This window comes from Paenibacillus sp. GCM10028914 (genome assembly GCF_042666275.1).
Lineage (GTDB): Bacteria > Bacillota > Bacilli > Paenibacillales > Paenibacillaceae > Paenibacillus_AQ.
The window spans coordinates 1-230,686 of sequence record NZ_JBHTFO010000017.1 but is presented as its reverse complement, the minus strand read 5'-3'; the positions used below and the strand labels follow the sequence as shown (position 1 = coordinate 230,686).

Sequence of the window (230,686 nt, the reverse complement as noted above, 5' to 3'; positions counted from 1 at the left end):
GCATACAAGATAAAGAAACGTTCCTCCCGATGCAATTGGTAAAAATACAAGGGATTGTTCAAAGTTATCGTGATCAGCCTCAGGTGAAGATTCATCGAATTCGCAAAGCGAAAGAGGAAGATGGCGTTTCTCTAACGGACTTTGTGAGATCAGCTCCGATTCGTCCCGTAGATTTACTGCATACGATTAAACTGTCGATGAACGAGATTATGAATCCACAGGTACGAAGTATCGTTCAGTATTGTGTGTCCAAGGTAGAGGATAAGCTGATGCATTATCCCGCTGCTAAAACCTTTCACCATGCTTATTTTGCTGGTCTAGCTTATCATATCGTCCGCATGCTGGAGATTGGTGATTTCATCTGCAAACAGCGGCCGTTTCTGAATCCGGATCTAATCAAGGCGGGTATTATTCTTCATGATATCGCGAAGCCGGAAGAGATGATTGCTCAGATGGGGATCGTCACGGATTACAGCAATCAAGGAAAGCTAATCGGTCATATCGCTTTAGCGTCAAATTGGATTGTGGAAGCAGCTATTCAAAATGATATTTCGCTTGAATCTGAAGTGGTGCTGGGATTGCAGCATCTCGTTCTTTCCCATCATAATCTGGGAGAATGGGGAAGCCCGGTTCAGCCGCAGACAGCTGAGGCGGTTGCACTGCACCATATTGACAACCTGGATGCCAAGCTCCAGATGGTAGAGGATGCGCTGGATACTACGGTTGAAACAGAACCATGGACTCCTATGATTCGGGGACTGGAGAACAAGGCGATATATCGGTTGAAAGTTTAACGATCGAGGCACCTCATGAGCCAGTGGCTTCTGTAGGTGCCTCGAATGTTATGTGAGGAAGTTTAAGTCTTTTGCAGTGGTATGGTAAAACACACGATCGCTCCTCGAGGAGAGTTATTCTTGGCCATGATATGTCCTTCATGATGCTGAATCAGCACCTTGGCGATATACAGCCCCAACCCTGAGTGTCCTTTTTGCCTGGAGGTACGACTATCTCCTTGATAATATTGTTTAAAGACCTGATCCAGATTTTCTTGTCCAAAACCCGTTCCATTATCCGTGATAGCCATGATCATTTGCTGCTCTGAGATTTCGATGAGCCATTGAATTTGTCCGGCTTCAGAAGTATATCGAATGCTGTTTGAAATCAGATTATCTAATACTTGAATGATACGAAATGGGTCTAACATGATAGGCAACTTTGCCGATCTATGATCCTTGATCTCTGTCTTGAAGGTTATGCCCTTATCTTTGCATAGATTTGCATATTCAATGGACTTCTCTTCCGCTAGTTCCTCAATATCTACGGGATACGGATTAATCCGGAAAGACACTTTTTCAATCTCCGCGATCGTATTCATATCTTGAAGAAGTTTCGAGGCGCGAGTCGTGTTGCGTTTGATAATTTGTAAATATTGCTGTCGTTTCGTGTCGTAAGTTTCCCCATTCATCAGCTCCAAACCCTCGATATGGCCTTGAATGATCGTAAGCGGTGTCCTGAGATCGTGAGCGAGAGCCGCAAACATCGTGCTTCTCTCTTGTTCCATTTTCCATTCCCGTTCGATGGATTGCTCCAGTTCCTGACGCATATCTTCAAAAGCGTTCGCAAGTCGGTTAACTTCCTTTATGGACGATGTCCCTTCAATAGAAAATTGTAAATTACGCTCTTTAATCATTTCAGCTCCGTGAAGAAGCTGTTGTAACGGATTGCCGATCTCCCTACTGAATCTCTTTCCAAAAATGAATGTAAACAAGGTCATGTATAAAAAAGGTGTTAGGAAAAAAGAAGGGAGTCCAAAGGTTACCCATGGATTGGAATCTGGATTTGCTGAAGTTACCTTCAGTTTATAACTTAATAACAGGGCACCTACTAAATCACCTTTCTCTGACACAACCGGAATATATTTAGTGATCTGATTATCGCTGTTTAGCGTTCGGTTTAATCGTGCCAGTATCTTTTGTCGGTTAAGTGATTCCTTGATAAGGAGATCCCCATATAAGATTTCACCAGAAGGCGATACAATAAGGTGTTTTATCCCCTTTGAGGGGATAACTTTTTTTAATTTTGTTTCTCCCTGCTCATTTATGATCGATTCGCCCTGTGTTTGTACATATTTTGTAATGGCAGGGATTTGAGTTTCGTAATAATTCGCAGGAAGTGCAATGTTGTGGTTAAACAAGTAGCCAAGCAGCAACGCGAGAAAGATCCAAGTTATAAGCGTTGCTAGAAAACTGCAGACCAGAATCGAAACAAAGTGTCTCGCAAACGTATTTTTAATGGAACGTTGTTTGATCATTTCGGGTCCCACTTGTAGCCAATACCCCAGACAGTCTGAATATAAGTACGGTCTTGTGCGTAGGCAGCTAACTTGGCCCGGATTTTTTTGATATGCTCGGTTATGGTGGAGTCATCACCTTCAGCCTCAAACCCCCATAGTTTTTCGTATATTTGCTCTCTGGAGAAGACCTGCCCCTGATGCATCGCAAGCAGCTCTACAATCAGGTACTCCTTGTTCGTTAGAGCAGTGTTATGCTCATTGCAAACAACAGAATGCCCTTTGCAATCGATCGTTAGTGATGGAAATCGAAGAATGCCTTGTTCTTTTTGTGTATGTATTCTTTGTTCTCTCCGCAGATGAGCATGGATTCTGGCCTTTAATTCTGCAAGGCTAAATGGTTTGAGCAGATAATCATCTCCGCCCGCGGCAAGCCCCTTAATTCGGTCCACTTCACTTTGGCAGGCACTCAGAAACACGATCGGACACTTCGTCGTTTCCCTCAGTTGTTCACATACCTCAAGACCGTTCATTTCAGGCATCATCACATCGAGTATGATCAATGATGGTTGCCGTTTGCTCTGATCTAACGCTTCCCTACCACTTCCAGCAGTCAGTACTTGATAGCCTTCAAGCTCCAGTGCATCTTGTAAAAAAGATATGATTTCTTCTTCATCATCCACCAGCAGGATCAATTCGTTTGCCATATTCGATACTCTCCCCAAAAGTACTAAACTCATCTAGAAAGTTTACCAGACAATTCTAATAAAAGGATAAAGAAAAGTTCCTCATATGCAGTAATGCTTGAACGGTAAATGTTAAATAACTTTATTCTTTCTTTATGATTGTACTTTAACCTGAGACCACAATGATAAGGGGGTACGAATATGATGACGAATCCACAAGACAGAATAAAGTTAATTGATAGTTTGAGAGGATTTGCACTATTGGGCATTTTTTTGGTCAACATTATGTTTTTTACAACATCGCTGCAAACCATCTCTTATGGAGTCGAGTTATGGACAGGTTGGTACAATGAGATTTTGATATGGCTGCGTGAAACGGTGATTGCGGGCAAATTTATTTTGATTTTTTCTTTTTTATTTGGTTTTAGCATGGTGTTAATGCAGGAGAGAAGTCTAGTGAATGGCCGGAATTTCAATCGTGTTTATATCCGCAGACTAACTTCATTGCTTTTGATCGGCTTGATCCATGGAATCTTCATCTGGTATGGAGATATTCTTACACATTATGCGATCTTGGGCTCTCTGCTATTGTTATTTCAGCGATGTAAACCGAGAACAATGTTCATTTGGTCATTGGTTCTTCTGTTACTTGTACCCGTTCTGACGACAGGAGCAAGTCTACTGAATTCTTCATCAAGTAACACCTATGAGATGTTAAGCCAGACAGATATCGATCAGATCGGCAAATATTATCAAGAGCTGGATGCTTCAATTTATGGTGAAGGTACGGTTACTCAGATTATCATTCAACGGCTCAATGATTTTTTGAGATCTGCCTTAAATATGGTAATCTTTTACCCGCAAATATTAGGAATGTTCCTCATGGGTGCCTACTTTTGCAAGCGTCGTTTTTTACATGAGGTTCAGAAGAACAGAAAGGGAATCGTCAGATTGATCCTTATTGGCGGAAGTTTAGGTCTTGCGCTTCAACTTATAATGTCGCTTGTCGATGGACTTCCGTTTTGGGGCGAGGCGGTAGCCGTGTTCGTAGGGGCTCCACTTCTGGCTTTGTGCTATATCGGTATATTTGCACTTTTATACCAAAGAGAAACCTTGAGGAAGGCACTTAATTGGTTTTCCTATCCTGGAAAAATGGCGTTCACCAACTATTTGCTTCAGTCAATCCTATGTGGATTCGTCTTTTACAGTTACGGGCTCGGATGGTACGGTGTGATCGAACCCATCTGGCAAATGTTAATCGTCATCGTTATTTTTGCTCTTCAAGCAGTGTTTAGCAAGTTTTGGTTGATGAGATTTTCGATGGGCCCGCTAGAGAGTATTTGGCGTCTGTTTACGTATTGGGAAAAGCCTGTGAAACAAAGGCAAAATTTGAATACTCGATTTTGATATTGAGGGACATTCATTTATATCTTCACAGCATCAAAGCGCATAAGCTTTAAATAAAACCCTTGCAATTTCCGTGATGGTTGTAATACAATGCAATTTAAATAATACAACGATATGTAATACAAGCGATGAAGGAAAGAGTAAGCGAAAGAACATTCCTAACAGGAAAGGGCTGCCACCGACTGAGAGCGCCCAAGCGAAGGTTCTCCGCTGAAGTTCATTCCTGAGCTGGCATTTTGAACGTTTACATTGTATGTAGACAGTAGGATTGCCCGTAACCCTTGCGTTAAAAGGTTCAAGTGAGATGTGTTTGTTTCAGCATATCTAATTAGGGTGGTACCACGACTCCTCGTCCCTTTGCGGGCGGGGAGTCTTTTTGTTTTTATCATTAGATCAAATAGAGGAGAGATTCAGTATGAGTGAAGGTCGGTTAGAGCAATTAAGAACACAGTTGGATTCGGTTAATAGTCAATTGTTAGAGTTGTTATCGGAGCGAGCTCGAATAGCCCAGGAGATTGGTCTGGAGAAACAAAAACAGGGTGTTCCTGATTTCGATCCGGTTCGAGAAAGAAAAATGTTGGATGCTCTTATTGAAAATAACAAAGGTCCTTTTGATAATGAAACGATTCGGCATCTGTTCAAGCAAATATTCCAAGCATCGTTAAAATTACAACAGGTTGATCAAAAGAAACTTTTGTTGGTCAGTCGGAAGAAAAAGCCGGAAGATACGCTCATCCAGCTTGGCAATACGATCATTGGCGGTGGCACACCAGTGATGATTGCTGGACCTTGCTCGGTAGAGAGTTATGATCAGGTACGACAAGTAGCTGCTGCGCTGAAAGAAGCGGGGATTACGGTGATGCGTGGGGGAGCGTTCAAACCGAGAACATCCCCTTATGATTTTCAGGGGTTAGGTATTGAGGGGCTCAAAATTCTGAAAGAAGTAGCTTCGGAATTCGGCCTGAAGACAATAAGCGAAATTGTAGATCCTGCTCATATTGAGCTTGCATGTGAATATATTGATGTTATCCAAATCGGCGCGAGAAACATGCAAAACTTTGAGTTGCTAAAAGCTGCGGGAGATGTGAATACACCTGTTCTCCTCAAGCGCGGACTTGCTGCTACAATTGATGAATTTGTTCATGCAGCGGAGTACATTGTATCTCGAGGCAATACGCAGGTTATGTTGATTGAACGCGGAATCCGAACCTACGAGAAAGCAACAAGAAACACATTGGATATCTCAGCAGTACCTATCCTCAAACAGGAAACGCATCTCCCGATCCTTGTTGATGTGACGCATTCAACGGGGCGTAAGGATATTCTGGCACCTTGTGCTAAAGCAGCATTAGCAGCTGGAGCAGACGGTGTCATGGTTGAAGTACATCCAGATCCAGCCACAGCGTTGTCCGATGCAGCACAGCAGTTGAATATACCTGAATTTCACGAGTTTCTTGCGAATGTAAAGAAATCGGGATTATTATAAAAGTTTAGGATCACGATTGGGAAATAAAGGTTGACAAATCATGGTTGATTCCATAATATAGTTATCAAATTTCAAATTTAAATGTGTTGATTAGAAATAGTAGAAGTGAAATGACTTTTCAGAGAGCCGTTGACAGGTGCGAAACGGTAATGTCAGATCCTTTGAACTCGTCTATGAACAGCTGCCTGATCATGTAGGGTTAGCCGGAGTTCCACCGTTACAGGGATAGATGGTGATGGCCATCGAAGAAGATCATTTTGTGAAAAATGAATTAGAGTGGTACCGCGAGTTCAACCTCGCCTCTATACGTAGAGGCGGGGTTTTTTTGTTGGTTAAATTAAGGATTTAATCAACCTCGCTTGATTATAGATTAAATATAATGATCATTTCGGAGGAGGATTTGTAAATGGATCGCAATATTATTGTACTCGACACAACTTTGCGTGACGGAGAACAAGTGCCAGGCGCCAAACTGAATGTACAACAGAAGGTGGAATTTGCACAGCAGTTGAAACGGCTAAATGTCGATATTATTGAAGCAGGTTTCCCTGCTTCTTCTGCAGGGGATTTTCAATCCGTTCAAGAAATTGCAAGGACTGTAGGTGATAGTGTATCGATTACTGCACTCGCGCGGGCTGTGAAAAGCGATATTGATGCCGTGTATGAAAGTATCAAGTTGGCGCAAAATCCACTCATTCATATTGTGCTCGGCACCTCGAACATTCATGTTGAGAAGAAATTTAACCGATCAAAGGATGCGGTGCTTCAGATGGGTGTAGATGCAGTTAAGTATGCCAAAACACTGCTGCCGCATGTGCAGTACTCGACAGAGGATGCTTCTAGATCTGACTTTGAATACTTATGGACAACGATTGAAGCTGTTGTAAGAGCAGGAGCTACGATGATTAATGTTCCGGATACGGTCGGTTATGCGGTTCCGGATGAATTTGGTGAATTGATTCGAAAAATTAATGAGCGCTTGAAGAATCTGGACGATAAAGTCATCCTCAGTGTGCATTGTCATAACGATTTGGGCTTGGCAACAGCGAACACACTGAGTGCTGTGCGTAACGGTGCCGAGAAAGTTGAGTGTACAATCAACGGTTTAGGGGAGCGTGCGGGTAACACTTCGCTTGAAGAAGTGGTAATGGGACTGAAAGTTAGATCCAATCACTTTAATGCTCGCACGAATATTCACTTGAAGGAATTGATCAAAACCTCTCGATTACTGACACATTTGACCGGACTTGATGTACAAGTGAATAAGGCGATTACGGGTGAAAATGCATTTGCACATTCTTCCGGTATTCATCAGGATGGTCTTCTTAAGGATAAGCAGGTTTATGAGATTATGTCCCCGGAGGAAGTTGGGGCCGATAGCATGGAATTGATCTTGACTGCTCGCTCCGGAAGACATGCATTCAAGAATGCGGTTGAGAAATTAGGCTTTGAGACGGGAGAAGGGGATGACTTTGAGGCGTTGTTCGAAAAATTTCTCCTCCTTGCCGATGCAAAGAAGGAAGTTTATGATCATGACGTGTTTTATCTTGTGACGCAGCACCGGACCCATGAAGAAGTTAGCAGCCACCTATATGAACTGGATTCCTTCCAAGTCGTGACCAATGATCTATATCCTACAGCAACTGTTAAATTGAAAAAAGGAAATGAATATTATAAAGATAGCATGGTGGGTGATGGTCCAATAGATGCACTTTACAGTGCCATCAAGGCATTGGTTGGTCTGGAAGTCCAATTGAAAGATTACAAAATCAACAGTCTATCCAGAGGGAAAGAGGCTATTGGCCGGGTGAATATACGGATTGAATATGAAGGTAAAATCTATTCAGGACGCGCCATGGATACAGATATTATTAAGGCAAGCGCGCTAGCTTTTCTTAACGGAATTAATGCTGTATTGCTGGATACAGCTCAAGAAGTACAGGTGCAAGCTCCCTGATCATCGTAACGATTATCGATATTGTGACGAATGACACTGGGTTTTCAGCATTCTTTTTAATATGGAATTAGAAAGTCGATAAGATAACAAAAGCTGCCTCGCACATAAGCCTTTCATGTGCGGGCAGCTTTTTTCATTATAAAGAGATGCAGTTAAATGTTTCGCTCCAAGCTTTCAACGTAATCCTTGGCATCTTTTAACGATATATTTCTTGCTTCTCTCAGCACTTTAATGGCCTTGATTTTCTGATTGGATGCAAGCATGAACTTCAGACGTTCTTCAAGATCTGTGTCAACGTCGTTTGTTTCTGGCTGAGACATATTAGGCGAATTAATGCTGTTTGTTCCTGTGGTGTTCGGGCGATTTTTCATCCAATCGAGATCTGATTTCATGTCGTTAAGTTGGCTCTGCAGACTGAGTACTTTAAACAAAAGCAAGAGCGAGAGGATGAGTGCGGCTATCGCTGCAATTTCAGTAACTTCCAATGGGGGTGTTCTCCCTTCTGGTTGGATTCACTTTCCTATTATACCTTGAAGGCTGGAGAAAGGGGCATATTGGAGAGGGGCTTTTAATTTGTTATGATTAATGGATAAAAAATGATGGAGTGTGTAGCCATGAGAAAAATGAACCGAGTGATCACGTTATCGCTGTTAGCCACAGGGGTCTTTATTGCAGGCTGCTCCTCAAGTACAGCGGAACAAGAAGCGCCAATACAGAATCCACCTTCTGGGGAGACAGCGACTATTTCGCCTAATGTACAAGTGAAATTCACACAGGAAGCCGATCATCCGGAAGAGGCGATCATTCAGATGATTAATGGAGCGACTTCGTCACTGGATATCGCGATATATAGTATTAACTACGAACCGATCGTTGAAGCTGTGATTAATGCTGCTGGACGAGGAGTGAATGTAAGAATGATCACCGACCTGAGTCATGCTGAAGAGAAGGCTAAACAGAAGAAGGCTTTGGAACTGATTCAAGCTGCCGGAATCCCTGTTAAAGTGAATACACATGATGGCAAGATGCATTTGAAGATGATGATTGCTGACGGTAACAAGGTGGAGACCGGGTCGTTTAACTATTTGAAATCATCTGTTGAAGAGAACGATGATGTAGCTGTCTTCATTGAGGATGATGAAGTAGGGAAACAGTTTCAACTTGCATTTAACAATATGTGGGATAATACGGAACGCTTTACGGAATATAAATAGAAGAGAATATCATGAAGAACAGACCAACACTTTATCCAGATATTTGAAGGGGATTCACAGCTTTTCGCGAACCTTTAAAATATGGAGTTTCAAGTGTTGGTCTTTTTTTCGATGATTCGATCGTAAATAGAAAAGGGAAGGAGTGAAGACAGGAGGGAATTTCGAATAACTTATTGAACTGGAAGTGATCAGAAAATTGGATTCACAGCGAATATTAACAGATTTTTTTAGAAAGACGTGGCCATATTATCTGCTTTCAATAGGGTGTCACTTCATTGCGAATATCATCCATGTTAATTTTCCACGTGTTCTAGGTGATTTTACGGACGACCTGAAGGATGGCCTGTTGTCTGTAGATGGAATTGTGCAGTACAGCTGGACACTTCTTGGAATTGGTGTTGGTTTCGCAGTGATAGGTGGTTTTGCTCAGTACTTGGTTATGTATACGGGCCGGTATTTCGAGTTTATGAACCGCAGGCGCCTCTTTGTTCATTTTACAGGGCTGAGTGAACGCTTCTACTCAACTAACGGGGTTGGCAAATTGCTTAGTTATTTCATGAATGATGTAACCGCTGTCAGAGAGTCGATCTCGATGGGGGTCAACCAGACGGTGAGTGCGTCCATGCTGCTTGTATCGACCATCGTCATGCTGCTTATCACAAATGTTCCAATGTATCTGGTTTTCACGAGCATATTTCCTTTACTTCTCATCCCAATCATTGTCGTTTATTTCGGGCCGATTATTCGGCGAAGATCGCTGCAGGTGCAGGAGGCGCTTGGCTCGATGACGGAATCGGCTGAAGAACAATTCGGTGGCATTCGTGTGACCAAGAAATTCGCTGTAGAGAATATCATGAAGAACCGTTTCGGGGCGAAGGTGGACAGCATACGTGACAGACAATTACGTCTCGTACGTGTATCTTCATTGTTCCAGGCGTTAATTCCTTTTCTAGGGGCTTCGTCATTAATTATCGCCCTTTCTTTCGGGGGATATCTGACGGTTACGGGGAAAATTACAGTCGGTAATTTCGTAGCTTTGACATTATACATTCGGATGCTCATGAATCCGCTGCAGCAAATCGGTAATGTTATTAATGTTGTGCAGCGGTCGCGTGCATCACTAGATCGGTTGAATGATTTGCTGGGTAAAGAACCGGATATTAAAGAGTCGGAAAATGCAATTTATTCAGATTTCTCAGAGGCGGATATTCAGATTCGTGACCTTTCTTTTTCATATGAAGATGAGGACAGCGAAGGGAATATTCGGGAAGCGGTACATGGAATTAGTGTTAACATCCCAAGTGGAACGACGATGGGCATCATAGGACGAACCGGGAGTGGCAAGACAACGCTTATGAAGCTACTGCTTCGTACATATGATCCTCCTCCGGGAACGGTGCTCATAGGAGAGGTGGATATCCGGGAACTTAAGCTTCAGAATTTACGAGAAGGGATTGCGTATGTTCCTCAGGATGGCTTTTTGTTCAGCTCCACAATTCGAGAAAATATTGCCTTCTATGACCGAGAGTCAGAAATAGCGGACGTTGAAGAGGCTGCGCGTCAAGCCCGCGTCTATCATAATATCGCGGAATTTCCGGATCAATTTGAGACTAGGCTCGGCGAACGAGGACTTACGCTTTCTGGTGGTCAGCGGCAGAGGACAAGTCTCGCAAGAGGTATTATTAAGGATGCACCGATTCTTATTCTGGATGACAGTGTAAGTGCGGTTGATGCTGTAACCGAGACGGAGATTATGGAGACCATTTGCGATATCCGCGAAGGGAAGACGACAATAATCATTGCACACCGAATCAGTGCATTACATCATGCTGACGAAATTATCGTGCTTGATGATGGAGGCATTGTCCAGCGTGGTACGCATGAAGCTCTTCTGGCTGAAGAAGGGTTGTACCGAACGCTGCATGACATACAGGAGGAGGGGATGCAGCTTCATGGCACAGGCAATTAGGAATTGGCAGGCAGACCAGAAGGCTGATCTGAATGCTCCTCAAGGAAAACCCGAGTATATATCATCTTTTAAAGCACTATCTGGGTATATGAAAGAGCACCGGTTAACATTCGCAGGATTTATTGGTTGTACACTGATTGCGATTACTGCTGAACTGTTTCAGCCTTATCTTATGAAGATCGCTATCGATGATAATTTAATGATAGGAAAAAATGATTTCAGTAGTTTACTGTTCATTTGCGGAATATATTTTGTCTTATCAGTGCTAGGTGTAGTTTTCTCTTATTTGCAAAATAATCTTCTTCAAAAGGCCGGCCAGAGTATTGTGGCAAGCATCCGAAAACGGTTGTTCGATCATATTTCGAAACTATCGATGTCTTATTTCGACCGGGTACCGACGGGCAGCCTGATTACGCATGTGTCAAGTGACACAGAAGCAATTAATCAGTTTTTTAACCAGGTATTGCTTAGCTTGTTTCGTGATGGATTTACGTTAATATTCATACTGGTCATGTTGTTCCAGTTGGATACGACACTGACATTGTATTGTTTGCTTCTTCTTCCAATCATCGCGGGGATTGCTATTGCTTTTCGGACTTACATGCGTCATACCTATCAGATGGCAAGAACACGTTTATCACGTCTTGTAGCCTTCGTGGCGGAGAATTTATCCGGTATGAACCTAATTCAAGTGTTCCATCAACAGGAAGAGCAGAAGAGACAGTTTCAGGAGCGAAATGACTCCTATTTCAAAGCAAATATTCGGGAAATTCGGACGAACGTGCTGTTCAACCGCACATATGAAATACTAAATAATCTTGCCATTGCCTTTGTTACCTGGATTGGGGGGCGCGCCGTACTGGGTGATACATTGGAGTTCGGGGTATTGTATGCCTTTATTACGTATATCCGCTTGTTCTTTCAACCAATCAATACGATAACCCAGCAGTGGAACACTCTGCAATCGGCAAGTGTTGCGATTAATCGGGTATGGGGTATATTTGCGATTAAGCCTGAAATAACAGATCCGAAAAAGCCTGTAGCTATCGACAAGGACGATATTAAAGGGAGAATTGACTTTAACCAGATTACGTTCGGATACAAGGAGGATGCTCTAGTCATTCGGGATCTTGATCTCCATGTGTCTCCCGGAGAAATGGTCGGAATCGTGGGTACGACAGGGGCAGGCAAGAGCTCACTCATTGGTCTGTTATGTAGGTTCTATGATGTTAATGAAGGTAGTATACGAATTGACGGTCAAGATATAAGAGATATGGCACAAACCGATCTACACCGAATTATCGGACTCGTACAGCAGGAGCCTTATCTTTATGCGGGAACTGTACTGGATAATGTACGCATGTTCGATGAGAGTATTTCTCGTGAGAAGGTGATAGAGGCTTGTGAGTTTATTGGCGCTGACTCTATTATCCTTCGTATGAAAGATGGGTACGATACTCGTCTGTCTGAGCGTGGAAGTGGATTATCCGCTGGTGAGCGGCAGCTCATATCATTTGCTAGAATCATTGTCTTCCAGCCGAAAATTCTCATATTGGATGAAGCAACAGCGAATCTGGATTCCCAGACAGAGCTCTTGATTCAACATGCGCTACAGCGTGTTTCCTCAGGCCGAACGACACTCGTTATTGCGCATCGATTATCGACCATTATGGGAGCCGATCGAATCCTTGTTATGAGTAAGGGCAAGATCGTAGAACAAGGAACCCATCAAGAACTGCTTGACGCGCATGGATATTATGAAGAATTGTATCTCCATTCCCAGGGTCATAAGCAAGAGAAAGAGGATAAGCTCAGCTTGTTATACCGGAGGACCTGAGCTTGATTCCTTTTATCTACGGGGGATTCCACCAAGATCATAGATCTTGGTGGAATCCCCTGTTTTTTTTGTCTGACATACATAACTGTTGTCATTTGGACAATGCTATGCTATACTTTATATAGTATCTATTAAATAGTTTTAATGTTTTCAATCTGGGTTCTTAGCTCAGTTGGTAGAGCAGTTGACTCTTAATCATCAGGTCGAGGGTTCGAACCCCTCAGAACCCATTCAAGAAACGACAGAAATGTCGTTTTTTTTATTAGTATCTTTCTAGGTGCAGCCGTAATGGTTGCGCTTTTTTTTATGCTCAATTCGTTAATGAGAAGAAAGTAGTCATCCCCCTTAAAGTGAGAATAAATATCCCTCTTCAAAAGTATATGTTTAGTAGCACTAAAAGTAAGCGCATACATTTTTAATGTGAAATCACTTTGCTGCATTCAAAAGGAGGGTGAAGAATGAAGGTAGGGAAAAGGAAATTTGTTGTGTTCGCGATTACAGTCTTATGTGTATCGTTGTTATTTGGTTGTACCAGCAATACGAATAAACCAGCTGATTCCAGTGACCCTGGCAAGGGGACGGAGAAAGGTTCAGATACCCCGAAGACAACCATTACCGTTACCTTTAGGGATGATGGGGTTGGTGAGAATGGGACGTTTTATAAATGGATTAAGGAAATGGCTGCAAGCTACCCAGATAAAAGTGTTGAAATTAAACCGACACCGATTCAAGCCTCAGAAGGGGATTATTTTGCAAAAGTCGCTTTAGCGCTTAAATCCAAAGATACTGCACCAGATATCGTGACAGAGGATACATTCATTCTGAATTCGGATGCTAGCGCAGGATTTCTGGAGCCGCTTGATGAGCGACTGAAGGAATGGAAGGACTGGACGGACGGCTCTTTTATTGAAGCAATGAAAAAAGGCGTGACTGCAAGTGATGGAAAAGTATACGGCATACCTTACAATACGGACTCTAGAGGTTTGTGGTATAACAAGGAGATTTTCAGACAAGCCGGCCTTCCGGAGGACTGGCAGCCGAAATCATGGGAGGACATCTTAAACGCAGCAAGAACGATTAAAGAAAAAGCGCCGGATGTGGTTCCTATTTGGATGAACATGGGGAAGGCGACCGGGGAAGCAACATCCATGCAGACCTATGAAATGCTTCTCTATGGAACAGGTGAAAGACTTTATGATGACGCAAGCGGGAAATGGATTATTAAAAGTCAGGGGATCACGGATGCACTTACCTTTATCGAAACAATTAACAAAGAGAAGCTTGGTCCACCATTATCGAAGGTATTGAACGGTCAAGCAGGAAATACGGCGACGCGGGAATATTTGCCGCAAGGCAAGCTTGCGATTTCACTGGATGGATCGTGGATTACAGGCAATTATCTAGCAGAGGGCGCTGCTCCTTGGCCGGAATATAAAGATGTGCTTGGTTTCGCACCAATGCCGACAAGTAAAGGTCAGGAACCGGGATCGATTACGCTAGCTGGAGGATGGGCTTTGTCGATTCCAAGCAACTCGAAGCATAAAGAAGAGGCTTGGAACTTTGTTAAATTTGCACTTAACAAAGAGAACACACAAAAGCTTGTTATCGCCTCTGGTAATATAACAGTTCGATCCGACGTAGCGAACGATCCGGAGTACACCAAGATGCCGTTTAACGAGACCGCTACGGAATATTTACGAAATGCTGAGTTTAGACCTGCACAAGAGAAATATCCAGAAGTTTCAACACAAATACAGACAATGGTAGAGTCGGTGGCTACGGGAACTTCTCCTGCAGACGCAATGAATAAATATGCCCAAGATGTAACAAGAATAGCTGGCGGAGATCATGTCATAGAAAAATAATAGCAACAGCTTGCGTAGGGCAACCCACTTATGCGATGGAACTGCCCTACGCAAGCACTTATTCAGATCTTCAAGACGCGGAAGGAGAACGTAACATGAGCAGTCTTGCGGTTCAAGATTTTAATAAGAAGAGAACAACCTATACATGGCTCTTTTTCTTACTTCCTTCAATTGCGATTATGCTGGTGTTTTTTATTTATCCGATCTTGCTAACCTTCTTCTATTCCTTTACGAATCTTGCGCTGACAGGAGAAGCGGCGAAGGAACTGAAGTTTATTGGGTTCGATAACTATGTCCGCATGTTTGAAGATCCAACCGTCAGAGTGAGCATTTGGAACACCTTAGTCTTCCTAATCGGTTCGGCAGTGATTGGACAACAAGTGCTGGGGTTTCTCATTGCTCTTCTAATGAAGCATAAGAATAAAACGTTCAGACGTGTGATCGGTACGATCGTGCTGGCGGGCTGGGTTACCCCAGAGATTGTATGTGCTTTGTGTTTATACAGCTTTTTCGGGGATGATGGCACACTCAATGCGATCATTACATTCTTCGGTTTCTCTGAGGTCACTTGGCTATTCACGGTTCCTATGCTCACAATCATTCTGGCAAACATATGGCATGGAACAGCATTCTCCATGCTTGTATTTCAGGCGGCTCTCGATGATGTCCCAAACGAGATTGAGGAAGCGGCAGTTGTTGATGGAGCCTCCAGGTGGAAGATTTTCACAAGAATCATTGTCCCATATATCAAAGGTACCATTACTACAAATATGATGCTTGTAACATTGCAGACGCTTGGGGTATTTGGGCTGATCTATGCGATGACTGGCGGTGGACCCGGTACGTCAACAACTACATTACCTATCTTTATGTACAATCAGGCTTTCGTTAATTATCAGCTGGGTTATGGAACTGCGATTTCATTATTACTACTGTTCATTGGGATTGTCCTTAGCCTGCTCTATATTCGATCAATGAAAGAGTAAGGGCTTAGAGCAGAATGCTTTCAATGCATGAATCACCAAACCTTGAGGAGAATTCATATGAATGCCAAACAACGTAAAGTACTCTATCGGATTATGCCGTATACGATTCTTACCTTAATCGGGATCTGTTTTATACTGCCTCTGCTTTGGGTACTAGTGGCATCCGTGGATGCCAATGCCATGCAGTCACTGAAGCTGCCTAAGCATATAACCGCTTCTAATTATATAGAAGTTATTACAAGCAGGGAGAATCAACGTGCTTATCTTATTGGATTATTGATGTCTCTTGGTCAAGCCGTACTCGTCGTGGCACTGTCACTTTTAGCAGCTTATCCGTTATCTCGGTATCAGATAAAGTATAAGAAGCCTTTTATGCTGACGATCTTGTTCATGACTTCTTTGCCGATCACTGCTGTGATGGTCCCTGTTTATCAATTATTTCTCGGCTTGAAGCTGTACGATAATATATTTGGCGTTATTTTATTCTATGTCGCGTCGTCCATGCCATATGGAATCTGGATGATGAAGAACTTTATGGATTCTGTTCCGAATGATCTGGAGGAGGCTGCCTGGGTTGATGGGGCTTCGATCTTCACCGGGATGCGGAAAGTAGTAGCACCCTTAATGATCCCTGGCATTTGTACTGTTGCCATCTTCACCTTTTCCGGAAGCTGGGGCAATTTCTTTGTTCCTTATATTTTGCTACAGACACCTGAGAAATTTCCGGCATCGCTCAAGCTGTACCAGTTCTTCGGACAATACGGTATGGTGGACTATGGCAGTTTGGCAGCGTTCTCGGTACTGTACGCTATTCCAGCGATAATTCTGTATATCCTTTCACAGCAGTTTATGTCTAAAGGATTTGGTCTACAGGGCGGGACGAAAGGTTAAGAACAATCGAAAGAGACAAAGCCATGTCCTAAATCAGGACGTGGCTATAATAATTTATTTCTAGCTTACGAATGGAGAGTAACCTATAATCATAGGATAGACATAAATACAGAATGAGGGAAGATTATGGAGTTTTTGAGAACGTTTTTTGCCCAATCAATTGTTAAGAGAATTTTATTTCTATTGCTGGTCCTCTTGCTGCTGTATAGTTTGCGGCATATGCTAAATCTATTGCTTCTTTTGTTTCTTGTTACCTTTGTTATGGGACGCCTTGAGGGGTATGTGACTAGAAAGCTCAACCGGTTGTTCCCCATTTCTCCACTTATGGTAAACATTCTATTGTACCTGCTGCTTGTATCATCGCTTGTATTCGGACTACTGAATTTTGTACCTAAAATTATTGTTCAAGTTGTGGACATGTTTAATACCATCACCCGGTTTATAAACTCTTCCCAGCAAGATGAATTCGCCCGGGTGGCAGCGGCCGCACTTGAAAAACTGGACTTCCAGAAGTATCTAGGGAATGTCATGGAATATATTAAGATGCTTGGAAAATGGTTGGAGATTATTTTATTCGTGCTATTGCTAAGTTTTTTCTACCTCATTCAAAAGAAGAAGGTTGTAGAATTCACCGAGAAATTTCGTTATAGCAAAATTAGCTGGGCGTATAAAGAGTTTCATTATTTTGGCCAGAAATTCGTCTCATCGTTTGGTAAAGTGATTGAGGTTCAGCTGCTTATTGCGGTATTTAATACCGTTCTAACGATGCTCGGTCTTTGGATTCTTGGATTTCCGTATTTGTTTGCGCTGGCGATTATGGTATTTCTACTAAGCCTCATTCCAGTTGCTGGTGTTATTATTTCTTTCATCCCGATTGGGATCATTGGATATCAGGTTGGTGGTTTTACCTTAGTATTGTGGACGATCCTGATGATCTTGATCATACATGCTTTGGAGACCTATTTCCTTAATCCAAGACTGTATGCTTCCAAAACGAAGTTGCCGATGTTCTACACATTCATCATACTGATCTTCTCACAGCATTATTTAGGGATCTGGGGACTGATTATCGGGATACCGATCTTTATGTTTTTATTAGATGTGCTAGGTGTTGAGCAAACGGAATAAATGAAGTAACGAATAACAATATGACACGTCTTTATAGACGTGTTTTTTATTTGTTGGACAATGATAAAGAATTAGGGTGGGGATTGTGAACCATCAGAACTCGTCAGATTATTGAAGGAATATAACCTAATAATGATTGAAAATATCACAATTATGATTTATTATATCATAAAATAATTGATTACAGCGTTTCAAGGATCCTTTTAGAAAGCGCTATCACAAGGGAGGACTACATTAATGAAAGACAAAGTGAAGATTGGGATGATCGGGTTAGGCAGCCGCGGAATGGGTCTATTAGGGCATATTATTCTTAACATGTCTGATGTCGAGGTCGTTGCGGTATGTGACCGTTATGAGGATAGACACACGAAGGCGGCAGATAAAGTAGAAGAGAAGCACGGCGTGAGACCTTTTGTTACTAATGATTATACTGAAGTACTCGCTATTGCTGAGATTGATGCCGTAGTGATTGGCGCATCATGGGCAGACCATATCGATATTGCGGTTGCTTCCATGGAAGCTGGTAAATATGTGGCTAGCGAAGTTGGCGGTGCCTATTCGGTACAAGAGTGCTGGAGATTAGTAGAAGCTTACGAAAGAACGAAAGTACCTTGCATGATCATGGAAAATTGTTGTTATGGCAGGGATGAGCTTATGGTTCTGAACATGGTTAAGCAAGGGGTATTTGGTGAAATCGTGCACTGTGCCGGTGGATACCAGCATGATTTGAGAGATGAGATTGCCTACGGTTATGAGAATCGCCACTATCGTTTAGATAATTATATCAACCGTAATTGCGAGAACTATCCTACACATGAAATTGGACCGATTGCTCGTATCCTAGATATCAATCGTGGTAACCGCATGGTTTCCCTCGTATCTATGGCCTCCAAAGCAAAAGGTATGAAAGAGTACATAAAGAATGAGAAGAGCAATGATAGTGAGCTGGCTGAGGTTGACTTTATGCAAGGAGACATCGTTACGACAATTATTAAATGTGCTCATGGTGAGACGATTACCATCACGCTGGATACAACATTACCAAGATACTATTCAAGAGGATTTACGGTAAGGGGAACGAAGGGCATGTATTCGGAAGAAAACCATTCGATCTTTATCGATAAAGAGCACGATCATTATTCAGCATGGAATAAGAATTGGGGCAATGCTGATGAATTTAGAGAAAAATATGAGCATCCAATATGGAAGAAATTCTTAGATGAAGGCGTGAAGGGCGGCCATGGCGGTATGGATTGGCTCGTATTCGCTGATTTCTTTGAAAGTGTAAAGAAAGGTACGCAAACGACACTGGATGTATATGATATGGCTTCTTGGATGTGTATTTCAACATTGTCAGAGGATTCGATCGCGATGGGCGGACACCCGGTAGCTATTCCTGACTTTACAAACGGGAAATGGATGACTCGCTAACAAGGAGAATGCAGCATTGGAATTGAAACAATTCTGTGAGGGGATTAAGCTTTCCCCTCCAGCTCAAGAGATTGTTTATACGTACTTGATGAATGAAAATGAGTATCAAAGCTATAAACAGGACTTTTATAACAATCGATTTTCTTTTTTCGAAAGAGTCAAGCAAACCTCAGAATATCGGATACTATTTTTGTATTTATTCGTAAGGTTTGCAGTGGACGCCTATGATGAATATCGGATCAGAGGAATCGAGGATGAGGTTTATTTCGATACTTTCGCGGACATTCAGCTATGGTGTTTGAGATGTAAACATGATTTTGATGAATACGGGATACAGGAGTACAATTGGTTGCAAGAGCATGTCCAGCTCCGGCTATTTAAATTGGGTAGATTGCAGTTCCAGCCTTTTGTATTTGATCGTGACATCGAGCTACAAGGTAGAATGATTTATAAGAATCAAGTGGTGCTGAATGTTCATATTCCGGAGGGAGAACCGCTGACTCCTCACAAAACGCAGGAGTCGTTCGTGAGGGCAAAGACATTTTTTAGAGGAATTACTCCCGTGTTTATATGTCATAGCTGGCTGCTATATCCACAATTAGATGAGGTATTGCCAAGCGACTCAAATATCATTCAGTTTCAAAATGAGTTTCATATTTATGAAGTCGATCCTGATTCGAAAGAAGCTGAACAGCGAATATTTAATGGCTCAAGTTCTGATCCGTCATCTTATGCGGAACATACGACTTTGCAGCGCAGCGCGAAAGCCTATCTGATCGCTGGCAACAAGCTGGGCAGCGGTTTTGGCATCAAAATATGAGGGGGCAAAATTGTGGGTGATTTAAAGCTATGGTATGATCAGCCCTCATCTTTACCGGATGAGACAACAGAACAGAATTGGAACCGGGCACTCCCGATTGGGAACGGACGCCTTGGTGCTATGATATTTGGTGATTGTCCTACGGAACGGATACAGATAAATGAAGAATCCATATGGGCTGGTCCTCCAATGCCTGAACACCTACCTGGAGCCAAAGAGGCCCTTCGTGAAGCAAGGGAGTTGCTGTTTGCTGATAAGTGTGAGGAAGCGGAGAAGTTGGTGCAAGAGAAGGTGCTTTCTCCACATACAGGCCCGAGGAGCTATCAGCCTTTCGGAGATCTATGGATTACGGATCTCAATATTACGGAGCAGCAATCTATCAGCGAATATAGACGCCAATTGGATTTGGATACAGCAGTAGCTAGTGTTTCTTACGTGCATGAAGGGGTTCGTTATTATCGTGAAGCTTTCTCAAGCGCTACAGATCAAGTTCTGATCGTTCATTATTATGCCGAAGAACAAGGACGAATCAATGCAAGGGTAGAGCTGTCAAGGGAAACGGATGCCACTATCGAGGTGCATGGTAAAGATGGCCTCGTGCTCACGGCGCAAGCAGCACATGGAAACACGCATCCTGGAGTTGAATTTTCCGGGATATTGAAGGCGGATGCAGGTGAAGGGGTTGTAAAGCAAGAGGGCAAGTCTCTTATCATAAGTAATGCAGACGTTCTCACATTGTATCTGGCTGTACGTACGAACTATCAATTTAAGAATCCGTCAGAGCCTCTCCAGCATAACTTAACCCAGCAGTGTGAAGCTGATTTGGAGAATGCCTTGAGGAAGTCTTACCTTCAAATCAAAGAGGATCATATTCAAGAGCACCAGCGGTTGTTTCGACGGGTACAGTTTCGTCTGGGAACAGCTGACACACAATCATCATCTCATCAAGACATACCGACTGACCTGAGACTGGAATCATTCCGTAAGGGCAACAAGGATCAAGGACTTCTTACACTGTATTTTCAATACGGTAGATATTTGCTCATTTCCTCAAGTCGCCCTGGATATATGCCTGCGAACCTACAGGGGATATGGAATCCTCAGATGGAAGCACCGTGGGACAGTGACTATCATATTAACATCAATATTCAGATGAACTATTGGCCTGCTCAAGTGACGAATCTGTCTGAATGTCATCTCCCTTATTTTCAACTGCTGGAAGGCTTAGTCGAGAATGGGCGGAAGACAGCTCGTGAAGTGTATGACTGTAGCGGCTTTGTAGCTCATTATACGACGGATGCATGGTTGTTTACTGCACCAGTTGGAAATGTGTTGTATGGTATGTGGCCGATGGGAGCAGGCTGGTGTGTCCGCGATTTCATGGAATATTATCGTTTCACAGGGGATCGTGAATTTCTATCCGATCGTGCTTATCCTATCTTGAAAGAAGCAGCTCTCTTCTTCCTGGATTGGCTCGTAAGACATCCGAATACGGGGCAGTGGATATCAGGTCCTTCAACTTCGCCAGAGAATACCTACCTGTCACCTGCAGGAAATCCGGTTGCTTTATGTATGGCACCGGCGATGGATCAGCAGATTATATGGGATGTGTTTACTTGTGTGACGGAAGCGGCCAATGAACTAGGGATACAGGATGATTTCACGAAGAAGGTTACTGAAGTGTTTAGCGAACTGGCTATGCCGAATATCGGTCCCGATGGACGGCTTCTGGAGTGGTGTGATCCACTGCAGGAAGCTGAGCCAGGTCATCGTCATATTTCTCATTTATATGCGCTTTATCCTGGTGAGCAATATAGTTATAACAACACGCCGGCTGAAATGGAAGCAGCCCGCAAGTCGCTGGAATATCGCTTGCAGCATGGTGGCGGTCATACGGGTTGGAGCAGAGCTTGGATTATTAATTTCTGGTCCCGATTAAAGGATGGGGAGAAGGCCCTCTTCAATCTCGAACAGTTGCTTGAGCACTCGACGCTGCCGAACCTGTTTGATAACCATCCACCCTTCCAAATCGATGGGAATTTTGGCGGGACGGCTGGTATTGCTGAGATGCTGCTTCATAGTCACTCAGGTTCGATCGAATTGCTTCCGGCTCTTCCGAAGGCATGGGATAACGGCGAGGTTACAGGTCTTAGAGCACGCGGCGGGTTTGAAGTGGATATGGAGTGGGAGCAGGGCAAGTTGAAGCAATGCAATGTATTATCGCTGAACGGCGGAATATGCAAAGTTTCATATTCAGGGAAACAAACTGTTTTGAGCACAGAAGCAGGTAAGAGTTATATCATTGATTTTTCATAAATTTTGAGGCTGAACACATCAATCATTTGTCATTGGACAGGTGGTTTATGTGTTTTTTGCTGTAGAGGGTTATGGTGCAGGGTGACTGTCTGATAGGTGATTATATTAACGAGCAGGATGCAGACGGTTGATAATCGTATATATCCAATTCTCCGTGGAGACAATGAACCTGAAGAATTGAGCGTTTGGATTTTATTCGAATCGGAATTGCCACTCATTTGTGGTATGATTTACACAGCCAATATTCACGAGTGTGGGTATGCGTTCACTACCTTCTATGGATTGGAGTAATATTGATGAGCTATCGGAATCTAGAAGAATGCATTATCGATTTAGAGAAGAACGGGCATCTGGTTCGTATTCATGAAGAGGTTGATCCTGATCTTGAAATGGCAGCTATACATAGGAGAGTTTATGATGCTGGTGGTCCAGCACTTTTGTTCGAGAATGTTAAAGGTTCGAAGTATCGTGCGGTGTCTAATCTGTTTGGTACGATCGAACGAAGCAAGTTTATATTTAAGGATACTTGGAATGCAGCACAGAATGCAATAGCTGTTCGAAACAATCCGATGCAGGTTGTTAAGAATCCATTCAAATATATTGGAACCGGAATATCAGGAAGCAAAGCCTTGCCTTTAAAAAAATCCGGCAACCAGCTCACTGGGTTTCAGGAGATTCAAATATCGGACATTCCGCTTATTAAGAGCTGGAAAGATGATGGCGGTGCTTTTGTTACGTTGCCCCAAGTATATTCGGAGGACCCTGAGAAGCCGGGCATTATGAACTCCAACTTAGGGATGTACCGTGTTCAGCTTAACGGGAATGACTATGTGATGAATAAGGAAGTGGGAGTACACTATCAGATTCATCGCGGCATAGGAATCCATCAGGACAAAGCGACTAAACAGGGGAAACCTTTGAAAGTAAGTGTGTTTATCGGTGGCCCACCAGCACACACACTTTCAGCGATTATGCCTTTGCCTGAAGGGATGAGTGAATTGACTTTTGCGGGACTGCTCGCAGGTCGTCATTTTAGGTACAGCTATGTAGACGGGTATTGTATCAGCCTAGATGCGGATTTTGTGATTACTGGTGAAATCCATCCTGGTGATACCAAGCCAGAGGGACCCTTTGGTGATCACTTGGGCTACTATAGTTTAGTCCATCCTTTCCCAGTGATGAAAGTGCATAAAGTATATGCCAAGCAGAACGCCATATTCCCATTTACTGTGGTCGGACGTCCGCCGCAAGAGGATACCTCGTTTGGTGAATTGATTCATGAGCTGACAGGGGGAGCGATTCGGAAGGAAATCCCTGGGGTGAAAGAAGTGCATGCTGTTGATGCGGCAGGCGTACACCCGCTTTTGTTCGCGATCGGCAGTGAACGCTATACGCCTTACGAGCAAGTGAAACAGCCTGCTGAAATTCTTACTCAAGCGAATCGGATTTTAGGAACTGGCCAATTAAGTTTAGCGAAGTATTTATTCATTACTGCGGAAGAAAAGCAGTCGCTGAGCACATACAAGATCGAGGAGTATTTGTCTTATATTTTGGAGCGAATCGATCTGCAGAGAGATCTTCATTTCCAGACGAACACTACGATTGATACCTTGGATTATTCAGGGACAGGTTTAAATACGGGAAGTAAAGTCATATTTGCCGCAGTAGGAGAGAAGAAAAGGGAGCTTTGTCATGAAGTCCCGAAAATTCTGAAAGATCTTCCGGGGTATGATCATGCGAGCTGGATTATGCCTGGAGTCGTAGCGATTCAAGGCCCGAAATTTACAAGTTATGAAGAAGCTCAGCAGCAAATGAATGAATTTAGTAATACGATACGGGAGAAGGGCGAGCTTGATTCTTGTCCAATGATTATCCTGTGCGACGATAGTTCCTTTATGAGCGAAACATTGAGTAACTTCTTGTGGGCAACTTTTACACGAAGCAATCCGTCACATGATATTTATGGTATAAATAGTCGCTTTGAACACAAGCACTGGGGCTGTGATAATGTAATTATTGATGCCCGTACCAAGCCTCATCAGGCACCGCCGTTAATCCCTGATCCAATTGTGGAAAAGAACATCGAGCGATTGTTCGAAAAAGGCGCAGTATTAGGTGGTATTCAGAAGTAAGTTCCATTTACAAAAAAGGAACACGTCATTAATGGCGTGTTTTTTTTTGTTTTCTATTTTTTTCATAACAAAATGTGACCAAAGGACGTCCATAGTTGTGTTAAGGGTATAAGGAGGTCAGATTATCATGCAGACGGATTCGCTCCGGCCGGGCGGAGATATAGCAGAAGCCTATCAAATTTATGGCAGTATGCTGTTTAAAATAGCGATGGTTCATCTGGGTAACAAAGAAGATGCGGAAGAAGCTATGCAAGAAACGTTTATTAAGCTGTTGTATAAATCACCTGATTTTAGAGACCTAGAGCATAAAAAGGCCTGGTTGATCCGTGTTATGACGAACCATTGTAAAAATATGCAGGGCAGTCTGTGGCGCAAGCGCGTTATGAAAGTAGAGCAAATCGATGATTATTTCGAATTTACCTCCCCTGACCGCGTACTTATGGATCATGTCTTAAAACTGCCGTTCAAGTATAAGACGGTGATTCATCTATATTATTATGAAGATTATTCCGTACGGGAGATTGCTGGAATCCTGCAAATCAAGGAATCTGCGGTAAAGATGCGTTTAAATCGCGGCAGGAAGCTGCTCAGAATGGACTTGGAAGGAGAAGAATGAATCATGAATCGGAAAGATTATAAGAAAATGATGGATAAGATCGAGCCGGATGAAAGGATGAAGTATCGGATCATTCAAGGGGTCAGACTCTCGAATAAAAACACAAACACCAAAATGAGTGTTAGTCGTAACCGAATAAACCGATTGGTGAAAGCCACAGCTGGACTGGCAGCGATCGCATGTATTGGAATAGTTATTGCTTTAACTTCGAACAATGAGAGTTCACCTACTGTCACATCCCAGAATCGGGGACCTAACGTGAATATGGTCAATGATTCCCAATCCGTGACAATACCCAAGATAGAACTACCAAATGAATCCAGTGCGAAAGCCGATATGATTGGACTAATTGTCTATAAAGGCAACATCTATACGCAAACGGGTACTTCAATATCACCTGAAATCGCAAAGCAGCTACGAGGAGATCAACTTGGACGCTCGAAAGCAGGAATCGATGAATGGAGCACATCTGCTGATTATACAGAATTAGCTTCTAACATCGGCCAAATGGATGTGTTCTCGGTAAAAGGGTACGATACTGATTTTAGAATCATGTCATATCTCGAGGTTGAAGGGCAGATTTATGCCGAATTGTATGAACACCTTAACGGGATTACGATTGCTAAAGGTGAGGATTTAATTGGCAAGCTACATTTGAAAGACCATATTGAATCCGTAAAATGGCAGGATTTCAACAACTGGAATAATGGTGGGAAGACTTTTACGGATCTTCAAGTTAATCAGATATTAGAGCAGTTCATCACTGCTTTATATGAGGCTAAACCTGTAGCAGGGTATCAGTTGTATAAAGCGGGGATATATGAATCTGGTACAGAGAATCAGAAGTTTCTTTATTTGAAGCTACAGGATCAGACAGAGGTAAAGCTGAGGTTGTTTAAGGACGGAAATTATGTGAGTTATGCAAATGCAGATGTCTTCTTACAAGTCGACGCTGCTACCTTTGATGCACTTTGGGAACAGATGTAGTTAGTCGTTTATAACCCTTGCTTAGCAAGGGTTATTTATGTCTGGGAAATCACACGTAGAGGATAGTAAAAAAATCCAAAACTATGACATTTTATACTTACTTTTATATAGCCACTGTGATAAAATAATATAAAAGCTGTATACATAAGGAGAGTCTGACATGAACCAAGTAGCGAATTCATTTACAGAGCTTTTAAAATCAAGAAGATCTGCCATGAAATTTAACCCGGATGTTCCGATCAGTAGAGAGGAACTTGAAGAAATGTTCAGCCTCGTGAAGTATGCCCCATCCGCCTTTAATTTACAGCACGCACATTATGCGGTTGTTACGGATAAAGCTTCAAAAGAGAAAGTATATGACGCAGCATATAAGCAGTACAAGGTGCTTAGCAGCTCAGCAGCGATTGTTGTTCTCGGCGATCTGGAAGCCTACCATGATATCGGCCCAATGAACGAGGGGATGCTAAACCTCGGTATCATCGATCAGCTTGAATTTGATCAAACCGTCCAAGAAGTGCATTCGATGTATGAATCCAAAGGCGATCAATTTAAGCGTGATGAGGCGATCCGTAATGCAAGTCTATCTGCGATGCAGTTCATGCTAATTGCCAAAGATCGAGGATGGGATACTTGTCCGATGATCGGATTTGATGAGGATGCGATCATGCAAGCTCTTCAGATCCCTGAGCGTTATGTGCCGGTTATGCTCATCACTTTAGGTAAGGAAGATACGAGTCGACAACGACCACGCGGCTATCGTAAGCCGAATGGTGAGTTCGTTACATATTACGGAGAATAAGACCTTACAGTTATATACAATAATGATAAAGCTCTTCCCATGTTTGATCGGGGAGAGCTTTTTTTTACGATTAATTTTGTATTGCATTTTATTGGAATTTGAAGGAATATATAATTCTCATGAAATTATTGACAAGGGGATTGTGCCGAGTTTTTCTGATTAGCCTTGTGCCTTTATACAAAAGTGTTTTTTCATCAACGCAAAGGAGCGGATAAAGTGCTCAGAAAGACGATTATAATTTGTCTAATTAGCTTGGTTTCCTTCTTGTTCATTCCGCTGTCGATTTTCATTGACAACGATCGATCAAAAGATGAATTGCAGGTTCGAAAAGGCGTCATGGACCTGACAACGTGGAATTATGACCAGAATAAACGTATTAAACTGGATGGTGAATGGGAGTTTTATTGGAATCGGTTGTTAACTCCTGAGTATTTTAATCGTTTGGGTACAGAGAGTCCCCCTTCTACCGCTTTCATGGAAGTTCCCTCACAGTGGAATGGAAAAATAGTTAACGGCGAGTCTTTATCTGCGTATGGTTCCGCTACTTATCGGATGGTACTAAAAAATGTGCCCTTCAGTGGGGAATTTGCGTTAAAAAAGACGAATATCCGATTTTCAAGTACGATATATGTAAATGGGAACAAACTGTTTCAGGACGGAGAGCCTTCTGGGGAAGAAGCTACTTATCAATCAGGCAATATACCTCAAATGGGGTTATTCTCCTCGGACCAGAAAGACATCGAAATAATTATCCAAGTTGCGAATTACGACTACATCAATGCTGGTATTCCTGTATCTATCTATTTTGGTGAGCAGACCGCAATGATTGATCATCAGCAGAAGAGTATGGTGCGTGAATTCAGTATACTTGCTATTCTAGTTATTCTTGCGTTTATATATTTCATTTGTTTTGTAGTAGTAGCATCGTTCCATCATAAAAATGACTATACCTTGCTGCTATTTGCTGTTATTTGCTTGTTGTTTTCGATATATCATGGTCTGTCAGGTGAGCGTTCAGTCTTATTGTTTGTTCCTGAAATTTCTTTCGAACTAATATATAAAGTGAAAGATATTAGCTCAATGGCCTGCTTTATTGTACTAGCTATCTTCTTTTATCAATTGCAGAAAAGCATGATTTCATTAAAGCTAACGCAAGTCGTAACGGCTGTGCTGGGCACTTTTCTCATTGCGATACCGTTCCTTCCTATTGGTACTTACACAGTCGTTCAGTCTTATCTTATTATTTTCTATGAAATTTTGTTAATTTGGTTGCTCTTGAAATCTGCGATTTTTTATATACGCAGTTCCTTAAATAACCGCATTAATTCTTTGTTACTATTCATGGCTGTTCTCACCATTAACCTGTATTCTATTGACATGATCCTAGTGGCTCTTTCTTTGAAAGAAAATTATTGGCTTGGACAACTATATATTATTGGATTAAATATCATCATGATCTTTCTAATTGTTAATCGCTTTTTCGAAGCGTATCGCACGATAGAAGAAATGAAAAATGAGCTGCTTCAGCTAGATAAGGTTAAAGATGATTTTCTTTCTAGTACTTCGCATGAATTGAAAACGCCTTTAAATGCCATCGTGAACATTGTGGATACACTTCTCAAAGGTGTGGAGGGACCGGTTACCGAAAAGCAAGCGCAGAATTTGGGTATTGTGATGAACAGTGGAAGAAGACTAACTCATATTGTAAATGAATTACTTGATTATTCGAAAATGAAACATGGCGATATTGCTTTGTACAAAAGCAGTATGAACATAAAAGCCATTGTTGATTCGGTAATCAAAATGCATACGTTCCTCTTGGGAGGTAAGGAGATTACGTTGGTTAACCTTGTCTCTGAGGATTTTCCTAAGGTTTATGCCGACGGTAATCGTCTAATCCAAGTTTTGCACAATTTGATTGGCAATGCGGTTAAATATTCCGATTATGGTGTTATTGAAGTAAACGCTGAAGTTATTGGTCCGATGGTTCAACTTCAAGTAAGAGATACAGGTATCGGTATCGACGATCATATGCTAGATCGGCTTTTCATGCCCTTTGAACAGGGGGATACTGTCGAAAGTAATCAATATGGCGGAACCGGCTTAGGGTTAAGTATCACTAAGAAGCTGGTGGAGCTTCAAGGCGGCACTATTCGGGTGGACTCCCGTCCGGGGAAGGGCTCGGTATTTACCTTCACGATTCCACTTGCAGGTTCCGACTCAAATGAATTAATCGAACAAGCGCCTTCGACAGAATTGTCGTCAAAGGAATTAGTTACTGCGAGAATAGAGTACCCGCTTTATGTCCAAGGAGAGATTGATGAACCGATTCTCGTTGTGGACGATGATTACGCTAATCTTCAATCCATGATCAATCTGTTAAAGTTGGAGAGATATTCTTTCGTGGTAGTGAATAGTGGACTATTGGCACTGGATGAGCTATCGAAGAAACATGATTTTTTTCTAGTTATATTGGATATCACGATGACTGACATGAGTGGTTACGAGGTTTTGAAAAAGATTAGAGAGAGGTCTTCTCTCTTTGAGCTTCCCGTATTAATGCTGACGGCTCAGAACAGAGTTGATGATATGAAATTATCGCTGGACTATGGTGCGAATGATTTTGTGGGTAAGCCGTTTGAAGCAGAAGAGTTAATGGCACGGGTCAAAAGTTTGACGAAACTGAAATCTTCTGTAAAAAATGCTAAGGCTACGGAAATCGCGTTCTTACGTTCCCAGATTAAGCCTCATTTTCTGTACAATGCCCTTAATTCTATAGCTGAACTATGTGTCGATGATCCTGTACAAGCAGAGGAGTTAACATTACAACTTTCTCAGTATTTGAGAAGTAGCTTTGATTTCAAGCAATTGGATTCACATACGACATTGGAAAAAGAGTTGGAGCTGGTAAAAGCATACGTCAATATTGAAAAAGCGCGTTTTGGTACAAGATTGCAAGTAGATTATGAAGTGGATGCAAATCCTTACACACTCCTTCCGCCGCTGATCCTTCAGCCATTAGTAGAAAATGCGATAAGACATGGTCTGATGTCCAGTATCAAAGGAGGAACAGTAAAAATATCTGTAGTAGAGGAGCATGGAGTAATTCGTTTTTCTGTAATAGACAACGGATGTGGCATGAATGAATTTAGACTGGACCAAGTGTTAAAGCCCAGTACAGATAAAAAGGGCGTAGGACTATGGAATATTAGTCAACGCTTCAAGCTACTTTATGATAGGAGCATTATGATTGAAAGTGCAGAAGGAATGGGTACGAAGGTTTCCTTCGAGATTCCTGTTGAGCCGTTCAATAATCGGGCAGGAGGTTGAAGCATGCTGCGAGCTATTATCGTGGACGATGAAGAGTTATCCGTGAAGCGGTTAAAGAGGATATTATCCGAGAGTGGAGAGATAGATGTATGCCGTACATTTTTGAACCCGATGGATGCTTTTGAGTTTGTAAAAATGAATCCAATAGATATCGCATTTCTGGATATATCGATGCCGGGTATAAGTGGGATAGGGCTGTCTAACCATTTGAGTGAACATGATGATCGCATCGATGTGGTTTTTGTATCAGGATATGAAGATTATGCTATCCAAGCTTTTGAAATAAGTGCACTTGATTATCTTTTAAAACCAGTAACGACCGAGCGAGTTTCCATTACGTTGGACAAAATTAGAAGAAGACACAGAAAAGCATCAGTTCAACCTACATTAGAGGTTCAGTTGTTCGATGGATTGAAGATTTATAGACGAAGTCAGAAAAAAGAGCTATTAAAGATGAGAAGTCCGAAAACGGAAGAGTTGTTCGCCTTTCTGATCTATAAAGGAACGGTCAGCCGCGAAGAGATTATAGATACTTTGTGGAAAGACCTTGAGCCTGAAAAAGCATGGAAGAACTTAAACTCGACTTTATATTATGTTCGAAAAGCAATCAGTGAGAGTGATATAGGGAATGTTATATTAACAGGAAAAAATGAGATTCAGATCGTAGAAACTAGTATATCTTGCGACTTATATCAATTTGAGCAGTTAATGAAACAAATCAGACGGAGTCCCGAAAGAAGCATCGATATAATTGAACAAGTTGAGGCACTATATACTGGTCCGTTATTGAAAGGTAAAGCTTATGAGTGGATAAGTGAAAAGGCGCTCCGTCTTGAGCAGAATTATATTGAAATATTAGAGCTTGCTGCGAGATTCCATCTGAAGCACAATCAGGTGCACCAATCGCTAACCTATTTTGAAGAAATTTTGAAACTGGATGCCTTCAGAGAAGATATTACCCACGAAGTGATTCGCTTATATATAGAGCTTGGCAGAACTAACGAAGCACTACGGCAATTCAGGATGTTGGAAGAATTACTTAGAGAGGAGCTTGGTACAAAGCCCGACTCACTAACAGAAGCGTTAATCAAAAATTAAAATCGTAGACTAGGAGAGAGCCATTGGGATTGATGATCCAAGGCTCTTTTTTTGTTTATTTTCTGTTTATTGCATGTAGCTATAATAAACGAGAATATTGTCGAAAAAAGGAATTTAATATGAGATTAGAGAGGAAAGAACAGGATGAAGCAACAATTTGCGAAGATCGCCATTAGTACAACTTTGTCTATTGGGCTTGCCGTATCTGGAGTGGGTCCTATCCTGCATTCTGGAACGGTAATGGCAGCGACAAATATAGATTGGATCGACATCGACAACAGAACGACTACGATGCTGCCAATCAATGAAGATGATTATAGTAGTAAAGGTCAGACCGTAGTGGATCTTTTGTCTGGGAAAGTGAGGGATCCATTGACCACTGGTATTGCTATCGTAAGCGTGGAGAACACCAATGGAGCTTGGGAATATTACAATGAACAAGTTAAATTATGGTACAATATCCCGTCAACCTCAGAAGGGGCTTTTTTACTTTCGAGTGAGAATAGGTTACGTTTCGTTCCTGCACGTGATTGGAACGGTACCGCTTCAATTAGCTATAAGCTCTGGGATCAGTCTAAAGGTAATGAATCTTCTGCTTTCAGTGCGGAGGAAGGGTCAGCCCAAATTACAGTTTCCGCAGTGAACGATATGCCGTATCTTACGGAAGTTAGCGGCGGGCAGTATTACCTAGGCTTTGATGGTAACGGAGATTATGTTTCATTCCCTGATCTGGCTATATACAACAATTCGTTTACAGTCGAGGGATTTTTAAAAGTGGATGGATTTAACACTTGGATGCGTTTTTTCGAATCATCCAATGGTCCGAGTAACAACAATATATTTGTTGGATTTGATAGAGGGAAGATGAATTTTTCTGCTTACTCAGGCTCAAATGGACCTGCCCCTGGCAGCACAAATAATATCACAACGATTGATTCTTTCCCGCTTAATCGCTGGGTACACACTTCCTTTGTTTACGATCAAAGTGTGAAAAAGGGCTACATTTATTGGGATGGGGTCCTTAAGGCTGAAGGAAATGTTGACTTAAGTGTAATTGGAAACGTCTCTCATTATAATAACTGGCTCGGTAAAAGTTCTTGGGCCCAGGATGGCTATTTCTTAGGTGGAATGAAAGATGTGAGATTTTGGAGTAAAGCGAAGAGCCAGGCCGAAATTGTTAGGGAAATGAACAGCCAACTATCGGGCTCAGAGCCCGGACTCGTTGCGAACTATAAATTAAACGATCTTAATGGTGGTAATACTGCAGTCAGTGCACCTCCAGAAAAGAACGGTCAAATAACAGGTGCTGCCTGGGTGCAGAATGAGGGATTTATTGGACCGACTATAACGAACAAGAACCAGTCCGTCACACGCTCATTTAAGGTCAATGATCCGGACAACGGAGATATTCATCAAGTAACGGCTAGTTCGTCTAATCAAGCATTGGTATCCGATCAAGGACTAGTGGTTAGCGGGAATGCTGAGAATAGTACTTTAACAATCACACCGAATGCAAATGCTTATGGAACAGCTACCATCTATGTAACAGTAAACGATGGTTTGTTAAGTAAAACTTATCCATTGGATCTTGTTGTAAATGATACAGGGGATACCCTCATAACCGGGGTAACACTTGATCCCCATACGATGGAATTAACAGTTGGTGAGGAGCCAAAAACGCTGATTGCCACAGTCTCACCCGAGAATGCTACGAACAAAAATTTGACATGGAGCTCAAGTGATAGCGCCGTCGCAACAGTTGATCAAGATGGAAAGGTGACCCCTATTGGCCCAGGTAATGCGACGATTACGGTAACAACAATTGACGGGGGATTCACGGATATAGTAGCGGTGAACGTAGCTTCTGAACCGGAAGCGCCAACTAACGTAACGGCTATACCAGGAGATGGAGAAGCGACGATTGACTTTACAGCACCGAGCAACAATGGAGGAAGTCCGATTATCAACTACACGGTCACCGCACAACCAGGAGGAATGACAGTTACCGGAACAGAAAGTCCGATCAAAATGACGGGTTTAGACAACGGAACGGAATACACCTTTACGGTTATTGCAACGAATCGTGCTGGAGATTCAGTCTCCTCGGTTCCATCGGGAGCTGTTAAACCTGTGCCTCCTGCGCCAGGTGCTCCGGTATTGCTGACACCTGTTGCAGAGAATGGTCAAGTAACACTCCATTGGAATCCAGTAGATAGTGCAACAGGATACAAAGTGTTCCTAAGTGAAAATTCTGAATTCATTGATAGCGAATTCGTGACAGTTCCTGATTCGGTGTACAGTTACACCGTGACAGGTTTGACCAACGGCGCAACATACTACTTTGTTGTGAAGGCAACTAACCAAGGTGAAGATAGTGCTGCTTCTCTGCCGGTAAGTGCAACTCCGAAGACAATTCCAGGAGTACCAACAAACGTTAAGGCTGTCGCTGGAAATGGGCAGGCGACAATTACCTTTACATATCCAACAGAGGATGGTGGAAGCTCTATTACGGGTTACGAGGTTACAGCTTCTCCCGGTAACTTGACTGTGACTGGAGTTGAAAGCCCAATTATTATTACCGGACTAAACAATGGGACGGGCTATACCTTTACGGTAAAAGCGATCAACAGTGTTGGTAAGAGTGAATCTTCATTCGAAACAGACATGGTGATTCCTAACTTGCCATCTAGTGACGGAGAAGATAATATCCCAGAACAACCGACTCTTCCTCCGGTCCCTTCAACGCCATCACCGACGCCGACGCCATCACCAACACCGACGCCATCACCAACACCGATTCCGTCTAAGGATACTGACATCCTTCTTAATGGCAAAGTAGAGGATATTGGGAAGGTCACTGTAAGTGAACGGAATGGTCAAACGGTAACAACGGTGTCTGTCGACGGAAAAAAACTGAATGACAAGCTTCCTACAGGAAATGAGCAGGCAGTGATGTCTATTGTTGCTAATGCGAAATCAGATGTGATCATAGGGGAACTAAATGGTCAGGTCGTGAAGGATCTGGAAGATAAGCACATTGTTTTGGAGATGAGAACGGGTTCTGCAACATATACCTTACCATCTGAACAAATCAATATTGATTCCATGGCGAAAGAAATCGGAAAATCGGTAGCTTTACAAGACATCAAGGTACAAATTGAAATTGCAACGTCTACCGCAGATATGGTGAAAATCGTAGAGAGTGCAGCGACTAAGGGAGAGTTCACTCTAGTTTCATCACCTATAGATTTTTCTGTTAAGGGAATCTACGGAGAACACACAATAGAATTAACGAAATTTAATGAATATGTGAAACGTACCATTGCCATTCCAGAAGGAATAGATCCAAGTAAGATTACGACAGGGGTTACCGTTCAGGAAGATGGAACGGTTCGCCATGTACCAACGAAGGTCACTCAGATTGATGGTAAGTATTATGCAACTATTAACAGCCTGACTAATGGTACTTATTCGATTGTATGGAATCCGCTTGAGTTTAGAGATGTAGAGAACCATTGGTCAAAAGATGCAGTCAATAATATGGGATCGCGAATGGTTATAGAAGGTGTTGGAGGAGATTTCTTCAATCCTGATCAGAATATTACACGAGCAGAGTTTTCGGCCATTATTGTTCGTGGATTGGGTCTTGAATCAGATAATAGAGCAACTGTGTTCTCGGATATAGAAATATCGGATTGGTATAACAATGCAATTAAGACAGCATCGGAATATCAACTGATTCAAGGATTTGGAGACGGCACGTTCCGTCCGAATGACAAAATCACGCGAGAACAAGCAATGGTTATTATCGCCAAAGCGATGGAACTCACAGAACTGAAAGACACGCTTACGCTACAATCGACGGATGTATCACTTCGTTCATATACAGATGCGGCCAAAGCATCAGATTGGGCCCGCAGAAGTATTGCGGATAGTGTTCAAGCTGGCATTATTTCAGGAAGGAGCAGCACAATGCTTGCACCGAAGTTATATATGACAAGAGCGGAAGTAGCAACTATTGTTGAACGCCTGCTTCAAAAGTCAGACTTAATTTAAAAGATTGACAGTCTAAAGAGGGTGATCCCGATAACGTTTCTGTTTATCGGGATTATCCTTTATTTCTTGGTGATCGTAAGCCGAATGGTGAGTTCGTTACATATTACGGAGAATAAGAAGAAGCCGTCCCCGTTTGTCGGGGAGGGCTTTTTTGTGAAGCACGATTCACTAAATTTCCTGGAGGAATTTTATGATTTGTTGAAGTACTTCTTCTTGGTTCGACCAATGAATATAATGCTGGGAATTCGGGAGAGACTCCTGGCGACTTTCGTTTGACCAGCTTAAGAGTTGATGTTGTACTTCACTCCATCTACCTCCGCTATGAGAAGAAAGAATCAGAAGGGGAACATCGTTTAAGTATCCTCCGTTGATTACAGTCTGTGCGTTCTGGTTCATCAGTTGAATATAACTCAGATTGCTGGAATCTCCGATATGATTGTAATACATCGACTGGTCGATATCTCTAATATTTCGGGGCAGTGATTCAAATCGTATATTTTCCCCAGTTATAGGTAGCAGTGCCCCGAGTTCTCCTAAAGCTCTTATGATGCCTGTTACTCTTAATCCAGCGCTAATCCGGTTGAAAGCGTATGACTTGACCACAGATTCATTGGCATAATACTCGGGACTTCCGCCATCTAATAGAATGATCCCTTTGACTTCATCAGGGTATTTTTGAGCATAACGAATTACTTCTAACGAGGCCAGAGAATGCCCTACCAAAACATATGGCGCAGATTCGTTTGCTTGTTCGAGCAGTTCATGAACCTCATCAACAATAGTATCAATGGTTCTAGGGATTTTGGTTTCTTCGCTCCATCCATATCCGGCCTTGTCAAAGCTCACAGATCTGGCGTATGATTTCAGTCCGACCTGAAGATTGTAGAAGTCCGTATAAGAGCTTGGAGTCCCCGATCCACTAAAAAAAACGACAGTGTCTGTCCCTTCCCCGGTGGTATATAAGTGCAAATCATGTGAGTTAACGGTATATAAACTTCCCTTTGGCAGAAAAGTTTCAGCTTCCCGTTTCATCATGATACTCTGCCAAACGCCGCCGGCGAAGAGCAAGACTAGAATTAAACCTATCAGTATTATCCGCTTTTTTATTCGTGATTTGTGAGTTGTTTTGCTCATTATTTAGTTTTTGGACAGCATTCTAGTAGTTGTATACTAACAATCTTCATTTAACGCCTCCGCAGCTAGCTGGTTAAGCACTGTATTGTCCATTGGGGGATTATGCAGACCGGCACGGATATCACGATAAAAGCGTTCGAGGGGCAAATCTTTTGATAGGCTTGATCCTCCTACGATTCGCATCGCTAGGTCAACGACCGTAATCGCGTTGTTGGTAACCGTGTATTTAGCTAGACCCAGCTGTGCACGCATACCTGGACGCTCTAAAGGATTCTTATCCCATCGCTCCGCAGCTTCGTAAAGGACAGATCTTGCGACTCTAAGTTCTGCTTCCATTTTGCCGATGGACTGCTGCACAGTTGGCAACGTAGCAATAGAAGCCTGAACGCTGCTTGGTTTATACGATTTCGCAAATTCCAGGGCATAATCCCGAGTAGCCAGTGCGATACCCATATAACAGGCTGGAATGTGAAGGAGCCATCCGCCGCCATCATCCACTCCTGTACCCGTGATTCGAGATTCCTCAGGGACAAAGGCCTCATTAAGAACTACATCATGACTTCCTGTTCCACGCATACCGAGTGTATTCCAAGTTTCATCGATGGTGGTTCGCTCACTTCGCTGAATAAGAAATTCGCTGACGGTGTCTTCTTCGGGAACATAGGCGGTGACGACGAATCGGTCAAGAATGGGGGATAGGGTGCTGAACGTTTTGCGACCCGTGATGAACCATCCACCTTCGGTTCGTTCAGCAGTTGTTTCTGGCTTGCCGCCTCGACTAGGGCTCCCAGTTCCGGCCTCGCTAGCGAATACATTCATCATGGTGCCTTTATTGACGATGTCTCGGCAAAAGTCAGCATACAATTTATCGGGCCATTTTCCGGACATCCTTAGATGGAGAGTTTGCCCAAGGTGCCACCCTACTGCTAAGGCAGTAGACCCATCACCATATGCAAGACGCTCCTGTACCTGCACCATTTCGTATAGAGAGATTTCATCCCCACCATATTTCCGTGGAACGGTTAGTTTTAAATAACCCATATCTCGAAGATCTTTAAAATTTTCAAAGGGGAAGCTTCCCTCTTGATCGTGAATAGCTGCTTTCTTTGCAAAACGTTCAGCCAATAGCTCAACCTGATCCAAACGCTCCTGTTCTACTTCATTACGGATATATTGATCAATATACCGGGCCATGATGGATCACTCCTCTGTAGGGTGGATTACTAGCATTATATTATCATAAAATCTAGTTTAATCCCTATAAAATCGGTTGAATTAAGAGGAATTATGTTCCTAGCGGATGACTCATGAGCATAAGCAATAGATATCTACTCCTTTACTATTTCTAGTATATAATGATTTAAAAACGAAACTTTTTAACAAATGACTATAAAATTATTAAGCTATTAAGAGGGGTGCTTAGAATGACGCTACAGCAGTTAAAATACGCCATAGAGGTAGCCACTCGGGGTTCCATGAATGAAGCTGCGAAGCGGTTGTTCATATCCCAGCCGAGTCTGTCAAATGCGATACGGGATTTGGAGGAAGAGTTCCAGATTACGATTTTTGAACGGACGAATAAAGGGATTTCGCTTTCAAAGGAAGGTGCTGAATTTCTGGGTTATGCTCGTCAGGTTGTGGAACAGGCCGAACTGCTGGAGAACCGGTACGTGAATGCCAAGCCTTCACCTCAGCACTTTTCGGTGTCTACTCAGCACTATGCATTTGCGGTCAATGCCTTTGTAAATCTGGTTCGAGAGTATGGTCAAGATGAATATGAACTTGCTCTTCGAGAAACCAAAACATATGAAATTATAAAAGACGTCAAAACATTACATAGCGAGATAGGAATCCTGTATTTGAATGAATTTAATGACAAAGTGATTAACAAGTTGCTAAAAGACGCCGGTTTACAATTTACTAGTTTGTTTACAGCTAAACCACATATCTTTATTAGCACTAATAATCCACTTGCAAAACAATCTGTCGTAAAAATTGAGCAGTTAAATGATTATCCGTATTTATCCTTTGATCAAGGGGAATTTAATTCGTTTCATTTCTCTGAGGAGATTCTCAGTACATTGTCTCATAAGAAAAGCATTATGGTGAATGACCGGGCGACACTCTTTAATCTGTTGATCGGCCTGAACGGATACACGATTTCCACCGGCGTGTTAAGTGCAGATCTAAACGGCAATGATATCATACCCGTTCCTCTTGAAAGTGATGAGAGTATTAATGTCGGTTGGATTAGTCATAAAAATATTACGCTCTCTAAACTTGCTATTGCGTATGTTGATGCACTTCATGAAGCTATACAAGATAAGGAATAAATATATGAAGAGGGAGCCGCTGTTTTACGTGGCTCCCTCTTAGTATGATCTTATTTAGTTACTACGTGTTTCTGAATCAAGGAAATCTGTCCTGCGTGAATACCTGTGTGATAGATCAGTCTGCCCACGGCTTCAAGAGGTGTTGATGGTCCCATCGGCGAATCGACAGGTTCATTCCATTTTTCATCTGGAAGTTCATTCATCGCATGAATCATATGCTCGTTGGATGCCTCAAGAATAGCAACGAGCTCTTCCAAATTAGTAAACTCTGTCTTGGCACCAGCAGCTCCACGAGCGGTATGGATGATAAGCCCCTCCGGCATTGGACGGTTGAAGAACCACTCAGCGAACATAAACTCGACCTCAGCATTATGACGAAGCATATACCCGATCGATGCATTGCCCATTTTTAGCGATAGATCTTGTTCAGGTAGGTTTTTAGCCGTCTTATGAAATCGTTCTTGAACAGAATTCCAGATCTGTAATACCGTATTTAATGTCATTTAGATACTCCTTTTCATATCATAGTTAAGCCGAAGGCGTGTGACCGTCCCTCGCTACATGGTCAAATTTATCCCCAGAGAGATCAATATCGAAAGCTTGCCCGAATCCAACCACATAACGTCCTTCACGAGCTGTTAGTTCAAAGAGTGAGAAATCCAATCCTTTGAGCATCTTAATCATGCCTTGACCAAAAGATTCACCAAATGACTGGAAAATGTCCTCATGACCTTCATTACCTATATTCACAGCAGTGCATACAAATCTGGCTCTCTGACGGGCAAATAAATTAGCACTTTGGGATTCATCCTCGATGAACATAATATCTACCGTAGGGTGATTCTCAATATATTTGAAATGATTGGCGATTTGACTGATATAGATATAGAGTTTACCGTTCTTCTTCACGAATGGGGCATAAGAGATGAACGGCTTCCCGTCTTCATCTTGTGTACTTATAAGGATGGTCTTGAGACTATCTGTAAAAGCAAGATATTGCAGCTTAATTTTTTCTTTATCCAATTGCTTCATGAGAAACACCTCTACTTTTCTTCAAAATATGTATACGTGGGGCGATACTACCAGCAACATACTCTACTTCCGACTCAACGCCGTATACTTCACGGATTAATTCCGGAGTGAGTACTTGCTGTGGAGGACCGTATTCACACAAGGTACCGTTTTGAATGACGGCGATTTTGTCACTATAGGCACCGGCATGATTGAGGTCGTGGAGTACCATCACAACCGTTAGATTTAACTCACGATTTAATCTGCTTACCAGCTCAAGAATTTCTAGCTGATGGGCGATATCTAAGTAAGTCGTAGGCTCGTCGAGCAAGAGCACTTTAGGTCGTTGGGCGAGTGCCATTGCGATCCAGGCACGTTGTGCTTCACCACCGGATAGGGAGACAATTAACCTATCTTTGTAAGTTATCATACCTGTCTGCTCTAATGCCCACTGAATGACCTCTTCATCACTTGAGTCGAAGCGTTCATACCACTTCTTGTGCGGGACCCGCCCGTATCCGACTAGCTCTTCAACGGTCATGTCCATTGGACATGTGTTAGATTGGCAGAGCATGCACATAATGCGAGAAACTTGTTTGTTGGTCAGCGTGGATAATTCTCGGTTGGCAATGCACACTCTTCCGCTCTCACAAGGAATACTGCGTGATAATCCCTTGAGTATGGTTGATTTTCCGGACCCATTTGGTCCGATAATCGATACAATTTCCCCTTCTTGAACCTCTAGTGAAAAATTATTAACAATCGTTCGATCGGCATAGCGGATGGTCAGCGACTGAACCTCAAGCATATCAAGTATCCCCCTTGCGCATCAGGTATAGAAAGTAAGGCCCCCCAACCATGGACATAACAATGCCGGCGGGTATTTCTGTAGGAGCGAATACCGTTCGTCCGGCTGTATCTGCAGCGAGCAGGATCAGTGCTCCAAGCAAGAGACTCATCGGCAGCGCCTGTTTATAGTCTGTTCCGACAAGCAGGCGAGCAATGTGGGGAACAATAAGTCCCACAAATCCCACAAGACCAACAGTAGACACAGAGATGGCTGCTAAATATACAGCAATAAAGGAAAGCGTAAACCTGATACGATTCAAATTTTGGCCCAGGTTGTGTGCCACCTGTTCCCCTAACCGTAAAATATTTGCTTGGCGGATACATAGCAAAGCAGCGATCCAGCCAGCTATGGAATAGGGCAATAGAACCTTAACCGAACTCATTCCTTTACCTGATAGACTGCCGTTTAGCCATTGCAGTGCAGAGGGGAGCTGGTCACTGTATAACAAAGACAACAGCCCGATGACCCCACCAAACACGGCATTTACGGCTACACCGGATAGAATGATGCGAATAGGTGTGAAACCAGTGCGCCGATTCCAGGCCCACATGTAAACAAGTACAGCAGCAATGAGTCCGCCGATAATCGCAGCTAACGGGATCAGCGAAGAATAGCTGGGTTGAACCAGCATAATGAATAGAACCGCCACCGCCGCTCCGCTGGATACTCCCGTAAGTCCGGGATCAGCAAGTGGGTTTAGCATAACAGCTTGAAGCAATGCCCCTGAAGCTGCTAAGTTAGCTCCGATTAAGAGAGCTAGGAATACTCTTGGGATTCGGATATCCCATAGAATAGTTTGATTGGAAGTGTCTCCGTGTCCGAGCAATGTATTTATGGTATCGCTTAGAGGTAAACGGACACTACCAAGTCCAATGGAAAGCAGAATTGCCGCTAGAAGAAGCAGTGCAGTAATTCCGAGAAGAGCAGCTTTTCTGAGATGTTTATCCGTCACCCTAGACTCCTCCATCAGTTATACAGAATTTTTAATAGATCTTCGTATGCTTCAGGTGCTTTGGTAATCGAAGCAATGCCGAACAGGTTATAATCAAGTGCAATCAATTTGTCGTTTTTAAATGCATCAAGTTTTTCCCATGCACCGTTTTTCTTAGTATCTTCTTCGAATTTCTTAGCAACGGCATTGGGATCTCCGTGTGCAACCAATAAAATGATATCTGGATTAGCAGCAACGATATTTTCCATATTAAGCGGTATGTAGGTTTCTTTCAGTTTAAGTACGTCCGCCACCACATTGGATGCACCGAGTTTTTTAACCAAACTTCCGGTATATGTATCCTCATTCATAAACATGAGTGATTCAGCGGAACCGAACAAAATCATGACAGATGGAGCTTCCTTGCCTTTAGTAGCCTCAAGAACAGCATTTTCTTTCTCGCTGAACTGCTGGAGGAACGCTTCTGCTTTGTCTTCTTGTTTAAACAGCCGTCCAAGAGCAACCAAAGAAACCTTTAACTCCTCGAGAGAGTCCGCTGGTAAGTATGCGGAAGGTAGAGTAGCTGATTGAAATACTTTTTCCAGATTGTCCTTAATGGAAGATGGAGCGAGTACGAAGTCAGGTTCGAGTTTCGCGATCTGCTCCAGATCAGGCTGGTGAGAGGAACCGATCCGCGGTACTTGATCAAACGCTGCAGGCAACGTGCTATTTGTGGTAGGTACTCCGGCAGGTACAACGCCTAGCTCATTTAGAAGTTCTGAGATGGAAACGGAGACAGTAACGACCTTTTCAGGTGTCTTGCCTTCAAATTGTGCTAACAATTCTTGAACTTTTGTCTCATCAACCATGACAGAAGATTCGGTTTTAACTTCCGTCTCTTTGGAGGATACAGCAGGGGTAGGAGCTGCTGACTGTAACGTCTCACTATTGGAAGCCGGGGTTTGACTACAGGCTGAAATGATAACTGCGAACAGAGTAAGAACAAGAGCAGGTTTGAAAATGGATAATTTCATGTGTTAGATTCTCCCTTATAATTGATAATGATTATCACTGATAACAAGAACAAGTATACTGATAATAATTATCATTATCAATACATATTTTAAAAAAATTCATAAAAATTCGAAATAAAAGAGAAAAATCTAATTGAAAAGCCATTTTTAATGCTCAGGAGAATAGGTACATTGAATGTTTATGCGTTATTTGCATGTTATTTCATTATTCTTGATATAGTTTTTCGTTATAACCAGCTATAGTATTTCGGTCTTACTCTATAACCAGGAATGTATGCTATCTTTTTTGTAACGAATTTTTGCCAGATAAATAGTTAAAGGGGATAGGCATATGAGTAAAACAATAGAGAACCCAAAACAAAGAAAAATCACTCCTTTTAGACATGATACAGTGGGAAGTTTTTTGCGTCCTGAAGTCCTTAAAGAGGCTAGAGCGAAGTTTCAAAACCATGAAATTTCAGCTGAAGAATTACAGAAAGTAGAAGATCGGGAAATTATCAAGTTGGTAGCCAAGCAAAAGTCGGTGGGACTTAAAGCAGTAACAGATGGAGAATTTAGACGTTCATGGTGGCATCTTGATTTTATGTGGGGTCTTGATGGGGTGGAGAAGGCAGCCGTTGACCAAGGATATCTGTTCCAAGGGGAAGAGACTCGTGCAGAAACAGCCCGTTTGAATGGGAAAATTGGATTTACAAGCCACCCGTTTGTAGAGCATTTTAAATTTCTTGAAGAAATTACAGGTGAAGATGTAATTGCTCGCCAGACCATACCAGCTCCAGCGCAATTTCTTGCAGAACTGCAACGCCCGGAGAACTTGGCCAGTACCGAAACTTATTATAGTTCAACTGATGATTTAGTAGCTGATATCGCTAGCGCTTATCATGCGGCTATTCTAGCTTTTTACGAGGCTGGTTGCCGTAGCATCCAACTGGATGACTGTACTTGGGGAATGCTTTGTGATCAAAAATACTGGCAACTTCGACAGCAGGATGGTGCAGATGTTTCTGAAATTGCAAAATTGTACGCACGTGTGAATAAAGAAGCGATCACTGGACTTCCTGATGATCTGGTCGTGACTACACATGTATGCCGAGGCAATTACCACTCGACATGGGCATCTTCTGGTGGCTATGAACCGGTAGCCGAATATCTTTTCGGAATCGATCATATTGATGGTTACTATTTGGAGTTTGATACTGATCGTGCGGGGGATTTCACACCGCTGAAACATGTGAAAGATCAACAGGTAGTATTAGGTCTCGTTTCTTCCAAAATAGGTGAGCTTGAAGATAAGCAGGAGATTATAAACCGAATCAAAGAAGCCGCTCAGTATGTAGATCTTGATCATATTTGCCTTAGTCCTCAATGTGGATTCGCTTCTACAGAGGAAGGTAATATTTTGACTGAAGAACAGCAGTGGAAAAAGCTTGAGTTGATTAAAGAAATCGCAGATGAGATCTGGAAATAGATAAACAGAATAACCGATTAGAAAAACGAGCTCCCTTATAGGGAGCCCGTTTTTTTTTAATAATTATGGAATTCTAGTCTAAAAGATGAAACTATTAATATACTTATACTAGTAGCGGGATTCTATTGAATTACCTTCCAAACATCTGCTCCGGATGAACCAGGTGTTTGGCCTAATGTCCACCATTTAGCTTCATAATTAACACCGTTATGTGTAACTTTGTTACCGGCTACATAGACAGTCGACGCACTCCATGCCGGATAAGTTGATGTTGAGCCAGACGTTGTAACACTAACGGCATTGCTAGCTGATGATAGGTTCCCTGCGGCATCTGCAGCCTTTACAGTAAATGTATAGGCTGTATTTGCTGTTAAGCCTGTAACTGTATAATTCAGTGTTGAACCAGATACCGTTGTAACAAGCGAATTTCCATTGTAAATATTGTAGCCAGTTACACCAACATTATCAGAAGAAGCATTCCAAGATAAAGATGCTGTTGTTGAAGTTGTACCTGATGATGCAAGTGCGCTTGGAGCAGTAGGAGCTTGGGTATCTACCGGGGTGCTGCCACCGTCACCAGTGAAGTTAACATCAATGACGTTGTAGAATGCATTTGGAGTATCTGCAATTTCCCAAACAGCCAAAATTACATGATAGCCTGTTCTTTGAGGAACATTGCATGTATCTGTGTACTCTGCTGGCGGCTGAGTGCCACCGTGATTCACGGAGCAGAATGGTGTAAGGTCAAACGAATCGCGAGTGAGTGGTGCATTCGGATTCCAGTCCTGTTTTGTAATGTAGTATTTCCAACTTGTTGTGGCATGTCTAGCAGTTAGTTTCCATGTAAATGTATTTTGTCCAGAAGACATATTTACTTTGGCCCAACGAGTAGCAGATTGCTCATCAAGTTTTGGGAAAATACCACCTGCACTAGCAATTTTACCGTCGGCAGGACCTGCTGCAGGGAAACCTTTAGGTGCTTCCAAGCTTTGGGGCTCGTATACGATCGCTCCACAGTCCGTATTTTGTCCGTTTTTACATAGAATCGCTCGGCTTCCTGGACTGTCAACATAGCCGTGTGCCGAAGCTTTTTCAGCAGAGATAACCATGAGAATAGCTGCTATGACTATGAGTCCACACACAACATACAGTTTTGCAATTTTTGAATTAGATAGACGAATAGAATGCATAATTATTTTCCTCCTTTAGAATTAAATAGATTGGATTGATTTGAGGTCATGAATTATCATATTGTCTTATGTTTGAGACAATAATCGACTGTCACCCCCTGTTTTATAATGGACTAGCCGCCTTTCTTACTTGATAAATAATGAGTACCCCCTTTCAGTAGCTATATATATAAACTCTTAAAGAGTCTATACACACTGTAGTTGCAACTATGCTTATAAGCCATAAAGAAGAGTAACAGGATCATAGAGTAGAGATTAGAAATTACTTTAGAAGGAAGAAGGCCAGTGAAAAGAATAGGGTAATAGATAAGAACGTGGGTGCAATCGCTTACACGATGCGCAGATGGAAACTTGTCTTGATTATAAAGGCAAATATGAAGTTTGTGTGAATTATATTAACAATTAATGGCAATTTATAAAATTGCGTTAATTATTATAAAGCTCATTTTGACAATATTTGCATCAAAGCTCTTATTCATGCATACAGTAAAATGTAGACTTATCTTTAGAGGTGGAATATAATGATTTTTAATATATCTATGGCATAAGCGGGCGGAGATAACGGAGAACCCTTTTGCTGAGTATATACTGTTTTCAGTATGTATTCTTAGCGAAAGGGTTCTTTTGTGTACCCTCTTTTAGCGTAGGGGAGGTTGGATAATGGATACCAAGTTCTCGTCAAGGGAGATAATTCTTCGAGAGAAGCGAATATTTATCCGAATCTGACTCCAGAAGCTGTAATCATTGAGTATCATTTTGATGGTTTTAATCCTGAGTATGCTGGAATGGACTGGAAAAGCCTTCGACTTGTGTTCCGATTGGAGGAGGGAAGCTGGCGATTATCCGGCATCATTCACGATGAATGGACGATTTAAAGATACGTAAGTTATGAATGAGAGGGGGACGCTAGCTTGAGTTATGTGAGGAGACTTCCTCGAAAAAATGCTTGCTTTTTATGTTAGAACGAGGTATACTCTTAAATACGGTGATTGAAACAATTTTCAATTACGACTAAATCTTCATCACTTTATGAGGAAGATACATAATTTGCGGTCGTGGCGGAATTGGCAGACGCGCACGGTTCAGGTCCGTGTGGGCTAACCCCCGTGGAGGTTCGAGTCCTCTCGACCGCATCCTAAGAATCCCTTGATATATCAAGGGATTCTTTTTTTTGCTTTTCTTAAATATGATCATTTGTGTGTGAGTTTGAAGAAAGTGGATACATAGTAGAGTAAGGGTTGCTATTCAATGAATAAATTCATCGAAAGATATCCGGAGGGTAATACAGATGCACAGAAGAATGAGGGAGTTGCACCAGGACCTCTATATGTCGTGAACAGGAATACTGCCCTTATGGGTGGCTACTGTGGACCGTGTGACAATCCGAATACTGTTGGTCGAACAACAGATGGAGGCAAGTCATGGGAGAATAGCAAACAGGCACTGGAAGGAAGCAGTGGGCAGTTGCTTGCCATGGCAGATGAGGATAAGGGCTGGATGATTACACTGGATAGTGAGAAGCCTGCGGTTCTCTATAAGACTACAGACGGTGGATTACATTGGGAGAAATCGGGTGACCTGAAGCTCTGATTAGGAAGTGAGCATATAAGAGCCTGAAACGAAAAAACGATAAAATAAATAAGCTGCCACAATCGTACCTAGGAACCTGCGGACGATGGGCAGCTTATTTGTTCTTGTTATGCATTCGACAAGAAAAGCTCCGAATTCTGGCGTATAGCCAGCGTCGGAGTCTTAGTATAAATTAACGAGATGATTTTGTGTTCGGGTGCAGAACGCAATCTGCGAATAACACGGATTTTGGAATACGGAAAAATTGTTCGGCCTTCTCCTGAAAAGCATTGGAAGGCAATGTACCTTGGTGCAACCATTTGCGGAAGGTACCAGGGTGAACGCCAATCCACCGGCTCACATCGCTTACGGATAAATCATGAACCATGCAGAGGCCAGTTAAAATTCGATTGCTAACAGGCGAACGTGTCAACGTTCTTTTCATAAAACGGGAAGGTTCGGGCTGGCAAATCAATGGTGATTTCTCCAGTAACTCTTCTCTGAACAAAATATGACGTGGATATCCGAGGTAATCGCAAGCTTTTTCAAGATTGTTCTTTCCTGGAATACGACCTTCATATACCCAAGCGCTGACGCTTCGAGATGAAACGCCCAGCTCTTCGGCTAACTGGGAAAGTTTAATATCGTTGGCCATCAAGATGGCGAGTAGAACGCGGTTTCGAATCTGGCATCGGGTTGGTCTGCGGAAACGTTTTACACGCACACCTTTCCCTAGATATTTGCGATTGATCAGGGACCACGCCTCTATGGAGTGTTTTACTTGTTGCTTTTGTGTAGGCATAATTCCTCCGACTTTTTTTACCACCATACTACATTATTCGACAAGGTACTTTCAATAGGCAACGGTTCATCATTTATTACCATAAAAAACATTAATAACTAATTAATAATTTTAGGTGCTATTACACTTTAGAGTGATGAAGTTTCTCTCGAAAATACAATATTCGCTTATGGGTGAACTCATCGTATTAACGATCTCTAATGGAGGGGTTAATTGAGTTAAAGACGAACGATTCATAATATTTTTTGTTGACACATTCGTGTTATTGAGATAGATTGTTGGTGAGCAAGCAATAAAAGAATTGGTACAATTTCGTATATCCTCAAAAATAAGGTTTGAGGGTTTCTACAGGGAACCGTAAATTCCTGGCTACGAATAGGGTGCTTTTGCATACCTATTTCGTAGCCAGGCTTTTTTTGTTTCCTTTTTTTGTGAGATAGAGAAACGTTAATACGGTCATACAGGAGGATAAGATGGGTAAATATGATGTGATTGTCGTTGGAGCTGGTCCTGCCGGTATTTTCGCTTGTTATGAATTGACGGTGAAATCACCGAACAGCAAAGTATTACTTGTGGATAAAGGACATAATATTTACCGGAGAAGTTGTCCGATTCTGGAAGAGAAGATTCAGCTATGTCCGCCTGCAGCGGGTAGGAAAGAGTTTGCCGGGTGTATGCCAGCTTGCTCCATCACCGCAGGTTTTGGTGGGGCCGGGGCATATAGTGACGGGAAGTTCAACATTACAACGGAGTTTGGCGGCTGGATGACAGATTATTTACCCGGATCCAAAGTGCTGGAACTGATTAAATATGTTGATGATATTAATTTGAAGCACGGGGCAACATCAAATGTTACGGATCCAACGACAAAAGCGATTACGGATATTGAGCATCGTGGTTATGCTGCAGGGCTTAAGCTACTGCGAGCTCAGGTTCGGCATTTAGGTACCGAGCAGAATTTGGAGATATTGAAATCCATCTATGAGTACTTAGATACTCGGATTGATATGGTATTTAGAGCCGAAGTAGAAGATTTGAACACCGTGAAGAATAACGGTGTACACCGGATCACTGGCATAACCATGAAAGGTGGAGAAGTCCATGAGGCAGATTTGGTTATGGTTGCACCTGGACGGGATGGATCTGCTTGGCTGAGCAGTGTACTGAAGAAGCGTAGACTGAAAATGTACAACAATCAGGTTGATGTCGGTGTTCGAGTCGAGACGACGGACATTGTGATGAAAGAGATAAACGAGCATTTGTACGAAGGAAAGTTTATTTTTAATACATCGGTCGGAACACGTGTGCGAACTTTTTGCAGTAATCCGTCTGGTCATGTGGTAGTTGAGAATCACAGTGGTGTAATGGCTGCCAATGGGCATGCTTTTAAAGATCCGGAACGTGGATCATCCAATACGAATTTTGCGCTTCTTGTCTCTCATAAATTTACAGAGCCGTTCGATAAACCAAATGAATATGCCAGGGAAATATGCAAACGGGCGAATGATTTGTCGAATGGAGGCGTGATTGTTCAAAAATTTGGTGATGTGCTCCGAGGCCGCAGATCTACCGAAGGCAGAATTCGTGAAGGATTCTTGGAACCGACGCTGAAAGAGGCTGTTCCAGGTGATTTGGGGCTGGTATTGCCGTATAACACCATGAAGAGTCTTATTGAAATGGTCGAAGCTCTGGACAAGGTAACTCCCGGAATTGCCTCTGAGCATACACTATTCTACGGTGTGGAAGCGAAATTTTACTCAGCCCGTCCAAAGCTTACGGAAACCTTTGAGACGGAGATTGAGGGGCTTTATTGTGGCGGAGATGGTGCGGGTATTACACGTGGATTGGCTCAAGCAGGAGCGGCAGGGATATGGGTCGCCCGTAATATGATCGAACGGATGGGGCCAGCGTAACAGCGATTTCTTTTTCTTGACGGTAGAGGTATGATATAACAGAAGGAATAATATTTCAGTGACGGAGGAACAGATGATGATTAAACATATCGTTTTTTTTAAATTGAAAGAGCCAACAACTGACAATATCGAAAGAACCGTCCAGGTACTAAGAGACATGGAAGGGAAAATTCCACAGCTTCGTTCACTTGAAGTAGGAAGTGATATCGTTCGTTCGGAGCGTTCTTATGATTTGGCTTTGATTTCAGAAGTGGAAACATTGGAAGATTTGCAGGCTTATCAAGTTCATCCCGTGCACCAGGAAGTTATTCGTTATATCAATACCGTAAAAGATGTTTCCATTAGTGTGGATTATGAAATTTAATTATTTGTCGAAATTGGGCATTGAGCATCATTGTTAGATCACTTACTAGAGATGCTGGAGGAGATCAGCCGTGTATTATGTTAATCAGGAACAAATTGAGCGGCGCCTAAATGCAATTCCCGAAATTGCAGATGGGCTGCGCCAAGTAACAGGGTCTTGGGACGGAGCTCTGGTTCTTGGACTGGTTCAAGAACGCGCTCTTCATTTGGCGATTGAAGTTGTGACAGATGTAGGCAGTTATCTAATTGATGGCTTTATTATGAGAGATGCTAGCAGTTACGAAGATATCATGGATATCATTCATGAGGAGAAAGTGATGTCAAGTGAAGTTCATGCCATTCTGATTGAACTGGTACGGTTGCGAAAGCCTCTTGTTCAGGATTATTATGATTGGCAGCGCCATGTTCTTCATCCGTTATCCTCTGTGCTACCTGATATACTGGAACAGTTTGCATTGAATGTTCGTGCTTATCTTAAGCAAGAGTTATAGAGTTATAACTGCTGAATGCTCATCTGTTCATTCAGACTACATATTATAATCAATTCACAAGGCCTCCAATGCAGGGATTTATTCTGCACGGGGGCTTTTTTGTCTAGATAACAACAAACCTCATAGAGATTTCTTACCTTATCTCCGGAATAATCTAAATAAAAAAATGATAAACCTTGTGTCAATACAAGCCCACCCTGCTTATAATGCATCATGCGACTAGGCATTCGCCCGGTCAGCCTAACCATAAGGAGGGTGGACATATGGCGGAATGGAGCGCGTTAGCGGCTGCTGTAGGCGTTTTGCTCATTGCTGTTGCGACTATAGGCATTATGTTGTCCGTAAGACGTATGCTGCTTCGTACGGAAACGGTACTTGATAACTTGGAAGTTGAGTGTACGCAGTTATCTAGAGAAGCTACGCGGGTTCTGGAGCGGGCTACAGTATCCTTGGACAGCATTCAGCGTCAGTTAGCAGCAGGTGAAGCAATCTCGACATCTATGAGCGAGGCTGCCTCAGCCGTAGTGAAAACTGTTGACGCTGTGCATTCAGTCAGCAAGCGGGCAACACATGCGGCGATCGAGCATATGGAACGGGCCCGTCTAGAGAACGAACGCCGAATTGGTGAAGTGTTTCGCTGGGTCGATGCGGGGATGACACTCTGGTATACGTGGAACCGCCGCACTCCAAAGTCAGGTGACGGGCATGCCGAATAGACCAAGAGGGAGAGATGGACGATGAAAGAGAAGAGCAAAGGACTTTTGTGGGGAGCTTTGATCGGGAGTATTGCCGGCTCTGTAACTGCACTTCTATTAGCGCCAAAATCGGGAAAAGAATTGCGACAAGATATTGCAGACGGTGCTCGCCAAGTTGGAGGCAAGGTTCAGGAGGTGGCAGAGAAGGTCGGGGAGCAGGGGATCAATCTGATCGGTGTAGTAACAGATCGTGCCGAGGGCGTTATTTCAGACATTCAAGCTTGGCGTAACAAAAAAGATACATGGGTTGCTGATGAAGAAGAGTTTGCGAATATATCATCTTTTGAAGAAAATGATGTTTTGGTTGAGGAAGAGAAAGACAAAGCGTACTAGGTTAATCAAATAGCCCTGATGAATCCGGAAACGGTAATCATTCAGGGCTATTCGCCTTTAGCAATTACTTAGAATGAGTTAGTTTGTTTAAATCATTGATCATGGATTTGTATTCGCCACTAGCTTGCATTTTCTTTATATATTCATCCCATTCACGAAGTGATGCTTCTCCTTGAATGACTTTGATTTTCATTTCATTCAGTTTGTTTATAGATTCGGCATAAAGACCTTGGCTCCATAATTGACTAGCTTTCGGTAGTGTTTGACCGCCATAGGAGGTTTGGTGCCAGTTTGTGACGGCTTGTTTATATAAATTTTGTGTTTCGGAAGGTAGGGCATTGAGCAAAGGGTTCATTACAAGCAAATCCTTGCGGCCAAAAAGATTTTGAATGGCGGAATGGTCCGCTTCCTTCAGGCCTTCAATGCCCTCCCATTCTCCAGTTTCTGTCATCGTTATGCCTTGGTCTAGCCATTTCAAAACCTTCTCAGGTTCGACTTTCGACATGCTGGATATGATGTATACGCCGCCACCCGCGGAATTCCATGGAGCGATTGCTTGTGCATCAGCTTTAGCTTTTAACCCTGATATTGGAGTCCAGCTTCCTCTTTTGTCCAAAGTTAGTTTAGCGGCATCATCAAATTTTAGTACGGCGAGGCCGGTCTGTCCTTTTTGTACTTCCTCCATTGCTGTATCAGGATCAATGGTTGCAAAATCTTTGTTCATCAACCCAGCTTCATAAGCACGGTTAAGCCATTCCAATGCTTGGCGCTGACCTGTACTTACGGCGTGATCTACTACGGTTCCTTTTTCCGAGAGACTGAACCGCTCAGGACTTTCTGTAAAGGCATGCTCAACCCAAGTGAGTGATCCTAAATTATTAGCATTCACATAAGCGTACATGGCACTAGTGTTGTTTTTTCCATCCCCATCGGGATCTTTGCTTACGAACTGTTTCAGCAAGTCGAACATTTCATCCATCGTAACCGGTTGCTTACTTCCGAGTATATTCAACCAGTCTTGACGAAGAGCGGGGAAAGGAGCATCGTTAAGGTCACTAGGTCTAGGAATAGCATACACTTTTCCATCGATTTTACGGACAGGCATATCTGATTCATCGGTAAGTTTTTGCAAGGTTGGGTAGGCATTCAGGTTTTGGCTAAGATCCAAAGCTATAGACTGAAATAGATCATCTTGAAATTCATGAGCATCCGGAAGGAGCATTAAAGATTCCATATCTCCAGCTGCAATTTTTATTTTGGTTTTGTCTGAGAAATTTCGAGGGGGAGTGAGGTTCATTTGAACATTTGTCTCCCAGCTATCTTTCATATACTGGATGAGAGCTGCAGGGTTATCTGTTATATTATTATCTGCTCTTGTTCCGACGCGCAACTGAATCTGTGCATATGGATCACTTACGGTTGCAAAAGATCCATGGGGATTCCAGCGTATTAATAATCCAGAGTTTAATGCAGTAAAGCGAAGTGGAACCCAAAGTTCATCCTCTAGCACAAATGGAGCAGTAGGTAAGTCTTTAATGGTTTGACCGCCCACTTCAGCTTCTCTACGTTTGTCCCAGAATATAAGAGATGGTTTCTCGGGCTTCTCGGCACTTAGTTTCTTTGCTGAGGCATCCCATGTTACTTGATATCCAAGGCTTCTCAAAAACGGTGCTGCTTGGATCATAATCGTTCCTTTGTGATTAATAGGTTGGTTTCCCAGAATTACATTGAGATTATCGAAATATACGGCCGCAGGTTGACCATATTCAGTGGCTGCGCTTACCCATGGTGAGCGGTCAGCATGAGATGTCCCGATCAAGCTTCCAGATAACGCGGTGGTGAGAGCCAGAACCGTTAACATTTTTAAAGGTCTGGATAGTGCTGAATGTTTCTTACTCATAAGCAGGATTCACTCCTTATTAATTAAAAAACTATAGTTATGTATACATTCTTCATTAAATGGTAATATCCCCCTATAACTTTTAAATGTAATTATTAATAAACTGATCAGTGGGATGGTGGAAAAATCAAACTCCCTGCTGTAATTCCAGCAGGGAGTGTATAAGTTGGCTAGATCGTTTGGATGAATTTGTAAAAGGAATCAATCAATAGAGCCTTTCCATATATTGAAACAAAGGACTGCGAACTTCATCATTATATGATTTATGGAAAATATGTGTGGTTGCTGGAGATACCGGCGGAATGAGCCAAGTCCAGTCGCCAGTTATTTCTCGATCTGATCTGGCTTCGCGTTCCTCGAATGAGCGGAATTGCATAGCAGCCGTATGGTGGTCAACAATGCTAACTCCAGCTTTTTTGTATGAATGTAATACGGCAATATTCAGTTCTACGAGTGCTCGATCACGCCACAGCGTTGTTTCACTATGTGTATCTAGTCCCATCAGTTCTGCAATGAGCGGAAGCTTATTGTAACGAAATGAATCCGCCAAATTCCGGGCACCAATCTCTGTACCCATATACCATCCATTAAACGGTGCTGCTTGATACGTGATACCCCCGATTTCAAGAGCCATGTCTGAAATAATGGGGACTGCATACCACTTCAGACCGAGTGAGGAGAAGGAAGGGATCTCTGGATGCTCCAGGTGTACTTCAATCACGGCATGACGAGGGATGTTAAACCATTCGGGTTCCTGATTTCCTTGTTGGATAACCAGCGGGAGAATATCAAAGTCCGTGCCTTCACCGGTCCACCCCATCTTGTTGCACATGTTCGTAAAAGCAATGGAATCTGGATCTCCAACAATTCCATCTGTTGTTTCGTAACCGGCATAACGGATAAGTTGATGGTTCCAGATGCGAATCGATTCTGATATGGCTGTTTCTGGACGAAATACGGTGATGGATGGAATAATTCGTCCTCCATTTGTCGCTTTTTCAATATGCTGTATAAGGAGAGATGCCACTTCAAGAGGGGATTCCGATTGTCTGGCATCCGTGATCCGAAGTTTGTCCCAGAATAGCCTTCCGATACAGCGATTACTGTTACGCCAGGCCATTTTTGCACCGTGTTCGAGTTCCTCGAACGTATGTGTGTAGGTACCTGTCTGTTGGATCTCCGATAAAATGTCATTTATTCTACTCCGGGTTTCTTCTGGAGTTTTGTTTAGCTCTGAATACGCTCGAGTTATGAATGAATGAGCGGCTTCATATATTTCCGTTTTGCCAAGCATGATTTCGTCTCACCTGACTTTCTCTTAATTGCGAGTATCTTATCTAGTATACGATATTTGAGTTCAAGGGTAGTCTTAGTTCTTTGCTATTTTGTGGACAAACCTTTACAGTACGCCACTTTAGCGTCTATCTTAAGTTGAAGAAGGAGCCAAATTGGGTTAAGATTTAGGTACGTTTTATCTGTGGAAGACATATGGTAACACAACTAAGATTTGAATAATGATAAGAAGGAAGCGGTGTGTTCGTGCAGCAAGCAATCGCAATACTAGACTCGGGTGTGGGTGGTCTGACTGTCGCCAAAGAAGTTATGAGGCAGCTCCCAAGAGAAAAAATTATTTACTTTGGAGATACAGCCCGCGCACCCTACGGACCCCGTACCCCGGAACAAGTCCGTTTATTTACGGAACAAATCGTAGATTATTTACTTCAATATGATCCCAAAATGATCGTCATCGCGTGCAATACGGCAACTGCGGCAGCACTTGACTATATTTCTGCTAAAGTATCTATTCCGGTTATCGGTGTCATTCATCCAGGTGCCCGTGCTGCAATCAGTGCAACCAAGACGGGGCATGTCGGCGTGATCGGTACAGTTGGAACCATTGGTAGTGGTGCCTATACGACGGCACTTAAGCAACTATCTCCATATGTGGAGGTGGAGAGCCAGGCTTGTCCTGCTCTAGTTCCACTTGTAGAACATGGGCTGTTTCGATCACCTGAATCATATGGTATTGTTCAAGATTCACTTCATACCATAAAACAATCCCCGATTGATTGCCTGATTCTTGGTTGTACCCATTATCCATTTTTGGTAGATACCATTCAGCAGGTTATGGGTCCTGGAGTGAAGTTGATTAGCTCAGCCGATGAGACGGCTCGAGAGATTAGCACGATTTTATATGATAAGGGTCAACTTTCGAGTGGCGAAGAAACACCTATCCATCAGTTTTTCTGTACGGGGGATGCTGAGATGTTTCAGAGCATTGCTACAGAGTGGCTTGGAGAACAAATCAAGCGGACGCCAGTTGTATGGCAGATTACAAAACTCTAATTTAGTAGACTCATTCATAGCCAAGAAGCCGGATTCCGTAGGGATCCGGCTTCTTGTGTAAATATGTATAAAGCGAATTTCGTACAACCCTTGGAACATATACATTGCAGTGGACGGTAAAAATAGCGGGTGGCTAAGGCTGCCGGAAAGGAAAACGTCATGCGACAGTATATTGTACAAAAAGGAGACACACTTCAGAGGATTGCAGCAAAATACGGCTTGGCGAAAGAACAGCTTATTACCGGTAATCCTTGGGCTGGACAGCAGCCTTATCTGCTGCCTGGTCAATTAATATATCTTCCGGCGTCACTGCGCCGAAGATATGTGATCCAGGAAGGAGACAGTCCCGAAAGTATTGCTCAAACATTTCATTTCCAGCCAGCGGCGCTGGAAGAAGTGAATCCAGGGATGTCGATTTATACGTTTCCGATTGGTAAAACGATCGCACTCCCGCCCTCAGAACCGAAGTTCATCATCAGATTGGCCGGAGAGTACGGGCCACAAGAATTGGATTTGGATTTGGATAAATTGACTGCTCAGTATCCCATCATAGAATGCCATACGATTGGAGCAAGTGTTATGGGCAAACCGCTGCATGCGGTCAAAATAGGTGTTGGCCAAAAACAACTTCATGTGAATGCAGCACTTCATGCGAATGAATGGATAACAAGCCCTTGCCTTCTTAGGTTCCTGGAGATTTATGCATCGGCATTAACAAAGGGAAGGTTGATTCAAGGCGTTGATCCAAATGAATGGTATAACCAATTCACATTATGGCTTGTACCTATGGCCAATCCTGACGGAGTTGAACTTGTTCAAGAGGGAGTATTGCCGGATCATAGATATTATGACCAGCTGATCGAGTGGAACGGAGGACGGGAGGATTTCCGGCGCTGGAAAGCAAATATACACGGGGTGGATTTAGGTGACCAATTCCCAGCTCATTGGGAGGAAGAAGTAAATAGAAGAGGCAAGACAACTCCAAGTCCACAGGATTACGCCGGAGTCGCACCATTGTGTGAACCTGAAGCCGAAGCAATAGCGAGGCACACAATTCAGACATCTCCTGAACGTGCTCTCTCATTACACAGTCAGGGACAAGAAATCTATTGGAACTATAGGGGATATGAACCAGCAATAAGTGAACAAATGGCTATTCGTTTAGGTCAGGCAAGCGGGTATCGTCCAGTTAAGCTGCAAGGCAGTGATGCGGGGTATAAAGACTGGTATATCCAGCATTTTCGCAGACCAGGCTTTACGGTTGAGATCGGGCGGGGAATAAATCCTCTTCCTATCGAGGACTTCGAGGATTTGTGTGTCGAGGTGAGTTCCGTTATGACGGCCTTTATGTCCTTGGATTGATAATAGCGTGAAACGATTTAAGCATAATTGCGTAAACTATATACGAAAAGACAACCGCCGTACGGAGTGAGATACCAATGCGGTGGTTGTCTCCTCTTTCATATAGGACTCAAACGGGTATCTTAGTTATACAACTTCTTGATGGAGAGGGGAGGAACGCCACATGAAATGGAGAAGGTTATTTTCGCTTCGGCAATGGTCTCACGTCTTTAAGCGTATATTTAAATATTTATCATCCCCGGATATTGCTAAGGGGGACAAGCTGCTGTTTTTTATTCCTGCTGTGCTGTATTGGGTCCTCCCGGATGCAATACCGTTTCTGCCGATTGATGATATCGGTGTGACCATGCTGCTTATGAACTGGTTTGTGGGCCGGATTGATCGTAAATATCCTGGACTGAATACGGACAACCCTGAACGAATCCCACCTGCTCGTTAACGGAATCGTCGCTTGCGAAAATATTGTGCGAGGGCTAAAATGAAATATTGAGTGATTGAATCATGAGGAGATGAACATAAATGAATTGCAAAATTACCCGCAATGCGGCTAAAGTGATAAAGCGAGAATTGGATAAAGAAGAGAACCAAGGCAAAAAACTTCGTGTTGTCATTACCCATGCTCATGGAGATCATGCTCATTATGGACTTGATCTAGATACCCCGAAGGAAACCGATGAAGTGATTTCTACAGACAAAGATATTGATGTGATATTGGAGTCTGGTCAAGAGCTTCTTGATGGCGTCAAAATCGATTACTTGTACTTCCCGGAAGAAGGGTTTATTATAACGAATCCATCCAAAGGAAATCATGGCGACCACTAGGTCGTTCTTATAAAGAGGTTATGCGACATGGCAAATGATATCCGCGTATGTGAAAAATGTAAAGGAACATCCCTAAAGACTATTTTACCTAAGTTGAAAAAGCTGGCACCTGATGCCGATATCAAAGTAGGTTGTAAATCCTACTGCGGGCCCTGCAAAAAACGTGCTTTTATCTATGTAAACGGCCGTTATATCAGTGCTCCAACAGAGGAAGAGGTGCTTGCGAAAGCAACGCCGTTCATCAAAAAGTAATTTATTCATTACGATTCCCTTTTTAACTGCATAGTTCCTCTCAAAGACATCCATCCTAAGGATGCAGGCAGAAACCTTGTAATTGAGAAGGGAGCAACCGAAATGAACAGTCACGATTCCAGCCTTCAGTCGAATAACCCGGCCAATAGCGCTTTAGACTCGGCCGAGAAATTACATCGTTCGGTTTCTTCAGCTTTGTCCAATCCAACGGAACAGCTGATCCAGCAAGCACACAATTCTTTAGCTCATGCAGAGCAGGCTGTCCTTCAAGCTAAAGGTCATGCCAATAAGAATGCTGTGGAATTAGCAGAGGAACTGCTCGGCGAAGAGAAGGAACGTCTGTCCAAGCTTCATTCAGATGAAAGGTAAGGCGCTAGTCCTGTTTAATAAGCCCGTTAAGAGTTTGATCTCTTAGCGGGCTTTTTTATGGCAAAAAAAACGCATGAATCCCCGAAAAAGTATAGGACTCATGCGTATCAGAAATTATTTTATTTTGTGTTGGCTGTGGTTGCTTTAAACTGCTGAAGTAGATTATACGTGATGGTCTCGTCTGATATTTTTAGTAAATCTTTGGTATCTTCATAACCCTGCTTACAAGCGTTAATATCGGTAGGGTTACGCGTCGACAGACTATAACAGGTTCCGTCTTCAAAGCCTCCGGTTTCCGCTGGGATGTAGAACACTTCATGATCTGAGAAGGCACCACTTCGTAGAGGAATGAGTCGTTCTTTATCGCTTAACAGGCTGTCTCCCATCAGGTAGTATGGCTCTGAAGAGATTCCGAGTAAATGATAAATCGTTGGTGCAGTATTCATCATCCCGGCAGCTTCTGAATAGACGCCGGCGCTACCGCCATCAGGCAGATGAATCAGTAATGGGACTTGGTTCATGATCTGTTTCATATCGAGCTCAGTCATTTGGCGGCCCAAAAATTGCTCATAGAAAGTTTGGTCCTTGATCGAGTTATCATGATCACCATATATGATCAATATGGAGTTATCCCACAGTCCTTGGGATTTCATTTGTTCTACAAATTGACCGAGTGATTCATCAGCATAGTGCATCGCTTGAAGGTAATTACCGAATATCGTTCCCTGAAATTGTCCGGTATCTAGTACTTGTTTATCTTTAGGTATTCCATAAGGATGATGACTGCTTAAAGTAATTAGGAATGAGTAAAATGGTTCGGGAACATCTTTCATCATGTTCAAGGATTGTTTGAAAAATGACGTGTCACTTATCGACCACCCAATCATCTCATCCTGTACAAAATCTTTTTTACTATAGTAGCGGTTATAATTCATTTCTCTATACACATTATTTCGGTTCCAAAAGCTGCTGTCATACGAATGATAGACATTTGCAGTATAACCATGCTCTGTCAGGATCGATGGAATGGTGTCATAATCATGAGACGCGAACCTTGTAAAGACTGAACCCATGGGCAGTGGTAATAAGGAGCTCTGTGTCACAAAGTCCGCATCCGAAGTACGCCCAAGTGCCGTTTGATGATAAAAGTTGCTAAAATACATACTTTCCTTCATCAACTTGTTAAAATTCGGAGTGATTTCCTGCCCATTTATTTTTTGATTCACCACAAAATTCATAAATGCTTCCACTTGAATCATAATAACGTTACTGTCTTTATACTTTCCGAAGGTATCATTCAGCACCGTCTGATTGGAACGTTTCTCATCAAACCATTTCTGGATACGATTAACTTCTTCTTGTGCCAGTGCGGGTTCAAGACCCAGATTGTCTTTGGCATACCGGTAAATATCATAGCCATGAAAGCCAATTAAACCGGTAACATTGTAAATGGTAACATTCCACCAATTGCTATCGAACAGACCGACAGCCCATGTCTTAGAAGCGATTTTAATAGGAGCGAAAGTGAGGATACATCCGAGCAGAAGCGTCAATGTACCTGCGATGAATCTTCGAACCAAGATATTTCGTGGGCTGCGAGTACTTGTAGCTGGCTTTTTGTAGCTTAAATACCGTTTGCGAAAGACAAGGGAGACGGTCAATGGAACCAGAACGACCCAATCGATGAAAAAGAATAAATCCTGCCAATGAATCAATGAGCGAATACTTTCACCGAGAGAACTGACTTGTCCTGCTTGCATAAGGATAGGAACGGTTATAAAGTCTTCAAAATAACGATAGAAGACCAAATCGGAATAAATGAGACCTGTAAGAACTAGATTGATCAACATTAAAGACGCAATTCTGCCTCTTGGAGGGAGCCAGAATGTCCAAAATGATACGAGTAAAAGGGAACCGATCGCAATGATGTAATCAACAGGATTCATATCGATACTCTTTACATCGAGGCTGTAATGGAAAAGTAAAAGCTTAATCAACATGATAATGATAAATATCGTATAGGAGGCATACCTGTTCTGGAACATCCGGCGAAGTCGTTCTCTCATACCTCCTGTGGATAATGTCTGCAATGAATTTTCCCCCTTGAAACGACTGTAGCAGCCTTTTTCTCATGATTCTATTTATTATATAACGACAAAATACCGTTTCAAACCGTGGAACGATGAAAAGAAAGCCGCCTGATTCGGCGGCTTTTGATGTAAGTTATTCTGAAGGACGGGGACGTGGCGGAAGTGGTCCAAGAAATTGTAGATACTGACACTCAATACGCCCGTTGAACAGTTTACGACGTTTGTCAGCTTTACGGCCGAAGTAGTGCTCAAATTGTTTTGTTGGGCTGAGTGCGAAAAAGGACCAGGTCGGAAGACGATTCGCCATTCCGCCAAGCTGACGAACCAAGCGTTCGACTTCTTCTTTTTCACTTAGACGTTCACCGTACGGCGGATTCGTAATGAGACAGCCATAATCACCCTCAGGCAGTGCTTTGGAAGCCGGTAGTACTCGGAAGTTGATCTCTCCGGCTAATCCTGCGCTTTTCGCTGCGGCCTTGGCAACTTCAATCGCCTTTGGATCGATGTCACTGCCAGTCAATTCAAGAGGAATGTCGTCTGTGACAGCATCAAAGGCTTCATCACGTGCATCTGCCCAGCGATCAGGTCCGATAATGTCCCAATGTTCGGATGGGAATGAACGGCGCAGACCTGGAGCGATATTCCAAGCCATCATAGCGGCTTCGATTAGAATCGTTCCTGATCCACAGCATGGATCATACAGCGGGCGGTGCGGGCCCCAGCGGCTCAGCTGGATGAGAGCAGAGGCCATCGTTTCTTTCAATGGTGCTTCTGTAATCAGTTTACGATATCCACGTTTATGCAGTGCAGGGCCAGTGGTATCAAGGGTTAAGATCGCCCGGTCTTTAAGCAAAGATACTTCGATGACATACCGTGGACCATTTTCCGGGAACCATTCAGTGTGATGCGATAATTTTAACTTTTCTACAATTGCTTTTTTTACAATACCTTGGCAGGCAGGGACGCTGCTTAGCTGCGATTTATGAGAACGCCCTTCAACAGGAAACTCGCCGTTTGCAGGGATCCAGTCTTCCCAAGGCAGCGCTTTTGTACCTTCAAATAATTCATCAAATGTGAGTGCGTTAAACTCTCCCATTTTGACAAGGATACGGTCAGATGTGCGAAGCCATAAGTTGCATCGGCAGATATCGATCAAGTCACCGGAAAATGTTACTCTTCCGTTCTCTACTTCAGTGTCTGTGTATCCCAGTTCTTTCAATTCACGTGCAACTACAGCTTCAAGCCCCATAGGAGCCGTAGCGATTAATTGTAATCGAGGCATTAACGAAGTCAACTCCATTTACGATGTGTACGGCGCAGACAGCACCGCCGGCAATTTATCTATTATAGGCGATTGTACAAGTCAAGACAATTATCATATGATAAGATTCGTTGGAATCTGTTCAAAAAGACATTATCTTTGTACGACTTAAAGGAGGAAATCTCTTTGCATATCACCCCTGATGATTATGTTAACCAATTATACCAAGAAGATGAAGAATTGCTGCAAGTAAAAAGAGCGATCCAGGAACAGGGCATGCCCGAGGTGTCAGTGGCACCCGCTTACGGCCGTTTGCTAACTTTGTTAGTCCAGACTTCAGGAGCTCAAGAAATATTGGAAATAGGAGCACTGGGGGGATATAGTGGGATCTGTCTTTGCCGCGGATTAAGTGAAGGAGGCAGACTGACTTCACTGGAGCTGAAAGAAGAATATGCTGCACTAGCCGGATCTCATCTGGAGAAGTCAGGATATAAAGATATGGTGGAATACCGGATTGGAGCTGCTGCTGACAGTCTAGAAGAGCTCAAACGTGAAGGGCGACGCTTTGATTTCTTCTTTATCGATGCTGATAAAGAGAATTATCCGGTTTATCTCGATTATGCCATCGAACTTGCCAATCCAGGAGCAATCATTGCAGGGGATAACTGCTTTTTGCGCGGTCGGACGCTGAATTCAGAGAAGAATGGACCTTCTGTACAGGCAGTTCGACGCTTTAATGAGCGCATTGCCACAGATGAAAGGCTCACAAGCACACTCCTACCTGCATATGATGGACTTATTCTTGCTCGTGTGAAATAAGAGGACGAGCATGGAAACGGTCATTGTTGTTGCTCTTAAGGTGTACCATAAGAAAAGGCCAGCCAGGAATTCTGGTTGGCCTTTTCTTCATGTGGTAGAGAGGAGGTATTATCCTCAATCGGCATCAAGTGTTTGTTCTTTCTGCAAGGGAAGTTTCCTCCCCATACTTTTATTTTCGTTAAATAACCGATCATTCCATCGTGCTAGCCAGAAAAGCGTCTTGGCATCAATGAACCTATAGAATAAATGTGCAATAGCGAATATGACTGGAAGCGTAATTATGGATGTTAGGATTAAATTTAACGAATAAGGAAGGTATGAACTGAACAATAGAAATACAAAACTACCAAATGAACAAATGATCGTAAAGTGCACGAGATATAGAGAGAAGGACACTTTACCCAGATAAGCGAAAAATTTGAGGCTAAATAGTGTCTGCATCCGCTTCGAATTCAATAAAGCCGTTATGATCAGGAATGATCCGATTACATGATAGAACACGAAGAATGAAAAGTCAGCGGACTCCCAAACAAGAACAGAATATACTGTGCCCTGAGGGTTGAGATAAGGATATGAACCAGTATAAACACCGGTAACTAACATGAAGAGGTTAATCCATGGCCGATTGATATAAGCTAGCCAATCCCTTCCGCTGTTTTTTAAATCACTCAGAAGCATGCCGAGTATAAATCCCAGATAGTATGAATCCATAAACCAATAGAAGAGAACCACATATCCCGCAAAGCGAATATTCCGCTTACCTAAAGTTAACAGAAAGGCAAAGATCAAAAAGGATCCAAGCAGTTCATAGGTCATGGTCCAGAGTACTGGATTATAACCAGAACCATAGGTGAAAAAAATATGGAACAGGCCCTCCTTTAACATAGATAGCAGACCTGCGTCAGCAGCAAAGGGATCCGGCATAGAAGATAATGTGATTTCACGTATGTTATCAAAGGCTCCCAAACCAAAGATCACAATCAAATAAGCTAGAATCACGGAAAAAAAGGCAGGCGCAGCTAAGCGGAAGTACCTTCGGATCGCAGAAGAAAGAATAATGGAATTATTCTTGGTTTTGAAAAATTTGCAGCTAAGTACATACCCACTCAAAACAAAAAATAGACACACAGAAAAGTTCCCATTAAACATCAGATTAATTGGAGTACGGGCGGCCATGTTCTCGAATGCGAAATGTTCAATTTCTCTCCTACCTTCAAAGACAGAAGGCATAAAAACTTGGAAAAAATGAGATACGACGACGATAAAGGCGGCTATGCCTCTCAAACTATCCAAATATGCGATTTTCATAACGTTGTTTCAGCTCCCATTGAAATAGGAATATCTGTACATGATACGGATTTTTTAGGGATAATTATTCGTAAGGAAATGGTTTTGATGACGAGTTTATTGAAAGCGTTTTCTTAAAAGAATGGGAATATATTAGGGGAGGGAAATTCTTTGGATATTTATTGGAGTAAAGTTGACATTGATGAGTTAACTGGATCAGGTGTTGTTTATTTTAACTCAAAGATGGAAATGTTGGAAGGTCTTCCTTGCAAAATGTATAAATTGACCTATCAACAAAGCTTGTGGACCCATTGTCATGATTATTTTCAAATCTGGTACGTGGCAAAAGGATCATTTGTGCACACGGTAAACAATCAGGTGTATGAGATATCGAAGGGAGATGTATTTATCATACCTCCTTATACATTACACAGCGTGTACATTGCTCCTGAATTCGAAATTGAAATATATGGGTGTGAATTTATGCCGTGTTTTGTAAATGAAAGGATGCAAGATATGCCCGTAGAGAATAGCTTCTTTGATATTGCGTTTCTTGAACATTTTCTTCGTAAAGAAATGAATGCGCAGTCAAAAATTACGCTAGATGGTGTGACTGAGGTGACAGTCCGAAATGTAATAAAGGAAATGCTCATGGAATATGAAAGACGCCAGCCTTTTTTTCAAATCTCACTAAAAGCCAACCTGCTTGTATTACTCTCTATTTTGGTGCGGCAAGTGAATGGTGAGCTCATAAGGGAAGGGTTCGAGAAGTCAGAGAAGTATAGAGGGATCATGATGAGAGTTGTTGATTATATCCATAATCATTATGACGAAGATATGAATTTGAATACTTTATGTGGATTATCAAATTTATCAAGGTCTACCTTTTGCATCTTGTTCAAAGAATGGACAGGTAAAACATTTAATCGATACGTCACTGATCTTAGAATTCTTCAGGCCATGATCTTGTTGAAACAACCTGATTTATCCGTAACAGATGTTTGTTATTCTACAGGATTTAATGAACTGTCTTATTTTTGCAGAATATTTAAAAAGTATACAGGAATATCTCCAACTGAGTTTCGGAAACAAGCTATCAAGTAGATCTAAATTCCGTACGATAATCCTACTTTTTAACACGATAGTGAAATGAACAGTACTTTATAAATGCTAATATATCCATAATTCTTACAGATAACTGGATCAGGGGCCAGTTGTTGAGTCAACGGTTGTGGGAGGGAAGATTAATACAACTTTAAAAAATTAGGAGAGGAATTCAGAAATTATGTAAGCGCTTCTATAGTTTGAATCTGTATGGGAATTCAGGTTGCTTAGAGGAGGAAGAGGGATGAAAAGAAAGTCGTTGATTTGGAGTCTTATTCTTGTATTAACCATTATATCAGGATGCTCAGGTGGAGGGACTCAAAAAACGGTTGATAATCCTGCCGGCTCGTCAGGTGAAGCGGGAAGTGAAACTCCTAAAGAAGCAGTAGAGCTTAGCTTTTGGTATGGATGGACCGGACCAGAAGCCGAAGCATTAGAAAAATTGATCGCCAAATGGAATGCAGCTAATCCGGATATTAAAGTTAAGGGTTTATCCCAAAGTGATTATCAGAAACAGCTTACCGCAATCACTGGAGGTAACCCTCCGGATATCGCCTCACAGTTTGGCCAAGACGTTGTTCCCTGGGGACTGCGCGGAGCGATGATGCCGCTTGATGATTATATTGCTAAAGATGGTATGGATTTGAAAGATTTTGTGTCCGCAGCCATTAGCACTTCGCAACATGAAGGCAAGACATATGCTATTCCCATTGCTATGCATGTGTCGATGTTGTTTTACAACAAGGATATTTTGAAAGAAGCGGGGTATGATGCTCCTCCGGAAACGATAAGCGAACTGAAAGAATACATCAAGTCACTTAGCGTTGTGGAGGATGGAGGGCGCCTTCAGAGACTGGGATTGTGGCCAGGAATGGATACTTACACCTTCTCTTACGCCTTTAATGGTTCGTTTTATGATGAAGCTACTAAACAGGTGACACCTGATCATGAAGGCGTCAAGTCAGCAATTAAACTATCGAAGGAAATATGGGATCAATTTGGTTCTGATAATCTTGATCGATTCTCATCAGGACTGGGTCAATATATGTCAGCCCAAAATCCGTTCTTCTCAGGCAAGTATGCGATGACGATTGATGGAGAATGGTTACCTACCTTTATTAAACAGTTTGCTCCTAACCTAAATTACGGAATTGCGCCAATTCCATATGATGAAAATAATCCTGATCAAAAAAATTCGGGGAATGTGACTACCAGTGTATTTTATATTCCAAAGGGAGTTAAACATCCAGATGCATCTTGGAAGTTTCTAAAGTGGATTACAGAGTCGGAGCAGATGGCAGAGTTTACAGCAGCGATCGGTAATTTACCGACTCGGACAACGGCCTTTTCCAATTCCATCTATGCTGATGTTCCTGGATTCAAGGAATTCCTTGACTACTCTTCAAGCGAAAACCTGAGGTCTTTCCCTGCTACATCTTTCACAAACGAGTATATGACGGAATTCACGGCACAATATGACGCTATTTTAAGAGGAACCATCAGTATGGAGGAAGGCTTAAACAAGGTGAAAGAAAAGATTCAACCATTAGTGAAATAAATCTAGAAACCTCAGATTCGTCTAGATCTAGCGATGTATTGGGCGAATCTGAGACTAATACATTGATTGGAAGGAGAGTAAGCGAAGATGATGGTCTCCACACGAGCTAACGTACAGAAAAAATCAGGTTGGTCCAAGAAAGAACGTCATTATTTTTTCCTTGGCCTAGCATTCGCTTCTCCGTGGATTATAGGTTTTTTGGCATTTACGGTGTATCCATTCTTCGGATCACTTTATTTGAGTCTCACAGAATACGATTTGTTCAATTCTCCAAAGTGGGTTGGTTTTCAGAACTATGAGCAAATACTTGCAGATGACCGGTTTTATAAGTCGCTGGGAAATACATTTTTTATGGCATTCATATCTGTACCCATCACGCTGGCAGTATCTCTTCTGATCGCTGTGGTGCTTAATTTCAAAGTCAAAGGGATTAACTATTACCGGACAATCTATTATTTGCCGTCAGTCATTCCAATCGTAGCCAGTGCACTCTTGTGGACTTGGATGCTGAATCCAGACTTCGGCTTAATTAACATGGCTTTGCGGACGCTCGGACTTCCTGATCCTGCCTGGTTGCTTGATCCACGGTATACGAAACCATCACTTATCTTGATGAGTTTATGGGGATCTGGAGCGGGCGCACTTATCTTTTTGGCTGCTCTGCAAGGTGTTCCAAGGCAATATTATGAAGCTGCCCAAGTTGACGGCGCGAATGGATGGTATAGATTCTGGAAAATCACAATTCCTGCGTTATCGCCGATCATCCTATTCCAACTCATTATGGGATTAATTGGAGCGTTTCAAATTTTTACTGAATCATATATTTTGGCAGGCGGGAAGGTTGGCGGTGGAAACTCACTTGGCGGCCCCGAGCAATCTTTATTGTTCTATGCGGTCAATCTATATCAGGAGGCATTCGTATTTCTAAAGATGGGGTACGCTTCGGCACTGGCTTGGATTCTATTCATTATCGTATTGCTGATTACATTTATTCTGTTAAGAACATCAGGCCGCTGGGTCTATTACGGAGGTGAATAATATGGCTGTCAGGTTACGGTCTATCCTACCGCATTTTGTGCTTATTCTATTTTCAGTTGTATTCCTGTTTCCATTCGTATGGCTGGTTATGACCTCGCTTAAGACGCCGGAAGAGATACTCAAGTTTCCACCAAGCATCTTACCTGAGACATTTCAGTGGTCTAATTATAAAGCTGCGTTTGAGGCAATTCCGTTCACGCGATATATGATGAACACTTTTCTGATATGCATGATTAACATTATCGGTCAGTTGTTTGCCGCTCCACTAGTTGCGTATTCGATTTCTAGAATTCCGTGGAAAGGGCGAAAGATCATATTTACTATCGTTGTAGCGACAATGATTTTACCTGCTCAAGTGCAGATGATTCCGCAATATATTATATTCACGAAGCTTGGTTGGGTAAATACGATCATGCCGCTCACCATCGGAGCTTTTTTCGGAGCACCATTCTTCATTTTTTTGCTTCGCCAGTTTCTATTAGGGGTACCTATGGAGTTATCGGAAGCAGCCAAAATTGATGGGGCTTCAGAACTTCGAATTTATCTGAAAATCGTTTTGCCGATTTTGAAACCTGCACTTGCAACGGTTGCACTGTTTTCTTTTGTATGGTCATACGTGGATTTCATGGGACCACTAATTTATCTGAATGATTCTGTGAAATGGACAATAACCGTGGGTCTGCAAAGCTTTCAGCAAGATCACGGCGCACAATGGGAAAAACTTATGGCCGCATCAACGATTATGGCGGTACCTATGATTCTTATCTATTTCTTCGGACAAAAATATTTCATGAGATCTGGATCAGCCTTAACCGGGTTTAAATAAATGGAGGGACACATTCATGGGTAAGACTATAATAGCGATCATAGGATGCGGGACTATAGCGAACAGTGCTCATATACCAGCCTATCTTGCCAATCTGGGTGCTGAGATTAAGTATTTTTGTGATATACGCAAAGATAGGGCAGAGAAGGCAGTTGAACAATACGGATTAGGGATAGCAATTGATGATCATCGTGTGATTCTGGATGACCCAGATGTTGAAGCAGTCTCCATATGCACACCGAACAACTGCCATGCTTCGATCGCCATCGATTACTTGAGAGCAGGGAAGCATGTGCTTTGTGAAAAGCCGGCTGCCAGAACTTATGAGGAAGCGCTTGAGATGCAAAAAGTACAGCACGAAACCGGAAAGATCTTGAATATAGGTGTTGTGAATCGTTCAGGGCCACCGGATTTCTCGGGTACCTATGACGTCGATGATTATGTTACCGCATTGATCCGGACATCTGGTCCTTCTATTACTGTTAACGGAGCTTGGGCGCAAAATATAGGGGTAGATGAAATGTATATCGACTTCCTGGGGGATAAAGCGGGGATCCGGCTGCAGTACGGAGGCGAATTTACGATTTATAGTGCGAAGCATGGTGCATTGTTGGATAGTACTCCTAAATATAAGCAAACTAATCACTTTCAGAATGAAATTGATAGCTTCCTGGCCTGTATCAAGTCGGGGGATAAGTTAGCATCGCATATTGATACGGTTATCTTGACATCGAAGATTATTCAGGCCATCTACCAATCTTCCGAGCAAGGAGAAGAAATTTCCTTCTTGAAGCAGGGAGTGGTGTAATGAAAAAGATTGGTTTTATCGATTATTACTTGGACGAATGGCATGCGAATAAGTATCCGGAATGGATTCGTAGCATTTCTGGTGGGCGAATGCAGGTAACCTGCGCATACGGTGAGAAGGACGCTGATAATGGTTTAACGAACGCAGAATGGTGCTTGCAGAATGATATTAAGCTGCTGGACACCATTGAAGAAGTCGTAAATGATAGCGATTATTTAGTGATCCTGTCTCCAGACCATCCAGAGCGGCATGAAGCACTTGCCCAGTTGCCGCTGACATCTGGAAAACCGACTTACATGGATAAGACATTTGCTCCTAATCGTGCGACAGCGATTCGCTTGTTTGAGCTTGCTAAACAACATGGTACGCCCCTTTACTCCTCATCAGCCTTACGATTTGCAATGGAGTATGTTCAAATTGAGCGTGAGGGAATCCGAGTCATCTCCAGTTGGGGACCTGGAGCGTTTGAGAACTACTCCATCCATCAAATTGAACCTATCATTTCAATGATAAGCTCAGAGCCGAAGCGAGTTATGTTTATCGGAACAAAAACTGCGCCGGCGCTTTTGATCGAGTTTAATGATGGGAGGCAGGCGACCATTCATCACCTTGGAGAAGATTGTCCCTTCACCATGGCCGTAAGTTATCATTCTGGGAACTGTAGAATAACGAAACCGGAATCGGATTTTTTTAATTTGTTTATCCAAGATCTAATTTTATTTTTTGATACCGGTCAGGTTTCAGTACCTTCTTCCCAGACGATTTCCATCATCACGATTATAGAATATGGTATGAAGGCCGCTGTCTGTCCATATCAATGGGTGGATCTACCGCGGAACTCGTAAAGGGCCTCAGATAAACTGATATTATGAAAGGGATGAGTAGCTATGTCCAACTTTCACAATTCCCGTTTCATCCGTGAGTTAGGTAGATGTATGCTCATCACATGCCTTCTCATCTCGATACTTCCAATAACAGGGGTTCACGCTGAGAAGATAAATCATGGGAAAGACAAGACAATTGGTTTGTTAGGTTCCACAATTCAGTTCGATCCTGGTTTTAAATATTATCAAGATCGTTCAGCTGAGAGTATTGCAGATGAGTTTGTGCAAAATGGATTCACTACGGTTCGGTACTTTGTAGTTAATGAGAACAATGTTAACAGAGAGCTTGTTGAAACATTAAAAAATCGTGGGTTGTTCGTATGGGCACTTGTTCTCGGTAATGGCTCTTATTCTGTTGAAGGCTTTCCTTCGGAATGGCCTAGCTGGCAGATGGAGCTGCTAACTCCCGTGAATGATGGCTATTACCGATTTTCTCCACATAGTGCAGATTATGTGGATTGGAAGAAAAAGAAACTTGCCGATTTGGTAAAAGATATTCCTTTTGATGGTATTGAAATTGCGGAACCTTATTTTCCAGAATGGGATGGTATTAATCGCGGAGTTTATGGTGATGTTGGACCGCTCGCTAAATCAGCATTTCAACAACAGTATGGCCTCGACACGATACCGAATTTTACAGATCCAAACCACCTTGATTATTATCTTACGAATAAAGAACTGTATAACCATTGGATCCAGTTTCGAGTGAATGCAGTCAATAGTTTCTTGAATGAGGTGATTAATGGCAAGAATGGTGTTCGAGATGTCAGGAAAGATATCCGCGTTGCCACTTGGTCGCTTGCCATCGATGCAGGAACTGATTCTGTGAACAAGTTGAGGGAAATTCAAGGTCTTGATGCAGCCGAGATGATCTCAGCTGTCCGTCCTGATGTTCACTTCCTGCAGACGCACTGGCCAGATTGGATGAAATCGCAAGAGGACTTGCCTCCGACATATATTCATCAATATCAAAATTTTGTGGATCAGATTCACGCCGTTCATCCGGATATTCCACTCGGTGTTCAAGCGGACATTGGCTCTGGTCTATGGATGGTTAAGGATCGTAATTGGTACAAATCGTTCGGCAAAGTAGCGTTAGATATGGGAATAAAGACTTGGACTGCTTACGAGTATCATCTTGGGAAATATATGTACGAAGAAGCACCTAAGCCAATCACAGTCACTCGTCCACATCACAATCAAGTGAGCATTTCCTTTCAAAAACGGATTGATGCTTCTTCTGCCAAACTCCCTGGAAGTTTAATAATCCTAACGGAGAATGGTGAAATTCCAATCGCTTCAGACTATATAACAGTTGACGGTAATATGCTGATTATTGAGTCCAATCAACTGCCTAAAAAAGAGTTCCGCTTACGAATTCAAAATGTAACGGATACACCATCTTATTGGTTATATAACAAAGAACAGCCTGCTAACGTGATTGCAGATAATACGGTTGTCCATGTCAATAAGAAGAAAAAGGACTAGACACTAAAACTAAGAGGCTGTCCCAAAAGTAGATTCTTGTTTGACGAGGCAGCTCACTTGAGTGAAATGGTTTTCCGTTTCAATTCGCACGTTGTACCCTGATTTGAGCTGACCATTACGCATATGATATGCAGCTTGGAAGATTTGGTCATCCAGACAATTGACCGCTTCATTGACTACACGAACAAGGTGATTGGATGGAATGTCGTTCTCTAAATCCATTGGCAGATAAAGTTGATCGAAGGTATATTGAATGTACAAATGAAACCGCTCCTTTTTAGATGGATTCTAGATTCTACCAAATTGCGGTTTCTTTGTGTTTTCTGTTTTTAGATGCCTATGCACGAAGCAGCGGAGAGAACGAAACGATTCCGGAGCAGCGGTAGCGGTCGCCTAAAAGCTTTCCAAAGGAAAGCTCACTTCGGAAGCATATGCCTTTGCCCCCGAATTTCTTCCTTGCTAGAATAATTCCCGGAAATTTGGGGGCAACAGCGAGGGGAGGAACGTTTCGTACGCGGAGCGTCTCACAACAACAAACGAGGCCATCCCGCAAGATCCTAGATCTATTGGGACAGCCTCTTTTTTATCATTATCGTTTTCAATTCTTATCTACCTAATATCTATCTGAAATCTGGAGCCGGTTTGTTTGCATATAGTTTCATTTTGACCCAGATCATATTAATGATGAGCAGACTTCCTGATACGAGGAAGAGTCCTTCAATTCCAATAAATCCGGATAAAAATCCACCGATAATAGCCCCTAGCATATTGCCTAATGCAAGAGCGCTTGTGTTAAAGCCGAAAGAACGGCTCTCCATGCCGTTTGGCGTATAGGAACGGATAAGTGCATTTACACTTGGAAGTAATCCGCCCATAAATACTCCCATCATAAAGCGAACGATGATGAGCTGCCATACCGATTGGACAAAAGCTTGCGGGATTAATGTTAACCCAGTGCCGATTAAGGCATAAGTTAATATACGGTGAGCTCCAACCTTGTCACTTAGTTTACCGAGAATCGGAGAGGCAATCATATTGGATAGACCTGTTACTGCGATGACAAATCCTGACCATAGTGCAATATCTACGGTAGAACCGTGAAGTTTCTGCACGTAAAGAGGAAGCAAAGACATTGGACTGATCATAGCAAACTGAAGTATAAATGTAACAGCAAACAGTGCAGGCAATTGTGGTGTGTGACTCAGTTCTTTCAGACCCGCAATAACCGAAACCTGAGGTGCCTGCATCGCTTCTTCCCGGTTGAATTTCTCCTTAACGAGAAACAAGGCGAGTAGGGAGGCTATAAAGATAAGCGCTCCTGTAATGAAAAATATAGGGCGGAAACCAACCCAGCCTGCCATTAATCCCCCTATTAGAGGGCCCAGTATGGTACCAGCTACTTGACCGGATTGCATAATTCCCATCGAGAAACCCATTCGATTCTTCGGAGTAGTACCGGAAACGAGCGAGATCGCTGCCGGATTGAAGCCGGAGATGGTACCATTCAGCAAGCGAAGAACAAGCAGATGCCACGGGTGAGTGGCAAATCCCATGCAGGCAATTACAAGAGCCATACCAAAACCAGAACGGAGAAGCATCACCTTACGCCCGTATTTATCGGCGACCTTTCCCCAAATCGGTTGAAAAATAAATGAAGTCAAAAAGTTTGCGGCGAATATCAACCCTGCCCAAACACCAATTTCATGTTCTCCCACGACGTTCAGATCTTGTGCTAAATATAACGTCAGGAAGGGCGTAATCATAGTCATACCTGCGTTGACTAAGAACTGTCCGAACCAAAGCACAATGAGGTTCACTTTCCATGCTTTCAATGTGCTCTTCACTTCCTTTCTAAGCTGTCCATCCCGCATAGCGGAATATGTATAGTCTTTGGAGAAAAATGGCGTTCTTTTCAGTATACCATAATAAATATGTACCCAAAATCAACAATGTCATAGTATTGTCATCTGATCTTCATATGAAGATAGGCGAAGGCGGTTGTTACCGACTTTCAAAAAGGGCATAATGGAATTTAGGAAATTCTATATACATTAATGGGGGCTTAGTCATGACTTACAATGATCAGTTTATTCGAGCCTGTCGAAAACAGGAAGTGAATCATATTCCCGCATGGTATATGCGGCAGGCTGGCCGCTATGATCCGGAATATCGCAAAATCAAGGAGAAGTACTCACTCCTCGAAATTTGTGAGCAGCCTGAGCTCGCAGCAGAAGTGACGCTGATGCCTGTTCGTAAGCTTGGCGTGGATGCTGCTATTTTATATTCGGATATTATGAATCCTGTAGCATCGATTGGTGTGGACTTTGATATTGTCAAAAATATTGGGCCAGTTATCGACAATCCGATCCGTAGCAGTGCAGATGTAGAGAAGCTTAGACCCATTGATGTTGAAGGTGATCTTGGTCATGTACTGGAAACCATTCGAATTCTAGACCGTGAGCTGAGTGTCCCTCTTATTACCTTCGCCGGTGCACCGTTTACGATAGCAAGTTATTTAATTGAAGGACGTCCATCCAAAAATTATTTGCGTACCAAAGAGATGATGTACAGTGAGCCGAAGGTATGGTTTTCCTTGATGGACAAACTCGGTGATATGGTTATTACATATTTACGGGCCCATGTTGCTAATGGAGGAAAGGCGTTCCAGCTGTTCGATAGCTGGGTAGGTGCACTATCTCCTCGTGATTTCCAGACCTACGTGCTTCCGACCGTTACCCGTATCTTTTCCGAACTTCAAGATTTGAATGTACCAAAAATATATTTCCCGGGTGTTAGTTCAGGAGAGCTGCTCCCGACATTAACCAATCTGCAAGCAGATGTTATCGGTCTGGATTGGAGAGTATCTATTTCTGAAGGTCGTAACCGATTAAATGGAAGATTCGCCGTTCAGGGCAATTTAGATCCAACGGTACTCACTGGACCGATGGAAGTTATTAAACAGTATGCCAAAGACATTATCGATCAGGGCATACAGGAACCCGGATTTGTCTTTAACCTAGGTCACGGTTTGTTCCCGGAAGCATCCTTGGACAAGCTTCGTGAATTAACTTCTTACATTCATGAATATTCAGCAGAAGCGCTTAAAGTAAGTGCCCGTCCATAAAAAACGGGTATATGATCATAAAAGGACACTCTAAATAGCAGAGGTGATTGCGATGAGTAATAAAATAGGTGTATTGGTAATGTCTTATGGAACGCCTGAAAGCATGGAGGGAATTGAGGCTTATTATACCCATATCCGGCGCGGTAATAAGCCATCAGAAGAGCAATTGAAGGAATTAACAGACCGGTATGAGGCTATTGTCGGTGGTGTGTTTCCGCTACGTGAGAACACGGATCGCCAAGTTCGAACATTGCAAGATACACTTAATAGAGACAAACGCTCGGAGGGTGTAGAGTTTGTATGTTATCAAGGATTAAAGCATGCTGCTCCCTTTATTGAAGATGGTGTTGAACAGATGGTTAAGGACGGTATCAAGCAAGCGATTGGTATCGTACTTGCACCGCATTATTCTGTAATGAGTGTCGGTACTTATGTGAAACGCGCCCAAGCTAAAGCGGAGGAAGTTGGACTGGCGATTTCTTTTGTTGAAAGCTATCATGTTCATCCGCTATTGATTAAGGCGCTGGCGAAGCGGGTAAGTGAGAAACTGGATCTCTTTGAGGAAGCAGGCGCTCTTCGCGACCAAGTCCGAGTGCTGTTCAGTGCACATAGCTTGCCGGAACGTATTTTGTCTATGGGTGATCCTTATCAAGATCAGCTTCTTGAAACATCTAAAGCTGTAGCTGAAGAGGCAAACGTAGGCAACTGGCAATTTACATGGCAAAGTGCGGGGCGTACACATGAGCCTTGGCTGGGACCCGATATTTTGGATACACTTCAGGATCTTAATCAGGAACAAGTGGAAGATGTGCTGGTAGCTCCTGTTGGCTTCGTATCCGATCATTTAGAAGTGTTGTATGATTTGGATATTGAGGCAAAAGCTGTTGCGAAAGAGATGGACATGCGTTTAGAACGTATTGATTCGTTAAATAGTGACCCTCTCTATATGGAAACGTTAAGCGACTGTGTTATTACATGCTGGAAGCAGGATGACGGGCAATAAGGGTTACTAAATCATGAGAATATACTCATAACCCGTTCGGCCATATTTATTAAAGTTCTATGTAACCCTCCGGCCTGCCGGGGGGTTCTATTTTTAATTATGAAAAAAGATATTTGAATACACTAGATTTCTTGTGACATTAAAATAAAATGATGATGTTTCTACTTAGCGTTGGATGTTGGTATAATAAAAGGGTTCATGGAAATCCGCATGTGCGAGGGATAAAGGGGTGAATTATGTACCCATCACGCTCAGAACGCAAAAAAGCTAAAATGAAGGCCAAACAGACAAGTCAATTGCGATTATGGACCTTTATCAATTTAGGACTTATTATAGTTATTGCTTTTCTTCTTATTTATCACTTTGCTTGGAACTTAGAGGATACGGATACGTTACCTTCATTGTACGAACCCAATCTGCCCGACTCTTCAAAAATCGAGTTTTTTAAGCAGAATGATAGTTTCAGTTCGCATATATTAATAGGTAAAGCCTATCTATAAGACGATTCGTTTGATTGTTTTATTAAACCTGATAGACATGTAGAAAAAGAATGGGAGGAGGATCTAGCATGAACAATTTATGTGTTGCTCATCGCGGATTTTCCGCAAAAGCACCGGAGAATACGCAGGCTGCGATTAAACTGGCGATGGACGAGCCTTATGTGAACTGGATGGAAATTGATGTTCAGCTGACAAAGGACGGTGTTCCTATTGTTATTCATGACTTTAGTGTTGATCGGACAACGAGTGGCAAAGGAAAGGTAAGAGATCTTACTTGGCAAGAAATACGACGGATGGATGCGGGCGTCTGGAAGGGGCGAGAGTTTAAGGGAGAACAAGTTCCTTCTTTAGATGAGGTTCTGCACCTTGTTAAGGGACGCTTGAAACTGAATATCGAGTTGAAGACTACCGGAGATATGTATCCCGGGTTGGAAGAAGCCGTCCTAGAGAGGATTCATGCACATGACATGCTGTCTGATGTTGTTTTGACATCCTTTGAACCGAAGGCGCTTCTTCGAGCTAAGGAAATAGATCCAGATGTACGAGTTGGTCTGATTATAGACGCACATCCGCGAGACTTATTATCCCGCTTGAAAAAGATAGGTTGTTCCTTTTTGTCCATCGGGTATTCTCATCTAGATGCTTCTTTTGCAGCCGAGTTGATCAGAAATGGGATTACGCCTATGGCGTGGACGGTAGATGATCGAAGAAGTATGGCCTCCTTGGCCAAGATGAATCCCGAAATCATGATATGTACGAACCGTCCTGACACATGGGGACAGCTGTTTCTGAATAAAATCTCACCGCGGATTCCGTTTTGGCGCAAATACTGGAGAGGATGGTTTTAGATGAGCCTTTTAGTAAATAACGTATATTGTGTTGGCCGTAATTATCGTCTTCACGCAGCCGAATTAGGCAATGCAGTTCCGGAAGAGCCTATGATCTTTCTGAAGCCATCGCATGCTGTTGTTCCGCTTGATGGGAGCAGCCTTACAATGCCTCAAGGGCGAGGATCAGTTCACTTTGAAGGTGAACTAGTTATTCAAGCAGCCAAGGATTATATCCCTGGAATGAAAGTTGATGAGCTAGTTGAGGTTATGGCTCTTGGAATCGACTTCACACTGAGAGATGTGCAATCCGTACTTAAAGAAAAGGGTCATCCTTGGACAGCAGCCAAAGCGTTTAAGAACTCAGCGCCGTTGACGCCGTTCATTACTTTCCCGGGAAATGATCAATTACTTCAAACTGATTTTACAGTGCTTAAGAATGGGGTTGAGGTGCAGCGCGGAAATGCTGAAGATATGATCTTCTCGCTTCAAACCATCATTGATTATATAGGTGAACATTATGGACTCGGTAAAGGAGATTTAATCTTCACAGGGACGCCTGCTGGAGTAGGTCCTGCAGAAAGTGGAGATGTGTTTGAATTATTCTGGGGTGATGAACGCCTTGGTGGCTGTAAGATCGGATAGAGATATAGGAACAGAGGTGTTTAAGTGTTGAACTGGTTGATTGGTGCTGTGGGCGCGCTGATTGTAGCGAGTTCTGCGTATCGAAAACAATCGCTGACTGGATCCGGAGCGGCAGCTGCGGTTCTAATGGGCACGATTTATTATGGAGCAGGGAACCTGTTTTGGTTTGGAACCCTGCTTCTTTTTTTCATCACATCCACTGCGCTGTCCAAATACCGTCAAAGTAGTAAACATGAGTTGGAAAAGTCTTATGCCAAAACAGGGAATCGAGATGCAGGACAGGTATTTGCAAATGGTGGTATTGGTATGGTTCTCTGTCTGCTGCATTTTATCAATCCCCATGAGGCTTGGATATTTCTATTTATTGGTGTAATGGCGACCGTAACTGCTGATACATGGGCTACCGAATTCGGAAGTTTGAGCCGTAAGCCTCCGAGATCAATTTTGAATGGAAAACAACTACCCGCCGGAACCTCGGGAGGGGTTTCATGGCTTGGCTCCACAGCCGCTGCGATGGGCGGTGCTGTCATTGGTGGGGGAGCATGGTTGTTTGGATTATGGTCAGGCTTAGAATCTGACCTTATCGCATTTATTATAGCGGGTCTCCTTGGCGGATTAGCTGGAGCATTTACCGATTCGTTGATGGGGGCAACCGTGCAAAAGATGTACCGCTGTACTGTCTGTGGAAAAGCTGTGGAAGTTCACCAGCATTGCGGAAAAGAAACGAAGCGCTCCGGTGGATGGAGCTGGATGACAAATGATGCTGTAAATCTGATAAGCTCTCTAATCGGTGGACTTGTTGCTTGGCTCGTTGCAGGAGCGTTGTAATGTTATGCGTTTCGACAGTAGGCCTTTGTCATGATATGATGAGGGCCGGGAAAGCTTGCTGTTTTTTTGTAAATGTTTAGCTTACCTGTATTTCAAATCCATATAATAAGTAGGGAATAAATCAATGAATATCATGACTGTTGAGCAACTAGCGAAAAGCTATGGTGATAAAATATTATTTGAGGATGCATCCTTCGGTATGGAGGATCAGGACAAGATTGGTGTAATTGGAGTGAATGGTACCGGAAAATCTACATTCTTGAGGGTGATTGCTGGGTTAGAGCCACCGGATTCCGGTAAGATCTCGGTAGGGAATCGGATCAAGATTCAGTATATGGCTCAGAATCCTGAGTTTGATCCGAACAATACAGTACTACAGCAGGTATTTGCAGGTGATCTCCCTGAAATGAAGCTTGTTTCGGAATATACTGAAACGATGGAATTGCTCGAGATTAATCCCGAGCATAAAGAGCTGCAGGAGAAACTGCTGAAGCTGAACCAAAGAATGGATGAGCTGCAAGCTTGGCAATTAGAGAGTGATGCTAAAACCATTCTGTCCAAGCTGGGCATTCGCAATTACGATGACAAGATGGGAGCCCTTTCTGGTGGACAACGAAAACGAGTAGCATTAGCGGCTGCTTTGATTCAGCCATCAGATTTGCTTATATTAGACGAGCCTACGAACCATATTGATAATGAGTCGGTGGCTTGGCTGGAGCAATACTTACAGAAACGCCGCGGTGCACTTCTCATGATTACGCATGATCGTTATTTCTTGGATCGGGTTGCTAACGTGATGCTGGAATTGGATCGTGGACGTTTGTTTAGGTATGAAGCTAACTACAGCAGATTTCTAGAGCTGAAAGCCGAACGTGAAGAGAGAGAAGCTGCCGCAGAACAGAAACGCCAAAACCTGTTCCGGAATGAGCTTGCCTGGATGCGAAGAGGGGCGAAAGCACGTACGACCAAACAAAAAGCTAGAATAGAGCGGTTTGAAAATTTGAAAGAACAAGAAATTGTGCATTCTTCTGCTGAGTTAGATGTCTCGGTAGCTTCCACGCGTCTCGGTCGGAAGATTCTTGAGATTGAGCATTTACAAAAACGTATCGGTGAGAAGGTTCTGATTGACGATCTTTCTTATATTGCCGTTCCGGAAGATCGTATTGGTATCGTAGGACCTAACGGAAGCGGGAAGTCGACCCTGCTTAACTTGATCGCAGGTAGACTGCAGCCTGATCGTGGTGAAGTGATTACGGGGCCGACCGTGAAGCTCGGTTACTTCACGCAGGAACACCAAGATATGGACGGTAGCCAGCGTGTCATCGAATATATCAAAGAAGAAGCTGAAGTGGTTCGGACTGCTGAAGGTGCATCCATAACGGCTGCACAGATGCTAGAGCGATTTCTGTTCCCGCCTGCGTTACAGTGGACCCCCATTTCCAAGCTATCTGGCGGAGAGAAGCGGAGACTCTACTTACTGCGGGTATTGATGAGTGCGCCGAACGTTCTGTTGCTTGACGAACCAACAAATGATTTGGATATTCAAACGCTGTCTGTCTTGGAACAGTATCTTGATGAGTTTCCGGGTGTAGTAATCGTTGTCTCCCACGATAGGTTCTTCCTAGATCGAACGGTAGAGAAGATTATGGCATTTGAAGGCGAAGGGCAAATTCGCGTTCATGTGGGTTCTTATAGTGAATACGCAGAATGGATGAGTCGAAATGTTGGTGGGGCTACCCCTTCTCCGAAGAAAGTAGGAACTTTAGGGGGAGACAACGGAAAAGGACAGGTAGATCAAAGCTCGGTTGCACCAACGAAAGAAGCCTCACGGGAAAAGGTTAAGTTTAGTTACAACGAGCAGCGAGAGTATGAGCAGATTGATGGGATGATTGAAACAGTTGAGATGAAGATAGTGCAGATTCAATCTGAGATGGAGACTGCTGCAAGCGATGCAACTCGACTCCAGGAACTCATGAATGATCTTCAAGCGAATGAGGCGGAGCTTGAACGTTTGATGGATCGCTGGACTTATCTTAATGAATTGGCTGAGAGAATTGAACAGAGTAAGAGCTAATTGGTAAGTATTTGATCTTAGGCCACTATAGCTTGTTATAAAACAGCAGGGGCTGTCCGAAGGTTTTGAACTACTTGACCTAATTGTTAGCGTTAGACTAACAGCTAGGGGGAAGTTTAACCTTTTGGACAGCCCCTGTTTCGTTTGAGATTTGATAGATGATTATTTCACATAAGCAGCAAGTAATTTAGTCGTATTCAAAACAGCTTGTTTATGTGTTCTCTCCATAGCATGGGAAGCATGAACGCCAGGTCCAATGAGAGCTGCTCGAATATTGTTACCAGCAGATAAGGCAGCTGAAGCGTCAGATCCGTAATGTGGATATACATCAACCGCATATGGGATACCTTCAGACTCAGCCAGTTCTATAAGACGTCCTGTCATATCATAATCATAGGGTCCTGAAGAGTCTTTAGCGCAGATGGATACATCTGTTTCTTTACAACTCAGATCATCCCCGATACAACCCATATCGACTGCAATCATTTCATTAATGTCAGAAGGAATATATGCAGCGCCATGGCCTACCTCCTCATAATTTGAGATGAGGATTTTCACATTACAGCGTGGTTTCCAATCTTCTCGTTTCATGGATTCCAGCAGACCGAATAGTGCAGCGATACTCGCTTTGTCATCAAGATGACGAGATTTGATGTAACCGCTAGGTGTAATAACAGCACGAGAGTCAAAGGATACATAGTCACCAACAGAAATACCAAGTTTCTTGACGTCCTCAGCTGTTTCAACAACCTCATCAATACGTACTTCCATATGACTTTCATGACGGTCAAATGTACGGGCATCTTCATAAACGTGAACCGATGGATGAGTTGAGAGAATTGTACCTGTATATGTTTTGCCGCTACGAGTGTGAATAGTACAGTATTCATTTTCAATACTATTCATCATGAAGCCGCCAACTCTTGTTAAACGGAGTGTTCCTTCAGATTTAATCGCACGAACCATAGCGCCAAGGGTGTCCACATGGCCGCTTAACCCGATCGTATGTTGATCGTCCTGGCCTGGAACGGATAGGATTGCACCGCCCTTTTCATTCCAAGTCAGATTTACTCCTAAGTCAGAAGCTTCTTGTTCGATTCGCTTCATGATCTGACGGGTAAATCCGGTAGGGCTAGGTGTATCCAATAACTCTTTGAGTAGGTTTAATATATAAGTTTCATTAGGTTGTATTGACACGATAAAAGGCTCCTAACTTGGTTGGAATTATTCGTGATAAAAAAGATCGGATATAAGGATACCTTACTACCGTTATTAGGTGAGATTATCCTTATCTTGAGGTGCGGTTGCCAAATCCTCTGACGGATCCGGTGTATAGCCTGTTACTTCCTGAATATGTATAAGTTGTCCAGCTAGAGCTTTAATCTCCTTCTGCATCTGGTATTGTCGGTAAATTCCGTATGAACCGACAATTATTCCACCGATCAGTGTACAACCTATAATCAAGAGAATAAGAGGGACTTGAACCGTTCCAAACAGAAGGTTTACTTTCACGGGGTCAACGTTAATGACGGCAAAAATGGCAGTCATTAATGCGAACAACAGCCCAGCTATTAGAGACCATTGCATTTTCATGTGGACACCTCCTTTCATCACAGTATAAAATCCCTTGCCGTAAGGGGCAAGGGATTTTATTTCAGGACTTGATTAAGGTGTTATTTTGTCAGTTCTTCCATTTGGGAGATCACGCTCTCGAATACGCTCATCGCTTCGCGAATCGGCTCCGGTGAAGACATGTCAACACCTGCTTTTTTCAAAATATTGATCGAGAAGTCACTGCCGCCGCTCTTCAAGAAGCCTAGATAACGGTCAACTGCAGGTTGCCCTTCTTCAAGAATCTGTTTCGAGAAGCTTGTTGCAGCGGAGAAACCTGTTGCGTATTTGTATACATAGAAACTGTTGTAGAAATGAGGTATACGTGCCCATTCCATACCAATTTCTTTATCTACCTTCATGTTCTTACCGTGATATTTCACATTTAGATCATAGTAGATTTCCGAGAGCTCTTGAGGTGTTAGTGATTCGCCGCTCTCAGAGCGCTCGTGTACGATTTTCTCAAACTCTGCAAACATGGTTTGACGGAACACGGTTGTGCGGAACTGATCAGCGTAATACGTGAGCAGGTACATCTTTTCTTTCGGATCTGTGGATTTCTTAAGTAGGTAATCCATCAGAAGTGCTTCATTGGTTGTAGATGCTACTTCCGCAAGGAAAATCGTATACTGGGCATCACGGTACTTCAAGTTCGTGTCTGAGTAGAAGGAATGCAGCGCGTGACCCATTTCGTGAGCCAGTGTAAACATGCTGTTCAGGTTATCTTTATGGTTCAGCAGCACATAAGGGTGGGTGCCATAAGCTCCCCAGCTGTACGCGCCTGTTCGCTTGTTTTCGTTCTCATATACATCGATCCAGCCATTGTCATAGCCGTCCTGAAGGTTCTTGAGGTAATCCTCGCCAAGAGGGCGAAGTCCTTCTTTAATTGTTTTCTTCGCTTCATCATATGTGATGTCCATCTTGTATTCTTCTACAAGTGGTGCGAATAGATCGTACATATGAAGCTCATCAACGCCAAGTAACTTTTTGCGCAGATCCATGTAACGATGCAGCAGTGGCAAGTTTTCATGAATCGTGTCGATCAGGTTCGTATAAACTTCTTTCGGGATATTGTCGCCATATAGGGACATTTCCAGTACAGAAGGATATTTTCGAACACGAGAATAAAAAATATTCTTGTTAACGTTGGCGGTGAGTGTAGCGGCAATAGTGTTTTTTTGCTTACCATATGTTTCATAGACCGCTTTGAAGGCTGCCTCACGTACTTCGCGATTTGGACTTTCTAAAAATTGAATGTAACTGCCGTGAGTTAATTCTACTTCGTTACCATTCTCGTCTTTGATTTTCGGAAACTTCATATCTGCATTGTTCAACATGCCAAAAATAGTCTGTGGCGCAGAGGATAAGTTACCAACTTGTGCAAGCAGGGCTTCCTCAGCTTTAGAGAGGATATGAGCTTTTTCACGCTTCATTTCAGTTAATGTGAATTTGTAGTCAGACAGGGCGGGATCAGCAATAAGTTTGTCTAATTCACTTTCCGATAGCGCAAGAATTTCTGGAGTAATGAAGGAGAGGGCTTCTCCAACTTCAACGCTTAATTTTTTTGCTTTTTGTGTAAGTGCTTGATATGTAGGATTAGCTGTATCTTCATCGTGGTGCATATGGGCATAAACAAAAAGTCTCTCCGTGTGAAGGCCCAATTCATCTTCAAGTTCAAAGGCCTGCTTGATTGAATCCGCATTGTTCAGTTTTCCTTGGAAATCTTTCGCGGTCTTGATAAGACGCTGAACTTCATTGTAGGTATTGTCCCAAGCTTGTTGATCTGGGAACAGATCTTGCAATTTCCATTGATGCTCGGCAGGTACCTCAGAACGTTTCAATAATTTTTCCATGGGAATCCTCCTTGAATGATGAGAGTATGATATAGACCGGGCTCCTTCCGCCAAAACGTTTGTAGGCAAGGCGGGAATGGGCAGGAGACTAAGCGCTAAAGTCAAATACAATGCTTTTGCACGCTTCATGGATATACCTCCTCGTAAAATAGCTTCGAGGGGTAGTATGCCGCGCGCCTGTCTCTTTCATCCTAAAATTTAGGAGGAACCCAGAGTGAATAAACTGTATACAATAATATAGAAGGCAAACAGGATCAAGGTGATAGCGGTCAAGGCCATTCCTTTTCGAATCTTCTGAGGGATACGGTCTTTATTCATGATCATGATGAGCCCTAAGCTGAAAGCTAGAATAATGAAGATTACAGCATTAGTGTAGTCCATCACACTATACCTGCTTGAAGGCATCCATTATGCCTTGCCATTCATCTTCGCGCCCTTCATATTCATCTTTTGGAAAACGGTTTTTCGCCCATTGCATTAAGGCTGGGCGACTCATGAAGGTTTGAGTTTCTTCACCCCACTGATCAGAAATTTCACGAAGTACGATGTAGCGGCCCTGTACCTCAACCGTCATCATGTTCCATTTGTCTTTTTTGTATATTTCATGTTTTTTTATCATTTGCATATCTCCGTTTACAATTAGGCTTTTTGCTAAATGATAACGCACACACGGTCTTAAAAGCAAATCAGAATAATCGCTGAAAAAGAGCCTCAGCAGGAAAATGACGGATTGCAATGTCAGAAAACATGGGATATAATATGGTTATTCGCCATAGATGGCGGTATTTTTAGGAGGTTGTTCATTTGAAAGGTACAGTTAAATGGTTTAATGCAGAAAAAGGTTACGGCTTTATTTCGGTTGATGGTGGCGAAGACGTATTCGTTCACTTCTCCGCAATCCAAGGCGACGGTTTCAAAACTTTGGAAGAAGGCCAAGCGGTTGAGTTCGAAATCACTGAAGGTAACCGTGGTCCTCAAGCAGCCAACGTAACAAAACTGTAAGTTAACTCCGAGCATGGAGATCTTATAGATTAAGAAAAGAATTTTTCTTAATCAGAACGTTTGTTATCTAAGGCACGAAGACACAGATCTCATTGAAGATCTGTGTCTTTTTGCTATATATCGATAAGTGCTTCGATTGTAATATAATGGGAACTTAAACCTCGAAAGGTAAGCGAATGTCTCTACGACTAAGCTTACCTTTTTTAAGTTGTAATGTTATTCGAAACATTGATCTGACACGATTTATCTAATGTTTTTTTTCTGTGATGTGTGTTATTTGTGCAAAAGTGACGATCATATTATAATAGGTTTGATTTGGATATTATAAAAAGACAACCATGTGGAGGCAGAGTTCATTGAATGATCAAGAGCTAAGCCGTAAAGTTCCGCGTAGCCCGGTCAGTCTCATGAGACGGGTGTATAAATACATACTCCCGGAAGTAGCAGTCGAGCTGGAAAAGTGGCGTCTTGACGCTGAACAAATTCCCGATGAGGAACTTCGAAAGCAGGCACTAGCCAGCATCGATTCGAAGAAGTTTCATTGTCAGGGTGGAGCAGTTTATGCCGCGGCAAGCTTGCCAGACAAGCATATTTTGATTCCGTTAATCGTTGCTTATCAAACGATTAGTGACTATCTCGATAATTTATGCGACCGCAGTACTTCCTTGGATCCTGCTGATTTTAGGCAGCTTCACCAGTCGATGCTGGATGCCGTGAATCCGGAAACGAAGATGGTGGATTATTATCTACTGCGTTCGGAAAAAGAGGACGGCGGCTACCTAAAACGTCTTGTACAAACCTGTAGAGAATGTATTCGTCAACTTTCAGGATATGAAGCTGCTAAACCGTACATTCTAGATTTGGCTGAGCTTTATACGGACTTGCAGGTGTATAAGCACATTCACCCGGAGAAGAGGGAGGCAGCACTCTTAGAGTGGTGGTCACAGCAAGCCCATCGCACGCCCCATTTGAGGTGGAATGAGTTTGCTGCTGCAACGGGATCAACCCTTGGGGTATTCATGTTGTTCTTGGCTGCTACGGATCCTTTTCTGGATGAACAGGATGCGTCTGTCATTCATGCGTCATACTTTCCCAATGTATGCGGTCTCCACATTATGCTGGATTATCTGATCGATCAAGATGAAGATAGGCTCGGAGGCGATCTTAACTTTTGCAATTATTATGAAGACGCCGAGACGATGCTAAGCCGCATTACGTCCATCGTTGAATGGGCGCGGAAGGATGTTATGGGAATCTCTTCAACTCCATTTCATCGTATGATCATTGAGGGATTACTAGCTTTATATTTATCCGATCCCAAAGTTAGCGAACAACAATTGGTTCGCTCGGTATCCAAGCGGTTGATGAAAGGAAGTCCGATGACTCGTCTTTTCTTTTTTGTCAACAGTAGATGGATCCGCAGGCATAAGAATGAGTGACACTTAAGGAGGATGAAGTACATGGCAGAAGTTAAAAAAATCGCGGTTCTAACAAGTGGTGGAGACTCCCAAGGAATGAACGCAGCACTCCGTGCCGTAGTTCGGAGTGGTTTGTATTATGGTCTTGAGGTATATGGAATTCAGCGCGGATATCAAGGTTTGCTGAATAACGAAATTTACAAAATGGATCTGCGTAGTGTAGGCGATATTATTCAACGCGGAGGTACAATTTTACAGTCTGCTCGTTGTCCAGAATTCAAAACACTTGAAGGACAGCAACGAGGTGCTGATGTTCTAAATCAACATGGCATCGATGGACTTGTTGTCATCGGTGGAGACGGATCTTACCAAGGTGCAAACAAGCTGAGTAAGCTGGGCATTAAAACAATGGGTCTCCCGGGAACGATTGACAACGATATTTCTTTCACCGATTATACGATTGGCTTTGACACCGCTGTAAGCGTCGTTGTTGATGCTGTTAACAAATTGCGTGATACCATGTCCTCACACGCGCGTTCATCTGTTGTAGAGGTTATGGGACGTCATTCTGGAGACATAGCGCTGCATGCTGGACTAGCTTCTGGTGCAGAGACGATCTTGGTACCTGAAGTACCTTATGATATGGATGAAATTGCCGATCGAATGAAAGATAATTTCGATAATGGTAAACGTCACAGTATCGTAATTGTGGCTGAAGGTGTCTGCAGTGGAGAGAAGATTGCTGAGGGACTTAAAAAGCGTCATGATTCCATCGATGCTCGTGTAACTGTACTCGGCCACATTCAACGTGGTGGTGCGCCTACTCCGTTTGACCGTAATCTCGCAAGCCGTCTTGGTGACTTTGCTGTGCGGAGTCTAATTCAAGGTGAATCAGATAAAGGTTGCGGTATTATTAAAGGCGAGCTTGTTCTTACTGACATCGACAAAGTCGTTAATACGAAAAAAGAGTTCGATATGGATATGTACGAACTTGCATTACGTCTATCTCAATAGATGAAACAGAAAGAGGGACTGCCTGATGGCAGTCCCTATCTTTTGTTGGGGAGAATTATTGGGAAGTAGTAGGGCTGTTGTTAAATTTCTTCTGAACCTTTACGAGGCGGAGTAACATCAATGTAGCTCCAACGGCTAGTCCGGTAATAAGACCGACCCAATATCCAGCAGCCTCTAGCGAGGTGAAATTGGCTAGCAGATACCCTACAGGTAGTCCGATTACCCAGTAGGAGAGAAAAGCGAGCATGAACGCTACATTTACATCTTTATATCCACGTAATGCACCTTGTGTCGGTGTGGCTATCGCATCGGATATTTGAAAGAATATAGCGAATAGGAGGAAGTACTGTGCTAGCTCAATTACTTCCGGTTCATTAGAATACAGTCCTGCAATATGGTGACCGCTAAGAAGTAAAATACCGGCAGTAATCAATGAGAGAATGACTGCCAACCCGATTCCAAGCTTAGCGTATTGCTTAGCATCTTTCATTCGCCCAGATCCAGCTTCAAATCCAACCAAGATGGTCAAGCTCATGCAGATGCTGAGAGGAAGCATGTACAATGTTGTTGAAAAGTTCATAGCTGCTTGATGTGCAGCGATTGTAACGGTATCGAAGTTACTCATAAGTAGGGTAACTGCTGCAAACACGGCTGTTTCGAAAAATATCGAAAATCCGATCGGTACACCGATCTTTAAGTGGTTTTTCCATGCGGCAAAAGACACTTTCGGAAGATTGCGGAACATTTGAAAGTGGGAAAAAGGCTGCATAGTATGGATAACGGCTATTGCAATAATAAATACGACCCAATACGTAATGGCTGAAGCAATACCCGCTCCTACGCCGCCGAGTCTTGGAAATCCCCATAATCCGTAAATGAATAGAGCGTTAAGTGTCACATTGACGGGAAGCATGATAAGAGTTATAAGCATAGAAATTCGGGTTTGACCGAGTCCATCAATAAAACTGCGAAGCACCGTATATCCGAATAATGGAATAATTCCAGCTGATATGGCCATTAAGAAGTTTAAAGCAATGTTCCTAACTGCTGGTTCTAAGGCCATCGTATTTAGAATACTTGGTACAATCAGAAACCCAATGCCGAGTATAACCAACGCCAGAATGACTGCAAGCCATAACGCCTGAATAACTTGATAAGCGACTTTGTTTTCTTTCCCTGCACCTATGAGTTGAGACACAATAGGGGTGATGCCCATGAGAATACCGCTTAGTCCAGTCTGAACAGGAATCCAGATGCTTGTCGCTATTGCGACACCAGCGAGATCTGCTGAGCTGAATTTACCGGACATATTTGTATCAAAAAAAGAAATAGCAGACAAAGCTAGCTGTGTAATCAAAATCGGAAGCAGTATAACTGCAAATTGCTTCATTTTCTGTCTGGTTGTAAATGTCATTTCCATAGTGTAGAAGCCTTCTTTACGAGTATTATTTTTAAAGCACGACTTCTTATTCTAATCAATTTCACTTTATATAACAAACCTACAAATAATAAAAAAAAGTTCGGCGCGTAGGCCGAACTTCAGAGACAGAACATTATTGCGGTTTACTAGTAATTTACGTTTTCGGTATATCGGTTAGCTGCATTCCAAAGCAAGTACTCATCAACATTCATGTCCTTGAGGGCACGAATTTGCTCCTCGACTTCTTTCTTACCATATTTAATATAATTGCCATTGCCTAGCCAGCTGGCTGTAAAGTCTTGGATCCAAGGACGGATGATTGGTTTATAAGAACCCAACGGATCAAGCTTCTTGTGTGTGTCTTCCATGGAACCTTTTATTGTCTGATATGGGGCCTTATCAGGTGCTTTGGAACCAAACCAGCCAGTCGAATAATGGCTTGGGTATACCATGGGACTGATTACATCAACATGTTTGGATATTTTCACAAAGTCTTGACCTATGCCTTCAGCTGCAGGTACAGATGCTGCATATCCGAAAATATCAACAGATACTCGAATCCCTAGCGGAGCAAGCTCCTTGCGTGCATATTTAACAAATTCAGAAACGATATCTACTCGGGACTGTTTCGTTTTTGTATATTTCAGTGAATCGGCGCGTTTTTCGAATCCTTCTGGAAAACGTACATAATCGAACTGTATTTCCTTGAATCCAAGTCTGGCAGCTTCTTTAGCGATTTCAATATTGTAATCCCATACCTCTTTGCTGTAGGGATTGACGAAGCTGTCTCCGCCTCCATTTGCCCAAACACTTCCATCACTTTTGCGGAAAGAAAGCTCAGGATTTTTCTTCGCCAGGATTGTATCTTTAAATACAACAACTCTGGCAATCGGATAAATATCATGTTTCTTAAGCCGCTGCATCAGCTTGTTAATGTCTTTAATGAAAGGCTGAGGCTTACCTAACTCTTGGAGCTTAGCATTATCTGTCTTATAGGTTATGTATCCTTCATCGTCCTTGATGTCGATGACCATAGCATTCAGTTCGGTCTTGTCCATCAGATCGACAAGCTGGTCCATGCGGGCTCCACCAGCGCTGTATGCTGTAACATAAACCCCTTTGACTTTTGGAGCTTCTTCCTGTGGATCTCCTTTGACCGCAGTTTGAGAACTGTGATCATTGGTTTGCTGTTGAGATATGGCGGAGTTTACCGTAGTCTGAATCAAGCTAGTTACCTGACCATCAGGTTGACTGACAGTCCCCATTCCACCTGCAGTCCAGATCAGTAAAGCTAAGAGGATATTCATATTTGCTTCTCTCCCTTGTGTACATTCACTTCATGATTATAATGGAAAGTTTGTAAATAAAAAGAACAGCTTTGTTACAAAGACAGTAGTTAAACAAGTGACCATTCAACGAGTACTTAGTGTTTTTAAACGAAATTACAGGAACTCAAACGAAATGGCTAAAGAAAGGAGGTACAATTAAAGTGAGAGGATAAAAAATGCCGCATTCCACGGTAAAGATCCGAGGAAAAACGGCATCGTTCTAAAAATCTTTTGAAGATGGTCAAGATTTAGTGAAGGTACGCTTGATTTTGGTGCTCGCAAATACTGTATTGAATAATCTCCAACGCATCGTCCTCTTCCAGAATATTCAGCCCGTCCCGCAGAACGATCATGGAATTCAGCTCGTTCTGTCTAAAGAAAGGCATCATGTCCGGAAACCATTTCATGACGATTTCAGACAGTTTTACAGTTTCCATCTCCACAAAAATCACCCTTTCCTTCCTTGTCGTTAGGTTAGGCTGGACGTCTGCAGTAAAACGGAAAAGCTAATAAAAATTGCCGAGCAGTGTTAAGGGCACCTCAAGAATATTGTAAGGACTACGCACAGATATTATACCACAAATTATTAATCTTTATCGCGAAGTTTAGAAAAACTAACTCCTGCGGAATTGTCCCATAACAGCGACTGTTTCTACAACGTTAACAAAAGCTTCTGGATCGGTTTCTGAAATAATCATTCTGAGTTCGGTAAGTTCATACCTTGTCGTTACGGTCATCAGCATATCCTTTTCTTTGTGGGTAAAAGCTCCTTCGGTTTTAATCTTTGTTACTCCACGCGGCCGTTTGAGCAGTTTCTCAAGCAATGCTTCTGTGCGGCCTGTTACGATAAACACGGTTACCTTATTATGACTGATGTGAACTAAATCAATCACCTTACCGGTGATATAAATAGATAACATGGATGCCAAAGCCAGGTTACCATCCTTCTCCATGTATGCTACTGCTAAAATAACCAGTGTGTTCATAACGACAAGCACGTTGCCAACCGGGAAATCTCGTTTGCGTGTAACGATGGAGCCAATGATATCGAATCCCCCTGTAGAACCCCCAACTCGAAACGATAAGCCCCCGCCGATTCCTACTAGTACACCTCCAAATACAGAAGAGAGGAGCGTATCGGAAGCTACAGGTTTTACAGGTATCAATTCCAGTAAAATTGTAACAATAATGACGGACAGGATACTGAGCCATACAAATCTTTTACCCAGTTTAATCCAACCGGCAACTAATATCGGTATGTTGAGCACAAAATACAAAACACTAATATTAAATGGGGAAAAATAACCGATCAGCATGGCAACACCGGATACACCCCCGCTGAGTAAATGATGTGGAATCAGAAACAGGTTAAATCCACAAGCAATAACAATCCCACCGAATAAAATGGCGGCATAGCTCCATATATGTTTTAGCAAAAGGCATCACCTCTGAAGTAGTATGAGTTAAAGGAGCTTGCTGGTATTCCTGATTTGTTTTGTGATATAATGACTGTTGGATATTCTTGAGTAGTTCGTTTTATTGAAAACTTTGCATGCTTAACAGGATTATTATACATTAGCCGACCTATGGACTGGCGGCAGGTTTAAAGAAACGGTCCCACCTCATGCAGAAAATCCTGCGGGCCGGGAAAGCTTATAAACGTTACCGCTACTTAAGAATACAGAGAAGAATGTGGTATGTCCACTAGATAGAAGGAGTATGAACCTATTGAAAACATTTGCAGAATTTGACTTGGAGCCTCAGGTGCTTCAAGCAATTACAGAGCTGGGCTTTGAAGAAGCCACTCCAATCCAATCCCAATCTATTCCGATTGCTATCTCCGGTAAAGATATGATTGGACAAGCGCAGACGGGTACGGGTAAAACCGCAGCATTCGGTCTTCCGCTGATCAGTAAAATCTCTAAAGAAGAAGAGCGTATCGTGGCTCTAGTTATGACACCGACACGGGAACTGGCTATTCAGGTTGCTGAAGAGATCGGAAAACTATCCCGTTTTAAAGGAATTCGCTCTCTCCCGATTTATGGCGGTCAAGATATCGGACGCCAAATTCGCGCTTTGAAAAAGAAGCCTCAAATTATTATCGGTACACCGGGTCGTTTGCTTGACCATATTAACAGAAAAACTATTCGCCTCGACGATGTTCAAACAGTAGTACTGGATGAAGCGGATGAAATGCTAGATATGGGTTTCATGGATGATATCCAATCCATCCTGAAACAAGTACCGGAAGAGCGCCAGACGCTCCTGTTCTCGGCAACGATGCCTCCTAACATTCATAAGCTTGCACAGCAGTTCCTGAAGAACCCTGAGCACGTTTCTGTTATTCCTAAGCACGTTAGTGCGCCATTGATCGATCAAGCTTATATTGAAGTGCCTGAGCGTCAGAAGTTTGAAGCTCTTAGCCGTTTGATTGATATGGAATCTCCAGAACTTGCGATTGTATTCGGACGTACAAAGCGCCGTGTAGATGAGCTTGCTGAAGCGTTGCAAAAACGTGGTTATTCCGCAGATGGTCTGCATGGTGACTTGTCTCAGCATCAACGTGATACGGTAATGCGTAAATTCCGCGATGGTAGCATCGACGTTTTGGTAGCAACAGACGTAGCTGCACGTGGTCTCGATGTATCGGGCGTATCGCATGTTGTTAACTTTGACCTTCCACAGGATCCAGAGAGCTATGTACACCGTATCGGCCGTACGGGTCGTGCTGGTAAAGAAGGTACTGCATGGTCCTTTGTAACTCCTCGGGAAATGGATCACCTGCACTTCATCGAGCGTGTAACGCGTCATCGTATTCCACGTAAACCACTTCCAACAATGGCTGAAGCGATTGAAGGTAAGCAACGTGTAACTGCAGAACGTGTTCTTGAAATTGTTGAAAAAGGTGAACTGAATGAGTACAAAGGTTTGGCTATCCAGCTTCTAGAACAGTATGATTCTGTACAATTGCTTGCAGCAGCTATGAAGTTGTTGACCGGCGATACTAAAAAAGAAGCAGATGTACAGCTTACACCGGAAGATCCAATCCGTGCTAAGCGTCGTAAACCAGACATCCGTAATGGACGCAAGCCTAGCGGTGGATACGGTCGCAGCAACAACGGTGGTGGTTATAACCGTGACCGCAACAGTAGTGGAAATGGACGCGGTGGATACTCCAAAGGTGGTTACAGCCGCGATGGTGGTGGAAGCGGTGGTTATAACCGTGACCGTAATAATAGCGGAGATCGTAAACCACGGACAAACAGTGGAGATCGCCGTCCGAACCGTAGCGAAGATTCCTACAAAGGCTAATCGGATTTTAGATATCCCATTAATTGAAAAAGACGGAGTTGCCGAGAATCATCGGCGTCTCCGTCTTTTTTTTATTTATTAGTTTTAGATAAAGAATGCACGGAGAACAATAACCAACAAGATGAAGAGGACCAATACGATACCTACAGTAGAACCATAGCCATAACCGCCGCCACCACAACAAGACATGAGACATTCAACTCCTTTTTTGTAAGGTTGTAATGTACTACGTCCATATCATATGGGGGAATTGCTAGGTACGTTTGGACGTCTGACTATAGAGATGTAAATTAGGCTCTGGTCATGTGTGTATGAAATAAGGTATATTAATATTACATGCATGTGACCTGAGTGAGGAGGAAAACGTTTTGGAAATGAAGGGAGCCATGGGTGGCTTATATAAAATTACCGAATGGATAACCCGCATAGCTTTTACAAATATTTTGTGGGTATTATGTTCATCACCTTTTTTATTTATGCTGCTAACGAAAATCTTAATGGCAATGCAAACACCAAATGCACATAATGAGCAGTTATTGGCAAACTGGGTGATGGGGATCCTGGCCCCGTTCTTAGTTTTTCCGGCCACAGCAGCGATGTTTACCGTTGTGAGAAAATGGGTCATGGGTGATCCTGATATTCCTGTGTTCAAAACCTTTTTTAAAGGTTATAAAGAGAACTACAAACAAGCGATGATCGGTGGGATTGTATACACACTGTTATTCGTAATCATGTACGTTGATTACACTGTTTACATGACTCAGTTTAAGAATTTGCAACTTGTCGGCATTGTTATGTTAGTTCTACTTCTTGTATTATTTGTATCGATGTTTAACTTCTTCTCTATGGCTGTTCATTATGAAATGAAGACTCGTCTATTGCTAAAAAATGCGGTTCTTCTCACTTTAATTCGTCCGTTTCGTGTCTTTTCGACGCTTGCGGGAAGCGCTGTCTTAATATTTATAGGTTCGAAGATGCCTGTGTTGTTTGTCTTCTTCCTCTTCTCAATTATGGCTGTGTTCGCATTCTATAACTTTTATGCGACATTCTTGAAAATGCAGGAGCAGGCAGAACGTATGAAACAACTTGAAGAGGAAGAATCTGCCGAACAAGCGATGCTCGATGACATGGATCATGTTAAATCAGATGATAAAGAGTCGAAATCTCGAAAATCCTAGGTTTACTTTTTTAGAAAAAGACCCTATAATAAGACTACATCCTGCGATGTGCGTTTCGGTATTCCGTTGTTTTGAACCAATGACGATGTCTCGGGAGATCAACATCGTTTCGTGGCTGGAAAGCCCTGTCTATATGACAAGGGGAATTCATAGACGATTCTGAGGTCACCCACCTGTTTACGCAGGTTCGAAGACAATGTTACCGGACGGCATAGGCGGGTTCTTACAAAGCTTATGAATGAGCGCCTCTTCCTTCGATTCGTCGAAGTGAAGAGGCGCTTTTTTTGAAAATAAAAGTACGCGTATTTACATAGAATAAAGGTTTGCTGAAAGCCTAAACAATGTTAAACTAGAGAGTGAAAAGGGAACGGTCATATATAAAGGAGGAACGGTCTTTGTCATTAAAACGAGTTCTAACGGGTATCGTGCGCAGCTATGACGGCACAAGCGACCGTGCTAAAGACCCCAAGCTGAAAACGCGTTATTACAATCTCTCGAGAGAGAAATGTTTTGAAGAAGTATCCTCAACACTCAAAAAAATACCAGGTTACAAAGTGCTCCATGAGGTCTCCTCTGTTGGAGAAATCACAATTGAGAAGAAGACCTCTTTTGGAAGAACATTGGATATAACAGTGTCTGTACTTGGTATTAACCCAGTGCGTTCTGCTGTCGATATGTATTCTGCTTCTCGAGGCTCTTTGGGCGATCTTGGAGCAAACTATCGTGTGATTTTGCATTTATTTTCAGTATTGGACAAAAAGCTTAGCAAGTATAAAGTTGATAGCTAGACATGAAAAAGCGGGAGAATAGATCTCCCGCTTTAAAGTGTGGCTTTTATATGTAAGCGCACAATGATGACTATTGAAGTGATTTCACAGCTTCAATGGCTGCTTCATAGTTCGGGTGTTCAGTCATTTCGCTGAGATACTCCACGTAAGTAATTTTATCGTTCTGATCTACGACAAAGATGGAACGCATATCGAGCTGGAACTCCTGAATCAGCACGCCATAAGCTTGCCCGAAGGAGCGGGATTTGTAGTCAGACAAGGTGATGACTTGGTCAACACCAGCTGCTCCGCACCAGCGTGCTTGTGCGAATGGAAGATCTGCGCTGACGGTAAGAATGACAACATTTTCACCCAGTCCCGCTGCTTCCTCGTTAAAGCGACGAGTTTGCGCATCGCAAACGCCGGTGTCGAGTGAAGGTACAACGCTGATCAGTTTGATCTTGCCTGCGTAATCCTTGAGAGATACATCTTCCAGCAGGTTTTTACTAACCGTGAAATCAGGAGCTGTATCGCCTACTTGAAGCTCGGGTCCGATAAGTGTAAGTGGGTTACCTTTAAATGTTGCAACCCCTGTACGTTCTTGAGCCATGAAAAATCTCCTCCTTAAATATTAAAGTTTGGTGATCTAGTTCATGGTACATTATAATCTTTTTAAAATGGGAATGTCCACCTGGGTTACCCAAGTGTCCAGATAAAGGGATAGGAGGATGCCATGATATTTATTAGATATGAGAATTGGAAGAGTTATCTTCGTTATTATCCGGTTACCTCATTATTGCTCATTGCGAACATTGTGATGTTCTTAATATTGACTTTTAACGGTGGATCGACAAATAGATTAACGTTGCTTGAATATGGAGCTGTTACGAACCTAGAGCCGTTAGTTAGCGAATGGTGGAGGTATATCGCAGCTATTTTCTTGCATAATGGTTTTGACCATTTATTTTTTAATAGTTTCGCTCTGCTTGTATTTGCACCGCCGCTTGAGCGGATTATGGGGTCATTTAAATATGCTCTTTTGTACCTGCTCAGCGGTATATTAGGAAATGTTATCAGTGTTGCCTACTATGACAATATTGGTGAGGGTTTCTATGGTGTAGGTGCCTCAGGCGCAATCTATGGGGTATATGGTGCGTTTCTATACATTGCCTTGTTCCAGCGTAACATGATGGATGAAGCGTCTAGAAAGATGCTTTATACACTGCTCATTATGGGTGTGATGTTTTCGTTTGCTCCTGGCATCGGCTGGGCAGCTCACTTTGGTGGTATGATCGGTGGTTTCTTTATTTACGGTTTGCTGATACGACTATTAAAACAACGCTCAACGTGACATTGTAAAATGGTTGCGATCAAGGTGTTAGATAATAAGTTTAAAGTAGCAAGGGAAATGAGAATGGAGCGATTAACGGGTGGAATTAAGACAGTTGCAATACTTCGTAAAGGTTGCGCAGAAGGAACACGTTACCCAAGCGGCAGAAGAGCTTCATGTAGCCCAGTCTGCGGTTAGCCGGCAGATTCATCAATTGGAAGAAGAACTCGGTGTAAATCTGTTTATGCAGAAGGGGCGAAACCTTCAATTAACACCTGTTGGACAATTGTTTTGTAAACGGGTGGAAGGTATTATGAAAGATCTGGATCGTGCAGTGACAGAAATTCATGAATTTTTGGATCCAGAGCAAGGGGAAATTCGAATTGGTTTTCCGCACAGTCTTGGCATACATTTGATCCCGTCAGTTGTAGCAGAGTTTCGAAAGAGATATCCGAATGTGAAGTTTCGATTTAAACAGGGGATGTTCCCTACACTAATTCGGGACGTCATTTCTGCGGAAGTTGATCTGGCGTTCGTGTCTCCATTCCCGGAACGACACGATCAAGTGGAAGGCGATGTTGTCCTAACAGAAGAACTGTTTGCTATCTTACCTCCTAATCACCCGCTTGCAGGTGAGAAGGGGATTAAGCTTGAACAGCTTAAAGATGAACGTTTTGTCCTCTTTAGCAAAGGGTATTCTCTCCGTCCGATTGTATGGCATGCTTGTTTGGAAGCGGGCTTTACTCCGAAAATAGCATTTGAGGGTGAAGAAACGGATACGATTCGGGGACTGGTCGCTGCAGGAATGGGTGTCAGTATACTGCCAGAAATGGCACTGTTTCAGACGAATCCACTCCAACCAGCTCGAGTAAGTATAACCGAACCTAAAGTAACTCGCTCAATTGGGCTTATCCACCGTGCTGATGAGAAGCTTCCGCCTGTTGCACAAGCGTTTCGAACGTTTTTACTGCAATATTTTGGTCTGGAATCAGCAGTGAAGTCCGTTAAAGATAGTAGTACTAATTAATCTTAATATGCGCATAAAAAAAGGTTACCGCTGATGATAAGCGGTAACCTTTTTGATTCTAAATAGACATCCGTATTATTAATCCCGGTTATTTAGGAAAATCATAATGTAGCGGAGCAATTCAAGTAAGGAAAGTAAGGCTGCGGCTACATATGTTAAGGCAGCGGCATTCAATACTTTTGCGACACCGCGTTCTTCCTCGTTTGTAATATAACCTTCGGACACCATGATTTCACGAGCACGATTACTTGCGTTAAACTCGACTGGCAATGTAACGAGCTGGAATGCTACTGCTGCCGAGAAGAAGATAATACCTAGACCGATCAGATTGAAAGCTTGGAACAGAAATCCGGCGATCAACAAGAACGGAGCAATACCAGATGCGAAGTTAACGATTGGGAACATCTTGTGACGTGCCACAAGCATCGGATAACTTACTTTGTGCTGAATTGCATGGCCAACCTCGTGACAAGCAACGGAGACAGCTGAGATCGAACGCTCGTAGTATACAGGCTCAGAGAGTCTTACAACCCGTTTAATCGGATCGTAGTGGTCAGTTAAAGCGCCAGGCACTGGTTCAATCGGTACATCTTGAAGGCCGTTTGCGTCAAGCATATGACGTGCTGCATCATAGCCTGTCATGCCGCTTGTGTTTTCGACTTGTGCCCATTTATTAAAGGTACCTTTTACCCGGAATTGAGCTACAAGTGTGAAGATAAACGCGATGATAATAAGAATAAACATAGGATCAAAACCCATTAATCCAACCTCCATATTTAGTATAGATGTTACATTGATGTAAAGTGGTTGAGTAATATTTGCAGCGACTCGATACATGCCGCTCCCTTGGGAAGAATATTGCTTAATACCGCATTTGCTTGGTTTGGTTTTAAGTCTTTAAGAAGAGGGTTCAGCTCTTTGACATCCCGTTCGAGCTGTTGAATCTGAATTTCAAGCTTGGTCAGTTTATCAGTGACTTCAGCATCCTCAGTGACTGATTGCCAACGCTCTAGCGTAGCTTTGATCTCTTCCAAGGTATATTTCTCTTGTTTTAATTGATTAATACGTTTTAAAGTGTTTAAAGTTTCAGGACTGTATAAACGGTAATTTTTTAAAGTTCGTTTTTCAGGAGAGATCAAACCCAGCTTTGTATAATAGTCGATGGTTCTTTCACTGATTCCAGCTTCTTTTGCTAGTTCACCAATGCGATATAGATTCATGTGTGAGCGTATGGTTCTCACGTTATTATCACCCCGCAGGCCTGTATGATTGTAATATATTATATTCTAATAAAAATATGATACATGATCGTGAACCATACAGTCAAACGTCATGCTTTAAATAGGAAAGGTTGGTCTCTAAATGAATGTTATATTATCTTACATATATAATGGATTATTACGTATATTTTAAATAAAACCATTGCCACCATGTTTTTGATGTGCTTATAATGACATTAATAAATTGTTGATGTAATATAAGTTGACATTGAGGAGTGGGAAGTATGAAGAAAAGATGGCTTGGTTCATTAATTGCAATGAGTACCCTGTTGGCGTTTCCGGTTAGCGCCTTTGCTGACGATGGGGCGACGAATGTTCAACTTCAAGCTGGATTAAACTCCGTGTTCGTATTTTTAGCAGCCTTGCTCGTTTTTTTCATGCAAGCTGGTTTCGCACTTCTTGAAGCAGGCTCCGTGAGGATGAAAAATGCAGGGCACGTTGCAGGTAAGACGGTGCTTACATTCGGAATTAGTGTAGTTGCTTTCTGGGCAATGGGATTCGGTTTAGCCTTTGGTAATGGGAATAGCTTTTTCGGATTGGAAGGCTTCTTCCTAAGTGGAGATAATATGGCGGAATCCTTCAGTTCATTAGCGGTTTATGATGTGCCGACAACAATTATGTTCTTATTCCATTTATCCTTCGCAGCTGTCTCGCTTGCTATTGCTTGTGGCGGTATGGCTGAACGGGCTAAATTAAGTGTTTATATCATTTTCGGGATATTGTTCACTATTGTAATCTATCCAGTTGTTGCTCACTGGGTTTGGGGTGGAGGATGGCTTGGAAGCCTGGGTATGCAGGACTTTGCAGGATCAACGGTCGTCCATTTGACAGGTGCTACAGCAGCTCTGGTTGCAACGATATTGCTTAAGCCTCGTCTTGGTAAATACAATAAGGAAGGTAAACCGAACAGCATCCCTGGACACAACCAAGTATTGTCTGTTCTCGGGGTACTAATTATCTGGATTGGCTGGTTTGGATTTAACCCAGGAAGTACCATTTCAGCATTAACCGATGGGTTCTTCGGATTTGTATCTTTGAATACAAATATCGCTGCGGCGGCTGGCGCACTGGCTGCATTGTTGGTTTCATGGGCGGTTCTCGGAAAAGCAGATATACCTAGTATGTTAAATGGTGTGCTTGCTGCCTTTGTAGCTATTACTGGTGCTTGCGCGTTTGTTGAGCCATGGGCAGCGGTTGTTATCGGTGCTGTAGCGGGAACAATCACCTTCTTTACAGCACAGTGGTTTGAACGTAAAGGGATCGATGATCCAGTGTACGCATTCTCTGTACACGGTGTAGCCGGCATGTGGGGGGCTGTATCAACAGGATTGTTTGCTGCACCAAGGCTCGTGGAGATTACAGGAGTTGGAAATGCAGGTCTATTTTATGGAGGCGGATTGGGACAGCTCGGCGTTCAGCTCCTTGGTCTAACAGGAACCTTTGCATTCGTTCTCGTTATATCTTTCCTTATTCTTGGTTTGATCAAGGTGACTATTGGACTTCGTGTAACAGAGGAAGAGGAATTGATGGGGCTTGATATTAGTGAACATGGTACTTATGGTTATCCGGAGCAAATGAAGCTGCTTACTGAATCGGAATCCAAGCCCGCTTCTGAATCTCATGGAATGACGAAGCCATCTATTGGGAGTGAATCGGCTATTTAATGGATAGAAATCATCTGTTGCAAGGAGGGCTCAGCATGAAACCGCTGGAATCGATATATTCGTTCCCGGAGTTTTTGGAAATACAGGAGGCAAGAGAAGAACAAGAACTGCGGAATGCCAGAATATCCTGTCAAAATAAACTTCTAGAAATGAAAAATGAAACGAATCCGGAAGTGTGGATGAGCTGGGTTAACCGGATGCATGATGAAATTGCACAACAGGCAGCTGTTCTATGTGAGATAAAATTAAGTGAGGCTGGCTTCGGCCAGCCTCCTGCCCGTTATGCTTTTGTCGCTTTTGGCAGCAGTGGAAGACAAGAGGCCACACTCTGGAGTGACCAAGATAACGGGCTTATTATTGGTGATGAACTAGAAGAGGGAGATGCGGGCTACTTTCTTAAGTTTGGAGTCAGCTTGTCTAATTTGCTTGAATTTGCAGGGTACCCGAAATGTGCAGGAAAGGTGATGTGTTCTGAGCCCAAGTGGAGACTGTCTTTGACGGAGTGGAAGAAACAGTTAACAGACTGGAGCTCTGATGTCGCATGGGAGCCGATAAGGCATTTTATCATTGCATCGGACATGAGACATATTGCAGGCAGTGTTGACCTGTCTTCTGCTTGGGAAATACATTTTCGCAGCTGTGTACAGCAACAACCCGGTATGGTTCCAGCACTTCTTCGAAATACAGTGCATCATAAAGCGACACTCAATGTTATGGGGAGGATCGTTACCGAGCGATTTGGTGAACATGCGGGTGATTTTGACGTGAAATATGGAATGTATATCCCCCTTGTGAATAGCATTCGCACAATGGCCTTGCAGCGGGGAATTACTGATACCTCTTCGATGAAGCGGATTGAGCGGATTATTCAGCTGGAAGGAGGAGGTTTGCTGCTCGAAAATGTACAACGTGCCCTGATCTATGCACTTAGAATGAGAATAGAGACGCCGTTTCGGATAAGAGATGGGTTGGTTGAGAGCAGTGGATACCTTCTGAAAGAGCAGCTAAAGAACAAAAAGGTTCAGTATGAGTTAAGAGATGCATTAGGTGTGGTACGCCGAATTCACCGTTCTCTTCAACGAGAACTTCGTTTTATAGATCGGAGCGGATTGTGAGGGATCCTAGAGAATCTGGAGCGGGATTTTGGCGTTCTCTGCGAGTGGGTGATATTAATTCGGCGATAGCATCCATGAAGGGCAATCCTTCAGCTCAGCAGATCGCATTCATACGTTCACAGATGAAAGAACAAAGGCGTCCAGAGATGCTGGGCACCCCACTGAGTCAGCTGGAGACAGTCGTGTTTGATCTGGAAACAACGGGCTTCTCGCCTCAGCATGGGGATGAGATATTGTCCATTGGTGCTGTACGTACGCTCGGAAATTCGGTCAAGCCAGAAGAGTGCTTTCATATGATTGTGAACAGCGGTGTGCCTGTACCTGAGCATATTACAGCTCTAACTGGTATCTCTCAATCGATGGTAGATGGCGCAGCTCCCTTAATGGAGGGGCTTCATGACTTTATGGCTTTTGTTGAAGGGAAAGTGCTTGTTGCCCATGCGGCTGGACATGATCGTGCATTTCTTAATGCTGCTTTGTGGAGAACCTCGAAGGTTCGACTGACTCAGCGCTTGCTTGATACGATGATGCTTGCTAAGCGACTGTTTCCTGGTCGTTCAGATTATATTCTGGATAGTTTGCTTCAGGACAAGGGGATTCCTGTTAATGGACGTCATGATGCACTTTGCGACGCTATTATGACAGCAAGGTTATGGACTGTTTATTTGGAAGAGATTCAGCAACAAGGATATGCTGAGACCTTAGGTGACCTATATGTATACTTAAGTCGAGTCTAAGATAGTGTGTAATCTACCGCCTTCAGTATCCACGGTTTTAGGGCTTCATGAGGTTTTGATGCAGTTGCTATCATCGGTTTTCTCATAATCCTATAAGCACGGAGACTAAGCTCTTTCGAATCAAATCGAAGTGGTGAACCAATAAAATATACCTGAAGGAGTCCTCCGAAGGATTGAAGCTGCAGTAAGTCTTCCTTTGATGGAGCAGGCGGGCTAGTCGGATGGCTATGAAATAAGCCGCATATCCGCGGTTCGGTAAACAATAGTGAGGTCCAGATCTCAGGGTCTAGTGAAAAATGATGAAGCGGATCAGCAGCTCGGTTAGGAACGGGTATATATCCATCAAGTTGGAGCGTTCCCTCTGTGGTATTCCCGAGGATTATTCCGCAAGCTTCTTCTGGCAGACAGGTGAATGTATGTTCAGTTACTAAATCCATAACCTCTGAAGTGATTCGAAAAGGTACTTCAACGGAGTTATTAATGTCCAAGAATCATTCTCCTTTATATCTATATGTAAGTTCTTAGGTTATGTTGGTTTGAAAGTTATGGTATACAGGGTACAATAGGGACTATAAAAAGTCTACTAGTAAAGGAAGCTACCCATGAAACGTAATTGGATCATACTAACGGTATTGCTACTCGCTGTAGCGACGGTTATCTATAATCAGGCCGGGGATAAGATTGAATCTGTATTTAAAGCAGAAGAGCCCTTACCTACGGAAACAGGGGCGAAAGCAGGCTTGCTGGCTCCAGCATTTTCATTAGAAGGACTGGACGGCAAAACCTATTCGGAGAATGGGGCGAGAGACAAAGCGCTCATCATTAACTTTTGGGCTTCATGGTGTGATCCATGTAAGGCGGAAGCACCCGAGTTATCGAAGTTCGCCGCTGCTTATGCCGATGATCTGGATATTTACGGGATTAATGTTACTAAATATGACAATGAGAAAAAGGCCAAAGAATTTGTTAAGGAATACGCTCTGAAATATCCAATCATGTTAGACCATAAAGGCAAGGTATTTGAGGATATATATAAAGGTAAGGTATTTCCGACGAATATTTTGATTGATCGCAGAGGTGTCATCACAGAGATTATTTTAGGGGCGCCTGATCCGAAAGAGTTCGAGAAGAAGGTTAAGAAGCTCATCAGATCCTAAACGAGAAAGTAGTTAAGAGATTGGAATAAGGAAGAGCACGTTCCCTTTATTTATGTGGGAACGTGCTCTTTTGGAGTTTAAAAGTTTAAGTTTAGTGATTAAGTAGTCCTTGACGTGGTGGTGACTCATCTTCCGTCTGGGATGGAGAAATCTGGCCGAGAAGTGCGTAGCGCATACTATCGACAAGAGCCTCCCAACTTGCTTCAATGACGTTACTTGAAACACCTACCGTACTCCAAGAATCTTCGAAATCTCTGGACTCGATTAATACTCGTACAGTGCCTGCTGTAGCATCTTTATCGTCGAGTACACGAACCTTATAGTCTGACAGGTGCATGTCTTTCAAGGAAGGGAAATACTGCAGCAAAGCCTTTCTCAGTGCGTTATCCAAGGCGTTTACAGGACCTGTGCCTTCGCCGGCTGTATAGATGCTTTGACCTGCAACATTAATCTTTACGAAAGCTTCGGATACAACTGGACGCCCTGCAGTTTTCTCAACAAGCATTTTGAAAGATTCAAAGATGAACAATTCCTGGAGATCACCGTTAGCTTCCCGGAGGAGAAGTTCAAGCGAAGCATCTGCTCCTTCAAACTGGTATCCCTGATGTTCCAAATCTTTGATTTTGCCGATTACGTGCTTAGACTGCTCACTGCTTGGGTCGAAATTTAGACCCATGTCCTGTGCCTTGGAGACAAGGTTACTTTGGCCTGCAAGTTCAGAGACGAGGACTCGTTGTTTGTTGCCAACCTTTTCTGGCTCAATATGCTCGTACGTTCTGGAATCACGTAAAATTGCAGAGACATGAATGCCGCCTTTATGGGCGAATGCTGCATTACCAACGTAAGGCTGGTTAACTGGCATATTCACGTTCGCAACTTCACTTACATAACGTGCGGTATTCGTGAGTTGGCGAAGGCTATCTTCCCCAATACAGTCATACCCGAGTTTAAGTTGAAGATTTGGAATAATGGAGCATAGGTTAGCATTGCCACATCTTTCACCATAGCCATTCATTGTTCCTTGTACATGGCGTACGCCAGCTTGTACAGCGCTTAATGTGTTTGCAACGGCTAATTCACAGTCGTTATGTGTATGAATACCAAGTGGAGCTCCAGGCAGGAATCCGTGCAATGAAGTTATGATTTCGTGAACTTCATGAGGAAGACTACCTCCGTTGGTATCGCACATAACGAGCCAATCAGCACCTGCTTCACGGGCTTTGGATAATACCGAGACAGCGTACTCCGGATTATGCTTAAATCCGTCGAAGAAATGCTCCGCATCGAAAATCACTTCAAGGCCCTGTTGTTTCAGGAAAGCAATGGAATCAAAAATCATCGCAAGATTCTCGTCAAGAGTCGTCTGTAAAGCGGTATGAACATGAAAGTCCCATGATTTCCCGACAAGTGTAGCTGCTCTGACGCCGGATTCGAGAATCCGGTGCAAATTAGCATCTTTATCAGCAATGGAACCTTTGCGGCGTGTGCTGCCGAATGCCGTTACTTTTGATGTCAGACCGAGCTCTTGAACTCTTTTGAAAAATTCGATGTCTTTGCTGTTGCTTCCCGGGATGCCGCCTTCAATATAGTGGACACCAAGAGCATCCAGCTTTTTGGCGATTTTGATTTTGTCATCCGCCGATAAGCTGATTCCTTCGCCTTGGGTACCGTCGCGAAGTGTCGTATCAAAGATAGAAATAGACTTAGACATGATGTCCTCCTTTTGCAAGTCCGGGATGGACCGTAGAAGTGATATAATGTTGTATTATAGCATTTTCTTACGGCAAAGTGACAAAGAATTGAAACTTTTCCGATGATCCTGACTTTATTGATCTAGAGTGAGGAGAAACGATATGCTGAAATAGATTTGAAATAATAATGAAGAAGAAGGGATGTAACAGTGGGAAACATTAACAATTACTACCCTGCAAGCGGCCGTGTCATTCTCCATGTGGATATGAACGCTTTTTACTGTTCTGTTCATGAGGCGGAGGAGCCGGAGCGTTACCAGGGACAACCGACGGCTGTCGCGGGCAGCGTGGAACTGCGCAAAGGGGTTATTGTTACATGTTCTTATGCAGCCCGAAGCATGGGAATAAGAACCGGAATGAATGTGCGCCAAGCACTGAAAATTTATCCGGATTTGATTCTTATTAAGCCTAACTTTCATTTGTATCGAAAATACTCCAATGCTTTTATGAACATAGCATATGCATATACGCCTTTGCTTGAAGCGACCTCGATTGATGAGTGTTATCTTGATATTACAGGCTCCAAGCAGTTTGGAACTCCACTCGAGATCGCAGAGGAGATCCAGAGCCGAATTCGAGAGGAGTTGTCATTACCTTGTTCAATCGGTATTGCTCCGAACAAGCTTTTGGCTAAGATGGGGTCCGACATGAAGAAGCCGAACGGGATTTCAATTCTACGTATTCGAGATGTGCCTAAGGTACTGTGGGGTCGACCTTGTGGAGAATTATTTGGCATAGGATCCAAAACGGCTGAGAAGCTGAAAAAGCTTAATATAACAACGATTGGTGAGCTGGCAGCAGCAGACGAAAATCTGCTTAAGGGAGCTTTTGGCGTTATGGGAAGTTGGATGAAGCAGGCTGCCAACGGTTTGGATCATTCTCCCGTGAATGCAGTCCGCGAGCAAAGTAAATCAATAGGACATACGACGACTTTGCCTGCAGACATTACCTCATCCGAGGATGTAAGGCGTGTTCTGTTAAATCTAAGTGATCAGGTTGCGCGAAGACTTCGGAAACAGGAGTTGATGACAGGAGGAATTCAGCTTACGCTTAGAACGCCGGATATGAAGACCATTACGAGATCCCGTCAGTTGGCAACACCTACAGAGAATACAGAAGATATTTACCGGGAAGCCTGTTTATTGTACGAGAAGCATTGGAATGACCAGAAGCCACTTCGATTGTTAGGAATTACACTTCAGCAATTGAGCAACCGTGAGGAATCGGCGATACAATTGGATCTTTTTGATTATGAGAAGCAGCCTAAGAAAGAGTCGTTGACAAAAGTAATGGACGAGCTGCGCAATAAATTTGGGGAAAGTGCAGTGTTGACAGCGGGTATGCTCGGGGATGATCCATCCGCATTGATTCGTAATCACAAAGTCAGGGGAACATCACTTCAGATGGATTTTGTGAGAAACACGGAACGTAAACCGGAACAGGAATAACGTATAATACCTTACAAAGTTGTGAAAATCATTTGTGTTCCCAAAAAAATTGTATTAATATGATAGTTGGTGCTATGCGAATTGTGCACCGTTTAGCTATGTTTTAGATATACAGGAGGCAGAGGAAACTATGGCGAAGTACACATGGGTAGATAAAGATACCTGCATTGCTTGCGGCGCTTGCGGAGCAACAGCACCCGATATTTATGATTATGACGATGAAGGTCTGGCTGAAGTGATCTACGAAGGTGACAATAACCGTGGCGTAACGGAAATTCCTGAGGACATGTACGAAGACATGGAAGATGCATGTGACGGTTGCCCAACGGACTCCATTCGGGTTGCTGACGAACCTTTTAGCGAATAGTAATCATTTTCTACGGCAAGTCCGTAGGGTTTTATTATAAGGAAGTATCTAGGCGTCTCTGCTTACCGGCAGAGGCGTCTTTTGTTTGTATTCAGATGACATATATCAGTGTGAAAAGAGGAGGAATTCAGAAAGGTGGGAAATTTGCCGATAAACAAAATATATGAATAAACAATGATAGACGGAGGTTCTGATGAACAATTCGTTGTACCTCAAACGTTATGTGGAGACACATCCTGATAATAAGATGGCTTGGTATTTGTTAGGCAAGGATTATGCAGCAAATGGGGAGCAGGGGAAAGCTAATTACTGCTTCAACCGTGCGGAAGAAGTGTACGAGGCATTTGAGCTGAGTAAGGTGCCGTCCGATATATGGAAAAATTATGAGCTTAGACTTCTTCAACTCGAAAGTGAAAAGGATAAGAAGAGTAAAAGAATTAGACGTATACTCCTGGCTGCTGTGTTAATACTGTTGATTCTGCTTCCGCCTTCTGAAATTGACCCTGTAGGAATTCCGGCAGGCGATTTTACAATTAATGAGATCAGTGATCCAGAGGAGTCTCTCTTTACGGACGATAGAAGAAATACCCACGAAGAAAGGACGGGTCCGTTATTCACTGCTGTATCAGCCCATGACAGAAAGTGGTCCGACGCCTTGCCTCAGCTATTGACTGCGTCGAACAGTCTCCCCGCTTGGACCGTAGCACTTGGAATGGAGCGATCCGGGCGCTTTGAAATATGGTCTGAGAAGATGCCCGTCTTGTACGGTATACATCGCAATGAATCTGGGGTCATTGGAATTCAACCTTATAAAGGAGTAGAGTCAGCTTGCGACTGTAAGCCGTTGGATGACAGCAGCTTGAAGTTGGCTTCTGAGCGTTGGGCGGAAGTTCAGGTTCAGCATGCTGTCCTATCTGGGGCCATTCAGCATTTTCGAGAACGTAACAACAGATTGCCAACAAGTCTGGATGAATTATCGCAACCATTTCCGAATAACTGGCTATCTGGACAATCCCCTCAAATGAAACGTTTGTTTCCGATACTAACGGATATAGAAATGCCAATAAAGGAGCCCGGGAAAGTGGATCAACAGGGGAGTGATCAAACAAAGAGGGCTATGCCTGAGGGGTATGGATCTTCTCCGGATGGACAGGCATTTTTTAAGCAGCCATTGGAGGTTATTATTGACCGTAAAAATCATCGGCTAGCCGTGGTAAGTGGTTCTGTATTAATTAGGAATTATGAAGTCGGGCTTGGGCGTGATAATAAAACCCCGCTGGGACAATTCAAAATTAGTGATAAGGTGATGAATCCAAACGGATCCGCGACGGGTACTTACGGTTCTCGGGGAATGCAGCTTTCAGATTCGAACTATGCCATTCATGGAACTAAAGATATTGAAAGTATTGGGGGCAATGTGTCAGAGGGATGTATTCGAATGCATGGAAGGGATGTAGAAGAGTTATTTGATTTGGTTCCTATGGGAACCACAGTGAAGATTGGAGAAGGGGTTCTGCCAGGTGAACTGGTAGCGCCGAAACAGCGATTTACACTCAACCATACCACTGAACAGAGTAACCCCCGCAAAGTATATCACTGGCTAGATTAAGGCTGGGAAACAATAATTAAAACGATGATCAGAATGATTAACAGAGAGATGCCTGTGCCGATCCACAGAATAGCTTTTTTGTTGACTTCTTCTTTTTTCTGCTGCAGTGTCGGTGGTTTGCGCTTAGCTGACATATCCATTCCCCTCTTCTTCGATTTAATCGTTTATCCTCGCTTATATTGTAAAGGGTTTGTCCCAGAAATGCTACAATAAGGGAGTGAAGGACTGGTGCCCGAAAGTGGAAGAAAACTTTCTTTTTGCATCAGAAACGGATAAACTGAATGTTAGAGAAATTATAAGCCACGAGAGGAAGAATGGATGTGCTGTACCGTAACATAGGCAAACCTTTATTTTTCAAATTGGATCCGGAAAAGGCTCACCATCTTGTCATTGGTGGACTCGGACGTTCTGTGATGCTTCCGGGAGCCGAAGCTGCGATGCGGGGGATGTATGGAGTAAAAGAAACATCTGATCTTGCTGTAGACCTGTTCGGTTTACATTTCCCTACACCGGTAGGGCTTGCTGCTGGGTTAGATAAGAACGGGCAAGCTGTAAGAGGGTTCTCCTCCATCGGCTTTGGTTTTATGGAAGTGGGGACGGTAACACCGAAGGGACAGTCAGGCAATGAGCTTCCCCGGTTGTTCAGACTCCCTTCGGATGAAGCGCTCATTAATCGAATGGGCTTTAATAATGAAGGTGCAGAGGCAATGGCTAGCAGATTGGCTGCACTGAAGGAACGCCCTATTCCCGTCGCTGTGAATATCGGGAAGAACAAGGTTACACCTAACGAGGATGCGCATCAAGATTATGAAGCGTGTATCCGGGAGCTGTATGCTTACGGAGATTTCTTTGTTGTGAATATCAGTTCTCCGAATACACCGGATCTGCGGAGCCTGCAGCATGGTAGCGAACTATCCTCCTTGCTTGAAGCGGTCATGAATGAGATGTCACGTCAAGCTAAGATCCATGGTGTGCACAAATCCATTCTGGTTAAAATCGCTCCTGACGTAAGTGACGGGGAACTTGAATATATGGTTGATACGATTTCCCGCAGTGGGGTATCTGGCATTATTGCAACGAACACAACGTTGTCACGAGATGGTTTAACTCATGATAACGCAAAGGAAACGGGCGGCCTAAGTGGCAAGCCGTTGCGCGATAGATCGACAGAAATCGTCTCAAGAATATATCAACAGACTCGTGGCTCCCTGCCGATTATCGGCTCTGGGGGGGTTTTTACTGCCAAAGATGCGTATGACAAAATACGTGCTGGCGCAAGTTTAGTTGAAATTTATACAGCACTCATCTATGAGGGACCCGAGGTGAATCGAAGGCTGCATGCTGGCTTGAGAGAATTGCTGAAGCGTGATGGATATTCACATATATCTGAAGCAGTAGGGGCAAATCACCGCTAAAGGGTTAAAGACAGGAGGCACGATTGATGGACGGTAGAGACTGGGGGACATTTTTACTTCCGTATGAACAGGCCGTTGAAGAATTGAAAGTGAAATTCAAGACTATGCGCTCTGAATTAAAGAAACGAGAAGAGTATGCACCAATCGAATTCGTGACCGGACGGGTCAAACGCTTATCTAGTATTCTGGATAAGGCCAAACGGCTTAATGTTCCGATGGATCAATTGGAAACCGGAATTGAAGATATTGCCGGGATCCGCATCATGTGTCAATTTGTTGAAGATATTCGGCGTGTAGCTGAGTACATTCGTAGAAGAAAAGACTTGAAAGTCGTTTATGAGAAAGACTATATAACTAATTATAAAGACAGTGGGTATCGCAGTTTCCACATGATTGTGGAATATCCGGTTCAGACAGCGTTAGGACAAAAGATCGTACTAGCTGAAATTCAGGTGCGAACGCTTGCGATGAATTTCTGGGCAACGATTGAACATTCTCTAAGTTATAAATACCGGGAAAGCCTTCCGGACGAAATTCGAATTCGCTTGAAAAAAGCAGCAGAAGCTGCCAACACATTGGATAATGAAATGTCGAGTATCCGTGAAGATATATTGGAAGCACAGAAGCAGTTTGAGGATAACTCTAATATTACTTCTCAATTCCTTAAGGCAGTACACCAATTGTATTTCTATCATCTGGTCAATGAAGCTATTGATTATCAAGAACGGTTTAATAAGATCTGGCAGGAAGGTCAGGACCATGATATGGAAGCAGTGAAGGAACTGCTCGCAGAGGTCAAGAAGCTTTTGGTGGACGCTAAAAAGAAAGATCTTGATCATGAAATATGAGTCGTTGTACGTTGCTTACTTGATCTACTTCAACCGGGACCGTGACTACTTCGAATGCCATGAGGTACTCGAGGAGTTATGGTTAGCACGGGATAAGGATCCTCGCTATAAAGGATTGTTGCAGGTTGCTGTTGGACTGTATCATTTCCGGAATGGTAATGTACCCGGTGGATTTAAAATGATGAACAGTGCCTTTACAAAGCTAAAGCCGTATGGAGAACAAGAGCTTGGCATCGATCTGGCAAAACTGGTACGTGAGATTGAAATTTATGCGAAAAGGTTGGCGAGCTTTGAAAGTCTGCCGTTTGCTTACTATGATCTAACGATTGATATTGTCGATCCCGAGCTACTAGCGATTGTTACTAAAGCCTCGAAAGAGATCAAACCAATTGTCCCGCAGCGCCGTGGTCCGCAGCGCGCTGTGAGACATTGAGGCAAGAAGTCGGCTAAATAAGTTGTGATCTTAATAGAAATGCTCCTCTAGAACAACATTAGTTTCATCTTTAGGTGAACTGATGGAATTCTAGAGGAGCATTTTTTATGTTGTATAAAATGCTTCATTGACATTGAAAGAAACAACTAAGTGTTTAGATCTCAGGTATGATCCTGACGACGCCATTCTCTGGGGGGCATTCCGATATATTTTTTAAATACCGTCGCAAAGTGTTGACTCGTTTTAAATCCCAAATCTAGAGCTATATCTGTAATAGACGACGATGATTTTTGGAGAAAATGACACGCACAATCCATCCGTACACGTTCCATATAAGAAGCTGGTGATACTCCATTAGTCTCACGAAACACACGATAAAAATGCGATTCACTCAAACCAAACTCAGCAGCTAGTTTTTCAGTTGAAAGTCTGAGAGTTGGATCAGATTTAATACGTTCGGTCAATGCTACTGTGAAATCACGTATGTCAGTAGAGTATATAGAGGTCTGAAAAGAGCGCATCAAATGAAGGAGCACATCCAGCACGTGATGACGTACTTGATACTCCAGAAGCATAGATTCCGGCTGCTCAATTATGGTTCTTAATCTTCGGAAAGTCTCCTCGATCGTTTTGTTTGTTGAGATGATTCGTGGCTGCTGTTGTAGTATTTGATTGAATTGTTTCAATTCCTCTCCTTTTAACGAGAACCACTCAGAAAAATAAATGGGATCCTTAATAATCATCCACCATATTGTGCATGGCTCTATAAAGTTGAAACGGGCTCTATGCCTTTCTCCAGGCCATGTACGAAATAATTGCTGTGCGCGTGTATGATAGGTCTCGTCATTAACCTCCCAGGTCACAGCCCCTTGTTCAATATAAACGAACTCATAATCATTCTCATGTACATGATCACTCAGAGGCGAAGCTTTGGTGAAATGATCATAACCGAGCAGAACAAATTCGGTTAGATTTTCCAGCTTAGAATGATCTCCGTAATGATAAACCCAGCGCTCGTTATTTATACCCATATGTATCAATCCTTAATTCATATTCTAAGTCTTTAATGTTTCTGATCCTATTAGATACGATCAAGGAAGTCAACTCAATGAATACACCGTACTATTTAGTTAAATTACAATTGAGGGTGAAGGTAGAAGATTGGATTTCTCAAGTTTATTATTCATAAATGATCCTAAATCGAAGGGTGCTATTCACATGACAAACTCTAGAAAACCGTGGAAGCTATTTGTGATCCAACATTCACATACGGACGTTGGTTATACCGAAAGACAGGAAAAAATTCAGCAATACCACGTTAATTACATCCGACAAGCTTTACACATCTTTGAAGAAATCGAGACCGGCAGACGTCCAGATTGGAAAGGTTATAAGTGGGTATGCGAGACATTCTGGCCCGTAGAGTCTTTTTTAGAAAAGGCGACTGAGCAGGAGAAAGAACAACTGAAACGAGCAATACAGCACGGGACGATTGGTTTATCCGGAACTTATCTCAATTTTGGTGAGCTGATCAGTGAGGAAGTTCTTGAAGCTGTGATCAAGCGTATTACAGACTATGGGAAGAGCATACAAACACCTGTGCATTCTGCAATGACCGCTGATATTACCGGGTTTGGTTGGGGATACGGGCAGGTACTGGCGGACGCAGGCATTCAAAATCTGATTACCTGTATCCATACGCATCATTCGATGTTTCCTTTATGGAAAAAGCAAATGCCCTTCTGGTGGGAGACTCCGAAAGGCGATCGTATATTGACTTGGAATGGCGAGCATTACATGTTAGGGAACGATCTAGGCTTAATGCCGGGTCTTGGCGGTTCCTATACGATTAAAGATGGTCTAGACACAAGTAAGGGCGTATCGTTTGAAGTAGCGGAGATACGGATTAAACGCTATATCGAGCGATTGGAGGAAGAAGGTTTAGATATGCCTTTTGCTCCAGTTATGGTGTCAGGCCTTCCAACGGATAATGGTTCACCGAATGCCCAAATGATGGAATTCGTCAATGCTTGGAACGAGAAGCATGGTGAAGACATCTGTATTGTACCAGCTACACTGGATAATTTCTTCGCTGAGGTTCGTGAGTATGTTGAACAGAATCCGGATGCCATTCCAGTATATCGCGGCGATTGGCCGGACTGGTGGACAGATGGAGCATGTACGACTCCAAAACATGTACAGGTATTCCGTGAAGCACAGCGTGTATATCATAAGGTGAAACAATTGGATGCGGAGCAGAAGATCATTTCTGCAGAAAGATTTCAAGAAATGGAATATGAACTGGCACTCTTTGCCGAGCATACTTGGGGCTATCATTCTTCTGTCAGTGAGCCTTGGAATCCTTTTGTGCAGGAGCTTGGTGTAAGGAAGGAAGCTTATGCTGCTCGGGCAAGTATGCTTGCACATACAGCGCTTTACGACATTCTAGAAGCCAAGGGTGATGCACTTCTGGCACCTGACCGTCCGCTGCGATTTACAATTTGTAACCCGCATAACTATGCGCAGTCAGAAATTGCTCAGTTGATTATGGAAGGTTGGCATTATGATCTTATCAAGGATGGATTCAAAGTGATAGATGAGCAAAATGGAGAGGTCTATCCTTCCCAGATGGTCAATACTCATCGAGGTATTATCGTTAGCGTGCCTGTAATGCTTCAACCTAAAGAGGAACGCAAGATAATAATTCAGCCTCTAACAGGACTTCCAATGAAGACCGCATTTCGTCATGATTATGTCGGTTCCGACCGAATGATGGACATCATGCCTCCAGAGGAGCAAGACATGGTGGTTACACCAACCTACCTAGAAACACCTTTTGTTCGTATAGACTGGAAGAAAGGTCATGGCATTACGAAATGGATTGATAAACGCACAAGTCAGGATTTACTACGTACGGATCGGCTTCATGATGCCTTCACACCTGTTTACGATATCACAAAAGCGAATGGTATAGAGAATATGATGGAAGTGCGAAGAAAAATGGGACGCAATCGAAAAGGTCCGGATGCCCTGGTGTCTGTTGGTAAGCTTGTTTCATCAAATGTGATCGAGAATGGTACCGTATATGGCACAGTTCAACTGACATATAGCGTGGATGGCTGCAGTCATTACTCATTGCACATTAAGGCTTATGCAGATCGTCCGCGCGTTGATATTGCAGTAAGAATGCACAAAGATAGTGTCTGGGACCCTGAGAATTTGTATGTGTCATTACCATTTGGAAGTGGCATCGGAGGAAAAAACGAACAACTGTGGATTGACAAAGCAGGAGCTTTAGTACGACCTCGTATTGACCAACTGCCGGGCTCACTGGCAGATTATTATTGCGTCGGAGAAGGTGCTGCTTACGTAGGTGATTCAGGAGGGGTTGTTATTGCTATGCCTGATACACCGCTTGTTCAGCTTGGTTCTTTAGAGTATGAATCACGTTTACTGAGTGGTCATCCTAAGCTGGCAAACGATCCGGCACATCTATATTCTTGGACGATGAACAATTATTGGGAGACTAACTTTGCGGCAACCTTAGGCGGCTTTTATGAATTCAGATACTATGTTGCCTGGGGAGAGGCATATAATACACCTGATAAGGCAATGACAGCTTGCCGAGGTATGAATGGCACCTTGCTATCCTGGAGAACGCAATAATCTTGTGTGAAAGATGCAAAGTTCTGCTAATTAAAGACTGAATTTTCGTAAATAGCCTTGATATCATGAAGCGAAGCTTTCAAAGAACAATGAAAGCTTCGCTTCTTTACTATTGGTATATCAATTTATGAATGAAAGGGCTTAAGGAACAGCACCGTATTAAACCTGAGGTGCAGTCCCTTTATATTTGTTATCAATAAAATCCTTTATTTCCTCGATCGACTTTCCTTCTTCATTCAGGCGCTTTGCATCCTGAAGCTCAGATAGGCAGGTGCCGCATTGCGCACCATGGTCAGTCCACTTTACGCCTTCGTCATTCTTCTCGGCAATGAAACAGCGATGAAGGGAGTCGTGCAGCTTCTGGTTATCATCCATACATCCGCAGTAACATTTCAATTCCTTAAGAATGTCTTCAATTTCTCCTACAGCAGCGTAGGAAGCTTGTGTATTATCTGTATAAACGGATAAAAGTTCAGGCATGACTGTGACAGAAGCTGTCATTTCGTAATTCTCGGAGTCAAGACCATGATGGTGGGATAGAGCAGACTCTTTACCTCCACATCCGGATAACAGAAGTGTGCCGATCAATCCCGTAATGATAAAGGAATGTGTTCGTCTCATGGTTTCACACTTCCCTTATATTTTTCGAAAAATTGTGTGAAGGCTTCCGCTGTGTTGCCGCCTTCCACGGGCTCCGCTGTGATTCCGCCGACTAGACGTTCTTTTTCTACGCCATTTTCGAAGAATACGAGGGTTGGGGTATACTCAATATTGTATTGTCTGAACCCTTCTTGGAATTCACGCAAATTGTACTGATGAAGGAACGCTCCACTTTCCTTAGCAAGTGGCATCAGTTGAGGTGTAGTTGCTTGACAGCTAGGACAATCTGATGCGAAAAAATAAACAAAAAAGCTTTCTTTGTTCTCTATTTTTTTGCTTAGATCATCCGGTAGAATGACTTGTTGATAATTGGGATCATCAAGAATTGCTTTCGTGGCAGGGTTCAAATCCGCTACTTTCTTGCCTCCGTAGAGTTCGCTTTCTTCACCCTGAGTGTTTAAGAATGCAAGCAATCCGATGAGAAAAACTAAAGCGCCGCCAAACATATAAAGTCCTGTGAATTTTTTCTTCTTACGGTTCAATTACTCACCCCCATGAATCGAATTAGTATTATTAGGGCATGTCCCTATTAATGTATTTTATTATACAATACTAAATGTCATAGTGGAACTCATTAGAATCCGCTACTCATACTCTTTAGGATAGGTAGGTAGATATATGGCTTTTCAACTCCCAGCGTCTTTTGAAGCTAAGATGGAATCCCTTCTTGGCGATGATTTTAAAGATTTCAAACAATCCTATGGACAAGCTCCATACGCAGGTATTCGTATAAATACTTTGAAGATTCAGAAAGAACAGTTTGAGAAAATCTCTCCGTTTGCACTGGAACCTATACCTTGGGCAGAAACGGGATACTATGTTGAAGAAGGGACAAGGCCAGGACGTCATCCTTACTACCATGCTGGTCTGTACTACATTCAGGAGCCTAGCGCGATGGCGCCAGTTGAGTTACTTGGGGTGGAGCCGGGTGATCGTGTACTTGATCTCTGTGCTGCACCAGGCGGGAAATCAACCCAGATCGCTGCGAAGCTTGCGGGCTCGGGGATGCTGATCACGAATGATCTGCATCCAGATCGAACAAAAGCGCTGGCTAAAAATGTAGAGATGTACGGCGTTAGAAACGCGATCGTTCTTAACGAAAGTCCAGATCGAATTGCGGAAGCTTTCCCTGAATTCTTCACCAAGATTCTGATCGATGCTCCTTGCTCTGGAGAAGGGATGTTCCGTAAGGATGAAGATATGCTCAAATATTGGAATGAATCTGCACCACTTAAGTATGCGGAAATGCAAAGAGAGATATTGTTCTCCGCTGCTAAGATGCTTAGTAAAGGAGGAACACTTGTTTATTCCACTTGTACCTTTTCTCCAGAAGAGAATGAAGGAATGATAGCTGCTTTTCTGCAGGACCATTCGGAGTTTTCAGTAGTCCCTATTGGTGACTCCGAGTGGTTCTCACCAGGAGAAGCGCAGTGGCTTGAGAAGCAAACCCCTAAGCAGAGCGGAGTTAACGGACAGGATTATGCTTCGTTTATCCAACAGACTGAAGGGACTGCTCGCTTGTGGCCGCATCGAGTTAAGGGTGAAGGTCATTTCATGGCTGTTCTCCAGCGAGATGGAGCGCCAGATGAATATGTGGATATAACTAATATGGAAGCAGAGCGAGCGATTTCAATTTCCTCGAAGAAAGAAAATCGTTCGGAGACAAGAGGAAAAACAGCTCGTATAAAGGATAAAAAGGCTTCAGGCCAAAAACGTGGCGATGGACAAACGGATCATGGCCGTAAAGGAAACGAAGCGGCTTCGCTTGAACCTTTTTATGAGTTTGTTCGAGAACAGCTAAATCTGGACATATCCGCAGGATATCCTATTGTATATGGGAACAATATATACCTTTCTCCTTTGCCGGAGAGTCGGTTGAAAGGTCTGAAAACGGTACGTGCAGGTTGGTATATGGGCCAAATCAAGAATGGTCGGTTTGTGCCTGGACATCCACTAGCTACTGCACTTCAACCTAGTGAGTCTGGCAGATCGGTTAATCTTCTTACTCAGACCGGAGAAGCTGTGCGGTATTTGAAAGGGGAGACACTTGAGATTTCTGCAGATCGAATTCATCTGGAGTCAGTCGCCGACCCTAAAGGCTATGTGTTAGTATGTATAGATGGGTATGCAGCCGGATGGGGCAAGTGGCAGCAACCTGGAATGCTGAAAAATGAGTATCCTGCAGGCTGGAGGTGGACATCAATATGAGTGCCAAGGGGAGATCGACCCAAAGGCTAGATAAAGTGCTCTCCAATATGGGTTACGGCTCTCGTGCCGAATTGAAAAAAGTGGTCAAGCAAGGTGGAATCATTGTTAACGGTTCGCCTGCGAAAGATCCAGGAATGCACGTGGATCCTTATCACGATGTCATTGAAATCGAGGGTGAAAAGATCCTCTATAAGGAGTTTGTGTACTTAATGCTCCACAAGCCTCCCGGTGTTATCTCTGCAACTGAAGATATGAGGGATCGAACCGTACTGGATTTACTGGATAAGTCTTATTTGATTTATGAGCCGTTTCCAGTGGGAAGGCTGGATAAAGATACAGAAGGACTCTTGTTGCTCACGAATGACGGGAAGCTTGCACATGAGCTTTTGTCTCCGCGGAAGCATGTACCCAAAACGTATGAAGCAGATGTAGCGGGACGGGTAACGGAGGAGGATGTCATTCATTTCTCTCAAGGTGTTACTCTAGACGACGGATATGTAACGCTGCCAGCGGAATTGTCCATTTTGTCTGTTGAGGAGCTGGAGGATGGACCGTTGTCTAAGATCTCACTGATTATTCATGAAGGCAAGTTCCATCAGGTGAAGCGGATGTTTGAAGCGGTTGGCAAAAAAGTAGTTTACCTTAAAAGGGTGCAAATGGGCGAACTAAAACTGGATGAATCTCTTCCAATTGGTTCTTACCGAGAACTTACAGCAGAAGAGCTGACGTTGCTCGGAAAGCCTTCGACACCTGAGTTGTTAGAAAATCAAAAAAATAGAGAGATATAAATAAAGGATGGGTGGAGACATGACTTATAAACTGGTAGCACTGGACGTAGACGGAACACTGTTAAATGATGATCATATCATGACAGAGCGTACGATGAATACGGTGATGGAAGCTTCAAAACAGGGGATTGAAATTGTGCTCTGTACTGGACGCGGTCCCCAGAACAGCATTCCTTTTATGGAGAAAATGGGATTGGGCGGTTATGTCATCAGCCATAATGGAGCTGCAACAGTTGAAGTAGAGACTCGTAATATCGTTCATCAATTCGAGATGGATAAGAAGGCTTTGAATCCATTTATGGATTATTGCCGGGAAAAGGGAGTTCATTTTGATGTAAATACGGCATTTGAGATGTATGTAGACAACGTAGACGCATTAGCAGGTCCAGTTCGTCATATGTACGAAAACTTTCTTATGCTTCCGTCTAATTTGCCGACATGGGATGAGCTAGCTGAACCCGTTGTAAAATTTACGGCTTTTGGTGAAGCTGCTGAGTTGGACGCTGTATTCAAGGATTGGAGTAATTGGACACCGGTGTTTAATATGCTTCGCAGTGGTGAGTTCTTCATTGATTTGATGCACGAGGAAGCTTCCAAGGGTAATGCCCTGAAGCAGCTGGCTACCAGACGTGGAGTGAAGCCTGAAGAGATTCTGGCTATCGGTAATTATTATAATGATATTACGATGCTTACATTTGCTGGAATGGGGATTGCTATGGATAATTCTCCGGTTGAAGTAAAGGCTGCAGCAAATGCGATTACGTCATCCAATAATGAAGATGGTGTGCATGAAGCGTTAATGAAATATTGCTTGTCTTAAAAAACTAATTCGGAAGTCTCCACCCTCTCATCCTTGGAGTGAGAGGCGGAGGCTTTTTTTGAAACCGATAAGGGTTACCGGGTTTGGTTCTCTTCCATTAGCGTTAGTTCATAGCTTCGTGTGAAAGCGCTGGTCGAGGATAAGCTGCGATAATCGGTAACTCGGTTTTTGCCGCTGGTTTTGGACATGTACATAGCTTGGTCCGCCTGCTTCATCAGTGTGTCAGCATCGATGCCTTTTCGAAGAGAACTGTATCCGACACTGATCGTTACGATTGTCTCATCAGCAACGCGGGATCGAATTCTTTCAGCGACTTGAGACACTCGAGTTCCACGGCTTACAACTAGAGCGACTAATTCTTCTCCTCCATATCGTCCGGTGAGTCCGATACCCTCAAGCTCTTCTTCCATGATCGTGGAGACTTGCTGTAAGACTTCATCGGCGCGTGCATGACCCTCGGTGTCATTCAGCTTCTTGAAATTATCAATATCACAAAAGATAGCGGATATTTTTAATCCTTGTGTTACATAATGCTGAAGGTTTTTCATGAAATAACGGCGATTGTAGAGCCCGGTCAGTCCGTCAGTGATAGAAGATCTGTATATCGATTGCATTAATTCAATGATACGTTGAATAAGGATGAAGAATATAATGCTGTAAAATACAATCGGGAGGACGGCAACAACGCTGAACATGATCCCATGTCCTTCATCTGTGCTGGAATATCGCTCAATCATACGAATGACAGCCCAAAGGGCGTAAATGCAAAGTCCAATGAAATATTTAAACTGTTGACCTATGCGAGGCGCTATCTTTTTAAAACTTATGTAAATGACAACCCATTCAAAGAGGTCCAAATAAAGGGACATCCATAAGGGGCCGAAGTATTCTATAAAAAAGAGCGGCAACCCTAATATTGCTGAAGCCAGGATGGGCAACCAGTAACGGGCCCGACGGACACGCCGATATAATAACAATACAGACATATTTAACAAGACAAACGAGAAGAGTTGAAGCGGGCGTAAACCAGCGTCAAAAATAACTTTTCCCGAGAATGCCTGATGGATGTTCAGACCTTCATATGTCATAATAAAGAAGAATGCGGCTGCCATGTAAATATAAGCTTTCTTCCGTTGTTTGTTATATATAAGTAAACACATGATCAGCATCAATACAGCTAAATAGGTACCGCATATGGCCATGATCGTAAAGATCGGGAAAGCAGCCAGCAAGCTTGGATTACTAGGCGATGGCAATGGAATCAGACTCCTGAAGGATTTATTTTCCTTTACTGAAACATATGTTCCAATATATCATAATTTAAAAGTGTCTGAAAAGAGACATACAGAAAGGGAGATCTCCATGAAATTACTACAGGCTTTATTTTTCCCTCCTGAACAGCCGGGAGGCGTCTCTTCGATGATCCCTCATTTGCAGGACCGCTTTAATTCTTCTCGCTGGGATATGGATATATTCTGGCTACCTAAAAGGATCCGCAACAAAGGACAAGAGGAACCCTTATTTCATACATTTGACTGGAAGGAATACGAGCAAAGCTCTATTGTTCGAAAGTATATTCAAACTTACGTTGATTACATATGGTGGGTCCGGCTTCGGATTAAAAAGCCTTACGACCTGATTCATGCACATCATCCGATCGCAGGTCTGGCGATGAAAGCAGTCTTCCCTGATACTCCGCTCATTCAGACAATCCATTCCAGTTACGAGCGCGAACTGATTTTAAATGGAAAGATAAAAGAAAATAGTTTGGAACATCGTTTTTTGACCTCATTATATAAAGAGCTGGAGCACGTTAGTGAACAGCTTCTTACGGTATCTCGATCTTTTGCTGATTATTTGTCCTCATACGTTCAATATCCAGACTCCATTGGCATTATTCGGAATGGATTTGATGAGAAGCGGTTTAAGCCTGTGCCGCATGAGAATGAAGTGCCACAGCTAATAACGGTATGTCGTCTTGTTCCTGCAAAAGGACTGGATGTGCTGCTGAAAGCATGTGCAGAATTGAAGCATAAGGGGTACGATTATGTACTTCACATTATTGGCGATGGCCCGTCGAGACAAGAGCTGGAGGACTTGGCTAAGGAGCTCGGCATTTATCAAGAAACGATTTTTTATGGCTATACTTTGCATCCGGAAGAGTTTATGCCTTTCTTTGATATTTTTGTACTTCCATCACGAGCAGAGGCGTTTGGTTCCGTCTTTGCAGAAGCGGCCCTCAGTTGCCTGGCGCTTGTAGGAAGCGATGTTGGAGGGATTGCAGAGCAGATCCAGGATGGTGTTAATGGATTGCTTGTGCCTTCAGAGGATTATATGGCACTAAGCGAAGCACTCGAAAAGGTTATTGCTGATCCACAGTACCGCTATGAGCTTGCACGCACGGCCTGGGATAAAGCGAAGAATCAGTATTCACTCACCAAATCAGTCAATGAGCTCAAAAAACTATATTTGAAATATCAATCGTGAGAAAGAGGATGTAACATGCTTCCCTTCCGTTTTATTCATGCAGCGGATCTTCATCTGGACAGCCCGTTCGCGGGCATGTCCGGTTTGACAGATCGTATCCGTAAACATTTACAGCAATCGACCTTTATTGCTTTGAACCGTCTAGTACAGCTGGCGGTCACAGAGAGGGTCGATTTCGTCGTTATAAGCGGGGATATCTATGACAGTTCGAATACCTCACTGAGGGCTCAGCTTCGTTTTATGGAGGCGCTTCAGGTGCTAGATGAAGAACAAATACCTGTGTATATCATTCATGGAAATCATGATCCTCTGGATAGTCCTAGACTGGCGGTGACGATGCCACCTTTAGTGCATATCTTCGGTTCAGAGCCTGAAACGGTAACTGCGGTTCGCCGGAATGATGGGCGGGAGGTTGCTGTAATTACCGGGATGTCTTATCCAACGTCTAAGGTAACTGAAAATATATCGCTAAGATACGACAAAAGAGCAACCGACTCAGATCTGTTTCATATTGGTCTTCTGCATGCCAATGTAGACGGAGATCAGGAGCACGAAACGTATGCTCCATGTACGAAGAAGGATCTAATCTCGTCAGGATACCATTACTGGGCACTAGGACATATTCATTCTCGTCGGATATTGCAAGAATCACCTTATATTGTGTATCCGGGCAACATACAAGGGAGACATATCCGGGAGACCGGATCGAAGGGCTGTTATGTGATCGATGTGAATGAGGCTGGAACCGTAGACATGAATTTTCATGAGCTGGACACCGTCCGTTGGTTTGATAAGGAGGTCTCTATTGATCATTGTCACCATCCGGAAGAGTTACGTCTCGACATTGAAGAATTGCTTGCATCTATAGCGAATTCCTATACCTCTGGTCTTAGTATGGTGCGGATACGTATTAAGGGGAGAGGTCCGGTTCACCGTCATTTAGAGGATGGCTTTATTCTGGATGATATATTGACTGAACTCCGCCGAAGAGAAGACAATCGGTTTGGTGCTGCTGGTTTTGCAGGTGGAGTCTGGGTAGAGGGTTTTCGTCTTGATTCTGGTACTGAAATTCAGATGGAGCATCTCCTGGAGGAAGATAGCTTTATAGGAGAGATGCTGCGTTTAGCGGAAGCTGAGCTTAGTGGGGAAGCAGGAAGGGATAGTGTGATCGGAAGAGCTTTAAAGCCTTTGATGGAGCAAGCTGAAATCAGGCTGCTGCTCTCTGGGATATCTGCAGAAGAACAGAAGGAATGGCTGCGAAGAGCGATGGAACTGACAGCAATTCTGCTGCTCGATGAACAGGAATCCGGAGGTGCTTCGGCATGAGAATACAGAGAGTGAACATACGCGGTTTCAGTGCTGTTCGTGAGCGAGAGCTGGAGCTCAGCGGTAGTTTTACAGTATTATATGGCCCTAATGAGGCTGGTAAGAGCAGTGTATTGTATTTCATTCGTGCTATGCTATACGGTTTCCCTGCTCGTTCGCATGCTGCACAGCGCGGGGAACCGCATGATGGAGGCGTACACGGCGGAGAACTTGCACTGCAGGACGAGAGTGGAAATACCTGGATGATTCGGCGCTTCAACCGACTGGCGGAAGGATCAGCGGCCGCGAGTAAGTCAGAGTTATTAAATATATCGTTTAGGGACTGCGAAGGCATGATTCATGAGCTTTCACAGCAGGAGATGGAGCGGGATTTACTGAATAGTGTTTCAGGGAATATGTTCAGGCAGTTGTTTGCTATTTCGCTAAGCGAATTACAGGAAATCCGAACCCTTCAATCGGAGGAGATGAGTCGGTTTTTGTTTCATGCGGGTATCGGTGGCGGGAGTGGCATCGTACAAGCAGAGCGGAAGCTGAATCAGGAAATGGACAAGCTGTTTAAACCAAGGGGAAGAGTGCAGGAGAGCGCCAAGATTATTCAAGAAATTGAGAAATTACGGGAACGACTGGTTGAGAGCGGATCGTATCTCATGCATTATAATCAGGTTATTTCTGATTTGAGCGAGATCGATGCGTCTTTGTTAACACTGGAGCACAAGCGTCAGAGTAACTTACAGGATCTGATATTGTACCGCAAAGCAGTGGAGATTCGAGCGTTATGGCTTTCATGGAAGGAGAACCGTCTTGAGCGGTCCTCTCTTCCGGATCGAACGCTTTTTCCACTGGATGGAGTGAAGCGATGGGAAATGATGTGTGAAGAGCAAAGAGGCTTGGAACTCCGCTTAACCCAGATTCAAAAAGCTTCAGCAGGTATATCGTCCAGACTTGAGCTTTTGGCCGAGAATCCGCTCCTTGAGGAATTTGGCCCTAAAATCGAAGCCTTATGGTCGAAAAGACCACTTTATGATGCGGGGCAGTCTGAGCAAGAGAAATTAAAGAGTGAATTCCAAATGCTTGAGGATCGTCTCTACCGTATATTGCATGATATTGATGAGTCTTGGACTCCAGAGCACTTGTCTTCATTTAGGGTATCAGCCTCTCAGCGGGAGGATATCCGCCGAATGGGAGCTTCGTTTGCTGGGTATGATCGCCGTATGGAAACCTTGTCTCTGGAACATAGAGGTGCTGTACGGACACTGGCTGCGGCGGAATCTTCTTTACGAGAAGCGAGGCGGAACCTCGAGGAGGAAACGAAACGAGGAGAGTCTCATTTTTTTATGATCAAACCGTCGGGACCTCGGGAGACCCTAACTTTATGGAGTAAACTTCAGCTCGAAGCAGAACGGTGGAGAGAAGCCCGATTGACTCAATCGGGCACAGTCTCCCCTATGCTGCAAGAGACCGAGATTTCGACAGGAAAAGGGATATCACCCGTTTATCGAAAGTTATTGATCGGGTTATCCATTATTACGATTGTGCTCCCAGCTGTTCTGCTATGGACTGGAGCTCCAGAGGCAGCGGCTGCCTCTGCACTACTACTGCTGGTGAGTGATATTTATATATGGTGGAATGCACGGCGAGAGGTAAACCTGCTCAAGAATACGGGGATGTCCGGTGAGGTTATTGAACGTGATCATACCGGGGAGCAGGAAGTGATAAGTCTAATTTCTGATCTGATTGAAGATCCGTATGCAGCAGTTACGAGCGAGCAAGCGCTTCGTCCTAGAATCGGGAGAGGTTATCATCATAATCACTTAGATCCGGTACAGATGGAAGCTCGTTTACGAGAACTGCGAAAAATGATGGATGATTGGCAAGCCTGGCAGCATCGTCTACAGCGTCTTAGTGCTGAAGTGAATACAGCTGAAGAACGGGTATCCCAGCAGAAAACGGAGCTTGCGCATATTCAGCGAGTGATCCAGCAAGAAGAAAAGCGATTTGTGGAGCTGGAAGAACAGTGGGATAGATGGCTTCAAGAGAGGTTGTTGCCGAACCGGCTGTCCCCGGAATCTGTTATGGATATCCTTGGATTTGTGGAACAGGGGAATGAATGGATAAGACAGCTAAAAATACTTGCCGGCAAACTGGATGTCTTGTCTAAAGAAGCAAAACTCTATGAAGAGGAATGTCTTCTTATTGCTCGAGAAATGGGCATAGGAGAATCAGCAGCAGTTTCGCGACTAGAAGATTTTTATAAAGAATGGGTAAGCTATCAGGAGACGATTCAGGAAAGAAAGATGTTATCCGCGAGACTGGCTGAATTGTCGAATGAAGAAACGGAAGTTGTGGAAGAGAGAAACGGCTTGCAAGAACGTATGAATAATCTCCTGAAAGCTAGCGGAGCAGAGGATTCGGAAGAATTTCTTCGATTGGGTGCCGCTGCTATACGATCTGATGAATTGGAGCGTCATATTCGTCACGACGAGATTGTCATGTTCAGCGGCTGGAATGTGGAAGATCGGGAGCAACTGGAGTTTATACTGGAGCAGTCGGATGCACATGAACTTGAGAGATTGTGTCAGGATAAAGAAGCAGCAGCTGCTGCTGTAGATATGGAGAGAGACGAGCTGCAGGAGCGTCGAGGTCGGCTTTTACAGCAGAAGGAGCGTCTTGAACAAAAAGGGTATCAGGAGGATACTCTTCAGCAGTTAGAGGAAAGACAGGCTGCTTTAAAAGATATCGTCGTACAATATGCTGTTCGTTCCATCGGGACTGAGTTGATCAGCCGGACGCGTAAATTTTACGAAGAAGAAAAACAGCCGCATGTACTGAAGCTCGCATCCAACTATTTATCACGGTTAACCGGAGGTTCGTATATCCGTGTTATGATGCGGATGGGGGATCAGCTTCTGTTGGTTGAGCATAGAAACGGTACGGTTATTGAGAGCGGACGCCTTAGTCGAGGTACGGCGGAGCAGCTATACCTTGCTATGCGACTTGCTCTGGTCGAAATTATGTCAGATCAAGAAAAAATACCGCTGGTGTTGGATGATATTTTTGTGAATTTTGATAGTGAACGGCTCAGCCATGCTCTTCAGTTGCTGGCGGAAGTATCTTTAACAAGACAGATCATTATGATGACTTGCCATGAGCATATTGTGGAGCGCATCAAAGAGCTTCACCCTTCAGCTCAATTTATTCAGATGTAAGATCTTGAGAGAGAGTCCTGTTTATTGTTGAGAGACGCTACGGGTACAAATCATTCCTCCCATCGCTCTTGTGCTCTAATTTCCTGAACAAGTTTGTTAATGGTAGAAATTAGAGCACAAAGGCGAATGCTTCCGAAGAAAGCTTTCCTTTGGAAAGCTTTTAGGCGAATGCTTTCGCTTGTCCGGAAACGCTTTGAGGATTCAGACGTTTTCTGCGTCGTGGCCTGTCGAAAGTGAGCCTGGAAGTCAGCAGGTTTTCGCTCGCCTATAATCTGCTGAAGAAGACGACGATAGACCAAAATAAAGAAATGGTGGCGCAGGGATAACCTCCCTGACACCGCCATTTCTTTATTTTATATAATTTTCATCAATCACCTGTATCATCAAGTAATTTGAACTACTTTGGGAGATCCCTATTTTGCTATAGGCAAATGCTATTTTATTTTTTGCTTGGGTACAAAACCGAAAATAGTTAAGCGAAGCACCCAAAAGAAACATAGTGATCCGAATAGCGGGTATAGAATAGACAGCAGCGAGCTGAATCCAAACTGGCTGAAGAAGTAGCAGATCAGCATGATGCCAATCGTAAGAGTCTGTGGTGAAAGAGAGGTTCGCTGCTGCAGCTGAAGCGTTATTCCATATATATCAGCGACAAATGTACTGAAGATCTCCAGAAAGATGAGGATGATATAGACCGTTTGTACGAACCAACCGAGCTGATTCGCAATATTACCCATTGGAATTTCGAATTGAGTGATGCCTGGCATTTGTGCCGACATAGCAAAATGTGCAGCCATGAGCATAAAACCAACTCCAGTTCCTCCAATAATACCTCCCCATCTCACAGCTCTGGCACTACCTGTCTGACTGCCAAGAGGTACAAGAACAGGCATGGCCATTACCAGGTTGAAAGCGGTGTAAAGCAGTGGAGAGAGCCATACTGTAGGGAGTTTGTGCTCTGTTGTTAGTGTGAGAAAATTGGTGGCACCAGGTGTATTTATAGTCTGGGAAATGATCAATAGCGATAAGATGAGCATCATGGGAACGACCAGGCTGTTCATATATAGAATGGACTGAATTCCTTTGCGAAGGATGAAAAAGGTTCCGATCATGGTTAAGATTAGCCCAGTCTGATAGTGCAGATTTAGATTTTCCATAAAAACAGTTCCAGCGCCGGCCAACATAATGGAGTTTACTCCGATTAGAATCACAAGCATGATTAGACTAATCCATCCTCCGGCACGCTCCCCGAACAAATGCTTGTTTAGGTCCTCGTATGATTTAGCTTTTATTTTTCTGGAGAGTGTCATAATTCTGGTCCCCAGCCAAATAAATAGCCCAGTGGATAGAAGGATAGTTAGGGTTGCTATATGACCATATTGGGTGAAAAATTGTAATATTTCACGGCCCGTTGCGAAGCCTGCACCTACAATTGTACCTATGTATGTAAAAGCTATCTGGAAGACACGAATCTTATTGTTCACTTAGAAGCCCCCTTGTTCGATGTGGTCAGGCTAACATACCGCATTAGTACAAGGTATGCCCGGTCGACTCGGGACATGACTCCATCTTGTCCATTTTGAATGACCATAACACTTGCTGGACAAGTTCGGATATGGTACTTTTACGAGAAAGGACTGTCGTGGGAGGTCATATAATGGATTGGTTGAAGAAGCGGATTATAGAGGAAGCCGTGATTGTATCAGATCAAGTTGTTAAGCTTGACGCTTTGCTTACACATCAGGTGGATCCAGCTATGATGGTGGAGATGGGTAAGGAATTTGCAGCCCGTTTCAAGGATAAGGGTGTCACCAGAGTTGTCACACTAGAGTCTTCGGGCATTTCCATTGCCTTCGCTGTGGCGCTAGAGCTTGGCGTACCTATGGTTTTTGCACGGCGTAAAAAAACACTGCTGGCCGATCCTGATGCATTATGCGAACGTGTTCCTTCATTTACGAAAGGGATCGTTACGGATATTATGATGTCCCGCCAATATATCGGAGAGTCCGATAAGGTATTATTCATTGATGATATTATCGCTAATGGTGATGCAGCTCGTGGTTTAATAAAAATTATCGAGCGTGCTGGTGCAGAGTTAATAGGTCTCGGTGTTGTCATTGAGAAGAGCTTCCAAGCAGGTGCAAGAACAATCCGTGAACAGGGAATTGAGGTTGAGTCATTAGTTAAAATCTCTTCACTGGAAGACGGGAAAATCTCGTTTGCGGACTAACTTTTCTGGAGTTGTTTTATTTTCGATTTCATCTAAAACAAGCCTAAAATCTTAACAACTTCTTTTCGGACCCGTTTTTTTATCATATAATAAAAGGGTAGGAAAGAGAGAGGAGGCAACACAATGGGGAAAGAACCGGTAACCGAGCCGTTTTTGATTGAGAAGCTGAATGGTGCGAAGGTACATTTTGAACGTGCTTTGGATTGTAAACATACAGAATTTGATGATCTTTATCCCTATATGATTGAACATCCTCAGTTCTTCTGGTATAAGCGTTATGTTGCATGGTCTGAATTGCTAACAATCGCTGGATTGTGTGAGGAACTATCCTATGATTGGAGACAACAATTTACACCGCAGCAGGTGGAATACGTTGAGAAAAGAGTCATGTCAGCAACCGTGCTTGATTTTTGGTTTGAGACAAATGATAGTATCGAACCTGCACAACGGCAGTAGGTACACAGGGAGTAACATTTGTCAGAGTGTTCATGCCTTCTATAACACACTCAAGAGGCCTAAATGAGTCCATTTAGGTCTCTTTTTTGAGAAATAAGAGAATAATTTAAGTTCGGACATGCGATGGAAAGGAGCAATTGAGTATGATAAGTGACGAGCAGTTGAATGCACTCCGTCTCTCAGGAGATAGAGTCCGTGTAGTTCGGGACGACATTGAAAGTAACGATGTTATTGGTATTGTCGTTGCTTGGGACCCGGAGCATGTTATTATCCGCAGGCGGAATCGTCGTGTAGTGAAGCTTGATCGAAGCTACAGCTATCAGCTTTATGACGAACCGCGGACAAGCCCTTTGGCTTAGAAACAAAGATATAGTACAAATGGATTTATGAAATAAAATAAACCGTCTCCGATAACCGATTACTTACTGGTTGGAGACGGTTTTTTATGATAAGCAACAATGTAGATGATTAAAGACTTACTGTAGCAGCTTGTTTAGATTCTGTGTCTACTTGTGTGAGACCAAGATAAGCACGCATTCGGGACATCATTTCTTCACGGAAGGTTGGCCACAGCAGCTCTATACTGCCGACATAACCACGACAGGCATAACGTGCCTCGATTCCATGAAGTCCTCGCTGTATTTCGAATACCTTGATCGTGCGACTTGCAAATTCCTGTTTAATTTCACGTAGCAGAATAGCAGCTCGCTTGGCACCATTGCCTACAATTTCAACGTATAGTTGAGGAGTTTTGAACACACCACTTTCTTGAATAATTCGGCAGTCTCTTTCAAAAACTTTATGAATGAAAATGAGGAGTAAATAGCTTTTGATTAGGGATCTTTCTTCCGTTGTAATTCCCGTGATTGCCATGGATACTCACCGCCTTTATTTAGAAATAATAGACCTGATACGAACTCATGTTCTTATTTTAACCCCTTTTTGATTATTTAATCAAGATCCTAAAAAAATGTTGACACCAAATATATGGCGTGATAAGATATATCTTGTCGCCGCAATGAGAAATCGTTGTAGTGATCGAGAATATGCGGTCGTGGCGGAATTGGCAGACGCGCACGGTTCAGGTCCGTGTGGGCTAACCCCCGTGGAGGTTCGAGTCCTCTCGACCGCATCCTTAAAAAAGACGTTTCCCTTAAGGGAAACGTCTTTTTTGCATTTATCAACTACATATTTGTTGCCTCTTTCTCAAACACTAAGGACAGGATCTGTAGTGAAAGGAGAACTTCATGCGAAATGTAGGGAAATATTTGATGTTAGTATGTGCTGCCATGTTAAGCATCTCTCTGATGGGAGCATATCCAGCAAAGGTAATGGCTGAAGAACCAGGGAAGACAACGTCTCAACATAAACTTGCGGTTATAATTGATGATTTTGGCAATGATCAAAAAGGAACCGAACAGATGCTAAAGCTACCAATCAAAATAACGGTTGCTGTCATGCCTTTCTTGCCAACAAGTAAGAGTGATGCTGAAGAAGCTCATAAGCGGGGGCATGATGTGATTATTCATATGCCGATGGAACCTAAGCAAGGCAAAGCAGATTGGCTCGGACCCGGCGCTATTACAAGTAAAATGACGAATGAAGAGGTTCGTAAACGGATGGAAGAAGCCATCGACCATGTTCCGCATGCAATTGGAGTGAATAATCATATGGGTTCCAAAATTACCGGGGATGAACGGATTATGTCCATTGTGCTGGATGTTTGCAAGGAGCGAGGACTGTTCTTTGTTGACAGCAAGACGAATTACCACTCTGTTACTGGCAAACTAGCCGCTGAAAAAGGAATGCCAAATATCAAGAATGATATCTTCCTGGATGATGTGCATACGGTTCAGCATGTAACGAAACAGCTTAGAAGTGCAGCGGAGCATGCAGAAAAAAATAAGACCTGCATTACCATTGGGCATGTTGGCGTCTTCGGAGAGCGAACAGCCGCTGCATTACTTGGCACGATAAATGAACTTCAACAAAAAGTGACTTTTGTTGGTATTCATGAGCTGGTACAAGAAAGGTCTGACGGATCGCCAAATCTCCTTCCATCATACTAAATGAAAGGGCGTTATTAGCTCGAACATGAGCCAAATACGCCCTTTTTGTTATTTTAAATAACAAAAACGACCCTTTTAAAGGGCCGCTAAATAATCGGCTATGCCACTAGCTATCGCTTCCGCAATTTGTTTTTGACCGCTAGGACTTGTCAGCTTCTCTCGATCTTCTTCATTGCTGATGAAACCCGTCTCGATAATAACAGCTGGAACCTCGATTCGGTTGAGCAGGTAAAAGGGTTTACCTACCGATACTTGGTGGCTGCTCTGATGCATCAGATTTAACTGTCGTTGTATAGATTGTGCCAGCATATAGCTTCGACCTTCTGCTTGATGAAGAACGAGACCTCCACGCTTGGATTTGTTCTTACCCCAATTGACATGAATACTTACAACCAACTTCGTCGGAATTTCACTACTCAGCTGCTTGCGCTGAAGCAAATCTCTTCGATGTCGTGAACGGCTGGCGTGCCAGCGATTATCTTCACTTAGCGCATAATCAGCATCGCGATTCAGCACGGCATGATACCCGTCACTGCGAAGGAGTTTGAATAGCTGACGCGATATGGCGAGATTTATATCTTTTTCAAGTATGTCGCCATAGGATGTACCTCCGTCAATTCCCCCGTGTCCAACATCTATCAGAATGACATCATGAGGAAAGGGGTGATGTTGGTGTGCTTCTGGGATAAGCAATTCATAATAAAGAGAATCTTCGGATCCGGTAGCAGGATCATGAAGCGGTACCTCATTGTGCTTCATGCCGACTACGGTTTCTGCTGTGGTAACTGTCGGATTATTTGCGTTAACCAGATGTGAAGGCGACGAAAGCGCGAGGGATATGCTCACCAGCACAGCCAGTAATGTTCGTTTGTTCATCTTGATGTGTCCCTCTTTCGTTGTGATATGTGTATTCTTATTCATATCTCCTAGGGTTTAGGATGTGCAAAAAACCGGAAATCATGCTAGGGTCTAATTTTCTTGAGAACTGAGCATCCTGATAAGGTAACACGAATACATGAGTGCTTAAGGAGGGTTATTATGGCAAGTAGCAATGACCTTATAAAATATATAACGGAACGTGTCGTAACTTATATGGATACTCCCAAAGCGGAAAGAAAACAAGTTCGGAAAAAGGAACCGTGGACCGTTCGTTGGTTTGGGATGATTCCTTTCTCAGTATCGTTGTGGAAAGAAGATGTGACATCCAAAAAGAGAAAAAAACATAAAACTTAAGTCATCGACAGGGTGATTCATAAGAGATACAGAAAAAAGTACTAAAGGATAAATGTAAAGGACGTATGCCTGATCTGGCGTACGTCCTTTTTCATTAGAATATGTTAAATAAGTACTGGAAGATTGAGTAGTTACTTCAATGTGTTCGCTTCCTCACGAAATTTGCCGAGACCGATTAAATTCTGAGCGGGGATAAACCGAATCAAATCTGTGTTTCGTTGAGGGATCATGACATAAATGATTTTTGCACCGAGCTTATCTTTAGGAGACCAGGTCTGCCATCCGGTCAGATTGAATGGAGCGCCAAAGGCGGCATTTTGATCTTTAGTGGTAAAGGTGAGAGACTTTCGGCTATCAGATCGGAGAAGCCGGATGAAGTCATTGCCGTTCTTGACGGAAAGGACGGGGTTTGTCAGCCATTTTAAATTGGAGTATGGATCTTGTTCACCTTGAGTGTTTATGACAGACGATGATGTTAAGGATTCTAATGAGCTGAGTACACTAGATTTTATGTTAGTCTTTCGGGATGGGAAAGGTGCCTTGTTTGCGGCTGAAGGAACAATATCATTTGTCACAGCGTGAACATACACCGGTGCTTTACCTTTAAGAGTAACCTTCCAATAAGGCGTAATCGAATTATACTGTGCTTCAAGCTTACTTCCTTGCGGAAGAGAATCAAGCGTTGTTGAATCTTTCTGTTGACCTGTATTTAGAATCCCTGCTGAAGCTAGCGTATTTTTGAGTGGGGCTAAGCTGTATGGAAGCTCGGAACCGATCCCGTATTCGCTTAAAATATAACCCCCGAGATCATCTGATGTAATAATTAGGTAACCAAGAGGCTTAACTCCATCGTCTATAGTGATAAGCCAGCTGTGTGTACCTGGACCAAGCGGGGTGTAGTCCAGACTTGCATCCTGCCAGTTTTTGAAAGGCAAGTGCTCTGCCAGATCAGTAATTGTCTGTTCGGTAAATGTCTCCAATCGGTCTGGAACTGCTGAGCTAGCCAACTGAAGTGCTGATATTGAACTGTTGTTATGAGAACCGCCGTCTAAAGATGGAGCTGCTGATGTACATCCAACTGAACAAGTATCTGGAGCATCTGCATTTGAAGGAGATGACGATGAAAATACGGCTACAGTAAGCAAAATCGATGATAAAGTGACACGAATCCCTGTCATAACGGATCGATAAGAGAATTCTTTCAAGGAACAACCGCCTTTCCGTGAATCAACAATTTGTAACATGTAGATTAGATTTATTGTATAGGACAAGCCATAAAAAGGCTGTTACAAGATGTCGCGGCTAGTAGGTAAAGAAGGGGTCTTTTTTTGCCTTCTTTTGTTGATGCAACTCAAGAGACCCCGTTACCGGACGAACATAGGTGGAACATGCCGCAGCTTATGGCGGACAAGCTCACTTTTGGTGAATACTGCCACTGCATTTCGGAGCGACGGCTTTGATATTGCTGCTGTATGGCTATCTTTTTCTCTTCGTCTGGCTCGTTTAGCAGATCTGCATAGTAACTATCTACGATATCCAGTTCTTCGGCAAGACGAAGCTTGGCTTGTTCTGCCCAGGAATAGTCCAGTTTTGCCAGTTTGTTGATCAGATACTCTTCAAGCATGGAGGCAGCTTGCTGTAGGGTTAAGGTTGCAGGGCGGACATGGACATTCTCAGGAAGCCGGGGCGTTAGGTTCCGACCATCAAGCTGTGCAGGAAAGTCCTCTATAATTTTCTTGCGCGATAAGGAAATGCCGAGAAAATGAAGCTCCTCACGCTTTAGATCACAGCTGAATTCGGTCTTGAAGCAGATTCCAAGCCACTGCTCGTATGGAGCAGAGCGGACTTTCGGACGCTGCCCTTCAGCGGGCTGCTCGAACAAATACAAATAATTGCCTTCTTCACGAGAGGCATCCCAAATTTGAGCCAGCCTGCGGCTGCCATAAATGACATCTTCGCGCTGAATTCGTCCAGGGCCGATGACAGGTAGAATAGGAGCGCTGCCATAATAGCGGGAGAGAAGAGGATCCTGCCCTACGTTAGGCTGATTATTTTGACTGGATTCAGCTTGCTTGATTAAGCGTTCGTCATATTTGACAGGATCAAATACGAAACTGAATGAAAGTGTCTCGGCTGGTGCTCCGGTTCGTTCGACAAACCCCCAATAATAGGGGCGATTGGTCAGCATTTTGTCCGCTTGGGGAGACAGCTTGACAGTGATGTGCTCAGGTGATTTCTCAATGACGGTGCATTCGGTGGCTTCCAAATAGGCCATGAAGTGCTGTTGCACCTCCTGCGGCGTCATGGTCATATTAGGCTTCTTCCTCTCTTAAAGATTCTGGTTCTGGGGATGATTCTTGTTCAAAGTCTTGTTTAATATGATGAAGTGAGTCCCCAAGGGAGCTAAGGCGGTTTCGGATTTCGTCGTCACTAGCGGATTCGAGCATAATTTTGTATAGACTCTTCTCAATGGATTCTTTCTTCTCGAACCGTTCCAAAATGACGTCAAGACCGCCAATGACCATTTCAAACATATTGATCTTCTCGTGTAAAAGATTGAGGATATGCTCTTCAATTGTGCCTGAAGTAGACAGATTAAAGATCTGTACGTCGTTCGTCTGGCCAAGCCGGTGTACCCGTCCGATCCGCTGCTCAACCCGCATCGGGTTCCAAGGCAGATCAAAGTTGATCATGTGGTGACAGAACTGCAGGTTAATGCCTTCGCCGCCGGCTTCCGTAGCAATCATAACTTGTGCTTTCCCGCGGAACAGGTCCATCATCCAATCTTTCTTGCCCCGGTTCATACCTCCCCGGTACGGAACGGAGATTAGACCGTGATCACGGAAATAGTTGAGCAGATATTCCTGCGTAGCCCGGTATTCGGTAAATACAATGACTTTTTCATTCATGTTCTTAATCAGTTCAATGGCTTTCTCGGCTTTTGTATTCGCTTTGATTGCCTTGATCAAGTGAACAAGCTCCCACACTTTATCACGCAGCGGGGAATCTTCGGGCATTTTCTTGGATAAATTAACGAGCGTAACGAAGACCGCATCCCGGCTGCTGCAAACCTCGCGCTGAAGGGTGACAAGGGAGAGCATACTGCTTAAATTTCCCCCTGATGCCTGATACTGATCTTTGACGAAAGAAGTTACACCGTCGTATAATGATTTTTCTTCGGGTGAAAGCTCGAGGCTAACATTACGTACATTCCGTTTGGTGAATTTTACAGGTCCTTCACCCCGGCGGTTGCGGATCATGACTTTAGACAATTCATCCTTGAGTTGATCCTGATTTTTGGCCTTTCGTTTGTCTAGAACAAAGTTGGCCGAGAAATCACCTTGCCGTCCCAATTGACCTGGTTTCAGAAGTGTAATGAGATTGAATAGTTCACTGAGATCGTTCTGAACAGGAGTTGCGGTTAGCAGCAGACAGTACTTTTTGCGCAGCTTCTGGATGAATTGATAGTTGGATGTTTTCTTGTTCTTCAATTTATGCGCTTCATCGATAATGAGCATATCGTACTCTTCATTCAACAGTATCTCCTGATGCGGATCGCGCTTGGCTGTATCCATGGACGCAACGACGATGTCATTGCCCCAGGAGTATGCTTTTTTTTGTGCGATGGCGGGGATACCGAATTTGGAGTTGAGCTCACGGACCCATTGCAATACAAGGGACGCGGGTACGAGTATTAATACTTTGGAGACCAAGCCACGAACGATATATTCTTTTAAAATTAGGCCGGCTTCTATCGTCTTTCCGAGTCCAACTTCATCGGCCAGAATGGCTCTGCCGGACATTTCAAACAACACACGCCGTGCGGTATCTGTCTGATGTGGGAGCGGAGAAAGCTCGCCAATATATTTCAAGCATTGCAGTTCCTCAAAACTTGTAACAAGACGGGATTCTTCTCCCATTACGGCAAGCCGTGACAGACGATAGTCCCCCCAGGGTCCGCCCTTGTCGAGGCGATTCTCTAATTCTTCAAGCCATGAACGGTCAATATGCACAGGCACGGGGAGACGCGAATCTTGAATAGATCCCGATATGGGTGGTTGATAGTTCACAATATCTCCTCCTCGTTGTAGGGTTCAAGGCGAACGGTGTATACGTAGTATGGACGAAAAATGAAGTCTTCATAACCTTCCGTTTATTCTCAGGATTTCAAAATAGCCTTGAGAGCGCATGGATACTGTGTTTGGCGATTTTTCATTCGTTTTCAAAGAAGGAGTATGAAATAAGGAGAATAAATAAGAAAAAAGAAGACAGGGTGACATGAATAAGCATACAAGCCTTAAATTTCACAACTTCGGCATGGTTTATCCATATGTAGTATAGTATAATGAATCTCGCACACTATATATGGTGTGAAGAGCTTTATTTTGCGTTTAAGCGGTGTACATATAGGGTTAAGTTTTAGTAGACCAAAATGATATCTGCTTAAACTTGGATTTATAGAATTTATTGTTTATATAGGAGGTAGTTGCTTTGAGTAAGATGCAAAATCAGCGGCTGGAAGGTTTAAGTGAGAAAATATTTTTGGACCGTTACGCCTGGAAAGATGCAGATTCCAATAACGCCAAGGTTGGCGATGTGGTTCTGGTTCTAACAAAGGATGATCCAAAGTTCCCTACCAAAGAGGTTGGGGAAATTGTGAAGCGTGATGGTCGCCTTGTTACCGTGAAGACCCGTAAAGGTGAATTGGTGGAGGCAGATGTGGAAAAACTGACGCTGACCATTGAGAAGACACCTGAGGAAATGTGGGATCGCTTGGCAGCTGCGATGGCATCGGCAGAAGCAACACCTGAATTGCAGGAAGAATGGAAGGCTAAATTCCGTCATATTCTTGACGATTGGAAATTGGTTCCGGGCGGCCGGATTGCGGCAGGCGCAGGTGCGAGTGATGAGCTGACTCTGTTTAACTGTTATGTTATTCCTTCACCGAAGGACAGCCGTGGCGGTATCATGAAAACTTTATCTGAAATGACTGAAATTATGGCCCGCGGAGGCGGTGTAGGTATTAACCTTTCATCTCTTCGTCCGCGCCGTGCGATTGTAAAAGGTGTGAACGGTTCTTCCAGTGGTGCTGTTTCTTGGGGTGGCTTGTTCAGCTATACAACAGGATTGATTGAGCAAGGGGGCAGCCGTCGTGGTGCACTCATGCTGATGATAAATGATTGGCATCCAGATGTAATGGATTTCATCACTGTTAAGCAGACGATGGGTCAAGTGACCAATGCGAATCTGTCGGTATGCGTAAGTAATGATTTCATGAAAGCTGTTAAGGAAGATGCGGATTGGGATCTTGTATTCCCGGATACTTCAGAACCTGACTATGATGAGTTATGGGACGGAGATTTAGACAAATGGAAGCAAGCTGGCCGCAAGGTCATCACCTACAAAACGATGAAAGCTCGCGAAATCTGGAGTACAATCATTGAATCGGCTTGGAAATCCGCTGAACCTGGCGTTGTATTTATGGAATACTACAATCAGATGTCAAACAGCTGGTATTTCAATCCGATCATCTGTACGAACCCATGTGGTGAACAAGGGCTTCCTGGTTGGGGTGTATGTAACTTGTCCGCGATGAATCTCTCCAAGTTCTATGATGAAGAGAAACACGATGTGGCATGGGATGAGCTTGCGACAACAACTCGTTATTCTGTTCGGTTCTTGGATAATGTTATTGATACTACACCGTATCATTTCCCGGAAAATGAAGCGAACCAGAAGAATGAACGCCGCATAGGGCTGGGTACAATGGGTCTAGCTGAGTTGATGATTAAGCTGAACATTCGTTATGGCAGCCCTGAATCCTTGGAATTCTTGGATAAACTGTATGGCTTCATTGCTCGTGAAGCGTATCTTGCTTCTGCGGATATTGCGGAAGAGAAAGGTTCCTTCCTAGCGTTCGATGCGGATCTTTATCTGCAAAGCGGATTTATGAAAAACATGTCTGAGGCATTCCCAGAAGTAGAAGAAGCTGTACGCACGAAAGGTGCTCGTAATGTAACGGTGATTACTCAAGCACCAACAGGCAGCACAGGTACAATGGTAGGTACGTCTACTGGTATTGAGCCGTATTTCGCATTTAAATATTTCCGTCAAAGCCGTCTTGGTTTCGATGAGCAGTTCGTACCGATTGCTCAAGAATGGCTTGATAACCATCCAGGTGAGGAGTTGCCTGATTACTTCGTAACGGCGATGGATCTGTCCGCTGAAGATCATATCCGTGCACAAGCTGCTATTCAGCGCTGGGTGGACAGCTCCATTTCGAAGACGGCGAACTGCCCGTCCGACTTTACAGTAGAAGAGACCGAACGTCTGTATGAATTGGCTTTCGACCTCGGATGTAAAGGGGTAACGATCTACCGTGACGGTAGCCGCGATGTGCAAGTGCTCCAAACGGAGAAAAAGGAAGATAAATCGGAAGCTGCAGTCTCTGTGCCTGAGAATGAAGTGAAAGAAAGTTCGGAAACCGCGAGCGCTTCTGCAAGTATCGCAGTAAACAAGGCTCCTGCTGCTGGCAAGAGCGGTTTGGATAAACAATACAAGAGCCGCCCGCAAGTCCTGCGTGGCGCAACTTACAAGATTAACACACCGTTTGGCATGGCGTACATTACAATCAATGACTTGAACGGCATTCCAGGCGAAATCTTCTTGAATGTAGGTAAAGCAGGTTCTGACGTGTTCGCTATGGCAGAAGCTTTGGGACGTGTCTGCTCCTTGTTCCTCCGTTATGGAGATCATGGCAACAAGGTGGAATTGTTGATCAAACACTTGAAGGGTATCGGCGGCTCTGGAGCGATTGGCTTCGGCGCGAACCGTGTAGAATCTATTGCGGATGCCGTAGCTAAAGCCTTGGAAACCCATGTGGCAAGCGGTATTTCGGATGACTATGATCCAGCTCCAGTTGCAGCAACGATGGCTCCATCTGAGCAGTTAACTGCAGATGCTGGACACGGTCATGGCGGTCATGCGAGCCATGCGACGGCTTCCCGCGATCTATGTCCATCCTGCGGCGGCGCTTCGCTGATTAATATTGAAGGCTGCAAAACATGCAGCAACTGTGGATATAGCAAGTGTTCGTAAGATAGACCGTTACGAAGATTTATCTGAACAGGTAAAGAGAAAAAGAGATATGAAACGGGTATCGTGAATCACAGTAATGTGATAGAGAAAGGTATAGAAGTCTAAAGATAGATATAATAAAGATCAAGGCTTCGGAGAACGAAGGCCTGCAGGTCACGAATGTGACTTGTAGGCCTTTTTTATATTGTGGGGAGTTATGCGTAGAGATGGGGCCGGATTTTCGTGTTTTCCAAGGCAGGTGGATAAACGAGATGATCGTTTGCTTGAGCTAACATTGAAATATTTTCGAGATGAAGACATTCAAAAAATAAAACAAATTCAAGGTCGTAGATGGATACCGGGTGAGAATGTATGGACAATTCCGTATACCCAAGACGCTGTAGAACAGCTCTATCAAAACTTCACTAGCAGGCAAATACATCTGAGCTCACAATTGGATCAGGAAAAAGAGTGGTTTGACCGTTGGGTTAAGAAAGGCGGCACTGCTAAGGGAGATAAACTTGATGTAAATGCGGCTGGTGCGTATCTGTTTAATTCGCAGCAAGAGAGGAAACTGAGAGATCAATTGACTTTGCGGGGGTATAGTTCGAAGACGATTAAAGCTTACGTAGGTCACGTCCGACGATATGCTGAAGAAAGAAAGATCAGTAATGAGGGAGTTGATATTCATTCTTATTCATTGAAGTTGCTTCATAGAGGGTATTCGCATTCTTATGTTAATCAATGCATTAGTGCATTACAATTTTTCATGAAAAATGTTTGTGGTCAAATTGAGACAGCCGGTTACATCAGACCTAAAAAGGAGACTAAACTACCGGATGTTTTGACATTAGGGGAAGTAAAACGGATTTTGTCTCATGTAGAGAATATCAAGCACAAAGCGATACTATATCTAACTTACTCCTCAGGTTTACGTGTAGGTGAGGTCGTGCGCTTGAAGCTTCCGGATGTTGATGTCGAAAGACGAATTGTTAAAGTGCGGCAAGGTAAGGGACGAAAGGACCGCTTCACGATATTATCGGATGCTGCTTATCAATTACTTCAAAAATACATAGAATTGCATAAACCGGAGAAATGGCTTTTTCCGGGTCAGACAGCAGGAAGTCACTTGAACGAACGTTCCGTGCAGAAAATGTTCGAACAAGTGTTAAGCCGGTCCGGTATCAAGAAAAAGGTCAGTATCCATGTGCTTCGGCATTCTTTTGCTACGCATTTACTCGAAGGCGGTACGGATCTAAGATACATACAGGAGTTACTTGGGCATCAGAGCAGCCGTACTACAGAGCGTTATACTCATGTAACTGTGAAGGATGCCAGACGGATCAAGAGTCCATTGGATTACTGACATAGGGAGGGACGGGTTCATAGGGTTAGGTTCGCATACAATCTGAAATACGGGGTGTTTACGAAGTACGGAAATACACGTAATATTGAGGTGTTCGCGAAGTTCGTAGATAAGACGTTAAATGAAATTACTGCAGACAACATATTACAGATCTTATATAAATAAAAAATCAACAAAACCTATAAAAGCGTTATAAAATGAGTTATACTGAGGTAAGAATAAGTAAGGAGCCGTGCGCTAACACGGCTCCAGAGTACAATAACTGCATAAAGAGCAGTCGGCCACACTAGTTAGGTCGCAGAATAGACCGTTTCCTTAGGCAGGGCGGTCTATTTCTTTTTCATGTAGGTAAGCAATGCCAGAATGAACATGCCGAACATGAACATTAAGGAAAGTGCATCTTTGACCTCCATGGGCATCACCTCCCTTCTGGGAGATTAGCCGACCGCCCTTATAGCCGTATATTGTACTGAGAAAATTATAACATATAAGACATGATGAAATACCATTAAAATACTATAAACAACTATAATCTAGAATATATAGGAAACAAAACTGTATATGAGAAAGTAAACACAGAGAAGGCAGTAACATCACTTAACAATGCATCTATGCTGCGGGGCATTCGCCCCTTGGTTGTAAGACGCAACTCATAGACGTTAACTCTAACAACACACGACCCGGCCTAAGATGAGAGCTATCTAAGGCCGGATCGAGTCATAGATGCGGGAACGTTAGGAGAAAGTAATGCAGTATTGATTATAGAAGGAGAATCGATGATGTCAGAGGAGATTCAAAAGCTATTTAACACTATGCTGAATCGAACGGTTCGATTTGTTCGATTAACTGGAAATTCCCTGATAATATATTGTGATTGTGAACCAGGGAATCTTAAAAAAGGATATAGTATCTGGTTAGAACCGACATGGCATTATAGAAATAGTATTGAAGTGATTACAGGATCAAGAGCAGCTCAAACAGAAGATGAAACAGAACACGAAAAAATAGTAGGATATTTTAAACAACTATATGGGAAAGCAATAAATAAACTGACTATAGAACCTATAACAAATGACTTACATATAGAGATGGACGAAGGAATTATTATTAGAACATTTGTATCAGATCCGTGTGACGAAGAATCATGGCAAATTAGAGATATTAATAAAGGAATAAGAATTATTGGAAACCCTATGACTATACAAACAATTAAAGATGAAGTTTAAGTATCTCAAAGAAGGTATTACCTTCTCCTAACAAAGTATCTACGCTGGGGGCCGTTCGGCCCTTGGTTCGCAAGAAGAGGTTGATGGTATTGGATATTGAAATGGCAATATTAATAGCTCTTGAAGCCCATAAAGGACAAAAGGATAAGGGTGGGAACGCATATATTTTGCATCCATTGGCGGTAATGAATCGTGTGAATTCAATTGAAGAAAAGATAGTCGCTGTTTTGCACGATGTAGTTGAAGATTCGAGTATAACATTTGAAATGCTTAAACAAAGTGGACTTGAAGATAATCTTATAAACGTTCTAAAAAATGTTACAAAAGTAGAAGGGGAAAGCTATATCGAATTTATTGAAAGGGCAAAGAGCAATCCAATATCAAGAAATGTAAAAATAGCTGATATTAAAGAAAATATAAATTTGTCAAGAATTGAAAAACCTAATCAAAAAGACTATGAAAGAATTGAAAAATATAAAGAATCTCTTAAATATCTATTAATAGATTAAGACCTAATGTAAGTATTTCGAGAAGAGGGTACTATGCATAACATAGTTTCACGCTGCGGGGGCCAAGCCCCCTTGATTCCCCCGAGGTTATAAAGCTAGAAGTAGTACAGGAGAATAACCTTGCGAGGCTAAGTCTTCGACCCGGCGCGGTGCGCCTTAAGCCTCTCAGGTCCGTGAACACAACAACGTTATGTGAAATTACTTCAGACAACAATGAAGACCTTATATAGATAAAAATAATCAACAAAACCTATAAAAGCGTTATAAAATGAGTTATACTGAGGTAAGAATAAGTAAGGAGCCGTGCGGGTAACACGGCTCCAAATACAATAACTGCATAAAGAGCAGTCGGCCACGTAAAATGGGTCGGAAATAGACCGTCACCTTAGCGAGGGCGGTCTATTTCTTTTTCATGTAGGTGAGCAATGCCAGAATGAACATGCCGAACATGAACGTTAAGGAAAGTGCATCTTTGACCTCCGTGGGCATCACCTCCCTTCTGGGAGATTAGCCGACCGCCCTTATAGCCGTATATTGTAGTAGAATATTATAAAATATAAGATAGAACAAAATACCATTAAAATACTATAATAACTAGAATACATTAAGGACAAGAAACAATATAAATCTATAAAACTTATGTAAGTATGAAATACAGAGAAGGCAGCAACATCACTTAACAATGCATCTATGCTTCGGGGCATTCGCCCCTTGGTTGTAAGACGCAGCTTACAGACGTTAACTCTGACAACACACGAGCCTGCCTATGATAAGAGATATCTAAGGGGGATCGACGTCGCGAACACTGAAACGTTATGCACAATACCCAAAATTTCAAAAATATTATAAAGGAAAATTCTAAATCAGGATATTCGAGGTGACGAATTTGAACAATTTGAATTTAGTAAAACCTACAATAAAATTAAAAGATGAATATCTATCCTTCTATCAGGAATGGAAGGAAAGTAATGAAGATATGGTGCCATGGGTAATAACTAAAGATCCTCAGAATTTCGAAGGAATGATTGAATTTTTAATTAATAATGAAGAGGGAATCAATCTACCTGAGGGTTGGGTCAGAGATTCTACTTATTGGTTAGTTACAGAGAGTAATGAAATAGTTGGGGCTGTAAACATTAGACATCAACTAACTGAGAAGTTGTTGAATTGTGGTGGCCATATTGGATACGGAATACGTCCCTCTAAGAGAAAGAAAGGCTATGCAACCGAATTATTAGCGTTAGCATTAGTAAAGACAAAAGATTTAGGAATTAATAAAGTCCTTGTGGTTTGTGACTCTGATAATATAGCTTCAAAGAGAACAATAATTAAAAATGGTGGAATTCAAGATAAAGACTATATAGAAAAAGACGGAAACATTATAAATAGATTTTGGATAGAGATTTAAGATATTTTTTAGAGTATTCGAAGAAGAGGGTGATACGTATAACAACGTATTAACGATACAAGGCTATCGCCCCTTGGATGTCATATGTATAATAATGGAAGAAGATCAGACGACAAACGCCCCAGCCTAAGATAAGAGCTATCTAAGGCTGGGGCGCTTCGTGAATACCAAACGTTATAGGGAATCAGAAAAAACCTAAATTAAATTCTGATAGTAAGGAGATAGCAAATGACTACAGAGATATTTTTCTCTGCAAATCGAATTGGAGCAATAACGAATCAACAACTACAGGAAGTGCTAGATCGCTTTAATTTAGGGAACCTCATGGGGTTTCAAGAAACTTCCAATGGTGTTGGCAAGCAAACTATCTTTGTCAGTTCTGATTTAGGAGAATATGTGCTTAAAGGTAATCCCTTATATGAGGGACAATTTCTTGAAGAGAAATTTTATGTGGAAAGCTTAAACAAACTAACAAGCCTACCTGTTTCTGTCCCATACATAGTAGATGAACGCAATGATATTTTTGGTTGGAAATGCTGTTATGCCTCGACTTCCTGGAGAGCACATCTCCGATCAAGACCTCAAAAACAAGATTAGCAAAGAAGAAGAAAAACAAATTGTTAAACTGCTAGCAAACACTTTATGTGAGTTGCATCAATGGAAAGTTGAGGATTTTGGTGAGTTTGATCCAAAGAATCAATGTATTAGACCGTTTAATGGCACCTATAAAACTTGGCTTTACGATCGGATAAGATATTGGTTGGAAGATGCGAAGAAGTATTCCGTAATTACTCCCAAAGATATTGAATGGGTAGAGAAATTATTTTTAATGTGTGAAGAATCGTTTAATGCTCTAAATTCACCCACATTTGTAATGGGCGACTTTAAAGCAGATAATGTGCTGGTTCAACGATCAACCGAGGACTGGATGTTAGGTGGAATCTTTGATTTTACAACTGGGTATTTTGGCGATGGCATAGCTGACCTACCAAGAATAGTTATCATGTATATAGATGAAGATGAAGAAGAACATGCCAAGCTATTTATCAGAGAGTATTTCAATCGTTGTGAAGACAAAGAAGCCTTCAATGCAAGAATTAAAATTCATATGCTTCATCAAAGAGTGTTGGATTGGGGATGTGCCAAGGCAATTGGCGAGGTAACTTGGGATGACACGATGTCCTTTTCGGAGTGGGCTGAAAAATATACGGAATTTGAGATCTTATAAAGCTTAGTATGAATTCTTTTCGAAGAAGGTGCTGACATCTTATAAGATTATATTCATGCATCGGGCAAACGCCCTCGGTCCGGCAGGGGGGATTTCAGAAAGCGAATACAGCCGGACAACATTACACTGGCTAAGTCTGGCGATCCGTCGCATTCGCGCCTTAAGCTAGTGAGGGTCGTGAATATAAAGACGTTAGCTGAAACCATTGCAATGTTGATTAAAGAAAGTGGTGAGATAGAAGTAGTGGAAACCAAATTGTATTTTGTTAGACACGCAGAGTCTGGATATGTAGAAGGTAAAGAAAGAACCAGAGGATTATCAGAAAAAGGAAAAGGAGATTCACAAACGATACTAGAAATTTTTAAATCGGTACACATAGAGATTTTTGTCTCAAGTCCTTACATGAGATCAATCGAAACGATCCGACCAACATCAAATGATCAACATAAAGAGATAACTATAGAAGAAGACTTACGTGAAAGAATCATTGGTGAATTTACCTCAGTTACGTTTAAGGAAGCAAAGCATCGCGTATTTGAAGATATTGATTATTCTTTCCCAGGAGGAGAGTCTAGTAAAGAGGCGCAATTGCGTGCAATTACCGTCATTGATAGGATCATTGAAATTCATCAAGGAAAGAAGATTGTAGTTGGAACACACGGTGATATCATGACATTGATATTGAATTACTTTGATAAACAATATGGGTATAGCTTTTGGGAATCGACTACAATACCTGATATATACAAATTAAGATTTAAAGATCGAGATTTAATTGAAGTGACGAGAATGTGGGAGTAAATTCATCTGTGAGAATCGAAGATTCTCGTCTTATAACAACACATCTACGCTTCGACCTTCGCCCTTGATCCGCAAGATGGGAGTGCAGTGGAGGATTCAGCTCACAACCCTGCGAGGCTAAGTTTTCGACCCGGCGCTAAGCGCCTTAAGCGACGTTATGTGAAATCACAGTAAAGTACATATGATAGCGACTTAAGGAGGTCTGTATGATAACCACAATCTATATGGTTAGGCATGCTGAATCACCATACGATGAAGGGAATGAGAGAACAAGAGGACTTACCGCAAAGGGTAAGTTGGATGTTGAAAAAGTAACGAAGTTACTTATTGATGAAGGAATAGACATAATTATTTCAAGTCCATATTCTCGAGCCGTACTGAGTGTTGAGGGATTGGCTCAACACTTAAACTTAGAGATAGAAACTTTTGAAGATCTTAGGGAACGTCAATTTGCTTCAGATTATATTATTGATCTAATGTCTAATATTAGAAATAACTTCTACAACCCTGAGTATGCACTACCAGGTGGTGAATCTAACGCAGATTGCCAGAATAGGTCAATCGGAGTGCTCAAAACCATATTAAAAGAACACCAAGGGAAGAAAATTGTTCTTGGAACACACGGTCTTGTAATGACTTTGATGATGAATCATTTTGATACTAATTATGGCTTGGAGTTCTTAGATCAATTAAAGAAACCGGATATCTATAAAATGCAATTTGAAGATCTAGAATTAAAAGAAGTAATCAGAATGTGGAAGGAATGTGACATTACATAAAATCGAACAAGCCGCCGCGTTCCCTGGAGTAAAGTCGAGGAAGTATATGCCGGGACATATCGGCACCACCTAACTGCATCGTGGCGATTTGCTACGCAGCCTTAAGGTGGGGGACGTCGTGAACACGGTAACGTTATAAGAAATGATCGCAAAGGGCCATTAAAAACAATTTCATGTTCGATATATTGATATCTCTAAATTGTAAGATATAATTAACTTCAAGAATATGGTATGTGTAACTGGCGAGAACGTAGATAACTACGGTGGAGCACATACTTCATATGCCGTTCGCCTGGGCAAAGTATTTGGTCTTATGAGATCAAGTACTTATTTTATTTTAGGAGATGGTCTGGGTGAATAGAACAAGGAATGTAGCGGTATTATTGTATGAGCATGTAGATGGTTTAGATTTTTGTGGAGCATTCGATGTATTTGCTACCGCGAGCAATTGGGGAAAGGATTTTAATACTTATACTGTGAGTGAGAAAGCTGGGTTAATAAATACGATTAGTTCGTTTGCAGTTTCCCCTAAATATAATTTTAACGATTGTCCTCAACCTGATATTTTGGTTATCCCTGGAGGCATAGGATCTAGAACAGAAATGAATAATGAGGTTTTAACATCATGGATCAATAGTATTTCTAAAGATACAGAACTTGTATTATCCATTTGTACGGGTGCGCTATTGTTAGCAAAGGCAAATCTGTTAAGTGGACTAAAGGTAACAACGAATAGAAGGGCAATGGATTTATTAGCACAAGTGGCACCTAAGGATTGTGAAATAATAGATGACATCAGGTATATAGACAATGGTAAGATAGTGATGTCGGCTGGTGTTACTGCTGGAATTGATGCTTCTCTCTATGTTGTATCAAGACTATTAGGAGTAGAGAGAGCAATAGAAACAGCATCAAGATTAGAGTATATATGGAATCAGTAACTGACCAAGAAGGGAATACCTATCCAAGCCAATTGTATGGACCAAGTGTTAGCGCACTTGGTCTTTATTAACTACAATATGCGTATGGGGATTGTTCAGAAAATTTTGAGGGATTATTTGAACTAGATTTAGAGAAATTAATATCTGGAGAGTTCAAGTGATTCGGATATGCGGAAAGTAGTGAAAGTAATAAAACCATGCATAAGTGATATAGATTATCAACATAAAGCAAACACACAATAATTCATATAACAACATATACATGCATAATAGCCTTGGCTCGTAGATACAAGAAACGTTATAGGAAATCAGCATAGAATCGAAAAGTACCTATGCCAACCACAATGGGAATGTGGAATGAAGTTAAAGTCAGTTAATTGAGAAAGCGTTGATTAACAAAGAAAGGATGATTGTTAAAATGCGTAAATGGTTTTTATCAGGATTGTTACTCGTATTTATATCATTAATTATAGTTTGGATAACACAAATGTATGAAATATTAGTTTTCTTTAATATGTCACTAGGGATGATTAGTCTAGCAATAGCCCTATATATTCAAATCGGATTAAAGTGGTTGTATAACTATAACGAGTTTAGAAACAATCATAACGGAGCAGATTACCAGGAGAAGAATCGATTAAAATACAAGTTCATAATGTTTGGTTTTCCTAATATAGTGGTTGGAGGGATTGTAAATGAGGTTTTTGATATCTGGCCTTGGAATTAGCTGAGAAGAATGTTGGATTTCCGTTATATGAAATCGGAGCACTTACTAAGGAGGATTTATGATGCACATAGAAACCTCGAGATTAATAATTAGAGACCTCATAATGAAGGATTGGACAGATGTACATATATATGCGTCTAATCCTAAAGTAACAGAATATACGATTTGGGGACCAAACAATGAAGATGAAACTAAAGCATACGTCAATGAACAAATTGAAAAACAACAAACAATTGACCGAACCGATTTTGAACTTGCAGTAATATTGAAAGATACGAATCAATTAATAGGTGGATGTGGATTTTATATTAAAGAGTTAAATGCAGAAATCGGTTATTGCTTTAATCCAGATTACTGGAAAAATGGATATGCAAGTGAAGTATCAAAAGCAATGTTAAAGTTAGCATTTGAAAAATTCAAAGTACATAGAGTTTATGCAACATGTCGTCCAGGTAATATTGGATCTGCAAAGGTTTTAAGTAAAATTGGAATGAAAAAAGAAGGCCATTTAAGAGAACATATATGGGCTAAAGGGAAATTTCATGATTCATATTTATTTTCCATTTTAGAGAATGAATATACAGAATAGTGCCTTAGGAGATGAGAATGAACACTCGATTAATGTCTACCGCATTTCTATATTATAATGACAAAATTTTGATGATGAAACGATCTGCAAATAGGAAGCTTGCCCCAGGATTATGGACAGGAATTGGGGGACATATCGAACCTGATGAGATGAACAATCCCGAACTTGCTTGTATAAGAGAAATATATGAAGAAACTGGAATTGAAAGTGATCGATTATCTGATAGTATAAGAGACTCTAAAATTATTATCAAAAGAAGTCATCCTCATCATACGACCAACCCTGTGAGGCTAAGTCCTTTAGGAGCGGTCGCGTAAGCTTTACAACAAAAATTAATGAACGGAGTTTCAGAGATGAATAATTTATCTGTTCGCTTTGAAATAGAAGAAGTATGTAAGAAACACAACATTCCGAAATACAGATTTTGTGAAGTTAGTAAGAATCAATGGAGAAGTATTTTGAATAATATTGAAGATGCTTTTTTAATTAAAACTCATTATACCCAGGGCTTACACTTGGGATTCAATAGACTCAAAGAACCCAATTTTAGTTTTGGTTTAGTTAATGCAACTTATAAGTTTTTTGAGTATTTTGATCAGGACGAAACTATTTGGTTCATTGCTGAGGACCTTCATGACAAGATGTGGATCTATGAAGGGGAAAGTAGTGTGATTTTTAATCAAGTAATTCCAGAGCTATATCATCTTAGAGATTATTATTTAGTATCTAAGAAATATAAATGGCTTTTTAATGAGAATCATAATGGAATATGTGTCTCAGGAGAATTGATTATAGATAGAATGAAGGCATTCGTTGAAGATCATAGTCAAATGATAGTAATTACTTGAATGTGATTTCGAGGAATAAGCAGAACACAAATGCATGAGCTCTGATAGATTTAAGAACGGAATATTGGTTGCTCTTGGTGATCATGATTAAAAACAGTGTTGTAAGATGTATCATACATCGGCTAACACTGTTTTTTTGTTGTCAAAACTCTTTTTTCTGTACATAGATAAGCTTTAAAAGTTAGATGAAGTGTTATGAATATCAAAAACACTCATTTTTTATTCAGTTTTAATTAAGAACTATTTAATGTTTATCTGCTAAGTTACTTATATCACTTACGGCAGACCTTTAGTGCTGTCGAAGTACACATAATATGTAGTCGTTTTTTACTGACTGCGGAGAAAAGGAGACTTTGCTATGGGAAATTGTTTTCGTTGGCGGCGTATGTTGTCGCTAACACTAACAATGGTTATGTTGGCGGTCCTATGGGTGAGTCCTGCAAGTGCTGCAGAAACAACTGTAGATGAAGCTGATGTTGTTGATATTGTCCTCAGCGACGATGGTATCACTGTAGACGGTGAGGCTGCATCCAAGGATCCGGAAGCACCAGTTTACGTCGGTGGGGAGATTATTTATTACCATGACCAGGATACGTATGAAAGTGGAAATCCCTACGGGGAGGGAACAGAAGATGAGAAGCATACCGAAGAGGAAGCTGCGCTACATACTTCTGTAACGATTACTAAAGAGGGCACTTACAGAGTTTCTGGTAAGCTGTCATATGGTCAGATTTCGGTTGACCTCGGCAAAGATCGCCGGACAGACCCTACGGCTGTTGTAAACTTGATTCTCGATAATGCAGATATCAACTGCACCATTGCTCCAGCTGTAATTTTTTACAATGTATATGAGGCTGATGAAGCTTGGACTGCTTACGATAACGGAGATACAGAAGAATACACAGCTTCTGCCACTCAGGATACAACGGATGCGGGTGCCAATGTAATTTTGGCTGACGGCTCTGTTAACAATATTAGCGGTTCTCATGTAGCTCGTATTTACAAAGACAATGATCAGAAAAAGAAAAAGTATAAGTATGACGGTGCATTCTACTCCGTTCAGTCAATGAATGTGAATGGTGAAAAACTGGGCACTGGCGTATTGAACTTAGTAGCTGACAACGAAGGTATGGATACAGAAATGCATCTAACCATCAATGGCGGTAAGATCAATATTCAGTCTCAGGATGATGGTATTAATACGAATGAAGATGGTGTCTCTGTTACTACGATCAACGGCGGAAGTCTACATGTGGTAGCAGGATTGGGATCTGAAGGTGACGGAATCGATTCAAACGGATATCTAGTCATTAACGGTGGTGTGGTTATCTCTCTAGCTAAGCCTCAATCAGACTCTGGCCTAGATTCCGACAGTGGTAGCTATATTAATGGTGGTTATGTAGTAGCGACTGGTTCCACTATGGACTGGGCTGAAAGTGACTCTGAGCAAGTGACAATGAACCTTCAGTTTGCTTCTTCTCAAAACGCAGATGAAGCGATTATTGTTACTGACTTAGATGGGAAAGTAGTATTTGCTTATGATCCTGAAAAGGACGAGTCCTCAGGTGAAAACTACCGTGGTTACCGGGGTGCTGTTATCAGTAGTCCTGAATTTCAGGTAGGTCAGTCGTACAACATTTATGTAGGCGGGGATGTTTCAGGTGAAGAAGTAGACGGTCTGTACGACGTTTCAACGGTAACGGGCTTCTCTAAAGAGGCGACTATGCAGCAGTACACTGGTACCAATGTGGGTATGGGAGGTCCAGGCGGTGAAAGACCTGAAATACCTGACGATAGTCAAAGACCTGAGCTACCTGATGGCGAAATGCCTGATGGTGAAAGACCTGAACTACCTGATGGTGAAATGCCTGATGGTGAAAGACCTGAAATACCTGATGATAGTCAACGACCTGCACTGCCACCTGATGGCGAAATGCCAGGAACAAACGACGAGAGCTCTACAGGTCAGGCGTCCACCGTATTTTACATGACGGATAAAGTCAATGCTTTCTCTGGTGTTGCTGATTTTAAAGCTAGCTCTATGTTTACTGATGTAGCTGCAGATGCATGGTATACTGACGATATCACGAATGTAGTTACTAACGGTTGGATGAAAGGTATGTCGAGTACTACTTTTGGTACTAATAAGAACCTGACTCGCGGAATGATGGCGACCATCTTGTATCGCATGGCTGGTTCGCCAGATGTTACAGGAGACACTGTATTCTCCGACGTGTCCAGTGAAAAGTACTACGCTAAGGCTATAGCTTGGGCTGCTGAAGAGGGAATTGTGGTAGGATACAAGGACGGTACATTCCGACCTGATGAGAATATGACTCGTGGAATGATGGTTTCTGTTCTTTACCGCATGGCCGGTTCACCGAAAATCACGGAGGATTCTGGTTTCCCAGACGTGTCCAGCACGAAGTACTATGCTGATGCTACAGCATGGGCTGCTAAGCAAGGGATTGTGAAAGGTTATCCGGATGGTACCTTCAAGCCAGACACGAATATCACACGAGCTCAAACAGCGTCTATTTTAACTCGTAACACAGCAAACTAATTAATAATGACAATAGAATTTCAAGGGCGAGGGAGCGATTTGCTTTCCTCGCCTTTTCTTTTTGAAAATGCACTTTAATGGAAGGTTTTATATTTAGGATTACCTAAAGCTGCTTGGACATTAGGAAATGCGGCAATGAACACTTGATTAATGTCTACCACATTTCTATATTATAATGACAAGCAGGAATTGGGGGCATATCGAACCTAATGAAAGGACCCGGTCGCGTTACTTTCTTAAGGCTCTCGGTTTTCGTAGACACTAGACGGCATAGAAAACCAGCGCATATCATTAACTATTATGTGGGGGGGATATTGCATGGAAAATCCAAAACATATTATTTCGGTTTCAGCGTTGATGATGAATGAAAAAGATGAGGTATTATTGGTTCGAACCCATTGGCGATCAGATACATGGGAAATGCCAGGAGGAGATGTTGAATTAGGGGAACCTTTAGACAAGGCGGTTTGCAGAGAATTTCTAGAGGAAACAGGCATTGTAATCCGTCCAGTAGGAATAACTGGTGTTTATTTTAATGCAACCAAACATGTGATTTCGGTGGTTTTTAAAGCAGAGTATGTCAGTGGTGAAATAGAAATCCAACAAGAAGAAATTAAAGAAGCAAAATTTATTGATTTAAATGAATCTAATATTGACGAATATATAACCCGCCCGCAACAAAAATCTCGTACCCTTGATGCGATGAAAGCTAAATGTTTTGTTCCGTCTGAAACATGGGAGGTAAATCCAACATATAATTTGCTGACAAGGTTATAAAACTAATCTAAAAGTATAGTTATTATTTAATGCTCTAAAACAACTATATAAAATAGAAGGATAAGATCTAGCGTTCACCTTTGGTTATCAGAAGCAGATACATAGAAGAATAATTAGACAACATATGCCCCGGCCTAAGATAAAAGCTATCTAAAGTCGGGGCGTGTCATAGATGCGCGAACGTTATGTGCAATCCCTGAAGTTCGAGTTCAAGAAAACACAAATGCGCCAATAGCATCATCGAAAGATTATGGGGAGGATTTACATGTGGAGATTAGTTTAAAAAAGTCAGGCTTGAATCAAGCATCATTCATTCATGAAATGCAAATCAAAGCGTTTATGCCTTTGTTAGAGAAATATCAAGACTATGAAACAAGTCCAGCAAATGAAACGGTTGATAGGATTATTAGTAGAATGAATCAACCGTTTACTGATTATTATCTCATCAGATATAAAGAAGTGTATGTAGGTGCAATCAGAATAGTAAGGAAAGATAATTTCGTTTATCGAGTCAGTCCTATTTTTATTTTGCCTGATTATCAAGGGAGAGGAATTGCTCAACAAGTATTTGCGTTGATTGAGGAAAAGCATCAGGATGCAAGAATGTGGGAACTTAATACTATTTTACAGGAAGAAAGCAACTGTTACCTTTATGAAAAATTAGGATACAAGAAGACTGGAAAGATACAAGAAATAAACGACAAGATATCAATTGTCTATTATGAAAAACACTTTCAAAGAAGACGTTAATCACTGATAACATAATATTTACGTGTCTATACTTACGCCGATTGGTTATCACAATGTATGATGATGGAAGAACAACAATGAATGAGCTAGCCTAAGATAAGAGCTATCTAACGCTAAGTCATTTTGTGAATGCACAAAAGTTAGGTCAAATTATTACACTGATAGGAGATCAAAGAGATGGATGCTCAGAAACTCGCTTTACTTGCTTGTCAAGAATCCAGAAAATTCTTGAACCCTGGAATATCTGAGAAACATTTTTCTGATATTTGTGAAGATATCATGTATTCCCTAGGAGCAGAGGATTTCTGGTATCCAATGCTTGTGAATTTTGGTCCGAACACAATCTATTGTACGAGAGGAAATCATCTTCCATCATCAGATGTGATATTGAAAGATAATGACATCGTCTTAATTGATTTTAGTCCTAAATTGAATGGTTTTTGGGGAGATTACTCTGAAACCATAGTAATTGGAAACAATGAAGAAATGAAGCAGTTATCAAGAGATGCAAAGTATATTTTTGATTGTACATTTGATTACGCAAAAGAATGTCGAACGATAGGAGAGTTATTTAATTTTTGTAATGGTTTGATTGAAAAGTTGGATTATAATCTTTTAGATCCGAATGGAAATATAGGTCATTCAATTGAAAATTATAACAATCAAAATAAACGAATATATTTATGTCCAGATAATAAAGAAATGAGATTGGAAGGGAAGACATGGGCAATAGAGCCGCATATAGGTAGAGGAATTTATGGAGCTAAATTTGAAAATGTAATACAAAAATAATATTGTTGCAACTTTCAGAAGGCAATAATTTTATTTATTACCTTGTTCACAAGTCAGGGGCAAGCCCCTCGGTCTGGCAGATGACTTACTATTGGAAGTGATTTTATGGGATTTCAAAGAATTAAATGTACGGATGTCGGTGTATATGAACATGCTTTAACCCGAGGGAGAGTATACGAAGTACTCGATGAAGATGAGAGAAAATACCGAATTGTAGGGAATCATGGAAGAAGAGTTTGGATTTCCAAGCATCATTTTGCTTCTATCGAAGAACCAATATTAATTATGAAGACCTGGCAATTTGATCATGATATCGATAAGAATGAATTCGTAGAAGTGACTATAACTTTTGATGATGACTCTAAGAGATGGTGTGTAATCACAACACCACAAAAAATAGTCGAATATTTTGATAATGAATTACTGGATTTACCTGGAATAAATATGAAACATCTAATAATAATGAAGACAATTAGAACAGAAGATGTAGAAACAATGTTAAGGCATTTAGATAATCAAAATGAATTAATAGAGGTGACAATACCTTTACTTGAAAGCTAATCGTAGAGAAGAGGTTATGAAGAGGAGAGGATGAGACTAATCTTTACATGATTTGGAGGTGTTTCAGTGGCGTTAATTTCAAGGAATACTAGAAACAATGTTAATACAATACATTATCTCGATTCTCTTAATGATTCTGATAAGTCTCTAACTCCTCTTCTAATATGTCCAGGTCTGTCAGAAGTTGCTGAGGAGTATAAAGATTTTATTGAATATTTGTTACCTAGAAGGTGTGTTGCGCTCTCCTTTCGAGGAAGGGGAATGAGTGATACACCTCAAAATGGTTATGATTTGAAGCATCATATTTTGGATTTAGAGTCTGTGGTTAAAGAAACCAGTCTAGATCAATTTTACTTATATGGTTACTCAAGAGGTGTATCCTATGCTTTAGGTTATACGAGATTGTATTCAGAACGAATTAAAAAGCTGATTATTCAGGATTATCCACCCGAACATAAGGCGATGTCAATCGAATGGGCACATGATTATATTGAGAACTATATAGTGCCCTATAAAAGAATCAATAATATTAGGCCGGAATCAGTTCATGGAATTCAAAGAGACTCGACACAAGAACCGATCACATTCGAATATTCTAAGCCAGTATTAGTTATGCGTGGATTACAAAAGGATTCTCTATTATCGGATAATGGATTAGAACAATACAAGAGACAATTTCAGAATATTCAAATTGAAGAGTTTAAAGAGAGTGGACATGATATAAGAAGAAATGAAAGATCAAAACTATACGAAACAATAAAGAGATTTTTAGATTAACCGAAGAAGAAATTCGTTGTTTAACATTATATTCAAGCTGCCGCTCTCGTTGGAGCCTATTAACACCATATTTTTAAGTCAAACTCACCATAAAACCAAGAAAGAGGAAGGAGCATATCAATGATCGATATTCAAAGTATAATTCCACATCGATATCCATTTTTAATGATTGATCAAATTTTAGAAATAGAGGAAGGGAAATGGGCTAAAGGATATAAGAATGTAACAATCAACGAATGGTTTATTGCTGAACCATATAATTGTATGCCAAGCATGATGATAGTGGAGGCGTTAGCGCAATTAGGAGCATTTGCAACAATGAGTCAAGAGAATAGTTTGGGATTTCTTTCATCATTGAACGGAATCGAATTTTTAGGTAATGCTTATCCAGGCGATAGAATTGAATTATATTATGAAGTTGTAAAGAACAGAAGAGGTTTTGTATTGGGTAAAGGAAAAGCGACCGTTGGAAACCAAGTAATTATTAGAGCAGAAGAAATTATGATATATATACAAGGCTCTTGATGAACCGGTGAGATCAAAATATTTATATGCATATTCAAGAGTCTGAAACTTCTGATAACAATGTATGAATGACTATTAAAGGAGCATGAATAGTGAATCAATTAGTTAAAGATTCAATAATAAAACTAGCAGAAATAATTCAATTACCTGAGAGAGTTTTTCATGTTGAGGATTTGCCTTGGGTCCCTTTCGATGAAGGAGAAGAACCGAATTGCTATTTCAAACCTCTTAGATTTGACCTTGCAACTGGCACTTGGATATACCTCTTTAAAATTAAGAGCAATCAAGTATTGACTCGTCACCGACATACCGGTGGATCTGTTATAGGATTTAATATTCAAGGACAATGGAGATATGAGGGTCGTAATTGGATTGCGAAACCAGGAAGTTTCATATTTGAACCGCCTGGGGATATCCATACTCTTATTACTGAAGATGAAGAAGTAATTACTTTATTTATATTAGGTGGATCTCTACAATATTTTGATCAAGATAATATAGTTGTTGGTCAAGATGATATCTATACAGTATTAAAGAAATACAGGGATTATTGCGATGAGATGAAAATAGAATTTCGAGAAGATCTTATCTATTGAGAGCTATGCTATGAAGGTGGGGACAATCAAACAATTTCAAAGTTTTATCTTTGTATTGACAAAATATTGGAAGGGAAATGATTGTGGAGTTGAATATTAGAAGTAGGTTAATTGGAATTTTTAAATTTAACAGTGATTATATGGGATATGAATGTAAGGAAGGAAAGATAGATTGGATTTTAAAATTAGAGAGCAAAAGTACGGATGTAAATGAGTTAATAAATAAAGCAGAAACACTATTTGTTGAAATGGATAGATTCGATCATCTTGCGAAAAGTGGTATAGCAGAAAAGTTAATTGACTATAAAAATGATTTTTGGCCGGAGTATGATGAAAATGATAGTGATCTAGATTGGGACGCTGTAGAAGCAGGGGATTATGATGTATCAAAAGAAAAATTTGAAGAATTAATAAACCTTTGTTTTATAGAGATTCGATCGAATGAAATATACTGTGAATATAATGATGGGGATATGTTCGGAGGACATAGAATTCATGTTTATTTAGACTATCAATTCAATGTGATTAATGCTGAGTTGTAGTTCTATTTTTAAATCATCGAGCGAATACATCGTGTAACATCGAAAAACAAATATTAAAGGAGGTCATCATGATGAACAAGCATAGTGTTCAAGAAACAAATAGCCTCTATTGGGATACAAAAGGAAATGACTTTTTAGGAGCAATCGTTCTTCCTTTATATGGATCATTTGTCTCGGATGAAAAATATCAACTTTTTGGCGATGTTTCAGGAAAAAAGATGTTAGAAATAGGCTGTGGAAACGGTCAATCCTTGCAATATCATGGGGATCGCAAAGCATCTGAACTATGGGGGATAGATCTATCAGAAAAACAAATCGAAAAGGCAAAGCAACATTTGACGGCGTGCGGTCTTTCGGCAGATTTGATCTGCTCTCCAATGGAAGAAGAATGTGGCATACCCGTAGATTATTTTGACTTTGTTTATTCGATTTACGCCATAGGCTGGACAACCGACCTAGAAGGCACTTTTTGTCGTATCGCTTCTTATTTAAAAAAAGATGGCGTTTTTATTTTCAGTTGGTCTCATCCTATACACAAATGTGTTGTTGAAGAAGAAAATAGATTTGTTTTGAACAAGTCTTATTTCGATGAATCTTGGTATTTGGTATCTCCTGATTCTTGTCAAGGTGAGCTAATCTTATCTGACCGTAAATTATCAACCTATATAAATGCGTTGGCTAAAGCTGGGTTTGTTATTGAACAAATGATTGAAGAAACCGACAATGAACTAATACAATTGCACGATGATAACCATAATTTCGTAAAAAGAGCGAAGATGTTTCCTGTAACTTTCGTTATCAAAGCAAGGAAACTTTAAAATAATGAAGGAGCCCAGATCAAAATAAGGGGATATCTATATGAATAATGATATTAAACAAAATATAAGGAATAGTTATAATGCCCACGCAAGTTTACGAGATAGACAGGAGTTAGAATCTTGGAAACAACAAGAGTTGGATTTTTTTCTTTCTCAATTTGGAGATGATTTTCACAAAAAAATTCTAGATGTTGGTGCTGGCCCTGGACAACAAGGTAAATACCTAAGTGATTGTGGTCTACAGGTAACATGTATAGATTTGAGCTCTGAGATGATCGATGCTTGCAAAAATAAAGGGCTGGACGCTTATGTAATGGATTTCTACTCAATAGACTTTCCTGAAGAAACATTTGATGCCATATGGTCTATGAATGCTTTACTTCATGTTCCTAAGAAAAGTCTAGATAATGTATTAACTAGTATAAAGAAAGTTTTAAAGCCTGAGGGCATTTTTTATTTAGGGTTATATGGTGGCTTTGAAAGTGAAGGTGTGTGGGAAGAGGATTTTTATGAGCCAAAACGTTTTTTTTCATTTTATGAACATGAAGCAATTCAAAAGAAAGTAAAACCAATGTTTGAATTGCTTGATTTTCACACTATACGTACAGAGAATATGACAATGGATTACCAGGCTATGGTATTGAAAAAGCGATGAATTGGACTGAATAATCAACCCTGCGAGCTTAAGTATTTTAATCTATATTTTTTTGGAGCGAGTCATGAAGGAAATGGATCAGTTAGCCTATGGTGGAATTGTAATGAGTGACGAGGGACAAGTATTAATGAGAAGCCCGAGTGCTTTTTGGGGAGGCTATGTTTGGACTTTTGCTAAAGGATCATATGAATCATGTGATTATTCCCCTGATGTTACCGCTATAAGAGAAGTTAGAGAAGAAACGGGGTACGAATGTGAAATAGTAAGAGAAATACCGGGAGAATTTGAGTCAGATACTTGTATAACGAAATATTATCTTATGAAGCCGACAGGAACAATATATCCATATGATAAAGAAACGCAAGAAGTTAAATGGTTTAGTATTGAAGAAGCTTTAAATATGATTAAATTAACAAGAAGTGAAAAAGGCAGAAATCGTGACACGGCTGCTTTATTAAGTGCGCTAAAAACGAAAGAGCAATTAACTGATTTTGAAAGATAATTTGGTGAATTTAGAATGTTAGATAACATTACATACACGCTGTAGGAGGTGAAACTGTGTCGAATCCCTTTGATTGTATTAGTGATTTTATGTTTTTTGAAACAGAGATAGGTGCCGCTGACATTATATTAATCCCAGGAGCAAGTCATCCTCAATTAATGGAAAGAGCTGTATTATTATTCGAGAGAGGAATTGCTCCGTATATTTTACCATCAGGCAGTAGTACCCCTCACGTAGAAACAACTGAATGGGAGTTTCTTCGTAATATTGGAATAGCATCTGGTATCCCTGCAGAAGCAATCCTTAAGGAAGATAAAGCGACAAATACATTTGAAAATGCGCGCTTTTCTCTAGAGGTTATGAAAGAGATGGAGTTAGTTCCCAGGAGAGTAGTATTAGTTTGTAAGAACTATCATGCTCGACGTGCCTTGTTAACGTATCAATTTATTTTTCCCAAAACAACAGTATTTCAAGTAAGTCCGGTAGTTGATAAGACGGGAATTACGAAAGACAACTGGTTTCAAGAACAATCTAGCATAGATATAGTAATGAATGAATTAGAGAAAGTAGGAAAATATTTTAGGAAAGCAATTCATAATGCAGCAACAGTTTTTTGAGAATATTCAAGAAGGATGACTACATCTGATAACAACGAACAACTTATTTGGTTATTCGTCCTGGAGGTGGATAATTGAAGCCTAGGATTTTTAGTGCTATCAGTATATTGGCTTTATTCATCATTGTTCTATTAGCATTGTTATTTACTAACGCAAGAAATGAAAACAAACTAATTAACAGTATTGAAATCAATCAGATAAAGTTTTACATGCAGAAAAATAAAGTTGAAGAGCTCTATGGCGATGGGACAGACAAAACACCAATGTGTTTTGGTTGTGAATTGAATTTTGTATACCCTGAATTAAAGTTATCAGGTCGTTACTCGGATACTCTTGATCGGGTCGATAGTAAAGGATTTATTAATGACAGAAAAAGTCCAAAAGTAAAACAAACTACAACTGCAGATGACAAAGTATCAATTGAAGGAACGAAAGTAGGTGATAGCTTCAATAAAGCCATAAGAACATTAGAAGCTAGAGGGTATGAATTACAGATGAACCCAAATGAACACTACTTTAATTTTTATTTCAAAGATAACTTGTACATTAGACTATGGGCAGATGAGAAGCTAAATTTGCTTGAAAAAGATAGAACAACCATTGGCCAGAATGAAGATCTTGTAAAAAGCATTACGGTTGAAATCCGTGTAAAGAAAGATGAAGAAATACTGTATTAAGTAATCCTAAGGAGAAACATATCATGTTTATATGCGAAGTTGATGATTCATCATTTATATTGTTACTAGAGATGAAAGATGCAGATGAATTATATGATTTGATTCACAGAAATAGGGATCATATTGGTGAGTGGTTGAAGTTTCCGAGTATTACTTTAACAGCGGATGATTCAAAAACTTTTATTGAAAGAACACGTATAAGATATGCTAAGGATGAAGGTTACTGGCTAGGGATATGGAGCGGAGGTAAACTAGCGGGTTCTATTGGTTACTTATATTTAGATCAAGAGAATAAAAAAACTGAGATTGGATATTGGATAGGTAAAGAATTCGAAGGAAAAGGAATAATTACTAAATCTATTAAAGTACTAATAAATTATGCTTTTGACGAACTTAAATTAAATAAAGTTGAAATAGGCGTGGCTACAGATAATACAAAGAGCCGTGCAATTCCTGAAAAATTAGGGTTTAAACGAGAAGGTGAACTAAGAGATTACGAATATATTAATGGGAGATTTTTAGATAGAATAATTTATGGATTGAAAGCTAGTGAATGGAGAACTGAGTAGAAACTTTCGAAGAAGACATACATCATATAACATTGTATAAACGCTGCAAGGCTTGCATCCCTTGATCGTCCGATGTATGAGCCCGCCAACACATGAGCCGACCTAAGATAAGAGCCAATCTAAGGTCGGCTCATGTCGTCAATGCGTGAGCGTTATGTGAAATCCATGCAAAGGAGTATAGTATGGGATCTAGAATAATGCATTACTGTATATCTGCAGGTCTTGCTAGAGAATTAATGATTAATGATGATCAATTCTTCTTAGGTAGTATTGCACCTGATGTACATAAAAATATGAACACTCCTAAATCCATATCTCATTTTATGAAAGAAGATAATGATGGGAAATTCTTTGCTGATTATTTGGAATTCAATCATAAATATCTGAGATATATGAAAGATCCGTTTTACCTCGGATATTTTTATCATTTAATTTCGGATGTTATATGGGTAGAAGAAATTTATTACAAGAAGATAAAATGGTTACCGCAGCCGGAAAAGAAAGAAGCTCAGTTAAAGTACTATAGAGATTTTTGGAGATTGAATGGAAAACTTATAGATTATTACTCCCTTGCGTATAGACCAATTGATGTTAAGCCAATAGAGATAGAAGAAATTGATTATAGATATCTTCCAGAATTAATTAAAGACTTAGAAGTTGATTTTCTGATGAAAGATGAAGCTAAGGCAGAGGAATTAGAAATTCTAGAATTTGAAGAAGTCATTGATGTTCTTGAAAAAACAGTAAGGGAATGCGTAGCAATTTCGATGAATATCTTAAGCTACTCGGGTTCGTGAGTACGGGAATATAATATGAAATTAGCGAAATGCATTCAGTACTAGGGAGGAATAATAATGAGAAATCCTATTATGAGCCGGATTGATACGGTGTTTATTCATGTAACAAATCTGAAGGAATCTGTAAGGTGGTATTCGAAACTATTGGCCATCGAATTTAATGAGGACAATCAATTTGAAGGTCCGATTCATACATTTCCTATGGGTAAGAATAGACCTGGTCTAACATTAGATTGTCATTGTTTTGATGAACAATATGAATTTATTCCATCAAATCAACCATTATTTAATTTAAGCACTGAAAATATAGATGAAGCTTACGAATTCGTTAAGAGTATAGGAGCAGAGATTGTTACTGAAATTGCAAGATACTCAGATCTATCTGAATTTTCATTGAAGGACCCTGATGGGAACATATTAATGATTTGTTCTTGTATAACGGAGCATTAAGAGTTATCCTCCGAAGTGGCTGCAAATTGATAGGTTGACACTTGGTAATACTAAAATGACTAGAAAGGCTAAGGTATGTCCTGTATTAATTTGGGTAAATGATACATATGCAACAGATAACAATGTACTCTTGCGCGAGAAACGCACTTCCCTAGGATCGCCACAAGTTATGAACAAGAAGCGGTATCAGGCAATTAATTCTGTGAAGCTAAGTCTGTCCGACATCACGCATGCACGCTTAAGCATCTCGGTTCGTGATATAAGAACGTTATATGCAATCGAGGCAGATTTAAGTTAGGAGAGTGATATCATGGCTAATGAAAGAGAAATCCAAGAAATAAGAGATAGATTAACCCGTCTGGAAAATCAATTTCAGGAAAAGCCTCGGACATCATTAACAATAAAAATCTTAATTGGCTTGATCTTGAGTGTAGTAGTTATTACATTGATACTGACCTCTATTGGAATACTCCAATTTATTAGTGGATAATCTTCTTAGGGGGTTACGTTGCATAACTTGGCGGTCTCTTGGTTGTCAGACGTTATAACGCAAGATCGAAACTCAGACAAAAAAGATCCAGCCTAAGATAAGAGCAATCTAAGGCTGGGTCTTTCCTTTCGCAATACAATAACGTTAGACGACATAGCTCGGGAAAAATTAACTTAGGTGTGGGTGATTACGCTGAAGATCTACTTAGTGAGACATGGAATGGATGAAGAAGGTTATCGTGGTGGATGGAGTCAGCGAGGATTAATTGGAGAAGGTATCCTTCAGTCGAGAAAATTAGGAAGACATTTAAAAGATCATTGTCATGAGTATAAAATAAACACAATGATCAGCAGTGATCTTCCAAGAGCCGTGGAAACTTCAAGAGAAATTGAGCTGGAGCTAAAAGTTAAGTGCATATATCATGAAGAATGGAGAGAAATGAATAATGGAATTTTAGCGGGAATGCCCAATCAAGAAGCGGAATTAAAATTTCCTAATATTTATTTTAATACACTTCAGATGACTACGCCCTTTCCTGATGGAGAAACCCCAAAGCATTTCTATGAAAGAATATGCAGATCGTTTAATGAGCTATGCCGAAAGATTGAAAAAAACGAAATAGAAACAAATGTATTACTCGTTACACATGGTGGAGTAATTAATATCTTGTACTATTATTTGAATGGTCAAGAGTGGACAAACAAATCGAAATTTCATCCTATAGATAATACGAGTGTACATACCGTGGAGAAGGGATCTCATGGCTGGCAGATCAGTGATATGAATAAAGTAGAGCATTTAAATGTCGCAAATCTTCGTAAATACTTATAGTACAAGGGGAATCTGGGATGGCTGCGAAACCAGTTATTATAGTGGAGTACAATGACAATTGGCCCAGTAGGTTTGATGAATTGGCTTTGATTTTGAAAGAATACTTAGGAAGTTTAATAGTAGATATTGAGCACGTTGGAAGTACATCTGTTCCGGGTCTCGCTGCGAAACCAATTATAGATCTGGATATTATAATTAGTTCTATGTCTATACTTCCTAAACTAATAAATAAGTTAAATGAATTAGGATACTATCATGAAGGTAATTTGGGGATCGAGAACAGAGAAGCATTTGGAAGAATAGATGAGAGAGTTCCTTATAATGAAGATAATCAACCCCAACCAGAACATCATCTATATGTTTGTAATCAAGATAGTGAGGCATTAAAAAATCACTTATTATTCAGAGATATATTAAGACAGCATTCTCATCTCATAGATGAATATGCAGAACTAAAGAAAAAACTTGCAAGCATGTATAAGGACAACCGGAAGGCCTATACAGAAGGAAAAACTCATTTTGTAATTAAGGTCATGAAAGAGTATAAGAGCGAAAACCAGAAAGGATCTAGATCATGATTACTTTTGAGAAAAACAATCATAAATTTAATTTTAGAGTAGCTGGGATTCTTATTCATAACGGTCGACTTCTATTACATACAACCCGAACAGACGACTTTTGGAATTTGCCTGGGGGACGTGTTGAATTTAATGAATCAACTGAACAAGCATTAATAAGAGAACTGCAAGAAGAGTTAGGGGTTACCATACAAATCGAAAGACTTGTATATGTTAATGAGGATTTTTTTGAATATAATGATAAGAAATACCATGAGATTGGTTTCTATTATTTAATGTCATTAGACGAAAATCATGAAATTCTGCTAAAGAATGAAGAGTTTTTCGGGATAGAGGATAACGGAAGATTAATCTTTAATTGGTTTGCGGTAGAAGAATTATTAAATCTTGAAGTCTATCCAGAGAATTTGAAAACAGATATTCAAGAGATTCTTACTGATTCCAGAATCAAGCACTCAATAATAAAACAATAACTAAAGACTTATATTACGAAAGAAGGATAAGCCAATGATTACAATTAGATTTGTTTCAAAAGAGGATATCCCACATATTCAATCAATAGCTCATGATACATGGATGTTCACTTATGGAGAAGTGTACTCGGAAGATTTCATTCATAATTTTCTAAGTAAAGCTTATTCTACTGAGAATTTAATTCGATCGGTAGAGAGGGAGTTTCAAAGTCCTAAACGGAATTTTTTAATAGCTGAATTTAATGACGAAGTCGTTGGATATGCACAAACAAGTCAAGTGAATGAAGAAGAGTATGAATTACTAAGAATCTACATACGACCTGAATATCATAAACTGGGAATAGGAAAAAGCTTCATTCAGGAATTTATTCAAGGATTAAAGCCTATAAAGAAGCTGTTTGCTTGGGTAGCGAAAGAGAATCGTATAGGAAGAGCATTTTATGAGAAGAGCGGATTTAAAGAAGTAGAAGAAATGATCGAAACCATAGAAGGGCAGGTTAAAACACAAATTAAATATGAATTGGAAATCTCGGTATGACAATTAAAATTAATACCTTAAGCACATATATCATCACGCTTAATTTAATACTGCTTCTTAATCTTTTATCTATGACTTACAACTTTGTTCGTAGTATTACAGACGATCTTAAACTTATACAATACAAGAGTTCAATTATCAACGAGGTTGAATTTACTAATTTATCTTTAAGAATACATACAGACTCCGAGGTTTTTAATCAGTTTTGTCACCCAATGCTTCTAATCCTTATTGGAATCACAATTAATATTGTCTTTTACATTATAAAAAAAATAATTGAAAGCAAATAGAATGGAGAAACACTGGTAAGCTGGGATATTTGGCATCGGATAACAATCAATAAACACTATAATTGAGTGGTGTTACCCCTTGATTTATTTCTTGTACAGAAAGTATACTTATTGAGGAAAAAAGATACATAATTGTAAATTCACTTAGGGAAGGATGGTTGTAATGATTTTTTGGAAAGGATGGGGAATTATCGGTGTCTTATTCCCTATACTAGTCGCTCTTTTACTTGCTTCTTTAGGATTTAGTGATGAAAACGGAGATTGGTTTTACTTTATCGGTCTTACCTTATCGGCTATACCTGTGTGGTTTATAGGTAAGCATTTTAATAGAGATAAAGATGAAGTTTTTACGAATGAAAGAACAGGGCAACAGTTCAAGTTAGGAAATCGCGCTACATTATTTTTTATACCTCTACAATATTATGCAATTGTTTATCCGATTCTAGGTATCATTCCGGTTTTCGGATCTAATTAATTTAACAACACGTTTATCTTGCCTAAGATAACGTGTTTTTTTATTAGATATAAAAGTATGACTCGAACTGACGGAATAGAGATAAATTAAACTCTGGGGGGAGAAATATGAAAAAGATCATCATCATTACTCTAATGGTTGTCCTTATGAGTGCTTGTTCATTTCAAAAAAATACTAAGACTAATCTTAAGGAACTGGTACTTGCTAAAGAAACTCAACATGCTGTGATTTATGTTCGAAAAACAGATCAGGATATTAATGACATGGTAGAGATAATATCAAATGAATTCGATGCGCAGTATAAACGTCTTAATAATCTGTTCCAAGTCTCTTCTCCTCAAAAAGCAGTTATTCATATTTATACGGATAAAGATCAATTCCAAGAGATGATTGGTCGTGATACCGAAGGGACTTATGATGCTAGGGATAAAATAATTAAGGTCTATACACCAAATGATTTAAGCAGAATCGATGTTCGCAATGAATATACAGATCAAATCGTCCATGAATATGTTCATGCAATTATTCAACAAATAAATCAGGAGATCGGGGATGTAAAGTGGTTGGACGAAGGAACAGCGTACTATGCCTCAAACCAGTTGGAAGCCGAAATTAAGAGCAGAAAATATGTAATTGCATTAGTACCTGATTTAAGTGAATTTTTAGAGAGTGACACTTATTTCGATAAGGCAGGTGGACATGCATATTACTTCTCTGGTCTGATAGTACAGTTCATTTACGAGAAGTATGGAGAAGACAAATTCAATCAAATAATCAGAGAGCCTAAGGAAATGGAAAATATATTAAATAAATCTATAGAAGATTTATATATAGAATGGAAAGAGTATGTAAACACCTTGTATAAATGATAATATAAGGTTCACCGAAGAATATTCTTCGTGTAACACAGAGGGAGTGAAATAGCGGTGATTGAAAAATTTCATTTGAATAACATCGGATTAGACGATCCCTTAGATGAAAACAGTATGTCTGGGTTTGGGCTGCTTACCTTATTTCAATGTGATGTCGAATATCATTTTAGTACTGAAGACATGAGTTTGGAAGAAGCAGAGTTATATATTCAAGAGGTCTTGAATCGTTTGCCGGATGAAGCCATTAATGAATTATGCAAGAAAGCATGTGAATGGAAAATCGATAAAATGTCCAGTGATACAGCTGAATACCCTAGTGGATTGGCCGAAGCTTATGGAAGAGGGATTTTGGACTTTATGTCCGTAGGTGAGGTTTATCTTTATCGATATCCTTACAATAGCAGCGATGATACATTCGGTGCAATTCTGGGTGGAGGTACAGAGTGGGATACTGAGAATGGTATGGAAATTGTTATTCGTGGGAGTAAGGTTCTTGAGGTGCGTGAGTATTTAGGTTATGGCAAAACTGCAATATGGAGCTAAACGATTACGAAAGGATTGAATTATATGGATACGGAATTAATAAATATTTTTGACGATAACAAAAAACAGATTGGTGTAGCAACTAGGAAGGACGTGCATACATTTGGATATTGGCATGAATCCTTTCATTGTTGGTTTATTGGTAGGGAGAAGGAGAACGATTATATTTATTTACAACTTCGTAGTGAAGTGAAAAGTGACTATCCAAATCTTTTAGATATAACTGCCGCTGGGCATATCATGTCCAATGAAACTGTAACCGACGGAATAAGAGAGATAAAAGAAGAGATCGGAATTGATCTGACGATAGATGAATTAGAGTCCCTGGGTGTTGTAGATTACGTAGTGATTAATGATAATTTCATTGATAAAGAATTGGCGAGTGTTTATTTATACAGGTATAATTCGACATTCGATGAGTTCATTTTACAGAAAGAAGAAGTGTCAGGCATTTTCAAAGCTGAATTTAATGATTTCTGCGCACTTTGGTATGGTGAAAAAAGTCATATTAATGTAGAAGGCTTTATTATTGATCCTAAAGGGAATAGAGTCATGGCAAACAAGGTTGTTGGAGAGAAAGAATTCGTTCCTCATGAGAAGTCGTTCTATCAAACTATTGTGAAACTAATAAGTGAGAAGCTAAACGGGGAGTGAAAGCTTATGATTCTAGGTTTATATGAAGCTCATTTACCTGTAAGTAATAAAAAAAGATCGATAGAATTTTATTCGAAGTTGGGATTGGAACTTGCATGGCAAGATGAAGAGACTGCTTTTTTCTGGATTGAGAAAGAGAAGAGCTGGTTAGGCCTCTGGGAAGGTGAAGAACATAAGATACCATATCATCCTTCTGTGAGGCATGTTGCATTTAGAGTAAGTTGTGAGGATCTCAAAAATAGTATAACTTGGTTGAATTCAATCAATATAGAGCCTGTACCTTTTGGAAGAAGGACTTCAGTCGAATCATTTATTCGTCCGAACCAAGGAAATGCGTCTGTGTATTTTAATGATCCGGATGGAAATAGCCTTGAGTTGATGTGTTTTGTTTCAGTTCCCGAAGAAATGAAATCTATAACGGATAAGTTATCATTTGAAGATTTAGAGATGTGGAAGATCTAATTATTGAACTATAGGTCTTGCCAAAGCGTTATAAGGAATAGATACAAATCATAAAACTAATAAAGAGATTAATTACAGGAGGGGTTTATGAGTAAACCTTGGTTAGGACAATTACCTGCAGTTCAATTTCGGATTGCTCGTCCGACACATCAACTGGAGAAAATCATCGAATTTTATACAAAGGGTCTTGGTTTAGAAATTGTAGGATCATTTGAGAATCACGAAGGTTATGATGGTGTAATGCTTGGTCTGCCAAGTGTTAGCTATCATTTGGAATTTACTCAGCATATAAACGCAGAACCTATTGAACCACCATCAAAAGACAATCTACTAGTATTTTATATTCCCGATTTAGAGGCAAGAGATGAAATTGTAACCAGACTAAACACCATGGGATATCATGAAGTTGAGCCTGAGAATCCATACTGGGGACTCAATGGAATAACGATATGTGATCCAGATGGTTGGAGAATTGTTTTGCAGAATACTAATGGAATCTAAATTTTAAGGTTTCCAATTCGTGAATTAGCTGAGTCTAGCCCGGCATTAGCTGAGAGTTTTCACGGAGGGGAACCTTTTTCTATCTCTGATTTCGTGCACATACTATAAAAAGCATTTAAAAGGAGTTGTTATTAATGAGTGTACATTTAAAGAATGCAAACCAAGTTAGATTAGTTTCAGATTTACAGAAAGCAAGCGAATATTACTCCAATGTATTGGGTTTTACTGTGGACAGCTGGGGTCATGCAGGAAGAGATAACGTGGGCTTTTTATTACAACAAGCAACAAAACCTGAAGATGTAAAACCAAATGAAAGATCATATTATTCCAGTGAAAATTGGGCGGGGCCACCAAGTGGTTGGGATACATATTGTTATACAGATTACGAAGGTGTACTCGAAATATATGAAGAATATAAGTCGAAAGGTGCATTCATAGCTTATGATCCAGTACCTGAAAGCATGATTAATCAGGAGTGGGTAGAATTTGGAGTAAGAGATCTGGATGGTTACGTGATTGTTTTCGGTGGTGGAAAATGAATAATAATAGTAATCTTATCGAACTTGCTGAGCAATTTGTAAAACATGAATTAGAATATGATCCATCTGGTCATGATTGGTGGCATTGTAATCGAGTAAGGAACGTAGCACTTGAAATCGCAAAGTACGAGAAGGCAGATTTGTTAGTATGTGAATTGGCGGCGCTCCTACATGACGTAGCAGATGAAAAACTAAATGAATCAAAACAAGCAGGATTAGATAAAGTAAGAAACTGGCTGCTTCAGTATGTTGAAGATAATGAGTGTATCGATAGAGTTATGACTATTATTTCTTCGATGTCTTACAATGGCGGAAAGAATAAACCGTTGGAAACAATTGAAGGTCAAATCGTTCAAGATGCTGATCGTCTAGATGCCTTAGGAGCAATTGGAATTGCAAGAACATTTGTTTATTCGGGTTGGAAGGGACAGCAAATACATAATCCTGAGCGAGATTTTTCATCTACTGATTATAGATCAAATGAAAAAACGGCGATTCATCACTTCTACGAAAAACTATTAAAACTGAAGGGATTAATGAATACAAATTATGCGAAAGAAATAGCACAGAAAAGGCATGACTTTATGGAGGCGTATTTAAAACAATTTTATAGTGAGTGGAATTTTAGCGATATAAGAAAGGACATATAGATATGATGACTCAACAAGAAATGATCCATATCGTACAATCACAGCTTGCAATTGACATGAATTGTACAGTTGAGGATTTGAACAAAGAACAAGACAGCATTGTTTTTGTAGAAGCAAAAGAGAATCCAGGTCGCAGGCCGTTTCCAAGAAGAGAACGTTATTTTGAAATTTTGTCCATGGGTAAATCAATTGTGGTATCAGCTACGCCGGAACGATTAGCAATTTCTAAAATGCAGATGAAGGGAAAAGATCGGGATACTATATTTTCTCTACCTTTCATTAGAGGACTATACTTACATTTTCTACCTGATTTAAATAGGATAAAGCGAACATCACCACCAGCCCATTTTTCATATGAAGTCGTTGAGAAAGATGATGTTTCCAAGTTATTGGGGCTTGAAGGATTTGATAATGTACTTATAACTGATATGAATCATCCTTATCATACTGTACTGGTCGTACTAGCTAAGGAAAAGGAAAAAATAATTGGCATGGCAGGCGCGGGGAATGTATGTGCAAAGATTTGGCAAATTGGAATAGACGTACTTCCGGAATACCGTAATCAAGGATTGGCATCGCATCTTCTAAATAGCTTAACTTTTGAAATATTAGAACGTGGCTATGTACCGCTTTATGATGCTATTTCAAGTAATATTGTCTCACAAAGAGTGGCATATCGGGTAGGATACTATCCGGCTTTTGTAACGGATTGGCGCTGTGATTTTAAAGATTTCGAATCTTCTACCAACAATAATTAGATTAACGCATTACTTACATATTTGAGTTGTGAAAGAGGGATTAAAGAGATGAATTTTCCTGTATTGGAAACTGAAAGATTAGCGCTTAGACAACTACGCTTAGAAGATGCAGCTGATATATATGATTATTTTTCAATGGATGAAGTAACAATGTTCTATGATTTGGACAGTTTTACGGAGTTGAAACAAGCAGAAGATTTAATCATGTATTGGAATAATAGATTCAACAATATAGAAGCAATTAGGTGGGGAATAACGCTTAAATCCGAAGATCGAATCATTGGAACTTGTGGTTTTCATAATTGGGCTAAGAAGCATTACAAGGCTGAGATCGGATATGAATTATCACCTAACCATTGGAACAAAGGATATATGACTGAGGTATTAGAAGCAGTAATCAATTTCGGCTTTGAAGAACTTGAATTAAATCGAATTCAAGCATTGATACATCGTGATAACGTCAACTCAAGAAAAGTATTAGAGAAATCAAATTTTCGGGAAGAAGGATTATTGAGTGAATATTACTATAAGAAGAATAGATATGTGGACGCGGTGATTTTTTCAATTCTAAAAACAAAAATATAGAATCGTATGCAAGCATTACATAGTTGAAGCGAGGAGGGAGCTAGGATGCTTTATGATCTACAAGGTGAAGGCAATATGTCACCAGTTGTAGGAATGTTATACGCTGCTGTAAAAGAGAATAATCAAAGACTGATATTCATCGTGGATGGCATGTTGCAAGATGAATTAGATTACAGGGGCCTACAGAATAAATTCAATAGTACTGCTCAGCTAATACAACATCTTATGTACGTGGATCTGAACTGGGTTTATAGGATAAAAGGGCAGTCACTTCCGGATTGTTTAAAAGAGCAATACGGCCCCATGATCGATTCGAATAATAGGCTTCCTATGGTTAAGGAAAAGTCTTTGAATACATTTAAATCCGAATATAAAGATGTATTAAGTAAATTGAAAGATTCATGTACACAATTAACAGATGCTGATTTAGATAAAGTTGTCACTTTTGGACATGAGAACGAAAAGCTAGCAACGATTCGCTGGGGTCTATGGCATATGGCTGACCATTGCCGTTATCACCAAGCTCATATAAATCAACTTAGACGGTGGTATAATATTGAAAAATCTTTCTTGTAGAATGTCTGTTACATTTAGAATATGGATTGTGGTATCTCTTCTATTTTCGTTAATAGGTGTATTTAATTTTTGGCCTAATTATGTGCATGATGAGTTCCCTTTATTTACTGATTTTTTAATGCTTCTAATATTTCTGCCTTCCTTTTTTATATTATTCTTCTCATTATTAACACTTCTGATTATTAAACTACTGAATATTAAGACCGGTTATAAACTTGTAGTAGGTATTTCATTATATTGTTTAACCTTTTTGGTTTTGTATTATATTTTCAAAGATATTTGGGGCATTCATTTTAGCATAGTAGCAATTTCATTAACTTCGTTAGTTGGTCTTATTCACTATGGTGCTAGTTCATTAATTAGGAACTCAATGTCTAAATATTAGGCAATTACCGACGTGTAACAATGAACTATCGTTAATAGATAGTATTGTGCATCTAAACAACTAATAGAAAAGGCGGGAATAACAATGATTTATGATGAGATGAACAAAACGATTGCTACAGAGAGGCTATTGTTAAGGTTATTTGAAAAATCAGATGCTGAAACGGTTGCTAAACTATGTAATAACTACAATATTTATAAAAATACACTGACCCTACCTTACCCTTATACAACGGATTGTGCCGTATCATGGATAGAACATCATATGGATAACTTTAATGCTGATAAATCATACGAATTTGCTATTTGTGATCGAGAAAAGGGGACTTTATACGGTGCAATAGCATTATCTAATAATCAACGTTATGATAACGGCGAAATTGCATATTGGATTGGTGAAGAGTTTTGGGGACATGGATATGCAACAGAAGCTTCAAATGCAATCTTAGACTTTGCTTTTGATGTGAAACAATATCATAAAGTTTATGCTAGGCATTTTGCTTCGAATCCTGCATCCGGGCGAGTGATACAAAAAATAGGCATGATTCAAGAAGGCGTATTGATTGATCATGTGAAAAAAGAAGGTCGATATGAGGACCTTATCTATTACGGTATTGTTGAAAATATAGGTGTAACTAAAGGATAATGAGAAACTTGGGAAGCTATTGCTTATATCATTATTTTGAAAAGGATAAGGGACCATTCAGAAATCTCTCGAATCTATCGATTGAGAAAGCATCTGAGATTTCTAATGAAATCAGAAACGAAGGCAAGGTATTTGCAAGTCAGAGATCAGACGACTATATGATAATTAGAAGAGATCTAGAGAGGATTGCCAGGGCACTTTTTATTGCTAAGGGAGGCAAGCCTGGAAACACATTTCCTCACTACATGGTACTAGATTCCTGTGAATGGCTAGAATCTTGGTATAGAGATTCAGATAAGATAGCAATCGATTTAGATGAGTTTACAGAAACTTCGATTAGTTTTACATATGGCGATCTATTTCCGACCATGAGGTTCGAGGATAATAAACCATATCGTAAACAGATTTATACTAAACAAGAAATAATGGAAGTCATTAAAAAATTTGGATTACCACAAGAATGGAACAGGTATGGAGATAAAGGCCCTGAGAGATATATTGAAGTTCAAGTATGGGATGAAGAAGTAATCCAGAGATATATGGTGTAAAACGAATAACAAGGAGAAATTTGATGTCTGAATATTACTGGGATACCAAAATTGAATATCTAAGAAAGACCAGATTAGTGAAGAATCCTGGCTGGTATATGCACCAAATATGAAGATTTCATTTGGTACAGTACAGAGATACATAAAGTAATTATTCAACCTTAAGGGGAACTGATAAATGGCAAGCAAAGCTTTCACAATTGAATGTGAGAATATTATTCTACGTGAATATGTATTCAATGATTGGAAGGATATTTGTAAAATTTCGCAACAGCCACATATCGAGGAGTTTTTGCCTGATTGGAATGCACCAAAGGAACAACGTATGTACTGGATTGAAAATTATGAAATTCCTGAGAACAAACAATTTCTAAAAGCAATTGCGGATTGCGGAAATGTCTCCGATTTAATGCTTCGACTTGGAATCATATCGAAAGAGACGGGTGATTTTATAGGGTGGTGTTGTACAGGGATAAAGGATGAGTTACCAGCTCCTAACAGAGAAATCGTATTTGGAATCTCTGAAGATCAAAGAAATAAAGGCTATACAACAGAAGCTGTTCGAGGTCTAGTAGATTTTCTATTCAAGAAAACAAATATTGATGTATTGAATGCTATCGCATTGACAACCAACGTTGGATCTAACAAAGTCATCCAAAAAAGCGGCTTTGAATATCAAAATACGATCATTATCGAGCAGAAAGAATACAATCACTACAAACTATTTAGGACCGGAGATTAGATAGCTTTCTAGATATAGGATAACTACGTATGGGGTGAGTGGATACTAATGAGCCATTGTGAATTGTGTAACCCTAATTTTGATTATCAAAAGCTTATTTTAGAGAATGACCATTGTATGTTTTTAATGCTGAATAGAACGGATATTGAAGGATCAGGAATCATCATTCCACGGCAGCATAGAGAAACGGTATTTGACCTAACTGAAGAAGAGTGGAACAGTACATACGCTTTATTGAAAGAAGTTAAATACATTATTGATCAGGAGTATAAACCAGATGGGTATAATGTGGGCTGGAATTGTGGTTCAGTTGGAGGCCAACATATTTTCCACGCACATTTACATGTACTACCAAGGTATGCAGATGAATTTTATGCAGGTAAAGGCATTAGAAATTGGTTTAAGAGTAGCGAGAACAAACGAAAGTCCTAGTAAGCTATCAGAATTAATGAATAAAAAAAGCGAATTATTCCTCAAGGAAATAATCCGCTTTATTTAATTTCTAGAAGTCTGCACCATGATTATACTGTGTAACTATAGATTGATCTTCTGGAAGAATAGAATTGAAGCTAACAACACTAATTAAGCCCAACAACACTATTGAAATCAAAGCTTTCTTCATTTTCAACCACTCCTCTTAAAATTGAATTTAGAATATGAGAATATTCCGTAATTTGGAGGACTGATGCGTGGGTTTTAAGTACATCAAATAGTGCAATAGATCTTTTGAAGTACCTATCATTGTTAAGTTTATCAGATTCTGTAATATTATGTAAAGTATAAATTATCGCATTAGCAAAATTTTTTCTTTTGCAATAATACAAAGCTAGTAGGTAGTATGCCGTTAAGTAGTAAGCTATGCGAACAGGTCTGTATTGATGATCATATTCAGAGATATATGAAATTAATTGTGAAATTTCATGATCTATTTCAAAATTATGTACCAATGCTGATTCAAGAATAGTAATTATACCTGGCAATATTTCATCAGGATCCATTTTTATTAAGTCTAGATAATCTGGCAATTTATCTCTGTCGCCCATTAACAGCTCTAAACTATATGAATTTGCTTTTGCAAAGTTTGGAATTTGTTTATGTAATATTGTCCTTTTTGACTATTATCTATCCAGCTTAAATCAGAATATAGGTAAACACATTTCAAAGATTCTTTATAGTTTTTAAGTTTTTGTAGTGCCAGGCCTTTCATTAGATGACTGTATCCAAAATAATAAATAAGAGGTTTTTGAGTTTTTATTTTGTTGTTGACATTCGGGGTGGAGATTTCAAGGAGATTATCAGATAAAAAAATTACTTGCTCCCAATTTTCAAAAGCGTAAGCCATTTTAATCATATTAACTAATGTGTCATTATTTATATCATCTAATATGATCTTTTCATACAAAGGTAGAACCTCCTTTATATTACAATAAATAACAATTAATTCTATTATATAGGGATATTTCACAGCTGGTCAATAAGAGAAATAAAATATATCATCTCAGGATATTCTTCTTAATGAATTGCTCACTATGTCCTTCGAGAACGACTACAATATTTTTCGCTGTATTATTAAAGAATATTAAAGCTTTTGGTCTTACACCGTGTTCCAGAAAAAGGTAAACCTCTTTGATCAAGTCAGGATAAATGTCAGAAGATAATTTTACAGGATTTTTGAATTTAACATGTAAGATCTGTCCATCTTTTGGATCAATCGATAAACCGCCATGTATTGTTGGAGAAGATTGAAGAAGCGTAATTATTGATTTCTCAAGCTCCTGCGTTAAAGGACGCTCTTGAATCACTTTTTCTTGTTTCACATCAAAAATCTGAACCGATGGTTGATCTGGATGAAATAAATTCAGATTAAAGGATAATAATGCAATTGATAATATTTTTATGATCATGTTGAACACCTCAACAATATTATTCCCCAATAAATGATTTGTAGTAGGGAGTGCACATAAAATATGCTTATTTCTAATTATCTAGATCAATATAAACATGCCTTACGCTCGCTCCCTAAGGATAGGATGTTAGCTAAAGAAGATTTACTCGTAGATGATTTGTTAATGGCTCGGAGTGGGAAGCTTGAAATGTATTATGCGCCGCATAATGAGTATATCAACCCTTCGGCTAGGGTGATGATCATTGGATTGACACCTGGATTGACACAGATGAGGACCGCGATACAAGCTGCTAAAGTAGTTATGGATAAGGGACTATCAGATGAAGAAATATGTAGAACAGCAAAGGAAGCAGCCAGATTTGCGGGGACCATGAGATCAAATCTAATCGACATGCTGAATGGAATTGGCTTGGATCGATATTTGAACATATCGAGTTGTGATGAATTGTTTCGGGATCAACAGAAGCTTTTGCATACGACATCTTTGCTGGGTTTTCCAGTGTTTGTTGAGAAGAACAATTACAGTGGAACCCATCCCAATCTTTTATCCAATCCTTTTCTTAAACAGACCGCACTTGCATCTATATGTGAAGAGCTGGATCATATAAAACCGGTTCTATTGATTCCGTTGGGAAAAATAGTAGAGAGTGTTCTTCATCATCTTGTGGCGGCAGGAAAGCTGAATGCTGACCAATGCTTATGGGGATTTCCTCATCCATCTGGAGCTAATGGGCATAGACATAAGCAGTTTGCTTATCATCAAGATCAAATGAAAGAGAAGATAAAGTCGTTGTCACTGAAGTGAATTTTTGAAGAAAATATAGGGTTAGTGGAGGCTGGCCACTATGAAAGATTAGAATACAATAAACTAGAATTAATATATAATTTAAACAAGCTGCCGAATTATAATCCACTTTATTATTTGCTGTAAACTACATAGAAGAATTTATATTTACAAGAACAGGAGCATCACCTAATGACGCAAAAACCTCAAGAAATAAAAGTAGCCATGTATACGATGTGTTTAGTAAAGGATGAAGATCGGGTTCTATTAGTGAACAGACCAAGTAGAATGGGCTTTCCTGGATGGATCGGACCTGGCGGGAAAGTAGAATTTCCTGAAAGTTTAACCGAAGGAGCTGCGCGCGAAGTCTGGGAAGAAACCGGACTAAGAGTAAAGAATCTCATTTATAAAGGACTTGATGAGTTCGTAGATCCAAAGCAGAATTTTAGGTATATGGTATTCAATTATTTAGCTACATCATATGAAGGTGAATTGTTACAGAATCCTCCCGAAGGTGAACTGGAATGGATACCGATAAAAGAAGCCATGAACTACCCGATGCAGGATTGGTTTAAGCGAAGATTCCCTTTATTTTTCGAAGAAGGAACCTTTGAAATTTATGAGGTGTATGATCAGGAAGAAAAGGTGACGTTAAAAGAATCGGTAAAGAAACTTTAGCATTTGTTATATAGCTTATATGAAGTAATCATGGGAGTGATTTCACGAATCACAGTCCCCTATGAGTCGGCCATTTGGTCGGCTTTTTATTGTGGTGCTATATCCTGACTCGGTTATTTCAACATAATAAGTTCTACAAAATAATAATTAAATTATTGGTTTCGAAAAGAAAATAAAACTTTTTATATTTTACTGTTTTATATATATGAGGGCTAGATAACTGGTCCATCAATAACTGCGTGGTGAATGGAGGATTGAATGATTGAAGATGAAAAACAATAAAAAATCAATGATATTCGCTGTATTGTGCTTAATTTCCATATCTGGAACTAGTATTTATGCAGGTGGCGCACATGATTATCTGTTCCCTGAAATAGAGCCTCAATACCAAGAACAAGCACAGGAAGTTCAAAATAAACTGGAGAATTCATGGGACAGAGGAAAAGAAATAATACTAGCAAAACTAAGAGTAAGTGAAGGACAAATTGCTAATGATTGGAGACTTGTTGATGTTGTAAGGCTTAATGAAAATCTTCTGAATTCATTTAGGGATGCAGAGAAGTCATCTTTTATAGATGCGTTTTTTAGTGAAGAAAGAAAAAAGAACCTTGAAGTGGGTGATTTAATGCCTGCTTTACTAATTAATCCAGATCAAACTGAAGCTAAACAATTTTGGGAGAAGCATGACGGCTCTTATATTGTCATTAACTTAAAGTCAAAAAAAAAGAATGGTCTAAGAGAATGGCTTGTTGATGGGTATTATTTAACAACCGAGTAGTTGATGTCCGGTTTTACGTAAAACGAGTCGGGTTATCATTAATGACTTTGTATTCTTCTTTCCTTATATTCTTCGAAGAGGGAACTTTGAAATTAATGGAGTGTATGATCAGGAAGAAAAAGTGACGATAAAAGAATCGGTAAAGAAGCTCTAAGTAGAGTTTCTTTATGCCTTGTCTTAAATAAATAAAGCTATATTGAACATTTTGCTTCAATTGGCTTTTTTTGTTATTCAGAGGCTAAAAATTTAACTTTAAATCTGGATTGTATAAGCAATCTTGATTATGAATCTTGTTCCCGATTTTACGATTGCATTTTTCTACACTTATCCAATCTAAGAAGTCTTCTACGCCAAATACATTAATATACCCTGCAAAGGATATGGATTTATTCTCTTCCACAATTTCATGATATTCTCTAAAAGGATGAGTTCCCTTAATATTATTAAGCATCTCAGAAAATTCACCTTGCAAATTCTTCAAATCCTTGGCAACATCATCATCAATTTCATAATAAAAAATATCACCTGAAATACTAAATTCAACAATCATATTTATTCCCCTGTTCCTTAAAAATTTAGTATCAATTTCCCTTCGGACAAATTTTGATGAACAGCGCTATTGCGAAGGATATAGAAGGTAAGCTCTTCCTTAGTTTTGTATCTCAAATACTTTGAGTGTTTTTCAAGCAATTGATCTTCATTTTCTAGAATATCAATCTTAAAAAATTCAGTTGAACCATCGGCAAGCTGTCTATGTCCTCTTTCGCATCTTCCAATATTGCATATTGCTATAACAGTAACTAGATCATTAATTGTGCAGTTATATAATAAACTTTCTAATTTATTTTTAAAGATCACATATTTTTCTTGTTGATTCTTTAAATATAATTCAAACATTTTTTCTTTCAGTTCGATTATTTCATCAATTTTTATAAGTAATTGTTTTGCTGCTAAATACAACTTGGTCCCCTCCTCTTATGCAAATTTCCCTAACGAAGTCATGATATAACAAAATCCGCGCATAAAAAAGAGGGGAATGAATGTGCTGGCATGACGAATTTGTTCGTCAGGTTTTGCGTAAAACGAGTCGGGTTTTCATTAACGACTTAGTATTCTTCCTTCCTTATACTTTGAGTATGTTTAAATTTTAGATAATGAGGAAGGGGACGCAAGGATGAAGATACAAATCGGCGAGCACGAGCTCGAAATGGGTAGTAAATATTTGACGGAGCTTCGTAGCTCGAATGATATTTTGAATGATACAGAGGCGCTCCGCCAGCGACTACAGGAAGAGGGTTACTTATTAATTCGCGGCTTTCATGATCGTGAAGAGGTTTTAAAGGCAAGAATGGAGTTTCTACAGTCTTTGCAGGCAGCGGGTAAACTGGATCCTAACGCACCGATTGAGGAAGGGGTTATTGGACCTGAGAACAGAGGTGGCATGTGGGGTAAAAGCGCCGACGATCTTCAAGCAGAATTCCCTCATTTTCTGAACGTTGTGAATTCAACAAAGGTATTCTCGTTCTTTGAGCAGCTACTAGGCGGGCCTGTTATGACTTATGATTTCAAATGGCCGCGAGCGATTGCGAAGGGCGGTAATACTGGCGCTCACTATGATAACGTTTACATGGGTCGTGGGACGAAAAATGTATACACCATGTGGACGCCCTTTAGTGACATTCCACTTGAACTTGGCACGCTTGCAATGTTGCTTGGATCACAAAATTACGAAAAGATTAAACAAACCTACGGTCAAATGGATGTCGATCGTGATAACGTGGCGACAGGGTGGTTCTCCGATGATCCGGTCGAAATCGTGGATATGTACGGTGGGCAATGGGCGACGACGACATTTGAAGCGGGCGATGCGATTATATTCGGGATGTTCATGATGCATGCTTCACTTAACAACACGATGAATCAGTTTCGTATCAGCTCGGATACTCGTTACCAGCTTGCTTCTGAGCCTGTAGATGAACGTTGGATCGGCAAAAAACCGAAGGGCCATTATGCTTGGGGCAAGACGCCGTACAAGTCAGTTCAAGAAGCGCGTAAAGAGTGGGGCGTATAAAAAAAGTAACAAGTAATCAGCCCGTTACTGATATATGGGATTCCCAATGAAATAGGAATTGCTTGGAGGAGTGGGGTGAAAGACCCCTTTCCTTTTTTTATGAAAAGAAAGAGATCATTCACTATGTTTGAAACGAATATATGGTAATATTTGAGCAGATGAGGTTATAGGGAGGGATAGAATCATGATGAATGAGGATTATAGAAAGCTAGCGGTTGAAGAGTGTGAACAAATCAATGATATGAATCCATCACAGTACATCAAAAATGCTTGGCGAGAAGTGGATGGAAGACGTCAGTTAGTCGAAATCAACTATCAAGATTCGGATTGGCCAAACGGCTATGCACACCATCTCAATAGCTTGAAATCAACCATTCAAAATGATGGGTATGCGGTAGGTGCTTTTGATAACAGTAACAAGCTAATAGGTTTCGCAACATTAAACCGGGAGTTTTTTGGTGAGGATTACAAGTACGTTTTATTAGACCAGTTATTTATATCATTGGAACATCGAAATAAAGGGGTCGGTAAAAAGTTATTCTCGATTATCGCAGACATAGCAAGAAAGTGGCAAGCAGATAAAATATATATCTGTGCTGGTTCTGCTGAGGAGACCGTTGCATTTTATTATGCAATTGGTTGTACGGAAGCGGTAGAATTAAACGAAGAGCTTTATGAGAACGGCACTAGGGATTTTCAAATGGAATTCCTGTTATGAAATGTGAAATCGAGGATCCGATTTCTTGGAGGGATGACCCATGCTTCGAGCATATTGGCGATATTTTTTATACGTGCTAGACCACAAACTTAATGTATGTATTGAATGCTGGAAGGAAGGTTTGTATCTCCAAGGACTAGTACATGACTTCTCGAAGTTCTCACCGAAAGAGTTCGTCCCCTATGCCAGGAAGTTCTACACTACCAATAATAATGAAGATACTGAATTAGAGTGGAAATATGCATGGCTGCGTCATCAACATAAGAACAAGCACCATTGGAATTATTGGATAGTTAATCAAGACTCCAAAGAAGCTCTGCCTATGCCTGAAAAATATATCATTGAAATGTTGTGCGATTGGAGGTCTTTCTCCAGAAAATGGGGACGTCTGATCAAAGATCCGAATCATTTAACGAACAAAATGATGGGGGCTAGCGGATTAGTGCTGCATCCGAAAACCAGACAGAGACTTGAAGAGATAACATATGGAGGTAAAAAGTAAGAAAGAGTTGATGAACATGAAAATAAAACTTGTAATCGTAATTCTGCTACTCTCAATGTTTGTTATGGGATGTAATCAGAGTGAGGAAGATTCTAAGAATTCGATGATCTCTATAAATCTTGAATGTTTCCAGACTCATAAGGATGAAATATGCCAAGATCATTATTTTGATGATATGCAATCTATCACGATGTTTGAAAATGCCATAAACCATGCAATTAAAATGCCAGGTGAGTTAAATTATATTGCAGAATATGAGATGACGGTCACATTCATGGATAATACAGAGCTGAGATATGATTTGTCACTTGGAACAGATCAATCTATGAAAGGACTACTAGTGGATAAATCCAATACAAGTCAAGGATATGAAATCCCAGTGGAGGATGCAAATCTATTGAGGGAACTATTAGTCTCAAAAGAGTAGGAGTAGACTGGTAGGGGATATGTAATGTAGGTTTGCCTAAGGATATAACATCTTGTAACAACCAGTTAATAAAATTATTGGGAGGTAATTTCTAAAGTGAATAACGAATTAGCAAGGGAAATCTATGAAGTCGCACATTTAACTGGAGATTTTACGCTGAGGTCTGGTCAGATTTCAAATGAATACTTTGATAAGTACCTCTTTGAAGCTAATCCGATCGTGTTATCTAAAGTAGCTAAGGAATTAGTTACTTTAATACCAGCAGGAGTAGAGGTTCTGGCAGGACTTGAGATGGGAGGAATCCCAATAGCAACAGCCCTTTCACTTCAATCGAATATTCCTGCTGCCTTTGTAAGAAAGAAGGCTAAGGAGTATGGAACATGCAAATTAGCTGAAGGATCCAGTATTGAAGGTAAGCGAATATGTATTATCGAGGATGTCGTGACCACAGGAGGACAAGTCATTCTAAGTACAAATGATTTGCGAGCAGCAGGAGCCATCGTCGAAGATATCGTATGTGTGATTGAACGTAACCCAGAAGGAAGAACTAAATTAGAAGAGATTGGACTCAATGTACACTCACTGTTCAAGATGGAAGAACTTATTGAAGCGTCTAAGCTGTGAGAGGACGATAATTAATGGAAATGCTGAATGATATAAGCATACAGACACTGGTGTGGTTGTTCATCGTTGTGTTTGTTCTCCATGACTTAGAAGAGATCATATGGGTTGAGTCATGGATTAAGAAAAACAAAAATAAAGTCATACATAAGGTTCCACCAGGATTTAGGAAGCAACTTAATAACATGTTTAATATCACGAGCGGACAGTTTGCCGTAGCCGTTTTACTTGAATTTATTATCTTTATTCCTTTTACATTTATAGCAGCAGAGCAAGGGAAGTTCTTTATTTTCTTATCATTTAATTCCTTATTTTTTCTCCATGTATTTACACATCTAGGGCAGTCATTGTACTTAAAGATGTACACCCCGGGGGTAGTAAGTGCTGTTATCCTTGTACTCCCCTATACGCTGTACATGTATTCTCGAATCATCAGTGAGGGCTTAGTAACTTGGGGAGAGGTGTTATTCAGCATTCCAGTTGGATTGTTGTTGGTGCCCATCGTGCTGTTTGGTCATGAACTTGGACGGAAAATTGTTAAATAATTTAGTTGATTTGGAAACCATACAGACAAAATATAAACATAAGCCTTCTATCAAAGTTGGAAGGGTGATCAATTGTGCAAATTGAATTGTTGTTTTCTGAAACACCTGTATTTGAAACGGAGCGTTTAATCCTTAGAAAATTAGACTTATGTGATGCAGAAGATTATTTTGAATTTGCTTCAGATCCTGTTGTCTCTTTACATACGCTTTGGGATAAACATGAGACCCTAGATGAAACCAGAAGTTACTTGCAAGAAGTGATGGCTAAATACGAGTCCAAACAGGCATTCCGCTGGGGAATTATTCATAAACCAACTAATAAATTGATGGGGAGAACTGGCTTTATTAGTTGGGATCTACAGCATAGCCGTGCAGAGATCGGTTTTGCTATAGCGAGTGAGTATTGGAACAGAGGCATGATTACAGAAGCGACTGGGGAAATCATTCGTTATGGATTTGAAAGGTTAGAATTAAATCGAATCGAAGGAAGATGTAATTTCAATAACACTGGTTCGGCTCGTGTAATGGAGAAGCTAGGCATGAAATTTGAAGGAATATTACGTGAGCAATTGAAGATCAAGGGAACCTTTACAGATCAGAAAATGTATTCGATTTTAAAAAGTGATTTATTCACTCGAAATAATTGATTTATAATGTCTATAACCCAATCTTTGGAAATAAATATTGCGGAAAATAAGGAGACGCGGTCATGAAAAGAACACTAGTGATAAGCGATATTCACGGTTGTAATGAACAGCTGAACGCGTTGCTTCATGAAGTGAAATTTGAATCTTCTAAAGATCAACTCATTTTGCTAGGTGATTATGTGGATCGGGGTCCTCATAGTAAGGAAGTGGTTGAGTGTGTAATGGATTTTGTTGAGAACCATCAAGCCGTTGCGCTGCGTGGCAATCACGATCAGAGGCTAGTCGATTTAGTTCAGATCGGCAATGCTGAAATTCGGCACAAATTCCTGGAGCATGGAGGAAAAGAGACCTTTGAAAGTTATACAGGTGAAGAGTTCTTTCTGGATTCATTTGATCAGGTTTTGAAGCAAATTCGTAGTCAGTATGAGCGACATATCGATTTTCTTAAGAATCTACCATTGTACTATGAAGATCAAGAGCATATTTACGTTCACGCAGGAATTAATCCCAGTTATACGAACTGGAAAGAACAATCGGATCATGATTTTATGTATATCAAGGGGGATTTTCATCACGCCAAGCTGAGTGCAGAGAAAGTCAATGTATTCGGGCATACAAGAACCATAGAGCTGCATCATACTTCAGACATATGGTTTAGCGAGGGGAAGATCGGGATTGATGGCGGGTGTGCCTACGGTATGCAATTGAATTGTCTTATTTATCAAGATGGAGTTTATTCAACGCATTATGTTAAGAGATGAGCGTAAGTGAAACAGATTTTGGATGAGAATCTGGAAGTGTGAGGATCAACCATTGAGGAGGTACGGCCAGTAGTAGTAATTTGAATACATAATAGGAGTGATACATCTATGAGTGTAGGATTCTCTCATTGTCTGCAAATTTTCCCCACCCCTGATATTCACAAGACTGCAGATTATTACACAAATTTGGGGTTTCGAGCTGTTAATTATTTGGATTCAGAAGAACCTCATATTTGTTTATACCGAGATTCTATTGAGATAGTTCTGACCAAATCCAAGCAGGATCAATATGTGCCTAATCGAGTGATTCATGGATATGGGTATGACGCTTATTTTGTTGCAACAGAACAGAAAGAGCTGGAACAAGAACTCCTTCATTTAGGAGTGAAGATTGTGAGACCATTAGCCACAACGGATTATAATAATAATGAATTCGTATTCGAAGATATTGATGGTCGGTGGATAGCAGTTGGGAATAAGAATGCATAGCATTAACATCATATAACAAGGGAATATCATCTATTTAGTATAAGGGGGACGAGAGGGATGACAGGACCAGTAGCAAGATTGATTCAAAAGGATGAATTACCTAAACTGCTGCAACTCTATAAGCACTTGCATGAGGAAGATCCTGAATTGGAGATGAACCTTCAACTGGAACAGCTCTGGACAGAAATATTAGCAGATAACTATATGAAGATAATTGTAGTTGAAAGAGACGGAGAATTCATTGCCTCGTGTGTACTTAACATCCAGAAGAACCTGACTCGAAATGCAAGACCCTATGGTTTAATTGAGAACGTGATTACACACAGTGGCCATAGAAGACAAGGGTATGGGCGTATAGCAATCAATAAAGCGGTAGAAATAGCGAAGCAGCAGAACAGTTACAAAGTCATGCTACTGACGGGTTCGAAAAAAGAAGAAGTACACAGTTTCTATGAGAACCTGGGTTTTAATAAAGGTACAAAAACAGGTTATCAACTTCGAATAGAATGATCATTACTGAACAAACCTAATAAAGGAGTCATTTGATGTGTTTCGAAAAAGTATTATTAGTTTAATTGCCTTGTTATTTATTATTTTGATTTCTTCACAAAGTGTTGAAGCGAATAACACAGAAAAATTACGTTATAGAGCTGAGTTTTTATTTGCAAATACCAAAGAAGGCTTTCAAATTACAGTTAGAACCAATGTTATAAATTTTGATACGGGTGAGAGTACGAAGGAAGAGTTCGTATTTAATGATAAATCTTTAGCACCCAAAGTAAAAATGGAAGATAAAAAAATCGATGGAAAATTATTCAACACGCCATATGGATTGAAAGCTTATGCTGACTTCTATGATGCAAAAACATCTACTCTATATGAGTTTGATTTTAATTCACAAAAGCTCAGGAAAGTAACAGAGACAAAAGATACTATATTTCTAGAACCTTCATTGGGTATTTATTCTATTCGATTTAAAGCAAATGGAAACAGTAATGAAGCGAGTCAACCACTGCGTTATTATAGAATTAGCGACAATAAATACTTGTTTGATGGATTTTATCTGCGACGGATTCACAATATGCTAAAAGCTTGTTCTATATGTACACAAGGGGATTACTATATTGAAAGAGGAGATAAACCATTTAAAGTGGGTTACAATGGGACACTGACGCCTATAAAAATAACCGACTGGGAAGTTCCACGTATAAAACAAGGCGAAAAATACGGAACAGCCACGATTAAATTCTCTAAGGGTTCATTTATACTAAAACATACAAGTAAAGATTATAAAGTTTCATCTCTAGTTTGGGTTAAAAATGGTAAGGAAAAAGTTTTAATACCCGAAAGTAAAGGTTACATTAATACCTACAATAACTTCACGGTTTCACCAAATAAAAAATACTTAGTTGTTCAGAAAGAAGTACTAGGTGATAAGAGGCGTACTGAGCAGCAAATGTACTATATTTTTGATATTGAAAACGATATGAAATTAGTTAGGAAACTTAGTGCTCATTATCGATTAAGCTCGGCTATAGAATGGTATACTGACGACTTAATGAAAATTGTTTATTACTCGTCCTTACCAGATCGTACCCCTCCGTATTATTACAGTATATCTAAGAATGTTTCCACTAAATCAACACATGATACTGATGGCTTATTTGTAGTTCATAGCACTAAAGATTATAGATATTGGGATGATTTCTCATACATAGGACTAACTTCGCTCAATGATCCTAAGCCTAAGAAGAAGTAAAGAGCTCAGAAGCCATAGGGAAAGGAAGTAGGGAAATGCAAGAGAATGATCTTCCAACAGGTTTGGCAAAACCAGCTCAACGAGCACTTGCCAATGCAGGTATTACACAATTGGAACAAGTCTCAAAACTCAGTGAGTCTGAATTGAAACAGCTGCATGGTATTGGACCTAATGCGGTGGAACAACTTCGAAAGGCATTGGAAGTGCAAGGACTCAAGTTTGCGAATTAATGGCGTACTGTAACACGAATATGATAACAACCCAAAAGATATCCACCAACGTTTAAGTGGCTATCTTTTGGGTTTTTCTATTTCCATTCCCTTATGTTTGTCCGAAAAAAACGCAATTCAATAATTAAGAGAAAGTGGTATTATAATGAGAATGATTGTGATGTAATCGCTATCATTAATCTAATCTTGGATTATTAGAATACACCAATTTAAGAGCACGAGGAGGGCGATCATTGATGAAGAAGCCCCATTTATTGTTCATTATGGCCGACCAGTTACGCTGGGATGCTGTTGGTGAAAAGGGTAGTTGGGTTAACACACCGAATATCGACAGAATAGCGAGAGAAGGAGTTCTATTTAATCATTGTTTGACCAATGCTCCAGTCTGTATCCCTGCTCGGATTGCTTTGGCAACAGGTCAATATCCTCATAATACAGGAGTCGTTCGAAATCTACCTGATTATGATATGCCATCCGAGATACCGACCTGGATGCAGGCGTTGCGTAATGCTGGCTACCGCACGAGTTTATTTGGTAAGACACATCTTCACAGACATCAGGGGGATTTACGAGACCGAGAACATTTGATAAATGCATATGGCTTTGATGATGTGGATGAAATTGGAGGGCCCAGGGCTTGTATGTGGGTGAAGAGTCATATGACCGAATTATGGGAGAGGCTTGGCCTGCTCGATGATTATATCGCCGACTATGATGAACGCTTTGCCACCAAGGCTTATATGGCCCGACCTTCTGTAATTCCCTTAGAACATTATGCGGATGTATATGTTGGTACGAAAGCGAAAGCATATCTTGAACGTGTAAATGATGAGCAGCCTTGGTTCTGCATGGTTAGCTTTGGCGGCCCCCATGAACCTTGGGACGCGCCTGAGCCTTATGCGAGTATGTATGATCCCGCTACAATGCCAAAGGCTACCCTGCGTCCCCCTCAGGATATCAGTCGTCCGCGGGGACATTTGGATACATATTTATCAAAAGGAGACCAGCACTCGCCTGATCTAAGTGAGGAGGATGTTGCTGCAATGCGCGCTAATTATGCCGGTATGATCACTTTAATCGACGATCAGATTGGTGAGATCCTTCAAACGCTTGAGAAACGGGGGATGCTGGATGAGACGGTCATTATTTTCACTTCCGATCATGGAGAGATGAATGGGGACTATGGTCTAATCTATAAAGAAACGTTTCTAAATCCTGCAATCAGGGTTCCACTGATTATTAGGACGCCGGACACGATTCATAGAAGCATAACTGGTACCGTCACTGATGAAATGGTAGAAATGTTTGATATAGGCCCCACCTTTGTTGAACTTGCAGGAGGTGAATGGAATGCGCCTTATTTTGCAAAATCACTGCTGCCGATTATCCAAGATGCAGACGCTATCCATCGCGAAGAAGCTTTAGTTGAGGTTCATGGAGAGTATTTGCTCCAAACCCGTGAATGGAAGCTTGCTGTGAACCGAGAAGGTGAGCCGTATCTGTTATTTCACTTGGCAGAGGATCCTGACGAACAGAACAATCTTGTTCGTGATGCTGCTTATAAGGAAGTTGTAGATCGGTTGTGCATTCGCTTATTACAACGCTTGGTTACATCACAGCAGCAGTGTTGAGAGAGGTGTTAGGATGAAAAGTTGGAGACTCTCATTATTCTATCAGTATCTGCTGTCCTATGTACTTGTGTTGCTTATTCCAATTCTGATTACCGGAATGATTATATACTTTAACTTCTTAAGCTTGACTAAACAGCAAGAGCTTCAGAAGAATGATGAAGCTTTGCAGCAAATCCGGGATCTCGTGGATACAAAATTCAGTGAATTTATGAGTATTGCGTTTCAATTGTCCTCGATCCCTGGTTTAAGCTCCGAGGAGACGAAGGAACCACTCGGTATTATGAATGTATCTGCTGCTCTTAATTTTTCAGTAGGTAACGAGGCCATTCGTGAATTGAATCTTTATTTTCATGGAGCGAATTATTTATTTTCATCAGAAACCACATATACCCCGGAATTATTTCATCATAAGTACTTTAAAGAACAGTGGGACTACGAACAATTTATGGAGCAAATGAAAGCCGTTCGAAAGCCGTTATTACTCCCCTCAGCATCGAATTCGAATGATAATCTGATCAAGTACATGCTCCCTGTTCCCTACAATAGCTTAAAACCTACAGCCACAGCGATCTTCCTGATCAAGGAGGAGTCACTTAAAGGGTTATTTAATCCCGTACTAAGGTATAAAGAGAGCAATTCCTATGTTTTTGACGATAATGATCAGTTGATGCTTTCCTTGAGAGAGGATACTACGGACGACGCAGAAACGGTCAGAAAAATTTTAAGTGTAGGGGAAAGAGGTTCTGAGGTGATTACGCTTCAGGGAACGCCGTATTTATTGTCTTATGTAAAATCAATGACAACCGGTTGGACCTATGCAACTTTGGTTCCCAGACAAGAGGTCATGAAGCCGGTCAATGATATTATCTATAAAGGTGTATTAGCGACGGCCATTATCATTGCGATTGGTTTCTTTATGATTTATCTCAGCATGCGCTATAATTACCATCCGCTTCGTAAGTTGATTGATTTAACAGATCGTACTTGGGGGCCGATCATTAAGGATAACTATGGTTTACATAAAATTAAAGCTGCGATGATCCATGCGGAGACGCTGAGTGAAACGCTGCGTACTCAGACAGAGAAAATCGGACCTGCCTTAAAAGAATATTTACTATCGGAGTTGTTGAAAGGGAGAATTACGAGCAAGCATCAACTTCATGAGCAAGGAGAAACCGTACAAGCGATACTGTGTGCAGGCCATGCAGTTTAGTGCTCAAGCCAATGAGAGTCATATAAGTAAAAGTGAGCTAGCCTCACGTTATGCCGAACTGTTGCCAGAGGATATGGAGAAGTTTGTTGTGGAGATGATTGACTCCCAAATGGTTGTCTTTATCCTTTCTGTACCTCAAGAGGGAGCATGTTTGTCAGAGCAATTTTGGAATGAAATCCATAAGCAATATGTTGAGTCTACCGGAATTCCCGTAACGATTGGGACTGGTCTTGCGTATGATCTTGATGCTGATTGCGGCCGAATTTCGAGCTCCTTCATCGAAGCGGTAACGGCCGTGCAATATAAAGTGATTAAAGGAAGTAATCAGGTTATTTTCTTTCAGGATACCGCGATGGAATCTCCAAGTTTAGATTGGTATCCACTCAAAGAGCTGGAACGCTTTGAGTTATTGCTTCGGAAACGACAACCTGAGTCTGCTTTAGCCGAGGCAAATGCTATGCTTACTAATATGAGGGAGAAGAGCAGTAACTTATATGCAGCGAAGCATATTAGTCTTGAAATTGTAAATCGTGTAATGCAGACAATGAATGATATTGCCGGGAAAGAGTCTTTGGAATATCCTGATGTGACGGCATTCGTAAAGTACGAGAGTTTTGAAGAACTGGAGGCAACGGTCAAGGATGCATGTATGCGGGCATATCACGATTTAAAACAGCTCGATCAGGAAACGGATAATCTATATAATGATATGATTCAATATATTGAAGGACATGCCTGTTTATATACTTTTTCCGTTCAATCGATGGCAGAGCATTTCGGAATGTCTAAGGTTCATCTCAGCCGATATTTCAAAGATAAAGCGAACAAGACTGTTATGGAGGTCGCCAATGATCTGAGGCTAGAAGAAGCGAAACGGCTTCTCAAGGAGACGGGGATGCCACTGCAAAATATTGTTGAAAGTATTGGATATACCGATGTGTCCAGCTTCATTAGAAAGTTTAAGCAGGAGATGAGATTAACGCCAGGGGAATATCGAAAGCTTTATGAACATCAATAAAATAAGCGATGTTACGTTTGGCATGTCATGATCACAATCGCATACTGAAGCCCAGTAACCCTTGAAAACATTGATGTTATCAAGGGTTGTTTGTTTTCGCATACCGAAGTTAACAATGGCTTATTGTTTCAGAAACCACCTTCTTGCTAACATGAAAGCGCAAACAACTTACGCTGACAAGGGGGAAAGAAATGAATATAGGTACTATCACTACAGATCGAAAGATACCTAAACGAAGATATCATGTCTTAACAAAAATGTTCATGAGATGGCAGTTATATCTGCTCTTATTACCAACGCTCTTTTATTTTATCGTATTTGAATATGGGCCGATGTACGGGCTGTTAATCGCCTTTAAGGACTTTACTCCAATTAAGGGGATATTAGAAAGTCCCTGGGTAGGCTTTAAACATTTTCAGACTTTTCTGGAATCATATCAATTTGAAACCTTGATCAAGAACACTATCGGGATTTCCATCTATGAGCTGGCCTTATTTCCGATACCTGTAATTCTGGCGTTGCTGTTAAACCAGCTTGTAAGCAATAAGTATAAGCGGCTCGTTCAGACGATTACCTATGCTCCGCATTTTATATCTACCGTTGTGCTTGTAGGAATGATGTATATCTTCTTCTCTCCGCGAACTGGTTTCTTCAATTTGATGTTGGGGCAATTCGGGGTAGATCCGATTCAGTTTATGGCGGAACCAGGTTGGTTTAAGTCGATGTTCGTATGGTCTAACGTATGGCAGAACGCTGGATTTGGGATGATTATTTACTTAGCTGCTCTTACTTCCATTAATCCAGAGCTGCATGAAGCTGCTGTGGTAGACGGTGCGACGAAGGTCCAGCGAATCCGTAACATTGATCTGCCAGGGATTATGCCTACGGTGATGATTATGCTGCTGCTTCAGATGGGAAGCTTCATGTCCATCGGTTTTGAGAAAGTGTATTTGATGCAAAATGCTGTAAATGCAGATGTTTCTGAAATTATCCAAACACATGTTTACAAAACAGGCTTGATTGGTGGGAAATTCAGTTATTCTACTGCAGTAGGTTTGTTTAACAATATAATCAACTTCATTATTTTGCTTTCCTTTAATCAGCTTGCTAAACGGATGAAGCAAACCAGTCTCTGGTAGAAGGGAGAATCATTATGGCCAGCTTACGAAGCCGGTCGCGGGGAGATAAGATATTTGATTTTGTTAATGTCCTTTTGTTTGCAATCCTCCTCGTGATTATTATTTATCCACTATACTTTATGGTCATCGCTTCAGTTAGCGATCCCACAGCTGTAAATAATGGACAAACCTATTTGATTCCTCAAGGTTTTAGCATAGAGGGATATCGAATGATATTTGAGAATGACAGCATTATCAAGGGATATAAGAATTCATTTATATATACCGTCGTCGGAACAACTATTAAAGTTGCACTGACGATTTCCGCAGGATATGTATTGTCCAGAAAGGATGTTCCAGGTAGAAATTTGGTCATGTTCCTGATTGTATTTACCATGTTCTTTCAAGGAGGTCTAATTCCAACTTATTTGCTGGTCAAAAGTTTCAACATGGTTAATACGATTTGGGCATTGGTAATCCCCGGTGCAGTGCAAGTATTCCAGCTTATTATCGCCAGAACCTTCTTTCAGATGACGATCCCTGATGAGCTGCTCGAAGCATCACAGGTTGATGGCAGCTCTGACTTCCGGTTCTTCTTCCAGATCGTGCTCCCATTGTCACTTCCCATCATAGCGGTCATTGCCTTGTTCAGTGCAGTTTCGGAGTGGAACAGCTACTTCAAGGCATTAGTGTACTTGCAGGATAAGGATATGCAGCCTCTTCAAATTGTTCTTAGACAAATACTTGTGCAAAACCAGGTTGATATGACAATGATCAGTGATGTTGAGGCCGAATCCGCAAGAGCACTGGCTGCTGAACAGATCAAATATGCACTTATTATCGTGGCAAGTCTTCCAATGTTGCTGTTATATCCATTCTTGCAGAGGTATTTCGTTAAAGGAGTTATGATCGGTTCAGTGAAAGGGTAAGCCCGCACTGTCCTTCATATATAAAATGATAGATTAGGGGGAGTATAATGAATACAAGGAAATTACTCATTATTCTAAGTGCAGTCATCATGTTGCTTTCAATGATGTTGGCAGGATGTACGAGCGGCAGAAAAGACAGCGGGTCTACTCCAAGTGGAGAGACAGACGAGCAAGCGGTCGAAGCATCACAGAAAGAGGTGGAGGTTTCTTTTCCACTAGTCGAGAAACTTAATCTAAAGATGGTCGGTGTTCCGCATGGAAACGTTAAGAAAGATTACAATGAGATGAGTCTATTTCAACAGCTGGAGAAAGATACGAACGTTCATGTGGATTGGAACCTAATCACATCGGACGGAGCGAGAGAAAAAATAAACCTGATGTTTGCAACGAATGATCTTCCAGATGCATTTTTCGGGCCAGAGACGACAAGCTCGGTTACAGCAGATAAAACCCAGCAGTTAATTCCGCTTAATGATCTGATTGACAAGTATGCACCGAACTTCAGTAAGATTTTAGAGGAGAATGAAGGATTAAGGGATCGTATTACCAATCAGGACGGCAATATTTATTCCTTACCCATGATGGAGGATAATGTTGCAGAAACGATACCAAGCGCTATGTTTATTAATAAGAAATGGCTTGATGAGCTGGGATTGGCACTACCAACTACAACGGATGAATTTTATAACGTATTACAAGCCTTTAAGGATGGGGACCCGAACAAAAATGGTAAGTCGGATGAGATACCGTTCAGTTTCTTGGTGAGTCATGGCATTCAAGGTCCTGATTCATTAGCGCTATCGTTCGGAGGCAGATTGCCATCAGGACATATGTATTTAGAGGATGGTAAGGTGGTTTATGCACCAATACAGGATAATAACAAAGATTATTATATGTGGTTAAATAAACTGTATAGGGAAAAACTGATCGATCAGGAGATTTTCACTCATAATGCAGATGTGTATAAAGCCAAGGTTAGTGGAGAAACGGTAGGAGCTTTTTTTGCCTGGACAGAGAACTGGGCATTTACGAAAGATAATCCGGATTATGTACCACTTCTTCCTTTGAAAGGCCCGAATGGTCAGCAGGGCTGGAATAATCAGATCAACCAAGTAAATCGGGAGGCCTTTTCGATTACGGTCGCTAATGAGCATCCAGAAGCAACGTTGGCATGGGCGGATCAATTCTACAGTGAAGAAATATCAATAGGAGCTACGAACGGTACAGTAGGAGTAGTGTTAAAAAAAGAAGGAGATAAATATGTATATAATCCAATTCCGGAAGGGATGGATTCCATTGCATTCCGATTTGACAACGCGCCAGGCTATTATGCTCCTCGCTGGATATCGCAAGAACGATTCCGGAAAGTTGAATTTAATACGAATTTGCAGGAAAAGGTTAATCTTGTAGATATGTATAAACCATATACTAAGGATGTTAGCTTTACATATCCTACACTCTCGTTGGAAGATGAAGAGCGGGTAAAACAGTGGGGTACTGATGTAAGTGCTAAAAATGCCTTCTATGAAAAGTCACTTGCCAAGATTGTTATGGGTGATACTCCAGAAAAAGCTTTGGAAGATATGGTGGCAGGTTTGAAGAAGCTAGGTGCCGATGAGATTACTGCGATTTACCAGAAATATCTGGATCAATAACTTACTGTTGAAACAAAAAAAAGCAGTAGAGTAAGCTCAATAAGCAGAAGGTTTACAGGGCAAGTGCCATGTGATCCTTCTGCTTTTTTTGAATCAAAGCTTATGGTATTAAAATCGAATCCAACATCTACCAGATTCGTAGTGATGTATTATATAATTGGACGAGATTGCATCTCAGATTATTAACCATCATAATCATGTGTTAGGCTGGTTCTCGACCGGGAAAAACAGTGATGAAGTGATGTTTGAATAATACATATTAGTGGAATCGATCAGATCACGGACAATACGGATTTCCGTCTGTTGAATACATGGTCATGTGATGGTGGTACATCAGCAAGGCTTATCTTAAGGGAGTTTTTCAAATCGAAATGTCATTATAGGAGGAAAAAGGATGTCTGAGGAACAGAATCATAGAAGAAGAGTGCTGGAGGCTGTTACTGAAAGACAGTTAAGTTCTGTAATGTGTAATACAAAATGGAGGGAACTGAAGGATGCCGTCCTGGATACCCTGCCATTTCCTCCGCCTTACCAAGTCAAATATGTACTAGAGGATATACTGTATCCGGAGGAATTTGAAAGTGATGTCTGGTATTGGGGAGACTGGGTGGAAGGATTATTACCTTACTATAATGTAGAGTGGATCAGGGTGAGACCTCGTTATCAGAAACATAGAGGGAAGCTAATCGCTCCAGAGCTTGTTGATTGTACAGAGGAATTCATAACGATCTTGCATAAGTATAATATCCCTTACCAAAAACAAAAGGATTCGATTTGCATCTTTGGATATATCTCCAGCACTAATATATTGAATGCATGAGGTGCGAACATGACGATCTATATCGCTTTATTACGAGGCATTAACGTAGGCGGCAAGAATAAGATCAAGATGGCAGAACTGAAGAAAATGCTTGAAGGTTTGGGCCTAATCCGTGTTCAGACATATATTCAGAGTGGTAATGTCCTGTTTGAATCGGAAGAGACGATAGATGTGCTCCAAATAAGGCTTGAGGAGGAAATCGAAGCCACCTTCGGATTTTCTGTAAGGGTAATTTTGCGGACTTCGGATGAATTGAACAGAATTGTTGCGAATAATCCTTTTTCCGATGAAGAAGTGGCAGCAGCGGAAGCTTTGTCAAATAAAGAATGCTTGTATGTGGCCATGCTGCAGGATGAACCAACACCCGAAGGAAGGGAACGGTTAGGAGCTTATCAGAATGATCATGACAAGTTTTGTATTGAGGGCAAAGAAGTATATCTCTTATTCGATCATGGTGCGGGCAATTCAAAGCTTGCGAACAATCTGCATAAGCTGGGAGTCCCCGCAACAGTTCGTAATTGGAAGACTATGAACAAGCTGATCTCTTTAGTAGATGCAGGGAAATTAGGGAGAGAAGCGATTGGGGAAAATGATTCGTAGGCGGATCATCTGACAACACCAAAAACGGGGCTACGCAAGATCTTAGATCTTGGAGTAGCCCCGTTTCTTAGTTGAACCAAGATTACACTTCGTTCCAAATACGGATTACATTATTGAACGCAATCTGAGTACCTCTAGTGCATTCTTCCATACCTTCATACTCAATGGACATGTAGCCGTCATAACCGGATGCCTTCACGATACGCAAAATTTCATACATGTCGAGGTCGCCCTGGCCAGCGATAGCTCCGCGAAGGAAGTTGCCGCTTGCGCTGGTGAACCAGCCTTCGCCTGGATTACGGTAAGAAGGACGGATATAGAAGTCCTTAACATGAACCATGGATGCGAATTTCAAGTTGTTTTTTACGGCGGCAACCGGATTTTCGTCTACACATACGAAGTTACCTACATCCAGTGTTGTCTTGAAGTTTGGACGATCTACTGCATGAACTAGAGCCTGAACACGGTCGCTCGCTTGAACATAGTAACCGTGATTCTCTACGCTAGTTGTAATGTCATACTGCTTCGCATGATCGGCAATACGGCGGCAAGCTTGAGCTACTTTCTCCAGATCAGCATTAAAGTTAGCAATTGAAGTGTCTGGTCTGGAAGCTACGTCATGACGCATGAGCTTAGCACCTAAACGATGAACGCGGTCCACTTCGTTGATGACACGAGCAATTTCAGCTTCATACTGTTCTTCCGTTTCAGTGATGAAGTTCGCTCCGATGGCGTAGTTAGAAATATCGATTCCTACAGATTTAGCTTTGTCTACGATTTTCTCTTCCAACTCTGGATTTGTATTAAAGTCGAAACCAAGACCTGGAACGATTTCGATATGTTGGCCGCCAATCTCAGCGACCCACTCAATTACGTCTTCAATGGTCATACGTCCTGCATGCATCGCTTGATACAAACTATATGAACTAATTCCTAATTTCATAGCGTTGTGCTCCCTTCAGATAATCGTTCAGTTAGCCTCTGTAAGATTTAATGAACTCAACAGCTTTACGGATATCATTCTCGGGGTTGCTGCCAACTTCTCTTTCAATCGTTAAATATCCGTTATATCCGATTTCCTGAAGTGCTGCAAAATACGCTGGAAAGTCGACTTTACCTTCACCTAATGCCACTTCTTCAAAAGCGGCACCGGAAGAAGCCATTTCAGCTATTTTCTCATGATCCATGGCGCCATACCCAAGGTATCCATACACGTCTCTTGGATCCACCGGACGAAGGCGTTTACCGTCTTTAACATGCGTGTGCACCAAATAATCTTTCAACAGCTTGACGCCCTCAACCGGATCATCACCAGTAACCATGACCATGTTGGCTGGATCAAAGTTGACCGAAACGCCGTTAGTGCTCAGCGTATCCAAGAAACTCTTTAAATGCGCTGCTGGTTCCGGACCTGTCTCAATGGCAAAATAAGCATTCATGCTCTTAGCGTACACACCCAATTCTTCACATGCGCTCTGCATAGCTTCGTAAATACGTCCATTCTTATCGTCAGGAACGATTCCGATATGTGTCGTTACAACAGAGGTTCCTAGATCCAGAGCCAGATCAAGAATACGCTTTGATTTCTCCACTTTCTCCGGGTTAGCTTCAGCGTCTTGGAAGCCGTGACCTGCCAAATCACCGCATAGTGCAGAAATTTCAAGACCTAGTCCGTCAATATAGCTCCGAAGCTCTTTGCGCTTGGCAGGGGACAGGTTTGCTGGATCCATCTCGCCAGAAACGGCATAGATTTGAACGCCGTCCGCTCCAACGTCTTTCGCTTTCTTAAGGCCTTCTGTAACTCCGACCCCAAAGCTGTCTACAATAACACCAATTTTATTATTTAAACTCATAGTGAATTTAGCCTCCTTATAAATAAGATGATAAGATTCGATGCTGAGGTTACGTGATCAAAAGTCGATTAGAAGCGAATTTCGATGCCTTCTTCGGCGGACTTGTATACCGCGTTCAGGATTTTGATCATTTCTACACCATCTTCAACAGGGCTATTGGTTTCGATATTGCCTAGACAGCTGTCGATAAAGTGGCTGATTTCGTTGTTGAATGCACCTTGGAAATCAAATCCTGGTGTAGTGAGTTGCGGCTCAATATTGATAATTGTGTTATGACGCTCTGTAGCGATGGACAGCACAGGCTCAATTTCAGCTCCGCCTTTACTTCCATAGATGTTGATTGTTCCAGATTCCTTCTTCGCATGGAGTGTAAAGCTGACATCAACCATTAATGACGCACCGTTCTCAAAACGGATGAGTACATTGGCCATATCCTCTACCGTATTTACGTTATCAGCTGCATCATAGTCAGCTGCTTTATAGAAGTCGAAATTCTCGATGTGTGAGCGGTTGCCAAGCTTGTTGTATGTATTACCACTTACGGATTTCACTTTTGGCTTGCCCATTAGGTACCAGCACAGGTCAATCACATGGACACCGATATCGATCAAAGGTCCGCCACCGGAACGTTCCTTATCTGAGAACCATCCTCCTGGGTTGCCCAGACGGCGGATCAGGCTAGCTTTAGCAAAATAGATTTCTCCAAGATCACCAGCATCAATAAACTTCTTCAGTACAGCAATGTTAGATGCGTGACGGCGAACATAACCGACTTGAAGGAACTTGCCTGTTTCACGAACAGCTTGTTCCACTTGTAGCGCTTCATCTACGGTTTTACAAAGTGGTTTCTCACACAATACGTTTTTACCTGCACGAAGAGCTGCAATGCTGATTTCGGCGTGAGTGTTGTTCCAAGTGCAAACACTAACAGCCTGAACTTCAGGGTTAGCTAACAATTCATTATAATCGGTATATACATTTGAAGCCTTATATTTATCAGCTTTTGCACGAGCTCTGTCTTCTTTCAAATCACAGACGGCAATAATCTCTACATTGGGATTGATATGATAGGCTTGGAAATGGGATTCGGAGATCGAGCCACAGCCGATCACGCCAACTTTAATTGTGCTCATGTGTACGCTTACATCCTCTCGTTATCCACGCTAATTTACTGTATATTACAGGATATTCGAAGCGTAGATATGTTATATTTGTTCAAGCAAGTTTAATTTACCATAGTTGTTTTAAAGGGAGAATGTGCAGGATGACAAAATACATGGACTATATGATCAGTTCTCATCCGATTCGTGTCTTTAATCCGACAATAGATTCGAGCAAACAGAAGATTAAGTCTCTAGCTATTGTTCATGCGGGTCATTTACCTGGGCGAACCTTACAACGAACCCGTGCTAAATTCTATGATTGGGCGTTTGTCATGATTACAGGTGGAAGTGGTTATTATCAAGTCAATGACGGAGAAGTGCAGAGGGTGGAAGCAGGAAGTTGGTTTTGTCTATTTCCGGGCGCTTCCTTCAACTATGGACCTTATTCGGATGGATACTGGGACGAATATTATTTTACGGTGGATGGAAACCGAGTTCAGGAGTGGCTGGAACACTGGCTTCCGAACCCTGATCTGATCAAAAGTGCAACTTTTGACGACTCACTCATTCATCGTATGGAAATGATGTTTATGCTCATTGACAGTGGTGTGCCGAGCAATATGGATCGTGCTGCATTAATATTAGAATCTTTTCTATATGACCTCGTGTCCCAGTCGGATCGCACAGAGATGAACAATCGGGAAAGCTTTGTTCTGAAAGTGATCGATGACATCTCCAAGTCACTTGATAAGCAGTATGAACCATCCGAGATGGCTTCAAGGCATCACATTTCGGTGTCGACACTTCGGAGAATTGTTCATGAATATACAGGTTATCCGCTGAATGAATTTCTGCACAGGTTAAAAGTAGCAGAAGCGAAAAATATACTGCTTAATACGGAACTGACTGTTAAAGAGGTCGGTGAAGCACTTGGATATAAAGATTCATTCTACTTTTCTAGAGTATTTAAAAGAATTACAGGCATCTCACCAAGAACTTATCGGGATCGTGTTGGTCAGTAAAGCTGAAGATATTCTTGCTAATTTCAGGTGATGAACTAAAATAATAGGGGTTGTCAGGTCTGCTAGTATTGATTAAGTTACTGGTATAGTCGACAGACGGAGGTATCGATATGAACATCATTTTTCAAGGATTGACAGAGGATTTAGCCCGAGGTACTGCTGAATTAGCCGGAATGCTAGGCATTCAACTGAACGAGGGAGGCATCACCGTTGAGGTTGTTCAAAGTGAAGGCCCATTAAAAGTTTCACGGGATGGTGAGGGTGGACGCATTCAGTATCAGAACAAAATCCACTTCTACCGTGCACTTGGATTGTTCGTTGAACATGCGAAGGACAGCGTTTCTTTCGAAATCTCGGAACAGCCGAGATTCGACTTTAATGGTACGATGCTAGACGTATCCCGCAATGGCGTGATGCGAGTAGAAACAATTAAGCAATTTATCCGCTACATGGCTGTTATGGGTATGAACGGGTTAATGATGTATACCGAAGACACCTATGAGATTGAAGAACTTCCGTACTTTGGCTATATGAGAGGCAGATATACGATGGAAGAACTTCGTGAATGTGACGATTATGCCGATTTGTTTGGGGTCGAGATGATTGCTTGTATTCAAACCCTTGGCCATCTTCATCATGCATTGAAATGGAATTATGCCGGACCAATCAAGGATCATAACGATATTCTGCTTGCTGGAGAGCCGAAGACATATGAGTTCATTGAGCAGATGATCCGTACAGCAGCGGAGACCTTCCGTTCGAAGCGGATTCACATCGGAATGGATGAAGCATTCCAAGTTGGACTCGGGAATTATTTAAGAAAGCATGGCTTCCGTGATCGTTTTGAAATTATGAATGAACATGTGAGCAAGGTGCTCGATATTACGAATAAATATGATCTGCGTCCGATGATCTGGAGTGACATGTATTTCAATCTGCTCTCTAATGATTATCAGGGTCATCTATACAACGTTAATGCCAATTTCTCGGATGAGAACATGGACAAAATTCCTGAGGGTGTAGAGTTCGTATATTGGGATTATGGTAAGGGCGATGAGAAAGGTTATGAGAAAATATACGATATGCACCTGAAATTTGGTTCAAAGCCGATTTTTGCAGGTGGTATTCATATGTGGAACTCGATCGCTCCGAACTACGGGAAGACATGGACGACAAGCCATCCGGCGCTTCGTGCGGCCAAGAACAAAGGTCTCCGTGAAGTGCTTGCAACTGCATGGGGAGATAACGGAAATGAAACGAATCATCTAGTCATTTTAGCGGGCTTACAGCTGTTTGCTGAGCATGGTTATGGAGATGAGGTAGACGATGCGCATCTTGCTAAACGCCTGAAAGCTTGTACTGGACTTGATCTGTTTGAGCCGTTAACCTCTCTTAAATATATGGATGAAATTCCGGGTGTAGACGAAGGTAATCACTGGATGGCTAATCCTTCAAAATTTCTGCTGTGGCAAGATTTGATGCTAGGCTTATTTGATGCTCATATCGAGCCGGATACCGAAGCCATGCTGCCGGGCTACTACGCTGAGATGGAGAAAAAATGGCATCAGGTGAAGCAAGATATGCCAGCTCCTTTTCATGCACTATTCGATACCTATGAGAAGCTAGCTAGTGTATTATCTGTGAAAGGGACACTTGGTGTTCGTATCAAGCGTAGTTATGACGCTTCGGCAGTTGAAGAATTGAAGGCGATCGCTACAACCGAACTGCCTGAATTGATCAGCCGGGTGGAGAAGCTGCGAATTGCTCACCGTCAAGCATGGATGCAGACTTATAAAGCGTTCGGTTTTGAAGTGCTTGATATCCGTTATGGCGGACTTAAAGCACGTATCCAATCGGCAGGCGACCGGCTGATGGATTATGTGAATGGGCATGTGGAGTCACTTGAGGAGCTTGAAGAAGCGCGTCTGATCTATGACCAGACAGGTACACCAACAGCACCGCTGAACGTCAATGCGTCGTATCAGAGTATCGTGACAGCGAACGCTTTGACTTAAGCCATAGAAGGCTATCTTTTACAAACCGAGCCCTGTAATTGAATATATATTTAAAGAGGATTGCCCTGTAAGTAGGGTGATCTTCTTTTTTGTTCTTTGGAATAAGCACTGTTTTTTGGGAAGGTGTAAGATTTTATAGGTTATGTTCTAACGAAATACGGGTTTTGCAGTTAATGCGTTTTCAACATAATTGAGTTAGGTCAAATGAACCAATAGAGATAACAACTTGGAGACACTTTAGAGAGGGGGCGTCTACGATTAGACAGACATCATTTAATGCCAATGCAAACGCGAACATGATTGAAAGTCCACGTAAAAAGTCTTTGTTAAAGCGATTGGCAGCACAATATCAATTGTTGATCATGTCCGTTCCGTTTGTGCTTTTATTGATATTGTTTAGCTTCGTTCCATTGTGGGGCTGGATTATGGCGTTTCAGAAGTATTCCCCAGGTAAAGGGATTATGGGAAGTAAATTCGTTGGACTGGACAACTTCATTACGTTGTTTCATGATGAGAGGTTTTTTCTCGTTCTGAGAAACACACTCGCAATGAGTTTACTAAGCCTTGTTACCGGATTTGTGGGCGCTATTGCCCTTGCACTATTCCTTAACGAGATCAAGAATGTGAAATTTAAAAGAACGGTACAAACCATTACATACATTCCACACTTTGTATCCATGGTTGTAATCGCAAACATCGTTCTTACTTTTCTATCTCCTGATAACGGTTTCGTCAACCAGTTCCTGATGATGCTTGGAATTATTGATGAACCAATCTACTTTATGGCCAAAGGCGAATGGTTCTGGGTTATCCATACGTTAACGGGTCTATGGAAAGAGCTTGGCTGGAGTACAATTATCTATCTAGCTGTTATTGCCGGTCTGAATCCAGAGTCCTATGAGGCTGCTGAAGTAGATGGAGCTGGTCGGTTTCAGAAAATATGGCATATCTCAATTCCTGGTCTGATGCCTACTGCGACAATACTATTGATTCTTTCACTTGGATCTATTGTTAACACGGGTTATGAATCACAAATGTTGCTTGGTAACTCCCTGACTGTTGATTACTATGAGGTACTCGACTTATACGCGCTTAACTTGTCATTCGGTGCAGGGCAATATTCCATCGGGGTTGCACTTAGTATTTTTAAATGTATTGTGAGTCTATTCCTAGTGCTGACCGTTAACAAGTTTGTGAAAAAAGCCGGACAGTCATCGTTGTTCTAAGAGGGGGGAGAGCATGAAGAAATCACAAAGCGCCGGAGATATTATGTTTAATGTAGTGAACTATACGCTGCTTTCTTTACTTACGATCTGTACGATTTATCCATTTTGGAACCTGCTGGCCGTATCCTTGAATGATTCGGTTGATACACTGAGAGGTCAAGTATATCTATGGCCTAATGTATTCACATTGGATAATTATAAAGTCGTATTCCAGAATGATGCTTTATTTGGAGCGACAATACGATCTATTACACGAACTGTTGTTGGTACTGGATTGTCTCTGATCTGTTCCGTAATGCTTGCATATACGCTCTCTCGTAAAGAATTCATACTGCGTAAAGCAATCAACATGATTATGGTCGTCAGCATGTACGTTAGCGGTGGTCTTATTCCGACTTATATGCTGATCAAAAATATCGGACTTACGAATAGCTTCTGGGTTTACATTATTCCTGGTCTGATCAGCGTGTTTAACGTTATCATCATTCGTTCCTATTTCGATCAACTCCCTGACGGATTGATTGAAGCAGCTAGAATTGATGGGGCCAATGAATTTCAAACCTTGTTCCGAATCGTACTGCCAGTCAGTATGCCTGTTCTAGCGACGATAACACTGTTTGTATCTGTAGGTCACTGGAATTCCTGGTTTGACAATTATATGTACAACTCCAGGGAGAATCTGAATTTATTGCAATACGAGTTGATGAAAATATTAATGCAGTCTACTCAGCAGGTAACAAGCAATGCAACGGGATCACTCGCGGGTGAAACGCTGCGTCAAATAACACCTCAGTCGATTCGTGCAACCATGACCATTATTGTAACAATGCCAATTCTGTTCGTATACCCATTCCTACAGAAATACTTTATTCAAGGGATTATGATTGGAGCTATGAAAGAATAGCTGCCACATAATATATCATCACATAAAAAGAGGGGCGATTGAAATGAAGAAACGCTGGATAACTGGCCTGTCACTGCTGCTGACAGCTTCGCTTGTTGCGGGCTGCGGAGGCAAGGAAGCGGGGACGGATAAAAACAGTGGTGAAGATGGTGGAGCGATTAACTATTCAATGCAAGTGTGGGATTCCAGCTACAAGTGGGATACGCCGATCAACAAAAAACTAGAGGAAAAGATGGGTGTATCATTCGAATACCTCCCGATTGTTGATGGTGGCGGAAGTGGAGCTAGTAAAGTAGACGTTTGGCTGGCATCTGAAGATTATCCTGACATCATTAACGATTCCCCGTTAACCATTGGTAAGTATAAAGATGCAGGCGCAGTTATTCCTCTGGAAGATTTGATTGAAGAGCACGGACCTAACATTAAGAAGAAATTTGGAAAATATTTCGATCTGCTTAAAGATGAAGAAGGACATATTTACTCTCTCTATGGTGTGAATCTTGCAACCGAGCCTTCTCCGGACTCACAGGCATCTTTCCTCGTTCAGTATGATGTGTTAGAAGAAGCAGGATATCCTGAGATTAAAACACTAGATGAATTGTACACTATTCTAGAATCTTATTATAAGAATCATCCAAAAACAGAAGATGGAAAAGATATCATTCCTTTCTCTGGGATTAGTGGCGGTTTGCTTGACGTTAACCCTGCACTGAATGCGGCGGGTTTGCCTGACCATGGTTTCTATGAAATCAAGGATGACAATGTAAGCTTTGCTATGACAAGTGATGAATCGAAAGAGTATTTGAAGTTTCTAAATAAATTGCAAAATGCAGGCATGCTCGACAAAGAAGTGTTCAGCTTGAACGCTGAAATGGCTGGTGCAAAAATTACACAAGGTCGTGTATTGGCAACTTATATGCCAGCTTGGTTGATGAGAGGATACGAAAGCTCTATTATTGCTAACGGGGATTATGACAAGTTGTACGCAAAATTCCCAATTATGCTTCATGAGGGGATCGAGGATCTGTCCAATGGCCTCCCTCCAACATCATCAAGTACGAACCTGGCTATTACAACCAAAGCTAAGAACCCTGAGCGTATCATCCAATTGATCGACTACCTGTTTACAGATGAGGGTCAAATTCTTGTGAACTGGGGTATAGAAGGGGAGCACTACGATGTTGTGGATGGCAAGCGTGTCCGTAATGCTGAATTCGACACCAAGCTTAAGAGTGACCCTTCCGTTGGAACAAGCGAAGGGATTCAAGGACCGTTTAACCGTTATAGCTTCGGAAACGGTGCTAAGCTAGATGATGGTGATTATGCAACTCCGATTACGAAGGATTATGTAGCTTCTTCATATGATGATAGAACTAAAGAAGTTCTTGCAAAATACGGAAAGCAAACATGGGCAGACTTCGCAGCCAAGCCGGTTATTTACCCAACGATGCTGTGGCAGCTGAATACACCAGAAGATGCAAAACCGATTGCCATTAAACTTGAAGAAACCTGGCATAAGGAAGCAGCCAAAGTGATTCTTTCCAAGACAGATGCAGAATTCGAGAGTAACTGGAACGAGGCCGTATCTCAAATCGAGAAGAACGGTAAGCAGAAACTGGACGAGAGCATGACCCAAGTATGGCAGGACTACATGGAGCGTTACAATCAAGCGGTAAAATAAAGACAAGCTCCACGGTCTTGAAGAAGCCAGCTGGATGACAGAATAATTAAGACAAACTTCTTTTTGGTACTGATCTGCCGGAGAAAAAGTCTATTATTCCGTTTTCCGGCTGGTTTTTCGCTGTAGTATGTAATGGCAAAAAGGCTAGGCATATTTTCTAAGCGCGTTATAATTAATATGTTGCGACAATAAATTACATGGAACGACAATGAGTAATGTGAAATGAAGGCGATATGGGCAGGTGATTTGTCCAGTGTTAGCCAGTTGGAGAAATGGATATGAAGATCAGGACAAAAATCTTTGTGGCAAATATGCTTGTTGTTACGATTCTCTTGGGAGTGCTGACCCATGTGCTCATTGAATACGTTAGTGGAATTTTGCTGGATAAAGCCAAAGAAAATGTTAACTATTCAGTTTCTCAGCTGGCTTTAAATCTGGATAAATCAATGAAAGTGTATGAGCAGGTCATCGATTCTTTTTATATTAACCACGACATACAAGAGGCGCTGTTGAATCATTACGAATCGGATGCTGAGGCACAGGGAGTTTATTTTGATGTTGTAACCCCTTATATGAATGTTGTCAGAGCGACTACAGATACACTAAATCTGATGATGTATACGAATAATCCGACCTTTCAGTTCTCTGATGTAAAGAATGTTGATGATGAAATTAAAGAACATGAATGGTATAAGGCTGCTCATTATTCTGATAAACGTTTATCACGAGCATGGACCTACATGGGCAGATCTGATATTTATAAGGCTGATGTGCTGAGGCTGGTTGGTAAGCTGTACAATATTTTCAATCGCTCGGAATTGTTTATTACCCTTGATGTCGATCAGCGAGTGATTCAGGACTTGATCTCGAAGGAAGATCAGGACCATCGTTACATTATCGCTTTGAACAACGGTCAGGTCATTGTTGATAATGCATTAAAGAGTATAGAAGGATTACATATCCAGGATTATGGTTTTTATAATGATATCGCTGGTAGTGATGATACGTCTTTTATGTATACCGATGATGGATTGAAGTACTTAGTGGTATCCAAGACGATTGATACTCGCCATAGTGTTTCCGGAATGAAGATTGTCTCCCTCGTATCGATAGATCAGTATATCAGTAAGGTCAATCAAATGAAGTGGATAGCGCTTGCATTATATCTGGTCTCTGTTCTGTTATGTATGATTATCATTTATGCGATATCTACAGGATTAACGAAAAGGCTTACCGTACTAGCGCTGAAGATTAAAGAAATGAACACGGATAATTTACAATCATTTATTGAAGTCAAAGGAAACGATGAGATTAGTCAAGTGAGCTATAAATTCAATCAAATGATGGCTCGTATGGACATGTTAATAAAACAGGTATATGAAGCGGAAATCGATCGTAAAGAGCTTGAACTCAAGCGAAGAGAGTCTGAATTGTATGCGCTTCAAGCCCAGATCAATCCTCATTATCTGTTCAATACGCTTAATGCAATTCGTGGGAATCTTCTAGAGAATGGCGATTATAAAAATGCGGATATTGTAAAATGGTTCGCTCAATCCTTTCGAAATATGTTGAATCAAAAAAGTGATGTCGTAAAGCTTGGTGACGAGCTGGACGCTGTGAATACGTACATGAATGTGCAGATGTTTCGGTATGGAAACAGGCTGAATTATTCCAGCGAAGTTCCTGAAGAGTTACGTCAATTTCCGATCCCAAGACTTGCACTGCATACCTTACTTGAGAATGCGATGATTCATGCTCTGGAGAACAATGAAAATGACACCGTTATCAAGGTAAGAGCGGAATGGGTCGATGAGCGGTGCTACCGAGTTACGGTCCAAGATAATGGTCCGGGATTCTCTGTAGAGAAACTGGCGGAGATTTGGGAGCGGCTACAAAATCCAGATAGAGACGAGCAATCCCGTCATCTTGGACTCCTGAATACCCAGCAGCGTATAAAACTGACATTTGGAGCTGATTTTGGCTTGGATATCGTAAGTGTTGCGGGGTTAGAGACTCGAGTGAGTATGGTATTACCAACTGCGTGGCACAGACAGAAAGAGGGGGAGAATGATGTTACGAGTATTGATTGTTGATGACGAGCCCGGAGCTCTCAAATCATTAAAATATATGCTCGACTGGAATGATTATGGATATATCATCACAGGCGAAGCGACGAACGGCAAGCAGGCGCTGGAACTTCTGAAGAATGAAAGCTTTCAGCTTGTTATTACCGATATACGAATGCCTGGCATGAGCGGACTCGAATTGATTCGTAATATCCGTAGTCTATCTGAGGACATATCTATTATTGTGATGAGCGGATATGAGGAATTCGAATATGTTAAAGAGTGTCTTAAATATGGGGTGAAGGATTATCTTCTGAAACCAGTGGATCAAGAAAACCTATCAAGGCTGCTGATCAGTATCAAGGAAGAGGTTAATTATGAACTTCAGTTGAACAGGCAATTATATCATGGGATTCCAGCACTAAGAGACCGAACGTTGAAACGCTGGGCGCATGGATTTCTCTCAGATGAAGAAATCGGCTCGGAGCTACAATTTCTAAGTATTCACGTGGAAGAAGAGTCTTGGATATGTCCACTGCTTGTAGAAATGAATTTCGAAGATTTGACCGATTCTTCTTGGACGGAAGATGAGATTGGAATTCGGAGGTTTGCTGTCCTGAATGTCATGGAAGAGCTGTTAATCCATCGCGGTTATATTTTTGAAGAATCAAGTGATCGATTTGGGGTTGTATTAATAGGTGGAAAAGCTGAAGCTGGAGAAGGGGTTGTGTTGCAGCTAGCTCAGTTAATCAGAGATAGTATTCGAAAATATGTTAAAGTGTCTGTAACCATAGCTGTTGGCGATCCAATTGAGGACTTAAGAGAGCTGGCAAGCTCTTTCAAAATGGCACAGCGAAGAATGAAGATGAACTTCCTGTTCCATGGTCATATCATCTCTTCAGCTCAGTTCAATGCGTATGATATGCCACCGAATTCTTCTGATATCGAATATATTCGTGGTATTTTCGAAGCAGTAACTGCCAAGGATGAGGAACGGCTGTCTTCATTGTTAACTGCCCTGAAAGAACGATTCCTGTCATGTGGAGCTTCCAAGCGAACGGTACAGTCTTTCATTCTTGAATTATTTGCCCAGTTATTTGATTTGATTAAGGAGATGGAAGAGCCTTATCAACATATTTTTGAGGATGAGACGCATGAAACGAAGAGCATTCTCGAATTCAAAACATTGGATGAAGTCATGAAATTCACGGAGCAAAAATGCCTGCAGGTCATATATCATTTGACACAACTCAAGATGTCCTCTTCAGAGAAGACGGTAGATCGAGTGAAGAATATCGTCAAAGATAACTATGCAAGCAATATCCACTTGAAAATGATCGCTGAAGAGATTCATTTGAATCCTACCTATCTGGGACAGATATTTAAATCTACAGTCGGTGTGTCATTCAATGATTATCTAATGCAGATTAGATTGGAAAAGGCTAAGTCTTTAGTTCTTCATACGGATAAGAAAGTGTATGAAATTGCTCTTGAAGTCGGGTTTCGTCAGCTGGACGCTTTTTATAAAAGATTTAAGGAGTACACGGGAAAAAGCGCAGGTGAACTTCGTGCGGAATCGAAGTGAGAACATATATATTTTAATGAATTGTTACATTTTGCGTGGGAAATTGCGTATGGATGGTAACTACAGATTAAGTTTGGAGTATAATCAAGGATGTACTGAACGACACCAAAGACCCGGCCCAAGATAGAATTATCTAGGGGCGGGTCTTATTTGTTCTCTGTAGACACTAGATAAACCATAAGGAGGATGATATATGAAATGAACAGGTATAAGAGCCAAGCAGGACAGATTTTAATCCATGAATCTTATGATCAATTACTAAGTGACTGGAATGTACCTCATGAACAACAGGATATTATGACATCATACGGTAATACCCATGTAATCATCGTAGGAGAAGAGGTGAATCCTCCTTTATTATTGCTCCATGGAGTAGGGGATAACTCAGCCATGATGTGGATTTATAATATAGAGCATTTATCCAAACAATTTTATGTTATAGCTGTAGATGCCATAGGCGGGTCCGGTAAGAGCGAACCGAATGAGCATTACTGGAAAGCTTTTGACCAGACGATTTGGCTCGATGAAGTACTGGAATCCTTAAAGATTGAAGAGACGAGCATTGCCGGGGTATCTTATGGTGCCTATTTGGCTTATCATTATGCGATTATGAGACCAAGTAAAGTTAAGAAGATCGTATGTATGGCGGGAGTTGTGGCTAGTAGTCACGGGGAGACCATGTGGAAGATGATCAAAGCATTTTTACCAGAAGCATTATTTCCAACAAAGAATAATACGAAGAGACTGCTGAAGAAGTTATGTGGACCTAACTATAAGGTATTTGAGAACAACAATGCACTTATGAATCACTGGTATTATTTGCTTAAATATTTCAATAACAAATCCATGCAGAAACACAAAACGATTATATTTAATAATACACAAATTCAATCCATAAGAGAAAAATCTCTATTCATCATCGGTGAGCAGGATATATTATCTTATTATCCAAAAGCGATACATAAACTACAGGAGAATCATCTGAACTACAAGATTGTGAAGCAAGCAGGGCATGCTGTGAATCATGAACAGGCTGATGAAATCAATGCAGAATTAAGTGATTATCTACTTACGTAGCATTAGGAGGAATATGAGCATGGATGAGCTGTTTATAGTTAGACAAGCGACCAAGAAAGACTTGGTTCATATTGCGGTTTTGTTTAATGATTATCGACTGTTTTACAAGCAAGATGCTGATCTCGAAGGTGCTAGGGCGTTTTTGGCTGAACGGTTAGAGCTTAATGAGTCGGTCATATTTATGGTCATCGACAGATCATCCAATCAACCAGTAGCTTTCACACAGCTATATCCTTCATTCTCGTCCATATCGATGGAGAGAGCGTGGATCTTAAATGATTTGTATGTATCAGCGGATTATCGAAGACAAGGACTGGCCCAATTGTTATTAGAGGCAGCCAAGAGGCATGCCATACACACAAACTCGAAAGGTTTATCACTTTCTACAGCGATAGACAACGATGTTGCACAGAAACTTTATGAGAGCAATGGATTTGTTAAAGACGAGGGTTTTTTTCATTATGATTTAATCGTATAGAACTAGAATTATTAATCGTTTGTAAGGAGCAATCATATGAATCAGCCATTTCAAGATCGAATTGTATGTGAGGAAGAGTTAAGAGAATTATTAGGGTTTCCAAGTCCACTGGTTATGAAAAAAACGATCGATTATTTAGACAGCCACTGTGTTGACTTTATCCATCGCTCACCTATGATATTCATTTCAACTTCGGATAACTTGGGTAATTGTGATGTCTCTCCCCGGGGAGATGAAGCGGGATTTATACATATTATCGATAACAAACATCTTGTCATTCCAGAAAGACCAGGGAACCGCAGACTGGATTCCATACTCAACATATTATCGAACCCACATATTGGCATCATCTTCGTAATCCCTCAATTAGAGGAAACATTACGAATTAATGGTACAGCGTGTGTGATCAAAGATCCTCACTTACTGGAATCCATGAAAGCGAATGGTAAAGTTCCGTCCCTAGGGATCGGTGTTTCGGTAGAGGAATGCTATATGCACTGCGCCAAGGCTTTCAAAAGATCGAAACTATGGGACCCTGAAAGTTGGCAAGACAAGATAGGATTACCTAATCCCGCTAGAATCATTGCGGCACATACGGGGACCAAGGAAGACGAGGTTTCGAAATCTTTAAGAGAATCCTATGAGAAGAGACTTTACTGAAACAGATCGGGGGAGAAGGATTGAGAACCATCGGCCGTGGCAGGTGTGCTGAGATTGTTACATATGAACCTGATAAAGTACTCAAGCTATTCTATCCTAATTTTCCCGAGGATGGCATTCAAGAGGAATATGGTATTAGTCAGTTAGCCTATTCTATGGGGATACCTACTCCTAAATCCTATGAAGTTATCGATTATGATAATCGAAGAGGCATTGTGTATGACCAGATCACTGGAAAAACCTTACTCCATATGATGAAACAAAAGCCTTGGTTCATTCATAAATATTCTAGGATTTTAGCGAAAGTGCATTACCAGATACACAGTCATCACCTAAGCGATGCAATAAGAATTCAGAAGAAGGTGTTATGTGACAACGTTCGTGCTGCACCGTATCTTACTGAGGAGGAGAAGCAGAGAATTATAGCATATGCCGATCAGTTGCCAGTTGGAGACAGGTTATGTCATGCTGATTTTCATCCCGATAATGTGATGACTAGTGACGATAATTATATTATTGATTGGATGACAGGAATGTCCGGACATCCTGCCGGGGATGTTGCGAGAACGCTAATTCTATTGGAGTTTGGGAGTATTCCTGAGGGCACCCCGAGGTTGGCAAGCATGGTTATTCAATTTTTGAGAACAAGAATGAAGTCGGAATATTTAAAGCAGTATATCCAGATATCAGGATTAACTATTGCTGAAATTGATCAATGGATTTTGCCAGTAGCAGCCGCAAGACTAGTAGAGTGGGTACCCGAGGAAGAGAAGGAGCCGCTATTAAAGCTAATCAGGAAACGATTGCAGTTCATATTTTAGCTCCGATAGGTTTATCCCTATGAAATGGGGAGAAAACTGGAGAGAGCAAGATCTAGGCATTGAAAAAGCGGAGGAAGGAAGACTTAGAGGAGCAGAGTGTCTAAATGAGATTGAAAGCTCCAACCCGAGTAAGAACATTTTAATAGTAAGCCATGGAGCTATTTTAAAACATACGTTAAAAGGATTGATTCCGGATTTCGAGGCGGAAGATTTACTCGGTAATACATCTGTGACTGAGATTATAAGGACTGAGGGTGTATGGAAATGCCTCACCTATAACTGCATCAAACACTTGGTTAAGGAAGTTGATAAATCTAAAAAGTAAGGATGAATCACGATGAAAAAACTGACGACAGAGCGATTTAATCAAGCTACACAGTTTATGAAAGATAAGACAAGAAAGCTAGAAAGATCTATATATCAGTATGAATTTGAAGAAGGACCTTTTTCTAATGTTCTGATAGAACTAAGAAAGTATCAAAACACAGACGGAGGATTTGGACATGGTCTTGAACCCGATCTTCGCTGCATGGAATCATCCGCACTTGCAACGACTAGGGCATTAGAGATACTCCATCTATCACCACAGAAGGATGAAGAACAAACGGAGATGATTAGGAAAGCTTTACGCTTTTTTGAGAATACATACAACGCTCATCGAAACGGCTGGGACATCATTCCTAAGGAAGCGGAGCAATCACCGAGAGCGATATGGTGGAATTATGGTGCCTTCGCAGATCACTGGGGAAATCCGAGCGCTGATATCTTGAGCTATTGTATTGACTATCAATCCATCTATGAAATAGACCAATTAGAAGACCACATCGATTATTCCATAGATTATCTTGTTAACAGATGTGAGCTTAACGAAATGCATGAGTTATTCTGTTTCATTCACTTATTCGAGAAGTTTGATAAGGCACAGAAACTGAAAATAGAGGATACTATGCATGTGTTTTTGGATAATTGTGTGAGTATTAATCCGGAGAACCGAGAGGGATATGGTGCTACTCCGCTCAGTGTAGTAAGTTCTCCAAGCTCTCAGTATTACAAGAAGTATGCTGAATTTATTCCTGCAGAACTGGATGAATTAATTGAACAGCAAGGTGAGGATGGTTCCTGGGCACCGAATTGGACATGGTATCAGTTTGAAGAGGAATGGTTGATTGCCAAGGAAGAATGGAAAGGGATCATCACACTTAACGCCCTTAGAACTTTAAGGAATTTTAATAGAATTGAATTATGAATATATGAGCGTTGAAATTTTTGATCACAAGTAACATTTGTATGCTGGATTAATGGTATATTTAATATTGCTGTTTTTCTATAGCATCAAAGATTCATATTATTTTCATCCAATATAGGAGGGATTATTATGCCATTAATTCAAGTAGAGGGAAAGCAACCAATTGAAGTTGAAGAAGGAAAGAAACTCGTTCTAGCCTTAGAAGATGAAGGGGTAGATGTGTTGCACCGCTGCGGCGGTAACGCTAGATGCACAACATGCGCTGTTGAAGTGCTAACAGGTGATCTGGGGGTTATAGGTGAAGCGGAAGCAACCGTTCGTCAGAACAAAGGAATTGAGGATCCGTCTATTCGGTTATCCTGCCAGGTTCGCGTGCATGAGGATGTATCGATTCGGTTAATCAAGACGGTGGGTTCGACGGGATTGGATGCGGGTCCACGTCCACAGGAATAACTATCAAATTTATACACCAGGATAGGGGCTGACTCCGAAGATCTGCAGAGATCCTTAGAGCAGCCCCTCTTTGACCTATGATTTGGATTGGAAAAGAGTAGGGAGGGGTTGAATGATGGTCAAACTACAACGAAAACACATGTTTTATTTCGTGGCTGCCAGTTTCTTGATTATCTTGGTCGATCTTATTCTAGTTAACTCTGTTCTGTTTAAACAGTTTGATCAAGTTCTTGCGATAGGAATGACATTGGATTTTGTAGTTGTTATTCCACTGCTGCTCTATCTCTTTGTTTATAGGCAAAAAAAAACTCAATCTTGTCCGTTCTTCCATTCGCACTCTTGGGTTATATTGCATTGGTATTGATGATGCCGAACTCCGTTCAAGGAACACTTGATGTTGTGAAGTACATATTAATACCTATAGAGGTCGCGTTCATTAGCTATATCATGTACTCAGTAATTATGAATATACGCAAGACAAGACAGAGCAGCTTGGAGAAAGTGCATCCCATCGAAGCACTTCGGGGAAGTCTGGATACCACATTCAATCATTCCAAAATGGTCCCGGTGCTAGCTTACGAACTATCATTATTGTATTACGCCTTGTTCTCTTGGAAGATGAAGCCTTATTCGCGATCGGGATCTTCATCGTTTAGCTATCATATTAATTCAGGGGCGCTCATTGTTGTGTTATTTGCATCGAAACTACTGTTGCTTGAAGGTGCTCTTGTTCACATTTTGCTGACACAGTGGTCACATATGGTTGCATGGCTGATCTCATTTGGAAATTTGTATATAATTTTAATGCTAATTTCTGAAATCCGGGCAATGTATATAAATCCAATCCTGATTTCCGATAAGGGAATGACAATTCGGTATGGCAACCAGATGCTGGCGGAGATCAAAGGGGAGACAATTGAGTCTGTTTCCGCCATAAAGTTTGATAAACTAAGCAAGGAACAATTAAAATCGTCATTTACTCCTCTGTTTACTGAGCCTAACATCTTCATTCAACTAAACACTCCAATCACAGTAATGGGTGCCTATGGAGTCCGCAAAAAGGTTGACCAAATCTATCTTTTTTTGGATCAGCCCCAAGAGTTCATACAGAAATCCAATACCATCATAGTTAAGCAAAATGAACAGTAAGTTAAATTATCAGCAGACAGCCTGAGAAGGGCTGTTTTTTTTGCATAGTTTCTATGAAGTAATAATATAACTTCCAGCCCAATATAGTATAAATGACGGAAGGCATGAACCGTTCAACACGCAAATTAGTACCACTATAAATATGAGGAGGGCAACAATGAAGCGAATCTTACAAGAAAATCGATCTCCTGAGCAAGTTGCCACAAATTCCTCATCTCCCATCAGACATAATCTTTTTTGGCGGATGTTCGCGAACTACTTCCTACTCATCCTTATTCCAGTCATTGTGGCAAGTGTACTTGCACATGTGCTTGTCGTTCGGATCATTGAAGAGGATGCAGAGCGTTTCAACAACGTTATGATGAGTCGACTCTCTGAGCAGACTGATGCGGAGCTCGAATCATTAAAAACGAATATGATAAATATCCTCAGTACATCGAGACTGCGGAGTGTGCTCCTAACACCTATGTCTTCATCTCCGGATAATGGGCTGCTCCCGGAAATGCTTCATTCGCTTCGTGAGCAGCTCAGGCAGCTGGAATCGGATGATTTGGTCGAGAAAGCATATTATTATTTTGTACACGAGGACCTTATCGTGGATGCGGAAACGTATACGAATAAATCCTACTATTTCACATCCCGTTCTGACATGGATCTTAGCCAGCACAGGAAGCTTGAAGCCGAATTGACCGGTAAGAAAATGATGGATTTTATTGATTCACCCACATCTATAACCGCTTCTATGAGTTACCCTTTCAATACCGCCTCTCCTGATGTGTATCTCTTGGTTAACATGAAATCTGAAAAACTTAAGGAGCAAATTTATATTCCAGAAAGCTGGGTCACAGGTACTGCTATTGTGGATGATACGGGTAAACTGATTTCACAGATCGGATTGTCCAAGCAAGATCAGCAAATGCTGCAAGAGCGTGTGCGAAATGATGGACAACCCTCTCAATTCACAATCTTGGACAAGACAGGCCTGTCATTCATGAAATCGAGCTTTGACGAGTCCTGGCATTATATTAGCCTGATTAATTTAGGTACATTAATGAAACCCGTATACTTGACTCGCATCATAAGTTGGGTATTCCTCATCTTTTTCCTGCTAATCGGGGGTCTCGTATCATATCATTTAAGCCGGCGTTTATACAGGCCGATTCGTGAAATCAAGGATGAGCTGAGTTCTCATCACCACCCCAGTGAGGAGCTGCGGAACGAAGGAGATGAATTTGATGTTATTAAACGATACTCGAATTTGATCATGACGGAAAATAAAGAGTTGTTCCAAATGGTGAACGGGATGCTTCCGATTATACAAGAGCAATTCTTTACGAAAATCCTTCTGGGCCAGTATAGAGATGCCTTGTCGATTGAGTATTACGCAAGGGAGATTGAGTTTACATACAACAACGATAAAGTTGAGAGAACGGTACTGTGTATCTCCTTCCATTATGATTCTCATGTTTACGATTCTACATCGGAATCGACGAAGACATTTCTGCTCGCGGAATTGAAAGAGAAAATACACAAGCTAGCGCCTGATATGGTTTGGCTCTGTCAGACAAAGCCTGACTTGCTAGCTTGTGTTATCCAGCATGATCCGATACGGGTGGAGAAACCGGACCAGATGGCTGAGAGAGTTAGACTCGTGTTACTGGAGTACAGTGCTTACTATAAAGCCACCATCGGGATTGGCAAAACAGTTCTATCCATTGAAGAGCTGCATCAGTCATATGAGCACGCGGTTGCAGTGCTTAAGTATCGTGGACTACATTCTACAGTTGAAATTTGCAGTAGTCAGCCATCGCGTGAGCTTCAGCAATGGGACTCCTTTTTATCGGTACAAGAAGTGAATCGAATCCTTAATCAATACAAGACAAGAGAATACGATAAGCTGCTCCAATCCGTATTAGATTTACTGGAGGATGGAAGGCGAAGAGATGCAGCGGCAGTACAGATGAAATATTTATTCGCTGATGTGTTGAACACATGGATCCGTGCTGTGGAATCGGAGCATAACGAATTAAATGTCCCTTATTACTCAAGTCTGTTCGAACGAATGAACCGCTGTATGACATGGGACGAATTGAGGCAATGTTTCGAGGAGATTCATGGCTTTTTATTTCGAAAGGTTGAAACCAACAGTCGAAGACAGCAATTCATGGAGATTGTGGATTACATTCATGAGCATTATGGCCAAGAACTGTCGATCGAGTATTTTGCGGAAAAGACGAATATGTCTATAGGACACTTCAGCCGTACCTTCAAGGAGGAGGTTGGTGAAAAGTATGTGGAATACATTGCGAAATGCAGGTTGACGAAGGCGAAACACTTTTTGCTCGAAACCGATATGAAAATTGATGAGATTGCTGAGAAAGTGGGGTACTGGGGCCGAAACTCGTTGATTCGAGCTTTCCGCAGATACGAAGGGATTACCCCTGCGAAATATCGGTCGATTCATCAATAAGTGAAAGAAGAGACTGCATTATTTTCTGAAGTCTCTTTTTTTGCATATAAAGGGTGAAAAACCTTATGTAATCAGGGCGCGCAAAACAAGAGTCATAACGAAAAGATGCACGCTTTACGCCTCATAGTGCAGCTCGTATAGTGGGGTCAACAACAATGATGTAAGTGCTTACAAACGGAGGTGAGAATGAATAGTGCAGCTATCGCGAATCGGCTACGTTCTAAAAAAACACAAAATGTTGTACTTGTTGATGCTTCCTGGGATTTTATACTATTTGATTTTCAAGTACGCACCCATGTACGGCATTATCATTGCCTTCCAGGACTACTCGATTGGCCGAGGTATTTTTGGAAGTAAGTTTGTCGGACTGAAGCATTTCATTGAATTCTTCTATGTCACCCCCGATGCTTGGAAGTTGATTCGCAATACAATCATGCTGAATGTATACGATCTTTTGTTTCATTTCCCGGCACCCATTATTCTGGCTCTGTTATTCCATGAATTAAAAAGCAAATGGTTTAAGCGATTTGTACAAAACATTAGCTATTTACCGCACTTCCTATCTACGGTGGTTATCGCTGGGATTCTGGTTACCTTTCTTTCTCCAACGACTGGGGTTATTAACCACTTCCTAACGCAGGTGTTCGGAATAGAACCTATTATGTTTCTTGGTATACCGGAGTGGTTCCGAACGGTCTATGTGAGCTCTGAGATATGGCAAAAGGTTGGATGGGGTACCATTTTGTATTTGGCAGCTATCGCGGGGATTGATCCAACACTGTATGAAGCAGCCAAAATGGATGGAGCGAACAGATGGCAGCAAATCCGGCATATCACATTCATAGGCATGATCCCGGTCATGATTATATTGTTCGTACTTACATTAGGCAATTTTATGGAAGCGAGTTTTGAAAAAGTATTGCTGCTCTACAATACGATGAATTATGAAACATCGGATATCATCAATACCTTTGTCTACCGGCGAGGTATACTCGATGCCGATTTCAGCTTCGCAACAGCGGTCGGTTTATTCCAATCTGTGATTGGTTTCATACTCGTTGTTGCAGCGAATAGGATTGTTCGCAAATATTCAGAGACTAGCTTGTGGTAAGGGGAGGTGTGAAATGAAGCAAAAGGAAAGCTTAGCTTCCAGGTTGTTTGATGTGATAAATGTACTGGTCATGATCATACTTGTCATCGTGATGGTCTACCCAATGGTGTATGTATTCTCAGCGTCAATCAGCAATAATGCGCTGGTGGCGAGTGGTGCCGTACTGCTCTGGCCGAAAAATATCACATTTATTGCTTATGAGCAGCTTATTTATAACTCTGATCTATGGGTGAGCTATTGGAATACAATTCGGTATGCTTTCGTTCAAACGGTGCTGACACTTATTGTGACATCTGCGATGGCGTATCCGCTCGCGAAAAGATGGCTGCCGGGCCGAAGAGTCATTCTGTTATTGGCCGCTTTCACACTTCTCTTTAGCGGAGGGATGATCCCAACCTTCCTTATCGTTCAGCAGCTTGGCCTTTTAAACTCGATATGGGCTATCGTCCTCCCGTCGCTGATCAGCACATGGTATTTGTTTATCATGAGGACGTTTTTTGAGGCGTTGCCAGAAGAGCTTGAGGACGCAGCGGCAATTGATGGATGTGGGTCTATTCAAATCCTAGTTCGAATCGTCCTGCCGTTATCATTGCCTGTAATGGTCACGATTGGCCTTTTCACTGCTGTGAATCAATGGAATGCCTTTTTTAATGCCCTAATTTATTTGAATGATCGGGATATGTATCCACTGCAAATTATGATGCGCAATATTCTGATCGCCGGCACGAATGTGCAGGGTGAAGGGGATCTGACCCATCTGGAAACATTGAAATATGCCATGATTATTATTGGAACATTGCCGATTCTGTGTGTCTATCCGTTCATTCAGAAGTATTTTGTGCAGGGAACAATGATTGGAGGTATTAAGGGATAGTTATGGATTCCGTGAAGAAATCCATCTCTATATAGAAACGCTGATTGCCATATTAAAAGGAGGTTGTGGAATGAAGCGAAAGGGGTTCAGAACTGCACTTGCGATCCTATTACTTTGTGCGATGGTTGTAACGGGATGCACTAGTGGGGGCAAGAAAGATTCGGGTACGTTAAGTCCAGATAATCCAGTTACATTCTCTTGGCTTGTCTACGATCGGGTCGAAGGAAAAGTGCGTGATGACTGGGAGATATTTAAAGAGATTGAAGCGAAGACAGGCGTCAAGGTCGAATTTCAGATCGTAAGCCAAGAAGGGCTTGAAGAGAAAAGACAGATTATGATTGCTACGAACACCGCAACCGATTTTATCCAAGTACCGACACAGGATGGTAGAGAACATGGTCCGGAAAAGGTGTTCTTGAACTTGAAGGATTATCTGGATAAAGCCCCAAATCTGAAAGCGTTCTATGAGAAATACCCTGAAGCTGAAGCGCTGGCTACGGGAACAGACGGAGGACTCTATACTGTCCCCGTACTAGAAGGTGATGCAGAGGGCAAGGGGTTTAATTTTATCTGGTATGCCCGCAAGGACATCATGGATAAGCATGGAATTGAAGCCCCCACAACGGTAGATGGATTCTATCAATATTTAAAAACGCTTAAAGAAAAATATCCAGACTCCTATCCTCTTATTTCAAACGCAATCGTTGGCGATACAGGACTGTATACAACATTCGGAAGAATATTCACAGGCATAAGTGGATTCTACAATATGGATCCAACAACGGATCAATATGCGTTCGCTCCTTATCATGAGAATTATAAGGATATGCTGGTGTTTCTGAATAAGCTTTATACAGAGAAACTGCTTGATCCTGAGTACTCACTGCTTACGCAAGCACAGTGGGAAGAAAGAATATTAACAGGAAAGTCATTAGTTACTTTTTTCTGGAAGGCAGATCTTGAATCATTGGTCACGAAAGCACGAGGTGCCGGAATAGCGGATTATGAGCTTGATGCGATTCCATCCTTCGCCGCAGAAGGTATCAAAAATTATCAGTTTTCCCGTCCAGTCGTTGGTAGTGTCGGTCGGGCGATCTCAGCGAAAGTGAAAGATAAGGAGCGGGCTGTTCAATTCCTCGATTATTTAGTCAGTGAAGAGGGGACGAATTACCTGTCCTTAGGAATTGAAGGTAAGACGTATACGATGGAGGATGGTAAACCCGTTTATAACAAGGATTTCGGAGCATCCCCGTTTACTACGTTACGCAAGGATTGGGGTGTCTGGTATGACCTTATTACACTAAATAATGCGAAATCCCGTGAAGTATGGGAACGTGGTTTAAGTGAGAAAAGCAAGGACATCAATGCTAGATATGCGGAGTATATTATTCCTGCACCGAAACAGATCGTTAAAACAGAAGAAGAGCTTGAGCTTGAAAAGTCGAAGTTAAGCAACTTAAATAAATTTCTAGAGCAAAAGGTTACGGAGTTTGTAACTGGCAAAACACCGATTAACGATACTACGTATCAGCAGTTTATTGACCAAGCGAAAAAGCTAGGTTCTGATGAGCTTCTTAACATGTATAACAACTCATACTCGCGTACGTACGGTAAGTAATTCTGTGATGGAGATGGAGGAATCAAGACATGGACGGATACAAAATTATTGATGTCGACGTTCATAACGAGCAAGAGGACGCCGCCCTACTCCCTTATTTGAAGGAGCCCTGGCGATCGCGGGTTGCAGCATCAGGTATTGGATATGCCGGTTCTGGCTACTATTCACCGATTGGCGTCATGAAGAAGGATTCGATTCCTCCGGGAGGAGGAAGAGCGGGATCTGATCCTGATTTCATGATCAAGCAACTGATCGAAGGATATAATCTGGATTATGCAGTGCTGACGGGAGTTGTCTACAACATCTCTTCTACACATGACCCTGATTACGCGGCAGCCATTTGTTCAGCTTACAATGACTTCTTGATTGCTGAGTGGCTTGGCAAGCATAAGGCGTTTAAAGGAGCAATGGTTGTTGCAACTCAGGATCCGTTGCTCGCAGCGCGTGAGATCGATAGAGTCGGCGGGCACCCGGACATCGTGGAGGTAATGATCTCAAGCGCGGCCCGCTCGCCGCTTGGACAGCGCCACTATCATCCGATTTACGAAGCAGCAGAGCGTAACGGTTTGCCTGTCGCCATTCATCCGGGGGCGGAAGGTGGGGGAAGCTCGACGGCCCCTACCGCTGCAGGTTACCCGACGCGTTATATTGAGTGGCATACCTGCTTATCTCAGATGTTTATGGTACACCTGGTGAGTATGGTGTGCGAAGGAGTCTTTGTGAAATTTCCAAGACTGAAGGTCGTGTTGGTAGAAGGCGGGATTGCTTGGCTGCCAGGTCTGATGTGGCGCCTGGATAAAAATTATAAAGCGCTGCGCTCAACCGTTCCTTGGTTGAAGAAAATGCCAAGCCAGTACATTCGCGAACATTGTTACTTATCTACGCAACCGATCGAAGAACCTGATAATCCACAGCATCTTATCGATCTATTTAATATGATTGATGCTGAGAACATACTACTCTATTCAAGCGATTATCCGCATTGGGACTTCGACTCGCCTGGTCATATTTTACGGAAACTTAAACCGGAAGCAAGGCGGAAGATCTTTTATGAGAATGCGAAGGAGCTGTATCAATTAACTTAAGTTGGGGCATGGGAGGGTCACTATGGCGGTGCACTATGTGCTGGAGGAGGGCGCAATTCCAGAGGGCGGCCACACGGTAGTGTCTATTGAAGGAAGAGAAATCGGTATCTATCGGGTAAATGGGGAGTATCATGCCATCCTTAATTATTGCCCGCATCAAGGAGCACCGATCTGTGTGGGATTCGTCTCTGGAACGACACTTCCCTCGGAAGTATACGACTACGAATATGGAAGAGCAGGTGAAATTGTTCGCTGCCCATGGCATGGTTGGGAATTTGACTTACAAACAGGCCAATCTTTATTCAGTGACAAAATTCGTGTGAAGAAGTATAAGGTTGAGGTTCATGAAGGCAGAGTAGGGATTGTGGTGGGAAAATGATGATCTGTTAGCCGAAAGAGTTTATTAGCGAACCGTGCTGATTTCAGCACGGTTTTTTTATGGAGAGAGTTAGGGTTTCGAGGGGAACAAAAGAAACAATATGTGATATATTGGAATTTATACAGATAAGTAGTTTTTATTTTACAAATAAGTTCGTTATCTAAGGGGGGCACCTATCTGAAGCATATAAGTCGAATGATTTTACATGTTACTGCTGTTATAGTGCTATTAAGCCTTGTTGGTTGTAGTGCGGAAACCGAGAAGGAGGAGAAGGTTGCGTATATTACTGCTAACTCTAATTCGGAATATGAAAATGTATTTAAAGATTTAGGTTTGGGAATATTGTATGATTTTAATCTTAAATTACCCCATGCAGATCAAAGCTGGGTTCATATTTGGGTGGAGGGGTACAGTAACGGTCAGAAAATGGAACCATTTCATCTGATTGATTTAAATTATGGTGAAAGTCCGGAACCGACAAATGAAGGTCATATGGGTTTTGGCTTCATTAATCCAAGAAGTGAGGATGCCTCTCTATTTCTTTATTCCAATTCCGTGAAAGCGCCACCTACAAAATTAAATACTGATAAGTTTGATCTATCTTCCATGGCAAGCTCCTGGGGCTATTCTATTGGAGATGAGGAGATTGGTTTGAATTCGGGTGAGACGAAATTATTAGCCGTTTATCGGACGACGAAGGACAACAAGATACGCACTTATGATTATCAAGACAGCCAGTCGATCGATGAGATGATCAAGAATCATTCCTTTGTACTCCTACTAAAGATAAAGGTAGTGAAAACTTAAGTTGATCTAACTTCGACGGATAAGACGGGGATTGGCGGAACAAGAAAATCTTAACGGAAAGAGGAGTGGCTTAGCCGCTCCTCTTTTTTTAATTTCGATATTAACTAACTTTCACGGTTCAAATTCGTTTATATTATAGTAGGGATTCCACATTTTTACTATTGTTCGAATTAAACAAGGATGATTGTAATTATATAGATTAGTTTATAGCACCACCTAGACTGGAGGAGTCCGAATTCCGTTGTCTAGTCCTTACTGAAAAAAAGAGGGGGTATGAGGATGAAATTTTATAATCAGGCTCAACGAAGAAAGGATGAAGGAACGGAAAATCCAGTTATTCTGAGAATTAATATATTTTTCTTCAGCACCTTTGTTATTTTTAGTGTCATTATTATTCGTCTTGCGATATTGCAGTTTGTAGAGGGACCAGAACTGACCGAGCAGGAGACGGGTGGACAGACAAAAAATTATCCATTGCAGCCGATAAGAGGTAGCATCATTGATGCTGCCGGTACGGCAATCGCTTATTCAAAGCCATCCCACGCTTTATATGTAACCCTCCTCAAAAATTATGATGATTCTACAGACAAAGGGCTTGAAAATTACCCGGAGATCGAAGCTCTTGTCTTACGGATTGTTGAAGTATTTGCTAAATATGGTGATCCGAAAACGGGAAAAATGACTGCGGAAGAAGTTATAAAGAAGTTAGACCTCAAGTCTAACAAGCAGGGCGGATTTGAACCTAGGCGGATTAAGGGGGATTTGACGGAGAAAGAGATTGCTTTTTTTATAGAAAATAAGGATGATTTTCCAGGGATTCAGATTGTAGAGGAAAACATACGTTATTATGACACGGACACGGTAGCTGTTCAGACCATTGGTTATCTGCAGGAATTTAAAGGTGTTAAAAGTTTAGAGAAATATAACAAGATTGATCAGGAAAACAAGAACCAGAAAGATCCTGGTTTGAAATATTCGGAATCAGAATATGTAGGGGTAGATGGTCTGGAAATGATGTTTCAGAATGAGCTGCGGGGAAAGAATGGCTACTTGAGCATCCCGATTAATCCGCAAAATATGATTGATGGCGAACCGACGATGGTCGCACCTGAAAAGGGACATGATATATACACAACGATACATAAGGATATTCAACTAAGAGCTGAGCAGGCGATTGTGAATCAGTTGGAATGGCTTCATACAACTCCTTTTTCAGGCAGAACACATCCAGATGCATTAACTGGATATGCTGTTGCGATGGAAGTGGATACGGGAAATGTGGTGGCAATGGCAAGTATACCTGACTATGACCCGAGTGTGTGGAAGGACGGGACAGATGATTGGGAGCGTGTACTTAAATATAGGTCGAATGGAACAATATGGCCCTACGAATCTGGAAGGTCGGCTAACAATCTGGAATCTGTATTGTTTATGGGTTCTACGATCAAGCCACTTAGTGTTCTAATTGGTCTTAATGAAGGATTTTTTGGCTTGGGAGATCGCTATGTAGACAGAGGATCAGCCCAAATCGGTAATGATACAAAGTCTAACGTGAGCAACTCTGGAGGCAGAGCATTTGGTCCTCTTAGCCCGGCGAAAGCTATTGAGAATTCTTCCAACGCTTTTATGATTGATTGGGTGGGAGAGAAACTCTATGCTAAATACGGAAGTGAAGGTATTGATGTATGGGGTAAATATTTGAATGAATTTGGTTTGGGTGTTTCTACGGAATCCGGACTTCCAAAAGAGCATCTTGGTCGTGCAGAATATACAGATACTAAAGCGGCGGGGAGCCATCTTGCTGCACTTGCATTTGCATCCTTCGGCCAGAATGAGGCTTTTACAACACTTCAGTTGGCTCAGTATGTAACTACGATAGCTAATCAAGGAAGTCGTATTAAACCGCAACTGGTAAGTAAAATTATGAACCAGGAAGGAAAGGTTGTAAAAAAATTCGGTCGCGAGGTTCTAAATAACGTGGAAATGAAACAGATTCACTGGGATGAAGTCATTAAAGGAATGAACACGCAAGGTCTTCCCTCATTTGAGGGCTTCGGATATGATTTTGCTCGAAAGACGGGGACTTCGCAACAAGATGTTTATCCGGGTGGGAAAAAATATGTTACGGACAATGGTGTGTTCATTGGTTTTGCGCCCCGGGTAAACCCTAAACTTGCTGTAGCTGTCGTTGTACCTGAAGGTGGATTTGGTTCTTATAGTGCTGCTCCTATTGCTCGGGAAATATTCGAAGCTTATGACGAGATTTATGGTTTGGATGGTACACCTCATCCTAAGCAGGCGGGAGCTCCAGAACAAGAAGAGGGTGATGCGGGCGATTCCTCAGGGCAAGGGGAGGTGTCTCCATAAATAATCAGCGTCAGACAGGTAATAATCTCTCCTTTTTGGCTTAACGATGGGAGCCTGGAGCTATATGCTTCTGGCTTTTTTTATCTGAAACAATAGATCGATTAACTTTATATGGAAACGATCTCATCTTGTAACTTATAATAACAACATATATACGCGCCTTATTGTATTGTTTACGAATATTAAATCAAAGATTCCGGAGGGTTCTGCATGAGCCATAATTATTTATTCACGAGAGTCGGATATGTCTATATCCCTTCCTCGAATATTGACGCGTCTATTGAATGGTATACGAAGCATCTTGATTTTAAGCTTATTAATAAATTTGAAGATCGCGGTTCGTTTCTAGCAGTACTTCATCATCCAGGTCAATATTCGATTGCTGTACTGCTGGTAGAAACTGAGGATAAATCTAGATTGCAAATTTCAAGAAATGGCCAGCCTTTTCCGGTGTTGGCGATCAATTGCCCGAATATTGAGCATACGCATGATTACATGAACCAGAATGGACTTGATGTAGATGAACTCCATATTCTCGGAGATGGAGAAGCTAAATATTTTTATTTTAGAGATGATCAGGGGAATTTGTTAGAGGCAGCTTGGTCTAAATACGATCCGGTAGAAGCTATGAAGGAAGGTTTTTAAGAAGGAGAAATTTCGAATCTTTTATTAAAGGAAGTGTTCAGTTTAATGTATTTTCCAGTATCGTATTCAACGTTATCCGATAAGGCACTTGCCGAATATTTAAGAAATCATTACAACATACAGCATATATTAAACATGAGTTACTATTTACGTGGGATGAATGATACATACTTAGTCACTACATCCGAAAAACCATATGTTTTTAGAGTGTACCGAGGAGATTGGAGAGCGGAGTATTCCGAAATTGCGTTCGAACTTGAACTCTTAAACTATTTGAATCTAAAGGGGATATCTGTTTCTTTACCTGTTGCGGATACTCATGGTGAATTTATCCAAACATTTGATGCGCCGGAAGGGAAGCGGTTTGGTGTACTGTTCACCTTCGCGGAAGGAACTGAAAGAGGCATGGATAACGAAGAAATCTGTAATTTATGCGGCCAGTCTGTTGCTGATATTCATTTGCAAAGTGAGAGTTTTAAGAGTGAATACAAGAGAACGATACTTGATCTGAATTATCTTATACATCAATCGCTAGAGGTTATTGAATCCAGTATGCAGCATCGAATAGAAGATGTGGAATTCATGAAGAAGCTTGGACAACAATTAGAGCATTCACTTCGAGATATACCTTTGGAGCAGTTAGATTGGGGGATATGCCACGGAGATCTTCATGGAAATACGAATGTTAGCTTTACAGAGGATTTAGTGATGACTCATTATGATTTTGATCTATGTGGGTATGGCTGGCGTGCTTATGATATTGCAGAGTTTCGTCTATCCAGAGAAGTTCGAGTAGGTCATGATCCGGATCTGTTAGAACGTCTATGGACTGCATTTATAGAAGGGTATAGATCGGTTAGAGATTTATCTGAAAATGATCTTAAAGCTGTGCCTATATTTGTCGGTATAAGACAGCTATGGCTTATGGGGTTATGTTTGAAAGATCCGCATATCAATGGAAGCATTGATTACGATGATGCATTTATTGACGACAAGTTGGCTTATTTCAAACGATTGAAGGAGAACTTATATGGAGAATATTCTGAAGTATTACGATAAGTTCGATGAGTGGGGGCGCCTAGATCGGGAACCAATTGAATTTTTGGTGAACCTTCATTATATAAAAAAACATTTACCTACTCATGGTCATGTGCTGGATAACGGTGCGGGACCTGGAAAATATGCTATGGAATTGGCGAAGCAAGGATTTAAAGTGTCACTTACTGATCTTTCGCCTCGGTTGGTAGAGATAGCCTCCGAGAAAGCTAAAGAACAGAAGCTTTTTGAACAATTCAAAGTCATTGAGGCTGCGGATGCCAGAAATCTTTATATGTTTGAAGATGAACAGTTTGATGCTTCCTTAATGCTCGGTCCGTTGTATCATCTCCAAGACGAGGAAGGACGTAATCAGGCAGTACAGGAGCTATTCCGAGTGACAAAAAGTGATGGGGTAGTATTTGCAGCCTTTATGACCAGAACGAGACACTTAGCGACCTCACTTACTCACCCACACCTGTGGAAGCCGAATGATAATATTCATGAAATAACCCAATTTATCGAAACGGGTATTTTTAATCATAGTGATGAAGGAAGATTTACAGGCGCTTATTATTTTAATATTGATGATATAAAGCCGTTTATGGAGTCCCATGGTTTTAGGACCATTGATTTGATTGCTTCCTCAAGCATTGCCGGTTCACTTCAGTCAGAGCAGTTTGGGTATTGGCTCTCGCGCGGGGAAGATGAGTTCAAAGCAGTCATGGAACTGATTTATGCTGAGGCGGCAAACCCACATATTCTTGGATTGTCTTCTCATTTACTGTACATCGGACGGAGAATGTAAGAGGAATTGTTAGTATAGGTTAAATGAATTGAAACAACCTTGAAGATCGTTTGGAGACTGGGCGAATAGGTTTATAAATATAGAAAAGTTATCCCACCTGGAGGATACTTATTGTATGATGGGTTGGAGAGGAAGTGCATTCAATGGCTGTGAAAGTTTGCCCTAACTGTGGTGAAGGTAATAAAGAATCGGCTCTTCTATGTGTAGTATGTGGCCATTCACTCCGTGAGGTCGAACCTCAAGGTACACGGAATTCAGACAAACAGTATAATGGCGGGACTATAAGAAAAACAACGAAGTGCAGTCATTGTCAGGAACCTTTGGAAGAGGGCGCGATGAAATGTAAGTACTGTGGGACTATGGTATCTCGTGCTCCATCTGCACATACGTATTCACGATATGATGAAGAATTACTTAGCCCCATTCCGGATAGTTTTTCGATGACACTGATCGTGATCTCTACGATCATTATTCCAATAGTAGGTCTGATTGTTGGAGGTGTTGCTTCATTCAGTGATGACAGTGATAAACGGGATTCAGGCAAAATGTTGCTCATACTTGGTATGGGGATGATTCTCGTTCACTTGGTTTTATTCTTCATCATTACCTGATGTGAGATGTGAGATTCTTTTAACATTAAAAAGCCACCGTAGGTGAAGTGACCCCCAAAAGTTAGACACGGTTATTTCATTAGGCAGCTTTCTCTAAATGAGTTCGGTA

Annotated in this window: 239 protein-coding genes, 3 tRNA genes, 1 other RNA gene, 2 riboswitches and 2 other annotated features (1 of these 247 cut by a window edge); of the genes, 188 read left to right on the top strand and 55 right to left on the bottom strand. The window is 41.5% G+C overall.

The features are described 5' to 3' along the window. Nucleotides 1-794, top strand: partial view of a 3'-5' exoribonuclease YhaM family protein gene (locus tag ACFQV5_RS18600; RefSeq protein WP_379248866.1) — the 3' portion only. Its footprint begins 163 nt before the window's first position; only the last 794 of its 957 coding nucleotides appear in the window; its start codon lies beyond the left edge, outside the window; the stop codon is at nucleotides 792-794. A gap of 62 nt (nucleotides 795-856) precedes the next feature. Here ACFQV5_RS18600 and ACFQV5_RS18595 read toward each other — a convergent pair whose 3' ends face one another. After that, entirely contained in the window at nucleotides 857-2,311 is a 1,455-nt protein-coding gene (locus ACFQV5_RS18595; RefSeq protein WP_379248865.1) for a sensor histidine kinase, read from the bottom strand. Beyond that, nucleotides 2,308-2,997: a response regulator transcription factor gene (locus tag ACFQV5_RS18590; RefSeq protein WP_379248864.1), complete on the bottom strand. Its 690-nt coding sequence runs from the start codon at nucleotides 2,995-2,997 to the stop codon at nucleotides 2,308-2,310. Before ACFQV5_RS18590 ends, ACFQV5_RS18595 begins: the two co-directional genes overlap by 4 nt. Nucleotides 2,998-3,177: 180 nt before the next feature. Here ACFQV5_RS18590 and ACFQV5_RS18585 point away from each other — a divergent pair, with 180 nt between their 5' ends. From ACFQV5_RS18585 to ACFQV5_RS18575, 3 genes are all read left to right on the top strand, one after another. After that, on the top strand, nucleotides 3,178-4,383 hold the full coding sequence (locus ACFQV5_RS18585; RefSeq protein ID WP_379248863.1) for a DUF418 domain-containing protein: 1,206 nt from the start codon (nucleotides 3,178-3,180) through the stop codon (nucleotides 4,381-4,383). A 119-nt stretch (nucleotides 4,384-4,502) separates the two neighbouring features. After that, nucleotides 4,503-4,743 (top strand) — a binding site (T-box leader). A gap of 55 nt (nucleotides 4,744-4,798) precedes the next feature. After that, on the top strand, nucleotides 4,799-5,869 hold the full coding sequence (locus tag ACFQV5_RS18580) for a bifunctional 3-deoxy-7-phosphoheptulonate synthase/chorismate mutase (protein WP_379248862.1): 1,071 nt from the start codon (nucleotides 4,799-4,801) through the stop codon (nucleotides 5,867-5,869). A gap of 77 nt (nucleotides 5,870-5,946) precedes the next feature. Further along, nucleotides 5,947-6,176 (top strand) — a binding site (T-box leader). 99 nt (nucleotides 6,177-6,275) lie between these two features. Further along, the gene (locus tag ACFQV5_RS18575) at nucleotides 6,276-7,826 is read left to right on the top strand and encodes a 2-isopropylmalate synthase (RefSeq protein ID WP_379248861.1); all 1,551 of its coding nucleotides are present in this window, start codon (nucleotides 6,276-6,278) and stop codon (nucleotides 7,824-7,826) included. Between the two features lie 152 nt (nucleotides 7,827-7,978). Here ACFQV5_RS18575 and ACFQV5_RS18570 read toward each other — a convergent pair whose 3' ends face one another. Beyond that, nucleotides 7,979-8,311 (bottom strand): ribosomal protein L7/L12, encoded by a 333-nt coding sequence (locus ACFQV5_RS18570; RefSeq protein ID WP_379248860.1) that lies wholly within the window; start codon nucleotides 8,309-8,311, stop codon nucleotides 7,979-7,981. A 129-nt stretch (nucleotides 8,312-8,440) separates the two neighbouring features. Here ACFQV5_RS18570 and ACFQV5_RS18565 point away from each other — a divergent pair, with 129 nt between their 5' ends. The 19 genes from ACFQV5_RS18565 to ACFQV5_RS18475 all read left to right on the top strand — a co-directional run bounded on the left by ACFQV5_RS18565 (nucleotide 8,441) and on the right by ACFQV5_RS18475 (nucleotide 35,301). Continuing rightward, nucleotides 8,441-9,040 (top strand): phospholipase D-like domain-containing protein, encoded by a 600-nt coding sequence (locus ACFQV5_RS18565; protein ID WP_379248859.1) that lies wholly within the window; start codon nucleotides 8,441-8,443, stop codon nucleotides 9,038-9,040. A gap of 196 nt (nucleotides 9,041-9,236) precedes the next feature. Then, nucleotides 9,237-11,009, top strand: a complete 1,773-nt coding sequence (locus tag ACFQV5_RS18560; protein ID WP_379249438.1) for an ABC transporter ATP-binding protein — start codon at nucleotides 9,237-9,239, stop codon at nucleotides 11,007-11,009. Then, nucleotides 10,993-12,846: an ABC transporter ATP-binding protein gene (locus ACFQV5_RS18555; protein ID WP_379248858.1), complete on the top strand. Its 1,854-nt coding sequence runs from the start codon at nucleotides 10,993-10,995 to the stop codon at nucleotides 12,844-12,846. The genes ACFQV5_RS18560 and ACFQV5_RS18555 overlap by 17 nt, the downstream gene beginning before the upstream one ends. Nucleotides 12,847-13,003: 157 nt before the next feature. Further along, nucleotides 13,004-13,076, top strand: a tRNA-Lys gene (locus tag ACFQV5_RS18550). A 228-nt stretch (nucleotides 13,077-13,304) separates the two neighbouring features. Continuing rightward, on the top strand, nucleotides 13,305-14,711 hold the full coding sequence (locus ACFQV5_RS18545) for an ABC transporter substrate-binding protein (RefSeq protein WP_379248857.1): 1,407 nt from the start codon (nucleotides 13,305-13,307) through the stop codon (nucleotides 14,709-14,711). Between the two features lie 95 nt (nucleotides 14,712-14,806). Continuing rightward, the gene (locus tag ACFQV5_RS18540; RefSeq protein WP_379248856.1) at nucleotides 14,807-15,697 is read left to right on the top strand and encodes a carbohydrate ABC transporter permease; all 891 of its coding nucleotides are present in this window, start codon (nucleotides 14,807-14,809) and stop codon (nucleotides 15,695-15,697) included. Between the two features lie 57 nt (nucleotides 15,698-15,754). After that, entirely contained in the window at nucleotides 15,755-16,588 is an 834-nt protein-coding gene (locus tag ACFQV5_RS18535) for a carbohydrate ABC transporter permease (protein ID WP_379248855.1), read from the top strand. Between the two features lie 126 nt (nucleotides 16,589-16,714). After that, nucleotides 16,715-17,716 carry an AI-2E family transporter gene (locus ACFQV5_RS18530; protein ID WP_379248854.1) on the top strand — a complete coding sequence of 334 codons (1,002 nt, stop codon included), beginning with the start codon at nucleotides 16,715-16,717 and terminating at the stop codon, nucleotides 17,714-17,716. 237 nt (nucleotides 17,717-17,953) lie between these two features. Next, nucleotides 17,954-19,147: a Gfo/Idh/MocA family protein gene (locus tag ACFQV5_RS18525; RefSeq protein WP_379248853.1), complete on the top strand. Its 1,194-nt coding sequence runs from the start codon at nucleotides 17,954-17,956 to the stop codon at nucleotides 19,145-19,147. Nucleotides 19,148-19,163: 16 nt separating this feature from the next. Continuing rightward, the gene (locus ACFQV5_RS18520) at nucleotides 19,164-19,967 is read left to right on the top strand and encodes an acyltransferase domain-containing protein (RefSeq protein ID WP_379248852.1); all 804 of its coding nucleotides are present in this window, start codon (nucleotides 19,164-19,166) and stop codon (nucleotides 19,965-19,967) included. A gap of 12 nt (nucleotides 19,968-19,979) precedes the next feature. Then, nucleotides 19,980-22,283 (top strand): glycoside hydrolase family 95 protein, encoded by a 2,304-nt coding sequence (locus tag ACFQV5_RS18515; protein ID WP_379248851.1) that lies wholly within the window; start codon nucleotides 19,980-19,982, stop codon nucleotides 22,281-22,283. A gap of 117 nt (nucleotides 22,284-22,400) precedes the next feature. Beyond that, entirely contained in the window at nucleotides 22,401-22,574 is a 174-nt protein-coding gene (locus ACFQV5_RS18510) for a hypothetical protein (protein WP_379248850.1), read from the top strand. A gap of 5 nt (nucleotides 22,575-22,579) precedes the next feature. Then, complete coding sequence (locus tag ACFQV5_RS18505) at nucleotides 22,580-24,415, top strand: UbiD family decarboxylase (RefSeq protein WP_379248849.1); 1,836 nt, start codon at nucleotides 22,580-22,582, stop codon at nucleotides 24,413-24,415. Between the two features lie 127 nt (nucleotides 24,416-24,542). After that, entirely contained in the window at nucleotides 24,543-25,031 is a 489-nt protein-coding gene (locus ACFQV5_RS18500) for an RNA polymerase sigma factor (RefSeq protein ID WP_379248848.1), read from the top strand. A gap of 3 nt (nucleotides 25,032-25,034) precedes the next feature. After that, nucleotides 25,035-26,018: a hypothetical protein gene (locus ACFQV5_RS18495; protein ID WP_379248847.1), complete on the top strand. Its 984-nt coding sequence runs from the start codon at nucleotides 25,035-25,037 to the stop codon at nucleotides 26,016-26,018. 160 nt (nucleotides 26,019-26,178) lie between these two features. Then, entirely contained in the window at nucleotides 26,179-26,817 is a 639-nt protein-coding gene (locus tag ACFQV5_RS18490) for a nitroreductase family protein (RefSeq protein WP_379248846.1), read from the top strand. 216 nt (nucleotides 26,818-27,033) lie between these two features. Next, the gene (locus ACFQV5_RS18485) at nucleotides 27,034-30,147 is read left to right on the top strand and encodes an ATP-binding protein (protein ID WP_379248845.1); all 3,114 of its coding nucleotides are present in this window, start codon (nucleotides 27,034-27,036) and stop codon (nucleotides 30,145-30,147) included. A gap of 3 nt (nucleotides 30,148-30,150) precedes the next feature. Then, on the top strand, nucleotides 30,151-31,245 hold the full coding sequence (locus ACFQV5_RS18480) for a response regulator (RefSeq protein WP_379248844.1): 1,095 nt from the start codon (nucleotides 30,151-30,153) through the stop codon (nucleotides 31,243-31,245). A gap of 144 nt (nucleotides 31,246-31,389) precedes the next feature. Continuing rightward, the gene (locus ACFQV5_RS18475; RefSeq protein ID WP_379248843.1) at nucleotides 31,390-35,301 is read left to right on the top strand and encodes an S-layer homology domain-containing protein; all 3,912 of its coding nucleotides are present in this window, start codon (nucleotides 31,390-31,392) and stop codon (nucleotides 35,299-35,301) included. Between the two features lie 168 nt (nucleotides 35,302-35,469). Here ACFQV5_RS18475 and ACFQV5_RS18470 read toward each other — a convergent pair whose 3' ends face one another. Together ACFQV5_RS18470 and ACFQV5_RS18465 are read right to left on the bottom strand one after the other, a co-directional pair. Beyond that, complete coding sequence (locus ACFQV5_RS18470; RefSeq protein ID WP_379248842.1) at nucleotides 35,470-36,336, bottom strand: alpha/beta fold hydrolase; 867 nt, start codon at nucleotides 36,334-36,336, stop codon at nucleotides 35,470-35,472. A 135-nt stretch (nucleotides 36,337-36,471) separates the two neighbouring features. Continuing rightward, a complete protein-coding gene (locus ACFQV5_RS18465) occupies nucleotides 36,472-37,629 on the bottom strand; it encodes an acyl-CoA dehydrogenase family protein (protein ID WP_379248841.1) in 1,158 nt (385 codons plus the stop codon). A 230-nt stretch (nucleotides 37,630-37,859) separates the two neighbouring features. On the opposite strand from ACFQV5_RS18465, the gene ACFQV5_RS18460 reads away from it, so the two are divergent. Next, entirely contained in the window at nucleotides 37,860-38,768 is a 909-nt protein-coding gene (locus ACFQV5_RS18460; protein ID WP_379248840.1) for a LysR family transcriptional regulator, read from the top strand. A 50-nt stretch (nucleotides 38,769-38,818) separates the two neighbouring features. Here ACFQV5_RS18460 and ACFQV5_RS18455 read toward each other — a convergent pair whose 3' ends face one another. Genes ACFQV5_RS18455 through ACFQV5_RS18435 form a run of 5 tightly spaced genes read right to left on the bottom strand, consistent with a single transcriptional unit; the run spans nucleotide 38,819 to nucleotide 42,594 of the window. Further along, nucleotides 38,819-39,271, bottom strand: coding sequence for a DinB family protein (locus ACFQV5_RS18455; RefSeq protein ID WP_379248839.1), 453 nt, complete (start codon nucleotides 39,269-39,271; stop codon nucleotides 38,819-38,821). Nucleotides 39,272-39,296: 25 nt separating this feature from the next. Next, on the bottom strand, nucleotides 39,297-39,800 hold the full coding sequence (locus ACFQV5_RS18450; RefSeq protein WP_379248838.1) for a HugZ family pyridoxamine 5'-phosphate oxidase: 504 nt from the start codon (nucleotides 39,798-39,800) through the stop codon (nucleotides 39,297-39,299). After that, nucleotides 39,784-40,587, bottom strand: a complete 804-nt coding sequence (locus ACFQV5_RS18445) for an ABC transporter ATP-binding protein (protein WP_379248837.1) — start codon at nucleotides 40,585-40,587, stop codon at nucleotides 39,784-39,786. Before ACFQV5_RS18445 ends, ACFQV5_RS18450 begins: the two co-directional genes overlap by 17 nt. Nucleotide 40,588: 1 nt before the next feature. After that, complete coding sequence (locus ACFQV5_RS18440; RefSeq protein WP_379248836.1) at nucleotides 40,589-41,581, bottom strand: FecCD family ABC transporter permease; 993 nt, start codon at nucleotides 41,579-41,581, stop codon at nucleotides 40,589-40,591. Nucleotides 41,582-41,595: 14 nt separating this feature from the next. Continuing rightward, a complete protein-coding gene (locus ACFQV5_RS18435; protein WP_379248835.1) occupies nucleotides 41,596-42,594 on the bottom strand; it encodes a helical backbone metal receptor in 999 nt (332 codons plus the stop codon). A gap of 331 nt (nucleotides 42,595-42,925) precedes the next feature. Here ACFQV5_RS18435 and ACFQV5_RS18430 point away from each other — a divergent pair, with 331 nt between their 5' ends. Then, nucleotides 42,926-44,062, top strand: coding sequence for a 5-methyltetrahydropteroyltriglutamate--homocysteine S-methyltransferase (locus ACFQV5_RS18430; RefSeq protein WP_379248834.1), 1,137 nt, complete (start codon nucleotides 42,926-42,928; stop codon nucleotides 44,060-44,062). A gap of 122 nt (nucleotides 44,063-44,184) precedes the next feature. Here ACFQV5_RS18430 and ACFQV5_RS18425 read toward each other — a convergent pair whose 3' ends face one another. After that, nucleotides 44,185-45,252, bottom strand: coding sequence for a lytic polysaccharide monooxygenase (locus tag ACFQV5_RS18425; protein ID WP_379248833.1), 1,068 nt, complete (start codon nucleotides 45,250-45,252; stop codon nucleotides 44,185-44,187). A gap of 653 nt (nucleotides 45,253-45,905) precedes the next feature. Here ACFQV5_RS18425 and ACFQV5_RS18420 point away from each other — a divergent pair. The 3 genes from ACFQV5_RS18420 to ACFQV5_RS18410 all read left to right on the top strand — a co-directional run bounded on the left by ACFQV5_RS18420 (nucleotide 45,906) and on the right by ACFQV5_RS18410 (nucleotide 46,842). Beyond that, on the top strand, nucleotides 45,906-46,127 hold the full coding sequence (locus ACFQV5_RS18420; RefSeq protein WP_379248832.1) for a hypothetical protein: 222 nt from the start codon (nucleotides 45,906-45,908) through the stop codon (nucleotides 46,125-46,127). 174 nt (nucleotides 46,128-46,301) lie between these two features. Further along, nucleotides 46,302-46,385 (top strand) — tRNA-Leu (locus tag ACFQV5_RS18415). 115 nt (nucleotides 46,386-46,500) lie between these two features. Beyond that, nucleotides 46,501-46,842: a WD40/YVTN/BNR-like repeat-containing protein gene (locus ACFQV5_RS18410; protein WP_379248831.1), complete on the top strand. Its 342-nt coding sequence runs from the start codon at nucleotides 46,501-46,503 to the stop codon at nucleotides 46,840-46,842. A 172-nt stretch (nucleotides 46,843-47,014) separates the two neighbouring features. Here the strand turns inward: ACFQV5_RS18410 and ACFQV5_RS18405 are convergent, their stop codons facing one another. After that, on the bottom strand, nucleotides 47,015-47,623 hold the full coding sequence (locus ACFQV5_RS18405) for a helix-turn-helix domain-containing protein (protein WP_379248830.1): 609 nt from the start codon (nucleotides 47,621-47,623) through the stop codon (nucleotides 47,015-47,017). A 292-nt stretch (nucleotides 47,624-47,915) separates the two neighbouring features. Continuing rightward, nucleotides 47,916-48,015: riboswitch (purine riboswitch) on the top strand. 81 nt (nucleotides 48,016-48,096) lie between these two features. On the opposite strand from ACFQV5_RS18405, the gene ACFQV5_RS18400 reads away from it, so the two are divergent. From ACFQV5_RS18400 to ACFQV5_RS18380, 5 genes are all read left to right on the top strand, one after another. Beyond that, nucleotides 48,097-49,536 (top strand): NAD(P)/FAD-dependent oxidoreductase, encoded by a 1,440-nt coding sequence (locus ACFQV5_RS18400; RefSeq protein ID WP_379248829.1) that lies wholly within the window; start codon nucleotides 48,097-48,099, stop codon nucleotides 49,534-49,536. Nucleotides 49,537-49,612: 76 nt separating this feature from the next. After that, entirely contained in the window at nucleotides 49,613-49,900 is a 288-nt protein-coding gene (locus ACFQV5_RS18395; protein WP_379249436.1) for a Dabb family protein, read from the top strand. 70 nt (nucleotides 49,901-49,970) lie between these two features. After that, the gene (locus ACFQV5_RS18390; RefSeq protein ID WP_379248828.1) at nucleotides 49,971-50,390 is read left to right on the top strand and encodes a DUF86 domain-containing protein; all 420 of its coding nucleotides are present in this window, start codon (nucleotides 49,971-49,973) and stop codon (nucleotides 50,388-50,390) included. 263 nt (nucleotides 50,391-50,653) lie between these two features. Further along, nucleotides 50,654-51,106, top strand: coding sequence for a DUF948 domain-containing protein (locus ACFQV5_RS18385; protein ID WP_379248827.1), 453 nt, complete (start codon nucleotides 50,654-50,656; stop codon nucleotides 51,104-51,106). A gap of 21 nt (nucleotides 51,107-51,127) precedes the next feature. Continuing rightward, nucleotides 51,128-51,478, top strand: coding sequence for a YtxH domain-containing protein (locus ACFQV5_RS18380; protein WP_379248826.1), 351 nt, complete (start codon nucleotides 51,128-51,130; stop codon nucleotides 51,476-51,478). A gap of 64 nt (nucleotides 51,479-51,542) precedes the next feature. Here the strand turns inward: ACFQV5_RS18380 and ACFQV5_RS18375 are convergent, their stop codons facing one another. Then, on the bottom strand, nucleotides 51,543-53,378 hold the full coding sequence (locus ACFQV5_RS18375) for a stalk domain-containing protein (RefSeq protein WP_379248825.1): 1,836 nt from the start codon (nucleotides 53,376-53,378) through the stop codon (nucleotides 51,543-51,545). Nucleotides 53,379-53,583: 205 nt separating this feature from the next. Continuing rightward, nucleotides 53,584-54,672 (bottom strand): nitric oxide synthase oxygenase, encoded by a 1,089-nt coding sequence (locus tag ACFQV5_RS18370; RefSeq protein WP_379248824.1) that lies wholly within the window; start codon nucleotides 54,670-54,672, stop codon nucleotides 53,584-53,586. Between the two features lie 245 nt (nucleotides 54,673-54,917). Here ACFQV5_RS18370 and racE point away from each other — a divergent pair, with 245 nt between their 5' ends. The 6 genes from racE to ACFQV5_RS18340 all read left to right on the top strand — a co-directional run bounded on the left by racE (nucleotide 54,918) and on the right by ACFQV5_RS18340 (nucleotide 58,529). Continuing rightward, a complete protein-coding gene (gene racE / locus ACFQV5_RS18365) occupies nucleotides 54,918-55,724 on the top strand; it encodes a glutamate racemase (RefSeq protein ID WP_379248823.1) in 807 nt (268 codons plus the stop codon). Between the two features lie 159 nt (nucleotides 55,725-55,883). Further along, entirely contained in the window at nucleotides 55,884-57,086 is a 1,203-nt protein-coding gene (locus ACFQV5_RS18360; protein ID WP_379248822.1) for a M14 family zinc carboxypeptidase, read from the top strand. 163 nt (nucleotides 57,087-57,249) lie between these two features. Continuing rightward, the gene (locus tag ACFQV5_RS18355; RefSeq protein ID WP_379248821.1) at nucleotides 57,250-57,525 is read left to right on the top strand and encodes a hypothetical protein; all 276 of its coding nucleotides are present in this window, start codon (nucleotides 57,250-57,252) and stop codon (nucleotides 57,523-57,525) included. A gap of 80 nt (nucleotides 57,526-57,605) precedes the next feature. Next, on the top strand, nucleotides 57,606-57,908 hold the full coding sequence (locus tag ACFQV5_RS18350; RefSeq protein ID WP_379248820.1) for an iron-sulfur cluster assembly accessory protein: 303 nt from the start codon (nucleotides 57,606-57,608) through the stop codon (nucleotides 57,906-57,908). A 27-nt stretch (nucleotides 57,909-57,935) separates the two neighbouring features. Then, entirely contained in the window at nucleotides 57,936-58,160 is a 225-nt protein-coding gene (locus ACFQV5_RS18345) for a YuzB family protein (RefSeq protein ID WP_379248819.1), read from the top strand. Between the two features lie 102 nt (nucleotides 58,161-58,262). After that, nucleotides 58,263-58,529 carry a hypothetical protein gene (locus ACFQV5_RS18340; RefSeq protein ID WP_379248818.1) on the top strand — a complete coding sequence of 89 codons (267 nt, stop codon included), beginning with the start codon at nucleotides 58,263-58,265 and terminating at the stop codon, nucleotides 58,527-58,529. 119 nt (nucleotides 58,530-58,648) lie between these two features. Here the strand turns inward: ACFQV5_RS18340 and ACFQV5_RS18335 are convergent, their stop codons facing one another. Further along, nucleotides 58,649-60,595 carry an LTA synthase family protein gene (locus ACFQV5_RS18335; RefSeq protein ID WP_379249433.1) on the bottom strand — a complete coding sequence of 649 codons (1,947 nt, stop codon included), beginning with the start codon at nucleotides 60,593-60,595 and terminating at the stop codon, nucleotides 58,649-58,651. A gap of 157 nt (nucleotides 60,596-60,752) precedes the next feature. After that, on the bottom strand, nucleotides 60,753-61,901 hold the full coding sequence (locus ACFQV5_RS18330) for a THUMP domain-containing class I SAM-dependent RNA methyltransferase (RefSeq protein WP_379248817.1): 1,149 nt from the start codon (nucleotides 61,899-61,901) through the stop codon (nucleotides 60,753-60,755). A gap of 165 nt (nucleotides 61,902-62,066) precedes the next feature. Between ACFQV5_RS18330 and ACFQV5_RS18325 the strand changes: the two genes are divergently transcribed. Beyond that, nucleotides 62,067-62,699: an O-methyltransferase gene (locus ACFQV5_RS18325; protein ID WP_379248816.1), complete on the top strand. Its 633-nt coding sequence runs from the start codon at nucleotides 62,067-62,069 to the stop codon at nucleotides 62,697-62,699. Between the two features lie 114 nt (nucleotides 62,700-62,813). Here ACFQV5_RS18325 and ACFQV5_RS18320 read toward each other — a convergent pair whose 3' ends face one another. Then, on the bottom strand, nucleotides 62,814-64,007 hold the full coding sequence (locus tag ACFQV5_RS18320; RefSeq protein WP_379248815.1) for an acyltransferase family protein: 1,194 nt from the start codon (nucleotides 64,005-64,007) through the stop codon (nucleotides 62,814-62,816). A 150-nt stretch (nucleotides 64,008-64,157) separates the two neighbouring features. Here ACFQV5_RS18320 and ACFQV5_RS18315 point away from each other — a divergent pair, with 150 nt between their 5' ends. The 7 genes from ACFQV5_RS18315 (at nucleotide 64,158) to ACFQV5_RS18285 (ending at nucleotide 71,692) form a co-directional block, all read left to right on the top strand. Further along, on the top strand, nucleotides 64,158-65,090 hold the full coding sequence (locus tag ACFQV5_RS18315) for a helix-turn-helix domain-containing protein (RefSeq protein ID WP_379248814.1): 933 nt from the start codon (nucleotides 64,158-64,160) through the stop codon (nucleotides 65,088-65,090). A gap of 244 nt (nucleotides 65,091-65,334) precedes the next feature. Further along, nucleotides 65,335-66,648, top strand: coding sequence for an ABC transporter substrate-binding protein (locus ACFQV5_RS18310; RefSeq protein ID WP_379248813.1), 1,314 nt, complete (start codon nucleotides 65,335-65,337; stop codon nucleotides 66,646-66,648). Nucleotides 66,649-66,735: 87 nt separating this feature from the next. After that, nucleotides 66,736-67,686, top strand: a complete 951-nt coding sequence (locus tag ACFQV5_RS18305) for a carbohydrate ABC transporter permease (protein ID WP_379248812.1) — start codon at nucleotides 66,736-66,738, stop codon at nucleotides 67,684-67,686. Between the two features lies 1 nt (nucleotide 67,687). Beyond that, nucleotides 67,688-68,512 carry a carbohydrate ABC transporter permease gene (locus ACFQV5_RS18300; protein WP_379248811.1) on the top strand — a complete coding sequence of 275 codons (825 nt, stop codon included), beginning with the start codon at nucleotides 67,688-67,690 and terminating at the stop codon, nucleotides 68,510-68,512. Nucleotides 68,513-68,528: 16 nt separating this feature from the next. Continuing rightward, nucleotides 68,529-69,320: a Gfo/Idh/MocA family protein gene (locus ACFQV5_RS18295; protein ID WP_379248810.1), complete on the top strand. Its 792-nt coding sequence runs from the start codon at nucleotides 68,529-68,531 to the stop codon at nucleotides 69,318-69,320. Then, nucleotides 69,320-70,165 carry a Gfo/Idh/MocA family oxidoreductase gene (locus tag ACFQV5_RS18290; protein ID WP_379248809.1) on the top strand — a complete coding sequence of 282 codons (846 nt, stop codon included), beginning with the start codon at nucleotides 69,320-69,322 and terminating at the stop codon, nucleotides 70,163-70,165. The genes ACFQV5_RS18295 and ACFQV5_RS18290 overlap by 1 nt, the downstream gene beginning before the upstream one ends. A gap of 42 nt (nucleotides 70,166-70,207) precedes the next feature. Next, entirely contained in the window at nucleotides 70,208-71,692 is a 1,485-nt protein-coding gene (locus ACFQV5_RS18285; RefSeq protein WP_379248808.1) for an N-acyl-D-glucosamine 2-epimerase, read from the top strand. 9 nt (nucleotides 71,693-71,701) lie between these two features. Here the strand turns inward: ACFQV5_RS18285 and ACFQV5_RS18280 are convergent, their stop codons facing one another. Both ACFQV5_RS18280 and ACFQV5_RS18275 read right to left on the bottom strand, forming a co-directional pair. Continuing rightward, nucleotides 71,702-71,953: a hypothetical protein gene (locus tag ACFQV5_RS18280; RefSeq protein WP_379248807.1), complete on the bottom strand. Its 252-nt coding sequence runs from the start codon at nucleotides 71,951-71,953 to the stop codon at nucleotides 71,702-71,704. A 359-nt stretch (nucleotides 71,954-72,312) separates the two neighbouring features. Then, entirely contained in the window at nucleotides 72,313-73,563 is a 1,251-nt protein-coding gene (locus ACFQV5_RS18275) for an MFS transporter (RefSeq protein WP_379248806.1), read from the bottom strand. Nucleotides 73,564-73,760: 197 nt separating this feature from the next. Here ACFQV5_RS18275 and hemE point away from each other — a divergent pair, with 197 nt between their 5' ends. The 6 genes from hemE to ACFQV5_RS18245 all read left to right on the top strand — a co-directional run bounded on the left by hemE (nucleotide 73,761) and on the right by ACFQV5_RS18245 (nucleotide 80,693). Further along, nucleotides 73,761-74,816: a uroporphyrinogen decarboxylase gene (gene hemE / locus ACFQV5_RS18270; protein WP_379248805.1), complete on the top strand. Its 1,056-nt coding sequence runs from the start codon at nucleotides 73,761-73,763 to the stop codon at nucleotides 74,814-74,816. 52 nt (nucleotides 74,817-74,868) lie between these two features. Next, a complete protein-coding gene (gene hemH, locus ACFQV5_RS18265; RefSeq protein WP_379248804.1) occupies nucleotides 74,869-75,819 on the top strand; it encodes a ferrochelatase in 951 nt (316 codons plus the stop codon). A gap of 568 nt (nucleotides 75,820-76,387) precedes the next feature. Beyond that, nucleotides 76,388-77,167: a glycerophosphodiester phosphodiesterase gene (locus tag ACFQV5_RS18260; protein WP_379248803.1), complete on the top strand. Its 780-nt coding sequence runs from the start codon at nucleotides 76,388-76,390 to the stop codon at nucleotides 77,165-77,167. After that, entirely contained in the window at nucleotides 77,168-77,791 is a 624-nt protein-coding gene (locus ACFQV5_RS18255) for a fumarylacetoacetate hydrolase family protein (RefSeq protein ID WP_379248802.1), read from the top strand. A gap of 27 nt (nucleotides 77,792-77,818) precedes the next feature. Further along, complete coding sequence (locus tag ACFQV5_RS18250; RefSeq protein WP_379248801.1) at nucleotides 77,819-78,619, top strand: DUF92 domain-containing protein; 801 nt, start codon at nucleotides 77,819-77,821, stop codon at nucleotides 78,617-78,619. Between the two features lie 124 nt (nucleotides 78,620-78,743). Next, nucleotides 78,744-80,693 (top strand): ABC-F family ATP-binding cassette domain-containing protein, encoded by a 1,950-nt coding sequence (locus ACFQV5_RS18245; RefSeq protein WP_379248800.1) that lies wholly within the window; start codon nucleotides 78,744-78,746, stop codon nucleotides 80,691-80,693. Between the two features lie 162 nt (nucleotides 80,694-80,855). On the opposite strand, the gene ACFQV5_RS18240 is transcribed toward ACFQV5_RS18245, so the two are convergent. From ACFQV5_RS18240 to ACFQV5_RS18220, 5 genes are all read right to left on the bottom strand, one after another. Beyond that, nucleotides 80,856-81,890: a M42 family metallopeptidase gene (locus ACFQV5_RS18240; RefSeq protein ID WP_379248799.1), complete on the bottom strand. Its 1,035-nt coding sequence runs from the start codon at nucleotides 81,888-81,890 to the stop codon at nucleotides 80,856-80,858. Between the two features lie 75 nt (nucleotides 81,891-81,965). Next, nucleotides 81,966-82,286: a LapA family protein gene (locus ACFQV5_RS18235; RefSeq protein WP_379248798.1), complete on the bottom strand. Its 321-nt coding sequence runs from the start codon at nucleotides 82,284-82,286 to the stop codon at nucleotides 81,966-81,968. 80 nt (nucleotides 82,287-82,366) lie between these two features. Continuing rightward, on the bottom strand, nucleotides 82,367-84,157 hold the full coding sequence (pepF, locus tag ACFQV5_RS18230; RefSeq protein ID WP_379248797.1) for an oligoendopeptidase F: 1,791 nt from the start codon (nucleotides 84,155-84,157) through the stop codon (nucleotides 82,367-82,369). A 198-nt stretch (nucleotides 84,158-84,355) separates the two neighbouring features. Continuing rightward, a complete protein-coding gene (locus ACFQV5_RS18225) occupies nucleotides 84,356-84,538 on the bottom strand; it encodes a hypothetical protein (protein WP_379248796.1) in 183 nt (60 codons plus the stop codon). Between the two features lie 4 nt (nucleotides 84,539-84,542). Further along, entirely contained in the window at nucleotides 84,543-84,776 is a 234-nt protein-coding gene (locus ACFQV5_RS18220) for a hypothetical protein (protein ID WP_379248795.1), read from the bottom strand. Between the two features lie 185 nt (nucleotides 84,777-84,961). On the opposite strand from ACFQV5_RS18220, the gene ACFQV5_RS18215 reads away from it, so the two are divergent. From ACFQV5_RS18215 to pfkA, 3 genes are all read left to right on the top strand, one after another. Continuing rightward, complete coding sequence (locus ACFQV5_RS18215) at nucleotides 84,962-85,159, top strand: cold shock domain-containing protein (protein WP_379248794.1); 198 nt, start codon at nucleotides 84,962-84,964, stop codon at nucleotides 85,157-85,159. Nucleotides 85,160-85,515: 356 nt separating this feature from the next. Further along, nucleotides 85,516-86,598, top strand: coding sequence for a tetraprenyl-beta-curcumene synthase family protein (locus tag ACFQV5_RS18210; RefSeq protein WP_379248793.1), 1,083 nt, complete (start codon nucleotides 85,516-85,518; stop codon nucleotides 86,596-86,598). Between the two features lie 21 nt (nucleotides 86,599-86,619). Beyond that, entirely contained in the window at nucleotides 86,620-87,591 is a 972-nt protein-coding gene (gene pfkA, locus ACFQV5_RS18205; protein WP_379248792.1) for a 6-phosphofructokinase, read from the top strand. Nucleotides 87,592-87,646: 55 nt separating this feature from the next. Here pfkA and ACFQV5_RS18200 read toward each other — a convergent pair whose 3' ends face one another. From ACFQV5_RS18200 to ACFQV5_RS18185, 4 genes are all read right to left on the bottom strand, one after another. Next, nucleotides 87,647-89,011, bottom strand: a complete 1,365-nt coding sequence (locus tag ACFQV5_RS18200) for an MATE family efflux transporter (protein ID WP_379248791.1) — start codon at nucleotides 89,009-89,011, stop codon at nucleotides 87,647-87,649. Nucleotides 89,012-89,157: 146 nt separating this feature from the next. Further along, complete coding sequence (locus ACFQV5_RS18195) at nucleotides 89,158-90,276, bottom strand: putative glycoside hydrolase (protein WP_379249431.1); 1,119 nt, start codon at nucleotides 90,274-90,276, stop codon at nucleotides 89,158-89,160. Between the two features lie 311 nt (nucleotides 90,277-90,587). Beyond that, complete coding sequence (locus tag ACFQV5_RS18190; RefSeq protein ID WP_379248790.1) at nucleotides 90,588-90,776, bottom strand: hypothetical protein; 189 nt, start codon at nucleotides 90,774-90,776, stop codon at nucleotides 90,588-90,590. 177 nt (nucleotides 90,777-90,953) lie between these two features. Further along, nucleotides 90,954-91,775, bottom strand: coding sequence for a YitT family protein (locus ACFQV5_RS18185; RefSeq protein ID WP_379248789.1), 822 nt, complete (start codon nucleotides 91,773-91,775; stop codon nucleotides 90,954-90,956). A 292-nt stretch (nucleotides 91,776-92,067) separates the two neighbouring features. Between ACFQV5_RS18185 and cshA the strand changes: the two genes are divergently transcribed. Then, nucleotides 92,068-93,651, top strand: coding sequence for a degradosome RNA helicase CshA (gene cshA, locus ACFQV5_RS18180; protein WP_379248788.1), 1,584 nt, complete (start codon nucleotides 92,068-92,070; stop codon nucleotides 93,649-93,651). Between the two features lie 84 nt (nucleotides 93,652-93,735). Here cshA and ACFQV5_RS18175 read toward each other — a convergent pair whose 3' ends face one another. After that, the gene (locus ACFQV5_RS18175) at nucleotides 93,736-93,840 is read right to left on the bottom strand and encodes a YjcZ family sporulation protein (RefSeq protein ID WP_379248787.1); all 105 of its coding nucleotides are present in this window, start codon (nucleotides 93,838-93,840) and stop codon (nucleotides 93,736-93,738) included. Nucleotides 93,841-94,019: 179 nt separating this feature from the next. Here ACFQV5_RS18175 and ACFQV5_RS18170 point away from each other — a divergent pair, with 179 nt between their 5' ends. The 3 genes from ACFQV5_RS18170 to ACFQV5_RS18160 all read left to right on the top strand — a co-directional run bounded on the left by ACFQV5_RS18170 (nucleotide 94,020) and on the right by ACFQV5_RS18160 (nucleotide 95,617). Continuing rightward, nucleotides 94,020-94,829, top strand: a complete 810-nt coding sequence (locus tag ACFQV5_RS18170; RefSeq protein WP_379248786.1) for a YesL family protein — start codon at nucleotides 94,020-94,022, stop codon at nucleotides 94,827-94,829. Between the two features lie 35 nt (nucleotides 94,830-94,864). Then, nucleotides 94,865-95,055: non-coding RNA, 6S RNA (ssrS, locus tag ACFQV5_RS18165), on the top strand. Between the two features lie 169 nt (nucleotides 95,056-95,224). Beyond that, nucleotides 95,225-95,617 carry a DUF1499 domain-containing protein gene (locus ACFQV5_RS18160; RefSeq protein WP_379248785.1) on the top strand — a complete coding sequence of 131 codons (393 nt, stop codon included), beginning with the start codon at nucleotides 95,225-95,227 and terminating at the stop codon, nucleotides 95,615-95,617. Between the two features lie 70 nt (nucleotides 95,618-95,687). On the opposite strand, the gene tpx is transcribed toward ACFQV5_RS18160, so the two are convergent. Then, nucleotides 95,688-96,206 carry a thiol peroxidase gene (gene tpx, locus ACFQV5_RS18155; RefSeq protein WP_379248784.1) on the bottom strand — a complete coding sequence of 173 codons (519 nt, stop codon included), beginning with the start codon at nucleotides 96,204-96,206 and terminating at the stop codon, nucleotides 95,688-95,690. A 123-nt stretch (nucleotides 96,207-96,329) separates the two neighbouring features. Between tpx and ACFQV5_RS18150 the strand changes: the two genes are divergently transcribed. Both ACFQV5_RS18150 and gltC read left to right on the top strand, forming a co-directional pair. Next, nucleotides 96,330-96,947, top strand: a complete 618-nt coding sequence (locus ACFQV5_RS18150) for a rhomboid family intramembrane serine protease (RefSeq protein ID WP_379248783.1) — start codon at nucleotides 96,330-96,332, stop codon at nucleotides 96,945-96,947. A gap of 79 nt (nucleotides 96,948-97,026) precedes the next feature. Continuing rightward, a complete protein-coding gene (gene gltC / locus ACFQV5_RS18145) occupies nucleotides 97,027-97,953 on the top strand; it encodes a glutamate biosynthesis transcriptional regulator GltC (protein ID WP_379248782.1) in 927 nt (308 codons plus the stop codon). Nucleotides 97,954-98,031: 78 nt separating this feature from the next. Here the strand turns inward: gltC and ACFQV5_RS18140 are convergent, their stop codons facing one another. Beyond that, the gene (locus tag ACFQV5_RS18140; RefSeq protein ID WP_379248781.1) at nucleotides 98,032-98,712 is read right to left on the bottom strand and encodes a zinc metallopeptidase; all 681 of its coding nucleotides are present in this window, start codon (nucleotides 98,710-98,712) and stop codon (nucleotides 98,032-98,034) included. A 29-nt stretch (nucleotides 98,713-98,741) separates the two neighbouring features. Beyond that, a complete protein-coding gene (locus ACFQV5_RS18135; protein ID WP_379248780.1) occupies nucleotides 98,742-99,173 on the bottom strand; it encodes a MerR family transcriptional regulator in 432 nt (143 codons plus the stop codon). A 284-nt stretch (nucleotides 99,174-99,457) separates the two neighbouring features. Between ACFQV5_RS18135 and ACFQV5_RS18130 the strand changes: the two genes are divergently transcribed. From ACFQV5_RS18130 to ACFQV5_RS18120, 3 genes are read left to right on the top strand one after another with little or no spacing between them, the layout of a single operon-like run. Beyond that, nucleotides 99,458-100,897 carry an ammonium transporter gene (locus ACFQV5_RS18130; protein WP_379248779.1) on the top strand — a complete coding sequence of 480 codons (1,440 nt, stop codon included), beginning with the start codon at nucleotides 99,458-99,460 and terminating at the stop codon, nucleotides 100,895-100,897. A gap of 35 nt (nucleotides 100,898-100,932) precedes the next feature. Beyond that, a complete protein-coding gene (locus ACFQV5_RS18125) occupies nucleotides 100,933-102,012 on the top strand; it encodes a DUF294 nucleotidyltransferase-like domain-containing protein (protein WP_379248778.1) in 1,080 nt (359 codons plus the stop codon). Next, a complete protein-coding gene (locus tag ACFQV5_RS18120) occupies nucleotides 102,009-102,749 on the top strand; it encodes an exonuclease domain-containing protein (RefSeq protein WP_379248777.1) in 741 nt (246 codons plus the stop codon). Before ACFQV5_RS18125 ends, ACFQV5_RS18120 begins: the two co-directional genes overlap by 4 nt. Here the strand turns inward: ACFQV5_RS18120 and ACFQV5_RS18115 are convergent. After that, entirely contained in the window at nucleotides 102,746-103,237 is a 492-nt protein-coding gene (locus ACFQV5_RS18115) for a M67 family metallopeptidase (RefSeq protein WP_379248776.1), read from the bottom strand. The two genes, ACFQV5_RS18120 and ACFQV5_RS18115, sit on opposite strands and share 4 nt — an antisense overlap. 114 nt (nucleotides 103,238-103,351) lie before the next feature. On the opposite strand from ACFQV5_RS18115, the gene ACFQV5_RS18110 reads away from it, so the two are divergent. Then, nucleotides 103,352-103,906, top strand: a complete 555-nt coding sequence (locus ACFQV5_RS18110) for a TlpA disulfide reductase family protein (protein WP_379248775.1) — start codon at nucleotides 103,352-103,354, stop codon at nucleotides 103,904-103,906. 91 nt (nucleotides 103,907-103,997) lie between these two features. Here ACFQV5_RS18110 and cimA read toward each other — a convergent pair whose 3' ends face one another. Further along, the gene (gene cimA, locus ACFQV5_RS18105; RefSeq protein WP_379248774.1) at nucleotides 103,998-105,617 is read right to left on the bottom strand and encodes a citramalate synthase; all 1,620 of its coding nucleotides are present in this window, start codon (nucleotides 105,615-105,617) and stop codon (nucleotides 103,998-104,000) included. A gap of 189 nt (nucleotides 105,618-105,806) precedes the next feature. Between cimA and ACFQV5_RS18100 the strand changes: the two genes are divergently transcribed. The 3 genes from ACFQV5_RS18100 (at nucleotide 105,807) to ACFQV5_RS18090 (ending at nucleotide 109,081) form a co-directional block, all read left to right on the top strand. Next, nucleotides 105,807-107,105 (top strand): DNA polymerase IV, encoded by a 1,299-nt coding sequence (locus ACFQV5_RS18100; RefSeq protein ID WP_379248773.1) that lies wholly within the window; start codon nucleotides 105,807-105,809, stop codon nucleotides 107,103-107,105. A gap of 130 nt (nucleotides 107,106-107,235) precedes the next feature. After that, nucleotides 107,236-107,472, top strand: coding sequence for a ferredoxin (locus ACFQV5_RS18095; protein ID WP_379248772.1), 237 nt, complete (start codon nucleotides 107,236-107,238; stop codon nucleotides 107,470-107,472). A gap of 193 nt (nucleotides 107,473-107,665) precedes the next feature. Continuing rightward, the gene (locus tag ACFQV5_RS18090) at nucleotides 107,666-109,081 is read left to right on the top strand and encodes a L,D-transpeptidase family protein (protein WP_379248771.1); all 1,416 of its coding nucleotides are present in this window, start codon (nucleotides 107,666-107,668) and stop codon (nucleotides 109,079-109,081) included. Here the strand turns inward: ACFQV5_RS18090 and ACFQV5_RS18085 are convergent. Beyond that, nucleotides 109,078-109,215 carry a hypothetical protein gene (locus ACFQV5_RS18085; protein WP_379248770.1) on the bottom strand — a complete coding sequence of 46 codons (138 nt, stop codon included), beginning with the start codon at nucleotides 109,213-109,215 and terminating at the stop codon, nucleotides 109,078-109,080. The two genes, ACFQV5_RS18090 and ACFQV5_RS18085, sit on opposite strands and share 4 nt — an antisense overlap. Nucleotides 109,216-109,401: 186 nt before the next feature. On the opposite strand from ACFQV5_RS18085, the gene ACFQV5_RS18080 reads away from it, so the two are divergent. The 3 genes from ACFQV5_RS18080 to ACFQV5_RS18070 are packed head-to-tail and all read left to right on the top strand — an operon-like array spanning nucleotide 109,402 to nucleotide 111,777. Continuing rightward, entirely contained in the window at nucleotides 109,402-110,496 is a 1,095-nt protein-coding gene (locus tag ACFQV5_RS18080; RefSeq protein WP_379248769.1) for a quinone-dependent dihydroorotate dehydrogenase, read from the top strand. A gap of 26 nt (nucleotides 110,497-110,522) precedes the next feature. Continuing rightward, the gene (gene yjbM, locus ACFQV5_RS18075; protein WP_379248768.1) at nucleotides 110,523-111,344 is read left to right on the top strand and encodes a GTP diphosphokinase; all 822 of its coding nucleotides are present in this window, start codon (nucleotides 110,523-110,525) and stop codon (nucleotides 111,342-111,344) included. Beyond that, complete coding sequence (locus ACFQV5_RS18070; protein ID WP_379249429.1) at nucleotides 111,334-111,777, top strand: DUF309 domain-containing protein; 444 nt, start codon at nucleotides 111,334-111,336, stop codon at nucleotides 111,775-111,777. The genes yjbM and ACFQV5_RS18070 overlap by 11 nt, the downstream gene beginning before the upstream one ends. Nucleotides 111,778-111,938: 161 nt before the next feature. On the opposite strand, the gene ACFQV5_RS18065 is transcribed toward ACFQV5_RS18070, so the two are convergent. Next, nucleotides 111,939-112,808, bottom strand: coding sequence for a helix-turn-helix domain-containing protein (locus tag ACFQV5_RS18065; RefSeq protein ID WP_379248767.1), 870 nt, complete (start codon nucleotides 112,806-112,808; stop codon nucleotides 111,939-111,941). 187 nt (nucleotides 112,809-112,995) lie between these two features. Here ACFQV5_RS18065 and ACFQV5_RS18060 point away from each other — a divergent pair, with 187 nt between their 5' ends. Further along, on the top strand, nucleotides 112,996-115,443 hold the full coding sequence (locus ACFQV5_RS18060; RefSeq protein ID WP_379248766.1) for a glycoside hydrolase family 38 N-terminal domain-containing protein: 2,448 nt from the start codon (nucleotides 112,996-112,998) through the stop codon (nucleotides 115,441-115,443). A gap of 159 nt (nucleotides 115,444-115,602) precedes the next feature. On the opposite strand, the gene ACFQV5_RS18055 is transcribed toward ACFQV5_RS18060, so the two are convergent. Next, a complete protein-coding gene (locus ACFQV5_RS18055; protein WP_379248765.1) occupies nucleotides 115,603-116,064 on the bottom strand; it encodes a PCYCGC motif-containing (lipo)protein in 462 nt (153 codons plus the stop codon). Beyond that, nucleotides 116,061-116,585 (bottom strand): thioredoxin family protein, encoded by a 525-nt coding sequence (locus ACFQV5_RS18050; protein WP_379248764.1) that lies wholly within the window; start codon nucleotides 116,583-116,585, stop codon nucleotides 116,061-116,063. Before ACFQV5_RS18050 ends, ACFQV5_RS18055 begins: the two co-directional genes overlap by 4 nt. A gap of 136 nt (nucleotides 116,586-116,721) precedes the next feature. Here ACFQV5_RS18050 and ACFQV5_RS18045 point away from each other — a divergent pair, with 136 nt between their 5' ends. The 3 genes from ACFQV5_RS18045 to ACFQV5_RS18035 are packed head-to-tail and all read left to right on the top strand — an operon-like array spanning nucleotide 116,722 to nucleotide 119,919. Continuing rightward, nucleotides 116,722-118,311, top strand: a complete 1,590-nt coding sequence (locus ACFQV5_RS18045; RefSeq protein WP_379248763.1) for an RsmB/NOP family class I SAM-dependent RNA methyltransferase — start codon at nucleotides 116,722-116,724, stop codon at nucleotides 118,309-118,311. Beyond that, complete coding sequence (locus ACFQV5_RS18040) at nucleotides 118,308-119,099, top strand: pseudouridine synthase (protein WP_379248762.1); 792 nt, start codon at nucleotides 118,308-118,310, stop codon at nucleotides 119,097-119,099. Before ACFQV5_RS18045 ends, ACFQV5_RS18040 begins: the two co-directional genes overlap by 4 nt. Nucleotides 119,100-119,118: 19 nt before the next feature. Further along, nucleotides 119,119-119,919, top strand: coding sequence for a Cof-type HAD-IIB family hydrolase (locus ACFQV5_RS18035; RefSeq protein ID WP_379248761.1), 801 nt, complete (start codon nucleotides 119,119-119,121; stop codon nucleotides 119,917-119,919). 74 nt (nucleotides 119,920-119,993) lie between these two features. Here ACFQV5_RS18035 and ACFQV5_RS18030 read toward each other — a convergent pair whose 3' ends face one another. Continuing rightward, entirely contained in the window at nucleotides 119,994-121,175 is a 1,182-nt protein-coding gene (locus ACFQV5_RS18030) for a GGDEF domain-containing protein (protein ID WP_379248760.1), read from the bottom strand. A 106-nt stretch (nucleotides 121,176-121,281) separates the two neighbouring features. Between ACFQV5_RS18030 and ACFQV5_RS18025 the strand changes: the two genes are divergently transcribed. Genes ACFQV5_RS18025 through ACFQV5_RS18015 form a run of 3 tightly spaced genes read left to right on the top strand, consistent with a single transcriptional unit; the run spans nucleotide 121,282 to nucleotide 126,938 of the window. Beyond that, nucleotides 121,282-122,406 (top strand): glycosyltransferase family 4 protein, encoded by a 1,125-nt coding sequence (locus ACFQV5_RS18025; protein ID WP_379248759.1) that lies wholly within the window; start codon nucleotides 121,282-121,284, stop codon nucleotides 122,404-122,406. Nucleotides 122,407-122,421: 15 nt separating this feature from the next. Further along, on the top strand, nucleotides 122,422-123,732 hold the full coding sequence (locus ACFQV5_RS18020; RefSeq protein WP_379248758.1) for a metallophosphoesterase family protein: 1,311 nt from the start codon (nucleotides 122,422-122,424) through the stop codon (nucleotides 123,730-123,732). Beyond that, complete coding sequence (locus tag ACFQV5_RS18015) at nucleotides 123,729-126,938, top strand: AAA family ATPase (protein ID WP_379248757.1); 3,210 nt, start codon at nucleotides 123,729-123,731, stop codon at nucleotides 126,936-126,938. Before ACFQV5_RS18020 ends, ACFQV5_RS18015 begins: the two co-directional genes overlap by 4 nt. A gap of 434 nt (nucleotides 126,939-127,372) precedes the next feature. Here the strand turns inward: ACFQV5_RS18015 and ACFQV5_RS18010 are convergent, their stop codons facing one another. Continuing rightward, nucleotides 127,373-128,422 (bottom strand): YkvI family membrane protein, encoded by a 1,050-nt coding sequence (locus ACFQV5_RS18010; protein ID WP_379248756.1) that lies wholly within the window; start codon nucleotides 128,420-128,422, stop codon nucleotides 127,373-127,375. A gap of 173 nt (nucleotides 128,423-128,595) precedes the next feature. Here ACFQV5_RS18010 and ACFQV5_RS18005 point away from each other — a divergent pair, with 173 nt between their 5' ends. From ACFQV5_RS18005 to ACFQV5_RS17995, 3 genes are all read left to right on the top strand, one after another. Continuing rightward, nucleotides 128,596-129,168, top strand: a complete 573-nt coding sequence (locus tag ACFQV5_RS18005; protein ID WP_379248755.1) for a xanthine phosphoribosyltransferase — start codon at nucleotides 128,596-128,598, stop codon at nucleotides 129,166-129,168. Between the two features lie 123 nt (nucleotides 129,169-129,291). Beyond that, nucleotides 129,292-129,624: a hypothetical protein gene (locus ACFQV5_RS18000; protein ID WP_379248754.1), complete on the top strand. Its 333-nt coding sequence runs from the start codon at nucleotides 129,292-129,294 to the stop codon at nucleotides 129,622-129,624. Between the two features lie 143 nt (nucleotides 129,625-129,767). Next, nucleotides 129,768-129,983, top strand: a complete 216-nt coding sequence (locus ACFQV5_RS17995; protein WP_379248753.1) for a hypothetical protein — start codon at nucleotides 129,768-129,770, stop codon at nucleotides 129,981-129,983. Nucleotides 129,984-130,092: 109 nt separating this feature from the next. Here ACFQV5_RS17995 and ACFQV5_RS17990 read toward each other — a convergent pair whose 3' ends face one another. Further along, nucleotides 130,093-130,497, bottom strand: a complete 405-nt coding sequence (locus ACFQV5_RS17990) for a YhjD family protein (protein WP_379248752.1) — start codon at nucleotides 130,495-130,497, stop codon at nucleotides 130,093-130,095. A gap of 175 nt (nucleotides 130,498-130,672) precedes the next feature. Here ACFQV5_RS17990 and ACFQV5_RS17985 point away from each other — a divergent pair. Both ACFQV5_RS17985 and ACFQV5_RS17980 read left to right on the top strand, forming a co-directional pair. Beyond that, nucleotides 130,673-130,756: transfer RNA gene (locus ACFQV5_RS17985), tRNA-Leu, on the top strand. 175 nt (nucleotides 130,757-130,931) lie between these two features. After that, nucleotides 130,932-131,693 (top strand): divergent polysaccharide deacetylase family protein, encoded by a 762-nt coding sequence (locus tag ACFQV5_RS17980; RefSeq protein ID WP_379249427.1) that lies wholly within the window; start codon nucleotides 130,932-130,934, stop codon nucleotides 131,691-131,693. A 75-nt stretch (nucleotides 131,694-131,768) separates the two neighbouring features. Here ACFQV5_RS17980 and ACFQV5_RS17975 read toward each other — a convergent pair whose 3' ends face one another. Then, nucleotides 131,769-132,569 carry an N-acetylmuramoyl-L-alanine amidase family protein gene (locus tag ACFQV5_RS17975; protein WP_379248751.1) on the bottom strand — a complete coding sequence of 267 codons (801 nt, stop codon included), beginning with the start codon at nucleotides 132,567-132,569 and terminating at the stop codon, nucleotides 131,769-131,771. A gap of 162 nt (nucleotides 132,570-132,731) precedes the next feature. Here ACFQV5_RS17975 and ACFQV5_RS17970 point away from each other — a divergent pair, with 162 nt between their 5' ends. Continuing rightward, a complete protein-coding gene (locus tag ACFQV5_RS17970; protein WP_379248750.1) occupies nucleotides 132,732-132,926 on the top strand; it encodes a YqzE family protein in 195 nt (64 codons plus the stop codon). A gap of 131 nt (nucleotides 132,927-133,057) precedes the next feature. On the opposite strand, the gene ACFQV5_RS17965 is transcribed toward ACFQV5_RS17970, so the two are convergent. From ACFQV5_RS17965 to ACFQV5_RS17955, 3 genes are all read right to left on the bottom strand, one after another. After that, nucleotides 133,058-134,131, bottom strand: a complete 1,074-nt coding sequence (locus tag ACFQV5_RS17965; protein ID WP_379248749.1) for a hypothetical protein — start codon at nucleotides 134,129-134,131, stop codon at nucleotides 133,058-133,060. Nucleotides 134,132-134,277: 146 nt separating this feature from the next. Then, nucleotides 134,278-135,237 (bottom strand): YqhG family protein, encoded by a 960-nt coding sequence (locus ACFQV5_RS17960; RefSeq protein WP_379248748.1) that lies wholly within the window; start codon nucleotides 135,235-135,237, stop codon nucleotides 134,278-134,280. Between the two features lies 1 nt (nucleotide 135,238). Beyond that, nucleotides 135,239-136,996, bottom strand: a complete 1,758-nt coding sequence (locus ACFQV5_RS17955; RefSeq protein ID WP_379248747.1) for a DEAD/DEAH box helicase — start codon at nucleotides 136,994-136,996, stop codon at nucleotides 135,239-135,241. 430 nt (nucleotides 136,997-137,426) lie between these two features. Between ACFQV5_RS17955 and ACFQV5_RS17950 the strand changes: the two genes are divergently transcribed. Beyond that, nucleotides 137,427-140,024 (top strand): adenosylcobalamin-dependent ribonucleoside-diphosphate reductase, encoded by a 2,598-nt coding sequence (locus ACFQV5_RS17950; RefSeq protein WP_379249425.1) that lies wholly within the window; start codon nucleotides 137,427-137,429, stop codon nucleotides 140,022-140,024. Nucleotides 140,025-140,262: 238 nt separating this feature from the next. Then, entirely contained in the window at nucleotides 140,263-141,369 is a 1,107-nt protein-coding gene (locus tag ACFQV5_RS17945; RefSeq protein WP_379248746.1) for a tyrosine-type recombinase/integrase, read from the top strand. Between the two features lie 329 nt (nucleotides 141,370-141,698). Here the strand turns inward: ACFQV5_RS17945 and ACFQV5_RS17940 are convergent, their stop codons facing one another. Further along, nucleotides 141,699-141,782: a putative holin-like toxin gene (locus ACFQV5_RS17940; protein WP_220687457.1), complete on the bottom strand. Its 84-nt coding sequence runs from the start codon at nucleotides 141,780-141,782 to the stop codon at nucleotides 141,699-141,701. Nucleotides 141,783-142,145: 363 nt separating this feature from the next. Here ACFQV5_RS17940 and ACFQV5_RS17935 point away from each other — a divergent pair, with 363 nt between their 5' ends. Both ACFQV5_RS17935 and ACFQV5_RS17930 read left to right on the top strand, forming a co-directional pair. Next, nucleotides 142,146-142,595: a hypothetical protein gene (locus tag ACFQV5_RS17935; RefSeq protein ID WP_379248745.1), complete on the top strand. Its 450-nt coding sequence runs from the start codon at nucleotides 142,146-142,148 to the stop codon at nucleotides 142,593-142,595. Nucleotides 142,596-142,678: 83 nt separating this feature from the next. Next, nucleotides 142,679-143,104 (top strand): GTP pyrophosphokinase, encoded by a 426-nt coding sequence (locus tag ACFQV5_RS17930; RefSeq protein ID WP_379249422.1) that lies wholly within the window; start codon nucleotides 142,679-142,681, stop codon nucleotides 143,102-143,104. 399 nt (nucleotides 143,105-143,503) lie between these two features. On the opposite strand, the gene ACFQV5_RS17925 is transcribed toward ACFQV5_RS17930, so the two are convergent. Continuing rightward, nucleotides 143,504-143,554, bottom strand: coding sequence for a putative holin-like toxin (locus ACFQV5_RS17925; RefSeq protein ID WP_229716897.1), 51 nt, complete (start codon nucleotides 143,552-143,554; stop codon nucleotides 143,504-143,506). Between the two features lie 436 nt (nucleotides 143,555-143,990). On the opposite strand from ACFQV5_RS17925, the gene ACFQV5_RS17920 reads away from it, so the two are divergent. The 48 genes from ACFQV5_RS17920 (at nucleotide 143,991) to ACFQV5_RS17685 (ending at nucleotide 175,960) form a co-directional block, all read left to right on the top strand. Continuing rightward, nucleotides 143,991-144,512 (top strand): GNAT family N-acetyltransferase, encoded by a 522-nt coding sequence (locus tag ACFQV5_RS17920; RefSeq protein ID WP_379248744.1) that lies wholly within the window; start codon nucleotides 143,991-143,993, stop codon nucleotides 144,510-144,512. Between the two features lie 228 nt (nucleotides 144,513-144,740). Beyond that, the gene (locus ACFQV5_RS17915) at nucleotides 144,741-145,109 is read left to right on the top strand and encodes a protein kinase family protein (RefSeq protein WP_379248743.1); all 369 of its coding nucleotides are present in this window, start codon (nucleotides 144,741-144,743) and stop codon (nucleotides 145,107-145,109) included. Continuing rightward, a complete protein-coding gene (locus tag ACFQV5_RS17910) occupies nucleotides 145,054-145,740 on the top strand; it encodes a phosphotransferase family protein (RefSeq protein ID WP_379248742.1) in 687 nt (228 codons plus the stop codon). The genes ACFQV5_RS17915 and ACFQV5_RS17910 overlap by 56 nt, the downstream gene beginning before the upstream one ends. 210 nt (nucleotides 145,741-145,950) lie before the next feature. Beyond that, nucleotides 145,951-146,541 carry a histidine phosphatase family protein gene (locus tag ACFQV5_RS17905; protein WP_379248741.1) on the top strand — a complete coding sequence of 197 codons (591 nt, stop codon included), beginning with the start codon at nucleotides 145,951-145,953 and terminating at the stop codon, nucleotides 146,539-146,541. Between the two features lie 206 nt (nucleotides 146,542-146,747). Further along, nucleotides 146,748-147,320, top strand: a complete 573-nt coding sequence (locus tag ACFQV5_RS17900) for a histidine phosphatase family protein (RefSeq protein ID WP_379248740.1) — start codon at nucleotides 146,748-146,750, stop codon at nucleotides 147,318-147,320. Between the two features lie 225 nt (nucleotides 147,321-147,545). Continuing rightward, nucleotides 147,546-147,625: riboswitch (ZMP/ZTP riboswitch) on the top strand. 39 nt (nucleotides 147,626-147,664) lie between these two features. Next, nucleotides 147,665-148,261 (top strand): DJ-1/PfpI family protein, encoded by a 597-nt coding sequence (locus tag ACFQV5_RS17895; RefSeq protein ID WP_379248739.1) that lies wholly within the window; start codon nucleotides 147,665-147,667, stop codon nucleotides 148,259-148,261. A 418-nt stretch (nucleotides 148,262-148,679) separates the two neighbouring features. Further along, nucleotides 148,680-148,988 (top strand): hypothetical protein, encoded by a 309-nt coding sequence (locus tag ACFQV5_RS17890; protein ID WP_379248738.1) that lies wholly within the window; start codon nucleotides 148,680-148,682, stop codon nucleotides 148,986-148,988. Between the two features lie 61 nt (nucleotides 148,989-149,049). Beyond that, nucleotides 149,050-149,577 (top strand): GNAT family N-acetyltransferase, encoded by a 528-nt coding sequence (locus tag ACFQV5_RS17885; RefSeq protein WP_379249419.1) that lies wholly within the window; start codon nucleotides 149,050-149,052, stop codon nucleotides 149,575-149,577. A gap of 17 nt (nucleotides 149,578-149,594) precedes the next feature. Continuing rightward, complete coding sequence (locus ACFQV5_RS17880; protein WP_379248737.1) at nucleotides 149,595-149,894, top strand: NUDIX domain-containing protein; 300 nt, start codon at nucleotides 149,595-149,597, stop codon at nucleotides 149,892-149,894. A gap of 36 nt (nucleotides 149,895-149,930) precedes the next feature. Continuing rightward, complete coding sequence (locus ACFQV5_RS17875; RefSeq protein WP_379248736.1) at nucleotides 149,931-150,425, top strand: DUF6756 family protein; 495 nt, start codon at nucleotides 149,931-149,933, stop codon at nucleotides 150,423-150,425. A 358-nt stretch (nucleotides 150,426-150,783) separates the two neighbouring features. Beyond that, nucleotides 150,784-152,988 (top strand): S-layer homology domain-containing protein, encoded by a 2,205-nt coding sequence (locus tag ACFQV5_RS17870; protein ID WP_379248735.1) that lies wholly within the window; start codon nucleotides 150,784-150,786, stop codon nucleotides 152,986-152,988. Nucleotides 152,989-153,306: 318 nt separating this feature from the next. Continuing rightward, a complete protein-coding gene (locus ACFQV5_RS17865; RefSeq protein WP_379248734.1) occupies nucleotides 153,307-153,765 on the top strand; it encodes an NUDIX domain-containing protein in 459 nt (152 codons plus the stop codon). 267 nt (nucleotides 153,766-154,032) lie between these two features. Continuing rightward, entirely contained in the window at nucleotides 154,033-154,515 is a 483-nt protein-coding gene (locus tag ACFQV5_RS17860) for a GNAT family N-acetyltransferase (protein ID WP_379248733.1), read from the top strand. 177 nt (nucleotides 154,516-154,692) lie between these two features. Next, entirely contained in the window at nucleotides 154,693-155,307 is a 615-nt protein-coding gene (locus tag ACFQV5_RS17855; RefSeq protein ID WP_379248732.1) for a M24 family metallopeptidase, read from the top strand. A 105-nt stretch (nucleotides 155,308-155,412) separates the two neighbouring features. Further along, the gene (locus tag ACFQV5_RS17850) at nucleotides 155,413-155,868 is read left to right on the top strand and encodes a hypothetical protein (protein WP_379248731.1); all 456 of its coding nucleotides are present in this window, start codon (nucleotides 155,413-155,415) and stop codon (nucleotides 155,866-155,868) included. Between the two features lie 66 nt (nucleotides 155,869-155,934). Then, nucleotides 155,935-156,645 (top strand): alpha/beta fold hydrolase, encoded by a 711-nt coding sequence (locus tag ACFQV5_RS17845; RefSeq protein WP_379248730.1) that lies wholly within the window; start codon nucleotides 155,935-155,937, stop codon nucleotides 156,643-156,645. Between the two features lie 120 nt (nucleotides 156,646-156,765). Beyond that, nucleotides 156,766-157,170: a 3-hydroxyacyl-ACP dehydratase FabZ family protein gene (locus ACFQV5_RS17840; protein WP_379248729.1), complete on the top strand. Its 405-nt coding sequence runs from the start codon at nucleotides 156,766-156,768 to the stop codon at nucleotides 157,168-157,170. Between the two features lie 92 nt (nucleotides 157,171-157,262). Continuing rightward, nucleotides 157,263-157,766 (top strand): 2,4'-dihydroxyacetophenone dioxygenase family protein, encoded by a 504-nt coding sequence (locus tag ACFQV5_RS17835; protein WP_379248728.1) that lies wholly within the window; start codon nucleotides 157,263-157,265, stop codon nucleotides 157,764-157,766. Nucleotides 157,767-157,849: 83 nt separating this feature from the next. After that, the gene (locus ACFQV5_RS17830) at nucleotides 157,850-158,308 is read left to right on the top strand and encodes a DUF2262 domain-containing protein (RefSeq protein ID WP_379248727.1); all 459 of its coding nucleotides are present in this window, start codon (nucleotides 157,850-157,852) and stop codon (nucleotides 158,306-158,308) included. 71 nt (nucleotides 158,309-158,379) lie between these two features. Then, nucleotides 158,380-159,126, top strand: a complete 747-nt coding sequence (locus ACFQV5_RS17825; RefSeq protein WP_379249417.1) for a class I SAM-dependent methyltransferase — start codon at nucleotides 158,380-158,382, stop codon at nucleotides 159,124-159,126. A gap of 40 nt (nucleotides 159,127-159,166) precedes the next feature. Then, nucleotides 159,167-159,781 (top strand): class I SAM-dependent methyltransferase, encoded by a 615-nt coding sequence (locus tag ACFQV5_RS17820; protein ID WP_379248726.1) that lies wholly within the window; start codon nucleotides 159,167-159,169, stop codon nucleotides 159,779-159,781. A gap of 64 nt (nucleotides 159,782-159,845) precedes the next feature. Next, nucleotides 159,846-160,283 carry an NUDIX hydrolase gene (locus ACFQV5_RS17815; RefSeq protein WP_379248725.1) on the top strand — a complete coding sequence of 146 codons (438 nt, stop codon included), beginning with the start codon at nucleotides 159,846-159,848 and terminating at the stop codon, nucleotides 160,281-160,283. A 56-nt stretch (nucleotides 160,284-160,339) separates the two neighbouring features. Next, the gene (locus ACFQV5_RS17810; RefSeq protein WP_379248724.1) at nucleotides 160,340-160,900 is read left to right on the top strand and encodes a YdcF family protein; all 561 of its coding nucleotides are present in this window, start codon (nucleotides 160,340-160,342) and stop codon (nucleotides 160,898-160,900) included. A gap of 74 nt (nucleotides 160,901-160,974) precedes the next feature. After that, nucleotides 160,975-161,577, top strand: coding sequence for a hypothetical protein (locus ACFQV5_RS17805; protein ID WP_379248723.1), 603 nt, complete (start codon nucleotides 160,975-160,977; stop codon nucleotides 161,575-161,577). A gap of 23 nt (nucleotides 161,578-161,600) precedes the next feature. Continuing rightward, nucleotides 161,601-162,146, top strand: a complete 546-nt coding sequence (locus ACFQV5_RS17800) for a GNAT family N-acetyltransferase (protein ID WP_379248722.1) — start codon at nucleotides 161,601-161,603, stop codon at nucleotides 162,144-162,146. A 182-nt stretch (nucleotides 162,147-162,328) separates the two neighbouring features. Continuing rightward, a complete protein-coding gene (locus tag ACFQV5_RS17795) occupies nucleotides 162,329-162,943 on the top strand; it encodes a hypothetical protein (RefSeq protein ID WP_379248721.1) in 615 nt (204 codons plus the stop codon). A 57-nt stretch (nucleotides 162,944-163,000) separates the two neighbouring features. Further along, entirely contained in the window at nucleotides 163,001-163,393 is a 393-nt protein-coding gene (locus ACFQV5_RS17790) for a VOC family protein (RefSeq protein WP_379248720.1), read from the top strand. Between the two features lie 55 nt (nucleotides 163,394-163,448). After that, the gene (locus ACFQV5_RS17785) at nucleotides 163,449-163,691 is read left to right on the top strand and encodes a hypothetical protein (RefSeq protein ID WP_379248719.1); all 243 of its coding nucleotides are present in this window, start codon (nucleotides 163,449-163,451) and stop codon (nucleotides 163,689-163,691) included. Nucleotides 163,692-163,703: 12 nt separating this feature from the next. Next, nucleotides 163,704-163,883: a hypothetical protein gene (locus tag ACFQV5_RS17780; protein WP_379248718.1), complete on the top strand. Its 180-nt coding sequence runs from the start codon at nucleotides 163,704-163,706 to the stop codon at nucleotides 163,881-163,883. Nucleotides 163,884-164,090: 207 nt separating this feature from the next. Further along, nucleotides 164,091-164,714, top strand: coding sequence for a histidine phosphatase family protein (locus ACFQV5_RS17775; protein WP_379248717.1), 624 nt, complete (start codon nucleotides 164,091-164,093; stop codon nucleotides 164,712-164,714). Between the two features lie 17 nt (nucleotides 164,715-164,731). Beyond that, nucleotides 164,732-165,292, top strand: a complete 561-nt coding sequence (locus ACFQV5_RS17770) for a GrpB family protein (RefSeq protein ID WP_379248716.1) — start codon at nucleotides 164,732-164,734, stop codon at nucleotides 165,290-165,292. Next, nucleotides 165,289-165,765, top strand: coding sequence for an NUDIX hydrolase (locus ACFQV5_RS17765; protein ID WP_379248715.1), 477 nt, complete (start codon nucleotides 165,289-165,291; stop codon nucleotides 165,763-165,765). Before ACFQV5_RS17770 ends, ACFQV5_RS17765 begins: the two co-directional genes overlap by 4 nt. Before the next feature lie 34 nt (nucleotides 165,766-165,799). Continuing rightward, a complete protein-coding gene (locus ACFQV5_RS17760; RefSeq protein WP_379248714.1) occupies nucleotides 165,800-166,303 on the top strand; it encodes a GNAT family N-acetyltransferase in 504 nt (167 codons plus the stop codon). Nucleotides 166,304-166,756: 453 nt separating this feature from the next. Next, complete coding sequence (locus ACFQV5_RS17755; RefSeq protein ID WP_379248713.1) at nucleotides 166,757-167,068, top strand: hypothetical protein; 312 nt, start codon at nucleotides 166,757-166,759, stop codon at nucleotides 167,066-167,068. Nucleotides 167,069-167,175: 107 nt separating this feature from the next. Continuing rightward, nucleotides 167,176-167,937 (top strand): hypothetical protein, encoded by a 762-nt coding sequence (locus ACFQV5_RS17750; RefSeq protein WP_379248712.1) that lies wholly within the window; start codon nucleotides 167,176-167,178, stop codon nucleotides 167,935-167,937. A 57-nt stretch (nucleotides 167,938-167,994) separates the two neighbouring features. Beyond that, nucleotides 167,995-168,483 (top strand): DUF6985 domain-containing protein, encoded by a 489-nt coding sequence (locus ACFQV5_RS17745; RefSeq protein WP_379248711.1) that lies wholly within the window; start codon nucleotides 167,995-167,997, stop codon nucleotides 168,481-168,483. A gap of 24 nt (nucleotides 168,484-168,507) precedes the next feature. After that, nucleotides 168,508-169,137 carry an NUDIX hydrolase gene (locus ACFQV5_RS17740; protein ID WP_379248710.1) on the top strand — a complete coding sequence of 210 codons (630 nt, stop codon included), beginning with the start codon at nucleotides 168,508-168,510 and terminating at the stop codon, nucleotides 169,135-169,137. Between the two features lie 6 nt (nucleotides 169,138-169,143). Next, on the top strand, nucleotides 169,144-169,599 hold the full coding sequence (locus ACFQV5_RS17735) for a VOC family protein (RefSeq protein WP_379248709.1): 456 nt from the start codon (nucleotides 169,144-169,146) through the stop codon (nucleotides 169,597-169,599). 87 nt (nucleotides 169,600-169,686) lie between these two features. Beyond that, nucleotides 169,687-170,100, top strand: a complete 414-nt coding sequence (locus tag ACFQV5_RS17730) for a VOC family protein (protein ID WP_379248708.1) — start codon at nucleotides 169,687-169,689, stop codon at nucleotides 170,098-170,100. Nucleotides 170,101-170,234: 134 nt separating this feature from the next. After that, nucleotides 170,235-170,639, top strand: coding sequence for a VOC family protein (locus ACFQV5_RS17725; RefSeq protein WP_379248707.1), 405 nt, complete (start codon nucleotides 170,235-170,237; stop codon nucleotides 170,637-170,639). Then, a complete protein-coding gene (locus ACFQV5_RS17720) occupies nucleotides 170,636-171,289 on the top strand; it encodes an HD domain-containing protein (protein ID WP_379248706.1) in 654 nt (217 codons plus the stop codon). The genes ACFQV5_RS17725 and ACFQV5_RS17720 overlap by 4 nt, the downstream gene beginning before the upstream one ends. A gap of 2 nt (nucleotides 171,290-171,291) precedes the next feature. After that, nucleotides 171,292-172,047, top strand: a complete 756-nt coding sequence (locus tag ACFQV5_RS17715; protein WP_379248705.1) for a GNAT family N-acetyltransferase — start codon at nucleotides 171,292-171,294, stop codon at nucleotides 172,045-172,047. A gap of 48 nt (nucleotides 172,048-172,095) precedes the next feature. Continuing rightward, on the top strand, nucleotides 172,096-172,632 hold the full coding sequence (locus ACFQV5_RS17710; RefSeq protein ID WP_379248704.1) for a GNAT family N-acetyltransferase: 537 nt from the start codon (nucleotides 172,096-172,098) through the stop codon (nucleotides 172,630-172,632). A 45-nt stretch (nucleotides 172,633-172,677) separates the two neighbouring features. Beyond that, nucleotides 172,678-173,208 (top strand): DinB family protein, encoded by a 531-nt coding sequence (locus ACFQV5_RS17705; RefSeq protein WP_379248703.1) that lies wholly within the window; start codon nucleotides 172,678-172,680, stop codon nucleotides 173,206-173,208. A gap of 469 nt (nucleotides 173,209-173,677) precedes the next feature. Then, nucleotides 173,678-174,238 (top strand): GNAT family N-acetyltransferase, encoded by a 561-nt coding sequence (locus ACFQV5_RS17700; protein ID WP_379248702.1) that lies wholly within the window; start codon nucleotides 173,678-173,680, stop codon nucleotides 174,236-174,238. Then, a complete protein-coding gene (locus ACFQV5_RS17695; protein WP_379248701.1) occupies nucleotides 174,238-174,786 on the top strand; it encodes a hypothetical protein in 549 nt (182 codons plus the stop codon). The genes ACFQV5_RS17700 and ACFQV5_RS17695 overlap by 1 nt, the downstream gene beginning before the upstream one ends. A 178-nt stretch (nucleotides 174,787-174,964) precedes the next feature. Beyond that, nucleotides 174,965-175,528: a GNAT family N-acetyltransferase gene (locus tag ACFQV5_RS17690; RefSeq protein ID WP_379248700.1), complete on the top strand. Its 564-nt coding sequence runs from the start codon at nucleotides 174,965-174,967 to the stop codon at nucleotides 175,526-175,528. Between the two features lie 48 nt (nucleotides 175,529-175,576). Then, entirely contained in the window at nucleotides 175,577-175,960 is a 384-nt protein-coding gene (locus ACFQV5_RS17685) for an HIT family protein (RefSeq protein WP_379248699.1), read from the top strand. 146 nt (nucleotides 175,961-176,106) lie between these two features. Here the strand turns inward: ACFQV5_RS17685 and ACFQV5_RS17680 are convergent, their stop codons facing one another. The 3 genes from ACFQV5_RS17680 to ACFQV5_RS17670 all read right to left on the bottom strand — a co-directional run bounded on the left by ACFQV5_RS17680 (nucleotide 176,107) and on the right by ACFQV5_RS17670 (nucleotide 177,432). After that, nucleotides 176,107-176,571 (bottom strand): hypothetical protein, encoded by a 465-nt coding sequence (locus tag ACFQV5_RS17680; protein WP_379248698.1) that lies wholly within the window; start codon nucleotides 176,569-176,571, stop codon nucleotides 176,107-176,109. An 8-nt stretch (nucleotides 176,572-176,579) separates the two neighbouring features. Beyond that, nucleotides 176,580-176,930, bottom strand: coding sequence for a hypothetical protein (locus tag ACFQV5_RS17675; RefSeq protein WP_379248697.1), 351 nt, complete (start codon nucleotides 176,928-176,930; stop codon nucleotides 176,580-176,582). Between the two features lie 91 nt (nucleotides 176,931-177,021). Continuing rightward, entirely contained in the window at nucleotides 177,022-177,432 is a 411-nt protein-coding gene (locus tag ACFQV5_RS17670) for a hypothetical protein (RefSeq protein WP_379248696.1), read from the bottom strand. A 63-nt stretch (nucleotides 177,433-177,495) separates the two neighbouring features. Between ACFQV5_RS17670 and ACFQV5_RS17665 the strand changes: the two genes are divergently transcribed. The 3 genes from ACFQV5_RS17665 to ACFQV5_RS17655 all read left to right on the top strand — a co-directional run bounded on the left by ACFQV5_RS17665 (nucleotide 177,496) and on the right by ACFQV5_RS17655 (nucleotide 179,674). Beyond that, nucleotides 177,496-178,239 (top strand): uracil-DNA glycosylase family protein, encoded by a 744-nt coding sequence (locus ACFQV5_RS17665; RefSeq protein WP_379248695.1) that lies wholly within the window; start codon nucleotides 177,496-177,498, stop codon nucleotides 178,237-178,239. A gap of 171 nt (nucleotides 178,240-178,410) precedes the next feature. Continuing rightward, nucleotides 178,411-178,896, top strand: coding sequence for an 8-oxo-dGTP diphosphatase (locus ACFQV5_RS17660; protein WP_379248694.1), 486 nt, complete (start codon nucleotides 178,411-178,413; stop codon nucleotides 178,894-178,896). Between the two features lie 262 nt (nucleotides 178,897-179,158). Further along, nucleotides 179,159-179,674, top strand: a complete 516-nt coding sequence (locus tag ACFQV5_RS17655; RefSeq protein ID WP_379248693.1) for a hypothetical protein — start codon at nucleotides 179,159-179,161, stop codon at nucleotides 179,672-179,674. Between the two features lie 238 nt (nucleotides 179,675-179,912). Here the strand turns inward: ACFQV5_RS17655 and ACFQV5_RS17650 are convergent, their stop codons facing one another. Both ACFQV5_RS17650 and ACFQV5_RS17645 read right to left on the bottom strand, forming a co-directional pair. After that, the gene (locus tag ACFQV5_RS17650) at nucleotides 179,913-180,224 is read right to left on the bottom strand and encodes a hypothetical protein (protein ID WP_379248692.1); all 312 of its coding nucleotides are present in this window, start codon (nucleotides 180,222-180,224) and stop codon (nucleotides 179,913-179,915) included. A gap of 17 nt (nucleotides 180,225-180,241) precedes the next feature. Continuing rightward, complete coding sequence (locus tag ACFQV5_RS17645) at nucleotides 180,242-180,634, bottom strand: hypothetical protein (protein ID WP_379248691.1); 393 nt, start codon at nucleotides 180,632-180,634, stop codon at nucleotides 180,242-180,244. 214 nt (nucleotides 180,635-180,848) lie between these two features. On the opposite strand from ACFQV5_RS17645, the gene ACFQV5_RS17640 reads away from it, so the two are divergent. From ACFQV5_RS17640 to ACFQV5_RS17545, 20 genes are all read left to right on the top strand, one after another. Next, nucleotides 180,849-181,745 carry a phytanoyl-CoA dioxygenase family protein gene (locus ACFQV5_RS17640; protein ID WP_379248690.1) on the top strand — a complete coding sequence of 299 codons (897 nt, stop codon included), beginning with the start codon at nucleotides 180,849-180,851 and terminating at the stop codon, nucleotides 181,743-181,745. 184 nt (nucleotides 181,746-181,929) lie between these two features. Continuing rightward, nucleotides 181,930-182,463 (top strand): GNAT family N-acetyltransferase, encoded by a 534-nt coding sequence (locus ACFQV5_RS17635; protein ID WP_379248689.1) that lies wholly within the window; start codon nucleotides 181,930-181,932, stop codon nucleotides 182,461-182,463. A gap of 40 nt (nucleotides 182,464-182,503) precedes the next feature. Further along, a complete protein-coding gene (locus tag ACFQV5_RS17630) occupies nucleotides 182,504-182,965 on the top strand; it encodes a DUF5662 family protein (RefSeq protein ID WP_379248688.1) in 462 nt (153 codons plus the stop codon). After that, nucleotides 182,949-183,392 carry a YhfM domain-containing protein gene (locus ACFQV5_RS17625; protein ID WP_379248687.1) on the top strand — a complete coding sequence of 148 codons (444 nt, stop codon included), beginning with the start codon at nucleotides 182,949-182,951 and terminating at the stop codon, nucleotides 183,390-183,392. The genes ACFQV5_RS17630 and ACFQV5_RS17625 overlap by 17 nt, the downstream gene beginning before the upstream one ends. A gap of 96 nt (nucleotides 183,393-183,488) precedes the next feature. Next, nucleotides 183,489-184,016, top strand: coding sequence for an orotate phosphoribosyltransferase (gene pyrE, locus ACFQV5_RS17620; protein WP_379248686.1), 528 nt, complete (start codon nucleotides 183,489-183,491; stop codon nucleotides 184,014-184,016). Nucleotides 184,017-184,030: 14 nt separating this feature from the next. Next, nucleotides 184,031-184,558, top strand: coding sequence for an HXXEE domain-containing protein (locus tag ACFQV5_RS17615; RefSeq protein WP_379248685.1), 528 nt, complete (start codon nucleotides 184,031-184,033; stop codon nucleotides 184,556-184,558). Nucleotides 184,559-184,632: 74 nt separating this feature from the next. Next, entirely contained in the window at nucleotides 184,633-185,205 is a 573-nt protein-coding gene (locus ACFQV5_RS17610; RefSeq protein ID WP_379248684.1) for a GNAT family N-acetyltransferase, read from the top strand. A gap of 62 nt (nucleotides 185,206-185,267) precedes the next feature. Further along, a complete protein-coding gene (locus tag ACFQV5_RS17605) occupies nucleotides 185,268-185,966 on the top strand; it encodes a metallophosphoesterase family protein (RefSeq protein WP_379248683.1) in 699 nt (232 codons plus the stop codon). Nucleotides 185,967-186,074: 108 nt separating this feature from the next. Next, nucleotides 186,075-186,455, top strand: coding sequence for a VOC family protein (locus ACFQV5_RS17600; protein ID WP_379248682.1), 381 nt, complete (start codon nucleotides 186,075-186,077; stop codon nucleotides 186,453-186,455). Nucleotides 186,456-186,512: 57 nt separating this feature from the next. Beyond that, nucleotides 186,513-186,965 (top strand): GNAT family N-acetyltransferase, encoded by a 453-nt coding sequence (locus tag ACFQV5_RS17595; RefSeq protein WP_379248681.1) that lies wholly within the window; start codon nucleotides 186,513-186,515, stop codon nucleotides 186,963-186,965. Nucleotides 186,966-187,002: 37 nt separating this feature from the next. Further along, a complete protein-coding gene (locus tag ACFQV5_RS17590; protein ID WP_379248680.1) occupies nucleotides 187,003-188,214 on the top strand; it encodes a hypothetical protein in 1,212 nt (403 codons plus the stop codon). A gap of 35 nt (nucleotides 188,215-188,249) precedes the next feature. Then, nucleotides 188,250-188,444 carry a helix-hairpin-helix domain-containing protein gene (locus tag ACFQV5_RS17585; protein ID WP_379248679.1) on the top strand — a complete coding sequence of 65 codons (195 nt, stop codon included), beginning with the start codon at nucleotides 188,250-188,252 and terminating at the stop codon, nucleotides 188,442-188,444. Between the two features lie 236 nt (nucleotides 188,445-188,680). Then, the gene (locus tag ACFQV5_RS17580; RefSeq protein WP_379248678.1) at nucleotides 188,681-190,075 is read left to right on the top strand and encodes a sulfatase family protein; all 1,395 of its coding nucleotides are present in this window, start codon (nucleotides 188,681-188,683) and stop codon (nucleotides 190,073-190,075) included. A gap of 13 nt (nucleotides 190,076-190,088) precedes the next feature. Then, nucleotides 190,089-191,288: a cache domain-containing protein gene (locus tag ACFQV5_RS17575; RefSeq protein ID WP_379248677.1), complete on the top strand. Its 1,200-nt coding sequence runs from the start codon at nucleotides 190,089-190,091 to the stop codon at nucleotides 191,286-191,288. Further along, nucleotides 191,236-192,306 carry a helix-turn-helix domain-containing protein gene (locus tag ACFQV5_RS17570; RefSeq protein WP_379248676.1) on the top strand — a complete coding sequence of 357 codons (1,071 nt, stop codon included), beginning with the start codon at nucleotides 191,236-191,238 and terminating at the stop codon, nucleotides 192,304-192,306. Before ACFQV5_RS17575 ends, ACFQV5_RS17570 begins: the two co-directional genes overlap by 53 nt. A 191-nt stretch (nucleotides 192,307-192,497) precedes the next feature. Further along, nucleotides 192,498-193,445: an ABC transporter permease gene (locus ACFQV5_RS17565; RefSeq protein ID WP_379248675.1), complete on the top strand. Its 948-nt coding sequence runs from the start codon at nucleotides 192,498-192,500 to the stop codon at nucleotides 193,443-193,445. Nucleotides 193,446-193,459: 14 nt separating this feature from the next. Next, nucleotides 193,460-194,353, top strand: a complete 894-nt coding sequence (locus ACFQV5_RS17560) for a carbohydrate ABC transporter permease (protein ID WP_379248674.1) — start codon at nucleotides 193,460-193,462, stop codon at nucleotides 194,351-194,353. Between the two features lie 47 nt (nucleotides 194,354-194,400). Then, the gene (locus ACFQV5_RS17555; protein ID WP_379248673.1) at nucleotides 194,401-196,008 is read left to right on the top strand and encodes an extracellular solute-binding protein; all 1,608 of its coding nucleotides are present in this window, start codon (nucleotides 194,401-194,403) and stop codon (nucleotides 196,006-196,008) included. Nucleotides 196,009-196,402: 394 nt separating this feature from the next. After that, complete coding sequence (locus tag ACFQV5_RS17550) at nucleotides 196,403-196,828, top strand: DUF6678 family protein (RefSeq protein ID WP_379248672.1); 426 nt, start codon at nucleotides 196,403-196,405, stop codon at nucleotides 196,826-196,828. Nucleotides 196,829-196,837: 9 nt separating this feature from the next. Then, nucleotides 196,838-197,428 (top strand): DUF1697 domain-containing protein, encoded by a 591-nt coding sequence (locus ACFQV5_RS17545; protein WP_379248671.1) that lies wholly within the window; start codon nucleotides 196,838-196,840, stop codon nucleotides 197,426-197,428. An 82-nt stretch (nucleotides 197,429-197,510) separates the two neighbouring features. Here ACFQV5_RS17545 and ACFQV5_RS17540 read toward each other — a convergent pair whose 3' ends face one another. From ACFQV5_RS17540 to ACFQV5_RS17530, 3 genes are all read right to left on the bottom strand, one after another. Beyond that, nucleotides 197,511-198,371: a sugar phosphate isomerase/epimerase family protein gene (locus tag ACFQV5_RS17540; protein ID WP_379248670.1), complete on the bottom strand. Its 861-nt coding sequence runs from the start codon at nucleotides 198,369-198,371 to the stop codon at nucleotides 197,511-197,513. Nucleotides 198,372-198,402: 31 nt separating this feature from the next. Next, a complete protein-coding gene (locus ACFQV5_RS17535) occupies nucleotides 198,403-199,281 on the bottom strand; it encodes a sugar phosphate isomerase/epimerase family protein (protein WP_379248669.1) in 879 nt (292 codons plus the stop codon). Nucleotides 199,282-199,349: 68 nt separating this feature from the next. Continuing rightward, nucleotides 199,350-200,414 (bottom strand): Gfo/Idh/MocA family protein, encoded by a 1,065-nt coding sequence (locus ACFQV5_RS17530; RefSeq protein ID WP_379248668.1) that lies wholly within the window; start codon nucleotides 200,412-200,414, stop codon nucleotides 199,350-199,352. Nucleotides 200,415-200,545: 131 nt separating this feature from the next. Between ACFQV5_RS17530 and ACFQV5_RS17525 the strand changes: the two genes are divergently transcribed. The 28 genes from ACFQV5_RS17525 to ACFQV5_RS17390 all read left to right on the top strand — a co-directional run bounded on the left by ACFQV5_RS17525 (nucleotide 200,546) and on the right by ACFQV5_RS17390 (nucleotide 230,577). After that, nucleotides 200,546-201,406 (top strand): helix-turn-helix domain-containing protein, encoded by an 861-nt coding sequence (locus tag ACFQV5_RS17525; RefSeq protein ID WP_379248667.1) that lies wholly within the window; start codon nucleotides 200,546-200,548, stop codon nucleotides 201,404-201,406. Nucleotides 201,407-201,516: 110 nt separating this feature from the next. Next, nucleotides 201,517-203,421, top strand: coding sequence for a beta-N-acetylhexosaminidase (locus ACFQV5_RS17520; protein WP_379248666.1), 1,905 nt, complete (start codon nucleotides 201,517-201,519; stop codon nucleotides 203,419-203,421). Between the two features lie 296 nt (nucleotides 203,422-203,717). Further along, nucleotides 203,718-204,647 (top strand): ABC transporter permease, encoded by a 930-nt coding sequence (locus tag ACFQV5_RS17515; RefSeq protein WP_379248665.1) that lies wholly within the window; start codon nucleotides 203,718-203,720, stop codon nucleotides 204,645-204,647. A gap of 13 nt (nucleotides 204,648-204,660) precedes the next feature. Then, nucleotides 204,661-205,551 (top strand): carbohydrate ABC transporter permease, encoded by an 891-nt coding sequence (locus ACFQV5_RS17510; protein ID WP_379248664.1) that lies wholly within the window; start codon nucleotides 204,661-204,663, stop codon nucleotides 205,549-205,551. Between the two features lie 43 nt (nucleotides 205,552-205,594). After that, entirely contained in the window at nucleotides 205,595-207,232 is a 1,638-nt protein-coding gene (locus ACFQV5_RS17505; protein ID WP_379248663.1) for an extracellular solute-binding protein, read from the top strand. A gap of 278 nt (nucleotides 207,233-207,510) precedes the next feature. Further along, complete coding sequence (locus ACFQV5_RS17500) at nucleotides 207,511-209,325, top strand: sensor histidine kinase (protein WP_379248662.1); 1,815 nt, start codon at nucleotides 207,511-207,513, stop codon at nucleotides 209,323-209,325. Next, nucleotides 209,300-210,883, top strand: a complete 1,584-nt coding sequence (locus ACFQV5_RS17495) for a response regulator (protein ID WP_379248661.1) — start codon at nucleotides 209,300-209,302, stop codon at nucleotides 210,881-210,883. The genes ACFQV5_RS17500 and ACFQV5_RS17495 overlap by 26 nt, the downstream gene beginning before the upstream one ends. 198 nt (nucleotides 210,884-211,081) lie before the next feature. Beyond that, a complete protein-coding gene (locus ACFQV5_RS17490; RefSeq protein ID WP_379248660.1) occupies nucleotides 211,082-211,960 on the top strand; it encodes an alpha/beta fold hydrolase in 879 nt (292 codons plus the stop codon). A 19-nt stretch (nucleotides 211,961-211,979) separates the two neighbouring features. Further along, nucleotides 211,980-212,438 (top strand): GNAT family N-acetyltransferase, encoded by a 459-nt coding sequence (locus ACFQV5_RS17485; protein ID WP_379248659.1) that lies wholly within the window; start codon nucleotides 211,980-211,982, stop codon nucleotides 212,436-212,438. 36 nt (nucleotides 212,439-212,474) lie between these two features. Beyond that, the gene (locus tag ACFQV5_RS17480; protein WP_379248658.1) at nucleotides 212,475-213,098 is read left to right on the top strand and encodes a pyridoxamine 5'-phosphate oxidase family protein; all 624 of its coding nucleotides are present in this window, start codon (nucleotides 212,475-212,477) and stop codon (nucleotides 213,096-213,098) included. A gap of 20 nt (nucleotides 213,099-213,118) precedes the next feature. After that, the gene (locus ACFQV5_RS17475; protein WP_379248657.1) at nucleotides 213,119-213,919 is read left to right on the top strand and encodes a phosphotransferase family protein; all 801 of its coding nucleotides are present in this window, start codon (nucleotides 213,119-213,121) and stop codon (nucleotides 213,917-213,919) included. A gap of 19 nt (nucleotides 213,920-213,938) precedes the next feature. After that, nucleotides 213,939-214,244 carry a histidine phosphatase family protein gene (locus ACFQV5_RS17470; RefSeq protein ID WP_379248656.1) on the top strand — a complete coding sequence of 102 codons (306 nt, stop codon included), beginning with the start codon at nucleotides 213,939-213,941 and terminating at the stop codon, nucleotides 214,242-214,244. A 12-nt stretch (nucleotides 214,245-214,256) separates the two neighbouring features. Continuing rightward, a complete protein-coding gene (locus ACFQV5_RS17465) occupies nucleotides 214,257-215,165 on the top strand; it encodes a hypothetical protein (RefSeq protein ID WP_379248655.1) in 909 nt (302 codons plus the stop codon). 129 nt (nucleotides 215,166-215,294) lie between these two features. Then, on the top strand, nucleotides 215,295-215,618 hold the full coding sequence (locus tag ACFQV5_RS17460) for a 2Fe-2S iron-sulfur cluster-binding protein (RefSeq protein WP_379248654.1): 324 nt from the start codon (nucleotides 215,295-215,297) through the stop codon (nucleotides 215,616-215,618). A 112-nt stretch (nucleotides 215,619-215,730) separates the two neighbouring features. Next, nucleotides 215,731-215,982: a hypothetical protein gene (locus ACFQV5_RS17455; RefSeq protein WP_379248653.1), complete on the top strand. Its 252-nt coding sequence runs from the start codon at nucleotides 215,731-215,733 to the stop codon at nucleotides 215,980-215,982. Between the two features lie 98 nt (nucleotides 215,983-216,080). After that, nucleotides 216,081-216,767: a hypothetical protein gene (locus ACFQV5_RS17450; RefSeq protein ID WP_379248652.1), complete on the top strand. Its 687-nt coding sequence runs from the start codon at nucleotides 216,081-216,083 to the stop codon at nucleotides 216,765-216,767. Between the two features lie 157 nt (nucleotides 216,768-216,924). Next, complete coding sequence (locus ACFQV5_RS17445) at nucleotides 216,925-219,237, top strand: helix-turn-helix domain-containing protein (RefSeq protein WP_379248651.1); 2,313 nt, start codon at nucleotides 216,925-216,927, stop codon at nucleotides 219,235-219,237. 190 nt (nucleotides 219,238-219,427) lie between these two features. Continuing rightward, nucleotides 219,428-220,348, top strand: coding sequence for an ABC transporter permease (locus ACFQV5_RS17440; RefSeq protein WP_379249415.1), 921 nt, complete (start codon nucleotides 219,428-219,430; stop codon nucleotides 220,346-220,348). A gap of 13 nt (nucleotides 220,349-220,361) precedes the next feature. After that, nucleotides 220,362-221,222, top strand: a complete 861-nt coding sequence (locus ACFQV5_RS17435) for a carbohydrate ABC transporter permease (protein ID WP_379248650.1) — start codon at nucleotides 220,362-220,364, stop codon at nucleotides 221,220-221,222. Between the two features lie 70 nt (nucleotides 221,223-221,292). Further along, entirely contained in the window at nucleotides 221,293-222,840 is a 1,548-nt protein-coding gene (locus tag ACFQV5_RS17430; RefSeq protein ID WP_379248649.1) for an extracellular solute-binding protein, read from the top strand. Between the two features lie 29 nt (nucleotides 222,841-222,869). Continuing rightward, complete coding sequence (locus ACFQV5_RS17425; protein ID WP_379248648.1) at nucleotides 222,870-223,925, top strand: amidohydrolase family protein; 1,056 nt, start codon at nucleotides 222,870-222,872, stop codon at nucleotides 223,923-223,925. A gap of 22 nt (nucleotides 223,926-223,947) precedes the next feature. After that, on the top strand, nucleotides 223,948-224,304 hold the full coding sequence (locus ACFQV5_RS17420; protein ID WP_379248647.1) for a Rieske (2Fe-2S) protein: 357 nt from the start codon (nucleotides 223,948-223,950) through the stop codon (nucleotides 224,302-224,304). A gap of 195 nt (nucleotides 224,305-224,499) precedes the next feature. Next, a complete protein-coding gene (locus ACFQV5_RS17415; RefSeq protein WP_379248646.1) occupies nucleotides 224,500-225,111 on the top strand; it encodes a hypothetical protein in 612 nt (203 codons plus the stop codon). 279 nt (nucleotides 225,112-225,390) lie between these two features. Continuing rightward, entirely contained in the window at nucleotides 225,391-227,478 is a 2,088-nt protein-coding gene (locus ACFQV5_RS17410) for a peptidoglycan D,D-transpeptidase FtsI family protein (protein ID WP_379248645.1), read from the top strand. Nucleotides 227,479-227,688: 210 nt separating this feature from the next. Next, nucleotides 227,689-228,123: a VOC family protein gene (locus ACFQV5_RS17405; protein ID WP_379248644.1), complete on the top strand. Its 435-nt coding sequence runs from the start codon at nucleotides 227,689-227,691 to the stop codon at nucleotides 228,121-228,123. Nucleotides 228,124-228,168: 45 nt separating this feature from the next. Next, nucleotides 228,169-229,182 carry a phosphotransferase gene (locus ACFQV5_RS17400; RefSeq protein WP_379248643.1) on the top strand — a complete coding sequence of 338 codons (1,014 nt, stop codon included), beginning with the start codon at nucleotides 228,169-228,171 and terminating at the stop codon, nucleotides 229,180-229,182. Continuing rightward, entirely contained in the window at nucleotides 229,154-229,966 is an 813-nt protein-coding gene (locus ACFQV5_RS17395) for a class I SAM-dependent methyltransferase (protein WP_379248642.1), read from the top strand. The genes ACFQV5_RS17400 and ACFQV5_RS17395 overlap by 29 nt, the downstream gene beginning before the upstream one ends. A 143-nt stretch (nucleotides 229,967-230,109) precedes the next feature. Further along, nucleotides 230,110-230,577 (top strand): double zinc ribbon domain-containing protein, encoded by a 468-nt coding sequence (locus ACFQV5_RS17390; RefSeq protein ID WP_379248641.1) that lies wholly within the window; start codon nucleotides 230,110-230,112, stop codon nucleotides 230,575-230,577. Nucleotides 230,578-230,686: the final 109 nt, after the last annotated feature.

Bases quoted from the DNA above. Each gene is read 5' to 3' on its own strand.
- ACFQV5_RS18595 (WP_379248865.1), bottom strand. From the start codon at position 2,311: ATGATCAAACAACGTTCCATTAAAAATACGTTTGCGAGACACTTTGTT.
- ACFQV5_RS18590 (WP_379248864.1), bottom strand. From the start codon at position 2,997: ATGGCAAACGAATTGATCCTGCTGGTGGATGATGAAGAAGAAATCATA.
- ACFQV5_RS18585 (WP_379248863.1), top strand. From the start codon at position 3,178: ATGATGACGAATCCACAAGACAGAATAAAGTTAATTGATAGTTTGAGA.
- ACFQV5_RS18580 (WP_379248862.1), top strand. From the start codon at position 4,799: ATGAGTGAAGGTCGGTTAGAGCAATTAAGAACACAGTTGGATTCGGTT.
- ACFQV5_RS18575 (WP_379248861.1), top strand. From the start codon at position 6,276: ATGGATCGCAATATTATTGTACTCGACACAACTTTGCGTGACGGAGAA.
- ACFQV5_RS18565 (WP_379248859.1), top strand. From the start codon at position 8,441: ATGAGAAAAATGAACCGAGTGATCACGTTATCGCTGTTAGCCACAGGG.
- ACFQV5_RS18555 (WP_379248858.1), top strand. From the start codon at position 10,993: ATGGCACAGGCAATTAGGAATTGGCAGGCAGACCAGAAGGCTGATCTG.
- ACFQV5_RS18545 (WP_379248857.1), top strand. From the start codon at position 13,305: ATGAAGGTAGGGAAAAGGAAATTTGTTGTGTTCGCGATTACAGTCTTA.
- ACFQV5_RS18540 (WP_379248856.1), top strand. From the start codon at position 14,807: ATGAGCAGTCTTGCGGTTCAAGATTTTAATAAGAAGAGAACAACCTAT.
- ACFQV5_RS18535 (WP_379248855.1), top strand. From the start codon at position 15,755: ATGAATGCCAAACAACGTAAAGTACTCTATCGGATTATGCCGTATACG.
- ACFQV5_RS18530 (WP_379248854.1), top strand. From the start codon at position 16,715: ATGGAGTTTTTGAGAACGTTTTTTGCCCAATCAATTGTTAAGAGAATT.
- ACFQV5_RS18525 (WP_379248853.1), top strand. From the start codon at position 17,954: ATGAAAGACAAAGTGAAGATTGGGATGATCGGGTTAGGCAGCCGCGGA.
- ACFQV5_RS18510 (WP_379248850.1), top strand. From the start codon at position 22,401: ATGCAGACGGTTGATAATCGTATATATCCAATTCTCCGTGGAGACAAT.
- ACFQV5_RS18505 (WP_379248849.1), top strand. From the start codon at position 22,580: ATGAGCTATCGGAATCTAGAAGAATGCATTATCGATTTAGAGAAGAAC.
- ACFQV5_RS18500 (WP_379248848.1), top strand. From the start codon at position 24,543: ATGCAGACGGATTCGCTCCGGCCGGGCGGAGATATAGCAGAAGCCTAT.
- ACFQV5_RS18495 (WP_379248847.1), top strand. From the start codon at position 25,035: ATGAATCGGAAAGATTATAAGAAAATGATGGATAAGATCGAGCCGGAT.
- ACFQV5_RS18490 (WP_379248846.1), top strand. From the start codon at position 26,179: ATGAACCAAGTAGCGAATTCATTTACAGAGCTTTTAAAATCAAGAAGA.
- ACFQV5_RS18480 (WP_379248844.1), top strand. From the start codon at position 30,151: ATGCTGCGAGCTATTATCGTGGACGATGAAGAGTTATCCGTGAAGCGG.
- ACFQV5_RS18475 (WP_379248843.1), top strand. From the start codon at position 31,390: ATGAAGCAACAATTTGCGAAGATCGCCATTAGTACAACTTTGTCTATT.
- ACFQV5_RS18470 (WP_379248842.1), bottom strand. From the start codon at position 36,336: ATGATGAAACGGGAAGCTGAAACTTTTCTGCCAAAGGGAAGTTTATAT.
- ACFQV5_RS18465 (WP_379248841.1), bottom strand. From the start codon at position 37,629: ATGGCCCGGTATATTGATCAATATATCCGTAATGAAGTAGAACAGGAG.
- ACFQV5_RS18460 (WP_379248840.1), top strand. From the start codon at position 37,860: ATGACGCTACAGCAGTTAAAATACGCCATAGAGGTAGCCACTCGGGGT.
- ACFQV5_RS18455 (WP_379248839.1), bottom strand. From the start codon at position 39,271: ATGACATTAAATACGGTATTACAGATCTGGAATTCTGTTCAAGAACGA.
- ACFQV5_RS18450 (WP_379248838.1), bottom strand. From the start codon at position 39,800: ATGAAGCAATTGGATAAAGAAAAAATTAAGCTGCAATATCTTGCTTTT.
- ACFQV5_RS18445 (WP_379248837.1), bottom strand. From the start codon at position 40,587: ATGCTTGAGGTTCAGTCGCTGACCATCCGCTATGCCGATCGAACGATT.
- ACFQV5_RS18435 (WP_379248835.1), bottom strand. From the start codon at position 42,594: ATGAAATTATCCATTTTCAAACCTGCTCTTGTTCTTACTCTGTTCGCA.
- ACFQV5_RS18430 (WP_379248834.1), top strand. From the start codon at position 42,926: ATGAGTAAAACAATAGAGAACCCAAAACAAAGAAAAATCACTCCTTTT.
- ACFQV5_RS18425 (WP_379248833.1), bottom strand. From the start codon at position 45,252: ATGCATTCTATTCGTCTATCTAATTCAAAAATTGCAAAACTGTATGTT.
- ACFQV5_RS18410 (WP_379248831.1), top strand. From the start codon at position 46,501: ATGAATAAATTCATCGAAAGATATCCGGAGGGTAATACAGATGCACAG.
- ACFQV5_RS18405 (WP_379248830.1), bottom strand. From the start codon at position 47,623: ATGCCTACACAAAAGCAACAAGTAAAACACTCCATAGAGGCGTGGTCC.
- ACFQV5_RS18400 (WP_379248829.1), top strand. From the start codon at position 48,097: ATGGGTAAATATGATGTGATTGTCGTTGGAGCTGGTCCTGCCGGTATT.
- ACFQV5_RS18395 (WP_379249436.1), top strand. From the start codon at position 49,613: ATGATTAAACATATCGTTTTTTTTAAATTGAAAGAGCCAACAACTGAC.
- ACFQV5_RS18385 (WP_379248827.1), top strand. From the start codon at position 50,654: ATGGCGGAATGGAGCGCGTTAGCGGCTGCTGTAGGCGTTTTGCTCATT.
- ACFQV5_RS18380 (WP_379248826.1), top strand. From the start codon at position 51,128: ATGAAAGAGAAGAGCAAAGGACTTTTGTGGGGAGCTTTGATCGGGAGT.
- ACFQV5_RS18375 (WP_379248825.1), bottom strand. From the start codon at position 53,378: ATGAGTAAGAAACATTCAGCACTATCCAGACCTTTAAAAATGTTAACG.
- ACFQV5_RS18370 (WP_379248824.1), bottom strand. From the start codon at position 54,672: ATGCTTGGCAAAACGGAAATATATGAAGCCGCTCATTCATTCATAACT.
- ACFQV5_RS18360 (WP_379248822.1), top strand. From the start codon at position 55,884: ATGCGACAGTATATTGTACAAAAAGGAGACACACTTCAGAGGATTGCA.
- ACFQV5_RS18355 (WP_379248821.1), top strand. From the start codon at position 57,250: ATGAAATGGAGAAGGTTATTTTCGCTTCGGCAATGGTCTCACGTCTTT.
- ACFQV5_RS18350 (WP_379248820.1), top strand. From the start codon at position 57,606: ATGAATTGCAAAATTACCCGCAATGCGGCTAAAGTGATAAAGCGAGAA.
- ACFQV5_RS18345 (WP_379248819.1), top strand. From the start codon at position 57,936: ATGGCAAATGATATCCGCGTATGTGAAAAATGTAAAGGAACATCCCTA.
- ACFQV5_RS18340 (WP_379248818.1), top strand. From the start codon at position 58,263: ATGAACAGTCACGATTCCAGCCTTCAGTCGAATAACCCGGCCAATAGC.
- ACFQV5_RS18335 (WP_379249433.1), bottom strand. From the start codon at position 60,595: ATGAGAGAACGACTTCGCCGGATGTTCCAGAACAGGTATGCCTCCTAT.
- ACFQV5_RS18330 (WP_379248817.1), bottom strand. From the start codon at position 61,901: ATGCCTCGATTACAATTAATCGCTACGGCTCCTATGGGGCTTGAAGCT.
- ACFQV5_RS18320 (WP_379248815.1), bottom strand. From the start codon at position 64,007: ATGAAAATCGCATATTTGGATAGTTTGAGAGGCATAGCCGCCTTTATC.
- ACFQV5_RS18310 (WP_379248813.1), top strand. From the start codon at position 65,335: ATGAAAAGAAAGTCGTTGATTTGGAGTCTTATTCTTGTATTAACCATT.
- ACFQV5_RS18305 (WP_379248812.1), top strand. From the start codon at position 66,736: ATGATGGTCTCCACACGAGCTAACGTACAGAAAAAATCAGGTTGGTCC.
- ACFQV5_RS18300 (WP_379248811.1), top strand. From the start codon at position 67,688: ATGGCTGTCAGGTTACGGTCTATCCTACCGCATTTTGTGCTTATTCTA.
- ACFQV5_RS18295 (WP_379248810.1), top strand. From the start codon at position 68,529: ATGGGTAAGACTATAATAGCGATCATAGGATGCGGGACTATAGCGAAC.
- ACFQV5_RS18290 (WP_379248809.1), top strand. From the start codon at position 69,320: ATGAAAAAGATTGGTTTTATCGATTATTACTTGGACGAATGGCATGCG.
- ACFQV5_RS18285 (WP_379248808.1), top strand. From the start codon at position 70,208: ATGTCCAACTTTCACAATTCCCGTTTCATCCGTGAGTTAGGTAGATGT.
- ACFQV5_RS18275 (WP_379248806.1), bottom strand. From the start codon at position 73,563: ATGCGGGATGGACAGCTTAGAAAGGAAGTGAAGAGCACATTGAAAGCA.
- hemE (WP_379248805.1), top strand. From the start codon at position 73,761: ATGACTTACAATGATCAGTTTATTCGAGCCTGTCGAAAACAGGAAGTG.
- hemH (WP_379248804.1), top strand. From the start codon at position 74,869: ATGAGTAATAAAATAGGTGTATTGGTAATGTCTTATGGAACGCCTGAA.
- ACFQV5_RS18260 (WP_379248803.1), top strand. From the start codon at position 76,388: ATGAACAATTTATGTGTTGCTCATCGCGGATTTTCCGCAAAAGCACCG.
- ACFQV5_RS18255 (WP_379248802.1), top strand. From the start codon at position 77,168: ATGAGCCTTTTAGTAAATAACGTATATTGTGTTGGCCGTAATTATCGT.
- ACFQV5_RS18245 (WP_379248800.1), top strand. From the start codon at position 78,744: ATGAATATCATGACTGTTGAGCAACTAGCGAAAAGCTATGGTGATAAA.
- ACFQV5_RS18235 (WP_379248798.1), bottom strand. From the start codon at position 82,286: ATGAAAATGCAATGGTCTCTAATAGCTGGGCTGTTGTTCGCATTAATG.
- pepF (WP_379248797.1), bottom strand. From the start codon at position 84,157: ATGGAAAAATTATTGAAACGTTCTGAGGTACCTGCCGAGCATCAATGG.
- ACFQV5_RS18225 (WP_379248796.1), bottom strand. From the start codon at position 84,538: ATGGACTACACTAATGCTGTAATCTTCATTATTCTAGCTTTCAGCTTA.
- ACFQV5_RS18220 (WP_379248795.1), bottom strand. From the start codon at position 84,776: ATGATAAAAAAACATGAAATATACAAAAAAGACAAATGGAACATGATG.
- pfkA (WP_379248792.1), top strand. From the start codon at position 86,620: ATGGCAGAAGTTAAAAAAATCGCGGTTCTAACAAGTGGTGGAGACTCC.
- ACFQV5_RS18200 (WP_379248791.1), bottom strand. From the start codon at position 89,011: ATGGAAATGACATTTACAACCAGACAGAAAATGAAGCAATTTGCAGTT.
- ACFQV5_RS18195 (WP_379249431.1), bottom strand. From the start codon at position 90,276: ATGGGGACTGTCAGTCAACCTGATGGTCAGGTAACTAGCTTGATTCAG.
- ACFQV5_RS18190 (WP_379248790.1), bottom strand. From the start codon at position 90,776: ATGGAAACTGTAAAACTGTCTGAAATCGTCATGAAATGGTTTCCGGAC.
- ACFQV5_RS18175 (WP_379248787.1), bottom strand. From the start codon at position 93,840: ATGTCTTGTTGTGGTGGCGGCGGTTATGGCTATGGTTCTACTGTAGGT.
- tpx (WP_379248784.1), bottom strand. From the start codon at position 96,206: ATGGCTCAAGAACGTACAGGGGTTGCAACATTTAAAGGTAACCCACTT.
- ACFQV5_RS18150 (WP_379248783.1), top strand. From the start codon at position 96,330: ATGATATTTATTAGATATGAGAATTGGAAGAGTTATCTTCGTTATTAT.
- ACFQV5_RS18140 (WP_379248781.1), bottom strand. From the start codon at position 98,712: ATGGGTTTTGATCCTATGTTTATTCTTATTATCATCGCGTTTATCTTC.
- ACFQV5_RS18135 (WP_379248780.1), bottom strand. From the start codon at position 99,173: ATGAATCTATATCGCATTGGTGAACTAGCAAAAGAAGCTGGAATCAGT.
- ACFQV5_RS18130 (WP_379248779.1), top strand. From the start codon at position 99,458: ATGAAGAAAAGATGGCTTGGTTCATTAATTGCAATGAGTACCCTGTTG.
- ACFQV5_RS18125 (WP_379248778.1), top strand. From the start codon at position 100,933: ATGAAACCGCTGGAATCGATATATTCGTTCCCGGAGTTTTTGGAAATA.
- ACFQV5_RS18110 (WP_379248775.1), top strand. From the start codon at position 103,352: ATGAAACGTAATTGGATCATACTAACGGTATTGCTACTCGCTGTAGCG.
- cimA (WP_379248774.1), bottom strand. From the start codon at position 105,617: ATGTCTAAGTCTATTTCTATCTTTGATACGACACTTCGCGACGGTACC.
- ACFQV5_RS18095 (WP_379248772.1), top strand. From the start codon at position 107,236: ATGGCGAAGTACACATGGGTAGATAAAGATACCTGCATTGCTTGCGGC.
- ACFQV5_RS18090 (WP_379248771.1), top strand. From the start codon at position 107,666: ATGAACAATTCGTTGTACCTCAAACGTTATGTGGAGACACATCCTGAT.
- ACFQV5_RS18085 (WP_379248770.1), bottom strand. From the start codon at position 109,215: ATGTCAGCTAAGCGCAAACCACCGACACTGCAGCAGAAAAAAGAAGAA.
- yjbM (WP_379248768.1), top strand. From the start codon at position 110,523: ATGGACGGTAGAGACTGGGGGACATTTTTACTTCCGTATGAACAGGCC.
- ACFQV5_RS18070 (WP_379249429.1), top strand. From the start codon at position 111,334: ATGAAATATGAGTCGTTGTACGTTGCTTACTTGATCTACTTCAACCGG.
- ACFQV5_RS18065 (WP_379248767.1), bottom strand. From the start codon at position 112,808: ATGGGTATAAATAACGAGCGCTGGGTTTATCATTACGGAGATCATTCT.
- ACFQV5_RS18060 (WP_379248766.1), top strand. From the start codon at position 112,996: ATGACAAACTCTAGAAAACCGTGGAAGCTATTTGTGATCCAACATTCA.
- ACFQV5_RS18055 (WP_379248765.1), bottom strand. From the start codon at position 116,064: ATGAGACGAACACATTCCTTTATCATTACGGGATTGATCGGCACACTT.
- ACFQV5_RS18045 (WP_379248763.1), top strand. From the start codon at position 116,722: ATGGCTTTTCAACTCCCAGCGTCTTTTGAAGCTAAGATGGAATCCCTT.
- ACFQV5_RS18040 (WP_379248762.1), top strand. From the start codon at position 118,308: ATGAGTGCCAAGGGGAGATCGACCCAAAGGCTAGATAAAGTGCTCTCC.
- ACFQV5_RS18035 (WP_379248761.1), top strand. From the start codon at position 119,119: ATGACTTATAAACTGGTAGCACTGGACGTAGACGGAACACTGTTAAAT.
- ACFQV5_RS18025 (WP_379248759.1), top strand. From the start codon at position 121,282: ATGAAATTACTACAGGCTTTATTTTTCCCTCCTGAACAGCCGGGAGGC.
- ACFQV5_RS18020 (WP_379248758.1), top strand. From the start codon at position 122,422: ATGCTTCCCTTCCGTTTTATTCATGCAGCGGATCTTCATCTGGACAGC.
- ACFQV5_RS18015 (WP_379248757.1), top strand. From the start codon at position 123,729: ATGAGAATACAGAGAGTGAACATACGCGGTTTCAGTGCTGTTCGTGAG.
- ACFQV5_RS18005 (WP_379248755.1), top strand. From the start codon at position 128,596: ATGGATTGGTTGAAGAAGCGGATTATAGAGGAAGCCGTGATTGTATCA.
- ACFQV5_RS18000 (WP_379248754.1), top strand. From the start codon at position 129,292: ATGGGGAAAGAACCGGTAACCGAGCCGTTTTTGATTGAGAAGCTGAAT.
- ACFQV5_RS17995 (WP_379248753.1), top strand. From the start codon at position 129,768: ATGATAAGTGACGAGCAGTTGAATGCACTCCGTCTCTCAGGAGATAGA.
- ACFQV5_RS17990 (WP_379248752.1), bottom strand. From the start codon at position 130,497: ATGGCAATCACGGGAATTACAACGGAAGAAAGATCCCTAATCAAAAGC.
- ACFQV5_RS17980 (WP_379249427.1), top strand. From the start codon at position 130,932: ATGGGAGCATATCCAGCAAAGGTAATGGCTGAAGAACCAGGGAAGACA.
- ACFQV5_RS17975 (WP_379248751.1), bottom strand. From the start codon at position 132,569: ATGAACAAACGAACATTACTGGCTGTGCTGGTGAGCATATCCCTCGCG.
- ACFQV5_RS17970 (WP_379248750.1), top strand. From the start codon at position 132,732: ATGGCAAGTAGCAATGACCTTATAAAATATATAACGGAACGTGTCGTA.
- ACFQV5_RS17960 (WP_379248748.1), bottom strand. From the start codon at position 135,237: ATGACCATGACGCCGCAGGAGGTGCAACAGCACTTCATGGCCTATTTG.
- ACFQV5_RS17950 (WP_379249425.1), top strand. From the start codon at position 137,427: ATGCAAAATCAGCGGCTGGAAGGTTTAAGTGAGAAAATATTTTTGGAC.
- ACFQV5_RS17940 (WP_220687457.1), bottom strand. From the start codon at position 141,782: ATGGAGGTCAAAGATGCACTTTCCTTAATGTTCATGTTCGGCATGTTC.
- ACFQV5_RS17935 (WP_379248745.1), top strand. From the start codon at position 142,146: ATGATGTCAGAGGAGATTCAAAAGCTATTTAACACTATGCTGAATCGA.
- ACFQV5_RS17930 (WP_379249422.1), top strand. From the start codon at position 142,679: ATGGTATTGGATATTGAAATGGCAATATTAATAGCTCTTGAAGCCCAT.
- ACFQV5_RS17915 (WP_379248743.1), top strand. From the start codon at position 144,741: ATGACTACAGAGATATTTTTCTCTGCAAATCGAATTGGAGCAATAACG.
- ACFQV5_RS17910 (WP_379248742.1), top strand. From the start codon at position 145,054: ATGCCTCGACTTCCTGGAGAGCACATCTCCGATCAAGACCTCAAAAAC.
- ACFQV5_RS17905 (WP_379248741.1), top strand. From the start codon at position 145,951: ATGTTGATTAAAGAAAGTGGTGAGATAGAAGTAGTGGAAACCAAATTG.
- ACFQV5_RS17900 (WP_379248740.1), top strand. From the start codon at position 146,748: ATGATAACCACAATCTATATGGTTAGGCATGCTGAATCACCATACGAT.
- ACFQV5_RS17895 (WP_379248739.1), top strand. From the start codon at position 147,665: ATGGTCTGGGTGAATAGAACAAGGAATGTAGCGGTATTATTGTATGAG.
- ACFQV5_RS17890 (WP_379248738.1), top strand. From the start codon at position 148,680: ATGCGTAAATGGTTTTTATCAGGATTGTTACTCGTATTTATATCATTA.
- ACFQV5_RS17885 (WP_379249419.1), top strand. From the start codon at position 149,050: ATGCACATAGAAACCTCGAGATTAATAATTAGAGACCTCATAATGAAG.
- ACFQV5_RS17880 (WP_379248737.1), top strand. From the start codon at position 149,595: ATGAACACTCGATTAATGTCTACCGCATTTCTATATTATAATGACAAA.
- ACFQV5_RS17875 (WP_379248736.1), top strand. From the start codon at position 149,931: ATGAATAATTTATCTGTTCGCTTTGAAATAGAAGAAGTATGTAAGAAA.
- ACFQV5_RS17870 (WP_379248735.1), top strand. From the start codon at position 150,784: ATGGGAAATTGTTTTCGTTGGCGGCGTATGTTGTCGCTAACACTAACA.
- ACFQV5_RS17865 (WP_379248734.1), top strand. From the start codon at position 153,307: ATGGAAAATCCAAAACATATTATTTCGGTTTCAGCGTTGATGATGAAT.
- ACFQV5_RS17855 (WP_379248732.1), top strand. From the start codon at position 154,693: ATGGATGCTCAGAAACTCGCTTTACTTGCTTGTCAAGAATCCAGAAAA.
- ACFQV5_RS17850 (WP_379248731.1), top strand. From the start codon at position 155,413: ATGGGATTTCAAAGAATTAAATGTACGGATGTCGGTGTATATGAACAT.
- ACFQV5_RS17840 (WP_379248729.1), top strand. From the start codon at position 156,766: ATGATCGATATTCAAAGTATAATTCCACATCGATATCCATTTTTAATG.
- ACFQV5_RS17825 (WP_379249417.1), top strand. From the start codon at position 158,380: ATGAACAAGCATAGTGTTCAAGAAACAAATAGCCTCTATTGGGATACA.
- ACFQV5_RS17820 (WP_379248726.1), top strand. From the start codon at position 159,167: ATGAATAATGATATTAAACAAAATATAAGGAATAGTTATAATGCCCAC.
- ACFQV5_RS17815 (WP_379248725.1), top strand. From the start codon at position 159,846: ATGAAGGAAATGGATCAGTTAGCCTATGGTGGAATTGTAATGAGTGAC.
- ACFQV5_RS17800 (WP_379248722.1), top strand. From the start codon at position 161,601: ATGTTTATATGCGAAGTTGATGATTCATCATTTATATTGTTACTAGAG.
- ACFQV5_RS17795 (WP_379248721.1), top strand. From the start codon at position 162,329: ATGGGATCTAGAATAATGCATTACTGTATATCTGCAGGTCTTGCTAGA.
- ACFQV5_RS17790 (WP_379248720.1), top strand. From the start codon at position 163,001: ATGAGAAATCCTATTATGAGCCGGATTGATACGGTGTTTATTCATGTA.
- ACFQV5_RS17785 (WP_379248719.1), top strand. From the start codon at position 163,449: ATGACTAGAAAGGCTAAGGTATGTCCTGTATTAATTTGGGTAAATGAT.
- ACFQV5_RS17780 (WP_379248718.1), top strand. From the start codon at position 163,704: ATGGCTAATGAAAGAGAAATCCAAGAAATAAGAGATAGATTAACCCGT.
- ACFQV5_RS17770 (WP_379248716.1), top strand. From the start codon at position 164,732: ATGGCTGCGAAACCAGTTATTATAGTGGAGTACAATGACAATTGGCCC.
- ACFQV5_RS17765 (WP_379248715.1), top strand. From the start codon at position 165,289: ATGATTACTTTTGAGAAAAACAATCATAAATTTAATTTTAGAGTAGCT.
- ACFQV5_RS17760 (WP_379248714.1), top strand. From the start codon at position 165,800: ATGATTACAATTAGATTTGTTTCAAAAGAGGATATCCCACATATTCAA.
- ACFQV5_RS17755 (WP_379248713.1), top strand. From the start codon at position 166,757: ATGATTTTTTGGAAAGGATGGGGAATTATCGGTGTCTTATTCCCTATA.
- ACFQV5_RS17750 (WP_379248712.1), top strand. From the start codon at position 167,176: ATGAAAAAGATCATCATCATTACTCTAATGGTTGTCCTTATGAGTGCT.
- ACFQV5_RS17740 (WP_379248710.1), top strand. From the start codon at position 168,508: ATGGATACGGAATTAATAAATATTTTTGACGATAACAAAAAACAGATT.
- ACFQV5_RS17735 (WP_379248709.1), top strand. From the start codon at position 169,144: ATGATTCTAGGTTTATATGAAGCTCATTTACCTGTAAGTAATAAAAAA.
- ACFQV5_RS17730 (WP_379248708.1), top strand. From the start codon at position 169,687: ATGAGTAAACCTTGGTTAGGACAATTACCTGCAGTTCAATTTCGGATT.
- ACFQV5_RS17725 (WP_379248707.1), top strand. From the start codon at position 170,235: ATGAGTGTACATTTAAAGAATGCAAACCAAGTTAGATTAGTTTCAGAT.
- ACFQV5_RS17720 (WP_379248706.1), top strand. From the start codon at position 170,636: ATGAATAATAATAGTAATCTTATCGAACTTGCTGAGCAATTTGTAAAA.
- ACFQV5_RS17715 (WP_379248705.1), top strand. From the start codon at position 171,292: ATGATGACTCAACAAGAAATGATCCATATCGTACAATCACAGCTTGCA.
- ACFQV5_RS17710 (WP_379248704.1), top strand. From the start codon at position 172,096: ATGAATTTTCCTGTATTGGAAACTGAAAGATTAGCGCTTAGACAACTA.
- ACFQV5_RS17705 (WP_379248703.1), top strand. From the start codon at position 172,678: ATGCTTTATGATCTACAAGGTGAAGGCAATATGTCACCAGTTGTAGGA.
- ACFQV5_RS17700 (WP_379248702.1), top strand. From the start codon at position 173,678: ATGATTTATGATGAGATGAACAAAACGATTGCTACAGAGAGGCTATTG.
- ACFQV5_RS17695 (WP_379248701.1), top strand. From the start codon at position 174,238: ATGAGAAACTTGGGAAGCTATTGCTTATATCATTATTTTGAAAAGGAT.
- ACFQV5_RS17690 (WP_379248700.1), top strand. From the start codon at position 174,965: ATGGCAAGCAAAGCTTTCACAATTGAATGTGAGAATATTATTCTACGT.
- ACFQV5_RS17685 (WP_379248699.1), top strand. From the start codon at position 175,577: ATGAGCCATTGTGAATTGTGTAACCCTAATTTTGATTATCAAAAGCTT.
- ACFQV5_RS17680 (WP_379248698.1), bottom strand. From the start codon at position 176,571: ATGGGCGACAGAGATAAATTGCCAGATTATCTAGACTTAATAAAAATG.
- ACFQV5_RS17670 (WP_379248696.1), bottom strand. From the start codon at position 177,432: ATGATCATAAAAATATTATCAATTGCATTATTATCCTTTAATCTGAAT.
- ACFQV5_RS17665 (WP_379248695.1), top strand. From the start codon at position 177,496: ATGCTTATTTCTAATTATCTAGATCAATATAAACATGCCTTACGCTCG.
- ACFQV5_RS17660 (WP_379248694.1), top strand. From the start codon at position 178,411: ATGACGCAAAAACCTCAAGAAATAAAAGTAGCCATGTATACGATGTGT.
- ACFQV5_RS17650 (WP_379248692.1), bottom strand. From the start codon at position 180,224: ATGATTGTTGAATTTAGTATTTCAGGTGATATTTTTTATTATGAAATT.
- ACFQV5_RS17640 (WP_379248690.1), top strand. From the start codon at position 180,849: ATGAAGATACAAATCGGCGAGCACGAGCTCGAAATGGGTAGTAAATAT.
- ACFQV5_RS17635 (WP_379248689.1), top strand. From the start codon at position 181,930: ATGATGAATGAGGATTATAGAAAGCTAGCGGTTGAAGAGTGTGAACAA.
- ACFQV5_RS17630 (WP_379248688.1), top strand. From the start codon at position 182,504: ATGCTTCGAGCATATTGGCGATATTTTTTATACGTGCTAGACCACAAA.
- ACFQV5_RS17625 (WP_379248687.1), top strand. From the start codon at position 182,949: ATGGAGGTAAAAAGTAAGAAAGAGTTGATGAACATGAAAATAAAACTT.
- ACFQV5_RS17615 (WP_379248685.1), top strand. From the start codon at position 184,031: ATGGAAATGCTGAATGATATAAGCATACAGACACTGGTGTGGTTGTTC.
- ACFQV5_RS17605 (WP_379248683.1), top strand. From the start codon at position 185,268: ATGAAAAGAACACTAGTGATAAGCGATATTCACGGTTGTAATGAACAG.
- ACFQV5_RS17600 (WP_379248682.1), top strand. From the start codon at position 186,075: ATGAGTGTAGGATTCTCTCATTGTCTGCAAATTTTCCCCACCCCTGAT.
- ACFQV5_RS17595 (WP_379248681.1), top strand. From the start codon at position 186,513: ATGACAGGACCAGTAGCAAGATTGATTCAAAAGGATGAATTACCTAAA.
- ACFQV5_RS17585 (WP_379248679.1), top strand. From the start codon at position 188,250: ATGCAAGAGAATGATCTTCCAACAGGTTTGGCAAAACCAGCTCAACGA.
- ACFQV5_RS17580 (WP_379248678.1), top strand. From the start codon at position 188,681: ATGAAGAAGCCCCATTTATTGTTCATTATGGCCGACCAGTTACGCTGG.
- ACFQV5_RS17575 (WP_379248677.1), top strand. From the start codon at position 190,089: ATGAAAAGTTGGAGACTCTCATTATTCTATCAGTATCTGCTGTCCTAT.
- ACFQV5_RS17570 (WP_379248676.1), top strand. From the start codon at position 191,236: ATGAGCAAGGAGAAACCGTACAAGCGATACTGTGTGCAGGCCATGCAG.
- ACFQV5_RS17565 (WP_379248675.1), top strand. From the start codon at position 192,498: ATGAATATAGGTACTATCACTACAGATCGAAAGATACCTAAACGAAGA.
- ACFQV5_RS17560 (WP_379248674.1), top strand. From the start codon at position 193,460: ATGGCCAGCTTACGAAGCCGGTCGCGGGGAGATAAGATATTTGATTTT.
- ACFQV5_RS17555 (WP_379248673.1), top strand. From the start codon at position 194,401: ATGAATACAAGGAAATTACTCATTATTCTAAGTGCAGTCATCATGTTG.
- ACFQV5_RS17550 (WP_379248672.1), top strand. From the start codon at position 196,403: ATGTCTGAGGAACAGAATCATAGAAGAAGAGTGCTGGAGGCTGTTACT.
- ACFQV5_RS17545 (WP_379248671.1), top strand. From the start codon at position 196,838: ATGACGATCTATATCGCTTTATTACGAGGCATTAACGTAGGCGGCAAG.
- ACFQV5_RS17540 (WP_379248670.1), bottom strand. From the start codon at position 198,371: ATGAAATTAGGAATTAGTTCATATAGTTTGTATCAAGCGATGCATGCA.
- ACFQV5_RS17535 (WP_379248669.1), bottom strand. From the start codon at position 199,281: ATGAGTTTAAATAATAAAATTGGTGTTATTGTAGACAGCTTTGGGGTC.
- ACFQV5_RS17530 (WP_379248668.1), bottom strand. From the start codon at position 200,414: ATGAGCACAATTAAAGTTGGCGTGATCGGCTGTGGCTCGATCTCCGAA.
- ACFQV5_RS17525 (WP_379248667.1), top strand. From the start codon at position 200,546: ATGACAAAATACATGGACTATATGATCAGTTCTCATCCGATTCGTGTC.
- ACFQV5_RS17520 (WP_379248666.1), top strand. From the start codon at position 201,517: ATGAACATCATTTTTCAAGGATTGACAGAGGATTTAGCCCGAGGTACT.
- ACFQV5_RS17515 (WP_379248665.1), top strand. From the start codon at position 203,718: ATGATTGAAAGTCCACGTAAAAAGTCTTTGTTAAAGCGATTGGCAGCA.
- ACFQV5_RS17510 (WP_379248664.1), top strand. From the start codon at position 204,661: ATGAAGAAATCACAAAGCGCCGGAGATATTATGTTTAATGTAGTGAAC.
- ACFQV5_RS17505 (WP_379248663.1), top strand. From the start codon at position 205,595: ATGAAGAAACGCTGGATAACTGGCCTGTCACTGCTGCTGACAGCTTCG.
- ACFQV5_RS17500 (WP_379248662.1), top strand. From the start codon at position 207,511: ATGAAGATCAGGACAAAAATCTTTGTGGCAAATATGCTTGTTGTTACG.
- ACFQV5_RS17495 (WP_379248661.1), top strand. From the start codon at position 209,300: ATGATGTTACGAGTATTGATTGTTGATGACGAGCCCGGAGCTCTCAAA.
- ACFQV5_RS17490 (WP_379248660.1), top strand. From the start codon at position 211,082: ATGAACAGGTATAAGAGCCAAGCAGGACAGATTTTAATCCATGAATCT.
- ACFQV5_RS17485 (WP_379248659.1), top strand. From the start codon at position 211,980: ATGGATGAGCTGTTTATAGTTAGACAAGCGACCAAGAAAGACTTGGTT.
- ACFQV5_RS17480 (WP_379248658.1), top strand. From the start codon at position 212,475: ATGAATCAGCCATTTCAAGATCGAATTGTATGTGAGGAAGAGTTAAGA.
- ACFQV5_RS17470 (WP_379248656.1), top strand. From the start codon at position 213,939: ATGAAATGGGGAGAAAACTGGAGAGAGCAAGATCTAGGCATTGAAAAA.
- ACFQV5_RS17465 (WP_379248655.1), top strand. From the start codon at position 214,257: ATGAAAAAACTGACGACAGAGCGATTTAATCAAGCTACACAGTTTATG.
- ACFQV5_RS17460 (WP_379248654.1), top strand. From the start codon at position 215,295: ATGCCATTAATTCAAGTAGAGGGAAAGCAACCAATTGAAGTTGAAGAA.
- ACFQV5_RS17455 (WP_379248653.1), top strand. From the start codon at position 215,731: ATGATGGTCAAACTACAACGAAAACACATGTTTTATTTCGTGGCTGCC.
- ACFQV5_RS17450 (WP_379248652.1), top strand. From the start codon at position 216,081: ATGAATATACGCAAGACAAGACAGAGCAGCTTGGAGAAAGTGCATCCC.
- ACFQV5_RS17445 (WP_379248651.1), top strand. From the start codon at position 216,925: ATGAAGCGAATCTTACAAGAAAATCGATCTCCTGAGCAAGTTGCCACA.
- ACFQV5_RS17435 (WP_379248650.1), top strand. From the start codon at position 220,362: ATGAAGCAAAAGGAAAGCTTAGCTTCCAGGTTGTTTGATGTGATAAAT.
- ACFQV5_RS17430 (WP_379248649.1), top strand. From the start codon at position 221,293: ATGAAGCGAAAGGGGTTCAGAACTGCACTTGCGATCCTATTACTTTGT.
- ACFQV5_RS17425 (WP_379248648.1), top strand. From the start codon at position 222,870: ATGGACGGATACAAAATTATTGATGTCGACGTTCATAACGAGCAAGAG.
- ACFQV5_RS17420 (WP_379248647.1), top strand. From the start codon at position 223,948: ATGGCGGTGCACTATGTGCTGGAGGAGGGCGCAATTCCAGAGGGCGGC.
- ACFQV5_RS17415 (WP_379248646.1), top strand. From the start codon at position 224,500: ATGATTTTACATGTTACTGCTGTTATAGTGCTATTAAGCCTTGTTGGT.
- ACFQV5_RS17410 (WP_379248645.1), top strand. From the start codon at position 225,391: ATGAAATTTTATAATCAGGCTCAACGAAGAAAGGATGAAGGAACGGAA.
- ACFQV5_RS17405 (WP_379248644.1), top strand. From the start codon at position 227,689: ATGAGCCATAATTATTTATTCACGAGAGTCGGATATGTCTATATCCCT.
- ACFQV5_RS17400 (WP_379248643.1), top strand. From the start codon at position 228,169: ATGTATTTTCCAGTATCGTATTCAACGTTATCCGATAAGGCACTTGCC.
- ACFQV5_RS17395 (WP_379248642.1), top strand. From the start codon at position 229,154: ATGGAGAATATTCTGAAGTATTACGATAAGTTCGATGAGTGGGGGCGC.
- ACFQV5_RS17390 (WP_379248641.1), top strand. From the start codon at position 230,110: ATGGCTGTGAAAGTTTGCCCTAACTGTGGTGAAGGTAATAAAGAATCG.